Annotated in this window: 203 protein-coding genes (1 of these 203 cut by a window edge); 86 read left to right on the top strand and 117 right to left on the bottom strand. The window is 64.4% G+C overall.

What is annotated here, in order from left to right; genetic code table 11:
• The 9 genes from U5782_RS01015 to U5782_RS00975 all read right to left on the bottom strand — a co-directional run.
• Nucleotides 1-144, bottom strand: the start of a protein-coding gene (locus U5782_RS01015; protein ID WP_322042004.1) for a hypothetical protein. It extends 837 nt beyond the left edge of the window; the window shows 144 of its 981 coding nt (coding positions 1-144); its start codon is at nt 142-144; its stop codon lies beyond the left edge, outside the window.
• Between the two features lie 247 nt (nt 145-391).
• Nucleotides 392-553 (bottom strand): hypothetical protein, encoded by a 162-nt coding sequence (locus U5782_RS01010; RefSeq protein ID WP_322042003.1) that lies wholly within the window; start codon nt 551-553, stop codon nt 392-394.
• Nucleotides 554-716: 163 nt separating this feature from the next.
• Entirely contained in the window at nt 717-962 is a 246-nt protein-coding gene (locus U5782_RS01005) for a hypothetical protein (RefSeq protein ID WP_322042002.1), read from the bottom strand.
• A gap of 232 nt (nt 963-1194) precedes the next feature.
• On the bottom strand, nt 1195-1941 hold the full coding sequence (phbB, locus tag U5782_RS01000) for an acetoacetyl-CoA reductase (protein WP_322042001.1): 747 nt from the start codon (nt 1939-1941) through the stop codon (nt 1195-1197).
• Between the two features lies 1 nt (nt 1942).
• Nucleotides 1943-2422, bottom strand: a complete 480-nt coding sequence (locus tag U5782_RS00995; protein WP_322042000.1) for a hypothetical protein — start codon at nt 2420-2422, stop codon at nt 1943-1945.
• Nucleotides 2423-2816: 394 nt separating this feature from the next.
• Nucleotides 2817-3287 carry a universal stress protein gene (locus U5782_RS00990; RefSeq protein ID WP_322041999.1) on the bottom strand — a complete coding sequence of 157 codons (471 nt, stop codon included), beginning with the start codon at nt 3285-3287 and terminating at the stop codon, nt 2817-2819.
• Nucleotides 3288-3480: 193 nt separating this feature from the next.
• Nucleotides 3481-4482, bottom strand: a complete 1002-nt coding sequence (locus tag U5782_RS00985; RefSeq protein WP_322041998.1) for a zinc-dependent alcohol dehydrogenase family protein — start codon at nt 4480-4482, stop codon at nt 3481-3483.
• 238 nt (nt 4483-4720) lie between these two features.
• The gene (locus U5782_RS00980; protein ID WP_322041997.1) at nt 4721-5692 is read right to left on the bottom strand and encodes an acetyltransferase; all 972 of its coding nucleotides are present in this window, start codon (nt 5690-5692) and stop codon (nt 4721-4723) included.
• A 216-nt stretch (nt 5693-5908) separates the two neighbouring features.
• The gene (locus U5782_RS00975; RefSeq protein WP_322041996.1) at nt 5909-6304 is read right to left on the bottom strand and encodes a transposase; all 396 of its coding nucleotides are present in this window, start codon (nt 6302-6304) and stop codon (nt 5909-5911) included.
• A 213-nt stretch (nt 6305-6517) separates the two neighbouring features.
• Here U5782_RS00975 and U5782_RS00970 point away from each other — a divergent pair, with 213 nt between their 5' ends.
• A complete protein-coding gene (locus tag U5782_RS00970; RefSeq protein ID WP_322041995.1) occupies nt 6518-7372 on the top strand; it encodes a DUF72 domain-containing protein in 855 nt (284 codons plus the stop codon).
• Nucleotides 7373-7393: 21 nt separating this feature from the next.
• Here U5782_RS00970 and U5782_RS00965 read toward each other — a convergent pair whose 3' ends face one another.
• Complete coding sequence (locus tag U5782_RS00965; RefSeq protein ID WP_415914237.1) at nt 7394-8020, bottom strand: TetR/AcrR family transcriptional regulator; 627 nt, start codon at nt 8018-8020, stop codon at nt 7394-7396.
• An 83-nt stretch (nt 8021-8103) separates the two neighbouring features.
• On the opposite strand from U5782_RS00965, the gene U5782_RS00960 reads away from it, so the two are divergent.
• Entirely contained in the window at nt 8104-8466 is a 363-nt protein-coding gene (locus tag U5782_RS00960) for a darcynin family protein (protein WP_322041993.1), read from the top strand.
• A gap of 75 nt (nt 8467-8541) precedes the next feature.
• Here U5782_RS00960 and U5782_RS00955 read toward each other — a convergent pair whose 3' ends face one another.
• Nucleotides 8542-10086 (bottom strand): RNA polymerase factor sigma-54, encoded by a 1545-nt coding sequence (locus U5782_RS00955; RefSeq protein ID WP_322041992.1) that lies wholly within the window; start codon nt 10084-10086, stop codon nt 8542-8544.
• Nucleotides 10087-10405: 319 nt separating this feature from the next.
• On the opposite strand from U5782_RS00955, the gene U5782_RS00950 reads away from it, so the two are divergent.
• Nucleotides 10406-10747 (top strand): BON domain-containing protein, encoded by a 342-nt coding sequence (locus U5782_RS00950; RefSeq protein WP_322041991.1) that lies wholly within the window; start codon nt 10406-10408, stop codon nt 10745-10747.
• Between the two features lie 91 nt (nt 10748-10838).
• Here the strand turns inward: U5782_RS00950 and U5782_RS00945 are convergent, their stop codons facing one another.
• Nucleotides 10839-11882, bottom strand: a complete 1044-nt coding sequence (locus U5782_RS00945; RefSeq protein WP_322041990.1) for an aldo/keto reductase — start codon at nt 11880-11882, stop codon at nt 10839-10841.
• A gap of 167 nt (nt 11883-12049) precedes the next feature.
• Between U5782_RS00945 and U5782_RS00940 the strand changes: the two genes are divergently transcribed.
• The 3 genes from U5782_RS00940 (at nt 12050) to U5782_RS00930 (ending at nt 17221) form a co-directional block, all read left to right on the top strand.
• Entirely contained in the window at nt 12050-12301 is a 252-nt protein-coding gene (locus tag U5782_RS00940; protein WP_322041989.1) for an AbrB/MazE/SpoVT family DNA-binding domain-containing protein, read from the top strand.
• Nucleotides 12298-12693 carry a type II toxin-antitoxin system VapC family toxin gene (locus tag U5782_RS00935; RefSeq protein ID WP_322041988.1) on the top strand — a complete coding sequence of 132 codons (396 nt, stop codon included), beginning with the start codon at nt 12298-12300 and terminating at the stop codon, nt 12691-12693. The genes U5782_RS00940 and U5782_RS00935 overlap by 4 nt, the downstream gene beginning before the upstream one ends.
• Before the next feature lie 85 nt (nt 12694-12778).
• Entirely contained in the window at nt 12779-17221 is a 4443-nt protein-coding gene (locus U5782_RS00930; RefSeq protein WP_322041987.1) for a DEAD/DEAH box helicase, read from the top strand.
• Nucleotides 17222-17363: 142 nt separating this feature from the next.
• On the opposite strand, the gene U5782_RS00925 is transcribed toward U5782_RS00930, so the two are convergent.
• Nucleotides 17364-19514 carry a heavy metal translocating P-type ATPase gene (locus U5782_RS00925; RefSeq protein WP_322041986.1) on the bottom strand — a complete coding sequence of 717 codons (2151 nt, stop codon included), beginning with the start codon at nt 19512-19514 and terminating at the stop codon, nt 17364-17366.
• Between the two features lie 84 nt (nt 19515-19598).
• Between U5782_RS00925 and U5782_RS00920 the strand changes: the two genes are divergently transcribed.
• Nucleotides 19599-20516, top strand: coding sequence for a Cd(II)/Pb(II)-responsive transcriptional regulator (locus tag U5782_RS00920; RefSeq protein WP_322041985.1), 918 nt, complete (start codon nt 19599-19601; stop codon nt 20514-20516).
• Nucleotides 20517-20559: 43 nt separating this feature from the next.
• Here U5782_RS00920 and U5782_RS00915 read toward each other — a convergent pair whose 3' ends face one another.
• Nucleotides 20560-22020 (bottom strand): M20 family metallopeptidase, encoded by a 1461-nt coding sequence (locus U5782_RS00915; protein WP_322041984.1) that lies wholly within the window; start codon nt 22018-22020, stop codon nt 20560-20562.
• 221 nt (nt 22021-22241) lie between these two features.
• On the opposite strand from U5782_RS00915, the gene U5782_RS00910 reads away from it, so the two are divergent.
• Together U5782_RS00910 and U5782_RS00905 are read left to right on the top strand one after the other, a co-directional pair.
• Nucleotides 22242-22562, top strand: a complete 321-nt coding sequence (locus U5782_RS00910) for a superinfection immunity protein (RefSeq protein ID WP_322041983.1) — start codon at nt 22242-22244, stop codon at nt 22560-22562.
• 162 nt (nt 22563-22724) lie between these two features.
• On the top strand, nt 22725-23357 hold the full coding sequence (locus U5782_RS00905) for a LysE family translocator (protein ID WP_322041982.1): 633 nt from the start codon (nt 22725-22727) through the stop codon (nt 23355-23357).
• Nucleotides 23358-23410: 53 nt separating this feature from the next.
• On the opposite strand, the gene U5782_RS00900 is transcribed toward U5782_RS00905, so the two are convergent.
• The 5 genes from U5782_RS00900 to U5782_RS00880 all read right to left on the bottom strand — a co-directional run bounded on the left by U5782_RS00900 (nt 23411) and on the right by U5782_RS00880 (nt 28427).
• Nucleotides 23411-23692, bottom strand: coding sequence for a YodC family protein (locus U5782_RS00900; protein WP_322041981.1), 282 nt, complete (start codon nt 23690-23692; stop codon nt 23411-23413).
• Nucleotides 23693-24312: 620 nt separating this feature from the next.
• A complete protein-coding gene (locus U5782_RS00895; protein ID WP_322041980.1) occupies nt 24313-24879 on the bottom strand; it encodes a carboxymuconolactone decarboxylase family protein in 567 nt (188 codons plus the stop codon).
• A 35-nt stretch (nt 24880-24914) separates the two neighbouring features.
• Nucleotides 24915-26264, bottom strand: coding sequence for an aspartate aminotransferase family protein (locus tag U5782_RS00890; protein WP_322041979.1), 1350 nt, complete (start codon nt 26262-26264; stop codon nt 24915-24917).
• Nucleotides 26265-26338: 74 nt separating this feature from the next.
• Nucleotides 26339-27382, bottom strand: a complete 1044-nt coding sequence (locus U5782_RS00885) for a C45 family peptidase (protein ID WP_322041978.1) — start codon at nt 27380-27382, stop codon at nt 26339-26341.
• Nucleotides 27383-27566: 184 nt separating this feature from the next.
• Nucleotides 27567-28427 carry a MurR/RpiR family transcriptional regulator gene (locus U5782_RS00880; protein ID WP_322041977.1) on the bottom strand — a complete coding sequence of 287 codons (861 nt, stop codon included), beginning with the start codon at nt 28425-28427 and terminating at the stop codon, nt 27567-27569.
• A gap of 247 nt (nt 28428-28674) precedes the next feature.
• Between U5782_RS00880 and U5782_RS00875 the strand changes: the two genes are divergently transcribed.
• The 4 genes from U5782_RS00875 (at nt 28675) to U5782_RS00860 (ending at nt 32287) form a co-directional block, all read left to right on the top strand.
• Entirely contained in the window at nt 28675-29232 is a 558-nt protein-coding gene (locus U5782_RS00875) for a rhomboid family intramembrane serine protease (protein WP_322041976.1), read from the top strand.
• A 569-nt stretch (nt 29233-29801) separates the two neighbouring features.
• Nucleotides 29802-31097, top strand: coding sequence for a multidrug effflux MFS transporter (locus tag U5782_RS00870; protein ID WP_322041975.1), 1296 nt, complete (start codon nt 29802-29804; stop codon nt 31095-31097).
• Between the two features lies 1 nt (nt 31098).
• Nucleotides 31099-31845, top strand: coding sequence for an SDR family oxidoreductase (locus U5782_RS00865; protein WP_322041974.1), 747 nt, complete (start codon nt 31099-31101; stop codon nt 31843-31845).
• A 118-nt stretch (nt 31846-31963) separates the two neighbouring features.
• Entirely contained in the window at nt 31964-32287 is a 324-nt protein-coding gene (locus U5782_RS00860; RefSeq protein WP_322041973.1) for an FxLYD domain-containing protein, read from the top strand.
• A gap of 60 nt (nt 32288-32347) precedes the next feature.
• Here U5782_RS00860 and U5782_RS00855 read toward each other — a convergent pair whose 3' ends face one another.
• Nucleotides 32348-33226 (bottom strand): LysR family transcriptional regulator, encoded by an 879-nt coding sequence (locus tag U5782_RS00855; RefSeq protein WP_322041972.1) that lies wholly within the window; start codon nt 33224-33226, stop codon nt 32348-32350.
• 108 nt (nt 33227-33334) lie between these two features.
• Between U5782_RS00855 and U5782_RS00850 the strand changes: the two genes are divergently transcribed.
• Nucleotides 33335-34900, top strand: a complete 1566-nt coding sequence (locus tag U5782_RS00850) for an MFS transporter (protein ID WP_322041971.1) — start codon at nt 33335-33337, stop codon at nt 34898-34900.
• Between the two features lie 137 nt (nt 34901-35037).
• Here the strand turns inward: U5782_RS00850 and U5782_RS00845 are convergent, their stop codons facing one another.
• On the bottom strand, nt 35038-36198 hold the full coding sequence (locus U5782_RS00845; RefSeq protein WP_322041970.1) for a porin: 1161 nt from the start codon (nt 36196-36198) through the stop codon (nt 35038-35040).
• Nucleotides 36199-36818: 620 nt separating this feature from the next.
• On the opposite strand from U5782_RS00845, the gene U5782_RS00840 reads away from it, so the two are divergent.
• On the top strand, nt 36819-37868 hold the full coding sequence (locus tag U5782_RS00840) for an asparaginase (RefSeq protein WP_322041969.1): 1050 nt from the start codon (nt 36819-36821) through the stop codon (nt 37866-37868).
• Between the two features lie 23 nt (nt 37869-37891).
• Here the strand turns inward: U5782_RS00840 and U5782_RS00835 are convergent, their stop codons facing one another.
• Both U5782_RS00835 and gltA read right to left on the bottom strand, forming a co-directional pair.
• Nucleotides 37892-40162, bottom strand: a complete 2271-nt coding sequence (locus tag U5782_RS00835; protein ID WP_322041968.1) for an amylo-alpha-1,6-glucosidase — start codon at nt 40160-40162, stop codon at nt 37892-37894.
• 284 nt (nt 40163-40446) lie between these two features.
• A complete protein-coding gene (gene gltA / locus U5782_RS00830) occupies nt 40447-41748 on the bottom strand; it encodes a citrate synthase (protein WP_322041967.1) in 1302 nt (433 codons plus the stop codon).
• A gap of 371 nt (nt 41749-42119) precedes the next feature.
• On the opposite strand from gltA, the gene U5782_RS00825 reads away from it, so the two are divergent.
• Nucleotides 42120-42521, top strand: a complete 402-nt coding sequence (locus tag U5782_RS00825; protein ID WP_322041966.1) for a hypothetical protein — start codon at nt 42120-42122, stop codon at nt 42519-42521.
• Nucleotides 42522-42761: 240 nt separating this feature from the next.
• Here U5782_RS00825 and U5782_RS00820 read toward each other — a convergent pair whose 3' ends face one another.
• The 3 genes from U5782_RS00820 to U5782_RS00810 all read right to left on the bottom strand — a co-directional run bounded on the left by U5782_RS00820 (nt 42762) and on the right by U5782_RS00810 (nt 45879).
• Nucleotides 42762-43547 carry an alpha/beta hydrolase gene (locus U5782_RS00820; RefSeq protein WP_322042511.1) on the bottom strand — a complete coding sequence of 262 codons (786 nt, stop codon included), beginning with the start codon at nt 43545-43547 and terminating at the stop codon, nt 42762-42764.
• Between the two features lie 235 nt (nt 43548-43782).
• Complete coding sequence (locus U5782_RS00815; protein ID WP_322041965.1) at nt 43783-44874, bottom strand: rod shape-determining protein; 1092 nt, start codon at nt 44872-44874, stop codon at nt 43783-43785.
• 360 nt (nt 44875-45234) lie between these two features.
• Nucleotides 45235-45879 carry an alpha/beta hydrolase gene (locus U5782_RS00810; RefSeq protein WP_322041964.1) on the bottom strand — a complete coding sequence of 215 codons (645 nt, stop codon included), beginning with the start codon at nt 45877-45879 and terminating at the stop codon, nt 45235-45237.
• 336 nt (nt 45880-46215) lie between these two features.
• Between U5782_RS00810 and U5782_RS00805 the strand changes: the two genes are divergently transcribed.
• Nucleotides 46216-47796 (top strand): DHA2 family efflux MFS transporter permease subunit, encoded by a 1581-nt coding sequence (locus U5782_RS00805; protein ID WP_322041963.1) that lies wholly within the window; start codon nt 46216-46218, stop codon nt 47794-47796.
• A gap of 22 nt (nt 47797-47818) precedes the next feature.
• On the opposite strand, the gene U5782_RS00800 is transcribed toward U5782_RS00805, so the two are convergent.
• Both U5782_RS00800 and U5782_RS00795 read right to left on the bottom strand, forming a co-directional pair.
• Entirely contained in the window at nt 47819-49063 is a 1245-nt protein-coding gene (locus U5782_RS00800; protein WP_322041962.1) for an FAD-binding oxidoreductase, read from the bottom strand.
• A gap of 31 nt (nt 49064-49094) precedes the next feature.
• Nucleotides 49095-49913, bottom strand: a complete 819-nt coding sequence (locus tag U5782_RS00795) for an ABC transporter substrate-binding protein (RefSeq protein WP_322041961.1) — start codon at nt 49911-49913, stop codon at nt 49095-49097.
• Nucleotides 49914-50104: 191 nt separating this feature from the next.
• Here U5782_RS00795 and U5782_RS00790 point away from each other — a divergent pair, with 191 nt between their 5' ends.
• From U5782_RS00790 to U5782_RS00775, 4 genes are all read left to right on the top strand, one after another.
• A complete protein-coding gene (locus U5782_RS00790) occupies nt 50105-51094 on the top strand; it encodes an ornithine cyclodeaminase family protein (RefSeq protein WP_322041960.1) in 990 nt (329 codons plus the stop codon).
• 62 nt (nt 51095-51156) lie between these two features.
• On the top strand, nt 51157-51825 hold the full coding sequence (locus U5782_RS00785; RefSeq protein WP_322041959.1) for a transcriptional regulator: 669 nt from the start codon (nt 51157-51159) through the stop codon (nt 51823-51825).
• A 117-nt stretch (nt 51826-51942) separates the two neighbouring features.
• Nucleotides 51943-52857 carry a glutaminase gene (locus U5782_RS00780; protein ID WP_322041958.1) on the top strand — a complete coding sequence of 305 codons (915 nt, stop codon included), beginning with the start codon at nt 51943-51945 and terminating at the stop codon, nt 52855-52857.
• 10 nt (nt 52858-52867) lie between these two features.
• Nucleotides 52868-53374, top strand: coding sequence for an N-acetyltransferase (locus U5782_RS00775; RefSeq protein ID WP_322041957.1), 507 nt, complete (start codon nt 52868-52870; stop codon nt 53372-53374).
• Nucleotides 53375-53397: 23 nt separating this feature from the next.
• Here the strand turns inward: U5782_RS00775 and U5782_RS00770 are convergent, their stop codons facing one another.
• A complete protein-coding gene (locus tag U5782_RS00770) occupies nt 53398-53682 on the bottom strand; it encodes an XRE family transcriptional regulator (RefSeq protein ID WP_322041956.1) in 285 nt (94 codons plus the stop codon).
• A gap of 18 nt (nt 53683-53700) precedes the next feature.
• Nucleotides 53701-54072: a type II toxin-antitoxin system RelE/ParE family toxin gene (locus U5782_RS00765; protein ID WP_322041955.1), complete on the bottom strand. Its 372-nt coding sequence runs from the start codon at nt 54070-54072 to the stop codon at nt 53701-53703.
• 248 nt (nt 54073-54320) lie between these two features.
• Between U5782_RS00765 and U5782_RS00760 the strand changes: the two genes are divergently transcribed.
• From U5782_RS00760 to U5782_RS00750, 3 genes are all read left to right on the top strand, one after another.
• Entirely contained in the window at nt 54321-55139 is an 819-nt protein-coding gene (locus U5782_RS00760) for a PadR family transcriptional regulator (protein ID WP_415914220.1), read from the top strand.
• 66 nt (nt 55140-55205) lie between these two features.
• Nucleotides 55206-56015 carry a siderophore-interacting protein gene (locus U5782_RS00755; protein ID WP_322041954.1) on the top strand — a complete coding sequence of 270 codons (810 nt, stop codon included), beginning with the start codon at nt 55206-55208 and terminating at the stop codon, nt 56013-56015.
• Between the two features lie 124 nt (nt 56016-56139).
• Nucleotides 56140-57405, top strand: coding sequence for an MFS transporter (locus U5782_RS00750; protein ID WP_322041953.1), 1266 nt, complete (start codon nt 56140-56142; stop codon nt 57403-57405).
• A 102-nt stretch (nt 57406-57507) separates the two neighbouring features.
• On the opposite strand, the gene U5782_RS00745 is transcribed toward U5782_RS00750, so the two are convergent.
• The 3 genes from U5782_RS00745 to U5782_RS00735 form a co-directional block, all read right to left on the bottom strand.
• Nucleotides 57508-58635, bottom strand: coding sequence for a 3-deoxy-7-phosphoheptulonate synthase (locus tag U5782_RS00745; protein WP_322041952.1), 1128 nt, complete (start codon nt 58633-58635; stop codon nt 57508-57510).
• A 216-nt stretch (nt 58636-58851) separates the two neighbouring features.
• A complete protein-coding gene (locus U5782_RS00740; protein ID WP_322041951.1) occupies nt 58852-59859 on the bottom strand; it encodes a sterol desaturase family protein in 1008 nt (335 codons plus the stop codon).
• Nucleotides 59860-59874: 15 nt separating this feature from the next.
• Nucleotides 59875-60903 (bottom strand): YncE family protein, encoded by a 1029-nt coding sequence (locus U5782_RS00735; protein WP_415914219.1) that lies wholly within the window; start codon nt 60901-60903, stop codon nt 59875-59877.
• 302 nt (nt 60904-61205) lie between these two features.
• Between U5782_RS00735 and U5782_RS00730 the strand changes: the two genes are divergently transcribed.
• Together U5782_RS00730 and zwf are read left to right on the top strand one after the other, a co-directional pair.
• On the top strand, nt 61206-62531 hold the full coding sequence (locus U5782_RS00730; protein ID WP_322041949.1) for an Nramp family divalent metal transporter: 1326 nt from the start codon (nt 61206-61208) through the stop codon (nt 62529-62531).
• Between the two features lie 262 nt (nt 62532-62793).
• Nucleotides 62794-64269, top strand: coding sequence for a glucose-6-phosphate dehydrogenase (zwf, locus tag U5782_RS00725; RefSeq protein WP_322041948.1), 1476 nt, complete (start codon nt 62794-62796; stop codon nt 64267-64269).
• Nucleotides 64270-64315: 46 nt separating this feature from the next.
• On the opposite strand, the gene U5782_RS00720 is transcribed toward zwf, so the two are convergent.
• From U5782_RS00720 to U5782_RS00705, 4 genes are all read right to left on the bottom strand, one after another.
• Nucleotides 64316-65632, bottom strand: a complete 1317-nt coding sequence (locus U5782_RS00720; protein WP_322041947.1) for a hypothetical protein — start codon at nt 65630-65632, stop codon at nt 64316-64318.
• A gap of 110 nt (nt 65633-65742) precedes the next feature.
• Nucleotides 65743-65877 (bottom strand): hypothetical protein, encoded by a 135-nt coding sequence (locus tag U5782_RS00715; RefSeq protein WP_322041946.1) that lies wholly within the window; start codon nt 65875-65877, stop codon nt 65743-65745.
• A 31-nt stretch (nt 65878-65908) separates the two neighbouring features.
• Nucleotides 65909-66325 carry a MarR family winged helix-turn-helix transcriptional regulator gene (locus tag U5782_RS00710; protein WP_322041945.1) on the bottom strand — a complete coding sequence of 139 codons (417 nt, stop codon included), beginning with the start codon at nt 66323-66325 and terminating at the stop codon, nt 65909-65911.
• A gap of 132 nt (nt 66326-66457) precedes the next feature.
• Nucleotides 66458-68074 (bottom strand): Na/Pi symporter, encoded by a 1617-nt coding sequence (locus U5782_RS00705; RefSeq protein ID WP_322041944.1) that lies wholly within the window; start codon nt 68072-68074, stop codon nt 66458-66460.
• A 237-nt stretch (nt 68075-68311) separates the two neighbouring features.
• On the opposite strand from U5782_RS00705, the gene U5782_RS00700 reads away from it, so the two are divergent.
• From U5782_RS00700 to U5782_RS00690, 3 genes are all read left to right on the top strand, one after another.
• Nucleotides 68312-69364 (top strand): alcohol dehydrogenase, encoded by a 1053-nt coding sequence (locus tag U5782_RS00700; protein ID WP_322042509.1) that lies wholly within the window; start codon nt 68312-68314, stop codon nt 69362-69364.
• 307 nt (nt 69365-69671) lie between these two features.
• The gene (locus U5782_RS00695) at nt 69672-70043 is read left to right on the top strand and encodes a CHAP domain-containing protein (RefSeq protein ID WP_322041943.1); all 372 of its coding nucleotides are present in this window, start codon (nt 69672-69674) and stop codon (nt 70041-70043) included.
• 7 nt (nt 70044-70050) lie between these two features.
• Entirely contained in the window at nt 70051-70494 is a 444-nt protein-coding gene (locus U5782_RS00690; protein ID WP_322041942.1) for a DUF3828 domain-containing protein, read from the top strand.
• A gap of 81 nt (nt 70495-70575) precedes the next feature.
• Here the strand turns inward: U5782_RS00690 and U5782_RS00685 are convergent, their stop codons facing one another.
• Entirely contained in the window at nt 70576-71580 is a 1005-nt protein-coding gene (locus U5782_RS00685) for an aldo/keto reductase (RefSeq protein WP_322041941.1), read from the bottom strand.
• A 271-nt stretch (nt 71581-71851) separates the two neighbouring features.
• On the opposite strand from U5782_RS00685, the gene U5782_RS00680 reads away from it, so the two are divergent.
• Nucleotides 71852-73999, top strand: coding sequence for a tetratricopeptide repeat protein (locus U5782_RS00680; RefSeq protein WP_322041940.1), 2148 nt, complete (start codon nt 71852-71854; stop codon nt 73997-73999).
• A 62-nt stretch (nt 74000-74061) separates the two neighbouring features.
• Here the strand turns inward: U5782_RS00680 and U5782_RS00675 are convergent, their stop codons facing one another.
• Entirely contained in the window at nt 74062-74280 is a 219-nt protein-coding gene (locus U5782_RS00675; RefSeq protein ID WP_322041939.1) for a hypothetical protein, read from the bottom strand.
• A gap of 443 nt (nt 74281-74723) precedes the next feature.
• On the opposite strand from U5782_RS00675, the gene U5782_RS00670 reads away from it, so the two are divergent.
• Nucleotides 74724-75062, top strand: coding sequence for a DUF1330 domain-containing protein (locus tag U5782_RS00670; RefSeq protein WP_322041938.1), 339 nt, complete (start codon nt 74724-74726; stop codon nt 75060-75062).
• 14 nt (nt 75063-75076) lie between these two features.
• On the opposite strand, the gene U5782_RS00665 is transcribed toward U5782_RS00670, so the two are convergent.
• The 3 genes from U5782_RS00665 to U5782_RS00655 all read right to left on the bottom strand — a co-directional run bounded on the left by U5782_RS00665 (nt 75077) and on the right by U5782_RS00655 (nt 76261).
• Nucleotides 75077-75541, bottom strand: a complete 465-nt coding sequence (locus U5782_RS00665) for an RbsD/FucU family protein (RefSeq protein WP_322041937.1) — start codon at nt 75539-75541, stop codon at nt 75077-75079.
• A 115-nt stretch (nt 75542-75656) separates the two neighbouring features.
• Nucleotides 75657-75986, bottom strand: a complete 330-nt coding sequence (locus tag U5782_RS00660) for a hypothetical protein (RefSeq protein WP_322041936.1) — start codon at nt 75984-75986, stop codon at nt 75657-75659.
• 92 nt (nt 75987-76078) lie between these two features.
• Complete coding sequence (locus U5782_RS00655) at nt 76079-76261, bottom strand: hypothetical protein (RefSeq protein WP_322041935.1); 183 nt, start codon at nt 76259-76261, stop codon at nt 76079-76081.
• 61 nt (nt 76262-76322) lie between these two features.
• Here U5782_RS00655 and U5782_RS00650 point away from each other — a divergent pair, with 61 nt between their 5' ends.
• The 4 genes from U5782_RS00650 (at nt 76323) to U5782_RS00635 (ending at nt 83141) form a co-directional block, all read left to right on the top strand.
• On the top strand, nt 76323-76709 hold the full coding sequence (locus tag U5782_RS00650) for a hypothetical protein (protein ID WP_322041934.1): 387 nt from the start codon (nt 76323-76325) through the stop codon (nt 76707-76709).
• 57 nt (nt 76710-76766) lie between these two features.
• On the top strand, nt 76767-78911 hold the full coding sequence (locus tag U5782_RS00645) for a phosphocholine-specific phospholipase C (protein ID WP_322041933.1): 2145 nt from the start codon (nt 76767-76769) through the stop codon (nt 78909-78911).
• Nucleotides 78912-79239: 328 nt separating this feature from the next.
• On the top strand, nt 79240-81468 hold the full coding sequence (locus U5782_RS00640; protein ID WP_322041932.1) for a TonB-dependent siderophore receptor: 2229 nt from the start codon (nt 79240-79242) through the stop codon (nt 81466-81468).
• 230 nt (nt 81469-81698) lie between these two features.
• Nucleotides 81699-83141, top strand: coding sequence for an NAD-dependent succinate-semialdehyde dehydrogenase (locus tag U5782_RS00635; RefSeq protein WP_322041931.1), 1443 nt, complete (start codon nt 81699-81701; stop codon nt 83139-83141).
• Between the two features lie 58 nt (nt 83142-83199).
• Here U5782_RS00635 and U5782_RS00630 read toward each other — a convergent pair whose 3' ends face one another.
• A complete protein-coding gene (locus tag U5782_RS00630) occupies nt 83200-83592 on the bottom strand; it encodes a GFA family protein (protein WP_322041930.1) in 393 nt (130 codons plus the stop codon).
• Nucleotides 83593-83819: 227 nt separating this feature from the next.
• On the opposite strand from U5782_RS00630, the gene U5782_RS00625 reads away from it, so the two are divergent.
• Complete coding sequence (locus tag U5782_RS00625; RefSeq protein WP_322041929.1) at nt 83820-84878, top strand: catalase family peroxidase; 1059 nt, start codon at nt 83820-83822, stop codon at nt 84876-84878.
• Nucleotides 84875-85408, top strand: a complete 534-nt coding sequence (locus U5782_RS00620) for a cytochrome b (RefSeq protein WP_322041928.1) — start codon at nt 84875-84877, stop codon at nt 85406-85408. Before U5782_RS00625 ends, U5782_RS00620 begins: the two co-directional genes overlap by 4 nt.
• Before the next feature lie 44 nt (nt 85409-85452).
• Here the strand turns inward: U5782_RS00620 and U5782_RS00615 are convergent, their stop codons facing one another.
• Genes U5782_RS00615 through U5782_RS00605 form a run of 3 tightly spaced genes read right to left on the bottom strand, consistent with a single transcriptional unit; the run spans nt 85453 to nt 89700 of the window.
• The gene (locus tag U5782_RS00615) at nt 85453-86949 is read right to left on the bottom strand and encodes an efflux transporter outer membrane subunit (RefSeq protein ID WP_322041927.1); all 1497 of its coding nucleotides are present in this window, start codon (nt 86947-86949) and stop codon (nt 85453-85455) included.
• Between the two features lie 17 nt (nt 86950-86966).
• Nucleotides 86967-88628, bottom strand: a complete 1662-nt coding sequence (locus U5782_RS00610) for an MDR family MFS transporter (RefSeq protein ID WP_415914218.1) — start codon at nt 88626-88628, stop codon at nt 86967-86969.
• On the bottom strand, nt 88564-89700 hold the full coding sequence (locus U5782_RS00605; protein ID WP_322041926.1) for an HlyD family secretion protein: 1137 nt from the start codon (nt 89698-89700) through the stop codon (nt 88564-88566). The genes U5782_RS00610 and U5782_RS00605 overlap by 65 nt, the downstream gene beginning before the upstream one ends.
• A gap of 110 nt (nt 89701-89810) precedes the next feature.
• Here U5782_RS00605 and U5782_RS00600 point away from each other — a divergent pair, with 110 nt between their 5' ends.
• The 4 genes from U5782_RS00600 to U5782_RS00585 all read left to right on the top strand — a co-directional run bounded on the left by U5782_RS00600 (nt 89811) and on the right by U5782_RS00585 (nt 92754).
• The gene (locus U5782_RS00600; RefSeq protein ID WP_322041925.1) at nt 89811-90518 is read left to right on the top strand and encodes a CerR family C-terminal domain-containing protein; all 708 of its coding nucleotides are present in this window, start codon (nt 89811-89813) and stop codon (nt 90516-90518) included.
• 150 nt (nt 90519-90668) lie between these two features.
• Nucleotides 90669-91304, top strand: a complete 636-nt coding sequence (locus U5782_RS00595) for a LysE family translocator (RefSeq protein WP_322041924.1) — start codon at nt 90669-90671, stop codon at nt 91302-91304.
• A 125-nt stretch (nt 91305-91429) separates the two neighbouring features.
• Nucleotides 91430-91993 (top strand): TetR/AcrR family transcriptional regulator, encoded by a 564-nt coding sequence (locus tag U5782_RS00590; protein WP_322041923.1) that lies wholly within the window; start codon nt 91430-91432, stop codon nt 91991-91993.
• Between the two features lie 335 nt (nt 91994-92328).
• A complete protein-coding gene (locus U5782_RS00585; RefSeq protein WP_322041922.1) occupies nt 92329-92754 on the top strand; it encodes an organic hydroperoxide resistance protein in 426 nt (141 codons plus the stop codon).
• A gap of 121 nt (nt 92755-92875) precedes the next feature.
• Here U5782_RS00585 and recD read toward each other — a convergent pair whose 3' ends face one another.
• The 6 genes from recD to U5782_RS00555 all read right to left on the bottom strand — a co-directional run bounded on the left by recD (nt 92876) and on the right by U5782_RS00555 (nt 106510).
• Nucleotides 92876-95113 carry an exodeoxyribonuclease V subunit alpha gene (gene recD / locus U5782_RS00580; RefSeq protein ID WP_322041921.1) on the bottom strand — a complete coding sequence of 746 codons (2238 nt, stop codon included), beginning with the start codon at nt 95111-95113 and terminating at the stop codon, nt 92876-92878.
• Nucleotides 95110-98955, bottom strand: a complete 3846-nt coding sequence (gene recB / locus U5782_RS00575) for an exodeoxyribonuclease V subunit beta (protein WP_322041920.1) — start codon at nt 98953-98955, stop codon at nt 95110-95112. The genes recD and recB overlap by 4 nt, the downstream gene beginning before the upstream one ends.
• A complete protein-coding gene (recC, locus tag U5782_RS00570) occupies nt 98952-102545 on the bottom strand; it encodes an exodeoxyribonuclease V subunit gamma (protein WP_322041919.1) in 3594 nt (1197 codons plus the stop codon). The genes recB and recC overlap by 4 nt, the downstream gene beginning before the upstream one ends.
• 265 nt (nt 102546-102810) lie before the next feature.
• On the bottom strand, nt 102811-104088 hold the full coding sequence (locus U5782_RS00565) for an autotransporter strand-loop-strand O-heptosyltransferase (RefSeq protein WP_322041918.1): 1278 nt from the start codon (nt 104086-104088) through the stop codon (nt 102811-102813).
• Nucleotides 104089-104269: 181 nt separating this feature from the next.
• On the bottom strand, nt 104270-105511 hold the full coding sequence (locus tag U5782_RS00560) for an NAD(P)/FAD-dependent oxidoreductase (RefSeq protein WP_322041917.1): 1242 nt from the start codon (nt 105509-105511) through the stop codon (nt 104270-104272).
• Nucleotides 105512-105640: 129 nt separating this feature from the next.
• The gene (locus tag U5782_RS00555; RefSeq protein WP_322041916.1) at nt 105641-106510 is read right to left on the bottom strand and encodes a transporter substrate-binding domain-containing protein; all 870 of its coding nucleotides are present in this window, start codon (nt 106508-106510) and stop codon (nt 105641-105643) included.
• Nucleotides 106511-106778: 268 nt separating this feature from the next.
• On the opposite strand from U5782_RS00555, the gene U5782_RS00550 reads away from it, so the two are divergent.
• Nucleotides 106779-107618 carry a cytochrome c gene (locus tag U5782_RS00550; protein ID WP_322041915.1) on the top strand — a complete coding sequence of 280 codons (840 nt, stop codon included), beginning with the start codon at nt 106779-106781 and terminating at the stop codon, nt 107616-107618.
• A gap of 55 nt (nt 107619-107673) precedes the next feature.
• Here U5782_RS00550 and U5782_RS00545 read toward each other — a convergent pair whose 3' ends face one another.
• The 4 genes from U5782_RS00545 to U5782_RS00530 all read right to left on the bottom strand — a co-directional run bounded on the left by U5782_RS00545 (nt 107674) and on the right by U5782_RS00530 (nt 112115).
• Nucleotides 107674-108513, bottom strand: coding sequence for an ABC transporter permease (locus tag U5782_RS00545; RefSeq protein ID WP_322041914.1), 840 nt, complete (start codon nt 108511-108513; stop codon nt 107674-107676).
• Nucleotides 108514-108526: 13 nt separating this feature from the next.
• A complete protein-coding gene (locus tag U5782_RS00540; protein WP_322041913.1) occupies nt 108527-109804 on the bottom strand; it encodes an ABC transporter permease in 1278 nt (425 codons plus the stop codon).
• A 105-nt stretch (nt 109805-109909) separates the two neighbouring features.
• Nucleotides 109910-110953: an ABC transporter substrate-binding protein gene (locus U5782_RS00535; protein WP_415914217.1), complete on the bottom strand. Its 1044-nt coding sequence runs from the start codon at nt 110951-110953 to the stop codon at nt 109910-109912.
• Between the two features lie 70 nt (nt 110954-111023).
• Nucleotides 111024-112115, bottom strand: coding sequence for an ABC transporter ATP-binding protein (locus U5782_RS00530; RefSeq protein ID WP_322041912.1), 1092 nt, complete (start codon nt 112113-112115; stop codon nt 111024-111026).
• Nucleotides 112116-112294: 179 nt separating this feature from the next.
• On the opposite strand from U5782_RS00530, the gene U5782_RS00525 reads away from it, so the two are divergent.
• Nucleotides 112295-113809 (top strand): PLP-dependent aminotransferase family protein, encoded by a 1515-nt coding sequence (locus tag U5782_RS00525; protein WP_322041911.1) that lies wholly within the window; start codon nt 112295-112297, stop codon nt 113807-113809.
• 81 nt (nt 113810-113890) lie between these two features.
• On the opposite strand, the gene U5782_RS00520 is transcribed toward U5782_RS00525, so the two are convergent.
• Entirely contained in the window at nt 113891-115198 is a 1308-nt protein-coding gene (locus U5782_RS00520; protein WP_322041910.1) for an MFS transporter, read from the bottom strand.
• A gap of 238 nt (nt 115199-115436) precedes the next feature.
• Between U5782_RS00520 and U5782_RS00515 the strand changes: the two genes are divergently transcribed.
• Nucleotides 115437-115961 carry a nucleoside 2-deoxyribosyltransferase gene (locus U5782_RS00515; RefSeq protein ID WP_322042506.1) on the top strand — a complete coding sequence of 175 codons (525 nt, stop codon included), beginning with the start codon at nt 115437-115439 and terminating at the stop codon, nt 115959-115961.
• Between the two features lie 20 nt (nt 115962-115981).
• Here the strand turns inward: U5782_RS00515 and U5782_RS00510 are convergent, their stop codons facing one another.
• On the bottom strand, nt 115982-117649 hold the full coding sequence (locus U5782_RS00510) for a S10 family serine carboxypeptidase-like protein (RefSeq protein ID WP_322041909.1): 1668 nt from the start codon (nt 117647-117649) through the stop codon (nt 115982-115984).
• 172 nt (nt 117650-117821) lie between these two features.
• Nucleotides 117822-119435, bottom strand: coding sequence for a S53 family peptidase (locus U5782_RS00505; protein WP_322041908.1), 1614 nt, complete (start codon nt 119433-119435; stop codon nt 117822-117824).
• 354 nt (nt 119436-119789) lie between these two features.
• Here U5782_RS00505 and U5782_RS00500 point away from each other — a divergent pair, with 354 nt between their 5' ends.
• Both U5782_RS00500 and U5782_RS00495 read left to right on the top strand, forming a co-directional pair.
• On the top strand, nt 119790-120890 hold the full coding sequence (locus U5782_RS00500; protein ID WP_322041907.1) for a BMP family ABC transporter substrate-binding protein: 1101 nt from the start codon (nt 119790-119792) through the stop codon (nt 120888-120890).
• Between the two features lie 45 nt (nt 120891-120935).
• Entirely contained in the window at nt 120936-121457 is a 522-nt protein-coding gene (locus tag U5782_RS00495) for a nucleoside deaminase (protein WP_322041906.1), read from the top strand.
• A 49-nt stretch (nt 121458-121506) separates the two neighbouring features.
• Here the strand turns inward: U5782_RS00495 and galU are convergent, their stop codons facing one another.
• Nucleotides 121507-122397 carry a UTP--glucose-1-phosphate uridylyltransferase GalU gene (gene galU / locus U5782_RS00490; protein ID WP_322041905.1) on the bottom strand — a complete coding sequence of 297 codons (891 nt, stop codon included), beginning with the start codon at nt 122395-122397 and terminating at the stop codon, nt 121507-121509.
• Between the two features lie 289 nt (nt 122398-122686).
• Nucleotides 122687-122830 (bottom strand): hypothetical protein, encoded by a 144-nt coding sequence (locus U5782_RS00485; protein WP_167067073.1) that lies wholly within the window; start codon nt 122828-122830, stop codon nt 122687-122689.
• Between the two features lie 248 nt (nt 122831-123078).
• Here U5782_RS00485 and U5782_RS00480 point away from each other — a divergent pair, with 248 nt between their 5' ends.
• A complete protein-coding gene (locus U5782_RS00480; RefSeq protein ID WP_322041904.1) occupies nt 123079-124236 on the top strand; it encodes an acyltransferase in 1158 nt (385 codons plus the stop codon).
• A gap of 93 nt (nt 124237-124329) precedes the next feature.
• Here U5782_RS00480 and U5782_RS00475 read toward each other — a convergent pair whose 3' ends face one another.
• The 3 genes from U5782_RS00475 to U5782_RS00465 form a co-directional block, all read right to left on the bottom strand.
• Nucleotides 124330-126855: a glycosyltransferase family 4 protein gene (locus U5782_RS00475; protein ID WP_322041903.1), complete on the bottom strand. Its 2526-nt coding sequence runs from the start codon at nt 126853-126855 to the stop codon at nt 124330-124332.
• On the bottom strand, nt 126852-128318 hold the full coding sequence (locus tag U5782_RS00470) for a flippase (protein WP_322041902.1): 1467 nt from the start codon (nt 128316-128318) through the stop codon (nt 126852-126854). The genes U5782_RS00475 and U5782_RS00470 overlap by 4 nt, the downstream gene beginning before the upstream one ends.
• Nucleotides 128319-128381: 63 nt before the next feature.
• On the bottom strand, nt 128382-130565 hold the full coding sequence (locus U5782_RS00465) for a hypothetical protein (RefSeq protein WP_322042505.1): 2184 nt from the start codon (nt 130563-130565) through the stop codon (nt 128382-128384).
• A gap of 385 nt (nt 130566-130950) precedes the next feature.
• On the opposite strand from U5782_RS00465, the gene U5782_RS00460 reads away from it, so the two are divergent.
• Genes U5782_RS00460 through U5782_RS00450 form a run of 3 tightly spaced genes read left to right on the top strand, consistent with a single transcriptional unit; the run spans nt 130951 to nt 134069 of the window.
• Nucleotides 130951-132033, top strand: coding sequence for an acyltransferase (locus U5782_RS00460; RefSeq protein WP_322041901.1), 1083 nt, complete (start codon nt 130951-130953; stop codon nt 132031-132033).
• 43 nt (nt 132034-132076) lie between these two features.
• Entirely contained in the window at nt 132077-133120 is a 1044-nt protein-coding gene (gmd, locus tag U5782_RS00455) for a GDP-mannose 4,6-dehydratase (protein WP_322041900.1), read from the top strand.
• Nucleotides 133107-134069: a GDP-mannose 4,6-dehydratase gene (locus U5782_RS00450; RefSeq protein WP_322041899.1), complete on the top strand. Its 963-nt coding sequence runs from the start codon at nt 133107-133109 to the stop codon at nt 134067-134069. Before gmd ends, U5782_RS00450 begins: the two co-directional genes overlap by 14 nt.
• A gap of 73 nt (nt 134070-134142) precedes the next feature.
• Here the strand turns inward: U5782_RS00450 and U5782_RS00445 are convergent, their stop codons facing one another.
• From U5782_RS00445 to U5782_RS00400, 10 genes are all read right to left on the bottom strand, one after another.
• Nucleotides 134143-135300 carry a glycosyltransferase family 4 protein gene (locus tag U5782_RS00445; protein ID WP_322041898.1) on the bottom strand — a complete coding sequence of 386 codons (1158 nt, stop codon included), beginning with the start codon at nt 135298-135300 and terminating at the stop codon, nt 134143-134145.
• Between the two features lie 41 nt (nt 135301-135341).
• A complete protein-coding gene (locus U5782_RS00440) occupies nt 135342-136571 on the bottom strand; it encodes a glycosyltransferase family 4 protein (RefSeq protein ID WP_322041897.1) in 1230 nt (409 codons plus the stop codon).
• Nucleotides 136568-138079, bottom strand: a complete 1512-nt coding sequence (locus U5782_RS00435; protein ID WP_415914216.1) for a glucose-6-phosphate isomerase — start codon at nt 138077-138079, stop codon at nt 136568-136570. The genes U5782_RS00440 and U5782_RS00435 overlap by 4 nt, the downstream gene beginning before the upstream one ends.
• 2 nt (nt 138080-138081) lie before the next feature.
• A complete protein-coding gene (locus tag U5782_RS00430) occupies nt 138082-139233 on the bottom strand; it encodes a glycosyltransferase (RefSeq protein ID WP_322041896.1) in 1152 nt (383 codons plus the stop codon).
• 75 nt (nt 139234-139308) lie between these two features.
• Nucleotides 139309-140235, bottom strand: a complete 927-nt coding sequence (locus tag U5782_RS00425; protein ID WP_322041895.1) for a glycosyltransferase family 2 protein — start codon at nt 140233-140235, stop codon at nt 139309-139311.
• 17 nt (nt 140236-140252) lie between these two features.
• Nucleotides 140253-142481: a polysaccharide biosynthesis tyrosine autokinase gene (locus tag U5782_RS00420; RefSeq protein WP_322041894.1), complete on the bottom strand. Its 2229-nt coding sequence runs from the start codon at nt 142479-142481 to the stop codon at nt 140253-140255.
• A gap of 51 nt (nt 142482-142532) precedes the next feature.
• A complete protein-coding gene (locus U5782_RS00415; RefSeq protein ID WP_322041893.1) occupies nt 142533-143705 on the bottom strand; it encodes a polysaccharide biosynthesis/export family protein in 1173 nt (390 codons plus the stop codon).
• On the bottom strand, nt 143702-144163 hold the full coding sequence (locus U5782_RS00410; RefSeq protein WP_322041892.1) for a low molecular weight phosphotyrosine protein phosphatase: 462 nt from the start codon (nt 144161-144163) through the stop codon (nt 143702-143704). The genes U5782_RS00415 and U5782_RS00410 overlap by 4 nt, the downstream gene beginning before the upstream one ends.
• A gap of 48 nt (nt 144164-144211) precedes the next feature.
• Nucleotides 144212-145636 carry a UDP-glucose/GDP-mannose dehydrogenase family protein gene (locus U5782_RS00405; RefSeq protein ID WP_322041891.1) on the bottom strand — a complete coding sequence of 475 codons (1425 nt, stop codon included), beginning with the start codon at nt 145634-145636 and terminating at the stop codon, nt 144212-144214.
• Nucleotides 145637-145712: 76 nt separating this feature from the next.
• Nucleotides 145713-147092 carry an undecaprenyl-phosphate glucose phosphotransferase gene (locus tag U5782_RS00400; RefSeq protein WP_322041890.1) on the bottom strand — a complete coding sequence of 460 codons (1380 nt, stop codon included), beginning with the start codon at nt 147090-147092 and terminating at the stop codon, nt 145713-145715.
• Between the two features lie 493 nt (nt 147093-147585).
• On the opposite strand from U5782_RS00400, the gene U5782_RS00395 reads away from it, so the two are divergent.
• Nucleotides 147586-149106 carry a mannose-1-phosphate guanylyltransferase/mannose-6-phosphate isomerase gene (locus U5782_RS00395; RefSeq protein WP_322041889.1) on the top strand — a complete coding sequence of 507 codons (1521 nt, stop codon included), beginning with the start codon at nt 147586-147588 and terminating at the stop codon, nt 149104-149106.
• A 242-nt stretch (nt 149107-149348) separates the two neighbouring features.
• On the opposite strand, the gene U5782_RS00390 is transcribed toward U5782_RS00395, so the two are convergent.
• A complete protein-coding gene (locus U5782_RS00390) occupies nt 149349-150545 on the bottom strand; it encodes a transposase (RefSeq protein ID WP_322041888.1) in 1197 nt (398 codons plus the stop codon).
• Between the two features lie 730 nt (nt 150546-151275).
• Between U5782_RS00390 and U5782_RS00385 the strand changes: the two genes are divergently transcribed.
• Together U5782_RS00385 and U5782_RS00380 are read left to right on the top strand one after the other, a co-directional pair.
• Nucleotides 151276-151743: a DUF2501 domain-containing protein gene (locus tag U5782_RS00385; protein WP_322041887.1), complete on the top strand. Its 468-nt coding sequence runs from the start codon at nt 151276-151278 to the stop codon at nt 151741-151743.
• Between the two features lie 124 nt (nt 151744-151867).
• Entirely contained in the window at nt 151868-152341 is a 474-nt protein-coding gene (locus U5782_RS00380; protein WP_322041886.1) for a hypothetical protein, read from the top strand.
• A gap of 22 nt (nt 152342-152363) precedes the next feature.
• On the opposite strand, the gene U5782_RS00375 is transcribed toward U5782_RS00380, so the two are convergent.
• Nucleotides 152364-152969: a DUF4337 domain-containing protein gene (locus U5782_RS00375; protein ID WP_322041885.1), complete on the bottom strand. Its 606-nt coding sequence runs from the start codon at nt 152967-152969 to the stop codon at nt 152364-152366.
• 360 nt (nt 152970-153329) lie between these two features.
• Here U5782_RS00375 and U5782_RS00370 point away from each other — a divergent pair, with 360 nt between their 5' ends.
• Nucleotides 153330-154469: a helix-turn-helix transcriptional regulator gene (locus tag U5782_RS00370; RefSeq protein WP_322041884.1), complete on the top strand. Its 1140-nt coding sequence runs from the start codon at nt 153330-153332 to the stop codon at nt 154467-154469.
• A 108-nt stretch (nt 154470-154577) separates the two neighbouring features.
• On the opposite strand, the gene U5782_RS00365 is transcribed toward U5782_RS00370, so the two are convergent.
• From U5782_RS00365 to U5782_RS00345, 5 genes are all read right to left on the bottom strand, one after another.
• Nucleotides 154578-155279 (bottom strand): ABC transporter ATP-binding protein, encoded by a 702-nt coding sequence (locus U5782_RS00365; RefSeq protein ID WP_322041883.1) that lies wholly within the window; start codon nt 155277-155279, stop codon nt 154578-154580.
• The gene (gene livG, locus U5782_RS00360) at nt 155279-156049 is read right to left on the bottom strand and encodes a high-affinity branched-chain amino acid ABC transporter ATP-binding protein LivG (protein WP_322041882.1); all 771 of its coding nucleotides are present in this window, start codon (nt 156047-156049) and stop codon (nt 155279-155281) included. The genes U5782_RS00365 and livG overlap by 1 nt, the downstream gene beginning before the upstream one ends.
• Nucleotides 156046-157317, bottom strand: a complete 1272-nt coding sequence (locus U5782_RS00355; protein WP_322041881.1) for a high-affinity branched-chain amino acid ABC transporter permease LivM — start codon at nt 157315-157317, stop codon at nt 156046-156048. The genes livG and U5782_RS00355 overlap by 4 nt, the downstream gene beginning before the upstream one ends.
• A gap of 7 nt (nt 157318-157324) precedes the next feature.
• The gene (gene livH, locus U5782_RS00350; protein WP_322041880.1) at nt 157325-158251 is read right to left on the bottom strand and encodes a high-affinity branched-chain amino acid ABC transporter permease LivH; all 927 of its coding nucleotides are present in this window, start codon (nt 158249-158251) and stop codon (nt 157325-157327) included.
• Nucleotides 158252-158396: 145 nt separating this feature from the next.
• Nucleotides 158397-159518, bottom strand: a complete 1122-nt coding sequence (locus U5782_RS00345) for a branched-chain amino acid ABC transporter substrate-binding protein (RefSeq protein ID WP_322041879.1) — start codon at nt 159516-159518, stop codon at nt 158397-158399.
• Between the two features lie 1045 nt (nt 159519-160563).
• Here U5782_RS00345 and U5782_RS00340 point away from each other — a divergent pair.
• The 3 genes from U5782_RS00340 to U5782_RS00330 all read left to right on the top strand — a co-directional run bounded on the left by U5782_RS00340 (nt 160564) and on the right by U5782_RS00330 (nt 163436).
• On the top strand, nt 160564-161553 hold the full coding sequence (locus U5782_RS00340; RefSeq protein ID WP_322041878.1) for an ABC transporter substrate-binding protein: 990 nt from the start codon (nt 160564-160566) through the stop codon (nt 161551-161553).
• Nucleotides 161554-161741: 188 nt separating this feature from the next.
• Complete coding sequence (locus U5782_RS00335; protein ID WP_322041877.1) at nt 161742-162638, top strand: ABC transporter permease; 897 nt, start codon at nt 161742-161744, stop codon at nt 162636-162638.
• Between the two features lie 3 nt (nt 162639-162641).
• On the top strand, nt 162642-163436 hold the full coding sequence (locus U5782_RS00330; protein ID WP_322041876.1) for an ABC transporter ATP-binding protein: 795 nt from the start codon (nt 162642-162644) through the stop codon (nt 163434-163436).
• Nucleotides 163437-163546: 110 nt separating this feature from the next.
• Here the strand turns inward: U5782_RS00330 and U5782_RS00325 are convergent, their stop codons facing one another.
• Nucleotides 163547-163942 carry a PaaI family thioesterase gene (locus tag U5782_RS00325; RefSeq protein WP_322041875.1) on the bottom strand — a complete coding sequence of 132 codons (396 nt, stop codon included), beginning with the start codon at nt 163940-163942 and terminating at the stop codon, nt 163547-163549.
• Between the two features lie 345 nt (nt 163943-164287).
• Here U5782_RS00325 and U5782_RS00320 point away from each other — a divergent pair, with 345 nt between their 5' ends.
• Nucleotides 164288-165424, top strand: coding sequence for an alanine--glyoxylate aminotransferase family protein (locus U5782_RS00320; protein WP_322042503.1), 1137 nt, complete (start codon nt 164288-164290; stop codon nt 165422-165424).
• Nucleotides 165425-165450: 26 nt separating this feature from the next.
• On the opposite strand, the gene U5782_RS00315 is transcribed toward U5782_RS00320, so the two are convergent.
• On the bottom strand, nt 165451-166218 hold the full coding sequence (locus tag U5782_RS00315; RefSeq protein WP_322041874.1) for a class I SAM-dependent methyltransferase: 768 nt from the start codon (nt 166216-166218) through the stop codon (nt 165451-165453).
• Between the two features lie 63 nt (nt 166219-166281).
• Entirely contained in the window at nt 166282-166518 is a 237-nt protein-coding gene (locus tag U5782_RS00310) for a hypothetical protein (protein ID WP_322041873.1), read from the bottom strand.
• A 213-nt stretch (nt 166519-166731) separates the two neighbouring features.
• Between U5782_RS00310 and U5782_RS00305 the strand changes: the two genes are divergently transcribed.
• The 6 genes from U5782_RS00305 (at nt 166732) to U5782_RS00280 (ending at nt 172957) form a co-directional block, all read left to right on the top strand.
• On the top strand, nt 166732-167418 hold the full coding sequence (locus U5782_RS00305; RefSeq protein WP_322041872.1) for an HAD family phosphatase: 687 nt from the start codon (nt 166732-166734) through the stop codon (nt 167416-167418).
• Nucleotides 167419-167644: 226 nt separating this feature from the next.
• Nucleotides 167645-168100 carry a MarR family winged helix-turn-helix transcriptional regulator gene (locus U5782_RS00300; protein ID WP_322041871.1) on the top strand — a complete coding sequence of 152 codons (456 nt, stop codon included), beginning with the start codon at nt 167645-167647 and terminating at the stop codon, nt 168098-168100.
• A gap of 17 nt (nt 168101-168117) precedes the next feature.
• Nucleotides 168118-170259: an FUSC family protein gene (locus U5782_RS00295; RefSeq protein WP_322041870.1), complete on the top strand. Its 2142-nt coding sequence runs from the start codon at nt 168118-168120 to the stop codon at nt 170257-170259.
• A 37-nt stretch (nt 170260-170296) separates the two neighbouring features.
• Entirely contained in the window at nt 170297-170506 is a 210-nt protein-coding gene (locus U5782_RS00290) for a DUF1656 domain-containing protein (protein ID WP_027818583.1), read from the top strand.
• A 7-nt stretch (nt 170507-170513) separates the two neighbouring features.
• A complete protein-coding gene (locus U5782_RS00285) occupies nt 170514-171494 on the top strand; it encodes an HlyD family secretion protein (RefSeq protein WP_322041869.1) in 981 nt (326 codons plus the stop codon).
• On the top strand, nt 171491-172957 hold the full coding sequence (locus U5782_RS00280) for an efflux transporter outer membrane subunit (protein ID WP_322041868.1): 1467 nt from the start codon (nt 171491-171493) through the stop codon (nt 172955-172957). The genes U5782_RS00285 and U5782_RS00280 overlap by 4 nt, the downstream gene beginning before the upstream one ends.
• A gap of 3 nt (nt 172958-172960) precedes the next feature.
• Here U5782_RS00280 and U5782_RS00275 read toward each other — a convergent pair whose 3' ends face one another.
• Both U5782_RS00275 and U5782_RS00270 read right to left on the bottom strand, forming a co-directional pair.
• Nucleotides 172961-174796, bottom strand: coding sequence for a 7TM diverse intracellular signaling domain-containing protein (locus U5782_RS00275; RefSeq protein WP_322041867.1), 1836 nt, complete (start codon nt 174794-174796; stop codon nt 172961-172963).
• Nucleotides 174797-174867: 71 nt separating this feature from the next.
• Nucleotides 174868-175593 (bottom strand): response regulator transcription factor, encoded by a 726-nt coding sequence (locus U5782_RS00270; protein WP_322041866.1) that lies wholly within the window; start codon nt 175591-175593, stop codon nt 174868-174870.
• Nucleotides 175594-175856: 263 nt separating this feature from the next.
• Between U5782_RS00270 and U5782_RS00265 the strand changes: the two genes are divergently transcribed.
• Complete coding sequence (locus U5782_RS00265; RefSeq protein WP_322041865.1) at nt 175857-176141, top strand: hypothetical protein; 285 nt, start codon at nt 175857-175859, stop codon at nt 176139-176141.
• 17 nt (nt 176142-176158) lie between these two features.
• On the opposite strand, the gene U5782_RS00260 is transcribed toward U5782_RS00265, so the two are convergent.
• Nucleotides 176159-176947, bottom strand: a complete 789-nt coding sequence (locus U5782_RS00260; RefSeq protein WP_322041864.1) for an SDR family oxidoreductase — start codon at nt 176945-176947, stop codon at nt 176159-176161.
• A 120-nt stretch (nt 176948-177067) separates the two neighbouring features.
• On the opposite strand from U5782_RS00260, the gene U5782_RS00255 reads away from it, so the two are divergent.
• A complete protein-coding gene (locus U5782_RS00255; RefSeq protein WP_322041863.1) occupies nt 177068-177637 on the top strand; it encodes a helix-turn-helix domain-containing protein in 570 nt (189 codons plus the stop codon).
• An 81-nt stretch (nt 177638-177718) separates the two neighbouring features.
• Here the strand turns inward: U5782_RS00255 and U5782_RS00250 are convergent, their stop codons facing one another.
• Nucleotides 177719-178021 (bottom strand): DUF4148 domain-containing protein, encoded by a 303-nt coding sequence (locus U5782_RS00250; protein WP_322041862.1) that lies wholly within the window; start codon nt 178019-178021, stop codon nt 177719-177721.
• Between the two features lie 265 nt (nt 178022-178286).
• Here U5782_RS00250 and U5782_RS00245 point away from each other — a divergent pair, with 265 nt between their 5' ends.
• The 5 genes from U5782_RS00245 to U5782_RS00225 all read left to right on the top strand — a co-directional run bounded on the left by U5782_RS00245 (nt 178287) and on the right by U5782_RS00225 (nt 183054).
• Nucleotides 178287-179690, top strand: coding sequence for a selenium-binding protein SBP56-related protein (locus tag U5782_RS00245; protein ID WP_322041861.1), 1404 nt, complete (start codon nt 178287-178289; stop codon nt 179688-179690).
• Nucleotides 179691-179717: 27 nt separating this feature from the next.
• Entirely contained in the window at nt 179718-180374 is a 657-nt protein-coding gene (locus U5782_RS00240) for a hypothetical protein (RefSeq protein ID WP_322041860.1), read from the top strand.
• A 235-nt stretch (nt 180375-180609) separates the two neighbouring features.
• Nucleotides 180610-181095: a hypothetical protein gene (locus U5782_RS00235; RefSeq protein ID WP_322041859.1), complete on the top strand. Its 486-nt coding sequence runs from the start codon at nt 180610-180612 to the stop codon at nt 181093-181095.
• 132 nt (nt 181096-181227) lie between these two features.
• Nucleotides 181228-182076: an NADPH-dependent oxidoreductase gene (locus U5782_RS00230; RefSeq protein ID WP_322041858.1), complete on the top strand. Its 849-nt coding sequence runs from the start codon at nt 181228-181230 to the stop codon at nt 182074-182076.
• A 66-nt stretch (nt 182077-182142) separates the two neighbouring features.
• A complete protein-coding gene (locus U5782_RS00225; protein ID WP_322041857.1) occupies nt 182143-183054 on the top strand; it encodes a 2-dehydropantoate 2-reductase in 912 nt (303 codons plus the stop codon).
• 25 nt (nt 183055-183079) lie between these two features.
• Here the strand turns inward: U5782_RS00225 and U5782_RS00220 are convergent, their stop codons facing one another.
• The 5 genes from U5782_RS00220 to U5782_RS00200 form a co-directional block, all read right to left on the bottom strand.
• Nucleotides 183080-183544: a PaaI family thioesterase gene (locus tag U5782_RS00220; RefSeq protein ID WP_322041856.1), complete on the bottom strand. Its 465-nt coding sequence runs from the start codon at nt 183542-183544 to the stop codon at nt 183080-183082.
• A 137-nt stretch (nt 183545-183681) separates the two neighbouring features.
• Nucleotides 183682-184902 (bottom strand): benzoyl-CoA 2,3-epoxidase subunit BoxA, encoded by a 1221-nt coding sequence (gene boxA / locus U5782_RS00215; RefSeq protein WP_322041855.1) that lies wholly within the window; start codon nt 184900-184902, stop codon nt 183682-183684.
• Between the two features lie 38 nt (nt 184903-184940).
• Nucleotides 184941-186368 (bottom strand): benzoyl-CoA 2,3-epoxidase subunit BoxB, encoded by a 1428-nt coding sequence (gene boxB, locus U5782_RS00210; protein ID WP_322041854.1) that lies wholly within the window; start codon nt 186366-186368, stop codon nt 184941-184943.
• A gap of 28 nt (nt 186369-186396) precedes the next feature.
• Nucleotides 186397-188127 carry a 2,3-epoxybenzoyl-CoA dihydrolase gene (boxC, locus tag U5782_RS00205; RefSeq protein WP_322041853.1) on the bottom strand — a complete coding sequence of 577 codons (1731 nt, stop codon included), beginning with the start codon at nt 188125-188127 and terminating at the stop codon, nt 186397-186399.
• A gap of 153 nt (nt 188128-188280) precedes the next feature.
• Entirely contained in the window at nt 188281-189255 is a 975-nt protein-coding gene (locus U5782_RS00200; RefSeq protein WP_322041852.1) for a helix-turn-helix transcriptional regulator, read from the bottom strand.
• Nucleotides 189256-189545: 290 nt separating this feature from the next.
• Here U5782_RS00200 and U5782_RS00195 point away from each other — a divergent pair, with 290 nt between their 5' ends.
• From U5782_RS00195 to U5782_RS00185, 3 genes are all read left to right on the top strand, one after another.
• A complete protein-coding gene (locus U5782_RS00195) occupies nt 189546-190967 on the top strand; it encodes a benzoate-CoA ligase family protein (RefSeq protein ID WP_322041851.1) in 1422 nt (473 codons plus the stop codon).
• A 363-nt stretch (nt 190968-191330) separates the two neighbouring features.
• Nucleotides 191331-192701, top strand: coding sequence for a HAMP domain-containing sensor histidine kinase (locus U5782_RS00190; RefSeq protein WP_322041850.1), 1371 nt, complete (start codon nt 191331-191333; stop codon nt 192699-192701).
• On the top strand, nt 192698-193735 hold the full coding sequence (locus U5782_RS00185; RefSeq protein WP_322041849.1) for a response regulator: 1038 nt from the start codon (nt 192698-192700) through the stop codon (nt 193733-193735). Before U5782_RS00190 ends, U5782_RS00185 begins: the two co-directional genes overlap by 4 nt.
• A 28-nt stretch (nt 193736-193763) precedes the next feature.
• Here U5782_RS00185 and cqsA read toward each other — a convergent pair whose 3' ends face one another.
• A complete protein-coding gene (cqsA, locus tag U5782_RS00180; protein ID WP_322041848.1) occupies nt 193764-195062 on the bottom strand; it encodes an alpha-hydroxyketone-type quorum-sensing autoinducer synthase in 1299 nt (432 codons plus the stop codon).
• A gap of 942 nt (nt 195063-196004) precedes the next feature.
• Complete coding sequence (locus tag U5782_RS00175; protein WP_322041847.1) at nt 196005-197186, bottom strand: GGDEF domain-containing protein; 1182 nt, start codon at nt 197184-197186, stop codon at nt 196005-196007.
• A 333-nt stretch (nt 197187-197519) separates the two neighbouring features.
• On the opposite strand from U5782_RS00175, the gene U5782_RS00170 reads away from it, so the two are divergent.
• Both U5782_RS00170 and U5782_RS00165 read left to right on the top strand, forming a co-directional pair.
• The gene (locus tag U5782_RS00170; RefSeq protein ID WP_322041846.1) at nt 197520-197792 is read left to right on the top strand and encodes a DUF2795 domain-containing protein; all 273 of its coding nucleotides are present in this window, start codon (nt 197520-197522) and stop codon (nt 197790-197792) included.
• A gap of 21 nt (nt 197793-197813) precedes the next feature.
• Entirely contained in the window at nt 197814-198350 is a 537-nt protein-coding gene (locus U5782_RS00165) for a response regulator (protein ID WP_322041845.1), read from the top strand.
• Between the two features lie 41 nt (nt 198351-198391).
• Here U5782_RS00165 and U5782_RS00160 read toward each other — a convergent pair whose 3' ends face one another.
• Complete coding sequence (locus U5782_RS00160; protein ID WP_322041844.1) at nt 198392-198670, bottom strand: hypothetical protein; 279 nt, start codon at nt 198668-198670, stop codon at nt 198392-198394.
• Nucleotides 198671-198831: 161 nt separating this feature from the next.
• Here U5782_RS00160 and U5782_RS00155 point away from each other — a divergent pair, with 161 nt between their 5' ends.
• From U5782_RS00155 to U5782_RS00140, 4 genes are all read left to right on the top strand, one after another.
• Nucleotides 198832-199740 carry a LysR substrate-binding domain-containing protein gene (locus tag U5782_RS00155; RefSeq protein WP_322041843.1) on the top strand — a complete coding sequence of 303 codons (909 nt, stop codon included), beginning with the start codon at nt 198832-198834 and terminating at the stop codon, nt 199738-199740.
• A gap of 111 nt (nt 199741-199851) precedes the next feature.
• Nucleotides 199852-201990 carry a phosphocholine-specific phospholipase C gene (locus tag U5782_RS00150; protein WP_322041842.1) on the top strand — a complete coding sequence of 713 codons (2139 nt, stop codon included), beginning with the start codon at nt 199852-199854 and terminating at the stop codon, nt 201988-201990.
• A 75-nt stretch (nt 201991-202065) separates the two neighbouring features.
• The gene (locus U5782_RS00145; protein ID WP_322042502.1) at nt 202066-202671 is read left to right on the top strand and encodes a TetR/AcrR family transcriptional regulator; all 606 of its coding nucleotides are present in this window, start codon (nt 202066-202068) and stop codon (nt 202669-202671) included.
• Nucleotides 202672-202770: 99 nt separating this feature from the next.
• On the top strand, nt 202771-203292 hold the full coding sequence (locus U5782_RS00140; RefSeq protein WP_322041841.1) for an Rrf2 family transcriptional regulator: 522 nt from the start codon (nt 202771-202773) through the stop codon (nt 203290-203292).
• 89 nt (nt 203293-203381) lie between these two features.
• Here the strand turns inward: U5782_RS00140 and U5782_RS00135 are convergent, their stop codons facing one another.
• Both U5782_RS00135 and U5782_RS00130 read right to left on the bottom strand, forming a co-directional pair.
• Entirely contained in the window at nt 203382-204587 is a 1206-nt protein-coding gene (locus U5782_RS00135; RefSeq protein ID WP_322041840.1) for an NAD(P)/FAD-dependent oxidoreductase, read from the bottom strand.
• 290 nt (nt 204588-204877) lie between these two features.
• Nucleotides 204878-206101, bottom strand: coding sequence for a YbfB/YjiJ family MFS transporter (locus U5782_RS00130; protein ID WP_322041839.1), 1224 nt, complete (start codon nt 206099-206101; stop codon nt 204878-204880).
• Between U5782_RS00130 and U5782_RS00125 the strand changes: the two genes are divergently transcribed.
• Complete coding sequence (locus U5782_RS00125; RefSeq protein ID WP_322042546.1) at nt 206089-206301, top strand: hypothetical protein; 213 nt, start codon at nt 206089-206091, stop codon at nt 206299-206301. The genes U5782_RS00130 and U5782_RS00125 overlap by 13 nt on opposite strands.
• Before the next feature lie 114 nt (nt 206302-206415).
• Here U5782_RS00125 and U5782_RS00120 read toward each other — a convergent pair whose 3' ends face one another.
• The 4 genes from U5782_RS00120 to U5782_RS00105 form a co-directional block, all read right to left on the bottom strand.
• Nucleotides 206416-206580 (bottom strand): DUF1328 family protein, encoded by a 165-nt coding sequence (locus U5782_RS00120; RefSeq protein ID WP_322041838.1) that lies wholly within the window; start codon nt 206578-206580, stop codon nt 206416-206418.
• Nucleotides 206581-206751: 171 nt separating this feature from the next.
• Nucleotides 206752-207042 carry a DUF1488 domain-containing protein gene (locus U5782_RS00115; RefSeq protein WP_322041837.1) on the bottom strand — a complete coding sequence of 97 codons (291 nt, stop codon included), beginning with the start codon at nt 207040-207042 and terminating at the stop codon, nt 206752-206754.
• 235 nt (nt 207043-207277) lie between these two features.
• Nucleotides 207278-208159 carry an alpha/beta hydrolase family protein gene (locus U5782_RS00110; RefSeq protein WP_322041836.1) on the bottom strand — a complete coding sequence of 294 codons (882 nt, stop codon included), beginning with the start codon at nt 208157-208159 and terminating at the stop codon, nt 207278-207280.
• A 146-nt stretch (nt 208160-208305) separates the two neighbouring features.
• Entirely contained in the window at nt 208306-208632 is a 327-nt protein-coding gene (locus tag U5782_RS00105) for a hypothetical protein (protein WP_322041835.1), read from the bottom strand.
• 297 nt (nt 208633-208929) lie between these two features.
• Here U5782_RS00105 and U5782_RS00100 point away from each other — a divergent pair, with 297 nt between their 5' ends.
• Complete coding sequence (locus U5782_RS00100) at nt 208930-209370, top strand: hypothetical protein (protein WP_322041834.1); 441 nt, start codon at nt 208930-208932, stop codon at nt 209368-209370.
• Between the two features lie 101 nt (nt 209371-209471).
• Here U5782_RS00100 and U5782_RS00095 read toward each other — a convergent pair whose 3' ends face one another.
• The 7 genes from U5782_RS00095 to rhaM form a co-directional block, all read right to left on the bottom strand.
• A complete protein-coding gene (locus tag U5782_RS00095) occupies nt 209472-211004 on the bottom strand; it encodes a methyl-accepting chemotaxis protein (protein ID WP_322041833.1) in 1533 nt (510 codons plus the stop codon).
• Nucleotides 211005-211333: 329 nt separating this feature from the next.
• Entirely contained in the window at nt 211334-212341 is a 1008-nt protein-coding gene (gene rhaS / locus U5782_RS00090; protein ID WP_322041832.1) for a rhamnose ABC transporter substrate-binding protein, read from the bottom strand.
• A 116-nt stretch (nt 212342-212457) separates the two neighbouring features.
• Nucleotides 212458-213468, bottom strand: a complete 1011-nt coding sequence (locus U5782_RS00085) for an ABC transporter permease (protein ID WP_322041831.1) — start codon at nt 213466-213468, stop codon at nt 212458-212460.
• Entirely contained in the window at nt 213461-214516 is a 1056-nt protein-coding gene (locus U5782_RS00080) for an ABC transporter permease (protein WP_415914215.1), read from the bottom strand. The genes U5782_RS00085 and U5782_RS00080 overlap by 8 nt, the downstream gene beginning before the upstream one ends.
• Nucleotides 214513-216033 carry a sugar ABC transporter ATP-binding protein gene (locus U5782_RS00075; RefSeq protein ID WP_322042500.1) on the bottom strand — a complete coding sequence of 507 codons (1521 nt, stop codon included), beginning with the start codon at nt 216031-216033 and terminating at the stop codon, nt 214513-214515. Before U5782_RS00075 ends, U5782_RS00080 begins: the two co-directional genes overlap by 4 nt.
• Nucleotides 216034-216101: 68 nt before the next feature.
• Complete coding sequence (locus U5782_RS00070; RefSeq protein ID WP_322041830.1) at nt 216102-216989, bottom strand: amidohydrolase family protein; 888 nt, start codon at nt 216987-216989, stop codon at nt 216102-216104.
• 20 nt (nt 216990-217009) lie between these two features.
• Nucleotides 217010-217324, bottom strand: coding sequence for an L-rhamnose mutarotase (gene rhaM / locus U5782_RS00065; RefSeq protein WP_322041829.1), 315 nt, complete (start codon nt 217322-217324; stop codon nt 217010-217012).
• Nucleotides 217325-217505: 181 nt separating this feature from the next.
• Here rhaM and U5782_RS00060 point away from each other — a divergent pair, with 181 nt between their 5' ends.
• On the top strand, nt 217506-218489 hold the full coding sequence (locus tag U5782_RS00060) for a LysR family transcriptional regulator (protein ID WP_322041828.1): 984 nt from the start codon (nt 217506-217508) through the stop codon (nt 218487-218489).
• Between the two features lie 12 nt (nt 218490-218501).
• On the opposite strand, the gene U5782_RS00055 is transcribed toward U5782_RS00060, so the two are convergent.
• The 6 genes from U5782_RS00055 to U5782_RS00030 form a co-directional block, all read right to left on the bottom strand.
• On the bottom strand, nt 218502-219284 hold the full coding sequence (locus U5782_RS00055; RefSeq protein ID WP_322041827.1) for an SDR family NAD(P)-dependent oxidoreductase: 783 nt from the start codon (nt 219282-219284) through the stop codon (nt 218502-218504).
• Between the two features lie 31 nt (nt 219285-219315).
• The gene (rhmD, locus tag U5782_RS00050) at nt 219316-220494 is read right to left on the bottom strand and encodes an L-rhamnonate dehydratase (protein WP_322041826.1); all 1179 of its coding nucleotides are present in this window, start codon (nt 220492-220494) and stop codon (nt 219316-219318) included.
• A 54-nt stretch (nt 220495-220548) separates the two neighbouring features.
• Entirely contained in the window at nt 220549-221904 is a 1356-nt protein-coding gene (locus U5782_RS00045; RefSeq protein WP_415914214.1) for an MFS transporter, read from the bottom strand.
• Nucleotides 221905-221993: 89 nt separating this feature from the next.
• Nucleotides 221994-222746 carry an SDR family NAD(P)-dependent oxidoreductase gene (locus U5782_RS00040; RefSeq protein ID WP_322041825.1) on the bottom strand — a complete coding sequence of 251 codons (753 nt, stop codon included), beginning with the start codon at nt 222744-222746 and terminating at the stop codon, nt 221994-221996.
• A gap of 13 nt (nt 222747-222759) precedes the next feature.
• Entirely contained in the window at nt 222760-223617 is an 858-nt protein-coding gene (locus U5782_RS00035; RefSeq protein WP_322041824.1) for a fumarylacetoacetate hydrolase family protein, read from the bottom strand.
• 234 nt (nt 223618-223851) lie between these two features.
• Nucleotides 223852-226137 (bottom strand): NADP-dependent malic enzyme, encoded by a 2286-nt coding sequence (locus U5782_RS00030; protein ID WP_322041823.1) that lies wholly within the window; start codon nt 226135-226137, stop codon nt 223852-223854.
• Between the two features lie 195 nt (nt 226138-226332).
• Between U5782_RS00030 and U5782_RS00025 the strand changes: the two genes are divergently transcribed.
• Nucleotides 226333-227298, top strand: coding sequence for a LysR family transcriptional regulator (locus U5782_RS00025; protein WP_322041822.1), 966 nt, complete (start codon nt 226333-226335; stop codon nt 227296-227298).
• Nucleotides 227299-227357: 59 nt separating this feature from the next.
• Here U5782_RS00025 and U5782_RS00020 read toward each other — a convergent pair whose 3' ends face one another.
• Nucleotides 227358-228176, bottom strand: a complete 819-nt coding sequence (locus tag U5782_RS00020; RefSeq protein ID WP_322041821.1) for a DinB family protein — start codon at nt 228174-228176, stop codon at nt 227358-227360.
• A 60-nt stretch (nt 228177-228236) separates the two neighbouring features.
• Here U5782_RS00020 and U5782_RS00015 point away from each other — a divergent pair, with 60 nt between their 5' ends.
• Nucleotides 228237-228530, top strand: a complete 294-nt coding sequence (locus U5782_RS00015) for an addiction module antidote protein (protein WP_322041820.1) — start codon at nt 228237-228239, stop codon at nt 228528-228530.
• 99 nt (nt 228531-228629) lie between these two features.
• Here U5782_RS00015 and U5782_RS00010 read toward each other — a convergent pair whose 3' ends face one another.
• Nucleotides 228630-228956 carry a helix-turn-helix domain-containing protein gene (locus U5782_RS00010; RefSeq protein WP_322041819.1) on the bottom strand — a complete coding sequence of 109 codons (327 nt, stop codon included), beginning with the start codon at nt 228954-228956 and terminating at the stop codon, nt 228630-228632.
• Between the two features lie 198 nt (nt 228957-229154).
• Here U5782_RS00010 and U5782_RS00005 point away from each other — a divergent pair, with 198 nt between their 5' ends.
• Nucleotides 229155-230276: an NADH:flavin oxidoreductase gene (locus U5782_RS00005; protein ID WP_322041818.1), complete on the top strand. Its 1122-nt coding sequence runs from the start codon at nt 229155-229157 to the stop codon at nt 230274-230276.
• Nucleotides 230277-230686 lie beyond the last annotated feature (410 nt).

The following is a 230686-nucleotide window of genomic DNA, read 5'->3' as shown; positions in this document are numbered from 1 at the left end:
CAGATAATTCATTTCCCACGAATACGTGTGGTCGGCGCCACTCCTGAGCGGCCCGGCAAACAGCGTGAACTCCTGCGCGAACGCGCTATCGCACGAGGCCGACAACGTCGCGACGGCAATCGCGAACCCCCATGCTCGTTTCATTTTCGAACTTTCCCGGCGATAAATAGACGTGATCAAGCGGTCGATCTTCGAATCGATTTTCTCCGCATACGTCTATTTACCTTAGCATGCAAAATGCATACATGCGCATTGGAAACGCTTTCGCTTGATCTCTTTGAATTACGAAATCTAACGACGTCGCTTCATATTTTTCGATTTTATAATTTGGATTGCTAACTATGATCGATGAAAAAATACCGCACCAAAGTGCGGCATTTCATTGCGCCGATTAGTGCGCGCGGTGGCAGACTCGCACCGGGTGATGATTGTGATTCTCGACGTGACACACTTCGTGATGATTCGGTGCGGCAACGGCGACCAGCGGTGCGGCCAGCGCGGCGCAGAGCATCAGGGCGGACAGACGGGCGAACGGCTTGACAACGGCTTTCATGGACAGACTCTCGGACAATGCAGAGGTTTTTGAAATGAGAGCCGGCACTGTATCGCAGAGTGCGCGCAATTTCGTTACAGCTTTGTAACGGGCGTAGCGCTGGATGTCGAACGCTTGACAAGCGACGCGCGGCGGCCAGCCGAGCGCCTACGTTGGGCCGTTGTCAATTGGCGCCCTGCCCGCCGGCACGCTCCGAATGACCATACGGCTCGTCGTGCCTTGCGTATGTAAGCCGACGCAATAATTCCTGGCCGCGCATCGTCAGGCGCGGTGCGTAGCCGCGTTCGTCTTCGTCCATTTCGACGAGCTGGTAGCGCGCAAGCGCCATGAAGTCGGCATCGAGTGTCTGGAGCGGCGCGCTGGCGTCGCGAATCAGCAGCAGCGCCGCCAGTTCGTGATGACTGAGCATCGAAATTCTCCTGTTCAGATCTCACCGTGCAAATCAGCATAGCGGTCAAAACGTACAGTTTCGCTACAGTCGTGTTTCACTGCGTTACCGCGCGATCGTTGATCAAAAAGTAATAATGTCGCCATGAAAAATGGCGCATAGAGAATGCGGTTTAATGAATTTTAAATTCCGATATTTGTATTTCAATGCAAATATCGGAATCCTGATTATTATTTTTATGCCAGCAGTGGAACTAGTGCATATGCATGCCGCCGTTGATGGCGATATCCGCACCGGTGATGAAGCCCGCGTCATCCGAGCAGAGAAACGCGACCAGCGCCGCCACCTCGTCGGGCTGGCCCAGACGTCCGATGGGAATCTGCGGCAAGATGCGCTGCTGCATGACGTCGGCGGGTACGGCTTCAACCATTTGCGTCGCGAGATAGCCGGGCGAGACCGTATTCACCGTCACGCCCTTTTTCGCCACTTCCAGTGCCAACGCCTTCGTGAAGCCGTGCAGCCCCGCCTTGGCCGCCGAATAGTTGGCTTGCCCGAAAGCGCCGCGCGAACCGTTGACAGAGCCGATATTCACGACGCGCCCAAAACCGCGTTCGAGCATGCCGGGCACGAAGGGCTTGGTCACGTTGAACAGCGAATCGAGGTTCGTGCGCATGACGGCGTCCCAGTCGGCTTTCGTCATTTTTGCGAAGCCCCGGTCGCTGGTGATGCCCGCGTTGTTCACCAGAATATCGACACGGCCGAGATCGCTCAGCACGCGTGCGCCCACCTGTTGGCAGGCGTCGAAGTCGGCGACATCGAGCGAATAGGCGTGAAATTGCCGCCCTGCTGAGCGTTCGGCGTCGAGCCAGGTGGCCATGCGATCGTTGCCCTTCGAGCAGGAAAGCGCGACGGTGACGCCCGCGTCGGCGAGACGCCGGCTGATGGCCGCGCCAAGGCCGCCCATGCCGCCCGTGATAAATGCGATCCGTTCGGCGCCCATGCTAGCCCCCGTGCGCGTGGGTCTGCGTCGGGGCCGCACCGCTTGCGGCCGACATCGCGCGTTCGAAGGCCGCCATCCAGTCGCGCATCGGCAACGCCACGCCGCCCGGGGTGGCCGCCGCTACCGCGCCGGGTTGTAGCCCCGCGAACGTGTCCTGCCACTGCTGCAACATGTCGCGCGCAAGATTGGCCCAGGCGCCCGAGCCCTGCACCGTCGCCGCCGCGCTTTCCTGCCAGAGCGCCGCACTCGCCATCAGATAGTCGCGCCAGATAGTCTGGCTCGCCGCGCCGAAATCGCTCCAGCTTTGCGCGCCGCGCAGCGACTCGATCGTGCCGTCCAGCACGGCCTGATCGCGCGCGATGCGGCGCTGCAACAGATTCACGACCTGCGCGCGCCATTGCTGCTGCTGAACCAGCCATTGCAGCGCAGCAGACGCGCTGCTGCGATAAGCATCGAACGACGGATGGGAAGCATTGGGCATGATCGGTTTTCCTTTTGACAGCGCTTTGCCTGGTACGGAACAGAAACGATTTCACGCCGCCGCGCCACGGCGGCAGCGTGAAAAACACCAAGGGTTGACGCAGAGAACGACGATGTCTGAAGCGGCTTCAGAGGATCGTTTAACGATGACGCAGCGCCCAAATTGCAGTGCAACAAACCTGCGACTCGACGCACAGATAATTCGGAGTCCGGTTCAATTCGTGGACGCAAGGCCAAGCCACATCATAGGCATGATAGCCGCGCGGCGCTCGAAGAATTGTTCCAGCCCGTTTGATCAAAATCTAATATAGAGATATTTGATCGACGCAAAATGCTCAGTGAATCGGCCTAAGCATTTATTTTCCGATTCGGCGATGCGATATCGACACGCTTCGTCAGGCCGCCTCGCTCGCCTGGGTCGCATCTTCGCGCACGAGCATGACAGGCCGGTCGGCGATGCGCAAAAACGACTCCGCCACACTGCCGAGCAACAGCCGTTTCACACCCGACAAACCGCGCGTGCCGAGCACGACCAGATCGGCGTCCTCTTCCGCGGCGATGCGCAGGATCACGGCGGCGATCTCCTCGCCGCTCGAATCGGCAGCGCGCGTCGTGCCGGTGATGCCGGCCTGTGCGAACACGGTCTTTGCTTCTTCGAGTGCCGCCGTGGCGGCATCGGCTTCGGCGGACTGGCGCGTCTGCTCTTCCGCGAACCCCGTGCTGATATCGACGAGGCGCGCCGGATGCTGAACCACGCACAGCGCCTGGACCGCGCCACCTGTCGCTTTCGCGACCTTCACGGCCTCGTCGAGTGCGCGGCGTCCGCCGCGGCTACCGTCGACCGCCACCAGAATCTGCTTGTACATGATCACCCCCCGGGCATCGCCCATGATGGCGCGCAGGCCGCGAAACGGCCCGCACAACCGGAATGTCTGCGTCGCGATATTGCCCTCTTACTCTCTTACCTGCCGCGCATCGCGACGGCCTTTAAATAGATAAGGCCAAATCCACGCGCCGCGCTGCGGCACGTCGTCGCCCTATGCATCAATGCGCTTATCGCTACGCCTCGCGCATCGTCAGCACGGCCGCCCCCGTGAGGCGGCCCGCACGCAGATCGGCAAGGGCGTCGTTCGCGCGCGCGAGCGGATACGGCGTGGTCTCGATCTCCAGCGTGTGGCGCGCGGCGATCGCCATGAACGCCGCGCCGTCGTCGCGCGTGAGGTTCGCCACTGAAACGATACGGCGCTCCTCCCACAGCCACGCGTAGGGAAACGACGGGATATCGCTCATGTGGATACCGCCGCAGACGACCGTGCCGCCCTTCGTCACGGTCCGCAACGCCGCGGGCACGAGCGCGCCGACCGGCGCAAAGAGGAGCGCGGCGTCGAGCGGCTCGGGCGGCGTTTCGTCGCTACCGCCCGCCCAGATAGCGCCGAGCCGCAGGGCGAAGCGCTGGGCGGCCTCGTCGCCCGGGCGCGTGAATGCGTACACCGTGCGCCCCTGATGCCGCGCGACCTGCGCGACGATATGCGCCGCCGCGCCAAATCCATAAATGCCGATATGTCGAATACGCGACGCGTCGCCCGCGAGCACGAGCGTGCGATAGCCGATCAGCCCCGCGCAAAGCAGGGGCGCGGCCTCGACGTCGCTGTACTGGCGCGGCAGATGGAAGCAGTAATGCGCGTCGGCGACGACGCGTTCGGCATAGCCGCCGTCGAGGGTATAGCCCGTGAAAGCCGGCGCATCGCAGAGATTCTCTCGCCCGGCGAGGCAGAAACGGCAATGCCCGCAGGTATGGCCGAGCCACGGCACGCCCACGCGATCGCCCGGCGCGAACCCCGTCACGCCCGCCCCGAGCGCGGCCACAGTACCGACGATCTCGTGCCCCGGAATCACGGGGCGCTTCGGTTCGGTCAGGTCGCCATCGACCACATGCAGATCGGTGCGACATACGCCGCAGGCATGCACGTCGATCAGCAACTCGCCCGCTTTCGGGACCGGATCGGGCAGTTCCGTCTCACGCAGTAGCGGGCTCGTTCCGTCGAACAGCATCGCTCGCATCGTCATCCTCCTCGCGTTGCGCGTTGGGTCGTCGTTGCGTTTCAGGTTGCGCTTCAGATTCCTTTGCCAGCGCGTTATCCATCGCCTTTTTAATGTTACGCGGTCGGCCAGCAGGCGGCGATCGACGTGTACGCCGGCTGGCGCGCCGCCAAACCAGGACATGGCGTCGAACCGCTGGTCGGCCGTGTTCGACGTGACGGGGCACACCGCTGAGCCGCGGTGGATTCGGGCGTCAGGCTCACCGCGGCATCGGACGGCCGAACACGCGGGCGAACGCGGTGACGAACTGGTCGAGGCGATTCGAGTCGAGGCAGTCGATGCCCGCCGCGCCCACCCGGCCATTGCCGCCGGGGAAGGCGCGGCAGAGTTCGTCCGCGCCGCGCGGGCACTCGAGCGGCGCGCGTACGCTCACGGCGTAATTGCCGTCCGGGTTGACGCTCAGCACCGCATGCGCGTGGGCCGGCTCTTCGATCGCGAGCGCATTGGCGAACACGCCGCGCACGCGCCGCGCCCACGGTTCGTCGGGCAAAACGCAAACGCTGCCGTATTGCAAGGCGATCAGCGGCGTGATCTGCTGGGCGCGCACCAGGTCGTCGTCGCGGCACGCCGAGAGGCGTTCGAGCAGCGGCTCGCTGGCGATGAATTCGAACGGGTCGGCATAGGGCTTGAGCGCCTCGTAGAGCGCCGTGGGCGTGATGAACAGGTCGTCGACGCTATCGCCGTAGGCGTTGTAGTTGATCGCCTCGCCCAGTTCGCACAGTTCTTCGATCTGCTCTTCGGTGTAGTCGCCCATTTCCGCGAGCGCGCGCGCGGTCCTGGGGAGGTTGTCGCCGAACGCCGCCGCGATTGCCCAAGGACGATACTGGCCTTGCAGATGGCGATCGACCAGCACGCTAGTGCAAACGTGCGCCGTGGTGTCGATGTGCGCCATGAGGTTGACGTTCATCGGCAGGTCGCCCGCGTGATGATGATCGAAATACTCCACGTGGATGCCCTTGTCGAGCAGCGCGCAGAGCGCCGCGCGATTGGTGTCGAGCGAGATGTCGAGCACCGTGAGCGAGTCGCCGGGCTGGGCCGCCACGCGCTCGACGAGCGCGATGTCGCGCTTCGCACCCGTGACGAGCGTGGCCTCGCGCGGTCGGGCGAGGCGAAGCTGATGGAGCGCGCAGATCCCGTCCGCGTCGCCATTGAATACGTCGAAATGCGCCATGTCCTCTGGATTCCGTTGCGTTAAGCCCGACAGTATCGCGCACCGATGGTTATTCCCACAAAGGGCAATTAAGACGAGCGCGTTTTCAGAATGCAATGCGACAGCCGCCCCAGGCGTGGGCGACCGTCAGGCGCGCGTCAACGCAAAACGGGCAGCGGACTTTTGATCCACTGCCCGTTTGCGGTGCCAGACGGTGACGCTGGTTCGCTGCCGCGCTCAGGTGCGCGCGAGCGGCCAGCGCAACGAAAAGGCGACCGGGAAGCGCGGCGCCCGGCGACCGGCCGGCGCGCGCCACGGCTGCATACGCGCGTTCATGGCTGCGCACATGGCCACGCCTTCGTCGCCGTAGAGGCGCTCCATGGCCTGCTGTACGAGCCCCGCGTCGAACCAGACCTTGAAGCGGCGATGGCAGGTGCGGAAGTCGGGATAGCGATCGGGCAGCTTGGCCCAGACCGAACCGGTTGAGAGCACCCACAGAATGGCTTCGAACACGGCGCGCGGGCAATGCGCCGGACGGCCGCGACGCGGACCGTGGGAACGGTTGTCGTGAAAGAGCGACTCGACGCTGCGCCACTGCGCATCGTTAAGCTCGCGAGAGAGACGAGACTGCATCTGATATTCCAAGTGAGGTTGTCTGACACACAGCGACTAAATTAGCCTCACGTCACTCGGGAAAATATCGGACTATGCTGAAAACGCGATGGAAGCTGGCGCTCGCGCCGCGGCATGCTCTCACGACGCGGGCACGCGCCGATGCCTTCGAAACATATTTAACGCTTGCCCCGCGCTACACTGCCGCATTTGCGACTCGACAGCGCATAGACCATGAAACGCTCCACCGCTCCCGCCACTGAGCCTGCTTCGGCCGCGAAAACCGGTCGCATCCGCGTCGGCATCGGCGGCTGGATCTACGCGCCGTGGCGCGGCACGTTTTATCCCGAAGGCCTCGCCCAGCGCCTCGAACTCGACTATGCGAGCCGCCACCTCGGGTCGATCGAAATCAACAGCACCTACTACGGCGCGCAACGACCGGAGACCTTCAAGCGCTGGCACGACGAGACCCCCGACGATTTCGTTTTCTCCCTGAAGGGTCCGCGCTTCGCCATGAACCGCCGCGTGCTGGCCGAAGCCGGTGCGTCGATCGAGCGCTTTCTGAGCGGCGGCCTGCTGAATCTCGGCGCCAAGCTTGGCCCGATCAACTGGCAACTGATGCCGGGCAAGCAGTTCGATCCCGAGGATTACGCACGATTTCTCGACCTGCTGCCCGACGAGGTCGATGGTCATCCGCTACGTCACGCGCTGGAAGTGCGCCACGAGAGTTTCCGCACCCCGGAATTCGTCGCGCTGGCGCGCAAGCGCCGCGCGGCGATCGTGGTATCGGGCGACTCCGACTACCCGCAGATCGCGGACGCCACCGCGCCCTTCGTCTACGCCCGCATCATGGGCACGGCCGCCAACCGCAAGCTGGGCTACGGGCCAGCCGACCTCGACCGCTGGGTCGAGCGGGCGCTGGCCTGGGCGCAAGGCGGCACGCCCGACGATCTCGACACCTTCGGCAAGCCGCTCGCGGCCAAGGCGGGCCGCGACGTCTATCTCTACGTGATCAGCGGCCACAAGGTGCACAACCCGGCCGCCGCGATGGCGCTGATCGAGCGTCTGCGCAAGCGCGGCTGCGATTAAGCGACCAAGCGGCAAAGCGCCTCAACGCCCCGTTTCGCTGCGCCAGAGATAGCCGACCACGGCGCGCGTCGCGCGCGCCTCCAGCGCGACGGCATCGGTTTCGCCTCGCGCGCCCGCCGCGTCCACCATGCCGCGCACGATCGCGAACACGTCGTACGCGGCCGTCGACACATCGTCGAGCCGAGGCGCATCGGGCAAGCCGAACGCGCGCACGAGCGTCGTGTGGATGCGCTCGCCGATGCGTGCGTCGCGCTCGCCAAGCGGCAGTCGCTCCTCCTCGAAATCGAGCAGACGCGCCAGCACCGGCCGCTGCATCTGATGCGCCACGGACGCGCGGATCAACCCCAGCAACACCGCTTCGCAACTCGCTTGCGTGCCCGCCTCTTCGAGCGCGGCGAGCAGCGGCGCGCTCTCGCGCTCGATCAGTGCGGCCGTGAGCGCATCGCGATTCGGAAAGTATTGATAGAGCGAACCGACACTCACGCCCGCGCGCTCGGCGATCGCGTTGGTGGTGTATCCGCTGAAGCCGTTGTGCTCAAGAATGCGAGCAGCGGCTTCGAGAATGGCTTCGACCGTGGCCGCCGAGCGGCGCTGAAGCGGCTGCTTGCGCACGTCGAGCGGGGCTGGGCGGCGACGGCCGCGGGGCATGGGCGTCATGATCGGAATGCGAGTATCGAATGTGAGCAAACACTCGTATTCTAAACACACTCTCAATCGTTCAGGAACACACTGTGAATACCTCGAATCCCGCTACGCCATCCACGCTGACGGTCTTCATGCTCGTCAAAAGCCTCCCGGCTTGGCTTGAACTGCCACCCGACGCACGCCGCGACGCATTGCGCGAGCATGTGATGCCGCTGCTCGAACGCCATCGCGAGCACGTCCGCCTTCGGTTGTTCGATGTGGAGTTCTACGCCGCACGCATCACCGACGTCTGGATGTGGGAAGCCACAAGCCATCAGGCCTACGAACGATTGATCGAGGCGTTGCGCGATACGCCGTTCTGGGACCGCTATTTCAGCATCGTCGAGATTCTGCCTGGCGTGGAGCATGACCACGTCGGCGAGCATGCGGCCGAAACACCAGCTGCGTGATGCCCAAAATCGCGTAAAAAAAGCGCACAGGCGTAAAACCCGTGCGCTTCCTCTGCCCAACCGTATCCGGTCGCTTTAAAGCTGGCGACGCATTTCCGCAGCCGGCAGCTTCATCATTTGCCGATACTTCGTGACCGTGCGGCGCGCCACGCGCACGCCCTGCTTTTCCAGTTCCTGCGTGAGCACGACGTCCGAAAGCGGATCGCGCGGATTTTCTGCGTCGATCATTTCCTTGATGAGTGCCCGCACGGCAGCTGCCGAACAGGTCCCGCCCGTGCGCGTTTCCAGCTCGCGCGGGAAAAAGCGCTTGAATTCGAAAATACCGCGTGGCGTGGCCATGTACTTGTTGCCGGTCGCGCGCGAGACGGTCGATTCGTGCAGGCCGAGTTCGTCGGCGACGTCGCGCAGCAGCATCGGACGCAACGCGATCTCGCCATACTGGAAGAAGGCCTTCTGACGCGCGACGATGCATTCGCCCACGCGCAGGATCGTTTCGCAGCGCTTGTGCGCGTTGCGGATCAGCCAGCGCGCCTCCTGAAGCTGCTGCGCGAGCGGCGAACGGCTGGTCTGGTCCGAGCGCGCGAACATTTCCGCGTAGAGCTTGTGGATACGCGCGCGCGGCTCGATCGCCGGATTCACGCTCACGACCCATTTGCCGCGCACCTGCCGCACGATCACGTCGGGGACCACGTAGCCACCATCGGCGCGGCCATAGTGATTGCCCGGCTTCGGATCGAGGCGGCGCACCAGCGCAGTCGCAGCTTGCAGCGCTTGTGCATCGCAGCCGAGCTGGCGTTGCAGTTCGCCATTCTCGCGGCGCGCGAGGCGTTCCAGATGCTGCGTGACGATCCGATGCGCGAGATCGCGATGCGGCGTGTCTTCGGGCATCGACTCCAGTTGCAGCGCGAGGCATTCAGACAGCGAGCGAGCGCCGATGCCCGGGCGGTCGAGCATTTGCACGATGCGCAGCGCCACGCGCAGATTGTCTTCGTCGAGGATATCGGCAACCCCTTCTACCTCGACAAGCTCGGACAGGTCCTGGCGCAGATAACCGTCGTCATCGAGCGCTTCGATCACGATCTGCGCCGCGGCACGATCGAGTTTGTCGAGTGGCGAAAGGCGCAATGCTTCATGCAGTTGTTCGCGCAACGAGATGGGCACGCGCACCCAGTCGGAAGCATCGGATTCGCCGTCTTCGGAGCCACGATAGCTCGATGAACGCAGCGCGCCTGGCGAAGGCAGATCGGCGGTGTACGCGCCGCCATCGTCGTTGTAGCCGGAGTTGTCGTCGCCGTAGCTGGAAGGCTCGTCCCCGTAGCTCGAACTGTCCTGGGCGATGGCGCCGTCCATGCCGCTTTCCATGCTGCCGCCGGGCACGTCGGCAAGCGCGGTAGGCGCCTCACCCGTCGCTGCACCGATGCCAGCCGCGCCTCCGGCGGCCTCGGCCGCTTCGCCGGTATCGGAAGCGGGCGCCACGTATTCAAGAAACGGATTGGTGTCGAGCGCTTCGCGCAGTTCCTGCTGGAATTCGAGCGACGAAAGCTGTAACAGACGCACGGCCTGCTGCAGGCGCGGCGTCAGCGCCAGATGCTGGCGAGCTTGTAACGCGATGGAAGGCATGGCAGTCCCGTTCTTGAGAATGGAGTGAATGCGACCTCTTACGCAACACCCATGCCAGTTTTTACAAACGCTTGTTTTGTAACGGGATCACGGCTTGCGGGGCCGAAAAACACCGCCCCGCGACCCGGTGTTCGACAGACGTTTTTACAATCACCCGGAAAAATTGCGTGCCTGATGATGGAGCGCCTGCGAAGCGCCGCTTTCCCGGACAAACCGTGCCGAGACCCCACGCAAATAGGGCTCACAGCGCGATCGACGCAGCGCGGCACGCACCTTGCGGTACCGGTGCACGATCATCAACCCACACAAGGAGAACTCCATGAAGCGCACCCTGATGCTCAAGACCGCTGCTGGCGTGGCCTGTATGACCTTCGCGCTGATGGCCGGCGCACAAACGACAGCGTCGACGCCTTCGGGCAGCTCTGAAAGTATTGGCCAACACGTTGACGACACAACTATCACCACCAAGGTAAAGGCCGAACTGCTCGGCGCGAAGAACGTGAAGTCGGAACACATTCACGTGAAGACGCGTAAGGGCATCGTCTCGCTGACCGGCACGGTGCCGAGCGCCGAGGACCGTGACAACGCCAAGGAAGTGGTCGCAGGCGTGTCCGGCGTGAACTCGGTCAAGAACCATCTCAAGGTGGTCGCTGCGCAGTAAGCAGCAAGTGCGGCTAGCGTCACTTCTCGCGCAATGGCCCGCATGAATCGCGCGCGGCGCTCGATAGGAGCGCCGCGCGTGGCTTTGGGTGTCAGCGCTGCGCCTGACGCAATTGCTCGCGCCGCGGGTCGCCCTGCCGTGCGAGCATCCAGCCCGGGTATTCGGCGGGCAGACCGCTCACGTCGTCGAGGATCGCCAGTTCCTCGGCCGAGAGCTTGACCTGAGTGGCCGCAACGTTGTCGTCGAGTTGATCGACGCGTTTGGCCCCGACGATCACCGTCGTCACCGCGCGCTGATGCAACAGCCACGCAAGGGCAATCTGTGCGACAGAAACGCCCTTTTGCTCCGCAATTGGCCGCATCGCGTCGATGCAGTCCCACGCGCGCTCGCGCTCCACGGGCGGGAAATCGAAGGTCGTGCGGCGGCTGCCCGCCTCGCCCTGTTTATCGCGCCCGTATTTGCCGCTCAACAGACCGCCCGCAAGCGGACTCCACACCATCAGCCCCAACCCTTCGCTTGCCAGCATCGGCACGATCTCGCGCTCCAGGTCGCGGCCCGCGATCGTGTAGTAGGCCTGCAAGGACTCGAAGCGCGCGAGGCCATGATGATGCGCAATGCCGAGCGCCTTCACGATCTGCCACGCCGCCCAGTTCGAGACGCCGACATAACGCACGTGCCCCTGTTGCACGAGCGTATCGAACGCGCGCACGGTTTCTTCGATCGGAGTCGCCGGATCGAAGCCGTGGATCTGATACAGGTCGATGTGATCGAGTTGCAGCCGTTTGAGACTCGCCTTCACGCCCTCCATGATGTGATAGCGCGTCGCGCCGCGCTGATTCGGCGACGGCCCCATCTCGCCGAGCACCTTGGTCGCGATCACAACCTGATCGCGCACGATCTTGAGATTTTTGAGCGCCTGCCCGGTGATCTGCTCGGAGACGCCCTGGGAGTAGACATCGGCGGTGTCGATAAAGTTAATGCCCGCATCGAGTGCGCGGCCGACAAGGCGTTCGGCATCGGCCTGCTGGAGATCGCCGATCTGGTTCCAGATGCCGGCGCCGCCGCCGAAGGTCATGGTGCCGAGGCACAGCTCGGAAACGAAAAGGCCAGTACGGCCGAGAGGGTTGAATCGCATGGGGAACTCCGTCGAGGACCGAGGGAACATCGAGGAAACATCCGAGGCACAAGCAACCGGGCGAGGATACTGCGATCGCGCGCGGCTTGCGCCATGTCATGAACCGCGCCAGGAAAATAATGCAAATATGCATTACACTGAAGCGACCGATTCGTTGGAGATAAGCCATGAGCACACTCACCGTCACTTCGCGGGGTCAGGTGACTTTCAGAAAAGAAGTTTTGCAGCACCTCGGCATACAGCCCGGCGAGAAAATCGAACTGGATCTGCTGCCCGATGGACGGGCGGAACTGCGCGCCTCGCGGCCCACGGGCACGATCGACGGCTTTCTTGGCCTGCTTGCCGGCAAGACCAACAAAGTCGCGAGCATCGAGGAAATGAACGATGCAGCCGCGGCAGGCTGGGCCGGCGACGAATGAAGATAACCGTCGACACGAACGTACTGGTCCGTGGTGTCGTGCGCGACGACGAGAAGCAGGCGCGCGCCGTCGATAAGGCATTGCAGGAAGCCTCGCTGATCGCCGTGCCGTTACCCTGCCTGTGCGAGTTCGTCTGGGTATTGCGCCGGGTTTATGGCTTTGGCAATGGCGATATCGCCGCCGCGATTCGCGCCCTGGCCGCCACGGAAAAAGTCGTCATGAACCGTCCGGCGACAGAGGCTGGCATCGCCATCCTCGAAGCGGGCGGCGATTTTGCCGATGGGGTGATCGCCTACGACGGGACCTGGCTCGGCGCGGAGACTTTCGTGTCGTTCGACAAAAAGGCCGTGTCCTTGTTGACGAAGCAGGAACAGTCCGCACGTCTGCTTTGAGCGCGAGCTTGAGCCGCGCCGCGGACAGCGTGTAGTTGCAGATTGGCGCCCTTGCGCACGAACTCACACGAGCAATGCACTGCCTATGGCCTCGCTCCCCTCCACGCCCATCGAGCCCCAGCCCGACGATCCGCTCGCCCTCTTCCATCCGGCCGTGGCCGCGTGGTTCCGGCACGCCTTCGACGCGCCCACGCCCGCGCAGCGCGCCGCCTGGCCGTTGATCGAAAGCCGCCGCGCCACGCTGGTCGCCGCGCCGACTGGCTCGGGCAAGACGCTCACCGCGTTTCTCACCGCCATCGACGCGCTGGTGCGCGAAGGCCTCGCGCACGACGGCGCCTTGCCCGACGCGACGCTCGTGGTCTATGTCTCGCCGCTCAAGGCGCTGTCGAACGACATCCGCCTGAACCTCGAACGACCGCTCGAAGGCATCGCTGTGGAACTCGCGCGGCTCGGCCTGCCGGGCGTCGAGATCCGCACCGCCGTGCGCACCGGCGACACGCCGCAGCCCGAACGCGCCGCGCTGCGCCGCCGCCCGCCGCACATTCTCGTGACCACGCCGGAATCGCTCTATGTGCTGCTCGGCTCCGAGTCGGGCCGCCGCATGCTGGCGAGCACGCGCACGGTGATCGTCGACGAGATTCATGCGGTTGCGGGCAATAAACGCGGCGTGCATCTCGCGCTGAGTCTGGAGCGGCTCGACGCGCTGTGCGGCGAGCGTCCATTGCGCATCGGCCTGTCCGCGACGCAAAAGCCGATCGAAACCGTCGCGCGCTTTCTGGTCGGCATGGGCGACGCCGCCGCGTCGCCGCCCACCTGCGAAATCGTGGATGCGGGCCATGTGCGCGCGCGCGATCTGGCGCTCGAAGTGCCGCCCGTGCCGCTCGAAGCGGTCATGGCGAACGATGTCTGGGAGCGCGTGTACGACCGCATGGCCGAACTCGTCGCCCTGCATCGCACCACGCTCGTGTTCGTCAACACGCGCCGCATGGCCGAGCGCGTCGCGCGCCATCTCACCGACCGCCTCGGCAGCGAGGCCGTGGCCGCGCATCACGGCAGCCTCGCGCGCGAGCATCGCTTCGAGGCCGAACAGCGCCTCAAACGCGGCGAATTGCGCGTGCTGGTGGCGACGGCATCGCTCGAACTCGGCATCGACATTGGCGATGTGGATCTCGTCGTGCAGATCGGCTCGCCGCGCTCGATCGCGGCCTTTTTGCAGCGGGTCGGGCGCTCGGGCCACCAGGTCGGCGGCATGCCCAAAGGGCGCCTGTTTCCCACTTCGCGCGACGATCTGATCGAATGCGCGGCCCTGCTCGATTGCGTGCGGCGCGGCGAGCTCGACCACATCGTCCTGCCGCATGCACCCGTCGACGTGCTGGCGCAGCAGATCGTCGCCGAGGTGGCCTGCCAGGAGTGGAGCGAGGACGCGCTCTACGCGCTCGTGCGCCGCAGCGCGCCTTATGCGCAACTCGAACGCGCGCGCTTCGATGCGGTGCTGCGCATGCTGTCCGAGGGCTATACCAGCCGCCACGGACCGCGCGCCGCGTATCTGCATCGCGACGTGGTGAGTCGCGCGCTGCGCGCGCGGCGCGGTGCTCGCCTTGTCGCGCTGACGTCGGGCGGCACCATCCCCGATAACGCCGATTACGCTGTGCTGCTCGAACCGCAGAGCCTGCAGATCGGCACCGTGAACGAGGATTTCGCCGTCGAAAGCCTGGCGGGGGACGTGTTCCAGCTCGGCAATGCCTCGTATCGCATCCTGCGCATCGAGGCGGGCCGCGTGCGCGTGGAGGATGCGCAGGGCCAACCGCCCAACATTCCGTTCTGGCTCGGCGAGGCGCCGGGGCGCAGCGACGAGTTGTCGTGGGCGATTTCGCGTTTGCGCGCGCAGATCGGGGCAAAACTGGCCGAAGTTGCACCCAGTCAGGATGCCGAATCATTGGCGACTGATACCACCGCGATCGAGCGCACCATCGCCTGGCTCTGCGACGCACTGGATCTCGACGATGCATCCGCACGGCAGATCGTCGAGTATCTGGCGCGCGCACGTCAGGCGCTCACGGTCCTGCCGACCCAGGACACGCTCGTGATGGAGCGCTTCTTCGATGAATCCGGCGGCACGCAACTGGTGATCCACTCGCCCTTCGGCAGCCGCATGAACCGCGCGTGGGGTCTGGCGCTACGCAAGCGCTTTTGCCGCCAGTTCAACTTCGAACTTCAGGCCGCCGCCACCGAGGACGCCATCATCCTGTCGCTAACGGGCGCGCACAGTTTCGCGCTCGACGAGGTCTGGCGCTATCTGCACTCGAACTCGGCCGAACATCTGCTCGTGCAGGCGCTGCTCGACGCGCCGCTCTTTGGCGTGCGCTGGCGCTGGAACGCCACCGCGTCGCTCGCGCTGCCGCGTCAGACGGGCGGGCGCAAGACGCCGCCGCAAATCCAGCGCATGCGCAGCGAAGACCTGCTCGCCGCTGTGTTTCCCGATCAGGTCGCCTGCGTCGAAAATCTCGCGGGCGAGCGCGAAGTGCCCTCGCATCCGCTCGTCGATCAGACGCTCGACGACTGCCTGCACGATGCGATGGACACCGAAACATGGCTCGCGCTGCTGCGCCGCATGGAGTCGGGCGAAGTGCGGCTGGTGACGCGCGAGTTGTCCGCGCCCTCGCCGCTCGCGGCCGAGATCCTGACCGCGCGGCCCTACGCGTTTCTCGACGACGCCCCGATCGAGGAGCGGCGCACCCAGGCCGTGTTGTCGCGGCGCTGGAGCGACCCCGCGTCCGCCGACGATCTCGGCGCGCTCGATCCCGAAGCGATTGCAAGCGTGCGCGAAGAGGCCTGGCCGCAGGCGCGCGACGCCGACGAGATGCACGACGCGTTGAATACGCTCGGCGCGCTCGCGCACAGCGAAGTGCAAACACCGGGCTGGGCCGACTGGCTTGCCGAACTGGCCGCCGGTGGACGCGCCACGCGCCTGCCCGTCGCCGATCGCGAGGCGCTGTGGGTGAGCGTCGAGCGGCTGGCCTGCGTGCAGGCGATCTATCCGCAGGCGCAGTGCGAGCCGCCGCTTTCAGGCTACGCCGATTCGCGCGACGAACCCTGGAGCGAAGACACAGCGCTCGTCGAACTGGTGCGCGCGCGGCTCTCGGGCTTCGGGCCGCTCACGCTCGCGCAAGTGGCGCGGCCGCTCGCGCTGGAAGCGAGCGTGGTCGCCCTCGCGCTCACGCGCCTCGAAGCCGAAGGCACGCTCATGCGCGGGCGCTTCACGCCAGGCGCGCACGACGAAGAATGGTGCGAACGCCATCTGCTTGCGCGCATCCACCGTTACACGGTGCGCAAGCTGCGTCGCGAGATCGAACCGGTCGAGCGGCACGATTTCATGCGCTTCCTGTTCGAATGGCAGCACATCGCGCCCGACACGCGCGGCTCCGGTCGCGATGCCCTCGTGGCGATGCTCGATCAGCTCGAAGGCTGGGAGGCCTCGGCGCTCGCGTGGGAGGACGAGATCCTGCCCGCGCGCATCGACGATTACACACCGATGCTGCTCGACGAACTCTGCCGATCGGGGCGGCTTGCATGGGCGCGGCTGCCCGCGCGGGCGGCTGCGTCAGCGACCGTACGCAGTACACCCGTCGTGCTCCTGCCGCGCCGCGAACTGATGCGCTGGACGGCTTTGCTCGACGTGCCCGAAGCGGAGATGTCGGCACGCGCGCGGCGTGTCTATGAGGCGTTGCTGCGCCAGGGCGCGATGTTCTTCGACGAACTGGCCGCCGATGCGCATCTGCTTGGCGTCGAACTCGAAAGCGCGCTGGGCGAACTGGTCGCGGCGGGACTCGTGAACGCCGATAGTTTCGCGGGCCTGCGCGCGCTCGTGCGGCCCGCCGCCAAACGCTCGGCGTATCACGGCAAGCGACGCCCTCGCGGCTTCGGGCCGCTCGTGGGCGGTATGGCCGATGCGGGACGCTGGGCGGTGTTGCGACGCGTGGAACTCGCACCCGTCGACAGTGCCCCGGTGAGCGATGACCACAAGCACACAGCGCAAACACGCCGGCTGCCAGCCGATACCGAATTGCTCGAACACGTCGCCAACGTGCTGTTACGCCGCTATGGCGTCATCTGCTGGCAATTGCTGGCGCGCGAGGCATCGTGGCTGCCGCCGTGGCGCGATCTGCTACGTGTGTTGCATCGCATGGAGGCGCGCGGTCACGTGCGCGGCGGGCGCTTCGTCACGGGGCTTTCCGGCGAGCAATTCGCCTTGGCCGAAGCGATCCCGTTGCTGCGCGAGGTTCGGCGGCGCGGCGTGACAGAACGAGCTGAAGATGCGGAGCTAATCTGCATTGCCGCTTCGGACCCGTTGAATCTGCTCGGCACCCTGCTGCCCGGCGAAAAAGTGCCCGCCGTTGCGGGCAACCGTATCGCGTTTCGCGACGGCTTGCCCGTCGCCACGCTGATTGCCGGGCGGGTGGATTTTCGCGGCGATTTCGACACCTCGACTCAAGCCAGCCTGCGGGCGGTCCTGATGCGCTCGGGCTGACTTGCGGCGCGTCGGGGCCGTTCTGATGGGTAGTAGCTGTGTTCTGTGCCACTACGGACAGTTATTGATGGGAACGGGCGGAACTGGCTGTTAGTTGCATAACATGGGAGAAAAAAGCGAGCCTCATCGGCCCGCCTTTCCCTCAGCCCGCCAGCGTCTGCTGCTGACCCGCGAAATGCCGCCGCACCCGCAGCCCATTGGCCACGACCAGCAGGCTCGCGCCCACGTCGGCGAACACGGCCATCCAGAGCGTCGCCTCGCCCGCCAGCGCGAGCGCGAGGAACACCACCTTGATCGCCAGCGCAAGCGCGATGTTCTGCATCAGCACCGCCGACACCTTGCGGCTCAGGCCAATAAACGCGGCAATCTTGCGCGGATCGTCGTCCATGATCGCGACGTCGGCAGTTTCGAGCGCCGTCGCCGTGCCCGCCGCGCCCATCGCGAAACCGATATCGGCACGGGCGAGCGCAGGCGCATCGTTCACCCCGTCGCCGACCATCGCCGTCATGCCGCGCTGCGCGGAAAGCTCCGCGATCGCGTCCTGCTTGTCCTGCGGCAGCAGGTTGCCGCGCGCGTCGTCGATGCCGAGCGGCCCCGCAATCGCGCGCGCCGTGGTCGGGTTATCGCCGGTCAGCATCACGGGCGTGACGCCAAGGCGCTTGAGCGCGCGCATGGCGGGCGCGCTTTCGGGCCGCACCGCGTCGGCGACGGCGAAGAGCGCCACCGGTTCGCGCGACGAGCACAGCACGATCGCGGTCTTGCCCGCCGCTTCGAGACGCGCGAGTTGCGCTTCGAGTGCCGGCGAGCACAGGCCCAGCGTCTCGACGAGCCGATGATTGCCCAGGTGCCAGGCCTCGCCGTCGATACGCCCGGTCACGCCCAGCCCGTTGAGCACCGTGAAATCGTCGACGCTTTCCAGCGAGGTCTGCGGCGCACGCTCGCGCCAGCCCGCCACGACGGCGCGAGCCACGGGGTGCGTACTGGCATCGTCGAGACTCGCGGCAAGGCGCAGTGCTTCTGTCTCGGACACCGCCGTCAGCGCGATTGCGTCGGTGAGTTGCGGCGCACCGCGTGTGAGCGTGCCGGTTTTATCGAGCGCCACGGCCTTGAGCAGCCGGCCGCGTTCGAGCCACACGCCGCCCTTCACGAGAATGCCGTTGCGCGCCGCGGCTGCGAGGCCGCTCACGACCGTCACCGGTGTCGCGACGACGAGCGCGCACGGGCAGGCGATCACGAGCAGCACGAGCGCCTTGTAGAGCCACGCGCTCCACGCGCCGCCAAACGCGAGCGGCCCGCCAATTGCAATCAGCACTGCGAACGCAACCACGGCGGGCGTGTAGTAACGCGCAAATTGATCGACGAAGCGCTGCGTCGGCGCGCGCTGCGCCTGAGCTTCCTGCACCGCCGAAGCGATGCGCGCAAGCGTGCTGTCACGCGCAGTCGCGGTGACCGTGGCCTCCACCACGCCATCGACGACGATGCTGCCCGCGTAGAGCGCATCGCCTTCGAGTTTGTCGACGGGCAGGCTTTCGCCCGTGATGGGCGCCTGATCGAGCGCCGCGCGGCCCGCGGCGACGCGCGCATCGACCGGCACGCGCTCGCCCGTGCGCACACGAATGCGCGCGCCGACCGTCACGTCGGCCGCCGGATGCGTGCGCCACTCGCCCGGTTGCGCAGGCTGTCCGCCAGCGCCCGCCGCCTCGAACCAGACCTCGGCGGTTTCAGGCGCGAGCGCGGTGAGCGAGCGGATCGCGTGACGCGCGCGCTCGAGCGACAGCGCCTCGATTTCCTCCGCCAGCGCGAACAGGAACACGACCATCGCCGCTTCCGGCCACTTGCCGATGGCAACCGCACCGGCGACCGCCAGCGACATCAGGAAATAGATATTGATCGTGACATTCTTGAGCGCGATCCAGCCTTTCTTGAGCGTCGGCAGGCCCGCGCACAACAGCGAGACAACCGCGCAGATCAGCACCGGCACGCCCGCCTCGTGGCCCGTGGTCCAGGCCAGCACTTCGGCGCCCGCCGCGGCGATACCGCTGGCGGCGAGCAGGAGCTTCTGGCGCAGCGCGAGGCTCGGTGAACTCGCGGATCCGCTCGCGTCGCCGTTGCCATCGTCGAGAGCACGCGGCGCCATATCGAGCGCACGCAGCGCCGTTTCGAGCGGTTGCGCGTCGGACAGCGTGTGATAGACGGTCAGCTCACGTGCGAGCAGATCGAAGTCGAGGCGCGCGACGCCCGGCATCGGCTCGAGGCGGTTGCGAATCAGCCGCTCCTCGGTCGGGCAATCCATGTTCTCAATGCGGTAACGCGCGCGCTGCGCGCCGTCGGGCGCGGGCTCCAGCGGACGGCTGCGCCCGGTCTGCGGGGCGGCGGCGTGACAGCAGGATTCGCCAGCGTGTGCGCCGTGGTCGTGTTTCTGGTTGTGATCGTGCGCATGAGCGTGGCCGTGTTCATGGTCGTGGCCGTGGTCGTGACCGCACGCGTGTTCGTGCTCGTGATCGTCGTGCGCATGCTCATGGCCATGCGGGTGGTCATGGTCGTGACCACACCCGGAACCGTGACTGGCGTGTTCGTGCCCCGTTTCGATTTTGTCGAGCGCCGTTTCCGTCGTGCTCGCCCCCGCCGATGCCGCGTCTCGCTCGTCGGCGCGCGCCCGATAGCGCTGCGCCAGCGCAGCCCGCGACAAGAAAGCCTGGACCATGGCCGATTTCTCCCAAAAGTGACAGAATCTATTGAACAGCCTGTAGCCACTACAGGGTCAAGCCATTTTTGGGGAATCGCGACGATGAGAATCGGAGAACTGGCGCGCCACGCGCATTGCGACGTCGAAACAGTGCGCTTCTACGAACGCGAGGGCTTGCTGGACGAGCCTGCGCGTGAAACCAATGGGTACCGCAGCTATACGGGCGCGCACGCGGCCCAGCTCAATTTCATTCGCCATTGCCGCTCGCTGGGCATTGGACTGGGCGATATCCGCATGCTGCGGCGCTATCAGGCCGACCCGAGCCAGCCCTGCGACGAGGTGAACGCGCTGATCGACTGCCAGATCGCGCGCATCCACCAGCAGATCGAGACGATGCGCGTGCTGGAGCAGCAACTGCGCACGCTGCGCGATAGTTGCAACACCCGCCACAGCAGCGCCGAGTGCGGGATCATGAAAAACCTGGAGCAGCCGATCGACGAGGAAAACTGCTCCTGTCATGCGGACGCGGCGCATCCTGAGCAAGGCGACGCTCACGCTCCGGTGATGGAGGCTTCACCACGGAACAACGCCTCGCACGAGCATCATTGACGCGGCCGCGCGTAAAGCGCGCGCCGCGTCGGATCACAGTGGATCAAGGCGCCGAAGCAATCACCTCGGCCACCGTGGCCGTGAGCTTCTTCGCGTAGGGCACGTGCAGGAACTCGTTCGGACCATGCGCGTTCGACTTCGGGCCGAGCACGCCGCACACCATGAACTGCGACTTCGGGAAACCGGCTTGCAGCACGTTCATCAACGGAATCGTGCCGCCCTGGCCGAGATACGCGCAGTCCGCGCCGAAGTGATTACGCGAGGCCGCGTCGAGCGCCTGGCCGAGCCACGGCGCCAGATCGGGCGCGCTCCAGCCATTGGCCGCGCCGACGTCCGGCTTGAACGTGACCTTCGCGTTATAGGGCGGATCAAGTTCGAGCAGCGACTTGAGTTCCGCGACGGCCTTCGCCGCGTCCAACAGCGGCGGCAGACGCAGCGACAGCTTGAACCCCGTGCGCGGTCGCAGCACATTACCGGCATCGCCAAGCGCGGGCAGGCCCGCCGCGCCCGTCACGGACAGCGACGGCCGCCACGTGGAATCGAGCAGCGCCTGCTGCGGATCGGTGGTGGTCGGCAGCACACGCCGGCCGTCCAGACCGCACGCCCACGGCATGCTCTTCCAGACGTTCTCGCCAAGGATCTTCGCGGTGGCCTCGGCTTCGGCCAGGCGCTTCGACGGAATCGGAATATGGAAGCCTTCCGGCAGCAGCGTGCCGGTCTTCGAATCTTCGAGCCGCTCGAACAGTTGACGCATCACACGGAAGCTCGACGGCGCGATACCGCCGTACGAACCCGAGTGAATCCCCTCTTCGAGCACTTCGACTTCCAGGTCGCCGGTCACGAGGCCGCGCAGCGACGTAGTGAGCCAGAGCTGATCGTAATTGCCCGCGCCCGAATCGAGGCAGACCACGAGGCCCACCGAACCCAGGCGATCGCGCAGCGCATCGACATACGGCAGCAGGTCGTAGCTGCCCGACTCCTCACAGGTTTCGATCAGACCGACACAGCGCGGCCGCTCGATACCCTGGGCGTCGAGCGCGGCCAGCGCCGTGACGCTCGCGTAGATCGCATAGCCGTCGTCCGCACCGCCGCGGCCGTAGAGGCGCCCGTCTTCGAGCTTGGGCGTCCACGGGCCCAGATCATTGCGCCAGCCGGCGAATTCGGGCTGCTTGTCCAGGTGACCGTAGAGCAACACGGTTTCCGTGCTGCCCGAGCGCGTAGCCGGTGCTTCGAAGAAGATCACCGGCGTGCGGCCGGGCAAGCGCACGACTTCGAGCTTGAGGCCGCGCACGGGCTGCGTCTCGGCCCACTTCGCGGCTTCGACTACAACGCGCTCCAGATAGCCGTGCTTCGCCCAGTCGGCGTCGAAAGCGGGGCTCTTCGCAGGCACGGCGATGTAGTCCGTGAGCGCCGGAACGATTTCGTCGTTCCATTTGCGCTCCACGAACGAACGCAGCTCGTCGTGATCGAGTTGACGGGTGACCTCTGTGGTGTCTGAGCTCATGGTGTGGGGAGTCTTTGCCGGAAAAACCCCGATCATAGACCCGAACGCCCGTTCACCCAAAGGCCATCCGACCGCATTGGCCATCCGGCCAGGCCTTCGCAGTCCTTCGCCAGCCGGTTGTCAGGTCATTACCCCGCCATTGAAAGGTCATGCGGGCGCGCAGCCCCGATCCGCGCGACAATGGGCTATCGGGGACAACGCCCTGTCGCGGAGGACTCACTATGGCGAGACATTCGATATTCGAGATGCTGGTCCTGCTACTGGCGGTCGTCGTGTATTTCCTGCCCGCGATGATCGCGGACAGGCGCAAGCGTCATGATCTGCTGATCATCGCCCTCTTCAATGCGGTGGTCGGCTGGACCGTGCTTGGCTGGCTGCTTGCGCTGTTCTGGTCTCTACAGCCCAATCCGCCCAAGGACCTGGGCGGCAACGTCCAGACGCGGCAACGCCGCATCGGCATGACGCTGTTCTCACGCCGCCTCGGCGATCGTGCTCAGGCGCGTCAGTCGCGCAACGCCGACCGCGAAGGCCCGTCGCGCTGATTCCCCCTGGCCGGATGGCCAGCAACGCCCCGGAATCCGGACACGCGCACGCTGTGCGTGAAATAATCAAGAAAAACGCAAGACCAACGCCGTTGCGCTCGCCGCCCTGCCGTGCGTGGCGCATCTCCCAGCCGCCTGATCCATCCCATCACGGAGCCTGCCATGCCCCATGTCGCCCCGCTGTTCGCTTTTGCCGCTGTCTCACTCGGCATGGCGCTCACGCCCGGACCCAACATGATCTATCTGATCTCGCGCTCGATCTGCCAGGGGCGCAAGGCAGGCCTGATTTCACTAGGCGGCGTGGCGCTGGGCTTCATCTTTTATATGCTGTGCGCGGCGTTTGGCATTACGGCGCTGCTGATGGCCGTGCCGTTCGCCTACGACGCGCTGCGCCTGGGCGGCGCACTCTATCTCGCCTGGCTTGCGTGGCAAACGCTCAAGCCGGGTGGCCGCTCGCCCTTCCAGGTGCGCGAACTGACACCCGACCGGCCGGGCAAGCTGTTCCTGATGGGTTTCGTCACCAATCTGCTGAACCCGAAGGTGGCGATTCTGTATCTCTCGCTGTTGCCGCAATTCATTGATCCGAGCCAGGGCAGCGTGCTTGCGCAGTCGATCGAGCTGGGCACGGTGCAGATCCTGCTGTCGGTCACAATCAACGCCACGGCGGCGATCACGGCCGGCACGATCGCTTCGTTCCTCTCGGGACGTCCGAAGTGGCTTGCGATCCAGCGTTATCTGATGGGCACGGTGCTGGCCGGCCTCGCGGTGCGGATCGCCGCGGAAGGGCAGCATTGAGCCGATTGCATTGACACACACGGGCAGGCGTCGCAGCGGGCGCCTGAAGCAGGCTAGCGCCGGCTGGCGCGTGCTGCGGGCATGCGCATCCTGACCGAGCCCGCCGATATCAGGCGCGGCTCGATCTGCACCATGTCCTGGGCGAACATGTCCTGACGCAGTTCGCCCTGTTCGTCGAACCATTGGCAGATCAGCCAATGTCCGCTCGCGAAGCCCACCGGGCCCGCATACATAACAGTCATGCGCGGTCCACCCGACTTAAGGGTGACCACGTCGCCAATACCGGCCTCGGCAATGCGCGGGCTGTCGGCAACCTCTTCAGTCGTATCAAGCATATGGAATTCCCCGAGTAAAAAGCGCGTGCCTCGAATAGTTCCCCGGAGCGGGTCTGGAACCCGCCTTCAGCCACCATTTCGATAATGTTTTTGCAGCGGCCGTTAATAAGTCCGGCAAGATTAACAACACGATTTAAAGCGCGCAAGCGATTTTGTTTCGACTACGGGAAAACCGCATTAAGCGCAGGAGCCATCGATTTTCCTAATTGTCGTACTCCTGGCGGGCCGCCAACGGCCTGACAGGCGGTCATTCGCGCCGCACGGCACAAACAGTCATATTATTGACCTCACCAACGACATATTGCCGCAATGCGCAATCGCTCCAATACACCGTCAGGACCGGCATTAACCATATAGTTCAAATTCAACCCATCCCGGCATACAGACCTGAAAACGTTTCCCACATAAAAAAGCTCACACGTTTTATTTTTTACTCATCCGCCGATCAGATATTTACTTCTTGCCGATATGCGCAATTAACCAACCGATGGGTTATTCAGTGCGCTGAAATATGGCCGTCATGCGAATTGACCAAAAATGCATCAACTACGCCGAAAAGACAAAACGCCCCAACCGGCCTGACCGGATGGGGCGTTCGTTCCTGCGCAGGCTCGGCTGCCTTATTCGGGGAACGGCAGCGTCGTCTGTCCCTGGGCGCGCATGCCAAAGACGTTGAGCGTCATTGCCACGAGTGCGTAGTAGCCCAGCAGGCCAACGAGGTTGATCGTCGTCTCGTGCCCGAAGCGCGCCACGGCGCGCGCGAAGGTGGCGTCCGAGACGCGCTTCGTGTCGTACAACTCGGTGGCGAAGGCGTAGATCAGCGCGTCGTCGGCTTCGTCGAAGACAGGCTCGGCACCCGTGCGAATCTGCTCGGCCAGCGCCTCGGGCACACCCGCCTCGATCGCGATCGGATAGTGGATATACCACTCCGCCTGCGCCTGCCAGCGCACCGCCGTCACGAGGATCGCCAGTTCCGAAAGACGTAGCGACAATCCCGTGCTGTAGCGGCAAAACGCGCCCAGGCGTTGCGCGTGCTGCGCCAGTTCCGGGCTATGGATCCAGCCGAGAAACGGGCCGTTCAGGTTGCCGCGCGGGCCAGACAGGATTTCGTCGAGCACGGCTTTCTGCTCGGGCGTCGCGCTGGCGGCCTCGAAGGCCGGCAGGCGCGGGTTCTGGGATTGCGTCATCGATTCGCTCCGGTTCAAAGGTGTTGTGCGCTTGTTCAGGCGGCCTGCGTCACGCCCGTCGCGTGCAAGGCTGCGCCGACCGCCGCGGCCAGACGCTCCTCGATCGTATCGATATCCTGCGCCGTGCAGATGAAAGGCGGCGCGAGCAGGATGTGGTCGCCGTTCTGGCCGTCCACGGTGCCGCCCATCGGGTAGACCATCAGGCCGCGCGCGAACGCCTCGCGCTTGATCGACGCGTGCAGTTTGAGCGACGGGTCGAAGCTCGCTTTGGTCGCGCGGTCCTTGACCAGTTCGACGCCGACAAAGAGGCCACGCCCGCGCACGTCGCCCACATACGGATGCTCAGCGTAGCGCTCGCGCAGGCGCGCACGCAGTTGTTCGCCGCGCGCGAGCACGTTGTCGAGCAGCTTGTCGTCGGCGATCACGCGCTGCACTTCGAGCGCCGCCGCGCAGGCCGTCGCGTGGCCGATATAGGTATGCCCGTGCTGGAAGTAGCCGCTGCCGCCCACGATGGTTTCGTAGATGCGCTGGCTCACGAGCGTTGCGCCGATTGGCTGATACCCCGCGCCGAGTCCCTTGGCGATGGTCAGCAGGTCAGGCGCCACGCCGTCTTCCGCGCAGGCGAACAGGTAGCCGGTGCGGCCCATGCCCGACATGATCTCGTCGAGGATCAGCAGCACGCCGTAGCGGTCGCACACTGCGCGGATCTTGCGGAAGTACTCGCGCACCGGCGGCACCGCGCCGGCCGTTGCGCCCACCACCGTCTCGGCGACGAAGGCCGCGACGTTTTCCGCGCCGAGTTCGAGGATCTTCTGTTCCAGTTCGTCGGCGAGGCGCTGTGCGTAGGCTTCATCGGTTTCGCCTTCGTGACGCTCGCGATACGCGTAGCACGGGCTCACGTGATGCGACTCGATCAGGATCGGCAGGAACGGCTCGCGGCGCCATGCATTGCCGCCGATGGCCAGCGCGCCCAGCGTGTTGCCGTGATAGCTCTGGCGGCGCGCGATGAAGTGACGGCGGGACAACTCGCCCTTCTCGACGAAATACTGCCGCGCGAGCTTGAGCGCGGCCTCGATCGCCTCGGAGCCGCCCGAGACGAAATAGACGTGATCGAGCCCCGCCGGCGCGCGTTCGATCAGGTAGTCGGCGAGTTGCTCCGACGCCTCGGTCGTGAAGAACGACGAGTGCGCATAGGGCAGCGCCTGGGCCTGACGCTTGATCGCGTCGATCACGCGCTGGTTGCTATGGCCGAGGCACGAAACGGCGGCGCCGCCGCTCGCGTCGATGTAGCGCTTGCCGGTGGAGTCGATGATCTCGATGCCTTCGCCCGCCACCGCGACGGGCAGGGTTTGCTTCGGCATCCGGTGGAACACTTTGCTGGACATGGGTTTTCTCGCTGAATTTCTCGCTGGACGCGGATAGATGCGTGGAATGTCGTAGATGATCGTGTGACCGGTGCTCAGGCGCTGCGCACGATGGGCATCGTCAGCGTGCGGGCGCCGTCCTGCCAGACGTCGAGGCGCACGCCGCCGGGTGTGATCTGCATGCAGGCCGTGGCGAGCGTGTTTTCGTCGTCGGGGTCGTGCGGATCGTCACGGAAGATCGGCAGGCCCTCGCCCGCGCGGTCCTGCAAGGTCTGAACGAAAGCATCGCCATCCGGCTGCGCGCCGAGTGCAGGCAGCAGTTCCGCCAGCCGCCCCTGACGATCGCGCGACGAATCGGTGACGATCTGCGCCTCGTTTTCGTGGCCAGCGTGGATCAGGTGATTCGCGTGCCCCGAAGGCGCGCCCAGCTCGATAACCGACGCACGCTGCGCGGTGGCTTCAATGCTGTAGACGCGCACCGCGCCCGCCGCGTCCGTGCCGCCGACCGTGTGGTGGAAGCCGCTCGCGCGAGGCGTGTTGCGCAACAGGGCGAGCGCGTCGTCGAGCGTGGCGGCGTCGAGCACGGCACGCGCGAGGATCATGCGGGGCACGCCGGCGCGCGGTGCGAGGATGCGCACGTTGTTGATCGCCTGCGCTACGCCTGCTCGCGAGGCTGCGAACGTGTGGCCCGGCAGCGAGCCCGGATAGTAGAAGCTCACGAAGCCGGGTTTGCCCTCGGGCGCGACGTCGACCACCGCGCAACGGCCGCGCAGATAGGGGTCGCCATCTTCGTTATGGGCGATCAGACCCGCTTGCGCACCCGAGCGGGCAGCGAGCGTCGTGCAGCCATCGGGCGCGTTGTGGATCAGCTCGCCGCGGCAGTTCCAGAGGAACAGATCGTGCGCGGGCCACCCTAGCGCCGCGGCCATCGCGTCGAGTTCGGCCACGTAGGCTGGGAAATGCTGCTCGGCCGCCGCGCGCAACTGCTGCACGAATGCGTGGCCGCGCCAGCGGCTCACCGCTTGCCAGGCGCTGCTTTGCGCCATATACGGCCCGAATACCGGTTGCGCGAGTTCGCCGAGCTGCCGCCCGATCTGCTCGGGCGTCCCGCCCATCTGGATAGTCTTGAGTGCCTGCATCGTTTGACCCGCTTGCCTGCCAGCCTGAAATAGTCGATCTGCGATTTATACGCCTCACAACATATGTTGTCAATTGAAACACATTTCGCAACGAATGAAAATCAACCAATCGAAAGCGGGACGTAAAAAAGCCGCCTCGAAGGCGGCTTGATGCGCTGACAAAGAACAGATCAGGACAAGCGATTCAGGGCACGTACGCGCCGCGCGCATTGAGCGAGCGCTCGGCCTCTTCGAGGTGCGCCACGGCGCCCGCGCCCTCCAGCGCGAGCAACTGCGCGACCAGCGCTTCCGCCAGCGCGGTCGCCGCGACGAGCGAGGGGAAGAACGACGGACTCTCGTGGGTGAAGATCAGCACCTTTTCGGCGTTGAGCGCGATGGGCGACACGGCGCTGTCGGTAATCGCGATCAGCTTGCTGCCCTTTTCTAGCGCCGCTTCCGCCACGCGCACGGCTTCCACCGAATACGGCGCGAAGCTGACCACGACCGTTGCGCTGTCGCGTTCGATACCGAGCAGTTGCATTTCCAGCGTACCCGCCTCGCCGCCGAGCAGCGATACGGAAGGCCGGAACAGCCGGTAGCCATACACGAGACCGAACGCCACCGCATAGCACGAACGGAAGCCCGCCACATGGACATGCTTCGCCTTCTTCAACACGCGCGCGGCGTCGATCAGGGTGCGCGCATTGTGCGCGGCGCTGGTGTCGAGATTGTGGTGTTGCGCCGCCAGCAGATTGCTGGCGAGCGCGTCTCTCGTGCTGCCCGCGACCAGCGAGCGCGCGCGACTCGACAGCGGTTCGGGGCGCGTTCGCACGCGGGCGACAAACAGATCGCGCAACTCGTTCCAGCCCGGAAAGCCGAGCTGCTGCGAGAGCCGCACGAGCGAGGCGGGCTGCACCTGCGCACGATCCGCGACCTTGCGCATCGACGACACGGCGACTTCGTCAGGGTGGTCGAGCAGAAAGGCGGCGCCAGTCTGGAATTGCGGACTCAGTTCGGAAAACCGCGCACGAATGAGCGCGGCGAGCTGATCAAAGCTTTCTGGCATGTCGATGGGCATTCTGAGCCGGGCGGTGGACGACAACAAATGTTACCACTGGTGTTGCGGGGTGTTGCAGTGGGTCGGCCGTGGTGGTGGTTGGCAAACGATTCCTGTCCTCGGGGCTTCTGGATCGACACCGCAAGAAGACTAGTCGTATGGATCGAACAGTTCGCGGAGACCTGCTACGCTGCCGGTCATCATGTCCATACTGAATCCGCCCACCGGGGCAGCACGCACATCCCTATTCGAGCGCTTGAAGGCTCGTGTCATCCTGCTCGGACTGTTTGTCGGCTCGATGTGGTTCACGTTTTTCGTGTCGGCGGCGTTACCGTTCCTGTATCTGAATCGGCACGGCGTTGTGCCTCGAACATTCAGCGGACTTCAGGGCATCGTGTTTGCCCCGTGGCTGCATGCGAGCTTTCTCCACATCATGTCGAATACACCGGGCCTGCTGGTGCTCGGCTGGCTGTGCATGTGGCCGCGCATCGCCAACTTTTGGCAAGCCACCGCCGGTGGAATGTTGGGCGCGGGATTCTGCGCGTGGCTACTCGGCGCGCCGTATTCAGTCCACATCGGCGCGAGCGGAGTGGTCTTCGGCTACGCGGGCTATCTCGTCGCGTATGGCTTCTACAGTCGAAAGGCCGTCCCCGTTCTCGTCGCGATCTTCGTCGCATTCAGCTACGGCGTCAGCATGCTTTATGGCGTGCTGCCGCTCACGCCCGGCGTGTCCTGGCAGAGCCATCTGGGCGGCGCGATGGGTGGCATCCTGGCGGCGAAACTCTTTCGCCCAACGCTTGCGCGATCGCGCTGATATTTTGCTATTACGCTTCGTCGTTATGGGCGAGAAGCCGTATGCCTCATCGCGAAGCGGAATATGCCCCAACCCGGCTTCGCTTTCAACAAAAGTGACGATTCATGGACCTTTGGATTCAACCGTGTACGCCGTGCGCCGACCTCCACGGGAAACCCTCGACTGAGGAACCGCATCCGCAGCTCAAGCTCAACGACGCCAGTGCGGCCAGGGACGCTCAATCGAAACAGCACTACACGTGCAGCCGGTGCAATGCTGTTTTCGTGCGTGTTCAGGCTGGTCCGCCAGCAACTCAACTGTGGATGCTGCTAAACGCTGGCCAGCATTGACCCGGCCAGCCATCGCATCACGTCAATCGTTTCCGCCGATGGCGACGAGCGCATTGATGAATTTCGCTCACAGGCTCATGCCGTTCCAGACGGATTGTTGAGCCGATGCAGAAAAAATACACTCTCTTCCAGTCAGGCGGGTGGAAAGAGGCAGACGACATCCCTCGCGCTTCCCCAGCGGCTCTACCGGCGTAGAGCCCGCGAACGCCTGCCCATGCCCACTCCCAACCGACCCGATTCATGCCAAACCGTCCTTCATCCGGCCCCGTGCCCGATGGGGCGCAACGTCACGACTTTCGCATTCTCGCCGTCCTGAGCATGCTGATGGCGTTTGCGTCCATCTCCACCGACCTTTACCTGCCCGCGCTGCCCACCATGACGCGCGCGCTCCATGCCAGTTCCGGAACGATGGAACTGACTATCTCCGCCTACCTCGTAGGCTTCAGTCTGGGCCAGCTCGCGTGGGGCCCCATCGGCGACCGCTTCGGGCGCCGCATGCCCATCGCCATTGGTCTCGTGCTGTTCATCATCGGCTCCGCCGGCTGCGCGCTCGCAGATTCGCCCACCGTCATGATTGGCTGGCGCGTGGTCCAGGCGGCGGGCGCGTGCGCCAGCGTCGTACTGGCGCGCGCCATGGTGCGCGACCTCTATAGCGGACACAGAGCGGCGCAGATGATGTCCACGCTGATGACGGTGATGGCCGTCGCACCGCTTGTTGGCCCGAGTGTCGGTGGGCTGATACTGCACTTCGCCACATGGCGCGCCATCTTCTGGACGCTGGTCGGCGTCGGCGTTCTGACGCTCGCGGCACTCGGCACGTTGCCCGAAACGCTCCCTTATACGCGACGCAATCACGAACCGCTCGCCCGCGCGTTCGCCAGTTATACAGGTCTCCTGCGCATTCGCAGATTGCTCGGCTACGCCGGTGCGAGCGGGTTTTTCTATGGCGCTGTGTACGCGTATATCGCGGGTACGCCCTTCGCGTACATCACGTATCACCATCTATCGCCGCAGCTATATGGCGTGCAGTTCGGCGCAGGCATCGTCGGCATCATGGTCGCGAATCAACTGAACGCCCGTTTTGTCGTGCTATTTGGCGGGGACCGGCTCATACGCTGGGGCACGATTGGCGTTGCGCTGTCCGGTCTCGTGCTCGCGATCGACGCGCGCACCGACTGGGGCGGCATCGTCGGCCTGTTCGTCCCGCTTTTCGTGCTCGTCTCGGCGGCGGGATTCATCGTCGCCAATTCGATTGCAGGCGCATTGGGTTGCAAGCCGGAGCGCGCCGGTGCGGTCTCCGCGCTCATCGGCTCCATTCAATACGGGACGGGCATTCTGGGCTCAGCGCTCGTCGGCGTACTCGCCGATGGAACGCCCTGGCCGATGGGCTATGTCATCGCGCTGCTGGGAGTTGCCAGCATGGTGAGTGCGCTGGTGCTCGTGCCTTTGGCGCCATCTCACATCCCCGAGAACAAGCGCGACGCCGGCTCCGGGTCTCGTCATAGCCGTCAATCGGCTCAATCAGCAAGGAATTGAAATGTCCGAAAACATCACTGGAAAAGTTGTCGTTATCACCGGCGCGAGCAGCGGCCTGGGCGAAGCGACCGCCCGGCATCTGGCGGCACTCGGGGCATCCGTTGCACTCGGCGCTCGTCGTGTCGACCGGATCAACGCGCTCGCAAGCGAACTCAACAGCGCCGGCGCGAAGGCCATCGCGCTCGAAACGGACGTCACCCGATTCGATGATCTCGAGCGCCTCGTTGACGCGGCGGTACAAGCGTGGGGCCGCGTCGACGTTATCATCAATAACGCTGGGCTCATGCCGCACTCTCCCCTTGATCGCGTGAAGGTCGAGGACTGGAATCAAACCATCGACGTCAATATCAAGGGCGTGCTCTACGGTATCGGCGCGGTATTGCCCCATATGAAAAAGCAGATGGCGGGGCACATCATCAACGTGTCGTCTGTTGCCGGGCATAAGGTGCGTCCGGGCAGCGCGGTCTATGCGGCAACCAAGGCCGCGGTGCTGATGCTTTCGGAGGGACTGCGCCAGGAAGTGAAGCCATACGGCATTCGCACGACGGTAGTTTCGCCGGGCGCAGTCGCAACGGATCTGCCCGCGAGCATCACCGAACCCGATGTTGCCGCAGCCATCAAGGACTTCTACGAACACAATGCCATTGCCCCGGAAGCCTTCGCCCGCGCCGTCGAATTCGCGATGTCACAGCCAGCCGATGTGGACGTGAACGAGATTATTTTCCGTCCGACGCGACAGGAGTTTTAGGCAGCCCGTAGCGCGATACGCCCTGCGCCTTACCGCATTCTCGGAATTTCCTCATATATCGCCGCGCGGCCATACGCTTCAATGGAGCGATTTATCAACCAACCGGGAGAAAACTGTCATGAAGAAAGCGATCATTGCGGCCGCTCTGGCGATGGCTTGCGTCGCAGCACACGCACAAGGCGCACTGCGTTTGAGCGACATGCACGGCGTCGTCGATCCGGGCGGCGTGACTGGCTATATCAGCGGCATCGCGACCAACACGTCCGCCACGCGTATCGACAACGCCACCATCACGATCAATCTGCTCAATGCGCAAGGCGAGATTCTGGGCACGACCTCGGCAAGCGGTGCCGGCATTGCGCCGGGCCAGCACTGGAAGTTCCGCGCGCCCACCAGCGTGCCTTACGACCAGTCCGTCGTGGCGATGGTGAAAACGTCCTGATGGGCGTTTCGGCGAGCGCCTGCATCGAAATGGCAGGCGCTCGATCATGCCAGGCAGTCCCTACTTCCCCCGCGCCACCAACCGCAAAAACGCCCGCACAGCCGGCGCTTTCTCATGCTTGCGATACACAAGCGCCAATTCCGACGTAATCGGCTTCCCCGCAATCGGCCGATACACGATGCCCGGCAACGTCACGCAACCGGCCAGCGCGTCGGGAATCACCGCCACCCAGCCATTCACCGACACACAGGCCAGCACCGCCAGCAGACCACCCGGCCGGGCCGCGATGCGGGGCACGAAGCGGCCGCGCCGCGCGAGTTCGAGCGTGCCGAATTCCTGTTCCGGCACCGCGAAGCTGGCCTCCGCGAGATCGGCCGCGCGCAGCGTCTCGCTCGCACTGAACACCGACCCCGCCGGCACCGCGGCCACGAACGCATCGCGTTGCAGCGTGAACATTCGCAGCGAATCGGGCAGCGCGAGCGGCGGACGCACATAGGCGACGTCGAGCAACCCGGTTTCCAGACGCCGCCCCACGTCATCCATCGCGATCTCGGTCACGCTGACTTCCACGCGCGGCCAGGCCGCCCGGAACTCTCCGATCGAGCGCTGTAGCGCCCCCGAGTACACCGCCGAAGACACATAACCAGCCACGATCCGCCCCGCCTCGCCACGCGCCGCCAGCGCGGCCAGTTCCTCCCCGCGTTGCAGATGTTCCAGCGCTGCCGCCGCTTCGGGCAGATACGCTTCGCCCGCCGCCGTAAGCGACACCGCACTGCGCGAGCGATGAAAGAGCCGTGCGCCCAGATGGCGCTCGGCTTCCTGGATATGGCGCGTGAGTGCGGGCGGTGCCATGTCCAGTTCCTCGGCGGCGCGGGTGAAGTGCAGGTGGCGCGCCACGCTCAGGAACGCGCGCACATGGCGCAGTTCGATACGGCTCATGATTGACTTTCTTGTGAAGCAAATTGCTATTTTATGGCAATGACTGGTAAGCGTCGATGATGCGACCATGCGCACTGGTTTTCCCGTCCCGACCTTTGCGCGCAGTCCATGTCCGACACCTCCGTTTCCACCACGCCCGCCGATGCCGCCTGCCCCGCCGCGAGCTTTTCGCAGCGTCATCCGCACCTCACGCTCACGGTCGCTTCCGCCACCTGCGCCGTAATCGTGCTCGACACCAATGTCGTCGCCGTTTCACTGCCCGCGATCGCGCACGCTTTTCATGCGAGCTTCGCGCAGATCGAATGGGTCGTGAGCGCCTATATGACGGCGTTCGCGGCCTGCCTGCTGCCCGCCGGTGGTCTCGCCGATCGTTTCGGACGCCGCCGCACGCTGCTCGGCGGCCTGGTGCTGTTCGCCCTCGCCTCGTTCGCGTGCGGCGCTGCACCGTCGGCTGCCGCGCTGATCGCGGCGCGCGCCGTCAAGGGCGCGGGCGCGGCACTGCTGCTCACCGCCGCACTCTCCGTGATCGCGCACCGTTTCGCGCACGGTCCGGCGCGCGAGCGCGCGTGGGCGATCTGGGGCATGTGCATGGGCATCGCCACCACCATCGCGCCGTGGGTCGGCGGCGCCATCACGCAATGGGCAGGCTGGCGCTGGATTTTTCTGATGAATCCGCCGATCTGCGTAGCGCTGGGCATCGGCGCATGGCTGGCTATCGACGAATCGCGCGATCCGCACGCCAAGCGCATCGATGTCCCCGGCAGCGCGCTGTTCGCAGCGGCGCTCGCGTGCGGCGTCTGGGCCTTGATCGGCATTCCCGCGCACGGCTGGGATTCGGCAGCCACGCTGGGCCGCGTGACGGCAAGCGCCGCGCTGCTGGGCGCCTTCCTGTGCGCCGAGCGCTGGCAGGCGCGCCCGATGATCGACCTGACGCTGTTCGGCCGCGCACGCTTCGTCGGCGCGTTGCTCGCGATGTTCGGTTATGCGGCCTGCGCGCAGGTGATGATGACCTTCCTGCCGCTCTATCTGCAAATCGCCTTCGGGTTCTCCGCGCTGACTGCGGGGCTCGGCATGCTGCCCTTCGCGCTCGCCATGATCGCTGGACCGTCGCTCGGCGCAGCACTCTCGCGGCGTTGCGGGACAGGCGGCGTGCTCAGCGCGGGCCTCACGCTGATCGGCGCGGGCAATCTCGCGATGGCCGCGTGTGCCGCGAGCGGTCACTACGTTTATGTCGCCATCGCGATGCTCGTGACCGGCACCGGCGCGGGCATCATGAACGGCGATACGCAAAAGGCCATCATGGCGTGCGTGCCGCCGCAGCGCACCGGCATGGCCTCGGGCATCAGCACGACGACGCGCTTCACGGCCATCGTCACGTCGGTTGGCGTGCTGGGCGCGGTGCTCGCGATGCGTACGCAGAACGCGCTCGCTCATCTTGTGGCCGCGTCGCCCGCCGCCGCACGCGCCGTCGATGCGCACTTCATGGCCGGCCTGCTCGCCGGCGATCTTGCCGAGGCACTGCGCACCCTCGACGCCACGACGATGCGCGCGCTCACGCATGCCGCACCGCTGGCATTCGCGCAGGGATTTGCGTGGGCGTTGCTGCTCAGCGGAGGATTCGCACTCGTGGCGGCTGTGGCTGTGAAGCGGCTGACCGCAGCACGCGACGCCTGAAGATTCGTTGCACAAGCAACGAGGCGAAACAGAAAGCGGGCGATGCATCGCCGGTAAACAAACGCGCGGCGCGCGCCCGCCAACTGGCAGACGCGCGCCGCGCGCATTACAGCAGGTCTAGATCGCTTGAGCGTCGATCAGAATGCGTGACGCATGCCGACCGTGACGGCCACCTGCGTATCCGTCGACGACGGCGACAGCGTGTTGATCATCGCGTGCGAGAGCACCGAACCAGCCGGCGCGCCGTGGACGTTCTGATACACGCCTTCCAGGTAGAAGTCCGTGCGCTTGCTGATCGCGTAGTCCGTTTGCAGCATGCCCGTGTTCCAGCCCGGGTTCGAGCCGTTGTACGCGCCGTGCGTGTACGTGTAGGCACCCGAGACCGACCATGCCGGCGTGATCGAGTACTTCACGTTCGCTTCGTAGTTGTCCAGACGCAGCGAGCCCGACAGCGAGCCTGCCGACGAATCGCCGCTGCCCAGGTACGTGCCCGTGCCGAACGAGAAGACGCCCGACGCGTTGTCGATCTGCGAGTGGCTCCACACGAGGCCAGCCGTGACCGGGCCGTAGGTGTAGTTGCCGCCCAGCGACCAGACGCGCTGACGTTGCGCGATGAAGTTCGCGCTGGCGTCGCTCGACGTGACCGCACCGCTGCCGTTGCCTGCGCCGTTCAGTTGCAGGTAGCCGGCCGCGAGGTTGACCGGGCCTTGTGCGTACGAGACAGCGAAGCCGTACGAGCGGTTGTTCGAGAAGTCGCCCGCCTTGTTGCTGAACGAGTACATCGTTTCGAACGTGACGCCGTACCACGTCGGGCTTGCGTACTTGACCGAGTTGTTGATGACGACCGAGTTTGCCGCGAGGTTGTCGTTCTCGAACGGATGCGCCGCGAGGCTGCCGCCCCACGTGTTGAATTCAGCCGTGAGCGGGCCGACGAGGTCGTTCATGACGTCGAACTGGCGGCCGAACGTGACCGTGCCGTATTGATCCGCTTGCAGACCGACCCATGCCTGCGAGCCGAACATGTCGCCCGAGAATGCCTGCGCGCCGTTGTTGAGAATGAAGCCTTGTTCGAGCTTGAAGACCGTCTTCAGGCCGCCGCCGAGGTCTTCCGTGCCCTTGAGGCCGAACACCGTATTCTGCGTGGAGCTGCTATTCAGTTGCCAGTTGCTGTGGCCCATCTGGTTGTTCGTGTAGACGAGACCGGTATCGATGAGGCCGTACAGCGTCACACTGCTCTGCGCGTGAGCGGATACTGCGAACGCGCCGGTGAGTGCGAGGGCGATTAGCGATTTTTTCATGTTTTATGGCTCCGAGTTTGGGCGTTAATTCATTGAATCGAATACGCTTTCCACGTGACACTTGCCGCTGCGCGAGCACCATTCGCAGATCAATGCGAATCGCGCGTGAATTGCGCAACACCCCGATAATGACGAGCGATTATTGCGGACAATGCAATACCCTCCTGCGCTTGCGAAGACACAAGGCAGCCTGGGTTGACACGTACGCTCGTGACGTCGTGACGCGTGGCAGGAAATACGATCACGCGAATCATAAGGCTTTGAAAATAAAAATTGCGTCGAAATTGAATAGGCGTTGCGTCAAAAGAACACCTCGCAATTGACAGTGAAAACGACAGTGCATATGCAGCGCTTATGCAGTGCAATAGCGCCCCAAAAAAGCGCATGAAACGCAATCAATCGGCGATTAAGACCGGATTGTAAAGAAAATGAAATTTTTAAATGACGACGCATTGATTTCAATGGTTGTGAACATCGCGTGTCGCCAATGAGAATTCAACGGGAATTCGAATGAGGAATGCGCTCACGCATTGCCGTTAGAATCAGCGCTATCAGAAACGCCCTGGAAACGCTCAACACGCAGCGGACAATCGAGCCGCCAGCTTCGAGGAGACAACGCCATGACTGCCAATACATCGCAAACCACCGCCATCACCTATCGCGGCGGCATCGTCGAGAGTACGCATCGCGCCCATATCGCAGTCGTGAACGCCGACGGCAACATGCTCCATGCATTCAACGATCCCCATCGGCTCACGCTCGTGCGTTCGGCGGCCAAACCGGCGCAGGCGCTCGCCGTCATCGAGACTGGCGCGCTGGAGCGTTTCGGTTTCGACGATAGCGATCTCGCGCTCATGTGCGGCTCGAACAGCAGCGAGGCGCGCCATATCGAACGCACGCGCGCCATGCTCGCGAAAGTCGGTGTCGATGAACCGGCGATGCGTTGCGGCGGTCACGCGCCGCTATCCGACGCGGTCTGGCGCGACTGGATCCGGCGCGGCTTCGAGCCGACTGCCGTGTGCAGCAATTGCTCGGGCAAGCACGTGGGCATGCTCGCGGCCGCGCGCGCGATGGGGGCGCCTGTGGAGGACTATCACGAAGCGGGTCACCCGCTGCAACAGCGTGTGAAGCATACGGTCGCCGAGGTCTGCGATCTGCCCGACGACGGCGTGCAATGGGGCATCGACGGCTGCAATCTGCCGACGCCGGCCTTCCCTCTCGACCGGCTCGCGCGGCTCTATGCGAAGCTCGCACAGGCAGTGGATTCGAACGAACACGACAACGCCCGCACGCAGGCGCTAGCGCGCATCTATCGGGCCATGACCTCGCATCCGGAAATGGTCGCGGGCGAACAGCGCTTCTGCACGACGCTGATGCGCGCGTTCAACGGCGATCTGGTCGGCAAGGTGGGCGCGGATGGCAGCTATGCGATCGGCGTGCGCCGTAGTGCGCTGAAAAACGCACACCAGGCCATTGGTCTGGCCGTGAAAGTGGAAGACGGGAATGTGACCGCGCTCTATGCGATCGTCACGGCATTGCTCAGGCAACTCGGCATCGGCACACCGGAGCAACTGGCCGCGCTGCGCACGTATGACAAGCCGCCCATTCGCAACACGATGGGTGTGGAAACGGGCTATCTGGAAGTGCGCGGCGACCTGCTTGCGCCATGATCGCCGCGCATTAAAGCAGGGCGTTACAGCACCGCCACCACCTTCACATCACTGCGATCCGCCGACGCCACGACCTTGCCGTCCACGCGACGGAACGTGAGCGTCACTGCCGCGTTGCCCACGCGCAGATGCCCCACTTCGAGCCAGTCGATGCCTTCGGGCAGCATCGGCTGCTCGACGCGCACTTCGTGGCGCGAAGCGTCGATGCTCACGCCCAGGCACGCCTCCAGCATCATGAACGGCGACCCCGCCGCCCACGCTTGTGGCAGGCACGCGACCGGATAGGCGGTAGGCGGTTCGCCACGTCGGCGCGGGAAGCCGCAGAACAGTTCCGGCAAGCGCATATCGAACGTCACGGCCGCTTCGAACAGTGCCTGCAACAGGCGCACTGCTGCTTCCTTGCGTCCATATCGCGCCAGACCACGCGCGCAGAGTGCGTTGTCGTGCGGCCAGACCGAGCCGTTGTGATACGCCATCGGATTGAAGCGCGCCTGACCCGCGGCCAGCGTGCGCACGCCCCAGCCCGTGTGGAACAGCGCCGATTCGAGAATCTCCGCCACGGCGCGCCCGCGTTCGTACTCGGGCAGCCCGAATGCGAGCAGATGACCCGCATTCGACGCCAGCACGCGGCATAAATCGCCATGCCCGTCGAGCGCGATGCCGTAGAAGTCCGACTCCGGCATCCAGTACTTGTCCTCGACGCAGCGGCGGATCTTCGCGGCGCGGCCCGCATAGCGCGCGGACTCTTCCACGAGACCGCGATGCGAGGCGAACTTCGCCATCGTGTCGAATGCGGCGCTCGCATAGGCCTGCACCTCGACCAGCGCGATGGGGCCATCGGGGAAGTGTCCGTCCGCATGGAACACCGAATCGTGGCTGTCTTTCCAGCCCTGGTTCGCAAGCCCGCCTTCGGACTCGCGCCGATAATCGAGCAGGCCAAACTGGTTGCGCTCGCACACACCGGCGACCCACGCGGCCGCACGTTCGAGCGCGGGCCAGAGTTCGTCGATCAGCGCCATGTCGCCGGTGCGCTCCGCATAGGCGCCCGCCAGCACGACGAACAGCGGCGTCGAATCCACGCCGCCGTAGTAGAGCGCGAACGGCACCTCGCCGGTGGCCGCCATTTCGCTCTTGCGCATCTCGTGCATGATCTTGCCGACAGCGGCATCGCGGAATGCGGAGTCCTCGCGCGCCTGATGCGCCGCGAGAAAGCGCAGCACGCCGCGCGCAAGCGCGGGCTGGAGCCAGAGCGTCTGCAAGGACGTGATGATGGCGTCGCGGCCGAACGGCGTGGAGAACCACGGAATGCCCGCGTAGGGATACGGTCCGGTCGGCAGATCGGTGGTCAACAGGCCCAGGTCGGCGATCGAGCGGTTGATCCACGCATTGAAGAGCGGATTGCTCGAGCGCACGCGCGCCGTCTGCCGACGCCGCTCGCGCATGACGATGTGCGCATCGACGAGCGCGGCGCGCACGGCCGCGCGGCCCACGCTCTGCCCGTTCGAATCGGCAAGACAATGACGCGGTTTGATGATGCCCGCGCTCGGCGTATCGGGGGCGACGCCCTCAAGCGCTTCGACTTCGACAGACACGGTCAGGTAAAGCGAAACGCAGGCCTGCGCGGGCAGCGCGACGGAGAAGTCCGCGCGGTCGGCCAGCAGTTTGTCCGGCTTCGGCGAAAACTCGATGCGCACGCGGCGCGCAACCTTGTCGAGGCCGATGTATTCGAGCCGCACCTGGTTGCCGTCCACGCGCGGCGGCTTGAGTTCGCCGCGCACTTCGCGCTTGAGGCCGCGCACTTCGAACATGTCGCGGAAGTCGCTCGCGAACGATACCGAAAGCGGCACCACGGCTTCTTCGGTGCCGTAGTTCGTGAGCTCGATCGCCTCGGTCAGCATCGTGCCCGAGAGCACGCGTTCGCGCTCCACGTGAATCACGCCTTCGGGCGTGCTGGTGCCGCCGAGCGGCGGCAAGGGACGATTGGTGAGGTGCGCGGTGAAGGCGGTGTTGTCGCTGCTTACGCTGCCCGACAGCAGCGAGGGCACGCGCCCGCCGAACGTAAGACGCAACGACGACAGCACGCGCGTGTCGTTGACGAACAGACCGTCGTCGATACCGGTGATGTCGCCGAGCGGGTCGTTGACGATGAAGGTGTCGCCCGACTTCAGCACGTGCTGGTCGGCGCTGGCGACCTCGGGTGTTTCGGGCGCGATGAAAGCGCCGTCGGGAGATTGATCGGGATGATCCACGCCGCTTGCGCGCGTGACGCCGCCGAGTGTTTCAGGATCCTGCATTGCCTGCCTCCTCCTCTCTAACCATTGCGTGACATTGCGCTGGAGATACGTCTTTCGCTCGATTGTAGTGGCTGCGAGAAGATCCGCGCGAATACCTGCGCGGGATACGGCATCGGAAAAGATTACGGGCGCCGGCACGGTAAAACGTGCGGGCGCCCGTCGATCGCTGCACGGCGGCTTGTGGCCACCGTGCGCATTGCAGAACGTTATACGGCGTCAATGCATGGCATGGCGATCATCGCTGCGGATGAGCGTGGCGAATGCGTACAAATGCGTGTGAGGACTTAGCGTTGCGCGATCGGCTTCGCTTCGCGCGGCGTGTCGCCGATAAAGAGCTGACGCGGACGGCCGATCTTCTGCTCGGGGTCGCCGATCATTTCGTTCCATTGCGCAATCCAGCCCACCGTACGCGCCATCGCGAAGATGCAGGTGAACATCGCGGTCGGGATACCCAGCGCGCGCTGCACGATGCCCGAGTAGAAGTCGACGTTCGGGTACAGCTTGCGCGACACGAAGTATTCGTCTTCGAGCGCGATCTTTTCGAGCGCCATCGCGAGCTTGAAGAGGGGATCGTCGTGCAGGCCCAGTTCGTTGAGCACTTCGTAGCACGTTTCGCGCATGAGCTTCGCGCGCGGATCGTAGTTCTTGTACACGCGGTGACCGAAGCCCATCAGCTTCACGCCGGAGTTCTTGTCCTTCACCTGCTTGATGAACTCGGGGATGTTGTCCACCGAGCCGATCTGTTCGAGCATGTTCAGCGCGGCTTCGTTCGCACCGCCGTGCGCCGGGCCCCACAGACAGGCGATACCGGCCGCGATACACGCGAACGGGTTCGCGCCCGACGAGCCCGCCAGACGCACCGTCGAGGTCGAGGCGTTCTGTTCGTGGTCGGCGTGCAGGATCAGGATGCGGTCGAGCGCGCGCACCAGCACGTCGTTGACCTTGTACTCTTCGGCCGGGTTCGAGAACATCATCTGCATGAAGTTCGCGCTGTACGAGAGGTCGTTGCGCGGATACACGAACGGCTGGCCAACGGTGTACTTGTACGCCATCGCGACGAGCGTCGGCAGCTTGGCGATCATGCGGATCGCGGACACTTCACGATGCTTCGGATCGTTGATGTCGAGCGAGTCGTGATAGAACGCCGACAGTGCGCCGACCGCCGCCACCAGAATCGCCATCGGATGCGCGTCACGACGGAACCCCCGGAAAAAGAAGTGCATCTGCTCGTGAACCATCGTGTGGTTCGTGACCATCGAAACGAACTCGTCCTTCTGCTTTTGCGTCGGCAGTTCGCCCTTCAGGAGCAGGTAGCAGCTTTCGAGGAAGTCGGCGTTTTGCGCGAGGTTGTCGATCGGGTAGCCGCGATAAAGCAGTTCGCCCTTGTCGCCGTCGATATACGTGATCGCCGAGTTGCACGACGCCGTGGACATGAAGCCCGGGTCATACGTGAACATGCCGGTCTGGCCGTACAGCTTGCGGATGTCGATCACGTCCGGGCCCATCGTGCCCTTGTAGACCGGCAGTTCCACGCCTTCTGCGTGACCGGGGATCGTGAGTGTGGCGTGTGTCTTCGAATCGATCATGTCTTGTCCTTGCATTGCATTGAAGTGCGTTACTTCGCAAGACGCAGCGGGGTTCGGCGCCCGTTGCTGCGGGCTGCCATCACTGCGACCACGTGCCGCATTCTACGCCCCCATACCGCATCGATTCATAGCGGACTCGGCAACAATGCCTCCCCAGACCCGCAACATTGGATGCTTGCAGGATCCTTAATGCCGATTAATGCAACAATATTTTGCCTGTGCAATGCAACATGAACGGCCCGTATCTGCGATACTGCTTGACATGCAATGACTTCCCCTGTCAGGCATGTTGCACATTGGCCCGCCTTCATCTGGCGGGCCTTTTTTACATAAGCCACACGCGCTGTACGCAAAACGTAAGGAAAGAACAGATGAACATCTCGATCGACACCCTGTTCGCTGAAGACGAACTTGCAGAGGGCGCCGTCGTCACGGCTCTCAATCACCAGGACATCGTTGTTGCGCTTTCGGCGGCTCTCGCCACGGAACGCGTCGCCGTGCTGCACATGCTCTACCCGCGCACCGACGCCCGCACGCACGCCAGCCTCGACGCACTCGTCGCCGCCCTGCACGGCCACGGCCTGCATCAGGTTGCGCGCCTCGTCTCGCAGGAAGCGCACTACCTCGTGTTCAAGGACCCGGTGAAGGCATGGAAGGCCTTCCACGAAATCCGCAACGATTCGCTCGCCATCGGCGTGCATCTCTACTACGCGGGCCTCGTTGGCGAAGCCGCCGAGAACAAGCTCGACGCGCACGCGCACGGCCGCGACTAAGCGCCCGCGCCGCGCTCACGTAGCACTCAAGCACTGCCTCCCGGCTGACCGCGCCGCACACGCTGCGGCTCTCGGTCAGCCGGGCTGTCGGCCTGCTTCTTGATGGTTGGCGTGCGAATGGCACGGGTTTTCTTGCACCCCAATTAGTTCGGAGTGCAACACTTTTGCATGCAAACGAAAGCGGCCACCCAGGGTGGCCGCTTTCGTTTTAATCGTGCTTCAAGCGCCTATCGGCAGAACTCAGCGCCCGTGACCGCTCGCGAAATGATCGATCAGTTCGTTGAACGCGGCGGGCCGCGCGAGGTTCATGCCGTGCGAGGCGCCCTCCACCGTCGCGCGGCGCGCGTCGGGCATCCACTCCTCCAGCGCGGCCACTGCGCGCTGGAACACGACCGGGCTCAACTGCCCATCGATCAGCAGCACGGGGCACGTCACGTCGGCGGCGTCCTCGCGGGTGTACGCGGCGAGCGGATCGAGAAACTGCGGTCCGAGCGTGTGCGCGTTGTCCAGCGCCATGCGGCGGAACGACTGCGTGCTCTTGGCCCAGAAGCCGGGACGGCTCACCGAATCCACGAACAGTTCGAGCCCAGCGTCGACCTCGCCCGACTCGATCAGCTGCACGGCGCGGGCGCGCAGCGCGTTGACCGTTTCAGGCAGCTTCGCGAGGCTTTGGCCCGGCTGCTGCACGGGGCCGCCCGGATCGGCGAGCGTGAGCGACTGCAGATGCTGCGGATAGCGGCGCGCAAAGTGAAACGCAACCGCGCCGCCGCGCGAATGGCCAATCACGTGCGCCGGTCCCGCGCCGAAGGCGTCGATGAACTGTGCGACCTCGTCGGCATGGCGGCTCCAGCTGAACGGCTGGCCGCGCACTGCCTCGGGCGCGGGCCAGTAATGCGTGAGACTCACGGAGACGCAGCGGTAATGCTCGCCCAAGCCCGCGAGCTGCGGCTGCCAGTAGCGATAATCGCAAAGCGATCCGTGGATGAAGAGGAGCAATTCGCCTTTGCCGGTTTCGACATACGGCATGGCTTGCCCACCGGGCAGTTCGACGAACGACCCGGGAGCGGGAAAAACGGCTGGATTCACGGCTGGATGATGGGCTGACGCAGGAACGGCGCACGGCCGTCCGACGGTGTTCAGCGTAATTAAAAATGCGAAAGGGCGGTATTGTCGCACGAGCGCGCCTGCCCCGCCCGGGGTGGCGTGGCGCGAACTTCAGCGCGCTTCTTGTGGCGTCGTCGTGCGGCGTTTCTGGGGCGTGTCAATCGTAGGCGCTGAAGGCGGGCTGGTCCGCCGTCACGGCGCCCGCGGCCGCCGCACCCGCGCCGCGCACGGCGCACGTGAGCGGCGCTTCGGCCACTCGCACCGGCACGCCCAGCTCGGCCGCGAAACACTGATCGAGACGGCCCAGCAAGGCGCCGCCGCCGGTCAGCACGATGCCGCTATCCGCGATATCGGTCACCAGTTCGGGCGGCGCGTTCTCGAACACCTGGCGCACCACGCCGATCACCTGACGCAACGGCAGCGCCAGCGCATCGGCAATATCTTCGCTGCTGATCTCGACGGTGCGCGGCAGACCGTCCTCGAGGCTGCGGCCCGTCGCGCGCATACGCTCGACCGGCTCGCCACGCAGCGCGCTGCCGATGTGCATTTTCAGATGCTCGGCGGTCTGCTCGCCCAGGATCACGCCATAGAGATTGCGCACGTGCTCGATGATGGCGCGGTCGAATTGGTCGCCGCCCACCCGAACCGAGCCGCTGCACGCCACGCTGCCAAGCGCGATCACGCCCACCTCGGTGGTGCCGCCGCCGATATCGACGACCATCGAGCCGGTCGCCGAGCCGACGGGCAAGCCCGCGCCCAGCGCCGACGCCAGCGATTCGTCGATCAGGTTCACGCTCGCCGCGCCCGAAGCAAAGGCCGCCTCGCGGATCGCCCGGCGCTCCACGCGCGTGGCGTCACCCGGCACGCAGACCGTGAACGCCGAACGTCGGCCGAAGAAACGGCGCGGCTTCGCCATGTCGACGAAGCGGCGCATCATGTGCTCGGCCGCGAAGAAGTCCGCGATCACGCCATGAGAAAGCGGCTTCACCGTCTGGAGGTTTTGCGGCGCACGGCCAAGGAGCGCCTTGGCCTCACGGCCCACGGCGGCGACGCTCGCGTCCGCGCCCTTGCCTTTGCCCGGATGCGCGCCGCGCTCGAAGCAGACGACCGAAGGCTGATCGAGCACGATGCCCCCGTCCGCCGTATAAATCAGCGTGTTGGCCGTACCGAGATCGACCGCCACCGTGTTGCGGACAGTGTGGCGGGACAGCGTGTGCAGAAGTGAAGATGGCTGCGTGGCTCGGGCCATGTGGTCGTTGTGTTTGAGAAGCGCGCCAAGCGGTGACGCGCTCCCGGAATTCAAACCCGGCGTTGATCGCTAAGCGAATCGTCTGAATATTAAGTAACAATCAGAAGCATTCAGCTGAACTATCCAACCTCGATTGGATCTTTCTGCTGACGATTGGCGTGTGCTTCGACGCGCGCCGGGCGCATGGGGCCTGGGCAGCCCACTGGCTCTATTTACGGCACAAGCCGGGCGAGACTTTAACCGCACCAGAAATAACCGGATAGATTAAGCGCTCAGTGTGGAAAAAATGCGTCAGGCCGCAGTGAAGTGCGGCCTGAGGTGGTTGACAACGCGAGGCGGGCGCCGCGCGTATAACGACGATTAACCCAGCGCGCGCACCAGCGCATCGCGGCCGAGCATCGCGCCCTGCGCCGTGATCGTGTGGCCCACACCCGGCAGCGCGTAAGCGGCCACGGCATAGCCCGCATCGCTGAACGCGGTGGCGGCGCGCTCGAGTTCCAGCACCGGAATGACGCTGTCGTCCTCGCCATGCACGAGCGTGAGCGGCGTGCGATTTTGCGCGACTACGGGCGTCGTGAGCCGCCCGGCGTAGGCGACCACGGCCGCCAGGCCTTCGGCCTGCGTCGCCACGTGATACAGCGACATGATCGAGCCTTGCGAAAAACCCACCAGCGCTAGCGCATCGAAGCCAACGCCCCAATGCGCGAGTTCGGCAGCCAGGCGCTTGTGCAGGATCGGCGCGGCCGCGGCCACGCGCGCGCCGCGATTGGCTTCGTTCACGTCGCGCAGCGTAAACCATTGGCGCCCGCCGAAGCCGCCGTCAAACGGCTCGCTGCCGTCGAGCGACGCGAACGCGACACCGGGCAGCGCGTCGCGCCACGCATCGGCTAGCGGCATCAGGTCGCGTGCGTTGCTGCCCACGCCGTGCAGCAACACGACGAGTGCGCGTGCATTACCCTCGGCCGGCGCCAGGCGCCAGCCTCCATCGAATTGTTCCCAGCTCATTCTCAAGATCCCCTGTGGGCGATGTTTCTGACGTGCGCGCGGGGGTCGGGTGGCAGGCATCGCGCTTGCGAATCCGACGGCCAATCCAGTGCGGTCCCCCGCGCCAGCCGCAAGGATACGCCGGCCTTGCGGGACGCGTCGCCGTGGCTGACATTCGAAAGGAAACGGTAAACATCCCTTGCGTACGCACCGCCCCGAAGCCCCTGCCTCGCGTGAGGATGCTTACACGCCCCTCCATGACCTTTTGAGATTGCGGTTATCCTTGCCGCAAATCCGGCCTGCCGTGCGCGCGGGCTCTTCCAGCTTTGCTGCACCCGAAACACGCGGAGAAGAAGCTTGAACCAGCCTGCCGCCTCGGCCACGCCGCCTGCCCCTCCCGCTCCACCGCCTCCGCTCGAAGGCGGCCGCCTGATCCTCGCGACCGTCGCCGTGGCGCTCGCGACCTTCATGAATGTGCTGGACACCTCGATCGCCAACGTCGCCATCCCGACGATCTCGGGCGACATGGGCGTCTCGGTCGACGAAGGCACGTGGGTCATCACCGTGTTCGCCGCGGCCAATGCGGTCTCGATTCCGCTTACCGGCTGGCTCACGCAGCGCTTTGGCCAGGTGCGCCTGTTCGTCGCGTCGATCTTCTCGTTCGTGATCGCCTCGTGGCTCTGCGGCATCGCGCCGAGCCTGCCGTTCCTGCTGGTCGCGCGCGTGTTGCAAGGCGCCGTGGCCGGCCCACTGATTCCGCTCTCGCAGGCCATCCTGCTCGGCTCCTGGCCGAAGGATAAATCGGCCACCGCGCTCGCGTTCTGGGCCATGACGACAACCGTGGGCCCGATCGCGGGCCCGGCGCTCGGCGGCTGGATCACCGACAGCTACAACTGGTCGTGGATCTTCTACATCAACATTCCGGTGGGCATCTTCGCGGGCTTCATCACCTGGAGCATCTACCGCAACCGCGAATCGCCCACGCGCAAGCCGCCCATCGACCTCGTCGGCCTCGGCCTGCTGATCGCGTGGGTCGCGTCGCTGCAAATCCTGCTCGACAAGGGCAAGGATCTCGACTGGTTCAGTTCGCCCGTGATCGTCACGCTGGGCATCGTCGCGCTGATCAGCTTTGCGTTTTTCCTCGTCTGGGAGTTGACCGAAGCGAATCCCATCGTCGATCTGCGGCTCTTTGCGCAGCGCAACTTCCTCGGCGGGACGATCGCGATTTCGGTGGCGTATGGCGTGTTCTTCGGCAATCTCGTGCTGCTGCCGCAGTGGATGCAGGAGTACCTGAACTACCGCTCGGTCGATGCGGGGCTCGTGACCGCTCCGCTCGGCGTCTTCGCAGTGATCCTCGCGCCGGTCGTGGGCCGCATCCTGCCGCGCTCGGACGCGCGCATCATCGCGACCTGCGCGTTCGTGCTGTTCGCCGTGGTGTTCTTCATGCGCTCGAATTATGTGATCGAGATCGACACGTTTCATCTGGTGCTGCCCACGCTATTGCAGGGCATCCCGATGGCGCTGTTCTTCGTGCCGCTCACCGCGATCATTCTCTCGGGCCAGCCGCCCGGCAAAGTGCCCGCGGCCGCCGGTCTGTCGAACTTCGTGCGGGTGTTCTGCGGCGCGGTGGGCACGTCGATTTCGACCAACGCCTGGAACAACCGCACGGTGTTGCATCACGAACGCCTGACCGAGCAGGCTTCGATCGACAATCCGGTCTTCCGTCAGTCGATCGAGAATACGCAGACGCTGTTGCATCTGAGCGAGCCGTCGGCGCGCGCGTTGTTCGATTTCCAGCTGACGACCCAGGCCGCGATGATGGGCTTGAACGACATTTTCTATATCTCGGCGATCATCTTTCTCGCCATCATTCCGCTCATCTGGATCACGAAGTCGACGCGCGGCGGCGGAGGTGGCGGCGCGGCGGGCGCGCACTGAGCGCGCCCTGTGGCCGACGCGTTCAGGCGAAGCGCAGCGGCGAATATGGCGTCGGGTCGGTAAACGGCGTCTCGCCCATGATCTGCTCGGCGACGAGGCGCGCCGTCACCGGCCCGAGCGTGAGGCCATGATGGTTGTGGCCGAACGCGAACCACAGCCCCGGATGACGCGGCGCAGGCCCGAGCACCGGACGCATGTCCGGCGTACAGGGGCGCATACCCATCCACGGTGTCTCGTCGAGACGCTCGCCTAGTCCAAACACCGGCCGCGCCGCGCGCTCGGCGGCGTCGAGTTGCGTGTAATTGGGCGGCCGTTCGCGCGTGGCGAGTTCCACCCCGGTCGTAAGGCGCAGGCCGCGGCGCATCGGCGCGACCACATAACCGCCTTCGATATCCACCACCGGACGCAGCAGCGGCGCGCCCGCCGAGGCCGCGTAGTGCATGTGATAGCCGCGCTTGGCCATCAGCGGCACGCGGTAGCCAAGCGGCGCCGTCACCAGGTCCGACCACGGCCCCATTGCCACGACGGCGAGTTCGGCGCTCAGCGGCCCGTCTTCGGTCTGCACCTGCCAGCCGCTGCCCTGCGCGCGCAGCGTGCGCGCGTCGCCCTTCACGAACTTGCCGCCTTCGCGCAGGAACAGTTGCGCATAGCCCTTGGTCAGCTCGCCGGGATCGGCCACGCTGGCCGGGTCGATCCAGTGAATCGCGCCCGCATAGCCCTCGGCGAGCGACGCCTCGGCCGCGCGCAAGCCCGCCGCGTCGAAGGTCTCGATGCGCAGGCCATGATCGGCGGCGAGATGCTGCGCCGCTTCGCGCTCGCGCTCGAACTGCTCCGGCGACCGATACGCCTCCAGCCAGCCAATCGGCCGCACGAGTTCGCGCAGATCGGTGCGCGCGACGAGCGCCTCGTGCTCCGCGACGCTGCGCTGAATGAGCGGCAGCATGTCGCGCGCCGCGAGCGCCAGCCGCGCGGGCGCCGACTCGCGCCAGAAGGTGGCGAGCCAGCGCGCGTAAGCGGGCAGCGAGCGCACGTCGTAGCGCAGCATCGTCGAGTCGTTGCGCGCGAGACGCAGCAGCGTGCGCCAGTCGCGCGGAAAGCCATACGGCACCACCGACGACGCCTCGATCAGCCCCGCATTGCCGTGGCTGGTTTCCTCGCCCGGCGCGCGCCGGTCCACGAGCGTGACGCGCACGCCCCGCGCCTGCAGATGCAGCGCAACGCTCACGCCGACGATGCCCGCGCCGAGCACGATCGCGTCCTTGCTCATGCCATTCCTCTGGAGTCCGTACCGGTTTACATCAATGCGCGACGATGTCGCGGCCGAAATACTTCATCGACAGCTTCGTGAGCGTCCCGTCCTTGCGCAGCGAATCGAGCGCCGCGTCCACCTTGACCTTGAGCGCCGCGTCGTTCTTGCGCAAGCCCCAGCCCGTGCCCTCGCCCAGCGTAGCCGGATCCTTGAGCGGCGCGCCCGCGAAATCATAGTCCTTGCCCTGCGGTTTCGAGAGGAAACCGTCGGTGGCAGTCTGCACTTCCTGCACCGCGCCGTCCAGACGGCCCGAAGCGAGGTCCGCGAAAATCTGGTCCTGGCTCTCGTACGTGACGACCGACACGCCCGCCGGCGCCCAATGCTTGCGCACGTAATCCTCTTGCGTCGTGCCTTGCTGCACGCCGATCTGCTTACCCTTGAGGCTCGCCGTCGTGGGCTGCAGGCCCGAGCCGCGCTTCGCGATCATCTGAATCGGCATGACGTACACGGCCGGCGTGAAGTCGATCTGCTGGCGACGCTTGTCCGTGATGTTCATCGCCGAGTTGATGACGTCGAACTTGCGCGCCTCGAGCGCCGCGATCAGGCCGTCGAAGCTGTTCTCGACCCACACGCACTTGACCTGCATGCGCTGGCAGACGGCATTGCCGATGTCGATGTCGAAGCCCTGCAACTGGCCGGACGGCGCCTTGCTCTCGAACGGCGGGTACGACGCTTCCACGCCAAAGCGCAACGTCTGCTGATCCTGTGCCTGCGCCACGCCCGCCATCATGCCAAGCCCCGCGCCCAGCAAGGCGGCCAGTCCCGCGAGCCGCGCCTTGTGCGCGTAGCGATTCGTCTTCGTGTTCATCGTCGTCACCATAGTCGTAATGAGGTCGGGCGGACGGCACGCCGGGAAGACGCCGCGTCCACAGGACGAATATAGACGAAAAATAAAAATAAAGTCTAGAATGGACAAAAAAGTCTACACCCGGAACCGCTTCGATACGCGCCTGATTACCGATCGCCGCGCGCGTCGAGATCCATTGAAGGAGTTTCAGCATGACCGCAACGTCCAAAGCAACCCCAGTCGCCCCGTTCATCGTCGATGCCGCGCAGGTGCGCGCCGCGCTGCCCGCGCTCGACGTGCGCGGCGCGCTCGCGCGCATGTTCGCCTCGCTCGGCCGCGACAACGCCGTGCAGCCGCCGCAGACGCTCGCCCTGTTCCCGCAACAGGCCGGCGACTACATCACCTATCTGGGCGTGCTGGCCGAAGCGGGCGTGTTCGGCGCGAAACTCTCGCCCTACATCGCGGGCGCGAACGGCGCGAAGCCCATCATCACGGCCTGGACCGCGCTGATGTCGATGCACACCGGCCAGCCGCTCATGTGGTGCGACGCCGCACTGCTCACGACCGAGCGCACCGCGGGCACCACGGCGCTCGCCGTCGATCAGCTCGCGCCGCGCGAGGCGCGCCGACTCGCCGTGATCGGCGCGGGCGATGTGGCGCTCGCGCATATCCGCCATGCGGCGCCGCTGCGCGCGTGGGAGAGCATCCGCGTGTGGTCGCCGAAACTCGCGAGCGATATGCAACGCGCCGAAAGCGTGCGCGCCACCGATGCGCGCGTGAGCATCGCCGCTTCGGCGGAAGACTGCGTGGCCGACGCCGATGTGGTCATGCTCTGCACCTCGTCGGGCAAGCCGGTGCTCGCGCTCGACACGCTCAGCAAGCCCGCGCTCATCACCTCGATCAGCACCAACGTCGCGCACGCGCACGAGATCGATCCGGCCGCGCTGCCCACGCTCGACGTCTATTGCGACTACCGCCGCACCACGCCGCACAGCGCGGGAGAAATGACGATCGCCGCGCGCGAGCACGGCTGGTCGCCGGACGCGATCGTGGGCGATCTCGGCGAACTCGCCAACGACGCCTGCCCGCGCCCCGGCTACACGCGCCATGTGTTTTTCCGCTCGATCGGCCTGGGGCTGGAGGACATGGCGGTGGCGTATGCGCTCTACACGCATCTGCGCGAGCAGCGCGTCGCGCAATAACGCATGAAAGAAGCAGTATCATCGACGTCCTCTTCGATGTGACACCCCACGGTCCCTGCCCGATGCAGAAAACGAAACCCGCCAGCAAGAAGGCAACCCCGCCATCCGCATCACGCGCGCGCCTGCTCGAACGCTACGCGCACGTGGCGGACAGCATCACGACGCTGTTCTTCCCGTTCGCCGAAGTCGTGATCCACGATCTCGCGGATCAGACCGTGGCGTATCTGTCGAACAATCTCTCGAAGCGCGAGATCGGCGACGACGCGGCGCTTGAGGACGTCGAGGAAACCACGCGCAACAAGCTGCTCGGCCCCTACGAGAAAGTGAACTGGGACGGGCGGCGCATGCGCTGCGTGAGCACCGCGCTCTTCGACGACGACGGCCGCGCCGCCGGCGTCATGTGCATCAACTTCAACATCGCCGCGTTCGACGACATGCAGGCCACGCTCGATCTGTTCCTGCGCGGCGCGGGCGTGATCGCGCAACCCGAAGAGCTGTTCAAGGACGACTGGCAGGAGCGCATCAACACCTTCCTGCACGGCTGGCTGCGCGAGCGCCAGGTGGCGCTCAACTCGCTCACGCGCGAGCACCGGCGCGAGCTGGTCGAAGCGCTCTACGCCGAAGGCGCGTTCAAGGGCAAAAGCTCGGCGAACTATGTGGCGAAGGTGCTGGGCATGGGCCGCGCGACCGTCTACAAGCATCTGCGCGAGATGAAGGGCGACGTCGAATAACCCGCGTTGCGCGCCCGCGCCAGGCGTTCGCACGACCATCGCGCCGCCGCAGGGGAATCGCTACAATCGCCGGACTTCGGCGCGCGCGTTGTCGTGCCGTCCATTCTCGCGACGCCCATGAACTACACGCCCATCCTCGACGCGATCCATCGCGACCTGCAACCGCACATCGGCCTGGGCCGTGTCGCCGACTACATTCCCGAACTCGCGACCGTCGATGCCAATCATTTCGGCATGGCGATCGTCACCGTCGACGGTCAGGTCTATCGCACCGGCGACGCCGACGTGCGTTTCTCGATCCAGAGCATTTCCAAGCTGTTCGCCTGCACGCTGGCGTTCCAGTTGCTCGGCGATGCGCTCTGGGAACGCGTGGGGCGCGAGCCGTCGGGCACGGCGTTCAACTCGCTCGTGCAACTCGAATTCGAAGGCGGCAAGCCGCGTAATCCCTTCATCAACGCGGGGGCGCTCGTGGTCACCGACGTGCTGTGCCGCCGCTTCGTGCAGGCGGAAACGGCGCTGGTGGATTTCGTGCGGCGGCTCTCGGGTGAGCCAGGCATCGGCTACGACCTGAAGGTCGCGCAGTCGGAACTGGCACACGCCGAGCGCAATCGCGCGATGGCGCATTTCATCGCGAGCTTCGGCAATCTGGACATGCCCGCCGATACGGTGATCGACGCGTATTGCCGCCAGTGCGCGATTTCGATGAGCTGCGTGGAACTCGCGCGCGCGGCGCTGTTCCTCGCCAACGGCGGCGTCTCGCCCGCGAGCGGCGAGCATGTGCTCGACGTTAGTTCGGCCAAGCGGCTCTCGGCGCTCATGCTGACCTGCGGCACGTACGACGCGGCGGGCGATTTCGTTTATCGCGTGGGACTGCCCGCGAAGAGCGGTGTGGGCGGCGGGATCGTCGCGGTGCTGCCCGGCGAGTTCGCGGTGTGCGTGTGGTCGCCGGGGCTCGACGCGAACGGGAATTCGCATGTCGGTTCGCTGGCGCTGGAGCAGCTGACGACGCGCACCGGCCGTTCGATCTTTTGAGGACCTGGCTATGACAGTTCAGATTCGCGACGAACTACCCGCCGATATCCCCGCGATTCACGCGCTGACCGAGGCGGCGTTTCTGCACGCGCCGCATACGAGCCATACGGAGCAATTCATCGTCGACGCGCTGCGGGCGGCGGCTGAGTTAGCGGTGTCGCTGGTTGCCGTGGACGGTGGCGAGATCGTGGGGCATGTTGCGCTTTCGCCTGTGGCGTTGTCGGATGGCTCGACGGGATGGTTCGGTTTGGGGCCGATTTCGGTGGCGCCCGAGCGGCAGCGCGAGGGCCTTGGCAGCCGGTTGGTCGAACGTGCGCTCGATGCGCTGCGCGCGCGGCAAGCGGCGGGCTGCGTGCTGCTGGGAGATCCCGCTTACTACCGGCGCTTTGGATTTACGCCCGAGCCTGCTTTGGTGCTGCCTGGCGTGCCGGCGGAATACTTTCAGGCGATAGCGTTGAACGGGCCCGTGCCGACGGCGACGGTACGCTATAGCGACGCGTTCGAGGCGCGCGCGTAGCGCCGCCAGCGCGAGCGGCTAACTCAGGCCGCGAGCTCGAATTTGAAGTGCTTGCCGAGCGCCGCCGCCGCGCTCGCCAGCGTCGCCAACGTCAGACTCGTATCATTTTCGTCGAGCAGCCGGTTAAGCGCTGCGCGGCTCGTTCTCATCCTCGCGGCCAGTTCGGTCTTCGTGAGCTTCTGAGCCTTCATTTCCTGCTGGATCTGCCAGGCAATCACGCGCTTCATCGCTGTCGCCGTGGCCTCTTCGAGCATGCCCTCTTCGGCGAGGAAGTCGTCAAAGCTTCCACCGACGTGCCTGTTTGCCATCCTCTGCTCCTTGCTCAGTTAGCTGTTCATCAAGGCACGCAGACGCTCCTTTGCGAGCGCCATGTCTTCTTGCGGCGTGGCCTGCGACTTCTTGATGAAGCCGTGCAGCAAGACCATCGCACCACCTTCGATCGTGAAAATGACGCGCGCGATACGCAAGGGCAAGCGAACGCGCACTTCCCATAAGTCACGCGCCAACTTGCGCACGAGCGGCATACCCAACGGCCAGCCGATCTGCACTGTCTTTATCTCTTCGCCGATCGCTCTTCTCTCTGCTGCATCCAGCTCCCTGAGCCATTGCCGGACCGGCTCGTTTCCTGACTCCGTACAAAAGAAATGAACGGATAGAACCGGTTCGAGCTGGGCAGAGGCAAGGGAATGATTGCGCATCGAGACGATTTAATCGTATCAAATTTGGTACGAAAATTCAATCCGGACGGACGACCGGCGAGGGTTAATGGTCGCGAAATCCTTGCTGCGCCGGCAGCGCTAAATGCTTGCTCCATGCGTCAGCGCAAACTTTGGAGCGTTGATCGTGACTCTCAACTTATTCGAGCCCCCAAAAAATAACTTTGACAAACACTCTTAAGATATATATCTTAAGACACATCTTAAGACACTCAGTGACAGGAGGCTTCATGCGCCACCCTCATCATTTCGGACATCATGGCCGTCACGGCCACGGCGGTCGCGCCGCTCGCGATTCGTTTGCCGCCCACAGCCCGGACGAATTCGCCGGCGCCCGCTTCGCCATGCGTCACCCGCTGCACGCGCTGCGCCATGCGATGGGACGCCGCGGCGGCGAAGGCCCGGGCGATTTCGGCGATCGCTTCGGTGACGGCTTTGGTCGTGGTCACGGCGGCCACGGTGGCTTTGGCGGCCCCGGCGGCTTCGGTGACGGCGACGGTTTCGGCCGCGGCCGCAAGTTCACCTCGGAAGACCTGCAGTTCATGCTGCTCGCGCTGCTCGCCGAGCGCCCGAGCCACGGCTATGAGCTGATCAAGGCACTCGATTCGCGCTCGAACGGCTTCTACAGCCCGAGCCCCGGCATGGTCTATCCGGCCCTCACGTATCTGGAAGAACTCGGCTACGTCAGCGTGACGCTCGAAGGCAACCGCAAGCGCTACGAGCTGTCCGCCGAAGGCCGCACCCATCTGGACGCGAACCGCGAGCGCGCCGACCTGATCCTCGCCAAGCTCACGCATTTCGGCCGCAAGATGGACCTGATGCGCCGTGCGTTCGCGGGCGAAGATCCCGCCGACGGCAGCGCTTGGGTCCGCGAGCTCATCGAGGCGCGCCGCGCCCTCAAGCGCGCGCTGCTGCGCCGCACGGACGCGTCGCCCGAGGAGCAACGCCGTATCGCGGCGATCCTCGTCCGCGCCACCCAGGAAATTGAAAACGGCGGCAACGTCGACGAGAGCACCAGCGCACAAGACAGCGGGAACCCCGGCGCCTGAGCGCCTGACGCCACTCACCCGCACCATCATCGTCGATCGTCAGCCGTCCATTTATCGGAGTCATAGATGCAGAATCAGTCCAATCTCGAAGTCGCCCGCGTGCGACACCCGCTGAAGTTCCGTCTGTTGCGCGTTGCGCGCGTGGAAACGCTGTCGTCGACGCTCGTGCGCGTCACCTTGACCGGCGATCTGGGCGATTTCGTCTCGGCGTCGTTCGACGATCACGTGAAGGTGTTTTTCCCGGCCGCGGGCGAAGATAAGCCCGTGCTGCCGAGCCTGGGCCCCGACGGCATCGTGTTCCCGGAAGGCGTCGAGCGTCCCGCCGCGCGCGATTACACGCCGCGCCGCTTCGACCCCGTCGCCAATGAACTCGATATCGAATTCGCCCTGCACGAGGCCGGTCCCGCGACCGCGTGGGCGGCGCAAGCCCAGCCCGGCCAGTATCTGGGCGTAGGCGGCCCGCGCGGTTCGATGGTGATCCCCACGGGCTTCGACTGGCATCTGCTGATCGGCGACGAAACGGCCCTGCCCGCGATCCAGCGCCGCCTGACCGAGTTGCCCTCGGGCGCGCGTGTCGCCGTGGTCGCGGAAGTCACGAACCGCGCCGCACGCATCCCGCTGCCGACCGAAGCCGATCTCTACGCCACGTGGCTCTATCGCGACGAACTGGATTCGGAGCAACCGCTCGTCGATGCGCTCGGCGAAGTCTGGCTGCCGCCCGGCGAAGGTTATGTGTGGGCCGCTGGCGAAGCCTCGGCGATCCGCGCCGTGCGCGCCTACCTGGTCAACGAGCGCGGCGTCGACAAGAAGCGCATCCGCGCGTCGGCCTACTGGCGTCAGGGCGCGCAGGCCGCGCACGAAACGATCGACGACTGATCGACGCGATCAACGCAATCAACGCGATCGGTCCGATCAACCTGATCAACCCGGCAAGCGCCGCCCTGCCTTCGGGCAGGCGGCGCTTGCGTGATAAAGAGACCCGCCCGACGGGTCGTCCTCAATGACCTTGATCCTCAATCCGCTGCGCGAACGCACGTTGCTCTGGCTGCTCGCGCTCACGCAGTTCACCGTCATCATGGATTTCATGGTGATGATGCCGCTCGGCCCGCAGATCATGCATGCGTTCGCGATCACGCCGGCGGCCTTCGCCACGGCGGTCTCGGCGTATTCGCTGTGCTCGGGGCTCTCGGGCCTGTTCGCGGCCACCTATATCGACCGTTTCGACCGCCGTCGTCTACTGCAGGTGACGTATGCGCTGTTCGCGCTCTCGAATCTCGCCTGCGCGCTCGCGACGAACTTCCATCTGCTGCTGGCCGCGCGTGCGTTCGCGGGCCTCACGGGCGGCATCCTCGGCTCGATCGTGATGGCGATCGTCAGCGACGTGATTCCCGTCGCGCGGCGCGGCGCGGCGACCGGCGTGATCATGACGGCGTTCTCGATCGCCGCGATCGCGGGCGTGCCGGCGGGCATCCTGCTCGGCGCGCATTTTGGCTGGAGCGCGCCGTTCATGCTGCTCGTGCTGCTGTCGGCCGTGATCTGGATCGCGGGCTCACGCGTGGTGCCCTCGCTCACGGAACACGTCGATCGCGAAACGCCGCTGCGCGCGATTCTGCCGCGCCTGTGGCAATTGCTCACGCTGCCGCGTCATCTGAAGGCGTTCACGCTCACCTTCACGATGATGACGGCGCACATGCTGGTGATCCCGTTCATCTCGCCAATGCTGGTCGCCAATCACGGCATCGCGCCCGAGAAACTGTCCTGGCTCTACATGGCCGGCGGCGCTTCGACCTTTGTGACTTCGCGCGCGGTCGGCCGACTCGCTGACCGTTTCGGCAAGCGTCGCGTCTTCCGCATCATGGCGCTCCTCTCGCTCGTGCCGGTGCTGTTCGTCACGCATCTGCCCACGCTGCCCTTCGTGGGGCTGGTGGCGTTCTTCGCGGTGTTCATGATCGCGCTCTCGGGCCGCATGGTGCCGATGCAGGCGCTCATCACGACGATTCCCGAACCCGCCCGGCGCGGCGCGTTCCTGAGCGCGAACAACGCGGTGCAGGCGCTCGGCATGAGTATCGGCGCATGGGTGGGCGGTCTGCTGCTGACGAACGGCCCGAATGGCACGCTGGAAGGCTTCGGGCATAACGGCTGGCTGGCCGTCGTGTTCACGGTCGCGGCCGTGGCATGGGTCTCGCAGGTGCGCGGCGCGGGCGACGAACCCGCCTCACCCGCGGCGCCTCAACAAGGCGGCGCGGTACGCACGGCGCAATCGTAAGCGCAGCACGCAAGCCCAGAAACAAAAACGCGCGGCGGACTCTCCAGTCCGCCGCGCGTAGTTTTATGCGCACAAAGTTGGGGCAGACACTCGCCCGCTATTTCACCCTGCGAGCGTCTTACGACGCGCACGCACCGCTTCGGCCAGCCCGTCGAGCACCGGCTCCGTCTGCGCCCAGCTGATGCAGGCGTCGGTGATCGACACGCCGCGCTTGAGCGGCACGCCCGGCTTGAGATCCTGGCGGCCTTCGTCCAGATGGCTCTCGATCATCACGCCGACGATGCGCTTGTCGCCACCCGCCAGTTGCGTGCCGATGTCGCGCGCCACGTCGATCTGGCGCTGATGCGCCTTGTTCGAGTTCGCGTGCGAGCAGTCGATCATGACTTCCTCGCGCAGCCCCGCCTTCGCCAGCGCCGCACAGCACGCCGCCACCGAGGCCGCGTCGTAGTTCGGCCCGCTCTTGCCGCCGCGCAGGATCACGTGGCAATCCTGGTTGCCGCGCGTCTCGAAGATCGCGGCCATGCCCATCTTCGTCATGCCCATGAAGGCGTGGCTCGCGCTCGCCGCGACGATGGCGTCCGCCGCCACCTGCACGCCGCCGTCCGTGCCGTTCTTGAAGCCAATCGGGCACGACAGCCCCGAGGCCAGTTGCCGATGGCTCTGGCTCTCGGTCGTGCGCGCGCCGATCGCGCCCCACGACACCAGATCGGCGATGTATTGCGGACTCAGCAGATCGAGGAATTCGGTGCCGGTGGGCAGGCCCAGCGCATCGATTTCGAGCAGCAACTGGCGCGCGGCGCGCAGGCCCTCATTGATGCGGAAGCTGCCGTCGAGACGCGGGTCGTTGATATAGCCCTTCCAGCCCACCGTCGTGCGCGGCTTCTCGAAGTACACGCGCATGACGATCAGCAGATCGTCCTTGAGCGCGTCGGCCTTTGCCTTGAGCAGTTTCGCGTATTCGATCGCCTGGTCGTGGTCGTGGATCGAGCACGGACCGACCACAATCACGAGACGGTCGTCGCGCTGCGCGAGCACGTCGGCGATCTGCGCGCGGCTCGTTTCCACCAGCGTCTGCGTGGCCTGGGGGACCGGCAGTTCGTCGAGCAGCAGCGCGGGCGAGATCAGCGGACGAACCGCGCCGATGCGCACGTCGTCGATACGGGTGGTGTCCTGGGTAGCGTCGGCGACGCCGACTTCCTGGTCGTGCTGCGGATTGTCGATACGGCTCAAGATATTCTCCTCAGGCGCGTTGGGCGGCCCAGGCGCTGCGTTCTACGCGCGGTGTATGTTTGGGGGCAAAGAAAGATTATCGCATCCGGGGCCACGTCTCGAATCGGGACGCGAGCGATGCATGAAAGTGCAAGAACGCCGCCCCAAATGAAACGAGGCGGCATTGCGCCGCCTCGTTTCCCTGCCAGGACAGGCCAGTGGCCTGCCCGGGTGCGATCAGTTCGCCGACCCGCCGAGCGGATAGCCCTTGCCCGCCAGCCGCCGCGCGATGCGCACGAGCGCAAGCCACTGCTGGGCGATGAGGCCCTCGCCGTAGTTCACGCCTCGGCCTTCCGGCGCGGCCAGTTGGTCGCGAATGCCGGTCGGCTCATGGGCCTTGTTCCACGACGCCGTACGGAACATCACGTCCCAGAACGAAAACAGCACGCCGAAGTTGCAGCCATAGCGCGTGCCTTCATGGCCGTAGCCAATCGCGTGATGGCGGCGATGAAACGCCGGGCTCACGAGAATGCGCTCCAGCACGCGGCCATAGTCGAGCCGTGCGTTCACGTGCTGCACCGCTTGCAGGAAGTTGCTCACGGCGATCAGGACGACGAACTGCGCGGGCGGCACACCGATAATCAGCGAGATCCCCGCGAAGAACGCCGCCTGGATCACGTCGTCGAGGAAGTGATTGCGATCGTCGCACCACAGCGACATCTGCTGCTGGCTGTGATGGACCGCGTGCAATTCCCACCACACGCCGAAGCGATGCTGCCAGCGGTGATACCAGTAGCCCGCGAAATCGAGCACGATCAGATAGATCGCGAACGACACGTACGGCCGATCCGTCACACCGGGCCACAGACTGTCCACGTCGATGTTCGGAATATTGTGGATCGCCATCAGGCTCTGCCAATGATTGAACAGCGGCGTGAGCACGAAGAAGAACGCGATATTCAGAATCCCGAGCTTGGCAATCCACGTGTACCAGACGTCGGCACGCACGGCCTTGCGATCACCCCACGCTTCGAGCGGGCGCAACGCTTCGAGCGGACGCAGCAACACAAAGGTCAGCAGGATTTCGAGCACACCCACGATCACCCAGTAGAGCGCGTCGTAGGTGTCCTCGTCGTAGCCCATCAGGCCGACCTTGTAGAAGATCGGCTGCACCACGTCCACGTAGACGAGGGTCTGCAACCAGGAAACCAGGTTGTCGGCCTGCGAAAGCAGCGTGTCAAGCATTGAAACTCCCGGTCATCAGTCCGGATTCGGCGCCACCACGGGCGCACGGTTCGCGAAATAAATGCCGTGCGGCGAACGGCCAACGGCAATCGTGTCGATCAGCTGGCGCGTCGTGAGATCGATGATGCCCACGTGGCGCGCGAAGCGGAACGTAACCCACAGATAGCGTTTGTCGGCGGAAAGTTCCATATCGTCGGGACCGGGACGCAGGCCCGTGATGTCGCCGACCTTGGTGAGCGTCGTGTAATCGAGAATGCTGATGGTGCTTTCCACGCGATTCGACACGACCACGTGCTTGCCGTCGTCGAGATTGCGGAAGTTGTGCGCGCCGCGGCCCGTCTGGATTTTCTTGACCAGCGTGCGGTTGCGCCAGTCCACCACGGCCACGTCGTCCTCGCCCGTCATGCCGATCAGGAGGTACTTGTCGCCGGGCGTCATCCACAGACCCGCGGGCGTGTTGCCGATCTTCAGCTTCCACAGCACGGTCTGCGAGGCCAGGTCGATCGCGGCCACTTCGCCGGTGTCCTGCAGCGTCACGAACGCAATCTTGCTGTCCGAGGAGAAGGTGATGTGGCTAGGCGTCTTGCCGAGCGGAATGCGCTTGGCGATGGTGACGTCATGGCCGTTGTAGCTGTAGACGTCCACGCGATCGAGACGCAGGCCGGCGGTCACGAACCACTTGTGATCGGGCGAGAAACCGAGCTGATACGGATCTTCGATGCCTTCGACGCGGCGCTGCACCTTGCCCGTGTGCGGATCGAGGAACATCAGGTCGTTCGAGACCGAATCGGCGACGATCAGCGACTGGCCGTCGGGCGTAATCATTAGGTGATGCGGCTCCTTGCCGGTCGGCTCGGTGCCGACCACGGTGCGGCTCGCCTCGTCGACGAGCGAGAGCTGCGCCTCGCCGGAATCGAGCACGATGACCTTGTCGTTGGTGTCGGCCTGGGCGAGCGCGCTGCACGCGAGACCGCCGAGAAGCAACGCCGCTGCAAGGCTGCGTCTCGGGTTCCGGGTAAAGCTGAATTTCGGGAAATCTGGCATTTCGTATGGGCAGGAGAACCGGTGCATAACCGGAGTGAGCGCGCGCAGGGCCGGTTTGTGCTGAGATAGAGCCTGGTGCGCCGCAACGCGGTCGAAAGCCAGACGAAACCTCGCTGAAACCGGGCAGCGAAGCGGATTGCAAGGCGATCCGCGAAGAGCGCGCGCGGAACATCTGCTTAACGCGCGACAGCCTTATTCCGATGACGCGCGCGGCGTTTTCCGACGAGTTTTTCTCATGTGTGCCGACCCCGTGCCACATTGTCGCGACACGTTCCGGCCCCTCAACCTCGAACGAGGCGTTCATGCACCATCGCACGCGTGACGACCGCCTGGATGACGTGCCCGACGGACTCTCCGCCAGCACGGCGCGCAAGGTGCGCGAGGCGCTCGAAGGACGCCGTCGCGGGGCCGCGCTGCTCCTGCCGCTCGCGGGGCCAGCGGTGATCGTCTCGGTGGCCTATGTGGACCCCGGCAATTTCGCGACCAACATTCAGGCCGGCGCGCGCTATGGCTACGCGCTGCTGTGGGTCGTGGTGCTTGCGAATCTCGTCGCCATGCTGTTTCAGGCGCTGTCCGCGAAACTCGGCATCGTCACCGGGCGCAATCTCGCCGAACTGTGCCGCGAACGCCTGCCCGCACCGCTCGTCTGGGCCATGTGGATCGTGAGCGAAATTGCGGCGATGGCCACCGATCTCGCCGAGTTTCTCGGCGGCGCAATCGGCCTCGCCCTGCTGCTGCATGTGCCCTTGCTCGCGGGCATGGCGCTCACGGCGCTCGTGACCTACGGATTGCTGCTGTTCGAGCGCGCCGGATTCCGGCCGCTGGAGCTCGTAATCGGCGGGCTCGTTGCGGTGATCGGGCTGTGCTATTTGCTGGAGCTGTTCATTACGCCGGTCGCGTGGCGCGACGTCGTGCGCGACCTGGCCACGCCGCGTCTGCCCGACGCGCAGGCCGTGACGATCGCGGTGGGCATCGTCGGCGCGACCGTCATGCCGCATGCGCTTTTCCTGCATTCGGGCCTCACTCAGGCACGCGTGCAGCCGCGCGACGACCTCGAGCGCACGCGCCTGTTGCGCTTCTCGAATGTCGAGGTGATCGTCGCGCTCTCGCTTGCGGGCCTCATCAACATGGCGATGATGATGATGGCCTCGGCGTCCTTCCACCTGGGCCACGCCGACGTCGCCGAAATCGAGACCGCGTGGCATACGCTCGCGCCGTTATTCGGCGTCGCGGCGGCGGGCATCTTTCTCGTCTCGCTGATCGCTTCGGGGATATCGAGTTCGGTAGTCGGCACGCTCGCGGGCCAGATGATCATGCAAGGTTTCGTGGGGTTTCAGATTCCGCTCTGGCTGCGCCGCCTCGTGACGATGGTGCCGAGCTTCGTGGTGGTGGGTCTTGGCGTGAACGCCACTGAAGCACTGGTGGCGAGCCAGGTGGTGTTGAGTCTCGCGCTGCCGTTCCCGATGGCCGCGCTCGTCTGGTTCACCTGCCGCCGTGACGTCATGGGGCAGTATCGGAATCGCACAGCGCTGGCTGCGCTTGCCATCGTCGGGGCTATCGCCGTGCTCGCGCTCAATGCTCTGCTGCTGGCGCAGACCTTCGGCTTCGCGATACCCGGTCTCGGCTGAGTGCATTACGTGAAGCCTCGTTTCAAGGGCTCAGCGCGAAGCGTGCAGCGCAACATGCGCAAGGCGAGCGATTCGCTCAATTCATCGGTCCTCTGTGCTCGAACCGTGCAACAAGCCCCCACGCCAACGCTGACTTCGTTCGTCATGCGTGCAAACTCGCGCGAAACCATGCAACATTAGCCTCTTTCACCGCGCCCGCCCTTGCGGCGAGTGCGAACTTCGCAACCTTGCGCCACAAATCGCCACAACCGAGCGACCTGCCATGACGAAACAGCCTGCCCAAGCCGCGCCCGACCAGCCCGTCGACATGATCATCTTCGGCGGCGGCGGCGACCTGGCCGCGCGCAAACTGCTCCCCGCGCTCTACATGGCGCACCTGCACGGCAACCTGCCTCCCGAGACGCGCATCATCGCCGTCGGCCGCAAGAACTGGACGATCGACGACTATCGCAAGTTCATGGAAGAGCAGTCGCGTCCCTTCATCGATGCCAAAGCCTTCGATGCGCAAGCCTGGGACCGCTATCTGGGCCTGTTCCAGTACGTCATCATCGACGTCAACGCGACCGAGGATTACGCGCGACTGAAGACCGCTTCGCGTGAGCATGCGATCCGCGCGTTCTATCTCTCGACCTCGCCGGAACTGTTCACGACGATCTGCGACAACCTCTCGGCGGTGGGCCTCGTCGATGCGAGTTCGCGCGTCGTGCTCGAAAAGCCGCTCGGTCACGATCTGGCTTCGGCCGTGGAGATCAACGAGTCGGTGGGCCGCCACTTCGCGGAATCGCAGATCTACCGGATCGACCATTACCTCGGCAAGGAAACGGTGCAGAACCTGATGGTGCTGCGCTTCGGCAACCCGATCTTCGGGCCGCTGTGGCAAGCGCCGTATATCCGCAGCGTGCAGATCACGGTGGCGGAAACGGTGGGCGTGGGCAGCCGCGCGGGCTTCTACGATCACACCGGCGCGCTGCGCGACATGGTGCAGAACCACCTGCTGCAACTGCTGTGCATCGTGGCGATGGAGCCGCCTGTCTCGCTCGACCCGGATGCCGTGCGCGACGAAAAGCTCAAGGTGCTGCGCTCGCTGCGCCCGATGTCGCTCGCCGATATCGCACGCGATACCGTGCGCGGCCAGTACGCGGCGGGCGCCGTGGACGGCCAGCCGGTGAAGGGCTATCTGGAAGAAGACAATGTTCCGGCCGACAGCAAGGCCGAAACCTTCGTCGCGCTGCGCGCCCACATCAACAACTGGCGCTGGGCCAACGTGCCGTTCTTCCTGCGCACGGGCAAGCGCCTGCAAAAGCGCCAGTCGGAGATCGTCATCGAGTTCGCGGACCTGCCCTTCTCGATCTTCCCGAGCGGCCCGCGCAACTATGGCAACCGCCTCGTGATCCAGCTTCAGCCGGAAGAGTCGATCCAGTTGCAGATGCTTGCGAAGGAACCGGGCAGCGGCATGAACATGCTGCCCGTGAGCCTGAATCTCGATCTGCAACAGGCGATTCCCGAGCGCCGCGCGGAAGCCTACGAGCGCCTGCTGATCGACGTGATCCGCGGACGCCTCACGCACTTCATGCGCCGCGACGAACTCGAAGCCGCATGGACGTGGGTCGAGCCGATTCTCGACGGCTGGAAGGAACTGAACGACCGTCCGCGCGCTTACACGGCGGGCACGTTCGGCCCGGCGGCATCGTCGGCATTGCTCGCACGCGAAAACATGTCGTGGGCTGAAGAGGCTTAAACGAAGCTACGCCGCGCGGGTGGACCGACTGGCGGCCTGGACGTGTTCAGGCCGCCGCGGTTCGCTCGCGCATCATCACTTCGAACGCATCCGTGATGCGTTGCACGTGGGCGTTCTTGTGCGCCAGTTCGCCGTCGGGGCGCTCGCGATGCACGAGCATCGTCGCGTTCGCTTCGAACACAAACACGCTGCCATCCTCCAGCAGCGTGAAATCCACCCCCGCATAGTCGAGATCGAGCCGCTGACCGAGTGCAGTGATCGCGGCCATCGCCTTTTCGCCGAGTGCGGCCTGCGGGTCGGCGAGAAAACGCGCTTCTTCGTCGAGCTTCCAGCGCACGCCTTCCATGCCCGCCGAAAAATAATGGACCATCCAGTGCGGCGAGATCGCCAGGTGGTACGGATAGGGCTTGCGATCGACGAACGCAACGCGATACTTGCGGCACGCGCCGTCGGCGTCGCGCGTGTCGCGAAACGCGCTCACGTAGAACGGCCCCGCCTGGGCGGCGAGCGCCGCATCGAGTTCCGCGGGCGTATCGCAACGCACGAGCCCTTCGCCGCCGTGCGTCGCCACGGGACGCACGAGCAGCGGCACGCTCAGGCCCGCACTCGCGATCTGTGCGTGGGCCTGCGCGATATCGGCTTGTGGCAGGTCGATGCGGATACAGGCTGCGGTATGCACGTCGCGCAAACCATCGAGCAGCGCGGGCAGGCGGTCGCGCCGCGTGGCCGCAACACGTTCGGGCGCGTTGAGAAACGGACGCGCGCACGCTTGTGCGAATTGCGTGACGCGGGCTTGCAAAGGCGCCGCGATATCGGGGTCGCCGATCGCGTTGAAAGCGCAATCGAATGCGGGCAGTGCCGCGTCTTCGGCTTGCGTGGCGTAGTCGATCGCGTATTTGATGCGCGCGTTATGCGGCAACGGCACCAGCAGATCGAACGGCACATTGCCCGACGAGCGCCCCGCGCAGAGCAGCAGAACGCGGCGCGCGGGCTGACCCGACGATTCCACGTAGACACGCTGCAACGCATAGGCATGGTCGCGACAGCGCACGGCTGCGCTCTCCCGGCCAGCCTTCGCATGAATCGCCGCGAGGTTCTGCCATGCGCTCGCCTGGCCCGCGTCGAGATTGAGCGCAAGCTCATACCAGCGTTGCGCGGCCGCGTGATCGCCCTTCATGAAGTAGCCGGTCGCCACCATGCACAGGCGCTCGACGCCTTCCTGCGATGGGTGCGCATCGAGCGCCTCCGCGGCGATCAGATGGGCGAGCGCCGCCAGTTCATCGCCCTGCTCGCGCGCGCGTTGTGCCGCGTCGCGATGCAGCGCGGGGGTATCGGTCATGACGGGGAGCAGATCGTCGGTCATCGGCGTGCCCGCTTCGCACGGGCCGGCAGTGGGCGAAGCGTGAAGTCTAACGGGACGCGCCGCATGCGTGCACCATCGCATGCCGATGAATCGTCATTTTGTGCAACCGCTCAGGGACGGAAGAGATCGAATCCTGCGAACACGACAACGCCGCTCAACGCCATCATCGGCACCGAATGCCGGCCGAGATAAAGCATGGCCGCTGCGAGCCAGGTGGAAATGAAAAAGGCGCCCATGCGACGCATGATAAAAACTCCAGTACAGGGGTGCCCAGACCTAGCCAAGCGTTGCACGCACCGTACGCAGCCGGCTCACGGTATCGACGAAAGCCTCGCCGCCCAGCGAGCGCTTGATGCGGCCCGCGACCTGCGCACTGGCGTGATTGAGCGCTTCGCGAATCGCCAGGGCCTGCGCCGTGGGCACGATCGCCACTTCGCGCTGGTCGCCTTCGGTGCGATGGCGTTCGAGATAGCCGCGCGACTCAAGTCCGTCGAGCACACGCGTGGCCGTTGGCCGCGCAATGGACAGCAGATCGGCCAGTTCGCGTTGCAGCGAGCCTGGCCGCTCCAGCACCGCGCGCAACATGAAGCCCTGCGGCGGCGTGAGATCGAAGGGTTCGAATGCTTCGGACCACTCGCGTTCCAGTCGGCGTGCGAGCGCCGAGGTGTTGAAGTAAAGACACTGATCGAACATGGCGAGAGAATAACCGGTTATCGTTAGCTATGCAACGAATGCGACACTATCGAGCCCTGATTTCAGGCACTTTTCGCAGGCTTTCGATACGACTTCGTTGCGTGATTTCATTGTGTGATTCAGTATGCGCCCTTAATCCGCGAACGTGAGCGCGCGCGAATGCGCCTTCGCCACCTGTTGCAACGCGCGCCGCAAGGCGCTTTGCCGTCGCAACAATTCTTCCATCGACGAGATAGGGAGCGAACCTGCCGCGCCTGCGTTGAGCAGTTGCGCCTTCAACGCACCATAGGCCGCTTCCATCGACTGCGAGAGGCTTTCGATGAGGGCGCTATCGTCACCCGACACGCGCTCGCCGTCATTCACACGATGATTCGACTCGATGGCATCGAGTAGCGCCAGCGCGCGCCGCTCGAAGAGCGCATAGGCTTCGGCAATGGGCGCATCGGGCAGTACGCCCGCCAGCGCCGCAGCCTGCAAGGCCTGCTCCGTCGCGCTTTCGTAGTAGTGCAATTCGCGCAGTCCATCGGCGATATTCGCAGCCGTTGCGGGCACCATTTCCGCGCGATTCATCCGTTGTGCGAACTTTTGTGCCGCGTTGAACAAGCGCGTAGTCGCACCCTGCTCATGAGCGAGCGCCTTTGCGTCGGCGCCCGCGAGCGTCATGCGCACCATGCGCCGCACGATGGCGCCGATGCGCTGTACTTCGTGACGCAAGGCATCGACGGCGAGCTCGGGCACCACGGCCACCGTATCGTCGAGGAACTGCGGCGCGCCCTCGTCGCCCTCGCGTTCGCGAAAGCGCCGCAACAGCCAGCGCGTGAGCACGCCCGCGAGCGGCACCATGATGATGAGGCCGAGCACGTTGAAGGTCGTGTGAAAGAGCGCGAGCGAAATCGCCGGATCGTGCGGCAAATGCAGCCAGTCGCCCACGCGCGCGATGAAGCCGAGCAACCACGGCAGCAACGCGATGGCCACGAGCGCCGTCACCACGTTGAAGATGACCTGCGCAACAGCGGCGCGGCGCGCATTGGGCGTGGCGCCAATCGCCGCCAGCAGCGCCGTGGCCGTCGTGCCGATGTTCGCACCGATGATGACCGCCGCACCGCCCTGGGTGGTCAGCATGCCGCCTTGCGCGGCGGCGAGCGTGATGGTCATGGTCGCCGACGACGACTGCACGAGCAGCGTCACCACGAGGCCCGCTAGCACCTGGAGCAGCACGGTCACAAAGCCCTCGCCTTGCGGCAACTGAAATTGCGCGACGAGGTCGGTGAACGCGCCCTGCAACGTGGCGATACCGAGAAACAGGATGCCGAAGCCCGCGAGCGCATCGCCGAGTGCGCCGCGTCGCTGCCCCACGCCGGTCAGACGCAAGGCAATGCCGACGCCCACGAGCGGCAGTGCGAGCGCATCGATCTTCATCTTTAGACCGAGCAGCGAGACGATCCAGCCCGTGGTGGTCATGCCGAGATTCGCGCCGAACAGCACCCAGAGCGCGCCGCCCAGGTCGAGCAAGCCGGCGTTGACGAAGCCGATCACGGCCATCGTCACGGCGGTCGAGGACTGCACTAGCGCCGTGACCAGCACGCCCGAGGCGAGTCCCGCCGCCGGCGTGCGCGTCGCGCGGCGCAGGATCAGTTCCAGCGCGGGACCGGCGGCCAGCTTCAGGCCGTTGGTCATCATGGTGATGCCGAGCAGAAACAGGCCTATTCCGCCGATCAGCACGCCCAGCGCGTCGATGAGGCTTTTCATGGGCGCCCGGTTTTCCTTGTCGACATCGAAGCTCTCTCGAAGGATGGTCGGCCACATGGTACGCGACCCGCATTTTTCGTGACCGCACCGTGACCCTGGCGTGACGGGTCATGCGTAACAGCTATGCCCTCATGAAAAGCGAACGACCGGACGATTTTTTTGGTCAAGCGCGTTATGATGCGAAAGAATCGACACCGGCAGTCCGATCCAGACAACACCACGGAGACATCAATGCAGATGCGTTGTTATTGCGTGACCCATCACGGCCAGCCTCTCGAACTCGTTCAGCGCGACACGCCGCAGCCTCAGGGCACCGAAGTGCTCGTGCGCGTGCAGGCGGCTGGCCTATGCCATTCCGACCTGCATATCTGGGAGGGCTACTACGATCTGGGCGGCGGCAAGAAACTCTCGCTCTCCGATCGCGGCATCAAGCTGCCGCTCACGCTGAGCCATGAAATCTGCGGCGAAATCGTCGCGGCGGGTCCCGCGGCCGGTGACGTGAAAACCGGCACGGTTGCCGTCGTGCATCCGTGGATCGGCTGCGGTCAATGCGCGGCCTGCCTGCGCGGCGAAGAAAATATCTGCACCAAGCCGCAATCGCTCGGCGTGATGCGCGACGGTGGGTTTGCCGACTACGTGATCGTGCCGCATCCTCGCTACCTGGTCGATCTCGGCGGCCTCGATCCGGTGAAGGCCGCGCCGCTCGCCTGCGCGGGCGTCACGACCTATTCGGCGGTGAAGAAGTTCGGCGAGCGCATTCATCAGGACCCCGTGGTAATTATCGGCGCGGGCGGGCTTGGCATGATGGCGATCGAAGTGCTCAAGGCGCTCGGCGCGAAAGGCGCGATTGTCGTGGACGTCGATGCCGCCAAGCGCGAAGCGGCGCTCAAGGCCGGCGCGCTCGCGGCTATCGATGCGCGCGCCGACGACGCAGTCAAGCAGATCGCCGAAGCGACGGGCGGCGGCGCGCGCGCCGTGCTCGATCTAGTCGGCGCGACGCCGACCGTGAAGCTCGCGCTCGATGCGTGCGCACGCGGCGGTCACGTGGTGGTGGTCGGCTTGATGGGCGGCGACATCACGCTCTCGCTGCCGATCATCCCGATGCGCCCGCTCAAGATCGAAGGCAGTTATGTGGGCACGCTGCCCGAACTGCGCGAACTCGTGACGTTGATGCGTGAGGGGAAAATGCAGCCGTCGTCGGTGACGCGCCGGCCGCTGGGCGAGGTGAACGAGGCGCTCGAAGCGCTCGCGCAAGGCAAGGTGGTTGGGCGTCAGGTGCTGGTGCCGTGAGGTCGCTGCGTTCGTAACGGAGGATGAAGGGCGGGCGCGTGGCGCCGCCCTTTTTGTCCTTTAAATTTAATTCGTTATCCTGTCCAAGTCAGATTGCCGCGCCACGTCGCTTGTGCGATTAATCATCGCTCGCCTCATTGAACCCGGTTTTGACCTACCTATGGTCAGACGTGCAGCATCCCGGTTTTTCAGGGCATTATTTATCGCCAGATTGACGACGAACAATTCATTTCTAACTTGCTCGATATCAGCCTTTGGAAATCTGCTAAAAAAATTTCGCCCCAACGATTCCAAAGGAATGAATCATATGGCATACGATGCAATTGGAGCAGCAAACTACGCGTTCAATCACGCTGAACCCGCCAGCACAGGCCGGTGCGCCAAGTACGTTCGACGCGCAATCGAATGGGGTGGCGTAAGTGTCGCTCATACTGAAGCCGCGAATAACTATGGCCCTAACCTTCAGGCGGCAGGATTCTTCCAGGTTGTCGGCACACCTATGAGGGGCGATGTTGTCGTGATACAAAGCATCACGGGCCACCCCTACGGACACATGGCGATCTTTAACGGACACATCTGGATTTCCGACTTCAGACAACAACCAGGGCCGCAAGGTTTTTATCCCGGCCCCGCGTATCGGGCGGCACAACCGCCGTACAAGATCTACCGGCATAACTGAAAAACATATGAAGCGCTTCCTTTCGATGATTGCTCTGTGCGCCCGCCTCTTCGGCCACAACGCCTTCGCATCAGAAGATCAAAACACGCCCGATGTCCGGGCGCGCGCGTTCTATACGTGGTATCTGAGAACGGGCGCGGATTTGAGTTTTCCGCTGCTGAAAAACGGCATTTTCGACTTCGTCTCAAAGGATACCGTCACCAGGCTACGTGACGACTATCGGCATAACCGGTTGCCGGAAGATGTCGATTATTTCCTGAAGGTACAGGATGAAGACGATCAAGACTGGTTGAGCCACATCACGCCCCACCAGGTTGTCATGCTCGGGGAGGTCGCGGTTCTACCAGTCACCTTCGGCTCGAAAAACCAAACGAGTGTTGTGGTGTTCATGCGCAAAATTGCAGGCGCATGGAAAATAACCAAGGTCGATAGCACTTTGGACTATCGCTAAGCATGCCTTCCCGAACCGCTGAAAGGCCATGCGAAATTGCGTGGCCTTTTCGATTTCCGCTTCGTCGGCTCGCGGTTCCCTTTACCGCGCCGCATCCCCCATCCGATACCCCACACTCGCTTCATCGAGCTTCGCCTTCAACTCCGGATCAAGCTCAAGATCCGCAGCCGCAATCGACGCATCCAGTTGCTCGGGCCGGCTCGCGCCAATCAGCGCCGACGTCACCAGCGGATTCGCCAGCACCCACGCCACCGATGCCGTCGTGAGCGATTGCCCCGCCTGCTCGACGATGCCGCGCAATTGCTCGACGGTCTCGAACTCGCGCTCGTGCCAATAGCGGTCCTGATACATCGCGCCCGCCACGCCCACGCTCTGCGAAAAACGCCCCTCGCCCGGCGCATTGCCGTGCCGATACTTGCCGGTCAGCAGGCCACCGGCGAGCGGGTTATACGGAATCACGGCCAGCCCTTCTTCGTTCGCCAGCGGCAACAATTCGCGCTCGATCTGGCGGAACAACAAGTTGTAGCGCGGCTGCACCGAAACAAAACGCGCCACACGCAGCACATCGGCGCGGCCTAGCGCGCGTGCGAGCCGGTACGCCAGAAAATTCGACACGCCGATATAGCGCGCCTTGCCGCTACGCACGATGGTGTCGAGTGCTTCGAGCGTTTCGTCGAGCGGCGTATTGGCGTCGTCGGAGTGCAGTTGATAGAGGTCGACGTAATCGGTGCCCAGGCGCCGCAGCGAGTGATCGATGGCGTCGAGCAGATGCTTGCGCGAGGCGCCCTGGTCCCACGGCGAGGGTCCGACCTTGCCAACGGCCTTGGTCGCCACGATGAATCGTCCGCGGCGGCCCTTTTCCTGGCCCAGCCAGCGCCCGACGATTTCCTCGGTGCGGCCTGCGAGGGCTTCGCCGCCGCCGAGCGGGTAGACGTCGGCGATGTCGATGAAGTTGATGCCGGCGTCGGCGGCCTTGTCGAGAATAAGACGGGACACGTCCTCTTCGGTTTGCAGGCCGAAGGTCATGGTGCCGAGGCACAGACGCGAAACATTGAGGCCGGTGCGGCCAAAACGGCGGTATTGCATCGAATGCTCCTCTCTAACGAACGGACTTCAATGGCGCAGGCCCGGCGCGCGCGGCAGCCGGACGATGCTCCGAAGCATAGCGCGGCTGGCCCAAACCAGTCGGGCCACGCCGCCATGCCTTACGCCATCGAAAGCACGACACCCGCGCGCCGTAACCGCCGTGAAGGCTTGATCGTCCGAATAGGCGCGCGCGGACCGCGCTAATCGGCCCGTTGGCCTTGCCTGCCCTGCCTTAAGCTTCATACCGTCCTTCATTTTGCCCAGCCCCACCGTGACTTCGACGATGACCGCCGCGCCGCTTCACCCCGACCGCCAGCAGGAAGCGAGCGCGCTGTGCGCGCAAGGCCGCTTCGCTGACGCGTTCGGGATGCTCGCGCCGCTCGTCGGCACGCAGGCGCAAGCGGACGACGCGCTGCTCGCCGATGCGCTCAATCTCGCGGCCCTCGCCGCAATGGGCGCGGGCAAGCCCGACGCCGCGCAGGCGCTCTGGCAGCGCTGCATCGCCGCAAGGCCCGCGTTCGAGGAGGCGTATAACGGCCTCGCCGCCATGCTCACGGCGCTCGGCCAGTTGCCCGCCGCGGAGACGGTCTGGCGCGGCCTGCTGGCCGTCAACCCCGCACACGCCGATGCGCACGGCAATCTGGGCCTCGTGCTGCATCGCCTCGGGCGACTCCAGGAAGCCGAAAACGCCTATCGTGGGGCGCTCGCGCGCCAACCGGGCCACCTCGACGCGCACTACAACCTCGGCCTCGTCCTGCATGACCAGGGCCGTCATGACGAGGCCGAAGCAGCCTATCGCGCGGCGCTCGCGCTCAATCCGAAGTTCGCGCGCGCGCACAACAACCTCGGTAACGTGCTGCGTGAACGCGGCCGTATCGAGGAAGCCGAGGAAGCCTATCGCCAGGCGCTGCTCGCCGAGCCGCAGTATCCCGAAGCGCTCAACAACTATGGCGCGCTGCTCAAGGGGCAAAGACGTTACGTGGAGGCGGAACTGGCCTGCCGTCTCGCGATCAAGGTCCGCCCCGACTATGTCGAAGCGCTCAACAATCTCGGCTGCGTGCTCACCGATCTCCAGCGTTATCCCGAAGCCGAACTGTTCTACCGCCAGGCCATCACGCTATGCCCCGATCACGCCGAGGCTCACTACAACCTGGGCGTTGCGTTGCAACGGCTCGAACGCTATCCAGAAGCCGAGACCAGCTACCGCGTCGCCCAACGCCTCTCGCCGGGACGTGCCGAAGTCTTCAACAATCTGGGCTCGGTGCTCTGCGCAATGGATCGGCTTGACGAAGCGCACGACACCTTCGCCCAGGCGCTCGCCCAGAACGGCGATCTCGCGCTCGCGCACTTCAACATGGGCAGCTTGCTCAAGGAACGCGGCCAACTGGACGATGCGGTGGCGGCGTACCGCCGCGCGCTCGCGCTCGCGCCCGATTACGGCGACGCCCTATTTCGCCTCGCCACCCTGCTCATCACGATGGGCCGCTACGAGGAAGGCTGGCGCCTCTATGAACGGCGCTATGAAAACAATGGTTTCGTGCATTACGCCTCGCGCGGCATGCTGAGCTGCCCGCACTGGCAGGGCGAGTCGATCGCTGGCAAATCGGTGCTGCTCTGGCAGGAGGACGGTCTGGGCGACATGTTGCAGTTCGCGCGCTACGCGCGTCTGCTGAAGGCACAGGGCGCGACGCACATCGGGTTCGGCTGTGTCGAAGCGCTGCACGCTATTCTCGCGGGCGTGGAGGCCATCGACAGCCTGCTCACCCACGCCGAAGCCACCGAACGCGCCAGTGAGTTCGACTATTGGGTCAGCCCGCTGAGCCTGCCGCTACGCCTTGGCACCACGCTAGAGACAACGCCGCCGCCAACCCGCTTCACCGTCGATCCCGCGCGCATCGAGCAGTGGGCGACCCGGCTCGATGCGCTGGGCGCGGGGCCGCGCGTCGGGCTGGTCTGGCGGGGCAATCCGCAGCACCACAACGACCTCCACCGCTCGATTCCCTCACTCGCAGCGCTGGCGCCGCTCTGGCAGGTGCCGGGGCTGAAGATCGTGAGCCTGCAAAAAGGCGCGGGCGAGGACGAAGCGCGCGCGGCGGGCGAAGCGGGTTCGAATCAACCACTCCTGCATCTGGGCAGCGATGTCGCCGATTTCGTCGATACGGCAGCGATCATCGCGCAGCTCGACTTGCTGATCTGCGTGGATACCTCGACCGCGCATCTGGCCGCGTCGCTCGGCAAGCCCTGCTGGGTGATGCTGCCGCGCCGCGACGTGGACTGGCGCTGGCTGGACGCGCGCGAGGACTCGCCCTGGTATCCGGACACTGTGCGGATCTTCCGCCAGACAGGCAGCGAGACATGGAGCGCGCCGATCGAGCGCGTCAAGCAGGCTTGCGAGGAGAAGTTCGGTACGGCCGGTTAGGTACGGCCAGTTAGGCACGGCCTTGTGAAAGGCGGCCAGATGAGGCGGACTGACGGCGCGCGTCAGTCCCAGAAGTTGCGGAACGCCACGGCGACGATCACCGGCACGCACATCACGAGCGGGATCGCGAAATAAGGAATCTCCAGATCGACGATCCAGCTGCGGATCAGCCAACCCACGCCCAGCGCGAGCGTGAGAATGCCCACGAGCCAGGTCAACGTGTTGAGCAGCCAGGCGGGCGGCTGCTTGCGCTTGGGTTTCTGCGCGGTAGACGGTTTCATCGGAGCGTTGGGAGAGGCGTTGAGCGTCCGGCGGGCCGGTACGGCACGCCACTCAAGGCATTTTACTCTCGATGCCTGGCGGCAAACGGATCAGGCAAGACCCTGAGTTGAGGCCGCCCTTGTGTAATTTCCGGCACCACAAAAGAAAAAGCCCGCCTGATTTGGGCGGGCTGAATCCATATCTGGAGGAGACATGGAGGAGACGAGTTAATTCTAGGGTTTTCCCCTAGCCTTGGCAAGCGTTTTTTGCGGCGAGTGGATAAATATTTGAAATCGCCTGTTCATGTGACGATTTTGTTACGCGCACATGTCAATGCAACGGCAAATCGCTGGTCAAGCGCAGGATGGCCGCGCGTTACCTCCAGGGTAATCGATCCAGATCGGCTGCCGCCCTACTCTCGTTAGCGACGGAGAGCCTCCGCCAAACCCACACGAGGATAGTCATGACGGCCTACGCCATTGCCCATTTACACGCAGTCGAGTTCTGCACCGATATCGCCACGTATCTGGAGAAGATCGACGCCACGCTCGCCCCGTTTGGCGGGCGCTTCATCGTCCACGGCGGCCCCGTGGAGCGGCTCGAAGGCCACTTCAGCGGCGACCTGATCGTGATCGAATTCGACGACCGCGAGCACGCACGCGCGTGGTATCGCTCGCCGGCCTATCAGGCGATCCTGCCGCTGCGCACCCGGCACGCGCGCGGCGACGCGTTTCTCATCGATCAGGTGGCGCAACCGCATCGCGCGACCGAAGTGCTCGAGTACGCGGCGCGCAATGCGTGATGCGAGTGCGGGCGTCAGTTGCGCGGCGCGTCGGCCGCCAGCAACACGCCCTTCTTGAAGATGAAGCAGCCGTAGCCGCGCGCCTCGCCGGTCGCAATCACGCAGTAGGCGCGGCGCGCGCGCTCATAAAACGCGAAGCGCTCCAGCCCGGCAAACGGCACGGCACGCCCTTCAGCATCGTCGACTTCGCGTTGCGCTTCGCGCTGCACGGCGGGCAGCGTTTGCGCGTCGCCGACCACTTCCATGCGCAGCGCCGGATGATCGACGAAGCTATCGAGCGGCAACACCGAGAGGACCGCCCGCACGACGCGCGGAGAATCCACGCCGTCGAGGCGCAGCAGACGACCGAGCACCGAATCGCGCGCCACAGCATCCGCAGGGAAATTCGCGTCGCAGATCACGACTTCGTCGCCGTGCCCCATCGCGGCCAGCGCGTGGAGTACATCCGGATTGAGCAGCGGATCGAGGTTTTTCAGCACCACGTCTCCTTGGCGTTTCAGAACGCCACTAGCACAAATCATTCGGAATACTGCGTAATTCGCCGCCGATGCGTGCACTGCGAGCGCATCAGCGAGCGTCGCCGATTCGCCCTGTCTAGGCGGCGGAAAACACGATCGCGCCGTGTTCGGCAACCTGCGTAAACGTGCGCACGAAGCGGTAGGTCTGACCGTCGATCGACAGCGAATTGAGGCCCGGCTGGGTCGCTTCGAGGATCTCGGCCACCAGCGCATTGCGGATAAAGCCGCAGCGCGTCCAGTCGGCCTGCGCCTCGGCGGCGTCACCGAGGAAGATATCGCTGCGGTCGGCCTGGGAGCGCACCAGGATCAGGCTGGCGCCCTTGTCCAACGAGCGTTCGAGGTACTCCGATAGCGTCGCCAGTGCTTCGACGGCAACGTCGTGCGGCTCGCGAGAGGACGAATCCATGAGGGACCCCGTTGGTCGTGTGGATTACGTTCCCATCGTACCTGATGGCGCTACAAGCGGTCGAGTTGCCTAACGTTCCAGATCGCACTCATTCATGCTGGAGCGAGACGAAATAACAAAGAAATTAATTCGAAAGCAAAATGAATGCCAACCAGTCGCCAAATTTTCGCGCGAGCGCCCCATTTCGACATCAACCCGTCATACGCCTCTCTGTTCGCGTTAAAAACGTTTGCAAAAGAAAATTCATCGCCCGCAAACGTTTTCACGCGTTTCATAATTCTTTCTTCGAGACCGTAGAAACTGTGCGCCGACCCGATCATCGGACTGGAAGCGCACATGCAAAGACGCCTTTTCGAGCAGTCGTTGGCAACCGTGATAGCCGTTGCGCTAGCAACCATCTTGCTCGCCGCATGCGGACCCGGCGCAACGTCGCCGGCTACGCCTGAGAGCGCCAACGGGCCAGGCCAGGCGCAAAGCCAAACGCAAAATCAGCCGCAAAATCCCACCGCTTCCGCAGCCAACCTCGCGAGCAGCGTGAGCACCGCCACGCCTGCCGACACCGCGAACCCCGCCAGTTACGCCTACGCCAGCGACCCCGTGCAGAGCGTGCAGGCAAGCCTCGCCGCCGACAACCAGCAAGTCGCGCCCGTCATGAGCTACGCCCCCGGCGACGAGCCGCAGACGAACAGCAGCAACAGCAACACCGCAACGACGCGTCAGTAATACACCGTTCGTGTGCCCCGGCACACCCCCATCCAACAAGTAGAAAGGTGAACACCCATGACGTCCAACAGCCGTCGCCGTTTCCTGCAAACTGTCGCGTCCTCAGGCGCCGCCGCAGCCGCGATGACCGTCCTGCCCGAGTCCATCCGCAACGCGCTCGCGATTCCCGCGTTCTCGCGCACGGGCTCGATCCGCGATGTGGAGCACATCGTCGTGTTCATGCAGGAGAACCGTTCCTTCGATCACTACTTCGGCCATCTGCGCGGCGTGCGCGGCTATAACGACCGCCTGCCGATTCCGCTGCCCGGCGGCCAGCCGGTCTGGTATCAGCCCTCGAAGGAGGACGCGACGAAACCCGTCCTGCCGTTCCACCTCGACACCCAAACGACCAGCGCGCAATGCGTGGGCGATCTCGATCACTCGTGGTATCCGACCCAGTACGCGATCAACAACGGTCTGCACAACCAGTGGCCGCAGTACAAGACCGACATGACGATGGGCTATTACCTGCGCGCGGACATTCCGTTCCACTACGCGCTGGCCGATGCGTTCACCGTCTGCGACAACTACTTCTGCTCGCTGCCCGGCCCGACACACCCGAACCGTTCCTATCTGATGACGGGCATGGTCGACCCGAGCGGCACGATGGGCGGCCCGCTACTCGACAACAACGACTATGTGGACGGCGACGTGCCGCCCGCGTATCAACTGCTCTCGTGGACCACCTACCCCGAACGCCTGCAAGCCGCCGGCATCTCGTGGCAGATCTATCAGCAGGGCACCAATGGCAGCGATCCGATGAACGGCAACTACGGGACCAACATCCTGCAGAACTTCGCCAACTTCATCAATGCGCAGCCGGGCTCGGCGCTCTATCAGCGCGCACAGACCGCGCGCACGATCGCCGACCTCAAGAACGACGTGCTCGCGAACAACCTGCCGCAGGTGTCGTGGCTGCTGCCGCCCGCCGCGTTCTCCGAGCATCCGAAATACACGCCCGCTTACGGCGCGGAATACACCTCGCAGATTCTCGAAGCCCTGACCTCGAACCCCGAAGTCTGGAGCAAGACCGTCCTCTTCATCATGTACGACGAGAACGACGGCTTCTTCGATCACATCGTGCCGCCGCAGCCGCCCACCACCTCGACGCAGGGCAAGTCGACGGTAAGCGTGGAAGGCGAGATTCACAACGTCGTCAATCCGGGGCGCGGCGGCAAGTACACCGCCGACGGCCTGCCCTACGGCCTCGGCCCGCGCGTGCCGATGACGATCGTCTCGCCGTGGAGCAAGGGCGGCTTCGTGTGCTCGCAGGTGTTCGATCACACTTCGGTGATCCGCTTCATCGAAGAACGCTTCGGTGTTCAGGAGCCGAATATCACGGCATGGCGTCGCGCGGTGTGCGGCGACCTCACGACGGCCTTCGACTTCCGCACGCCGGACTCGTCGATCCCGACGCTGCCCGACACGAGCAACTACATGTCGATGGCCGACAACCAGTGTTCCGCCAACAAGGCGCCCACCGTGCCGGCCACGCCCGGTCCGATCGACGCGCAGGAGCCGGGCGTGCGTTACGCGCGCGCGCTGCCCTATGAGTTGCACGTGAACGCGCAGGTGGACACGTCGAAGAAGACGCTCTCGATCACCTTCGCGAACAAGGGCCGCCAGGGTGCGCACTTCTACGTGTACGGCACGAACCGCACGGACGGCCCGTGGCGCTACACGGTGGAAGCGGGCAAGTCGCTCGACGATACGTGGGATCTGAGCGTGACGAACGGCGTGTATGCGTTCGAAGTGCATGGCCCGAACGGCTTCGTGCGCCGCTTTTCTGGCACGGCGGCGGCGTCGACTTCGTCGCACGGTGTGTTCGGCAAGGCCAGCGGCACGCCGCAACCGGAAATCGCCGCGCAATACGACGTCGCGAACGGCAACCTGTTCCTCAAGTTCACGAACACGGGCGGCGGCATCGCGCGCCTCACGGTGACGGACAACGCCTACGGCGCGCGTGAGCGCCTCGTGGTGGTGCCGGCCGGTGCGCGTATCGAGGAGCCGTGGGTGCTCGCGTCGAGCCATCACTGGTATGACCTCACGGTCACGAGCCGCGACGATTCCACTTTCGTGCGCCGCTACGCCGGCCACGTCGAGACCGGCCGCCCGAGCATCAGCGACCCGGCTGCGGTCGCCCCCATCACGCAGTTGAGCTAACGAAGCATCCGGGCGCGCGCGCCCGCTCTGCCAGTACGGCGCCTTTGGGCGCCGTTTTTCATGCTGCTGGTGTGCTCCATTCCCGCGTAAAACCATCATTTGTCTGATGAAATGATCGGACTTTCATGCCTTCTTTGTGCACAGATCAGCCTTCATTTCAAGCTGACTGTTGCCAATTTCCTACCTTACGCAATGCTTGATGCGTTTTGCTTTGTATATGCGAATCATTTGCATTAGCATCTGCATGCTCATTCAGGAGCTTCTCGCGCCCTTCGTGGCACCAACAACAAAATTAGCTTGAGCCGGGCCTACCGGCCGTCCGCCTAACATGAAGAACACTGCCGCCGTCCGCCAGACCGGCCCCGGCTTCGTCGCCGTGCGCTGCGCCGCCCGCACCCGCATTCCGCTGAGCGCCGCCCTGCTCGTGAGCGCGGGACTCGCGCTCTCCACGCTTTCGGGCACCGGCTGGGCCCAGGAGACGGCCCAACCCGCCACCCAGGCCGACACGAAAACCGACACGCAAGCCGATGCCACGAAGGCCCTGCCAACCGTCAAGGTGAGCGCCGCGCGCGACAGCGAAGCCGCCTCGCCGGAGCGCGTCACGGCCGGCGCTCTCGGCAACCGCCGTCAGGTGGACACGCCGTTCTCCACCGACGTCGTCACGACCGAACAAGGCAAGGACCGTCTCGCCAACACGGCCAACGATCTCTTCAAGTACGACCCGGCAGTCAACATCGTCGGCGACAACGCCACCGGCGAGAACTCGGCGTTCAGCATTCGCGGCCTTGCGATCGACATGCTCAACGGCGTCAAGGTGGACGGCCAGAACTTCCCTTCCTGGGACACCGAACTATCGCTCGAACCCTTCGAACAGGTCGAACTGCTCAAGGGCCTCTCGGGCTTCATGTACGGCTTCAGCAATCCGGGCGGCATCGTCAACTACGTGCTCAAGCGCCCCACCGACGATCCGTATCGCAGCTTCTCGGTCGGTTATCAGTCGGCGGGCGTGTTCAGTGAAAAGCTCGATCTGGGCGGGCGTTTCGGCAACGACAATCGCTTTGGCTATCGCCTCAATCTGGTGAACGAGGACGGCAACACCGCCGAAGCGAACGGCCACGTGCGCCGCCAGGTGGCGTCGCTCGCGCTCGACTTCCGCATCACGCCCGACCTCACGTGGACGGTCGACGCGTTCTATCAGAAGCGCAAGACCAACGGCACGCTGTTCGGCATGTTCTTCTACGACACGCCGATCCCCGACGCGAGCAAGGTCACGCATCAGCTCACGCAGCCGCAGAACTACTACGAGACCGAGATCGCCTCGTTCGGCACCGGGCTCGACTATCGCCTCTCCGAAAACTGGCACGCGAACCTGAAGTACCGCTTCGCCAAGGAAAACCGCTACAACTCGGACAGCCTGCTGACCGTGACGGACGCGGCGGGCAACTACAGCAACACGCTCTACGCGGCCTTGACGCGCTACTTCTATCAGAACGTCGACGCGATGGTCGAAGGCAAGTTCGACACCGGCCCGTTCAAGCATGATCTGGTGCTCGGCGCGAGCTATCAGACGCAGCAAAGCGAATACGACAATAGCGAAGGCTGGAACGACGGCTTCAACCTCGGCACGGGCAATCTCTATCAGAGCACCCTGCTGACGAACGACGCCGTCAATATCGGCGAAAACCTGTACCGCCACGAACGCACGACGCAGACGGCGCTCTACGCGAGCGACACGGTGCAATTCACCTCGCGTTTATCGGCGCTGCTCGGCCTGCGCTATACACAGTTCCGCGACCGCACGTATCAGCCCGACCAGTCGGTGATGGCCGATTACAGCGCCAACCCGGTCACGCCCACTGTCGCGCTGATGTACAAGCTCGATCACGATTCGACGCTCTACGCGAGCTATGTCGAAGCGCTCCAGCAAGGCGGCGCGGCGAGCAACACGAACGTCAACTATCCGCAGACCTTCGGCCCGCTCAAGAGCAAGCAATATGAAGTGGGCTTCAAGGCCGATCATCGCAACTGGGGCGCCAATCTCGCCCTGTTCCGCATCGATCAGGGCTACGAATACACCAATAGCGCCGATGTGTTCGTGCAAAGCGGCACCAAGCGCTACCAGGGTGTGGACGCAAGCGGCTGGCTGCAACTCGCGCGCGACTGGCGTCTGATGGGCGGCGTGATGTGGCTCGACGCCAAGGCGGTCGACGTGGACGATCCGACTGTCGAAGGCAAGCGCGTCTATGGCGCGCCGCGCTTCACGGTCACGGGCCGCATGGAATACAACCCGTCCTACCTGCGCGCACTGACAGTCGCGTTCGGCGGCAAGTACGTCGGCAACATGGCTGTGGACGCCGCCAACACGCAGTTCGTGCCCGCCTATACGACGTGGGATCTGAGCGCCAAGTATGAAACCAGCGTGGGCGGCAAGGACGTCACGCTGCGCGCCGGCGTGAACAACCTGTTCAATCGCCGCTACTGGAACGCGGCCTGGGGCTACTACGTGATGCCTTCGGCCACGCGCACGTTCGTTGCGAACGCCACGGTCGAATTCTGACGACCGATGCGTAGTGCCTGAGGATTTGCTGTCAGGCCACATAAAACAAGGGGTTGAACGCAAGGGCCTTCGAGATTCTCGAAGGCCCTTGGCGTTTGCGTCGCCAGCAAAGCGCGCGCAGCGGTGGCAGAATAGGCGGTTCTCAAGTTTTCCCGGCCTCGGCGTCACGCGTTGCCGCGCGCGGCGCCTGCTTCCCCCACCGTTGCACCGTTGAAGAGGATCGTCCCATCATGACTTCAAGCGTGAAGCCTTATCCGGATACCCAGATTTACGTCGATGGCGCATGGCGCGCCGGCGCGAAGACGATTGCCGTGATCGACCCCGCCACCGAGGCGGAGATCGGACGCCTGAGCCTCGCGAGCGAGCAGGACCTCTCGGACGCGGCTGAAGCCGCCGCGCGCGCGTTCAACCAATGGCGCAAGGTCTCGCCGCTCGAGCGCAGCAAGATCATGCGCCGCGCCGCCGACCTGCTGCGCGAACGCGCAGGCGACATCGCCGCGATCATGACGCGCGAGCAAGGCAAGCCGGTTGGCGAAGCCAAGGGCGAAGTGCTCGCGGGTGGCGACGTGATCGACTGGTTCGCCGAAGAAGGCCGCCGCACGTACGGCCGCGTCGTGCCCTCGCGCACGGACGCCGTCCGCCAGATCGTCACGCGCGAGCCGGTTGGCCCGGTCGCCTGCTTCACGCCCTGGAACTTCCCGCTGAATCAGGCCGTACGCAAGGTCTCGGCCGCGCTGGCCTCGGGCTGTACCGTCGTGCTCAAGGGACCGGAAGAAACACCAGCCAGTTGCGCGGCGCTCGTGCAGGTGTTCATCGACGCGGGCGTGCCCACCGGCGCGCTCAACCTCGTGTTCGGCGTGCCCGCCGAAGTCTCGTCGTACCTGATCGCACATCCGGCGATCCGCAAGATCTCGTTCACGGGATCGACGCCGGTAGGCAAGCTGCTCGCGGCCAAGGCCGGCGAGCACATGAAGCGCGCCACCATGGAACTGGGCGGCCATGCACCCGCCATCGTATTCGCCGATGCGGACATCCCGCGCGCTGCGAAGCTCCTCGCGGGCGCGAAGTTCCGCAATGCGGGCCAGGTCTGCATTTCGCCCACGCGCTTCATGATCCAGGACGCGGCGTACGATGAGTTCCTCGAACACTTCGTCGCGGCCACGAAGACGATCAAGGTCGGCAATGGCCTCGCCGAAGGCGTGCAGATGGGGCCGCTGGCGAACGATCGCCGCCTTGCCGCAATGGAGCGTCTGGTCGCCGACGCGCGCGAACACGGCGCGAAGGTGCTCACGGGCGGCGAACGCATCGGCCGCGAAGGCTATTTCTTCGCCCCCACCGTGCTGACCGATGTGCCGCTCTCCGCACGCCTCATGAACGAAGAGCCGTTCGGCCCGCTCGCGCTGGTCGCACGCTTCTCGCGCTACGAAGACGCCATCGCCGAAGCGAACCGCCTGCCCTATGGCCTCGCCGCGTACGCCTACACGCGTTCGAGCGCGACCTCGGCGGCGCTCTCGGAAGACGTCGAAACGGGCATGCTGTCGATCAACCATCACGGCCTCGCGCTGCCCGAAGTCCCGTTCGGCGGCGTGAAGGATTCGGGCTACGGTTCGGAAGGCGGCACCGAAGCGATGGAGCCGTACCTCGTGACCAAGTTCGTCACCGAACATCGTTGATCGTAAGATGCGCCGCGCGCCGGGCCGCATGGCCTGCACGCGGCACATTCGTCCTGATTCATAGACGGCTGCGCGGATACCGCGGCAATCCATCCGCCAGCCGCACCCAGCCCAGTTGCTGCGACGTCCACGTGTGATCCTCGGGCGGCGCAGCGCCGGGCGCGTCCAGCGTACCGGTGGCGATATCGATTTCATCGGCATACGCCGCGCTGGTGTAAGTCAGCGGCGTACCGCATTCGGGGCAGAAGCCACGCTCCACACCCGCACTCGACGCATAGACTTTCGTTGCGCCCTCAACCAGCCTGAACGCGTCGCGCGTCACGCTCATCCAGCCGACAAACGGCGCCCCGGAAGCCCGGCGGCAATCGACGCAATGACACGCCGTCGTACCGATCGGCTCACCCGCGACCTCATAGCGGACCTTGCCGCACAAGCAGCCACCCTTCAGCATCGCCCCCTCCTCATTGCGCCCTTTCTTGCGCATGGCTTACACGCCGCATTTCTTTGCACGCGCGTGGAATAGAACGCTCCGTCGCCCTGTTGACGCTCATAACGGCCACCAAGCCCCTCGACAGGACCGATCATGCCTCATTGCGCCCCGCTGCGCTCCCCGTATCCGGGAAGCCCCCCGACTCGTATCGGCACGCCATGCGCCCTCGCGCGATGCGGAGGCGCATCGTGAGCCGCGCCAACATTTGCGTGCCATGCCGCCTGGCTGCGATCGCGGCTGTGATCGGTTGCACAGCCGCCGCGTTCGCATGGACGGCCGGCTGGCTGACGCCGAAACGCGTTGACGCGCCGCACATCGTCAACACATTCGAATCGAACTACGGCATTCACACGGGCTACCGTCGCAACCATGCGAAGGGACTGTGCGTGGAAGGTGAATTCGACAGCAACGGCAATGGTGCCAAGGTTTCGCGCGCGGCCGTGTTCGCGCCGGGCGAGACACCCGTCATCGGGCGTTTTGCGATTCCGGGCAGCAACCCGTCCGCGCCCGACGCGAGCACGCCGGTGCGCAGCCTCGCCTTGCTATACCAGTTGAAGGATGGCGAGCAGTGGCGTAGCGGGATGAATTCCACGCCGGTCTTTGTGGTTCGCACCCCGAATCAGTTCTATCAGCAACTGGTCGCATCGAAGCCCGATCCGGCAACCGGCAAGCCCGATCCCGCGAAGCTCGACGCCTTTTTCAAGGCCAATCCGGAAACGCAGCCCTTTCGCCAGTGGATCAAGGCGCATCCGCCCTCGGCCAGCTTCGCGAATACGGCGTTCTGGGGCATCAATGCCTTCATCGCTATAGATGCGGATGGCAACGCGCGCGCAATACGTTGGGAGTTGGTGCCCGAAACGCCCGTCGAAGCCGCATCGCCCGATCATAAGCACGACCCGGACTTCCTTGCCGACGACCTCGCCGCGCGGCTCGCGCAAGGTCCGCTGCGCTGGCATCTGGTGTTGACGGTTGCGGCGCTGGGCGACCCCACCAACGACGCCACGCAGCAATGGCCCGCCTCGCGCGAACAGATCGACGCGGGCACGCTGGTCTTGCGACAGGCGACTCCGCAACGCGCGGGCGCCTGCCGCGACATCAATTACGACCCCACCGTCCTGCCCGATGGCCTGAACCCCTCGGACGACCCATTGCTCGCCGCGCGCTCCGCGGCTTATGCGGTCTCGTTCAACCGCCGCACGCACGAAGAAGCGGCGCTCAACCACGCACAGGGAGAAGCCCAGCAATGAAACCTGCTCAAGCGCACTTCAGCGGCCTCGCCCGGCTCCTGCATTGGTCGATGGCAGTCCTGATCGTTTCAATGCTATTCGTGGGCGTGGGCATGGTCGCCACGGTCTCGCGGCTTCATAACAGTCTGATCGCACTGCATCGGCCGCTAGGCGTTGCGCTGCTCGCGCTGGTGATCGTGCGCATCGTCGTGCGACTCTCGCGCGGCACGCCGCCATTGCCCGCGGACCTGCCGTCATGGCAGCGCGGCGCGGCGCATGCATCGCATCTCGTGCTCTATGCGCTCATGATCGCCATGCCGTTGATCGGCTGGGCGATGCTGTCCGCAGCGGGCTATCCCATCGTGCTAGCGGGCGCGCTCCATCTGCCGCCCATCGCGCCGCACAGCGTCGCGCTCTACGCGTTGCTGCGCGCGGCGCACACGTGGCTAGCCTTGCTGCTGTTCGCCACCGTCATGCTTCATCTGGGCGCGGCGCTGTTTCATGCGCTGATCCGCCGCGATGGCGTGCTTGCCAGCATGGCGCGCGGCTGAGTAAAGAGCCGCGAGGGACACGCATGGCGTCCCTCTCAGCGCATTCAACTCGCGTTGCTGGTCCAGCCCAGGCCAAGACTCTTCTGGATGGAAATGAAGTCCTTGAGCAATTCCGCCTGCCCGGAAATCACGTCCTGCTGCGCGAGAAATTCGGCACGTTGGGTATCGAGCAGATCCACGAGCGTCGACGCACCCGCCCGATAGCGCTGACGCATGAGCACCGCCGAACGCTGCGCCGAATCCTGCACCTTCTGCAACGTCACGAGATGCTCACGCTGGTAGCCGTAGCGCGAGAGCGCGCCGTTTGCGTCCTGTAGCGCGGCCAGCACGGTCTTTTCATAGCGCGCCTCGGCTTCGTCGCGCGAGGCCTCGGCGCCGTGCACCGCGCCCAGGGTGCGCCCGAAGTCGAACAGGTTCCATTGCAGATACGGCACGCCCACCCAACTGAAATTGTTCTTGCGCAGCAGATGGCCTGGGTCCGCCGCCGTGAAGCCCAGATCGCCGAATAAGGTGAGCTTGGGCAGAAAATCGGCCACATGCTCGCCGATCTGCGCGTTGCTCGACGCGAGACGGCGCTCGGCGGCGCGTATGTCGGGACGCTGCGCGAACATCGTGGCCGGATCGCTGACCGGCACCGAGGCCGGCAGCGCAGGCAACGCGCGCGGCGCCGCCAGCTCGGCATCGAGCGCGCCCGGCGCCTTGCCCGTGAGCACCGCGAGCTGGTCGAGCGACGTCTCCACCTGCGACGCCAGTGGCGCGATGGTCGAACGCGTGGTTTCGACCTGGGTGGTCAGACGCTCGACATCCACGTCGGCGGCCGTGCCGCCCGCGCGGCGCTGCTCGGTGAGCGTCAAGGACTGCTGCTGGAGATCGGCGGTGCGCTGCGCGATCAGGAGCCGCTGCTGCTGGTCGCGCAGATCGACATAGGCCTGCGCCACCTCGGCGGCAAGCGACACCTGCGCGTCGGCGAGATCGGCATCCACGGCATCGGCTTCGTCGCTCGCGGCTTCCACCGCCCGGCGCGTACCGCCGAACAGATCGATCTCCCACGAGGCGTCAAAGCCCGCTGTATAGAACTGCAATGGACCGCGACCGCTTGAACCCGAACTTGAACCCGAACTGCTGCTGCCCTGCGATTGCGAGAACGTGCTGAGATCCGGTTCGCGCATGCGTGGCGCGGCGGCGCTGGCCGATATTTTCGGCATCTCGGCGCCGCGCTGCTGTTGCAGTTGCGCGCGGGATTCGCGCAGGCGCGCCTGCGCGGCGCGCAAGTCAGGGTTGTGAGCGAACGCGGCCGTGATCAGCGCATTCAATTGCGGATCGTCGAACGTGAGCCACCATTGGCTGGGCGCGCGCGTGGGCGTCACACCGTGGGCTGGCGTGCGTACGAACGCCGCCGCACTGGCCGCCTCGGGCGCGACCGCAGGCGCGCCGTGATAGTCGGGGCCGACGGTGCACGCCGCGAGCGCGCAAGCGGCTGCCAACGCGGTAAGCACCTTCAGCGGCGCGGGTGCGAAACGATAAGAACGGATTGCCGTCATGATTCTAAAAATAGGCTTCAGTGGCCGGCTGACGGCGCCTTCACGCCGGGCTGCGGTTTCTTGAGCAGGAGCGCGAGCGGCACGCAGGATGCGAGCGCGATGCCGAGCACCCAGAATGTTTCGGAGTACGTGATGACAATCGCCTGTTGCTGGATCTGCGCCGCAATCTGACCGAGCGAGCGCATCTGCGAATACGCCATGTCGCCGGTCTGGGCGAACCAGTTCGCAGCGCCCGAAGCCAGGCGCTCCTGCCCGATCAGCGAATTGGCGCTCAACGACTCGCGCAGCACCGCCGTGTGATAGGTCTCGCGCCGGTCGATCAGCGTGCCGATGATCGCGAGGCCGACCGAGCCGCCCAGGTTACGCGCCATGTTGTAGAGGCCCGCTGCGTCGCCGGAATCTTCGCGCGCCACCGCCGCCATCGATGCCTGATTCAGCGGCATCATCGCAAGCATCTGCGCCACGCCGCGAATGAGCTGCGACCAGACGAAATCGTGGCCCACGCTTTGCGCGGTCAGGGAAACGTCGAGCATGCAACTCAGCGTGAAGAGCAACAACCCGCTCACCACGAGTACGCGAAAATCCACCTTGCCGAGCAGGCGCGGCAGGATCGGCATCACCAGAAACGCGGGCAAACCGGACAGGAGCATGATCGCGCCCGATTGCTCCGCGTTATAGCCCGCCACGATACTCAGGAACTGCGGCAGCAGATAGGAAATGCCGTAAAGCCCCGCGCCGACCGCGGACACGATAACGATCACGCTCGCGTAACGCGGGTTGCGCATGAGCGACAGACGCAGGATTGGCTTCTTCGCCACGAACTGCGAAATGCCGATCAACACCATGCCCGCCAGCGAGACACAGGTAAGCGTGACGATCATGGTCGACTCGAACCAACGCTCGCGCTGCCCTTCTTCGAGCACCACCGTCAACGTGCTCAGTCCGACCGCAAGCCCGACGATGCCCAGCCAGTCGGCCTTGAGAAACGCCTCCCAATGCGGACGATCCTTCGGCAACCCCACGATCAACAAGGTAATCAGCGCGATACAAACCGGCAGATTGATGAAGAAGCACCAGCTCCAGCTGATGTTTTCCGCAAGCCAGCCGCCCAGCACAGGACCGAGCAACGGCCCGAGCAGCACGATCAAACCAAACACCGTCATGCCGACCGGCAACTGCGAGAGCGGCAAACGGGTACGGATGATGGTCTGCGCCGTGGGAATCATCGCGCCGCCCGTGAAGCCCTGGCCGATGCGCCCGGCGATCATCAGGCCGAGCGTGCCGGACCACCCGCACATCATCGAAAAGCCGATGAAAAGCGCCGCATTCGTCAGCAGGAAATTTCGGAGTCCGAACACGCGTGTGAGCCATGCGGCGAGCGGAATCATCACGATTTCCGACATCAGATAGCCCGTGGAAATCCACGTGCCCTCGGTGCCGGTCGCGCCGATTTCGCCCTGGATCTGCGGCAGCGCCGAATTCGTGATGGAGATGTCGAGCGTCGCCATCAGCGCGCCCAGCGCACCCGCAGCCACCGCGATCCAGTCGGCCACGCCCGCGCGCTCGCCATGCGGGTGCGGCGTGGCGGCCGCATTCGCCTGCGCATTCGCTTGATCAGTCACGATGATTCTCAGTGTCGATCCGGCGATCGTCTTCGCGGGCGGAACGCGTATCGACATCGACGGTCACGGACATGCCCGGCAGCAGCACGCCACGCGTTTGCGGCCCAGTGTCGATCAGAATGCGCACCGGCACGCGCTGCACGATCTTCGTGAAGTTGCCGGTGGCGTTCTCGGGCGGCAGGAGCGCGAACTGCGCGCCCGTACCCGGCGAGAAGCTGTCCACGACGCCGTGCAGCGTGTGGCCCGGCAGCGCATCGACGTGCATTTCGACCGGCTGGCCAATGCGCATACGGCCAATCTGCGTTTCCTTGAAGTTCGCGGTGAGATAGGTCTTCTGCACCGGCACCACGGTCAGCATGCGCGTGCCGGGCTGCACGTACTGCCCCACCCGCACGCTACGGTCGCCGACGCGGCCCGCGAGCACGCTCTTCACCACCGTGTTGTCGAGATCGAGTTGCGACTGCGCCGCACTGGCGCGCGACGCTTCGAGCTGTGCACGCGCCTGCGCGAGCTGCGCGGTGAGCGCGGCGATCTGCGAGCGCGCGGACTCCACGGCGGCCCCATCGGCGGCGAGGGTGGCCTGAGCCTGGTCGCGCGTGCTCTTGAGTTCCGAGAGACGTTCGGCCGTTTCCGCGCCGCTGGCCGTGAGCGGCGCATAGCGCGCGACTTCGTCCTGCGCATGGCGCAGGCTCACGCGCGCCACTTCCTGCTGGGCCTGCGCCTGGGCGATATTGGCGCGCTGTTGCGCAAGCTGCGCCTGCGCGTGTTCGATATCCGCTGCGCGCGCATCGATCGTGGCATTCGCCTGATCGAGCGCGACCTGATACTGGCGCGCGTCGAGCTTCACGAGCGGATCGCCCGCCTTCACGCTCTGGTTGTCGGCCACGTAGACATCGGTGATATAGCCACTCACCTTCGGCGCGACGGTCACGCTGTCCGCCTGAAGATAGGCATCGTCGGTGCTTTCGATGAAGCGACCCACGAGCCACCAGTGCCCGCCCCAGACGCCCGCCGCGACCAGCGCCCCGAGTCCGAGACCGATCAGCACCTTGCGCTTCGTGCCGCGCTTGCCCTGCGAAACGGCGTCGCCCGGCGCCTCGCGCCCTGGCGCTCCAGCAGTCGTTGACATGATTTTCACAACCTCGACAAAATATTATTACCAATCGGTAAAATTATTCCATCCGGCAAAATTGTGTCAAGTGTTATATTTTCGTCAGCCCAGGTCGACCCCCACATGCCATGAATGAACCCAAACGACTGCGCCGCCCCTCGGCGGGCGGTTATGCGCGCGGCGACGAAACCCGCCGCAAGATCATCGAAGCCGCCATCAGCCTGTTCGGGCAGCATGGATTCGAAGGCGCCTCGACGCGCGACATCGCCGCGCGCGCGGGCGTCAACGCCCCCGCGTTGCAGTACTACTTCGAGAACAAGGAAGGCGTTTATCGTGCGTGCGCCGAATCGATCGCCGACGAATCCTGGCAAGCCTTCGAACCTGCCGTGCTACGCGCACGCGCCGTGCTCGAACGCAACGGCGACACGCCCGCGCTGATCGAGGCCTTTCTCGACATCCAGCGCTCAGTGGCGGACCGCACTTTCGTGAAACGCAGCGAGCCTGACCAACGCCTCTTCTTCGCGCGCGAGCAAGGCGGCGGCGAGCCCGAAATTGGCTCCCAGGTCCTGCGCGAGCGCGTGCGCGCACCGCTCAACGCGGTGAACGTCGAACTGCTGGCGCGCATCACGGGCAAGCCCGCCGACGATCCCCTCACCGTGGTGCGGATGTTCAGCCTCTACGGGCAGTTTCTGCTGTTTCATATCGCGCGCCGCTCGACGCTTTCGTCACTGGAATGGGACGAAATCGATGCGGAAAAGGCCGACTTCCTCAAGGCCAGCGTCGGCGAGCAAACCCGTGTGCTGCTGGAGCACTGGAGCCGGTTGCGCGACGCCTGAACTCAGGCAGAAGTTGCCGATAAGAGACGCAAGCAGCACCGCGCTTCTTATCGGAAACGCCCTCGTTTCCGCGCGTTTCCGATAAGCCGCAGCGCACGCCGTTTTGCGCGTGCTAGTGTTAAAGATTCCTTCCAGGCACCCACGAGCACCATGTCACCCACTACCGCTGTTGTCAGCATCCTCGCCGCGCTTCTGCTCGGCGCCATGAGCCCGGGACCGAGCTTCGTGATGGTCGCGCGCAACTCGATCGGCCTGTCACGGCGCGATGGCGTCGCCACGGCGCTCGGCATGGGCATCGGCGCAATCTGCTTCGCAGGCATCGCGCTCGCCGGACTCTATACGCTGCTCGCCACGGTCGCGTGGCTCTATGCCGGGCTCAAGATCGCAGGCGGCGTCTATCTGCTGTACATCGCCTCGCGTATCTGGCGCGGTGCGGGCGAGCCTGTGACGATGGGCAACAGTGAGCAGCGCGCCGCACAGCCGGGCAAATCGTTCTGGAGCGGCCTGACGACCCAGCTCAGCAATCCCAAAACCGCCGTGGCCTACGGCAGCATCTTCGTGGCGTTGCTGCCGCAGCACCCGCCGCTCTGGTGCTATTTCGCGCTGCCGCCGCTCGTGTTCGCGATCGAAGCCGGCTGGTACACCGTGGTCGCGCTCAGCTTTTCCAGTCAGCGCCCGCGCGAACTCTATCTGCGCGCGAAGCGCTGGATCGACCGCGTCGCCGCCGGTGCGATCGCGGCGCTCGGCCTGCGGCTGATTGCCAGCGCAGGCCATCGCGGCCTGTAAATGGACGGCCGGGAGCCGCATCATGGACGCCCGGCCATTTGTTTCCTGAAGGAAACCAGCGCGGCAAATAAACTTTTTTCGCGAAGTGCTTGACAGTCTATCTGCTAGTAGATAAATTAGAGCCCATGAACACGAAGTTGACAGTACGCGAACAGGTCCTCGATCACGCCATCACCTTGATGATGCTGCGGGGTTACAACGGATTCAGCTATCGCGACCTGTCAGAGCTCGTAGGCGTGAAGACGTCGAGCATCCATTACTACTTCCCGTCGAAAGACGATCTCGTGCTCGAGGCGGTGAAGCAGTACAGCGACGAAGTCATGCAGGCGCTGCAAACGGTCGATCCGGCACTGTCGGCCAACGAAAAGCTCGCCATGTACACGCGGTTTTTCGGCAAGACGCTGGGCGACGGCAACCAGATCTGCCTGTGCGGCATGCTGGCCGCCGACATCGAGACGCTGCCCGAGGAAGTCCGCGAAGCGGTTCAAGCGTTCTTCCGCACGAATGAGGCGTGGCTGGCGAAGGTGCTGGCGCAGGGTGTCGAGGAAGGTACGCTGGTCGCACGAGGCAAACCGGAAAGCGCAGCGCGCACGTTGTTCGCGGCGCTTCAAGGCAGCGTGCTGGCAAGCCGCCTGTTTCACACGAAGGCGCGCCTGGAAGACGTGGAAGCGATGTGGAAGGTCGCCTGATCAGCAGCAGGAACGGCGCGACCGGAAAGATTTGACGAAGGCGGTTTTCCGTCTTTTCGCAGGGCCGTTAATCTATCTTTTAGTAGATAGCCAAACCGGTAGATTGAAGCAGGACAGAGATTAAGTCTGGTTTATGTCGTAGCCTCATATCTATCTAGTGATAGATAGTATTTTTAGAATGACGATAGCGCCCGTCACACGGTTTCGCCATGATGGAGCGCTAACGTCGATGCCACGCAGTACCTTATCTGTCGCGAAGACCGCCATCGGTCTGGACGACTAACGATTCAACACCGCAGTTTATTTGCTGCATTGCTCACACTGGAGAGTCAGTCATGTCGATCGAAAAAGTCCTCTACACCGCCGAAGCCACCGCAACCGGAGGCCGTGACGGCCGCGCCGTGGTCCCCGCGAGCAACCTCGACCTCAAGCTCACGACGCCGCGCGAACTGGGCGGCGCAGGCGGCGAAGGCACGAACCCGGAGCAACTGTTCGCAGCGGGCTACAGCGCCTGCTTCATCGGTGCAATGAAATTCGTGGCTGCACGCGACAAGATCGCCATCCCGGCTGACGTCTCGGTCAATGGCCACGTCGGTATCGGCCAGATCCCCAATGGCTTTGGCATCGAGGTCGAACTGCGCATCTCGCTGCCGGGCCTGGACCGCGCCGCCGCGCAAGCGCTGGTCGACAAGGCTCACATCGTCTGCCCGTACTCGAATGCCACGCGCAACAACATCGACGTGACGCTGACGATCGTCTAAGACGGCACCGGCGAGTTTTCCCGATTTCCGATCGGAAAACGCCGGGCGGTGACGGAGCGGGCCTGGTCAGGGCCCGACCCGGCATCGCCCGGCGTTTTTTCTCGTTATCCGATCGGAAACGTCACGCGCTCTGTACCGCGTCGCGGGCAAGGCCAGCCATCAGGCCACTCGCACGCTGCACCTTGGCCACCACCGCACGGTCGAGAACCGAGCGACCTTCGGGCACCGCAAGCGTGAGAAAAGCGCGCGCCCGCGTAATGCCCGTATAGACGAGTTCGCGCGTGAGGATCGGGCTGTAGGTATCGGGCAGCACCAGCGCCGCGTGCATGAACTCGGAACCCTGCGATTTATGGACGGTAAGCGCAAACACCGTCTCCACGCCCTGCAAGCGGCTCGGCGAAACCCACTTCACCCCGCCCGCACCGTCCCCGGCCGGGAACGCCACACGCAACACCGGCGGCCGTCCATCTTCTACGGGCAAGTCGAGCGCGATGCCAATGTCGCCATTCATCAAGCCCAGCTCGTAGTCGTTGTGCGTGACGAGCACGGGCCGGCCCGCATACCAGTCACCAAGCGGCTCGATCAGCCCCTCCTCCTGAAGCAGCCGGGCGACACGCCGGTTGAGTCCTTCCACGCCCCATGCGCCACGTCGCAACGCGCACAGCAACTGAAACTCGGTATGCGCCTTCAGCACGCCGGCCGCCCACCCTGCCAGTTCTTCCGGCGTCGAGCCTGGCGCAGGCCGTGTGGTTCGCATCGTTTCGAGGTAGTGGCGATAACCCCGTCGCTGCGAAGCGCCTTCGCGCACGACCAGCGCTTCATCCACACTGCCGTCGACGATCAACGCGCGCAATGGCCCGTCATCGTGCACAGGACAGATGAGGCGCGCGAGATCCGTGTAACCGTGCCGCCAGATCTTCGCCACGCCCGTTGCGTCGCCGATATTGACGAGTTCGGCGAGCGCGCCGATCCCGCTTTCCGATGCGAAACGATGGCTCTCGCGCAGCATCGCCACAGCCTGATCGAGCGGCGTGCCCTGCGCGTCGAGCATGACGGCGTCGATGCGCTCGCCCGTGGCAGCCTCAAGCCACACGCGCGTCGCTTCCGTGTAATGACCCTCGCGTGCGCGGTCGCAGAGTTCGCCTAGCACCGCGCCAGCCTCCACCGAGGCCAACTGATCCTTGTCACCGAGCAGGATCAGGCGCGCCGTGGGCGGCAAGGCGTCGAGCACGGCGGCCATCATTTCGAGGTCGACCATCGAAGCTTCGTCGATCACGAGCACGTCGACGGGCAACGGATTGGCGGCATCGTGACGGAAACGCCGGCTGCCTGGCCGCGTGCCCAGCACGCGATGCAAAGTCGTCACGGCGGTGGGAATCGCGTTGCGCAGCGCCGACGCGTCCACGCGCTGCGCCAGTGCCTCGAACGGCAAGCGCGCCACGGCACCGGCGATCGATTCGTTCAGACGGGCCGCCGCCTTGCCGGTGGGCGCCGCGAGGCGGATGCGCAATGGCCGCGCCACCACGTTGCTGCCGAGCGCCAACGTCTGAAGGAGTGCCAACAACTTCACGACCGTGGTGGTCTTGCCCGTTCCCGGGCCGCCCGTGATGATGCTGAAGGCGCTACGCGCGGCTAGCGCACAGGCCAGCTTCTGCCAATCGGCACGGTTCCCCTCTGCTGCTTTCGCCGCACGCGGCACGAACAGCGCGTCCAGCGCAGCACGTGCGGCCTCTGCGGGCAATTCGGCTTCGATGCGCGCGCGCTGCGCGAGTCGCGCCTCGATGCCCGCGCGCACGTCCTGCTCGTATTGCCAGTAGCGGCGCAAATAGCAGCGCGTTCCCGTCAGCACGAGCGGCGTGTTGTCGCCTTCCGCGCCCACCAGATCCGGCACATCGAGCGCCGCCAGCCAATGTTCGAGCGTCACGCCTGCCAGCACTTCGGCGGGCGGCTGCGGCGGCTCATCGGAAGGCGTCTGCGGGCCATCGGGCGGCAAGGAGAGCGCGAACGCCGGATCGTCGAGCGTGGCCTTCAAGTCGAGGCACACGTGCCCCCGCCCAAGCTGATGGCTCGCCAACGCAGCGGCCAGCAGCAACAGCGGCGGCACGTCGGGCGCCTCCTCCAGCAGGAAACGCGCAAACGCGCCGTCGAGCGCACGCAACCAGCCGCGTTCGACCCAACGCTCGAGCGTGCCGAGCATCTGCGCTGCCGTCCGTTGCGCAGCGGCTCGCGCGGGCGCGGGGGCTTCGTGTCGAAGTTCGGGCTCATATTCAGGCTGCAATTCGAGTTGCGCGAACAGGTCCCCAGTCACCCCGATGCCATCGTTGAGACCCGAGTTCGCAGTCGTGCGGCGCTTCGTCATACCGCGCCCTCCAGCGTGCCGTGATGCGCAAAGAGCGCATCGAGTCCTTCAATCAGTTCGCGCGGCGGACGCTCGCAGTGCAAGCCCTGACTCGGTGAATTCCCGCCACGCAGGAACATATAGACGGCACCGCCAATATGCCTATCGTAATCGTAGTCGGGCAGCCGCGACTTGAGCAGCCGATGCAGCGCGAACAGATAAAGCGCGTATTGCAGTTCATAGCGCGAATGCAGGATCTGCGAACGCATTTTCTCCCCGGTATATGAGGCGTCGTCGGCGCCCAGCCAGTTCGACTTGTAGTCGGCCACGTAATAACGCCCCTCATGTTCGAACACGAGGTCGATAAAGCCCTTGAGCATGCCGTTCAGGCGCGCGGCATCCAGCTGCGGGCGCTGGGCGCCGTCCAGCGTCAGCGTCGTGACGAGCGCGTCGAGTTCGAGCGTATCGACCCTGTGCGCCGCGACCCAGAATTCCATTTCCGCCATATACGCCGCTTTATCGAGCGACGAAAGCGTGAGCGGTGACACCGGCTCGCCGCCGACATCCGGCAAACGCAGCGGCGTGCCGATAAAAGCCAGCATCCATTGCGTGAGCGTCTCGATCCATTGCGACCAGCCGCGCACACTGCAGCGCCGCGCGATCATGTCGCGCAGACGCGCATGCGCGCGCTCATCGGCGATCTCCGCGAAACCTTCGTTCGCCACCCACTCCATGAGTTCGTGGAGGAAACTGCCCGCGTCCGCGCCGCGCTCGAAACCGTGCATCGGCGCACCCGCTGGCGCTAGCGTATTGGCGTTGGGCGCGTCGAACTCGGCGTCGCCAGTGTCAGGCGAGCTCGCGCCAAGCAGTTCGAGGAACACGTCCTCGCCGCGCGTGTCGGGCGCGATGCGCTCCTCTTCTTCCTGCTTCGCCGCGAACGCGCCTTGTGCGCCCTCTACGGTTTTCAGGCTCGAATAGCTGGCGATCCACCACGGCGTGCGCGTGCGGCGCGGGAAGGTCCGCGCGCGGCCGCGTGCAGCGCCCGGCCCCTGCAAAGCGAAAACCTCGTTACCGGCCACAGGTGCAGGTGCGACGGCAATATCGCTACACGGCCCGCGCAGCGATTCGAGCAGCGTATCGCTGTGCTCCGCGGGTAAAGCTTCGCCGCCGCCCACGAGATAGCCGAACGCGCTCCCTTCCACGTTCTGCACAGGCGCGTAGCCGATCCACGTCGCGTAGCAGGCACGCGTGAGCGCGACGTACAGTTTGCGCAAGTCCTCGCCGAGCCGTTCGCGGTCGGCTTGAGTCAGCACGGCAGGCTCAGGGGCGAGCGTGACCTTCAATTCGCCATCCTGATCATGCCATTTGAACGGCACGTCACTGGCTTTCACCGCGCGATGCGCGCACGCAAACGGCAAGAAAACCAGCGGATATTCCAACCCCTTCGACTTGTGGATGGTCACTACCTGCACGAGCCCAGCATCGCTTTCGAGGCGCAACTGGCGTGCATCGCCACCACCGCCCGCGCTTTCGTCCTCGCGTTGCTCGTCGAGATAACGGATAAGCGCATGCTCGCCGTCAAGCTGCGTGCTCGCCTGTTGAAGCAGTTCCGCCAGATGCAGCAGGTTCGTGAGCGCACGCTCGCCGTTCAGACCTGACGCTGCGCTTTCGCCCAGCAAACGCTGCGGCACATGAAAATCGTTGAGCAGACGGCGCAGCATCGGCAGCACGCCCTTCTTGCGCCAGACCTCGCGATAGCCACGGAATTGCAGCACGCGCGCTTCCCACGCGATCTCGTCGCGGCCCAGCGCGTCCAGTTCGTACCAGCCGAGGCCGAGCGACGCCGTGGCGAGCGCGCTGCGCACGAGCCGCCCGTCATCGGGCTCTGCGCACGCGCCCAGCCAGTAACGCAATTCGTCGGCTTGCGGCGTCAGGTACACGGAATCGCGATCGGACAGATAAACGCTGCGCACGCCGCGCACCGCCAACGCTTCGCGAATTGCACGCGCCTCGTCGCGGTTATTCACGAGCACCGCCATATGCGAAGGCCGCAGCGGCTTGAGCCCCTCCTCGCCTTCGAAGCCCGCCGCGCCCATCTGGCCCAGATTGAGCAGGCGCACCATCTCGGTGGCGCAACTCGCGGCCATGCTCGCGAAATAGGCGGTCTTGCTCATCGCCTTGCCGTCGTCCGCGCCCGGCAGCCACCAGACGTTGAGCGCGGCCAGCGTATTGCCGTTGGCCACGAGTTCGTCGGGACGGCCATTCGCATCGGCGGCGACGAACGGCAAGGCATTCGCCCCGCCTTGCGCGCCCCGAAACAGGAACGCGCCACTGCCTTCCGTGCGCGTTTCCGCCGCTTCGAAACAGCGATTGACCGCATCGACCATCGCCCGCGTCGAGCGGAAATTCTTCTTGAGCGTATAGAGCCGCCCCTCGCAGGCGCGCCGCGCACGCAGATAGGTATAGATATCCGCGCCGCGAAACGCGTAGATGGCCTGCTTCGGATCGCCGATCAAGACGATTGCCGTATCGGCGTTGTTCGACTCGATCGCATAGACCGAATCGAAGATCTGATACTGAACCGGGTCCGTGTCCTGGAACTCGTCGATCAGCGCCACCGGATACTGCTTGCGAATGATCTCGGCGAGGCGCGGGCCGTTCGGCTTCTTCAACGCGGCCAGCAGGCGCGTGAGCAGATCGTCGAAACCCATCTGCGAGCGCCGCGCCTCTTCTTCCTCGAAACGCCGCGCGACCCAGCGCGCCGCGTGGCAGAGGATTGGCAGCTTCGCCTCGGGCGGCGCGCCCAAAGCCTCGCGCAAGGTTTCCATCGCCGTGAAGCACGGATGCGCGGGCGGCGCACCATCCTTCCAGATGTCCGCGAGACCGTCGGGCGTGAGGCGCGTCCACACCGCGGCATCGTCCTTGAAGCCGGGGTGCGCGCTATGCGGGTCGTTGGCCCATTCGCGCAGCTTCGCAAACCAGTTCTCGCAGTTGCGCGTATTCAGCTTTTTCGCGTCGAACAGCTTCTTTTCGCGCGCCGCCGCGATGAGGCCTTCCGCGTCATCAATGCCCTCGCGCCAAGGCGCCTTTAGCGCTTCCAGTTCTTCGTATGCCTGCGTACGTGCCTCATGCAGCGCAGCGGCGGGATCGACGGCATCGGGCAACAGCTCCGCGTGCGCGAGCAGACCACGAATCGCACTGTGCAGCGCATCGGGGCTCGCGAACCAGTTACGCACTTCACCCGCGCCCTTTGCGTCGAGCGGCGCCATGAAGGTGCGCCAGTAGTCGCGCACGACTTCGGCACGCAGTTCGGTCTGGTCCGTTTCCAGCGTCTGCGAAAACAGGCTGTCGCTATCGAACGCATGCTCGCTGAGCATGCGGTTGCACCAGCCGTGAATGGTCGAAACCGCGGCCTCGTCCATCCATTCGGCGGCCAGTTGCAGGCGGCGCGCGCAGCCCGGCCACTGCTCCGGCGGGTACGCCTCACGCAGATCGTGCAGCAGGTCGACGCCGGGCGCGCGCAGCGGCACGTCTTCGGGCAGCGCGCGGAAATAGTCGGCGGCTTCGATCAGGCGCGCGCGGATACGCTCGCGCAGTTCCTTGGTCGCGGCGTCGGTAAAGGTCACGACGAGGATCTCGGGCGGCGTGAGCGGTCGCAAACCGCTCTGTGCGTTTGCGCTTTCATCGTCATCGATCGCGTAGGGGTCGATCTCGCCGTGATGGCCGAGCACTAGCCGCACATAAAGCATGGCGATCGTGAAGGTCTTGCCGGTGCCCGCGCTCGCTTCGATCAGGCGGCTGCCGTAAAGCGGAAAGCGCAGCGGCTCCAGCACATCGGCGATCATGTCGTCTGCCGGGGTCATGCGGTTTCTCCAGCGGTATTCGCCTGTTGGGTTCTCTTCGACGACGACAGCGGCGCACGTTGCACCGGCAGCAGCAGCGAGGTTGCGAGCGCAACGAATTCATCGCCTTCGATCAATGCATCGAAATCGGGAAATGCCCGGCGCAGATAGGGATTCGTATCGCACTCGCCGGGCAGGCGCGTCGCGCCTTCGAACGCGGTGCGAGCCGCTTCCCATGCCTCGGCGGGAATCTCGCCGGAACCCGCCACGTAGTCGACCGGCAGCTTGCGTAGCCAGGCAAAGGCCGTCTTGACGGCGAGCGGCAGCGGCCGGCGGCCGCCTTCGTCCCACGCCGCCAGCAGATCGAGCAGCCACGCGCGCGCCACGTCGGGCGCGATCGGCGCGAACTCCGCCACACCCACCTTGCTGACGATCACCGTCGTCACCTCACCCGCCGCCAGTTGCGCGGCGACGTGTGCAACCCAATACGCCACCAGCCGGTCGCCGCGATACTTGTTGTCCTTGATAAGCGTGCCGGCATCGAGAATCACGCGCCCGAGCGCGCCGCCCTCACCTTCACGGATATCGTCGAGCCAGTCCTGGATGTCGAGCGTGCGGCCCTCGCGCAGCGTATCGAGACGAATTTCGTATTGATGCGCGAGCGGCGTCGGCCAGCGCGCGAGCGCCTTGCGATATTCGGCGAACAACGCTTCCATCGGTTCGAGCAGTTCTTCGCCGATCACTTCACCGAAGCCACCCGAAGCCAGATCGCCGCTGCGGTGCATGCGTTCGAGCCGCGCGCGCGCGACGGCATCGAGGTCGTCCTCGCCGCGCTCCATCGCCCGCAACTGCGCGCGAATCAGTTCGTCCTGCAACTGCCACGCCTGCAAGGCGTCGACTTCGAAGGGCTCGTGGTTCTCGCTCGCTTCGTCCTGCATTTCAAGGCCCACACGCAAGCGCTGCCGGAAGAAGGTACGCACCGGGTCGCGCAAAAACTCGCCCAGTTCGCGAATCGACAGCGGCTCGTCGCGCTCGGGCGGGGACAAAACGGCGTCTTGGGGCGTCGCCCCCGCAAGCGGCGCGGGACGGCTCCATTCATGCGCATACGTGTACAGCGGCGCGTCATGCGGATCGGCCGGAAAGTATTCAGCACTGAACGGTTGCAGGCGATGCTCGATGGTCAGGGCGTCGAGCAGCTTGCGCGGCTTGTCGGTCTCTTCGTCCTCCAGCCGCCAGCCCGCCTTGAGATGGTCGCGCAACTGTCCGACCAGCACCGAAGGCGGACGCGGCGTGTTGTCGGTCACGCTGCGGCCCACCCACGAAATATGTAGGTGATCGCGCGCGGACATCATCGCTTCGAGGAACAGATAACGGTCGTCTTCGCGTCGCGAGCGGTCACCGGGGCGATAGTCGCGGCGCATCAGGTCGAAATCGAGCGGCGTGCGGCTACGCGGATAATCGCCGTCGTTCATGCCCAGCAAACAGACGTAGCGGAACGGAATCGCGCGCATCGGCATGAGCGTGGCGAACGTGATCGCACCTGCGAAAAAGCGCTGCGCGAGGCCGCCTCCGTCGAGTTGCCCGAGCCAGTTTTCCGCGACGATCGCAAGCGGCAGCGCTTCCGTAAGCGCGGCTTCGTCGCAGGCGTCACGCCACGTCAACAGGGCGTTGTCGAGCCGTTCGAGCGTATAGGCGTCATCGCCCTCGTCGGCGGCGAAGAAGGTGCCCATCAGCGCGCGCAGCCGCTCGCACCAGAGCGCCACGTCGACTGGTTCGCGCAGCGTGCGCCACGCGGCGTCGAGCGCGTCGATCAGGCGCGTGAGCGGGCCGAGCAGCGCCGCGTCGAGGCCGCCGATTTCGGCATACGGCTCGATGCCGCGCCACGCCCCCGCGCGATCGCCCGCCGCGTAGCCGAGCAACATGCGGCGCAAGCCGAACATCCAGCTATTGGGCGCACTCGCTTCATCGCCTTGAGGAAGGCCGAGACTGGCGCGCTGCTGCGCGTGCAGCCCCCAGCGAATATTCGCGCCGTCGATCCAGTTGCGCAGCGTCGGCACGTCGTCGGCGTCGATACCGAAACGTGCGCGCACCGCGGGCACTTCGAGCAGATCGAGCACGTCGCTGACCGTCACGCGCGCGTGCGGCAACGACAGCAGCATCTCCAGCGCGCCGATCAGCGGGTCGAACGCGCGCTGCGCACGATCCGCGATACTGAACGGAATGTAGCGCGGATCGTCGCCATCGACGAGACCGAACACCGCCTGGATATGCGGCGTATAAACCTCGATGTCGGGCACCATCACGATCACGTCGCGCGGGCGCAAGGCGGGGTCCGCCGCGAAGGCCGCGAGCAGCCGGTCGTACAGAATCTCCACTTCGCGCTGCGCACTATGCGCGACATGAAAGCGGATCGATTCGTCCACCTGCGGATCGACGGCAGGCCAGTGCTCGCGCGTTTCGACCAGCGGCCGCAGATCGCGGATATCGTCCTGCAACTGTTGCAACAACGTCTGCGGATCGCCGCCATCGAACAGGTCGATACGCTGGCCAATACGCGTGAAGTGAGGCGTATAGGTCTCGCGCGCCTCGTCGCTATCGTATTCGTCGAGCAGGCCGATGAAGTCGCGCCCCTGCTTGCCCCACGCCGCCAGCAAGGGCTGCGAATGCAGATGCAGTTGCGATTCGTCGAGCACGGCGGGCGCGCCCGCGCGGCGGCGCTGACGCGCATGACGCGCGCGCAGCAGGTCCTGATCGGCGACGATATCGGCCCAGTAATGCATGCACGGGTTATGCACGCAAAGCAACACCTGACTCCAGCGCGCGAGCGCCGCTAGCACTTCGAGCGACTGGCGCGGCAAGCTCGATATGCCGAATACCACGAGACGGCGCGGCAGCCCACGCGGGCGCGGGTTGTCCTCATCACCTTCTTGCCAGGCCTCGGCGCGCTGCATGAAGAGATCGTGCACCGCGGCGCGGCCAGTCTGCGCGAGCGCGCTGCCTGCGGGCGCGCGCTCGCTCACATCGGCAAGTAGCGCGCGCCAGAGCGCGGCTTGCCAGCGCGCATCGTCGGCGAGTGGGATGCGGTTGTTGCGCGCGTCGATCACCACGTCCTCGTGCGCAGCCCACGCGGCGAGCCAGTCGGCGCGATAGACCTGGTACTGGTCGAACAGGTCGGCCACGCGCTGGGCCAGCTGGAAGCACTTGCGCTGCTCCTCGTCGTGCGCCATGAAACGCTTGAGCGGCTCGTAGCCCGGCTCGTCGAGCAACGCAGGCAGCATGCGCATGAGGCGCCAGACGAGGCGCGACTTGTCGAACGGCGAGACGGCTGGCACGGCCTCCTCGCCCAGCACCGCGCGATAGACCGCCCAGAGGAAACGCGACGGCAGCGACATTTCCAGCGCCGCCGCGATGCCGCAACCGCCGTCCTCGGGATCGGCCGCGAAGGCCAGCTTGAGCCACTGCGCAATGCCGTTACTCTGAACCAGCAGCATTTCCTTTTCGAGCGGCCCGATGGGATGCTGGCTGATCCAGTTCACGATCAGGTCGCGCAGGCGCTCAGGCTCGTTGCCGTGCACCAGCATCAGCCCGGTGGGTAGTTCGCGCGCGCTCAAATGCGGCCTCCGCGCGTGACGAATACGGACAGACCACCGCGCGCAGCGCGCGAGCGGAATCGATGCGTGATTGACGTGAGGGACGTGAGGGATGCGGGCATGGCGCCTGGTCGTGTCTGTTGCCGATAAGAAACGCAGTGCGCCGCACCCGCTTTCCGAAGCGAAACACGGCGCGGACCGGCAGTGCGCCGGCCCAAGGCGACATGTTACGACATCGCTGACTCAGCCGATGCCCATCCCCACGACGGCATCGGCGAAAAGGGCTTCAACGCTCGTCGAGCGACGCGATCAGATCGTCCACCACGCGAATCACATGGCCCGCCGTGATGGCCGTGGTGCATTGATAGCGCAGCGCATCGTGCGCGTGGCGCGGGCACCAGCTGAAATCGTTGTCGAATTCGAAAGCGGTGTCGTTGTAGCAGCTGTTGCAGGCGTGGAAATTGATGACGCGCCAAGGCGTATCAAACTCCGCGTTGGGATGCGAAAAGCCGCTGATCAGGACCACCGGCACGCCCACGGCCCAGGCAAGCCATGAAAGCCCGCTGCCCAGGCCGACGAAGAAGTCGGCATGCATCAGCAAGCTCGCGCGCTCCTGCAAAGGGCGCTCGCCGGTGAAGTCCTCGGCGCCCTCGGGCATCGTGTTCAGCGCGCCCGCGAGACCGTATTCCCGGTCGCGGTCGATGCAGAGGACGCGATAGCCGCGCGACTTCAGATGGGCGACGAGCGTGCCCCAGCCGTGCGGGTTATTCCAGTACTTGCACTGCGTGGAGGCCTGCGCCGCGATACAGACGTAAGGCTCGGGCACGATGCGCGCACGGTCCGCGACCACGATGTGGGTGCGTCGCTCCACGGCGGCCACGCCCAGCATGTAGGAGGCGAAATCCTGCAAGCTGCTCACGCGCGGATCGGTTGGCTGATGATCGCGGTCGGCATAGGGGGAATAGCAGCCTACGCGGTAAGTCGCGTAAATCGGCTCGTTATTTTCGCGTTCCCGTTGCGCCGGTTCCGATACTTCCGATACGAAACGCAGCGCCGGATAGCCTCCCTTGAAGAGCGGATGCAGCCAGGATTTCATTTCGACGGTCACTTCGCAGCCGTGCTGCTGCCGGAACGCCTCGATCGCCGGCACCCAGCCGATGGCGTCGCCCAGCGCGCCGGAGCCGAGCGTCATCCAGACCCGTCGCCCCCGGGCGTCGAACGTATGGGAAAACACACAGCGCTCGCCATCGAACACTTCCAGCAGGAAGCGGACGAAGTATTTACGGCGGCTCGCCGCGACCTCGCCTGGCACGAGCGGCGCGTCAAAAACGAGATTCTGCGTATCGAGATCGTGCATGCGCACGCGCCAGCCCGCGTTGGACATCTGCGGCACCTGCACGCGGCAGCCATAGTTGAAGTCGAAACGGATGCCCTCGGGGCCGCTGAACAACGGCGCGTCGACGCGCGCGAAACTGGCCGCGAGGCGACCGCGTTGCCGATCGGAAACTTCTGGCGTTTCAGGCGCCGATTGGGGAGAGACGGGGCGGCCGGGCGTGCTATTCATCGTGCGGATCTCGCAGGCATGCGGCACGACAGGCGCCGCCAGTTCGGAGCGGGCACGCCGGGCAAGAACTGCCGGCGCACCGAGTCCGCGATGATAGTGCAGCGCCGAGCGAGCGCCCCGGCACGTAGATCAAGCTTTCATGCGATCGCCTGAACGTGCCAGATCGGCGCTCGATAACCCCTTAGGCCAGCGTAGCCGCCGCAAACTTGCCGATTTCCGTAGCCGGATCGCGCAGGGCCGCCACGTCGAGCGTCTTGCCCGTGCCCACGAGCTTCTTGCCGCACAGGAAGTCGGGCATCGAGCTGACCGCGTCGACCGCGAGGAGCACGCCGCCCTTCAGATAGTAGACGGCAAAGCGGCGCGCCGCCGGATCGCCTCGCACCACGGTCTCGTCATAGCCTTCGTGCAGGCCCACGGTCTGCAGCTTGAGATCGAACTGATCGGACCAGAACCACGGCGCATCGCAGGCAGGACGCGCACGGCCGACTATCGCCGACGCCGCCAGCTTCGCCTGCTCCACCGCGTTATGGACGCTCTCCAACCGGCCCGTGCGGCCATAGTGCGAGAGCGGACGGCTCGCGCAGTCGCCGATTGCGAACACGTCCGGATCGGACGTGCGTGCGTCGTCGTCCACCTGGATGCCATTGACGCAGACGATGCCCGCGTCTTCGGCCAGCGCGACGTTCGGCAGAATGCCGATGCCGATCAGCGCGAGCGTGGCGGGCACGATTTCGCCGCCCGCGAGCTGCACGCCGGTGAGCTTGCCGTTCTCGCCCACGAGCGCTTCGATCTTCGCATTCAGGCGCAGATCGACGCCTTGCGCGCGATGTTCGCTTTCATAGAAGCTGGAGACCGTCTCGCCGGTCACGCGGCCGAGCACGCGCGGCGCGGCTTCGAGCACCGTCACGTCGTGGCCGAGCTGACGCGCGGCCGCCGCGGCTTCGAGGCCGATATAGCCCGCGCCGATCACCACGAGCTTTTCGCCCGGCTTGACGCGCTCGCGCAGCACGTCGGCGTCCGCGAGCGAGCGCAGCGCCACCACGCCCGCCAGATCGTGGCCAGGCACGGTCAAGGCGCGCGGCGTGGAGCCGGTCGCGAGGATCAGCTTGTCGTACGGGAGCGCCGTGCCGTCAGCGAGTGCGAGCGTATGGTTCGCGCGATCGAGCGACTGCGCGCTCACGCCGAGCTTCAGCTCGATGCGCTGATCCTCGTAGAACTGGCGCGGCTTGAGCCACAGCTTTTCGACATCCGATTCGCCCTTGAGATAGGCCTTGCTGAGCGGCGGCCGATGATACGGCGGCACCGGCTCCTCGCCCACCAGCACGACGCGCCCCTCGAAACCATACTGGCGCAGTAGCGCCGCTGCGTTGCCGCCCGCGTGCCCTGCCCCGACGATGACTACCGTGCTGCCTTGTTCCTGCATGTCCGCTCCCGTTCGTTCAATCGCTGCGCGGCCGCAAGCGGGCGCGCTTCTTCAGGAGCGAGATCATCTCACGTCTGCGCGCCAGCCCGCAAAAAAGCCCGCACGGCTCAGCCACGCGTCAGGCACGGGTCAGTCGAGCGCGCGGTCGTCGGGCGCCGCGTAGCGCGCGCGTAGTTGCGAGGTCATCGGGAAGTCGATCGTCACGCCATGCGGCGGCACCGGCTGCTCGAACCACTTATGGTAAAGCGTCGCCATTTCGCCGCTTTTCATGAGCGCACTCATCGTATCGTTCACCAGCTGCTGGAACGCGGGATCGCCGTTACGCATCATGAATGCATAGGCCTCCCAGGATTGCGGCGTACCGACGATGATCCAGTCCGATGGATGCGCCGTCAACGAACGTACCCCCGCCAGCAGCACATCGTCCATCATGTACGCGACGGCGCGACCCGATTCGAGCGACGCGCGCCCTTCGGCATAGTCCTTCGCGCTGATCACGCGCATGTTCATCGGCTTCTGCTGGTTCATCAGGCGCAGAATGCGCTCGGACGTCGTGCCTTGATTGGTGAGCACGCTCTTGCCCACGAGATCGCTGAAATCATGAATGCCCGAGTCCTTGTGCGTGAGCAGCCGCGTGCCCGCAATGAAGAAGGTATCGGAAAACGTCACCTGGCTTTGACGCGCGCGCAGATGGGTCGTCACCCCGCACTCCAGATCGACGGTGCCGTTCTGCACGAGCGGAATGCGGTTCTGCGACGTCACGGGAATGAAGCGCACTTCGAGGTTCGGGCGCTGAGTCCTGGCCTTGACCGCCGCGATAATACGATTGCAGATGTCCTGCGAAAAACCGATCACCTTGCCATCCGCATCGCGATACGAAAACGGCAACGAGGCCTCGCGATAACCGATGGCGATGCGATTGGCCGCCTGGATTTTTTCCAGGGTCGGCTGCGCGATCTGTGCGTGCGCCGTCTGTGGTCCAGCCAACAGCGCGCTCATGCCGAAAGCCGTCACGATTGCCAACATCCGGGCCGTGCGCGACGGCCATTGCCTGTTTCGTTTCCTGATCCGCTCTCGCATGCCCGCTATTCCATTTCGATGTAGCAGCCGAGATGTTAGCGTGCGCGCCGCGACGGGTGCAGCCCGCGCGCTATCGGCGCCTTGCCACAACTGACATAATCCGCTCACCGTTGCCGAACAAACTGGAATTGGCGTTTCGCAGAGGGCGCCACCCACATCGCCGACAACAACCATTCACAGAGGACACATGTTGAAACGCGTGTGGTTTGCGGCGTTGCTGCTGACGCTTGGCATGATCGGGCACTGTGCCGTCGCGCAGCCCACGATCGAACTGACGATAGGTGGAACAACCCGGTCGTTCAGCCAGGACGCCTTACTGGCGCGTGCCGATACGGCAGAAATACACGTTGCGCGAGACATCGCCTACGACGGCGCCTCGTCGACCTACCGCGCCGTGCCGCTAGCCAACCTGCTCGACAATGCGGCGCTGCCTGCGGACAGCGTGCTCGAAGCCCGCGCAACCGACGGCTTCGCCGCGCAACTGCCGATGGACCTCGTGCGCAACCGCGATCCCTCGCAAGCCGTCGCATGGCTCGCGGTCGAGGACCCCGCGCACCCGTGGCCGAAGCTGCGGGGCAAGCCGGTCAGCGCGGGACCGTTCTACCTGGTCTGGGTCGGTAAGGAAGCGGCCTCCGAGCGCAGCGAGCAGTGGCCCTACCAGATCGCGCGACTCGCTACGCAACCCTCGCCAGCCGCGCGTTGGCCCGTGCTCGCCGTCGATCCAGCGCTGCCGGCAACCGATCCGGTGCGCGCGGGCCAAAGCCTGTTCATCACCCAGTGCCTCGCCTGCCATCGTCTCAACCACGCGGGCAGCGCGGACACCGGCCCCGACCTCAACGTGCCGATGAATCCCGTCGAGTACTTTCAGCCCGCCGCGCTGCACCGCTATATTCGCAATCCGGCCTCGGTTCGGGACTGGCCGGGCCGCGTCATGCCGGCCTTCGCGCCGGACCAGCTAAGCGATCGCGAGATCGATCTGATCGTCGCTTATCTTGCGTACATGGCGCAGAGAAAGACCGGACGTTAAGGCATGCGAATCAAGAGCAGGTCTATGTCGAGCACGTGTCCCGCCGTCGATCGTTTTATGGCTTGACCGCGCGAGCAGCGCTTCTGCCACGCAGCCATTCGAGCGCGAGCAGCAGACAGGTCGAAAAGACAATCAGAATCGTCGCCAGCGCGGCAATCGTCGGGCTGATGTTCTCGCGGATGCCCGTGAACATCTGCCGTGGCAGCGTCGTTTGATCGGCGCCCGCGAGGAACAGCGTCACCACCACTTCGTCGAATGACGTCGCGAACGCGAACAGCGCTCCCGACATCACGCCCGGCGCGATTGTGGGCAAGGTGATGCGAAAAAACGTCGTGACCGGATTCGCACCCAGCGACAGACTCGCACGCACGAGATTGTGATTGAAGCCCGCCAGCGTCGCCGACACCGTCGTCACCACGAAGGGCACCCCCAGCGACGCGTGCGCGAGAATCAGCCCGGTATACGTATTGGCGAGTCCGAGCGGTGCGAAGAACAGATACATGCCGACGCCCACCACCACCACCGGCACGATCATCGGCGAAATGAGGATAGCCATCAGCAGCGATTTGCCGCGAAAATCGGCCTTGTTCAGACCGATGGCCGCGAGCGTGCCGAGTACAGTCGCCACCACGGTCGCGAGCGGGCCGACGATAAAGCTGTTCTTCGCGGCCATGCGCCATTCGTCGGACATCACGAGGTTTTCATACCAGCGCATCGACCAGCCCGGAATCGGATAGACGAGGAAGGTGCTCGACGAAAACGACAGCGGCACGATCGCCAGCACGGGCAGGATCAGATACAGCAGCGTGAGCACGGCGAGGCCGCGCAACGTGAAGTACCAGACGCGTTCGATGCCCGAGGTGTGCGGGGCAAAAAGCGGTTTCGCGAATTTCATGTCGTGGCCTCCGTTAGCCGAGGCTCAGGTTCGTGCGCGTGAAGCGCACGTAGACGAAATACAGCACGGTCGTGGCCACGAGCAGCAGCGCACCGAGCGAGCACGCCATGCCCCAGTTGATCGACACGTTCGTGAAGTACGCCACGTAGTAGCTCACCATCTGGTCGGCCGGGCCGCCGAGCAGCGCGGGCGTGATGTAGTAGCCAATCGAGAGAATGAACACGAGCAGCACGCCCGCGCCAATGCCCGGATAAGTCTGCGGTACATACACGCGCCAGAAGGCCGCGAACGGATGGCTGCCGAGCGACACGGCCGCTCGCTGGTAGGTGGACGGGATCGACTTCATCACGCTGTAGAGCGGCAGCACCATGAAGGGCAACAGAATGTGCGTCATCGAGATATACACGCCGACGCGGTTGAACAGCAGCGCGAGCGGCGACGAAATGATGCCGGTGCCAATCAACGCCTTGTTGACCAGACCTTCGCTTTGCAGAATCACGATCCACGCCGCCACGCGCACGAGAATCGACGTCCAGAATGGAATCAGCACGAGGATCATCACGAGGTTGGCGCGGCGCTCGGAGAGCGTCGAGATCCAGTACGCGAGCGGATAGCCAAGCACGAGCGCAAACAAGGTGACGAACACGCTGATCACAAACGTGCGCCCGAACACGGCGAGATAGATCTGCTGCTCGGGATCGGCGGCTACGATGCTGCCGAACGCGTCCTGCTTGTGGTCGAGCGAGGCGAGCAGATAGAACGGCGAATAATGGCCGCTATTCTTCGCGATGGCCTGCCAGTAGGTCACATCGCCCCAGCGGTCGTCGAGCTCGACGATTTTGGCGCGCGTCTGCGCGGGTGTGAGTGTGAGCGGCTTGCCGTTGTCGTCGGACAGCGGCATCGCGCGCGCGGTCTTGGCCACGAGCGAGCGATAGCCCGCGATTTCCACGTTCAGGCGGCGCGCGAGCGCGCCCATTGCGTCGCCGTCCTGCACCGCCGCGAGGTCCTGCGCGAGCGCGGTATAAGCCGCGTCGGGCGGCGCGCTCTTGCGGTCCCAGTCATGCAGCGCCGCGACCGTATGCGGCAGCGCGGTGGCCACTTCGGGATTCTGTACGGCGCGCGTGAGCAGCGCCGCAATCGGCACGACGAAAATCAGCAACAGAAAAATGGCCAGCGGCGCGATCAGCATGAGCGCCATCGTGCGCTTCTTCGCCTGCGCGACGCGCAGTTCGCGCTTCAGTCGCGCGCTGGATTCGCCTGCATTATCGGCTGCGGTTGTCGCGGTCGTCATGGTTGTCACATCGAGTCTCCTGCACTGCCTCCGTTGCTGCGCGGCGCGCCTTGCACCCTGCAAGCCGCGCGCGCCGCGCAACGGATACTTCAACGGTTCACGCGCTTACTTCGCAGCCCACGAAGCGAAGCGCTGCTCCAGTTCGTCGCCGTGGTCGGTCCAGAACGTGAGGTTCTGCTGCACCGCGTTCTTGCCGTTGGCCGGCGAGTTCGGCAGGTTATCCAGCGTCTTCGTGTCGAGCGCCTTGATGGCGTTCTCGTTCACCGGACCATAGGCGATGTGCTTCGCGTACTCCTGCTGCGGCTTCGGCGAAAGCGTGTAGGCGATGTACTTGAGCGCCGCGTCCTTGTTCGGCGAGCCCTTCGGAATCGCCCAGTAGTCCAGATCGTAGATGCTGCCGTTCCACACGACCTTGAGGTTCTTGCCTTCGCGCTGCGCGGCGTCGATCCGGCCATTGAAGGCCGTGGACATCACCACGTCACCAGCCACGAGGAACTGCGGCGGCTGCGCGCCCGCTTCCCACCACTGGATGTTCGGCTTGAGTTCGTCGAGCTTCTTGAACGCGCGGTCCTGGCCTGCCTTCGTCGAGAGCACCTTGTAGACGTCCTGCGGTGCGACGCCGTCGGCCATCAGCGCGAATTCGAGGTTGTACTGCGCGCCCTTGCGCATGCCGCGCTTGCCCGGGAATTTCTTCGTGTCCCAGAAGTCGGCCCAGCTGGTGGGTGCGCTCTTGAGCTTGTCGGCGTTATAGGCGAGCGCCGTGGACCACACGAAGAAGCCCGCGCCGCACGGCTGCTGTGCGGCCTTCATGAAGTCGCTCTTGTTGCCGAGCTTCGACCAGTCGAGCTTCTCGTAGAGGCCTTCGTCGCAACCGCGCGCGATGTCGCCGGTTTCGACTTCCACCACGTCCCAGTTGACGTGCTTCGCTTCGACCATGGCCTTGACCTTGGCCTGCTCGCCGTTGTACTCGACGGTCGTGATCTTCGTGCCCGTCTGCGCCTGGTACGGCTCGTTGAAGGCCGCCTTCTGCGCGTTGCCATTCGCGCCGCCAAAGTTCACGACCGTGAGTTCCGCCGCGTGCGCCGCGCCGAACGAGAGTGCGAGCGTGGCCGCGACCGCCGCAACGCGCATGTTGCCGATCTTCTTCATGGTGAGTCCCTTCTCCTTGGTGGTTTGTCTTGCCGGGCCCTTCAGCACGGATGGCGTGGCCCGGTCGTCTTCACGCGAACACGCGCAGATGTTCGGGCGCAAACTCGAGCGCGACCGGCTGACCGGGCGCGAAACCGGCGAGCGCCTCGGTGCCGAGCGGCACTTTCACGAAGCACTCGTCCTGCTGAGGCAGACCGCAGCGCATACGCACGTGGTCGCCGTAATAGATCAGACTGCGCGCCTCGCCCGCGATGGCGTTCGCACCGCCGTTCACACCCTGCGCCGCGAGCTTCATGCGTTCGGGGCGAATGCAGGCGATGGCGTCGGCGCCCGCTTGCGCGCCCGCGACGTTGCGCCCCTTGAGACGGGTGCCGTCGGCCAGATGGATTTCGCAGAACTCGCCTTCGACCGAGGCGATCTTGCCGCGCAGGCGATTGCTGTCGCCGATGAAGTTCGCGACGAACTCGTTGCACGGCGATTCATACAGACGGTCCACGGTATCGAGTTGCTGCACGATGCCCTTGTCGAACACCGCCACGCGGTCGGACATGGTGAGCGCCTCGCCCTGATCGTGCGTGACGTAGACGAACGTGACGCCAAGCTTCTCATGCAGTGATTTCAGTTCGTACTGCATATGTTCGCGCAACTGTTTGTCGAGCGCGCCCAGCGGCTCGTCCATCAGCACCAGCTTGGGCTGGAACACCAGCGCGCGCGCCAGCGCGATACGCTGCTGCTGCCCGCCCGAAAGCTGCGCCGGATACCGTTTCGCGAAGCTCTCCATGCGCACCATCTTGAGCGCGTCGTTCACGCGCGCAGCGCGCTCGGCCGCCGGCACCTTGCGCACGCCCAGCGGATACGCCACGTTCTGCTCGACCGTCATGTGCGGGAACAGCGCGTAATTCTGGAACACCATGCCGATGTCGCGCTTGTGCGGCGGCACGTTGTTCAGCAGCTTGCCTTCGAGGCGAATTTCGCCGCCGGTCGGGAATTCGAAACCCGCAAGCATCATGAGGCACGTGGTCTTGCCCGAACCGGACGGCCCGAGCAGTGTCAGGAACTCGCCCTGATAAATGTCCAGATCGAGCTGCTTCACGACCAGGGTTTCGCCGTCGTATGTCTTGCGTACGCCGCGAAAGCTGACGATCACGTCCGATTGCTTCATCGCCCTGTCTCCTGTCCTTGTTCCCGTATTGCCGCACACTGCCGATCCGGCGCAATTAAATAAATACTGTCGCAGGCACTAGCTGAACCTGACGTGCGGATTACTATAGTTGTTTCCGGTTCCATTCAATGGAGCCATTTCATTATTCCTGATGGAACCACTTTGCTGGCGATGATGCAATGGTAATTTTGTCCGACTGGCTGGCCGCGCAACTCGATAAGGCCGACATCGAGCCGGTCTACCGCCAGTTGCTGCGTCTGATGCAACAGGCCATCCTGACCGGCCAGCTCGCGCCCGGCACCAAGCTGCCCAGTTCGCGCACGCTAGCCAGCGACCTGGGCATCGCGCGAAATACCGTGGTCCATGTGTACGACCAATTGAGCGCCGAGGGCTACGTGCTCTCGACCACCGGCAGCGGCACCTACGTTGCCGACACGCGTCCCGACTCCGCCGCGGTGGGCCCTCGCACCGCTTTGCGCGCGCCGGAAGACACCAATCCGCCCACCGCTCCCCCATCTTGCCCGCGCGGCGACATGTCGGTACGCGGGCAACGCCTGATTGACGAAGCGGGCGTTTCAGCCCGGCAGTGGGGCGCATTCATGCCGGGCGTGCCCGACGTGGCCGAATTTCCCGCGCGCACCTGGAGCCGCCTGCAATCGCGCCTCTGGAAGTCGGTGAGCCACGACCTGCTCACTTACGCGCCGGGCGGCGGCTATCGCCCGCTGCGGCGCGCCTTGTCGGACTATCTGCGCGTGGCCCGCTCGGTGCGTTGCTCGCCCGAGCAGATCATCATCACGACCGGCATCCATCAGTCGATCGATCTCGCCGTGCGCCTGCTCGCCGACCACGGCGACCGCGCCTGGGTCGAGGAACCGTGTTATTGGGGCGCGCGCAGCGTGTTGCAGGCGTCGGGCATCGAACTCGCGCCCATCCCCGTGGATGCCGAAGGGTTGAATCCGGGCGACGCCGATCTGCGTCATCCGCCCCGTCTGGCGCTCGTCACGCCCTCGCATCAGTATCCGCTAGGGATGGTCATGAGCCTCGCGAGACGCCGCACGCTGCTCGAATACGCGCGCCAGCACAAGGTCTGGATCATCGAGGACGATTACGACAGCGAGTTCCGCTACGGCAGCCGGCCACTTGCGTCGTTGCAGGGGCTCGACGAATCGGATCGCGTGATTTACGTGGGCAGTCTCGGCAAGCTGTTGTTCCCGGGCTTGCGCGTCGGCTATATGGTGGTGCCCGAGCGACTCGCCGCCACGTTCCGCACGGGCGTCGCCGAGTTGTATCGCGAAGGCCAGTTGATGCAGCAGGCCGTGCTGGCCGAGTTCATCATGGACGGCTATCTCACCTCGCACGTGCGTCGCATGCGCACGCTCTACGGCGAGCGCCGCCAATTGCTGATCGACGCAGTCACGCGCCATTTCGGCGATGCGCTGCCCGTCATGGGTGACGAAGCCGGTCTGCATTTCGTACTCGGCTTGCCCGACCACTGCGACGACCGCCTGGTGACGGCCGCAGCCTATGACGCCGGTGTGATCGTGCGGCCGCTCGCGGCGTACTACCTGGGCAAACAGGAACGCAAAGGATTGCTAACCGGTTATGCGTGCGTCCCGCACGAGAACATCGACCCGGCGTTCGCGACCCTTGCGCGCGTCATCGAAGCGCACGCATTCGGCAAGCGCGCAGCGTAACGGCAAGACCATGAAAAAAGGCAGCGGACGCATCCGCTGCCTTTCGGTCGCTACACGGGCGCATCGTGCGCCACGGAGAGATTAGCTGTTGACGATCGCCTTCGGTTGCAACAGCGCAAGCAACGCCCCCAGCGCCATCGCCGCCGCCACGCAGTACATGCCCCCGTTGGTGCTGTGCGTGACGTCTTTCATCCAGCCGATGATCGACGGACTCACGAAGCCCGCGAGATTGCCGATCGAGTTGATCATGCCGATTGCCGCCGCGGCCGAGCCGCCCGCGAGAATCGCGCTCGGCCACGCCCAGAACACCGGCATGGTCGCGAGCATGCCGGCCGCGCCCACGGACAGCGCGAGCATGGCGAGCGGCACGTTGTTCGCAAACACCGTGCTGAAATAGAGTCCCAAGGCCGAAGCCAGCGATGCGATGGCGAAATGCCAGCGGCGCTCGCCCGTGCGATCCGCGCTCTTCGCCACGAACAGCATGCTGAATACCGCGCAGCCATAGGGAATCGCCGTCAGCAAGCCAACGTCGAGCGCGTCCTTCACGCCGCTCGCCTTGATGAGCGTCGGCAGATAGAAGCTGATGCCATAGAGGCCCATCATGCAGCAGAAGTAAATCGCGGCCATGAGCCACACGCGGCCGTTGCCGAACACCGATGCAATCGACGCATGGCCCTTGCCGGCCTGATCGGCCTCGATATTCTTTTCGAGCACCGCGCGTTCGTCATTCGAGAGCCACTTCGCTGCGCGAATGGTGTTCGGCAGATAGAACAGCGTAATCACGCCGAGCACAAACGACGGAATCGCCTCGATGAGGAACAGCCATTGCCAGCTCGCCAACCCGTCGCGGCCGTTGAACGCCGCGAGAATCCAGCCCGACAGCGGACCACCGAATACGCCCGCCACCGGAATGCCGATCATGAAGAGCGCGTTCATGCGGCTGCGTCGCGCGGCCGGGAACCAATAGGTCAAATAGAGCACGATGCCAGGGAAGAAACCCGCTTCGGCCACCCCCAGCAGGAAGCGCACCATATAGAACTGCGTGGGCGTCTTCACGAGTAGCGAGGCCGCTGAAATCACGGCCCAGGTGAGCATGATGCGTGCAATCCACACGCGCGCCCCCACGCGATGCATCAGGATATTGCTCGGGACTTCAAAGAAAAAATAGCCGATGAAGAAGATGCCCGCGCCGAGGCCATAAACGGTCTCGCTGAATTGCAGGTCGCTCAGCATTTGCAGCTTGGCGAACCCCACGTTCACACGATCCAGATAGGCCGCGACGTAGCAAAGAAAGAGAAAGGGCAACAGGCGCAGGGTGGCCTTGGCGTAGGCCCGGTTTTCGAGCTGCTGTTGTGCGGCGCTCGACAGGCCGCTGGCAAGTGTATTCATGGTCTCCACATGGTGTGCCGAAAAATCGGAGCGTGTCTTGTGCGTGGCTCAGCGCCCCATTTGCAGCGCGGATGTTACCGATCCCGTACGCTGGATGCAAATCGCATGATCGTAGCGGCCTGTATTCAGGCCTGTCAACCATTCGTAAGACCAGCACAAACTGCGCACACTCACGTTGGAAGGCTAGAATCGACGTTCGGGTTTCGTATCGGAACCCTCGCATGGAGGAACGCACGTGATGACGCTTGCCGCTTCGCCCCGCCGTCCGCGCATCTATCTCGCGGGCTTCGACGTGTTCCGCCTCGACGCCGTCGAACATGGCGCGCGCCTCGTCGCCGCCTGTGCCGAGCATGGTTTCGAGGGCGTTTATCCGCTCGACACCCAGGTGCCCGCCGACCTCGACGGACCACGCCAGGCCGCATGGATCTATCGCGCCAATATCGACGCCATTCGTGGCGCCGACATCGTCATGGCCAATGTCGACGACTTTCGCGGGCCGGGCGAGCCGGACTCGGGCACCGCGTTCGAGATTGGTTTTGCCGCCGCGCTCGGCAAGGAAATCTGGGCCTACACCCAGGACCCGGGCACGCTGATCGAACGCGTGCCCGCACAATCAGGGCCGCAAGGACGCGTTTGCGAACGTGGCTTTCTGGTGGAAGATTTCGGGCTGCCAAAGAATCTCATGATTGCCTGCGCGGCGCGTATCGTGCAAGGCGACGCTCACGCGTGCCTCGATGCGCTGGCGCGGGGACGTCTGGACTAACGCCCCGCGCCTTGCGGCCCTCAGTGATGCATCGCGCTCAGGGTGCTCATGCGCTGCAACGCGCGAATGCGCGCAATCGCGGGCTGATCCGTCACGGCGCTCTGGTAGAGCTTCGTGAGATCGGCCTTGAGCGCGGTGCGCGACGCGCCGTCGAGATAAACCATATGCCCGGAGGGATAGAAGCGCGCGCTCAGGTTGTTGCGCACTTTCTGGTCGAGCAGCGGCATCTGCTGCAAGTCGATCACGGTCTGATAGAACGGCGTGACGAAGTCGTAATAGCCATTCGCGGATAACACGCGCAGATCGGGATTGAGCGCCATCACGGCGGCAAGATCGCCTGCCGTGTAAAGCACGATATTGCCCTGCGCATCCACGCCCTTTTGCGCGCCGGTGGGATCGATATGGCCGAAGTCCCAGTTCTTGAAGGCCTGATCATTGAGGTCCGTGAACGACGAATTGGTGCGGAACTTGAGCGTCTCGTTCAGATAGCTGTTCCACATCGCCGTGTAGACCCCGCTCACGGCCGTCATGGTCGGATCGTTGCCGCCCGAGTTCGGGTCGATATCGCCCGCAATGCCGGTGTCGATCGCCGTCACCCGGCCATCGTAGGAGCCTAGCGCCACGCCCTTATTCTTGAGCAGCGTCGTGAGAAAGAGCGAATTGCCGCGGCTGTCGTAAGCGGCGATATCGAGGTTCCACGATTCGAGCGTCTGCGTATCGATGCCCGTATATTGCGAGAGCGTCTTGAGCACGCCGGGAATCGCCGGATTTTTCGGATCGGGGAATTTCTGCAACGCCAGCCGGTAATCGGTGCGCGCGAATTGCGCCACCTGCGCGGCGAAGCTGCCCAGGTCCTTGGGCGCGGGCTTGACGCCCAGTCGCTTGTGAAACCAAGCATCGGCTGCCGCCGTAGGCAACGCGCCCATCGGATTGCCGCTTTGCGTGTAATCGAGTATCGACGATTGCAGCGTGATGCCGTTCAGATCCACGCCGTCTTCGTGCAGACGATACGCGAGCACGCAACTGCGCGCCGTGCCGTACGACTCGCCGTAAAGAAACTTGGGCGAATTCCAGCGGTCGTTCGCGCTCAGATAGCGCTTGATGAACTGCTTGAGCGAGTCGGCGTCCTGATCCACGCCCCAAAAATCGCGGTTGTGATGCGGCGCCACCGCCGCCGAATAGCCCGTGCCGACCGGGTTGATGAAAATGAGGTCGCTGCGGTCGAGCAGACTGTCCGGATTGTCTTCGAGCGTATAAGGCGCGGGCGGCGTGAAGCCCGGCATCGAGGTCTTGATCCGCTTGGGCGCGAACGAGCCCAGCAGCACGAACACCGACGACGAGCCCGGCCCGCCGTTATAGAAGAAGGTGACCGGACGGTCCTGCGCCTGTACGCCGTCCTTCGTGAACGCGACGTAGAAGATCTTGGCGTTCGGCTGCGAACTGCTCGGGTCCACGGTGACGAGATGGCCTGCGGTCGCGGTATAGGCAATCACCTCGCTGCCGATCTGGATCGCATGATGCGTGATGGCGGCGTTCTCGGTCATGTCGGTCACGAAGTCGTCGGGACCGTTGCCGTAAGCGGTGGGATCGAAGCATGGCTGGTCGGCCGGGCTGCGATGCTTGCCGTTGCCGCTGGCCGCCCCGGCTGCGTGCCCGTTGCCCTTGCTGGAATGAGCCTCGTCGTTCATGTCGTCTCCTTGCTCGTGGTACGCATCGCCCGCGCTGCTGGTGTCACTGTTGACGGGCAATGCGCGTGTTTCGCTTCGGAAACCTCCGAAGCCCCTCGGATACCATCGGAAACAGGAAGCAAAAAACCACTGCGCGCACGGTGATCCTATACCGGGCGCGCCCAGGCCCACCTCAAGCGAGCGCGGCCGCCACCTTGCTGCCCACGGGCGTGCCTAGTCCCGTGCAGGCGTCCCAGCCGGGCGCGGCGGCATAGTCGCCATTGCCGCCGCTCGTCACGTCGTTGAACGCGGCGGGCTGCGCGTAGAGCTTCGCGTTGATGAATCCCGCCGCCTTGCCGCTGTTCGCGTTGATGCGCGCGATCAGCGCGGCCCACAGCGGCGCGACGGCGCTCGTGCCGCCCACCACCGTATCGGCGCCGCCAATATGGACCGCATAGCCCGTGGCCGGATCGGCATCGCCGGACACGTCGGGCACGCCTCGCCGCACCAGCGCGCCCGCGCCCCCACTCGCACGCACGAGCCGCAACCCCTTCTGCCACGCGGGCAGCGCAAACGTCATGCTGACGCCCCCGCCGCTCGCGCCATCCGCGCCGCTGCTCCAGACCGTCTCGCGCGTGATGCGCCCGTTCGCGGCCGTGACGTGCGTGCCGCCGCAGCCGAGCGCGTACGGGCTCGACGCGGGAAAATCGACATGATCCGCGCCATCGCTCACGCCATCCGACGAGCCGCTATCGCCGGACGCGGCGCACACCGTCACCCCCAGCGCCACGGCAGTCTGCAAGGCGTCGTTGAGCGCGCCCAGCGACTGCTGCGACCATACCGACTCCGGCGCGCCCCAACTGATCGAAATGACCGAGGGCTTGCGCTGGCTGTCGTGCAGCGCGGCGCTTACGGCGTCGACGAAACCGGCCTCGCTATTGGGCGCAAAGTACACGGCGATCAATGCGGCAGGCGCGAGCGCGCCGACGATCTCCACATCGAGCGTGACTTCGCCATCCGGGCCGTTCGGGTCGCCGGTGGGCGCGTTGTTCACCTGATCGACGGACACGGCCTCCACCTGCGGCTGCGCCACGCCCAGGGCGCTGAAATACGCCTTCAGGTCGGCTTGCGCATAGCCGCCGCCCATTTCGATCAGCGCGATGCATTGGCCGCGGCCGTCGCCCGCCGGAAAGTCATACAGGTCGGCGATCTGCAACGGCGTGAACGAGCGGCTGACCGCGCGCGCGGCGCGGATTGGCGCATGCACGAGGCCATCGCCCACCGATGCTGGCAGCGGCGCGGCCGATTCGATGCGGAAGTGGGGCTGCACCTTCGCGCGGCTGTCGAGGCCGACGACGGCCGTGACGATGTCGTGCAGGTCGTCGGGCAGATGCACGGGCCCAACCGGCTGGCGAAAATGCTGCTTGAGCGCGCCGATCTGATGCTCGAAGCGTTGCAACTCAACGCCAAACGCGTCGTTGTACTGCTGCACCGTGCCCGACAACACGAGACGGCGCGCACTCGCGTCGGCCTTCACGACCGTGAGGCCATGCGCCGTGGCGAACGACTCGGCATGCTTCAGATCGGCCGCCGACGCGCCGAAACGATGTTCATAGTCCGCGCGCGAAACCGGCCGGGCGCCGGGCGCGCCAGCCGTAATGCCGTCCACCAGCGCGCGAAAGCCCGCTTGGTCCTGGCGACGCAGAATCAGCACGACGTTGAAATGTTCAGCCGGGTCGCATGCGCCGACGCATTGCGCGCCGGCCGGCACGGGATGATCACTGCCTGCCACGGGATGCCTGGTCATGGCCGCTTCTCCTTGATGGGCACGCGCCCGCTCGCGGGTGAGCGCGTACCGGATTGTGCAGTTTCCCTGCGCCGCACGGGTCTTGCATGCCCAGGCAGGCGCGTGGAGATTCGTCGCGCATCGCCCCAGGCTGGCCAGCAGGCCGTGCGACGCGCACACAACCGTATGAGGTGCGCATGCCGCGTGCCCACCCGCGCGGCCTTACGGCACCTGCGTTATGGCCTTTACGATTGGCGGCCCTCGCCTTTCATATGAACTTTGTTATACCGGCGATAACGTCAGCAAATATTTCCCCAATATTTGGCTCGTGAAGATGGTGCATCGAATCACCTTGCCCACTTTTCCGGAGAATCCATGAAATCACCCAGGACACGCGTCCGCCGCGTCTGCGCCACCGTTGTCACCGCCCTCTTCGCCGCCCTCACGAGCGGCATTGGCCACGCCGCCACGCCGCCGGTCGGCGTTGCCTTCGTCTATCTCGGCAACCCCGGCGACGCGGGCTGGACCTACGCGCACGAACAGGGCGTGAAAGCGGTGGAGGCGCAATACGGCGACAAGATCAAGGTCACGCGGGTTGAAAACGTGCCCGAGTCCGCCGACTCCGAACGCGTGTTCCGCGACCTGGCCGCCAAGGGCAACAAGATCATCGTCGGCTCCAGCTTCGGTTTTCAGGACTTCGAACTGAAGGTGGCGAAGGACTACCCGGACGCGGTCTTCATGCACGCGACGGGCTACAAGAAGGCGCCGAATTTCGCGACCTATGACGTACGCACCTATCAGAGCGCCTATCTCGCGGGCCTCGTGGCAGGCTATACGACCAAGAGCAACACGCTGGGCTTCGTGGGCTCCGTGCCGGTGCCCGAGGTCGTGCGCAATATCGACGCCTTCACGATGGGCGCGCGTTCGGTGAATCCGAATGCCAAGGTCAAGGTCCTCTGGATTAACAGCTGGTACGACCCGGGCCTCGAAAAACAGGCTGCCGAAACGCTGATCGGCCAAGGCGCGGACGTGCTGATCCAGAACACCGATTCCACCGCGACGATGCAAACCGCCGAGCAGAAGAAAGTCCACGCATTCGGCTGGGACTCGGACATGAAGAAGTTCGGCCCGAACGCGCAACTTGGCGCGTGCGTGAGCAACTGGGGCGTCTACTATTCGCATCTGGTCCAGCAGGTGATGGCGGGCACGTGGACCAACGCGCCGGTCTGGTGGGGGCTCAAGGAAAAGGCGATCGACCTCGCCGACATCAATACGTCAGCCGTCTCGCCTGCCGCGCAGAAAGCGCTGGCTGAGAAGCGCGACGCCATCGTCGCGGGTAAATTCGATCCGTTCGCTGGCCCGATCAAGGACCAAACGGGCACGATTCGCGTGGCGGCGGGCAAATCGCTCAGCGATACGGACCTGCTGCGCCTGAACTGGTTCGTCGATGGTGTGGACGGCACGGTGCCGAAATAAGCCCTGAAACAAGGGATAAAAACCAACCATGAGAGGAGACAGACCATGAGCACGAGCACGCCGCCCCAGGACACGCCGCGCAGCGCACCGACGCACGAGCAGATCGTGCGCCATCTGCGCCGCTCGGCGGCCGTGGGCGAACGGGCCGCGTCGTTCGGCCACCATCCGTTCGGCGCGATCCTCGTGGGCCCCGATCACGAAACCGTGCTGATCGAACAAGGCAACGTGGATACCGTCAATCACGCGGAGGCCGTGCTTGCGCGCATCGCCGCCATGAATTTCAGCGCGGAATATCTATGGGGCTGCACGCTCTATACCTCGGTCGAGCCGTGCTGCATGTGTGCAGGCACAGCCTACTGGGCCAATATTGGACGCGTGGTATTCGGCATGACGGAGGAAAGACTGCTGGAAGCGACGGGCAATCACGCGGAAAATCCCACGATGAGTGTCTCGTCGCGTTATGTATTCGATCATTGCCAGAAGCCCGTGGATCTCATCGGCCCCGTAGCCGATGTGGAGGACGACGTGATGCGCGTGCAGCGCGCGTTCTGGCAATCGCGCGCGTAAGTCGCCACGGCGTGCGCTCATCGAGCGCACGCCGCGTACAAACCCGGCCTCAGGCCGCGGCGGCCAGCGCCTGCGGCAGATGATTCTGCAAATAGGCTTCGAATTCGTCCTTCACCTCGGGGTGACGCAGCGCGAATTCCACCGTGGCCTTCAGATAGCCGATCTTGCTGCCGCAATCGAAACGCGTGCCCATGTAACGGTAGGCCAGCACCTGCTCATCCGCGAGCAGCGATTGCAGCCCGTCGGTCAGTTGCAGCTCGCCGCCCGCGCCCGGCTTGAGCGCACGCAGATGATCGAAGATCGTCGGCATCAGCACATAACGCCCCACCACACCGAGATTCGACGGCGCAACTTCAGGCGCCGGCTTTTCCACGATGCCTGAGAGCTTGAACACATCTTCTTCCCACTCGCGGCCATCGACGATGCCGTACGACGCGCTGTTCTCGCGTGCAATCGCTTCCACGCCGATCACCGAGCTGTGATAGTGGTTGAAGGTGTCCACGAGTTGCTTCATGACCGGCTTGGGGCTATAGAGCAAGTCGTCGGCCAGAATCACCGCGAACGGGCTGCCCTGCACGAGTTTCTCCGCGCACAGCACGGCATGGCCCAGACCGAGTGCTTCGGCCTGGCGCACGTAGAAACAGTCCACGTTGCGGGGTTTGATGCTGCGCACGACATCGAGCAGCTTTTGCTTGTTGCGCGCTTCGAGTTCGGCTTCGATCTCGTACGACTTGTCGAAATGATCTTCAATGGCGCGCTTGCTGCGCCCGGTGACGAAGATCATTTCGGTGATGCCGGCGGCAATCGCCTCTTCTACCGCGTACTGAATCAACGGCTTGTCGACGATCGGCAGCATTTCCTTCGGGCTAGCCTTGGTGGCAGGCAGAAAGCGCGTACCGAGGCCAGCAACAGGAAATACCGCTTTGGTTACTTTTAGCATGATGTCCATTCCCAGTTCGATCGTTTGAGTAACGGTCTCGCAGCAAGGCAAGCCGGCGTCCCCGAGGGTTCTGTTTTGGGCAGTTTTTATATTGAATGCGTCGGCTTCGTTCCGCTTTCCTCAAGCAGGAAAGGGAAACAAAATTCCGAATGCGATGCCGAATGCGAACATCAGGCAGATCAGCGGAAATTATTGCCATGCGCCCCGGATAATCGGCATGAATTTCCTGATCCGGATTCGATCGGCTCGCGATCGCGGCACAATGACAGTCACGTCATGCCCGCGCAGTTTACTCGACTTCATCGGCCGGCGGCAAGCGCCCCGCTTGCGTGCGCGAGCGTCGAATAGGCTCATTACGCAGCGCTTCGCGATACGCGGACACCGCGACGAGTATCAACAGCACGGCAATGCCGGCCAGCAAATGCAGGTTCATCGAAATCTCCAGCGACCATAGGCGATCCCCTTCAAATTATCAGTTCAAATTGAACAAATAAATCGCTTTCTAGTTACAAGGTTTTATTTCCTGATTTTGATTCGAATAGCTATTTATTTTCATTCCGTGAAATAAGCAACAGGAATACTTTTCGAAAAACTTCTGGATAATTTCTTCGTGTGCGGCCCCTATGATCGCGAAGTAGCCTCCCCTCATAGCCACGAGCGCCATCCCCGGCCCCCAACACGATGAGCGACCCCACACTCGACAACCTCCTGACACCCGCGTCCGCTGTGCGCACCGCCGCCGCGCGGCCCACGGCCATCGCCGGCGACCATCTGATCGACGCGCTGCGCGGCTTCGCCGCGTTGCTGGTGGCGTATTTCCATTGCCGCCAGGTCACCTGGATCGGCATGGGCGCCTTCCATCAAATGCACGCAAGCCTCGCCAGCCCCGGCACGATCGCCGCGTGGCTCACGTTCCCCATTGCGTGGGGATCGGCGGGCGTGCCGATTTTTTTCGTCATCAGCGGCTATTGCATTCACCGCAGCGGCGCGGCGCGTTTGCTCAATAATCCCAACTATCGGCTCGACGCCGGCCAATTCTGGCTGCGCCGCTTCGTGCGTATCTATCCGGTGCTGCTGGCCGCGCTCGCACTAACCTTCGTGGCCGATTCGATCAGCCTCACGATGTCGCCGGTGAGCCACAAAATCCTCGATATCGGCCCGCGCGCGTTCTTCGTCAATCTGTTCTCGCTGCAAGGCGTGGCCGGCAAGACCTATGGCTCGAACGGCGCGCTTTGGACCTTGTCGCTCGAAGTGCAGTTCTATCTGCTCTACCCGCTGCTGTTCGCACTGCGTCGCCGCTTCGGACTGCTCGCGGTGCTGGCTGGCGTGGCCGCGATCAACGTGATTTCGGCGCTCACGCTGACGGCGCACGACGTCACGTTCTTCACGTCGTACTGGTTCTCGTGGATGCTCGGCGCGTGGATTGCAGAAGCGCGTCTGCGTGGTTCCGAAGGATTCCGCTTCGCCTACGCCGCGGCCGCCGTATTCGCCGTCGCAGGCTGCGTGGCATTCCACTTCGGCCAATACGGCGCGTTCCAGCTCTGGGCCTGTGCGTTCGCGTGCTATCTGGTGAAGGCGCTCTCGCGCCCCGTCGCAACCGGCGGCATATGGCTGCCGATCTTTTCGAAACTGGGCGAATTCAGCTATTCGCTCTACCTGATCCATCTGCCGCTCTTCGTGTTGCTCGGCTCGTTCCTGTTCCGCTCCGAATTGCAGACCTCGATCTGGGTATCGTTCGGCTTCACGCTCGCTGTGCTGCCTGTCGCGTGGGTGTTCTATCGCCTGTTCGAACTGCCCGCACTGAATGCCGCGGGCCGCTTGCGCAAGCGCGCGGCCTGACGCTTCTTTAAACCCGCGTCGAAATCACCAATAAAAAAGGGGCCGCCAATCTGGCGGCCCCTTTTTTCATCCCCGCTTCTCCCTGATTCCTGCCTAGCGTGCGCGCGTCACCACGCCGTCCAGCACACGTCCCACGGCTTCCACGTATTGCTCCTTGCCGAAACGCTCGCGCGCGACCGCGAGGCCATTACGCGCGAGGCGCTCTCGCAGCGCTTCATCGTCGTGCAGCGCCGCAAGCGTCGCGGCGAGCGCCTGGGCGTCACCCGGCGTGCAAAGCAGCCCGCTCTTGCCGTGCTCGACGATCTCCTTCACGCCGCCATCGCGCGACGCCACCACGGGCCGCTGCGCGAGCATGCCTTCCACGACGACACGGCCAAACGGCTCCGGCGTGATCGAGGTATGCGCGATCACGTCCATCGCGCGCATACAGGCGGCGATATCGTGCCGGAAGCCGAGGAAATGGACCCGATCCTGCAAGCCATTGGCGGCGACAAAATCGCGCAACGCCTGCGCATAGGCATCCTCGCCAAAGAGCGGTGCACCGACAAAGACCGCGTGCGCGCGCGGTTCGAGCAACAGCGCTTCGAGCAAGACATGTTGCCCCTTCCATTGCGCGAGGCGGCTAAAGGCGCCGACCAGAAACGCGTCCTGCGGCAGACCGATCTGCGCGCGCAATTGCGCCTGCGGAACGCGCGCAAGAGCGCGAAACGGCGACTCGTCCACGCCGTTGTGCACGACATCGATCCGTTCAGAATCGAATTTCGTCAGCTCCGCAAACACTTTCGCCGATGCATGCGAATTGGCGATCACGTGCGCGAGACCCAGCTTCGCGCAGCCCTTGATAATCGCGCGCTGCACGCGGCCGAAATGCTCGTCGCTGACGATGTCACGCAGATGCCAGACCACAGGCTTGCGCGCGAGCTTGCCGGCCAGCACGCCAATCACCATTGCGCGCTGCGTGTTGGCATAGAGCACGTCTGCGCCGCGCGCACGGCGGCGCGTCTCGCGCACGAGCGCAGCCACGCCCGCGAGCACGCCGAGTTTGGGCACCGCGCCGCCATCGCGGCGCACATTGCGCAGCGCGCCCGAATCGAGCACATCGACACGCGCGCCCGCCGCATCGAGTGCTTCGCGGAACGGCCCATCGTTGAACAGCAACACCTCGATACGGGCGCGCAAACCCTTCACCACCTCGAGCAGCGAAAGCTCTGCGCCGCCCAGCACGCCGCTCTGGTCGATTGCCAGCACACGCGGCGCATTCTCGATATCGCCTTGCGCGCCGTCGTCATGATCGCGCTGCGGATCGCGATATCCCGGCCCCGCCTCGGCAATCGCCGGCACGGCTCGCGCCACGCGCGCGAAGAACTGCGCGCGGAAATGCGCGGAAGAAAAACGCTCGGCGTTATCGCGGCAATCCTCGGCGCGAAAACGTTTGGGGTCGCGCTCGAACGTTTCGACCGCTGCGATGATCGCTTCGGCGCGCTGCTCGTCGAAGAACAGACCCGTCGGGCGCGAGCCCGTATCGCGCACGGTTTCCAGCGCGCCGCCCTTGCCATAGGCAATCACGGGCGTGCCGCAAGCCTGCGCCTCGACCACCGAAATACCGAAGTCCTCTTCCGCCGCGAACACGAACGCCTTCGCACGGCGCATGCGATCGTGCAGCACGGAGAACGGCTGATAGCCCATGACTTCGACATTCGGGCCCGCTTTCGCACGCACCTTCTGCATGTCGGGACCGTCGCCAATCACGACAAGACGCTTGTCCGGCATGCGCGAGAACGCCTCGACGATCAGATCGATCTTCTTGTACGGCACGAGCCGCGAAGCGGTCAGATAGAAGTCTTCCTTGCGCGTCTCAAGCTCAAACGAATCCACATCGACGGGCGGATACACCACCGCCGCGTCGCGCTGATAGACCTTATGAATGCGCCTCGCGATGAACTCCGAATTGGCCACGAACTGATCGACCGAATTCGCGGTGCGCACGTCCCAGTTGCGGATGTAGTGGAGAATCACCCGCGCGAGCATCGACTTGGGGCCGCGCGTAAGCCGCGATTCCTGCAGATACTGATGCTGGAGATCCCACGCGTAGCGAATCGGCGAATGCACGTAGCTGATGTGATATTGATCGGGGCCGGTCAGCACGCCCTTCGCCACCGCATGAGAGCTGGAAATCACCACGTCGTAGCCCGATACATCGAGCTGCTCGATTGCCAGCGGCATGAACGGCAGATACGCGCGGTAACGCGTGCGCGCTTTCGGCAGACGCTGGATGAACGAGGTCGTCGCGCGTTTGCCGCGCAAGAAGGCGCGATCTTTGTCGTCGACGAAATCGACCACGGAGAACAGATCCGCGTCCGGGAAAACGTCGATGATCTGCTCCAGTACGCGCTCCGCGCCCGCGTAGGTGACGAGCCAGTCATGCACGATCGCCACGCGTGGCCGGCGCTTGACGTGACGATCGTCGCGGCTCTCGCCGGAATCGCCCAACGTGCGCGCGCGGGTCGCCGGATTCACCGCGCGTAGTTCGCCGCGCGGCGCGGATGGAGCTTCGCGCCGTTGCAGGGGCACGGCGGCGCGTTCGGACGGCGCCGCTTCGTCGATCAGTTCGTGACTCATGCGCTTTTCCGTGAATTTAGTCGAAACAGGAGGGAACGGGCATAACCACGCAGCAGCGGCGTGGTTGCCACCGACCAGACGCAGTTGGCAAGGGCCAGGATCACGCCCGCGCCAATCGCATAGACCGCGTCCGGCAGCCACCACGCGATCGCCAGCGCGGCAGCAAGAAAACTCAGGTGTGCAAACATATCGACGACGATCACGCGACTATGGATGCGCGCGAGCCACAACAGGACCACGTAATCGAACAGCGAGCGAAACAGCACGGCGGCGGCCGCGCCGGGCAAACCGTAATGGTCGATACCGAGCCACAACAGGCCCGCGAACAGCGGCAACTCGATCAGTCCCACGCGCGCGGCGGCGGCGGGATTGTTCTGCGACTGGATCAGGATGCGTGTGACGCCGGCCTGCCCGATCAGCCAGACGGCGACGATCAGGAAGCGACCCACCGGCGCGCCGTGTTCGGCGATCACCGGGCCGACCCATGCATGCAGAAAGGGTTCGAGCACAACGATCGCGCCAATCGCAACCGGGGTGAACACCGCGTTGAGGAATTGCAAAGACTGCGCCGCGATCTCGTCCGCGTGCTCGCGGCGCAACGCCGAAAGACGCGGAAACAGGGTCCGCACCAGCGCATTCGGCACCATGTTCAGGCGCGTCACGAGGTTCTGCGGCACCGTGTAATAGGTCACGAAGCGCGCGCCCAGACCCGCGCCCAGCATCATGCGGTCGAGCGAATCGGCCACCATCGTCGTGATGCTCGCGATCAGCATCCAGCCGCCGAAATTGAACAGCGCCTTCGACGTGTCGAAGCGTGGGCCGCGCACACGACGAATACCGAGCACACGCAGTGCCGATCGGCCCAGCAGAAGACCTGCGACGAGGCGCGCGAACACGGCCGCCGCCAACACCGTTTGCAGATTCGGCGCGATCGCCCACGCAGCGCCCAGCGGCAGCAACTGAAACAGGAAGGTGCCGAGCGTCTGATTGGTGTTGTAGATGCCGAAGCGTTCCGCCCCATTGATCGCGCCCGCGAACACCCACGACACATTGGCAATGGGAATTGCGACTGCGAGCCAAGGCAGCGCGAGATAGACCTCGTGGCGCAATTCGGGCGTGACATGGGTGAAATACGCCGTGTACAAAGCGCCACCCGAATAAATCAGCAGGCCGCCGATCGCGCCGGTCGTGAAGTTGAGCCAGAACGCACTCCAGAACACACGCTCGCAGGCCTCGGTGTCTTTCGATGCGTAGGCCTTCGAAATATGGTTCTGCGCGGCCATGCTCATGCCCAGATCGAGCACGCTGAAATAGCCGATCAGCGTCCAGACGAGCGCGATCACGCCATAGCGTTCGACGCCGAGCATCCGGATGTACGACGGCACCGTGACCAGCGACACGAAAGTCGGCAGCACGAGCCCAAACAGATTGATCGCGACGTTGCGTAAAATGCCTTTATCCATGCGGTTTCCTGTGTCCTGAGGCACGCCCTCAGGTGAACATCAAGCGATGCGACGGGCCGGTGCTCAAGCCGGCTTCCAGCGGTACATCAGCACCTTGCCGCGCGCGTCTTCCTCGACAAAGATCAGGTACTCGCCGTTGGGCTGACGATGCGCCGAGATGCCGAACGGCACGTCCACCCAGCCCGACGTGTTGCCCACTTCCGCGCCGGGGCCGAAGGTGCCGATCTCCTTCGCGGAGTCCTTGTCGAAGACGTGGACGCCGCCCGCGGGCTCGACCACGAAGATGTAGCGGCCTTCCACCGTCAGGCCCGCGGGCGTGACCGGCGGCTTCGCCTTGGGGTCCCAGGGCAGGCGCAGCACATAGCGCTGTTGCGGATTGCCGCTCGACCATTTGTCGTAGCGCACCAGCACGCGGCCCGCTTCTTTCCAGAAGCCGGGGTCGTGCGGTGCGTCGGCCGTGTAGCCCGTCACGTAGAGCGTGTCGGTCTCGGGCTCGTAGATCGCGCGATGCACCTCGGTAAACGGCGCGGGAATCGCGTATTTGTCGAGCTTGTCGTAGCTGTAGACGGGATTGCCCTTCGCATCGAGCCCACCGAAACGGAAGCGCCAGATGCCCTTGTCGTCGCGCGCGCGCCAGATGTCGCCGCGCGTGTCGATCCACCAGCCCCAACCGCCGCCCAGCTTTTCGCGGCCCGGATTACGGGTGAATTCGTCGCTCTCGAATGCGCCGTTGCCATTGGCGTCGCGCCAGATCCAGTCGCCGCCCGGTGGTGCATTCGGCACATGCAGCACGGGGCGTTCACGCCCCGCGAGGAAGCCCGAAGGGATCGCCACCTCGCCGTCACGCTGCGCATCGAAGCGATAGATCTTCAGGTGATCCGCGTACATGTCGGTGAGAAACAGGAAGGTGTGACCGTTCAGGGTGCGCGCGGTCGGCAGGCCCGGCCACTGATCGGTATGGAAAACGGGATCGTCCGGATACTTGAATCGGTTTGAAAGGAATCCTGCGTATTTCCATTCCTGCCCGGCGGGCTTGGACAGATCCAGCTCGAAGCGCTTGTTGCCCGTGTAGACGCTATTGGGACGCGCCGGGTCCATCCACGCGCCATCCACGAATAGCAGGCCTTCGAGATTCCAGAGGCGCTTGCCAGCCGGCGTATAGCTTTCGAGCGTCGCGCCCAGCCCGGCGCCGATGGTGTCGTGGCGCGGCCCGATGCCATTGGTCGACACGTAGATATTGCCCTTGGCGTCCGTTCCCACGCCGGTCAGGCCGTTGAAGCGGCCCGGCCCCGGCCGCCCCGGCACACCCGCGAAAATGCCTCCGCGCTCGCCTAGCGAGCCGGTTTGGGTATAGCTCTTGCCGTTGCGTGCGTAGATCAGGATCTGCTGACGCGGTCCGTTGTCGGCCACGAGAACGCGCTGCGAAGGATCGACGGCGAGATCGACCGCCACCGAATCCGCCGGCAATTCAAGCGTGTCGCCGAGCGGCTTGCCATCGGCGGAATAGTGAGCGACGTGCGGCGCTCGATCCGTCGCGGTGCCGGTTAGCACCCACAAGGTCCCGTCGCCCGCGATCGCGATGCGGCCAGGCTCATGCACGTCGAACTGCGCCTTGGGCTGCATCGAGTTGGCGTCGTAGACCTTGATGCGGTTCATCGCCGTGTTGCTCACGTAGAGCAGCGTATCGGTCGCGGCAACGCCGCCGATTGCCGATTGCGTGCCCGTGGGCACATCGGCGATCTTGAGAAACGCACCCGCAAGCTGTGCATGCGGATTGAGCGGCTGCGGCGAGGCCTGGAACGCGGCGGCGCGTTTGGGCTCGTCGAGCGGTCGGCGTGTGATGCCAAACCATTGACGGCCTTTGTCCGGCCAGATGCCGCCGCCGACCAGGTGGCCCTTTTCGTTGCCCACGCCCACCGCGGCGTACAGATAGCGGTGATTGACGGCCACGGCGTTACCGCCCTGCCCGCCCCAGCCATGCGTGCCACCCGCGAAACCCAGCGCGCGGCCATCCTGATACACGCTGATCTCGCCGCCGCTTTCGTCCCACGGCGCATCCGTATACACCTTGCCTTCCGGCGTGACGGCGATCGCCGTGACGTTGATCTGCATCCACGTACCCTGGCCGTAACCATACGTGTTACCGATCCACGAGGTGGTCACATTGAGTTGCGGCGCGGCAATGGTCTGCACCGAAGACGTACAGGCGAACGCACTCAACGCGGCAAACGCCAGCGTCCTGCGCATACGGTGGCCGGGAATCGGAAACGACAAGGCAATTCCTCCGTGGTGACGGCAATCTGGCTGGATCATGCCGTACATTCCCGGATAAAAATGGCCCCACAAAAACCGAAAATAATTCAAAAAAATTCAGTGCTTTTTCATACCTTTCTGGCACTTACGGCATAAATGCGAAATAAATGGCGCAGCGCAGCAAACACCGTACTGCAGCGGGAAATGGCCGTCTTGCCGACACTGTCATGCGGAAATTTTTTCCGCCTGCATTCCCTATTTACCGATTCAATTTCATTCGATTTTCAAAATAAATCGATCGATAAATTTCGGGTTTTTGCGCATTTAATTCTTTCTAGAATCAATCGGACTATGCATGCATGAATCAACCGGATAGCCGATGACCGTCAACAGCCTCGCCAGCCCACCGCAACACTCGCACCGTATCGTCCAGCTCGACGGCCTGCGCGCCTTCGCCGTGCTCGCGGTATTCGCGCAGCACGCGCTGCATGCGCCGCTGTGGATGGGTGTCGATCTGTTCTTCGTGCTGAGCGGCTTTCTCATCACCGGCATCCTGCTGGAGCGCAAGGCGCGCGGGCAGTCGTATTTCAGCTATTTCTACGCGCGCCGTGTGCGCCGGATCCTGCCGCCGTACATCCTGCTGATGATCGTTTCGTCGCTGTTGTTCGGTCTTGGCTGGGCGCGCTACTGGCCGTGGTATGCGTTCTTCGCCACCAATATCGGCGATGCGCTCGGCCAGAGCGGCCACGATAGCCTCAACATCTTGTGGTCGCTCGCAGTCGAAGAGCAGTTCTATATTTTCTGGCCCTTCGTGGTGCTGTTGCTGCCGCAACGATTGCTCGCCGTGGTGGCCGCCTCGCTGATCGTGATCGTGCCGGTGCTGCGCGCGATTGCGACGCCCTGGTTCGCCACCTATTGGCCGATCTATTACCTCACGCCGTTTCGCATGGACCTGCTCGCCGCGGGCGCGTTGCTCGCTGTGCTGGTGCGACGCGACCGCAATGCGCTCGAACCCTTCAAGGTGCCGGCGGCGATCGCCTTCTTTGCCGCCCTCGCCGTGCTGGCATGGCTGCATTTGCACTATCCGCGCTTTCGCGGCATGAACACGCCGCTCTCGAACGCGCTGCTTTACAGCGTATCGCTCGTGCTCTGCACGTCTGCGGTGGTGTTCGCGCTGCAATCGAAGGGGCTGGTGAAACGCCTGCTCTGCAATCCGGTGCTCGTCTATATCGGCACCATCAGCTACACGATCTACCTGATTCACCTCACGATTCTTTATGCGGTGTGGCCGCTGCACTACAGCCGCCCCGTGAGCGCCGCTATCGCGCTCGCCCTCACGCTCGTCTATGCAAGCGCAAGCTGGTTCCTGTTCGAAAAGCGTCTCACGCGCGGCCCGAACCGTCGCATTACGTCCGGCGCACCCGTGCGCGATCGCGTGATCGCCACCAGCTCGCAGTCCTGAAAGACCGATTCCCTATCACGTTCGCTACTTCAAAGGCACACACATGAACGAACGACGCAAAGCGATCATCACCGGCGTATCCGGCCAGGACGGCGCGTATCTGACCAAACTGCTGCTCGACAAGGGCTATCAGGTGGTGGGCACCTACCGGCGCACCAGCTCGGTCAACTTCTGGCGCATGAACGAACTCGGGGTCACCGATCATCCGTCGCTCGAACTCGTCGAGCACGATCTCACCGATGCGGGCTCCACGCTGCGTCTGCTCGAACGTGCCCAGGCCGGCGAGATCTACAATCTGGCCGCACAAAGCTTCGTAGGCGTCTCGTTCGATCAGCCCGTTACGACGGCCGAAGTCACCGGCATCGGCGCGCTCAACCTGCTCGAAGCGATCCGCGTGATCAATCCGCGCGCGCGCTTTTATCAGGCCTCCACCTCGGAAATGTTCGGCAAGGTGCAGGCCGTGCCGCAGCGCGAGGACACGCCGTTCTATCCGCGCAGCCCCTATGGCATCGCCAAGCTGTTCGCACACTGGTCCACCGTGAACTACCGCGAGTCCTACGATATCTTCGCGACCAGCGGGATTCTCTTCAATCACGAATCGCCGTTGCGCGGGCGCGAGTTCGTGACGCGCAAGATCACCGACGCCGTCGCCAAGATCAAGCTCGGCAAACAGAGCGTGCTCGAACTGGGCAACCTCGACGCCAAGCGCGACTGGGGCTATGCTTCCGAATACGTCGAAGGCATGTGGCGCATGCTCCAGGCCAACGATCCCGACACCTATGTCCTGGCAACGGGCCGCACCGAGACCGTGCGCGATTTCGTGACGATGGCCTTTGCCGCTGCCGGTTATCAGCTCGAATGGTCGGGCCGTGCCGAACGCGAAACCGGCGTCGACATTTCCACGGGTCGCACGCTGGTGCGCGTGAGTCCGCGCTTCTACCGCCCCGCCGAAGTCGAACTGTTGATCGGCAACGCCGACAAGGCGCGCAGCAAGCTCGGCTGGGAACCGCAAACCTCGCTCGAACAGCTCTGCCAGATGATGGTCACGGCAGACCTCGCACGCAACGAACGACATGACACGTTCTGATCCTTCCAGCGCGGCCCCGGCGCCGCGCGCGCTCATCACGGGCATCAACGGCTTCACGGGCCGCTACATGGCGGCGCGCCTTGCGGCGGACGGTTACCGCGTGTGGGGCACCGTGCGGGCCGGCGAAACCCTCAACGCGGGTGAGTTGCCCGGCGCGGCCACGCCGCTCGCTACCGACCTGCTCGACCGCGAAGGGCTTGCGCACGCGGTCGAGACCGTGCAGCCCGACGTCGTAGTGCATCTCGCGGCCGTCGCCAACGTCGCCGACGGCGATGTCGCGCGCACCTATGTGGTCAACGTGGTAGGCACGCGCAACCTGCTCGAAGCCGTCGCTCATCAGCGCCATACGCCGCGCGCGGTGCTGATCGCCAGCAGCGCGAACGTCTATGGCAACGTCACGCCCGGCATCATCGACGAGACCGTCGCGCCGCAACCGGCCAACGACTACGCGGTCAGCAAGCTCGCGATGGAGTACGTCGCGAAGCGCTGGAACGCGCAGTTGCCGCTGGTGATCGCCCGGCCTTTCAACTACACGGGCGTGGGCCAGAGCACCGACTTTCTGCTGCCCAAGATCGTCGAGCACTACGCGCGCGGCGACCGTTCGATCTCGCTCGGCAACACCGACGTGAGCCGCGACTTCTCCGATGTGCGCGATGTGGTCGATGCCTACGCCAGGCTCATTGCCGTCGCGCCGCGCGGCAAGACCGTGAATGTCTGCTCGGGTTCGGGCTGGACACTCAACGAGTTGCTGGCCACGCTCGCACGCATTGCGGGCTATGCGATCGAAGTGAAGATCGACCCGCGTTTCGTACGGGCTAACGAGGTGCGTCACCTCGTCGGCTCGAATGCGAAGCTGAGCACGTTGATTGGTAAAAGCGAGCGCACACCCATCGAGGAGACCTTGCGCTGGATGTACGAGGAAGCGCGCAATCGCCTGCGGCCCGCCTGAAATCGCTTCGTCTGCATGTGCACCCAAAACGCCGCTCATTCGAGCGGCGTTTTGCTTGCTACGCTAGTGGACTTCAATGAGCCGCAATCGCTTCGGCATAGACATCCGCTACGCGCTTTGCGATCACCGCATTGTCGAAGTGTTCGCGCGCATAGGCCTTGCAGGCTTGTTCGTCGGGCAGCTTGATGCGGCCTGAAAGCGCCGCGTCGATGCCGTCGGCGATGGCAGCCGCGCCCGTCTCCGGCAACACGAGATCCGGCGACAAGCCGGCCACCGCTTCAGGCAGACCACCCACTGGCGTAACCAGCACAGGCGTGCCCGCCGACAGCGATTCCACCGTGATGAGCCCGAAGCCTTCGAGCGCCACCGTGGGCACGACGCTCAACGTCGCGGCGCGATAGAGCGAAGGCAGATGCGCGTCGGGCACGAAGCCCAGCAGCTTGACGTTGTCGGTGAGATCCGCCGCGTCGATACGCTGTTGCAGCTCCGCTTCCAGACGGCCTCGCCCTGCGATCAGCAGCAGAATGTCGGGGTGGCGTTGCTTGACCTGCTTCACGGCATCGATCAGATCTTCCAGCCCCATGCGGCGCACGAGGCGGCGCACAGCCAGCACGATCGGACGGTTTTGCGGCAATTGCAGGCGCAGGCGCGCCTCGCCCTGCGAACAGGCCGGATCGAAATGCGCCGTGTCCACACAGCCCGGCACGATGCGCACGCGCTCGGGTGAGATCGCATAGCGCTTCGTGAGAATGTCGCCGAACGCCTTCGACAGCACGATGAGTCGCGACGATCGTTCGTACACCGATTGTTCCAGCGAATGCTTGATGCGCTGGCTCAGCGTGGCGGCCCCTTCGACGAAGCTTTCGTCGGCCCACGGCCCCTGGAAATGCGAGACTTGCGGAATGCCGCGCGTCACGTCGAGTCCCGGGAAGGTATAGAGCGCGAAGTGCGAGGAAATCACGTCGGGGCGATGGCGGCGGATCTCGCTGCGCAGCGCGCGGCGCGCATCCATGAGCCGAAACGGCAGCGCACGCGCGGCCGAGCCGAAGCCCTGGATCGCGCCGCCGCTGTCCTCGGCCACCTTGGGCGAGCCGGCCACGACGCCGCGCACTTTCACGCCTGCGCCAGGCAACGCGCCCACGAGCGAGTAATACATGCGGTCGAGACCGCCGGCGCGCTCGGGGAACCAATGCATGCCGATCTGTAGCGAATGGATGGAATGTTTCGTCATCGCGTGTCCTTGTTATGCACCCCTGCGGGCGGATAGGAGTTTCAGGTTGTCTCTGCGCGCGGCAGGGGCTGTGCGAGCGTTCGCGCGGCCGGTTCGGCGCGTGACTCGGCAAAATCTTCATGGCGCACCGTGGCGCCCGCGTCGCCTGCGAGCTGGCGATAGAGCGCGATGTACTGCGCGGCCATGCGGGCCCAGCCGAAGCTCCCCGCCAGTTCCGCGGCGGCCGCACCCATTGCCTCGCGGCGCGGCGTATCGTCGGCGAGCTGCTGGATGGCGCCTGCGAGCGCCTTCGCGTCGTCAGGGTCTTCGAGCACGATGCCGCAATCGGGCGTAATGATTTCCGCACCACCCGCCGTACGCGCCGTGACCACAGGCAAGCCCGACGCCATCGCTTCCAGCAGCGAAAGGCTCATTGCTTCGTAGCGCGAAGGAAAGACGTAAGTATCGACGCTGCGCATGAGCACCGGCATCTCGCGTACGAGGCCAAGAAAATGCACGCGCGACGCGATGCCCAGTTCGCGCGCCATCTCGGGATAGGGGCTGCCCGGCAGATAGCCGGCCACCGCCAGATGCACACGCTCGGGCAACTGCTTGAGCGCGTGCAGCACCGTGCCCAGATTCTTGCGCGGCGTGCGCAGATCGCCCACGAATAGCAGCAGGAATTTATCGGCGGGCAGCTCGAATTTCGCGCGATCCGCGTCAGCCGAGGCAAAGCCGCGCGTATCCACGCCGTTATAGATCACGTCGAGCCGTTCGAGCGGATCGCCGCCGCAGGCGCGAATCTCGTCGGCCACCTTGCGCGACACCGCCGTGATCACGCGCGAGCGGCGGTAAGCCCAGCGCTCCAGCACCGCATTGACGCGTGTGTAGACGAATTGATACGCCGACCACACGCCGCGCGTGAGCCCGAACGGGTAGTACTGGCTGCGCGCCCAGCCACCATGCACGAAGTGCGCGGTATTGACGTCGGCGCGCGCCCAGGTGATGAAGCCGTTGACGTGCAGCACGTCGTACTCGCGGCGATGGCGCTTGAGCCACAGCGCGCTCTTGAGCGCGAAGACCTGCTGACGCAGCAGATTGGTGGGCCACAGACGGGACGGTTGCACGCGCACCCATTTCACCTTCGGATGGGCAAGCAATTCCGGCGCGACGTGCGAAGCCACTAGCGTGACTTCGAACCCTTCGTCGAGCGCCGCGCGCGCGATTTCATGGTTGACGCGCCCCTGGCCGTCGTTATGGCGCACCACATGCGTGACGATTGCGACTCTCAATCGGAAACCTCCGTTGTCGGGGTGATAAAGCTGGCCTGGCGCCGCGTCATCTTGCGCCAGTGCCCCGCGCTGAGAATGGAAAAAACACTGGAAAACAGCAGCAGACCGCCCGTACCGACCAGCGAATTGGTGAACACCAGCATGGCGAAAATCGACACCATCAGGCTCAGGCTCGCGCAGACGTAGCGGTCGTCGGGCATGCGCAGCGCGCCGCGCACCGCGCGCGCGATGAGCCACAGCACGCCGGACATGTACATGAGCGTGCCGGGCCAGCCGAGCACGAACGGAATGTTCATCACGCCGCTGTCGAAGCTGCCGTACTGGCCGAGTTGGCCGTTGCTGCTTGAGAGCTTCGTGGAGGCGCCGGTCGCGCCCAGGCCCTCGCCCTGCACATCGGTAAAGGCGGTTTTGGCGAAGTCGGCGTAGAACTGGTTGCGCGCTTCGTAGCTCTGGTCGTCGCTCAGATTGACGAGCGTGTTCAGGCGTTGCTGCATGCGGTCGGCCACCGGCCCGAAGGTCAGCAGCGGCACGCAAACGCCCGCGAGCACGAACGCGCTCACGATGATGCGAATGCGCACCTTGTTGCTCGACTTCATCAGCTGGATCACCATCGCGATAGCCCAGCCGCCCCACGTCGAACGCACGAGCGAGAGCGCAAAGGAAAAGAAGCCGAAGGCCGCCGCGACCCAGCGCACGCGATGGTTCGCGGCCATCACGAGCACCATCGCGCCCATCATCGCGAAGGCGAACGGTCCTGACGAATTCATCGTGCTGAACACGCGCACGCCCAGCGGCACGGGGTCGCCCTGCGAGTTCATGTCGGAGCCGATCATCCACATCGCGTCCCACGGCGGCATGATGAAGAACTGCACGAGCCCGTAGGCGCCCATGACGAGCATGCCGTAGATGAAGGTATTCACGATGGTCTCGCGACACTCTTCATACTGCCGCGTGAGGACCATGATGTGAAAGCCGATCAGCAGCGGATAGACCCAGTTGGCAAGATCGAATACCGCCGCAGCGGGCCCGTTCGCCACCACGCCCACGACGAAGCCATAGCCGATGCCGAGCAAGGCCAGCAGGAGCGGCAGCCCACGCCGCTGCGCAAGTACGGGGTAGTAGCGCAGCAGCGACAGTCCGCTGATCATCGTGACGGCGAGCGGGGCGACCTGGATCAGGCTCGTCGGCGTGAAACCGCCCTTGCCGTAGTCGGCGAGGCGGCGCACTTCGGGGCTCAGGAACCACAGCCACCACATGAAGCCGACATAGCGCACCGGATTCACGAAATAGAGCCACAGGCCCGTAGCGATGGCGAGCGCCGGAAACGCGAGCGTGAGGACCGAGCCCTGATGCGCGAGGATCAGCAACGCGGTGACGGCCCACAATGCGATCACCGGCAGCGTATCGCGGCCCATCGCGCGGCGCAGGCCCGACTTCTGCGCAGGCTCGGAAGGCGCGGAAGGTGCGCCAGGAGGCATGGGGGCCGGGAAAGCAGACGGCACACGCATGATCACATCCCGCGCGGCATCTGGCCGGTCACGCCCGCTGCCCCATTTACCCGTGCGGCGGCCTGCTTGCGCGGGTCGCGTTCGAGCAGCATCTCGCGCGTGAGTTGCGCGTGCTGGCGCGCGTAGTTCTCGGTCGTGAGGTCGCGCGTGCGCAGTTGCTCGCAGGCCTCGCGCGCCTGGGCGAGCGCCCGTGCAGGATCGTCCACGAGCGCGTTGACCGCATCGCGCAACTGCTGCACGTTGAACGGCTCGACATAGAACGCGGCCTGGTCGTCGAAGTAATCGTCGAGCGCGCCCACTTTCGTGACGATCATGGGCTTGCCGAGCGCCGCCGCCTCCAGCATGACCGTGATGCCCGAGGCGTGCGTATTGGGGCGCAGCGGCACGACGATGATATCGGCCCAGTCATAGAGCGCGTGCTGCTGCTGGATGCCCGAGACACGCACGATTTCCACGTTAGCCGCGCGCGCGGACGCGGGCATGCGCCGACGCGTGGCGATGCGCACTTCGTAGCGCGCGTCGTCGCGCAAGGCGGCCACGAGCGTGGTCCAGTCGCGGTCGCGGTCATTGCCGATCGCCGCCACGCGCACGGGCGTATGCGGCTTCCAGTGCGAGGGCGGACACAGCGGGAAGTCGAGTGTGTTCAGCCCATACAACAGCGGTGTCGCTGAGCGGCCGAAGAAGTCCTTGCAGAGCGCCGCGTTTTCGCTGGCGAGCGTGGTGAGCCGGTCGGCGCGTGCGAGCAGACGCTTGTAGAGGGCGCGACGCAGCGCGCCATAGCCCGGCCAGCGGTCCAGCAGCCACACGCTCTGCGCGAGCAGCAGCGGACGCGCTCCGCCCTTCTTTGCCTGCATCAGCAAGACCAGCGCAACGGCCAGATGCTCCTGCTCCGTATGCGTCCAGATCACGTCCGATTCGAGCATGGCGCGGCGATTGCGCCACGCGTGGATGAAGTCGAAACCCAGCGCGGCTTTCAACGCACGGCGCGCGAAGCGAACCGGTGCGCCTTCGCGCGAGTCCTGAGCATAATTGAGCGCAAGGTCCGCGGATTCCGCGTGATGGTAGCCATAGAGGCTGCCGATATTCTCACCCTTGCGATAGTGACGCGGATCGGCGCCATAAAACAGATGCACGTGGACGGTCGTACCACTCATTCGGGGTCCTCCGTAATGTCGTGTGCCGGCACGTCGATGAATCGCGAAGCGACCTATCGACGTGCTTGCGTAATCTCAGGCGAGCGCGCGGCGCGCTTCGCGAGCGCCGCCGCGCACGGCGCGCCAGCGCGCGAATGCCGCGCCCGCCGCGCCCGAGCGCAGCGCCCCAAGACTCGTATGCAACAGACCGGGATAGACGCGCGTACCGATCAGCGCCCACCACCACCAGGCCGTTTCGCGATGCAGCGGCGCGAGGTGACCGCGCAGGATCAGATGGAAGTTGTAGGCGCCGTTGCGGATCGAAGCGAGCGTCTGCGCATTGCGCGGATCTTCGCCGGGACGAGGCGCGGGATAGTGATCGACCGCCACGAGCGGGTCGTAGACAAGCTTCCAGCCCGCGCGCTTCACACCCATGCTGAAGGCCATATCGTTGTGCGTCTGCGCGCCGGTGCCGCGCAAACGGCGGTCGAAGCGCAAATCGCCAATGGCCGCGCGCCGGTAGCTCATGTTGGCGCCCTTGAGCAGGTCGACTTCGCGCGCTCCGCCCACGCCCAGGTGATGATTGCCGACGATGCGTCCAGTACGCTGCACGCGCCCGACCAGTTCGCGTTCGCCGTCGAGCACGCGGCCCTCTTCGTGCACCCAGTCACGTCCGCCTAGCGCGCCAAGCTTCGCGTCGGCCCCGAAGTGCGCGGCGATGCGCGCCACCCAGTCGGGGCGCGGCGCGGCATCGTCGTCGGTGATGGCGATCACGTCGCCCGTCGCGGCTTCGAGGCCACGATTGAGCGCGGCCACCTGGCCGGGCTCCTCCACCGTCGCCACTTCCACGTTGAGCACGCGCGGCGTCACATGGTCGGCGAGGCAGGCATGCGTGGCCGCGTCGTCGGCGCGCGCCACCACCACGATCTGATCGGGCGCGCGCTGCTGGCGCAGCAGCGCCGAAAGGCAGCGCGAAAGATCTTCAGGACGCCGATACGTCGGCACGAGGACGGTCACTTTCATTGCGTGTTCCTCCTTCATCATGCACTCAGGTATTCCTGCACGGCGTCGTAGCCATAGCCGTAGCTGCCGCGTGCGCGCGCCGGCACACCGTTGAAGATGCCGCCCGTCACGCGCACGCCCGTATTGCGCAGGCGTTTGAGCGTGTCGGCAATCTCGCCTTCGGTATGGATGCCCGAGCGCAGCACGACGAAGGTCGAGCCCGCATGGCCGCCGATGATGGCGGCGTCGGTCACGGCCAGCACCGGCGGCGTGTCGACGAGCAGGATGTCGTAGCGCTTCGCGAGGCCTTCGAGGTACTGGCCAAGGCGCGGCGACATCAGCAACTCGGAGGGGTTAGGCGGACGGCGGCCGCACGAGATGAAGTGCAGGTTGTCCACTTCGGTCGCACGAATGGCCTCGTCCAGCGCAATCTGCCCCGAGAGCAACTCGGAAAAGCCGTTTTCCTGCGAGCCGCCCAGATAGCGTTCGAGCGCGCCGCGGCGCATGTCGCCGTCGATCATCAGCACGCGCTTGCCCGAGTGCGCCAGCAGCACGGCCAGATTCGCCGTGAGGAAACTCTTGCCGACGCCTGGCACCGAGCCCGTGAGCGCGACCACATGATTGCGCGCGTCCATCACGCTGAACTGCAACGAGGTGCGCAAGGAGCGCAGGCTTTCGACCGTCAGGTCCTTGGGCGCGGCGCTCGCGAGCACTTCGCGCAGGCGTGTGCCGCCGCGCACCGGCGCGCGCTTTTCCAGCACTGCCTGTTCCGTCGAGAGCGGCACGATGCCATAGACGGGCAACTGGAAATTGCGTTCGATGACGTCCGGATCGACGATGCCCTTGAACATGTTCCGGCGCATCAGCACGAAGCCGGTGCCGAGAATCAGGCCGAGCATCGCGGCCGCCGAGACGATCAGCAGCTTCTTGGGCTTCGAGGGCTTGCCCGGACGCATCGCCGGATCGACGATATGCACGTTGCCGCCCGTGCCCACGCGCTGCACCGACAGCTCCTGGATACGGTTGAGCAGCAGCACGTAGATGTCTTCGGCCACCTTCGCGTCGCGCTGCAACTGCACGGCCTTCACTTCGGTCGCAGGCAGGTCGCGGAACTTGGTGTCGTATTTGGCGCGCTCGCCTTGCAGTTGCGCAAGCTGCTGGCGCGCTGCGAGCAGGACCGGATGCTGGTCGCCAAAGCGCTGTTGCAGCGAAGCGATCTGCAATTGCAGCGCCGAAATCTGCTGCTCGTACTGCACGCTGCCATCGAGATAGATCTTCGCTTCGTCGCTCGCGTTGATCGAGCCCGACTTGCTTTGATAGGCGGTGAGCGCGGCCTCGGCGTTCTCGAGGTCCGACTTCAGGCGCGGCTGTTCGCTGCGCAGGAAGTCGAGCATCTTGCCGGCATCGGCCTGCTTGGTCGCCACGTGTGCGCGCAGATACGACTGGGCGACTGCGTTGGCCACTTCGGCCGCGCGCTCGGCGTCGGTGTCTTCGAGCGAGATGTCGATCACACCGGTTTGCTTGCCCTGCTCCTGCACCTTGACGGCATTCTGGAAGGCCGTGACCGCGTCGAGGTCGTTCATGCGCACGACGGAGAAGCGCGTGCCGGGACGTGCGGTCAACTGGCTCACGAGCATCGTCACGCCGCCGCCCTGCACCTGCTGGCCCACCGTGCCTTCGACCAGGCGCCCGCCGTCCGGGCCTGAAATCACGAAGCGATTGTTGTCGAGCGCCGTCAGCGTGAGCTTGCGGCCTTCGAGTTCGGGCGAGACATCGATCGAATCGACATTGATGACTTCGCCGCCCCACGCATAGGAGCCCAGACCGAACCACGGATGCGAGGGCGTGCCCGGCGTTGCAAGACGCGCGGCCAGACTGCCGACTACCGGCAAGGTCACCGGCGCGACGGCGAAGTTCAGCTTGAACTGCTGGACGACCGGCTCGAGCACGCTGCGGCTCTGGATCATCTGGATTTCCGCGTCCGTCGGCAGCGAACCCTGCTGGCCGCTCGCGACGTTGGCGCCCGACTGCGTTTGCGTCAGGGCCTGCGAGGTGTAGTCGGCCTGTTCGACGCGCACCTGGGTGTCGGCCGTATAAACCGGCTTGGCGACATAGCAATAGAACACGGCGCAGCCGGTCACCACGGCCGCAATCGCGATGAGCCAGCCGATGTCGTCGATGATGACGCGCAGCAACTGGCCGAGGACCACGTCCTCTTCCTCTGTGCGGGCCGCCGGGGCCGCCTGACTGTTGGCTTGAATGCTCACGTTTCGATCCCGTATTAACTCGTGTTGCGTGGGAGGAAAGACCTCACGCCCTTAGCGCGTGATCTGCTTCAGGTAGAAGACGGTCTGCACCGTTGGCAGGATCTGCTGCAACAGGCGGTTGAACGTCGTCGAGGCGGCCGTACCGACGTACACGACATCCATCGGCTTGAGCTGGAATTGCGACGACAGCATGATCGCGTCGGGCTTCGTCATATCGAGGCGATAGATCTCGGGCTGCGTCGGGTTGTTCTTCATGCCGCGCATGACGAACACCTGGCGCGGATTCGCATCGGTATCCAGAATGCCGCCCGCGGAGGTCAGCGCATCGGCAATGGTGAGATTGCCGCGGATCATGCCGGTCTGGATCGGCGTCTTGACTTCGCCCATCACAAATACTCTGCTGTCCGAACGATCCGGCACATTGATGATGTCGCCGTCCTGAAGCATGACGTTTTGCGTCGCATCGCCCGAATCGAGCAGGCGGTTGGCGTCGAGCACATAGAGCTTGCCGCCGCGCGTGAGGCGCACGCGGTTGATGTCCGCGTTGTCGGTGCTGCCGCCCGAACGCGTGATCGCGTCGATCAGCGTGAGCGGCACGTCGCTCATGGACAGCGGGCCCGGCGTCTTCACGTCGCCGGTCACCTGGATCTTCTGGCTGCGGTAGGCGAGCACGCGCACGTCCACCTGCGGATTCTTGATGTAGGGCCCCAGGCCCGAAGCCAGTTGATCGCGCAACTGGCCAGGCGTCTTGCCAGCCGCCATCACGCGGCCCACGAACGGGAAGTAAATCGTGCCGTCCTTCGACACGGTCTGCCCATAGGGGTCCGACTGGCCCGACAACGCATTCGTATAGGGCTGCGTGAGCGCCTGCCCCACCGTCTGCGTGGTGTTGCCGCCCGTGGAGAACGTCGAGCCCTGCGGCGTCGAGAGTTCCGGGTGGTCGTACACCGTCACGCCGAGGATGTCCTGCGGCGCGATGTGATAGACGTAGTCGGTCGGCGACGTGTACTTCGAAGGCGGCAGATCGGCCTTCTGCGCCGCCGCGGCCTGCGCCTGCTGCATGACGAGCTGCGAGTCGATCAGATGCACGTCGTACTTCTGCTGCGGCTGATTGCTCGGCTGCTCCTTGAGGCTGGAGGTGTCGAGGTAGTTGCCGGGCGCGGTCGCGCACGCGGAAACGAAGGCGCTCAGCGCCAGCACGCTCATCAGATTGAGTTTACTCATTGGCATATTCGGCTCAGCCATCCCTTAACCAGACGATCCATCAACTCCAGACTCTCGCGATACGTGGCCTCATCGAGACCATGCGGATCGGCGACGTCCGAGTTTTCCCAATTCCCGAGCGCATAGACCTTGCCGCGCGCGGTCGGCTCGATGCGCTCGACCGCGCTAACCTGGCTGCGCTCCGTGACCAGCACGAGGTCGGCCTGACGCACGAGGCGGCTCGTGAGGCGGCGCGAGCGGTGCTCGCCCACCTCGACGCCGCGCTCGGCGAGCAGGCGTTGCATCACCGGGTCCATGTCCGCGCCTTCCTGCGCGCGCAGACCCGCCGAGTGAAACGCGCCGGAATGCTCGCGGGTGCGTTCCTGCAAGTGCTCGCGAAGACGCGCGCGAAACAGCTGTTCCGCCGCGGGCGAGCGGCAGACATTCGCGTGGCAGACGATCAATACGTCGTTGAACATGGCCCTGTGACTCCTCGGTTTGCGACTTTTCCGGCTATCCGGCGCGCGTTACGCGCTCACCGGCGTGGCCGATTGCGTCGCCGCCTCGGCACGCGCGCGGCTCGCCTGCGCCGCGCTCGCGCGACCCACGGCGTGGTACTCGATGCCGAGTTCCTGCAGCGAAAGCGGCTCGTAGAGATTGCGCCCGTCGAACACGATGGGCGTTTTCAGTTGCGTCTTCAACGTTTCGAAATCCGGCGCCTTGAACACCTTCCATTCGGTCGCGACCACCAGTGCATCGGCACCCTTCGCGGCTTCCATCGCGTCGTCCACATAGACGAGGCGTTCGAGCTGTTCGGGCGTTTTGTGCAGATCGAGCGCGATCACGCGCTGCGCTTCCTTGACCGCGACCGGGTCGTAGGCCTGCACGCGTGCGCCGCGCGCGAGCAGTTCGGCGATCAGCGTGCGGCTCGGCGCCTCGCGCATATCGTCGGTATTCGGCTTGAAGGCGAGACCCCAGAGACCGAAGGTGCGGCCCGTGAGATCGGAGCCGAAGCGCGTGGCGATCTTCTGTGCCAGCACCTGCTTCTGCGTTTCGTTCACCGCTTCCACGGCGCGCAGGATCTGTAGCGGCTCGCCAAAATCCTCAGCAGTGCGCATCAGTGCCTTGACGTCCTTCGGGAAACACGAGCCGCCGTAACCGCAGCCCGCATAGAGAAAGTCGTAACCGATGCGCGGATCGGAACCAATGCCACGGCGCACCGCTTCGATATCCGCTCCCACGCGGTCGGCCAGATTCGCCAGCTCGTTCATGAACGAAATACGCGTGGCGAGCATCGCGTTAGCCGCGTACTTGGTGAACTCGGCCGACTGCACGTCCATGTAGAGCGTGCGTTCGTGGTTGCGGTTGAATGGTGCGTAGAGGCGCTTCATCACTTCGCGCGCGCGCTCGCCGGGCACGTCTTCGTCGCAGCCCAGCACGATGCGGTCGGGTCGCGCGAAGTCGTCGATGGCCGCGCCCTCCTTGAGGAACTCCGGATTCGATACCACGGAGAACATGTGGCTTTCGCCGCGCTTGCGCAGCTCCGACGCGATCGCGTCGCGCACCAGCGCCGCCGTGCCGACCGGCACCGTCGACTTATCGACGATCACCTTGAAGCCGTTCATCAGGCGGCCGATGTTGCGCGCGGCGCTCAGCACGTATTGCAGATCGGCGGAACCGTCCTCGTCGGGCGGCGTGCCCACGGCGATGAACTGCACGTCGCCGTGCGCGACGGCGGCTTCGACATCGGTCGAGAACGTGAGCCGGCGCGCGCGGCGGTTGCGCTCGATGATTTCCTGAAGGCCCGGCTCGTGAATCGGCACGATGCCTTGATTGAGCAGGTCGATCTTGCGCTGGTCCACGTCGAGACAGAAGACGTCGTTGCCGATGTCGGCAAGACACGCGCCCGTCACGAGACCCACATAACCGCTGCCAATGATCGTCAGATTCATGCCCACCTCAAATGTGATTGCCTGTTGGTTTCCACCTGGGTCGCGACTGTGTGTACACGCCGCGAGCCTGGTTGGCTCAGTACGCGTTCTGGCCTGCGAAGCCCTTCCACATGGTCATCGCGACGATGCGCAGATCGAGCGCGAAGCTCCAGTGCTGCATGTAGTGCAGATCGAAGCGCACGCGATCGCGCATCTTTTCCACGCGATCGGTTTCGCCGCGAAAGCCATTGACCTGCGCCCAGCCGGTAATGCCGGGCTTGATGCGATAGCGCGCCATGTAGCCGCGCACGAGATCCTTGTAGATGTCGTCGTGCGCCAGCGCGTGCGGACGCGGTCCCACGACCGACATCTCGCCCTTGAGCACGTTGATGAATTGCGGCAGCTCGTCGAGGCTCGTGCGGCGCAGGAACGCGCCCACGCGTGTCACGCGCGGATCGTTGCGGCGCGCCTGCGTGATCTGGCCTTTGGCTTCCGCATGGACCTTCATCGAGCGGAACTTGTAGATTTCGAACTCGTTGCCGTCGAGCCCCTTGCGGCGCTGCCTGAAGAACACCGGGCCCTTCGACGTGAGCTTGACCGCCAGCCCCACCAGCGCGAAGAGCGGCGCGAGCGCGATCAACACGGCGCCCGCGAAGGCGATGTCGAACACACGCTTGGGCAGCACGCTCAGATCGGTGACCGGCGAAGCGGCCAGATTGATCGCCGGCACACCCAGCAGATCCACCACGGGCTGACTGAAGAACGAGAGGCTGCGCACATCGGGGATGAAGCGGATGTTCACGAAGTCGTTGCGCATCGCCATGACGATGCGGTGAATCGTGCGCTCCTTCGTGATCGGCAGCGCGAGCCACAGTTCGCGGACCTCATGCTCGCGCACGAATTCGAGCATCGCTTGCAGGTTGCGCTCGACCGGCACGCCGTCGAGACGGGCATCGCCATCGGCATCGCTGTCCTCGTCGTACACGAGCGCCGGATGAAAGCCCGCTGCCGGGTGGCTCTTCATCTGCTCGATCAGAAAGCGCGCATAGCGCGGGCCGCCCACCACCGCAACCGTCTTCAGGTTATAGCCCTCGCGGCGCAGGCTGCGCAGCACCATGTGCACGAGCGCCTTCGATAGGATCAGCAACGCGACCGACGCCACCACCCAGTAGGCAAGCCAGACGCGCGAGAGCGAGTCGGCGCGGTGCACGCTGAAGCTCAGCAGGATGCCCGTGCATTCCACGGCAATCCACGCAGCGCACACGCGTGCCGCCAGCACATAAAGCGACTTGCCGCGCCACGACTGGTAGATGCCGAAGGCGGGAAACATCCAGATCGCCAGCACGCAGTTGAAGGCAAGCGCCACGCTCTCCACATCGGAGAGCGCCGCGAACCGTCCGTGGTGCAGGGCGGCCGCGAGCAGCGCGCCGGCGGCGATGGCGGCAACATCGATGATTCTGGCTAGAACGCTCAGCATGTCCGGCACCTCGGTTAAAAAAAATGAAATGCAGCCACGCGTTTTGCATCATGGCCGCCGCTACAGGAATTTGGGGAAATACGCCGGAATCGCTCCAGCGCTCACGAATCGCATCCGAATAAACCCTAATAAAGCGCTATAAAAATTCCGCGCGCAAGGTCAAAAAGTATCTCCAAATGTTTCGATGCTAACGACCTATTTTTTAGGCATTTTTTTCGGCAACGATTGCCTGAAGTACCGCCTGCCAAGCCTTTGCGGCCTTCCTCCATGTGGAAAAATTTGCCGAACAACTTACGTGCACGCTTGATTTATTTCGCAACAATTCCATCTCGCTCTTTATTTTTCTTCTATTTTTTATTCGGATCTATTCATCATGAATCGGCATTTTTTAATTTAATCCGAATATTTTCCGTTTTCTTCTTTACGACTCTTTTTATTGCAATTTTATGCATGCTACAAATCGCAGAACCGAAACCCCTTTCAGGAGAGCGAGATGACGGATACGGGTTCCGCAACGGCCTCGGCACGCGCGGTTCAGACGCATGGCGATTCGCGCAACGCATTGCAGGTCTGCCCTGTCGTATTGGCAGGCGGCGCGGGTTCGCGGCTGTGGCCGCTGTCGCGCGAGCAATACCCCAAGCAGATGATCAACCTCGTCGGCGAGCGTTCGCTGCTCGCGGATACGGCAGGCCGTCTCGACGCGCTGGCCGAGCGCGTGCCCCTCGCCGACAAGCTCACGATCGTGTGCAACGAAGAGCACCGTTTCACCACCGCCGACCAGGTGCGCGCGGCCGGCAAGGAAGCACGCCTGATTCTCGAACCGCTCGCGCGCGACACGGCCCCGGCGCTGACGATCGCGGCGTTGTCCGTGACGTCGACGCAAGAGGACGGCATCCTCGTCGTGATGCCCGCTGACCACGCACTCGCGGATCTCGAAGCGTTTCAGGCCGCAGTCGCAGACGGTGTGCGCCACGCGGCCAACGGCCAGATCGTCACGATGGGCATCGTGCCCACACGCCCGGAAACGGGCTACGGCTATATTCACGTAGGCGAACCGCTCGCCATGCAAGAGCCGAATGGCGCGCGGCGTCTGAACGGCTTCGTCGAAAAGCCTTATATCGAACTCGCCCAACAGTACGTCGCCTCGCAGCGCTACTGGTGGAACAGCGGCATCTTCATCGTGCGCGCGTCGACGTGGCTCAAGGCCATCCGCCACTTCCAGCCGGCGATTTACGAGGCCTGTGCAGCGGCTGTCGAACAAGGCAAAGGCGACGGCGACTTCTTCCGTGTCGACCCCGAGTGCTTCGCGCGCTCGCCGTCGAACTCGATTGACTACGCGGTGATGGAGTCGCTGTCGGGCGACACCTCGATCGCCAGCGGCGTGGTCGTGCCGCTCGCAGCGGGCTGGACCGACCTCGGTTCGTGGGACACGGTCTGGCAGGTCGCGCCGAAGGACGACGCCGGCAATGTGGCGCAGGGCGAAGTCATGTTCGAAGGTGCGAGCGATACCTTCGCCCACTCGGACGGCCGCCTGATCGCGTGCCTGGGCACCGAGAACCTGGTGGTGGTCGAAACCGCCGACGCCGTGCTCGTGGCCGACCGCTCGCGTGCCCAGGACGTCAAGAAGATCGTCCAGCGCCTGAAATCGCAGCGCCGCAGCGAAGCCGTCGCGCACCGTCTGGTGCATCGCCCGTGGGGCCATTACGACAGCGTCGATAGCGGCGAGCGCTTCCAGGTCAAGCGCATCGTGGTCGAGCCCGGCGCACGGCTGTCCTTGCAGATGCACCATCATCGCGCCGAACACTGGGTCGTCGTGCGCGGCACGGCGCTGGTCACGCGCGGCGAGGAACGCTTTATCGTTTCGGAGAACGAATCGGCCTATATTCCGCTGGGCGTGGCGCACCGGCTGGAAAATCCAGGCAAGATGCCGCTCGAGATCATCGAGGTGCAATCCGGCTCGTACCTCGGCGAAGACGACATCGTGCGTCTGGACGACCAGTATGGGCGGCAGTGACCCGGGCAGCGACCCGGCAGTGACTCATGCGTTCGAGCCCGCGAGGGCTTGAACGCATGGGTGCATCACCGGGCGCCCAGCGCGCCCTGTACCTGATGATAATGAACGGAGACAGCACTGGCTGAGCCGCAGCGGGAACACTGCGATCTCGATTGACGGCACGCCTGCGCAGCAAGATGAAACGGAAGATGCGTTCGACGAGCAATGTGGAAACGGCTGCCGATTGCGTCGGCGGCCGCCGCCTAGCTCAGATGCGTTCTGAAGCGCGATGCGAAGGGATGGCGATCGGCGCCCGTCGTGCTGGAGGACGATCCGTCGCGTGTGTCGCCACCGGCACGCAGGGTGCTGCTGGTATAGCGTTGCAACGGCGCATGCCGCACGATGCCCGCGACGTGCGTAGAGGCGCTCGCGACAGCGGTGGCGAGCGCGGGCGCCGCAACCGGCATCGTGCGCGTCACAACGCTGCTGCTCGCGCTGGCGAGCGAAACACCCGGATCGTTGTCCGGGGCATCGAAGTCAGCGCCACCATTCGTGCTCTGCGCACCCTCGCGCTCGATCCACTGGCGTGCCCAGTCAAAGGCGAAATGGCGCGCCGCGTCGCCGTCCTCGAACGGCGGACCGATCAGGCCCGAGCGCTCCATGCGTTTGCCGTCCTTGAGAATTTCCGCGGCCGCGCGATACATGCCGCGATGCAAACGATTGCGCGCGACTTCCACGCTCAGATGGATCACATAGCCGCGCCATTCGGCGATCTGCTCGGCCAACGGCGCGGTATCCGCCGTCTCGAACTTTTCCTCGGGCACGACCGTGCGAGCCGCCAGCGGCTTGTTCACGCGCGCGGCGTGCGCACTGGCGTCAGCTTGCGCGCGCACCACGGCCGAGCCGTGCCCCGCCCTGGCGACGGGCGTGCGCTGCCGGGGTGGATGCTGCGCCTTGGCCAAAGCCTCGTCCAGACGGGCGAGCTGGCGCGTCATGCTCTCGATAGGGTCGGCCGCGAGCGGCGCATCGGCGAGCGATGCGGGCGCCTGCCAGGCTTCCGGGCTCTTCCAGTAAACGGCGGGCAAACCGTCGTCCTCGACGGTCTCTTCGACCACGACCGCCACGGCGGGCGCGGGCGTGCTTGCCACGGCCTGCGCCTGGGCAGGCTCGGGCACATAGACGAAGCTGCGGCCGCGCTGCGCCAGCAGCTGCACCAGTTCGAGGAGCGTGCCGCTCACGTGCCAGTCCTCGAAACGGCGACGGCAAGTCGGTCCGGACGGATAACGTGCGGGCAGGCGCGACCAGGATTCACCGGTCGTCAAGATCCACAGCACGGCGTTTGCCACGACGCGCGGCTCCGCGCGCGGGCGGCCGCGGCGGTTGAGCCGTATAGGCGGTTCATCGGATACGAGCGAGGACACCAACATCCACTCGTCGTCGCTCAGTTCTTCGAAATTCATGCTGTTCTCCACGCAGCCGGACCGGGGCTGCTGTGACGGAGCGTCGCTCGCGGATCTTGCTGTCCGCGTGGGCGTGCTCGGTTGCACCATATGTTTATATGACTTGTTCATTTGCGTCACCGACTGCACATTGGCAGTGCGTGTGTTCACGGTATTGACGCAAAGAACGTGGTCTCACTCGTGCAAGGGAGAATTTGTGCAGGAAGCATACCACCTCAAACCAGCCGATGAGGAGAGCCGTAATAAGTGTTACGGTTAGAAACAAAGTCAGGCTTTGCATGGCGCGGAATATGCCCGATCGCGCTTGCAAAATCCTCCGCAATTCCTTTTCGACCCGATAGAAAAGCCCTTGCAGCAAGGCTTTTTCGCTAGCGTATGCGTCTTGCAAGACAGCTGTTGCATTGCTGTAGCGTCGTGAATGGATCCTTTATGCGTAATTCTTCGCGCATCGCATGCTCGCCTCATCGCAGGGTCCTATTCAATTCCGTGCATTCTCTTGCCCAGCGTAATTTCAATTGCATCGACTTCAGATCAACGTCGCATCACTTCGCTACGTTACTTCGTTTTCCGAAACTCTGTTGTGCCCACAACAAATGACATGGCGATGAATAACACGCATTGTGGTGGTTGCACCACGTGTTTCATGCCGACCGCATGCGGCCACCCAGCCAGGGCCAGGCGGCGAATCCGTCTATAGTACGAAGGCCATCGCCTGCAAGGAGAATCGTGTATGCAAACATTCACAACACGCGGCGTCCGCGCCCTGATCGCCGCGACCGGCATCGCCGCCGCCCTGCTCGCCCCGTGGCATGGCGCGCAGGCCCAGCTCGGCAATCTGCTCAACCAGAGCGGCAGCAGCGGTTCGACCTCGGGCGCACTCGGCAATCTGGGAGGACTCGGTTCGCTCTCCGGTTCGTCGGTCACCTCAAACAGCATGGGCAACGTCACCGGCCTGCTCCAATACTGCATCAAGAACAACTATCTCAACGCCGACACGGCCGGCAACGTGAAAGACTCGTTGCTCAGCAAGCTGCCCGGCGGCGCCTCCACCACCGATAGCGGCTACGAGAAAGGCACGAGCGGCATTCTCACGGCCGGCAACGGGCAGCAACTCGATCTCTCGGGCAGCGGGCTCAAGCAGGCCGCCACCAAACAGGTCTGCGACAAGGTCCTGAGCCAGGCCAAGTCGATGCTGTGAGCGCGCGGGACAAGATGGCGGCGCGGCGCAAAGTGGCGCAATTTGTGTGCCGCCCTCTTGAACAGGAAGGGGGTTTCGGTGTCGAATGGGTTCCAACGGAATTCAAGCGGTTTTCGTCACTGCCATGAAACAGCGCCGAGTCCCCGTGGTGCCCTCCTTTGCAACCTTCGCCGCCTTCGTCGCGCTGGCGACGCTTCTTGGCTTGTGCACGCCGCTTGGCGCGCAGGCGCAGGATGCGCAAGACACACGGTTCGATTGCAAGTCGAATCCGCATGAATTTATTTCGTCGCTGATTGACGAAAAGTCGATCGATCCGAGTCCGAGCCGGGTCGAGGCGAATTCGGTCAATGCGTTCCGGCCGGTGCACGGCAGCCGCCTGAGCGCATTCGGCTTCCCGATTTATGTGGTTCTGGGCTACGCGCGCGACGACACCTTGTTTCACCGCGGCGCGGGCAAGGAGATCAAGGCGCCGCTTTATGGCGTCGTGGTGTCCGCGCCAGCAGATTCGGTGCGCTCGCGCGTGAGCGAGGCCAACAGCGACGCCACGGTGAAATCCGTGGTGCCGCTGCTGCTGACCGCCATCGTGTGCGGCGGATAGAACGCCTGCGTCTGTGGCGCGATCAGCCCGCGATGAACGCGAGCGCGCCCATCACCACGCCCGCCACGCCAACCCCCACCGACGTACGCAGCAGCCACTTGCGGCGCGTGAGCAAGGTGATTGCCGTAAGCGCGATCGAAATCTGGATCAGCGTGGTGGCCTGCGCCCAGCGATGGTGGCCGTGGAGCAGCTTCTCGGCGTGCTCGTCGTCGGCTTCCACCTGCTTTTCAAGCGCCTCCGCCTTCGCGCGGATCGGGTCCTTCTCGTGGCGATAGCGGTCGGCGTCGGCGGCGAAATGCTGCTGCGCCTGCGTCGCATTCGGCGCGAGCGCGGCCAGCGATGCGCCCAGTTCGGCGAGATTCTGCTTCTCGCCCTTGGCCTGGTAGTAGGCCCATTGGTTCGCGGCCTCGGTCTTGTGGATCGCCGCTTCGTTCTTGTAATAGAGCGCGAGATTTTCGCTATTGCCGCTCTGGTACGAGAGGATCGCGCCGATCGAGGCGAGGATCGCCGTCATCACCGCCATGCGGCCCGGAAAGGGATCGCGCTCGTCACCATGCCCGCCGTGGCCAGACGCGGCATGTTCGACCGCGTGATCGTGCGGCCCGTGCACTTCATACTCTTCAGACATCCAACGACTCTCCGGTGTGACTCATGTAAATTGCGCGCGGCGCTTGCCTGCCGCGCCGCGTCCCATGCAGGACGCTTAATTATCGTGAGCGCGGCCCGCTTGTCCAGTCCCCTTTACGCCCGTCACAAGAAGAAAGAGAAACGCATCGAATCGAAATTCGATTGAAAGGTTTTTCGTCTATCTATAGGAGAATGCGCCCGATGTGCTGCGGCGCAGGGTCCGCGCGGGCTGTTTGCTAACGTGGCCGCGGCCTCTTATTGTGCGCAATTTTGCTGCGCGGCCACATTTCTCGCTGCTGCCGGCTTGTCATGCAGCCAGCCTCCCTAACCGTGCTTTCGCCGCCCCGGCACGGAGCCCAGCATGCCGTCACCGCCAGCCGCCGACGCCCTCGGCAGTCTGATCGACGCCATTTACGACGCGGGACTCGACACGCGCCAATGGCCGGAGGTATTGGCGCGGATCGCTCGCCGTGTTGGTGCGGCGCATGTGAATCTTTCGGTGGTCGCAAACGGCAGCGCATTCGGTCTGGCACGCTGGAGCGGTATCGACACCAGCTTCGCGCTTAGCTACGCACAGCACTATGGCGCGCTCGATCCGCTCGTGCCGCAGGTGCGTCGCTGGCCGGCCGGCACGCTCGCGACCGATGCGATGATCCGTCCACAATCCGCCCATATGAATAGCGCGTTCGTCCAGGAATGGGTCAGGCCTCAGCACATTCAGGCTGTGGCGTTCGCGAGCGTCCTGCATGAATACGGTCATGCGGGCGTGCTCGGTGTACTGCGAGACGTGCCGCGCCCATTCGAGCAAGCCGAACTCGATGTGTTGCGCGCGCTCCTGCCGCATCTGCGCAACGCCATCCGCGTGCAGCGCCGCCTGGAGTCCGTGCAGGCCCACGACGGCCATGATCCGCTCGAAGCGCTCGATGCCTTCGATGCGCTCGACTCACTCGCACAGGGCGTGCTGATCGTCGATGGCAAAGCGCGCGTGGTTTTTGCCAACCGCGCCGCCGCCGCGCTGCTGGCGCAGCCGCACGGATTGCGCGAGAGCCGCCACGGCCTGCAGGCGCCCTCGTCCGAGGCCACGCAGCGACTCCATGCCTTGATCGTCAGTGCGGCACACAGCAAGACGCCAGCCCGCGCAGGCGGCGCCATGCTCATCGAGCGCGCCGCGCCCGGCGCACCGCTACAGGTGCTGGTTTCGCCGCTCGGCGCGCGGCGCGGTACGGCCATGCTCATGCTGATCGACCCGCAGGCCACGCGGCACGGGATCGAACAGCGCCTCGTCGCGCTCTACGCGCTCACGCCCGCCGAAGCGCGCGTGGCCTGCGAAATCGGCAATGGCGGCAATCCGCGCGATATCGCGCAGGCGTTGCAGGTGCTGCCGTCGACCGTGCGCACGCATCTGCATCATGTATTCGCGAAGACCGCTACGCGCGGCCAGCCCGACCTGATGCGCCTCGTCGCTCTACTCGCGCAACTGACGCATGCGCGCGGCGATTGAATCGACGATCGATTCGACGTCGGAAAAACGAACGGCCCGCGCAATCTCCCGTTTCATGCGGGAAACTGCGCGGGCCGTGGCTAATCGCCCGGAAGCGAGCTTACGGACTTAACCGCCCAGATACGCGCGCTTGATGTCGTCGTTGGCGAGCAGGTTGTCGGCGCTATCGGCCAGCACCACGCTGCCCGTTTCGAGCACGTAACCGCGATCGGCCACCTGAAGCGCCTTGTTCGCGTTCTGCTCGACGAGGAACACCGTGACGCCCTCTTCGCGGATCGTGCGGATGATGTCGAAGATCTGCGCGATCACGAGCGGCGCAAGACCGAGCGTCGGTTCGTCGAGCAGCAGCAGGCGCGGCTTGCTCATCAACGCACGGCCGATCGCCAGCATCTGCTGCTCGCCGCCCGACATCGTGCCCGCGCGTTGCTTCGCGCGCTGGTTTAGACGCGGAAACAGCTTGAAAACGTGCTCGATGCCCGCGTCGATGTCGTGCTGCGAAGCGAAGAAGCCGCCCATTTGCAGGTTTTCGAGCACGGTGAGGCTCGGGAACACGCGACGGCCTTCCGGCGAAATCGCCATGCCCAGACGCATGATTTCGTGCGTGGGCAGGCGCGTGATGTCCTGACCTTCGAACGTCACGCGGCCCGACGACGCGCGCGGCGTGCCGCACACGGTCATCATCAGCGTGGTCTTGCCCGCGCCGTTACTGCCGATCAGCGTGACGATCTCGCCCTTGTTCACTTCGATCGACACACCCTTGAGCGCTTCGACCGCGCCGTAATGGGTATGGACCTTGTCCAGCTTCAGCATCAGTCCTCTCCCAGATAGGCTTTGATCACGCGCGGGTCGTTGCGCACTTCGTCGGGTTTGCCGATCATGATCGGCTTGCCGTGTTCCATCACGAGGATGCGATCCGACACGCCCATCACGAGGCTCATGTCGTGTTCGATCAGGAGTACGGAGATTCCGAACTCGTTGCGCAGTCCATCGACCATGTGTTGCAGTTCGATTTTTTCCTGCGGATTCAGACCGGCCGCCGGTTCGTCGAGCATCAACAGACGCGGGTCCGTAATCATGCAGCGCGCGATTTCGAGGCGGCGTTGATGGCCGTACGACAGCGTGCCCGCCTCGCGATTCGCCACCTCCCGCAGGCCCACGCGTTCGAGCCAGTAAGCGGCGCGCTCAAGCGCCGCGCGTTCGGCGCGGCGATAGGCGGGCGTCGCGAACAGGCCGCTCAGCATGTTGCGGTTCACCTTCAAGTGCTGCGCAACCATCAGGTTTTCCAGCACCGTCAACTGCTTGAAGAGGCGGATATTCTGGAACGTGCGCACGAGGCCGCGACGCGCGACCTGGTGGCTCGGCTGGCCCGTGATCGCATGGCCGTCGAGCACGATGTTGCCGCCGGTCGGCTTGTAGAAGCCGCCCACGCAGTTGAACACCGTGGTCTTGCCCGCGCCGTTCGGCCCGATGATGGCGAAGACTTCATTCGGACGCACATCGAATTCGATGCCGTCCACGGCCAGCAGACCGCCGAAGCGCATTTGCAGGCCCGCCACTTTCAACAACGCTTGTGCACTCATTGCGGCAACTCCACATGCGGACGGCTTGCAGGCAACAGGCCCTGCGGGCGCCACATCATCATCAGCACCATCACCAGCCCGAAGATCAGCATGCGGTACTCGGCAAAGCCGCGCGCCACTTCGGGCAGCACGGTCAGCAGGATCGCGGCGAGCACGACGCCCAGTTGCGAGCCCATGCCGCCCAGCACCACCACGGCGAGAATCAGCGCCGACTCGATGAAGGTGAAGGATTCCGGCGTCACCAGACCCTGACGCGCCGCGAAGAACGCGCCCGCGAGACCCGCGAACGAGGCGCCCAGCGTGAACGCGGAGAGCTTCACGCGCGTGGGGTTCAAACCGAGCGAGCGGCACGCGATTTCATCTTCGCGCAGCGCTTCCCATGCGCGGCCCATCGGCATGCGCAGCAGGCGGCTCGTGACGAACAGCGTGAACGCCACCAGTACGAGCGCGAGCAGGTACAGGAAGATGATCATGTGTTCGCCGCTGTACTCGATGCCGATCAGCTCGTTGAAGGTCTTCGCGCCTTCCACGCTCGCGTGGCGCGCGAGTTCGAAGCCGAACACCGTGGGCTTCGGAATGCCGGAGATGCCGTCCGGGCCACCCGTGATGCTCGTGAGGTTGTTGAGCAACAGGCGGATGATTTCGCCGAAGCCCAGCGTGACGATCGCGAGATAGTCGCCGCGCAGACGCAGCACCGGGAAGCCCAGCAGGAAGCCGAACGTCGCCGCGGCGATCGCCGCGAGCGGCAGGCATTCCCAGAACGTGAGGCCGAAGTACTGGTTGAGCAGCGCATACGTATAGCCGCCCACCGCGTAAAAGCCCACGTAGCCGAGGTCGAGCAGACCCGCGAAACCCACCACGATATTCAGGCCCAGGCCCAGAATCACGTAGATCAATGCGAGCGTGGCGACGTCCACTGCGCCGCGCGAACCCATGAACGGGAACACCGCGCCGAACGCGAGCAGCACCCAGATCGCGGTGCGCTGCTGACGCGCGCCGAGCGCGGGCGCCTTGGGCAGCTTGATCGCACTCGTTGCGCGCACAAACATCGGCTTGACGAGCTGGAACACGAACACCACGGCGGCGGCGATCCACACCGGACGCCAGTGTTGTTGCAGCACGACCTGATAGCCGTCGAGCGTGAGCTGCACGCCGAGGATGGGCGCGGTCAGGATGATGGTCGCAATCGCGGCGGCGAAGGCGCCCTTCAAGGTTTGCGAAGAGGACTGGCCGTCGGCGGCCACGCGAACCGAAACAGTTTGGCTCATATCGACCTCACACCTTTTCGACGTCCGGCTTGCCGAGCAAACCGGTGGGACGGAACAGCAGCACGAGCACGAGCAGGCCAAACGCCACGACGTCCTTGTACTCCGAGGGCATGTAGCCCGCCGCGAGCGTTTCGGCCAGACCGAGCAGCACGCCGCCGAGCATCGCGCCCGGAATGCTGCCGATGCCGCCCAGCACGGCTGCCGTGAACGCCTTGATGCCCGCGATAAAGCCGATATACGGATTGAGCTTGCCGATCGTCAGACCGATCAGCACGCCACCGACCGCCGCCAGCATCGCGCCGAGCACGAACGTAAACGAGATCACGCGGTTCGTGTCGATGCCGAGCAGGTTGGCCATCTTCATGTCTTCAGCGCAGGCGCGGCAGGCGCGGCCCATGCGCGAGCGCGAGATGAAGAGCGTGAGCGCGACCATCAGCACGATCGTGGTGCCCACGATCAGCATGCGCGCGTACGGAATCGTCACGTCGAAGTTGCCGCCCATGTTGAAGTCGAGCGCGCCGGAAATCAGCATCGGCACGGACACGTCACGCGCGCCCTGCCCGATCTGCACGTAGTTCTGCAGAAAGATGGACATGCCGATCGCCGAGATCAGCGGCACGAGACGCGGCCCGCCGCGCAACGGCCGATACGCGACGCGTTCGACCGCAAAACCGTAGAGCCCGGTGACCAGCACCGAGACGATGAGCGCCGCGCCCAGCACGAGCGGCAGCGGATAACCCGCCGAGGTGCCGATGGCCGTGAGCGTGACGAGGCCCACATAGGCGCCGATCATATAGATCTCGCCGTGAGCGAAGTTGATCATGCCGATGATGCCGTAGACCATCGTGTAGCCGATGGCGATCAGCGCATAGATCGCACCCAGCGTGAGCCCGTTGACGAGCTGCTGGGTGAACTGCGGAAGAAAATCATTCATGCCTTAAGCCCCGCGGCGTAGAAGCCGGTAAGAGAGCCTTTTTTGAAACCGTGTCGATCGTTCGGGTAGATGCGGCCGCTGCAAAAACGCCCCGCCCGCCTGAGCGGGAACGGGACGTCAAGGATGGGCGGCCGCTGCGCCGGGATCAGTTCACGGCGGTCTTGGTCGCGTCCTTGTGCCACGTGTACACGACGAAGCGGAACGACTTCAGGTCGCCCTGGGCGTCGTACTGCACGTTGCCGATCGGCGTGTTGAACGCGTTCTTGTGCAGGTAAGCGGCAACCTTGGTCGGGTCGGTGCTCTTCGCGCCCGCGATACCGTCGGCGATCACTTCGACCGCTGCGTACGACGGCATCTGGAACGGACCGTTCGCGTCGCGCTTCGAGTCGGCGAAGGCCTTCACGAGCTTCGCGTTGGCCGGGTCGGCCGCGAAGTCGGCGGGCAGCGTCACGAGCATGCCTTCCGACGCGGGACCGGCGATCGCCGTCACGTCCTTGTTGCCCACGCCTTCCGGTCCCATGAACGCGGCCTTGACGCCCTGTTCACGCGACTGGCGCAGCAGCAGGCCCATTTCCGGGTGGTAGCCGCCGAAGTAGACGAAGTCCACGCCTTGCGACTTGAGCTTGGTGACGATTGCCGAGTAGTCCGAATCGCCGGCATTGATGCCTTCGAACACGACGACGGGGATGTGCGCCTTGTCGAGCGCGGCCTTCACCGAGGTGGCGATGCCCTGGCCGTACGACTGCTTGTCGTGCAGGATCGCGACCTTCTTCGGCTTGACCTTGTTGATGATGTAGGCGGCAGCCGCCGGGCCTTGCTGGTCGTCGCGGCCGATGGTGCGGAAGATGAACTGGCGCTTCTTGCCTTCGGTGAGTTGCGGTGCGGTCGCCGACGGCGTGACCATCACGACGCCTTCGTTCTCGTAGATGTCGGAAGCGGGGATCGTCGAGCCCGAGCAGACGTGGCCGACCACGTACTGGATGTGCTGCGAGACGATCTTGTTGGCCACGGCGACGGCTTGCTTCGGCTCGCATGCGTCGTCCATCAGGACGGCTTCGAGCTTGTTGCCGTTCACGCCGCCAGCGGCGTTGATCTGTTCGATTGCGGTCAGGGCGCCTGCCTTGACCATGTCGCCGTATTGGGCGACCGGGCCGCTGAACGGGCCGGCGATGGCGATCTTGACGGTATCGGCGTGGGCGGCTGCACCAAAAGCGAGCAGCGCGGCGGCCACAGAAGTAAGGCGGGTAAGACTGGACAACGACGTCATCAGGAGCTCCTCGATTGTTTTCGGGTCAACCGGTCAGACGGATGACCTGCGCAAACGAACAGCACCCCAAGGACGAACCAGGGGGGACGACAACGACGGGCCTGAGAGAAATTGAAGACGTGACGGGGCCCGGCGTTTATCACCCGCTTTTTGCGGTTGAGTTCGGAGGGAACGCGTTGATACGCGATCCCTGTTGCGCAAGCGATCCGCCTGCCCCGTTCACTGCATTGCGCACCGGAGGGTGGTCCGGGCTCAATCAGCGACCGGCGGATGCTATCAATAAAACCCGGCCATCGCAACCAAGGGTTTTTTCCGATCCATACTGGAGTATTGACCGGCGTCAATTGATGAAAATCAACTGAAAGATCTTGAAAACATTTGGAAAATCGCGGGGTGGGACGGCTGGAGTCGACCTGGACCGGCCCAGACGCCCGTCCTGCGCGGGTTCGCCAGAGTCGATTTCCGATCCGAAATAAATGCGCTCGTTTTTTCCATCTGGAAAATCGTCCGGAAGCCTTAATGAGTGTTTTTCCCTCATCGGAAACACATTCCACGTAACCTCGAAAAAATGCTTGTTGAGGTGTCTCTTTATATAGTAGAAACCCTAAATGCAAATCGCGCCAAGCCATTGATTTACCATAGGAAAATTTCATTTCCTTTTGAACGGGCACTCGCTGGAATCGTCTTCTCCCTGGATAAACCCACCATCTAAGCACGGCGCATTATTTCCGATCGGAATCCGGGAAAACTTTCGGCACCCTACTGATTTGCCCGGAAAATCCCTGCGAGGATTTTTCGTTTGCCGAAACGAGACCGTCGCATCCTCGCCGCACCTGCCGCGCACGCGTTCCGGATCCCCAAAAGTCGGTGGTATGCTCGCTGCCTTGCCGCCGGTCTCATGCACCATCGCGGCGCATGGCGTAAGGGGCACGCAAGGTCAAGACGTGCGCGCCGTGCGCAACCGCAGTGTGCAAGGTTCGGCGGCGCTGCCGCGCAAGCGGCCCACACCCGTCCAGAACCGAACATTCGGGGGAGATCAAACAGAATGAAGACCTTCAAGCTCGCCGCCAAGGCCGCCACCCTTACCCTGATCGCCAGCGCCGCCGCGCTCACGCTCGCTTCCGGCGCCGCGCACGCGGCCGAGACCGCCACCGTGGAAGTGCTCTCGATCGTCGAACACCCCGCACTCGACGCAATCCGCGACGGCGTGCAAGACGAACTGAAGGCCGCCGGTTACGACGCAGGCAAGAACCTCAAGTGGGAATACCAGAGCGCCCAGGGCAACACCGGCACGGCCGCGCAGATCGCGCGCAAGTTCGTCGGCGACAACCCCAGCGCGATCGTCGCGATCGCTACGCCTTCGGCGCAGGCCGTCGTGGCCGCCACGAAGTCGGTGCCGGTCGTGTACTCGGGCGTGACCGATCCGGTCGCGGCGCAACTCGTCAAGACGTGGACGCCCAGCGGCACCAACGTCACGGGCGTGTCGGACAAGCTGCCGCTCGACAAGCAGGTCGCGCTCATCAAGCGCGTGGTGCCCAATGCGAAGACCGTGGGCATGGTCTACAACCCCGGCGAAGCGAACTCGGTCGTGGTCGTGAAGGCGCTCAAGGCACTGCTCGCGCAACAGGGCATGACGCTCAAGGAAGCGGCCGCACCGCGCACCGTGGACATCGGCCCGGCGGCGAAGAGCCTGATCGGCAAAGTCGACGTGATCTATACGAACACCGACAACAACGTCGTTTCGGCCTACGAAGCGCTCGTGAAGGTCGCCGACGACGCGAAGATTCCGCTCGTCGCTTCGGATACGGACAGCGTGAAGCGCGGCGCCATCGCGGCACTCGGCATCGACTATAGCGACCTCGGCCATCAAACCGGCAAGGTGGTCGTGCGCATTCTCAAGGGCGAAAAGCCCGGCGCGATCGCATCGGAAACCAGCAGCAAGCTGCAACTGTTCGTGAACCCGGCTGCGGCCCAGAAGCAAGGCGTGACGCTGTCCGCCGATCTGCTCAAGGACGCCACCACGGTCGTGAAGTAACGCGCCTGGCGTGCGTGCGCAGACGATCGTCTGCCACGCGCACCTGAAGCCGTAGCACTGCACTGGCCTTCATCGGGCCTCGCGCCTGCGTGTGCCGCACCGCCCCACCCGGGCGGCGCGGCACACGCGGCGACCCCTCCGGCTGCGTTACCGCAACCCGTCCGCCGGACACCGCAACAGGATTCTCCATGTCCCTCTATTCGCTACTGGGCGCGCTCGAGATCGGCCTGATCTTCAGCCTCGTCGCCCTCGGGGTGCTGATCTCGTTTCGCATCCTCAACTTCCCCGACCTCACCGTCGACGGCAGCTTTCCGCTCGGCGGCGCCGTGGCCGCCACGCTGATCGCGCACGGCCAGGACCCGTTTCTCGCCACCTTCTGCGCGATGCTCGCAGGCGCGGCGGCCGGCTTCGTCACCGGCTGGCTCAACGTGCGCCTGAAGATCATGGATCTGCTCGCCAGTATCCTGATGATGATCGCGCTCTACTCGATCAATCTGCGTGTGATGGGTGCGCCCAATATCCCGCTGATTTCCGAATCGACCGTCTTCACGATGATCCAGCCCACCTGGCTGCCCGACTACGTGCTGCGCCCGCTCGCGCTCTTCGTGGTCGTGCTCGCCGCCAAGTTTGGCCTGGACTGGTTCTTCTCGTCGCAATACGGCCTCGCGCTGCGCGCAACCGGCGCGAACCCGCGCATGGCGCGTGCGCAGGGCATCGCCACGGGCCGCGCGACGCTGGCCGGCATGGCGCTCTCGAACGCGCTTGTCGCGCTCGCGGGTTCGCTCTTCGCGCAGACGCAAGGCGGCTCGGACATTTCGATGGGCATCGGCACCATCGTGATCGGGTTGGCTGCGGTCATCATCGGCGAGAGCATTCTGCCTGCGCGCCGTCTCGTGCTCACGACGCTCGCCGCCGTGCTCGGCGCGATTCTGTATCGCTTCTTCATTGCGCTTGCGCTCAATAGCGACTTCATCGGCCTCAAGGCGCAGGATCTGAATCTCGTCACCGCCGTGCTCGTGACGATCGCGCTCGTGCTGCCGCAGACGCGCAAGAAACTGTTCGGCCGCAAGAACGGGAGGGCCTAAACCATGCTCAGCGCACAAGACCTCAAACTCACTTTCAACCCCGGCACGCCGATCGAAATGCGCGCGCTGCGCGGCCTGTCGCTTGAGATCCCAACGGGCCAGTTCGTGGCCGTGATCGGTTCGAACGGCGCGGGCAAGTCCACCTTCCTCAACGCCATCAGCGGCGATCAGATGGTGGATGGCGGCAAGATCACGATCGACGGCAACGACGTCACGAAGAAGCAGGCGTGGGATCGCGCGCATCTGGTCGCGCGCGTGTTCCAGGACCCGATGGCGGGCACCTGCGAGGCGCTCACGATCGAAGAGAACATGGCGCTGGCGATGGCGCGCGGCAAGCGCCGCGGCTTCGGCCCGGCACTGAAAAAGCAGGATCGCGAACTGTTCCGCGACAAGCTGCGCCTCCTGAATCTGGGCCTGGAGAACCGCCTGAGCGACCGTATCGGCCTGCTTTCGGGCGGTCAGCGCCAGGCCGTGAGCCTGCTGATGGCCTCGCTGCAACCGTCGCGCATTCTGCTGCTCGACGAGCACACGGCGGCGCTCGATCCGAAGACGGCTGCGTTCGTGCTCGAACTGACGGCTCGCATCGTCGAGGAAGCGAAGCTCACGACCATGATGGTCACGCACAGCATGCGTCAGGCGCTTGACTACGGTCAGCGCACGGTCATGCTGCATCAGGGGCAAGTGGTGCTGGACGTGTCGGGCGACGAGCGCCGCGGCCTCGACGTGCCGGACCTGCTGCGCATGTTCGAGCAGACACGCCACGAAAAGCTGGACGACGACGCGCTCCTGCTGAGCTGAACGTTTTCGCGCCAATGCAAGTTAAAAACCCGCCGAACCTGAAGAGGTCGGCGGGTTTTTTATTGGCTCGTCAGTTAATACGGATTCCGAATCTTTTAACGATTTGCCACTCAGCCCGTCTTCGAATACTTGAACGTGCCCTGCGCACTGGCGATCAGCAGGCGGTCGTCCACCCACGCCTCGGCGCGGGCGAAGAAGATCGAACGTCCGCCGCGCTCCAGAAATCCCTTGGCGCGCACGAACTCGCCGAGCCCCTTGTCGAGATAGTTGGTCGTGAGCGAGAGGGTAAAGCCGTGGCGCTTGGGTGCATCGGCTGGCGCGTAGAGACCCGAATAACCCGCAGCGGCATCGAGCAGCGTGGCGATCGCGCCGCCTTGCAGCACGCCCTGGCGGTTGAGCTTCGAGCCGTCGATCGGCATGAGCAGCTCCACATAGCCCTCGCGCCACTGCACGATGCTTACGCCCAGCGTTTCGAGGAACGGATTGTCGACGGCGAATTGCGGCATGCTGCGGTCCCCTTGATAATGTGATGCACGACAGAGCGGCGATTATAGGCCGCCCTACGCGGCGCCGCAGCGTGCCCAGCCTACTGTTCAGAGGAAATGGGCCCAACTGTACATGGCGTTACGCGCCGCGCCGGACAACACTCTACTTTTCCCCTGCCGCCAGCGTGCGTGCACTTCTCACTCGCAGCAGCCTTGCTGCACCGTAAAGGAACCATCATGACCGACAACACGCGCCCCACCGACTCCCTGATCCCGCAACGGGCAGCGGCGGCCGCCGCCGCGTTGCCGGTCGCCTGCCCAACGGTCGATCCGCTCACGGAGATCCTGCCCGACGAGCCGTTGCTCATGATGGGCGCAGGCCCCGTGCCGATCCCGGACGCCGTCGCCAAGGCCAATTCGGTCGTCATCAACCACCTCGGCGACACCATGGCGCGCGTCATCGACCAGGTGAAGACGATGGCGCGCTACGTGTTCCAGACGCGTTCAAACTGGGTGCTCGGCGTGGCCGGCCCTGGATCGGCCGCGATGGAAATGGCGATTTCGAATCTGGCGTGGCCCGGCACGCGCGTGCTCTCGATCGTCAACGGCTTCTTTAGCGGCCGTATGGCGGAAATGGCGCGGCGCATCGGCGCCGATGTCGAAACGCTCGACGTGGCCGATCGCGAGATCGCCTCGCTCGAAGCCATCGCCCACGCCATCGAGCGCACGCGGCCCGCGATCGTCACGATCGTGCACGGCGAGACGTCGAACACGGTCTGGAATCGCCAGTTGAAGGACGTCGTGCGTATCGCCAAGGCCGCAGGCGCGCTGGTCGTCGTCGATGCGGTTTGTACCTTGAGCACGATGCCGCTCGAAATGGACGCGTGGGGCATCGACACCGTCATTACTGGCGGGCAGAAAGGGCTATCCTCGATTCCCGGCGTCTCGCTGATCGCGTTCTCCGACGCCGCGTGGCAACGCGTGCGCGAGCGCACCGAGCCGAATACGCACTGGTGTCTCGACGCCACGCTCGCGGAAAACTTCTGGCACAAGGCCGGTTATCACTACACCGCGCCGGTGTCGGGCGTGCTCGCGCTGCATGAAGCGCTGCGACTGGTTTGCACGGAGACGCTGGAAAAACGCTTCGCGCGCCATCAGCGCTGCTCGCTCGCGCTGCAAAGCGGCGTGGCCGCGCTCGGAATGGAACTCTATACGCCCGAGGAATGCCGCCTGAATTCGGTGGTCGGCATCGCGCTGCCCTCAGGTCTCACGCCGCGTGACGTGTGCAATCACATCTCGCAGCAGTATCAGGTGGAGATCGCCGGATCGTTCGGATTGCCAATCGTCCGGATCGGCCAGATGGGCGAGCAATGCCGCGAGCATCATCTGTTCCGCACGGTCCACGCACTCGGCCGCACGATGCGCGATCTGGGCGCGGACGTCGATCTGCCGGCGGGCGTGGCCGCGCTCGAAGAATCACTGTCCGCCGCCGCACGGCGCTAAGCCCGGCCCGGCACGCCCGGGCGCATTCAGACGCGCCGTGCCCGCACGCAGAGGAACGCGGGCGCGAGCGCCAGCTCGTTATAGAGAGCCGGGGCCACCGCTTTCATCTGCGCGACGGGCTTCGGCTCTAGCATCCGGTCGATCTGCCAGCCGGTTTCCAGCAGCGCGTTGACGATATCGGCCAGCGGACGGCGATACGCCTCCACGTAAGGCTTCGGTTCGCCAAAGCCGCCCCAGTGCAGACCGAATCGCGTGGTCTCGAAGTATGGGCGGTTGCCGCGCGTGCGCGTGTCGATCCAGTCGCGCATCGGGTGCGCCATCGAGAACACCAGTTGTGCGCCGGGCCGCGCCACGCGATGGAATTCGGCGAACGTGGGGGACAGGTGCTCCACATAGTCGAGCGCGAGCGAACAGACGATGCGATCGAACTGGCCGTCGGCGAGCCACGCGAGCGGCTGGCCGAGGTCGCCTTGCGCCACGTCCACGGGCAGGTCCGCGCAGCGCTCGCGTGCGAGTTCGACCATGGCGGGCGTGACGTCGAAGGCTTTCACGGTGGCACCCGCGTGCGCCAGTTCCGCACTGACGATGCCGGGGCCGCAGCCTGCATCGAGCACGCTCAGGCCGGCGACATCGCCCAGCAGTTCAGCGGTTGCCGGGCGCTCGTACAGCGCGTTGTGCGGCTTTTCCGGCGCCATTTGCGAGTAGCGGTCGGCGAATTGCGTGTAGGCCGCGCGGCCGGGAAGGTCGGGGGTAGCAGGCGCTGAAGGCTTGTTGGCGCTGGGGTCGGTCGGCATGTTGAAGCGGAAAATTGTGCGAAACGGCTATTGTGCCAGCCGACCGGTTGTCGCGGCGGCCTGCTATTGCGAACGTTTCCACCAGCGGACGTAGGCTGCAACTGCGATTGCGGCCAATGCGTCGAGGACGGCGAGGACCGGAAGCGGGTCAGTCCATTTGTCCATATTGGTCGTGCGCGAGTAGTAAGGCGGTCCGTCGCCGAACGCTTCGTTCAAGTTGATCACATTGAACGCGACGACAACGGCGACAAGTGCGGTCAGGGCCACGCCTGTTAATGTGAGCATCGTGCTTCTAGTCATGTCAGTCCCTTGCGAAACATGGAGTGTCCGCGCCTGGAGGCAAGGCGGACAGCCACTATCTCCGCGCTCCGCGCCGCCCCCAACTGGATAATTCCGAATCGCGAGGAAATGCCGGGACTTTCCTGGCCAGTCTCCGTGTGCTGCGAGTGCCCCACCCCCACCCCACATCCCGGTTATCATCGCCCCCTCGTCTTACAAACCTTCCATCCGACGATGTCCCCACTTCCTTTCGACGCCGTACTCTTTGACTGCGACGGCGTGCTGGTCGATTCAGAACGCATTACCCATGTCGTGCTGGTCCAGATGCTCGGCGAGCTGGGCTGGACGCTGTCCGTCGATGAAGCGATGGGCATTTTCGTCGGCAAAATGGTCAAGGACGAGGCCGCGCGGATCGAGGCGCATACCGGCTTTCGCGTAACCGAATCCTGGCTCGAAGGCTTCCGGGCGCGCCGCAACGAGGCGCTGGCGCGCGATCTGATCGAGATTCCCGGCGCGCCAGCCGCCGTGCGCGCCGTGCATGCGGCCTACGATGGCCGCATCGCCGTGGCCTCGGGTGCGGACCGCCTCAAGGTCGAACTGCAATTGCGCAAGGTCGGCCTGCTCGACAGCTTTGCGGGCCATATCTATAGCGGTCACGAAACGCCGCGCAGCAAGCCGCATCCCGATGTGTATCTGGCCGCGGCCGCCGGGCTGGGCGTCGACCCGCGCCGCTGCGCCGTGATCGAGGACACCGTGACGGGCGCACGCGCGGGCATCGCGGCAGGTGCGACCGTGTTCGGCTACAGCCCGTCCGCACCGGGCCACAGCAGCGCCGAGGCGCTCCAGGCCGCAGGCGTCGCCCACGTTTTCACCGACATGGCGCAGTTGCCCGCCCTGCTTGCGGGCCACAAAACGCCCTGAAGCGGCCCGGTGCGCAAAAATTTCCGATCGGAAACCCGCAGCACCATCGCGCGCCCCCGTTAAACGCCTATGACATTGGCGCGCCGGCGTGGCGCGCGCGTCACACTCGTCGCGGGAAAACGGCATCGAGGAAGCACGCACAAGCTGCCTCGACTACCATCCGGGGAGGGCTTTTCGCCGGAAAAGATAGTTTGCTACCGAATCGCTTTACGCTATCATCCCGCCGATGTCGAATCTTCACACCTTACGTCTGGCAGTCAGCAGCACGCTCGTGACGGCCGCCCGCAAGTGGCGGCGCACGAGTCACGGCGCGCTCACGGCCTATAACGTCTCCGAAGCCTGCGCCACGCCGCTGCTCACCGCCGGGCGCCTGGGCGAGGCCGTGCGCCAGGTCACGCTGGCCGAGCACGTGGGCATCGAAGGCCCGTCGCTCGTGCGCCTGCTCGACCAGCTCTGCGCCGCGGGTCTCGTGCGCCGCGACGAAGACCCGGACGACCGCCGCGCGAAGACGATCTCGCTGACCGAAGAAGGCCAGGCCGTCACCGCCAAAATGGAAGAAGACCTGCGCGGGCTGCGCGCGCGCGTGCTCAAGGGCGTGAGCCGCGCCGATCTGGAAGCCACGCTGCGCGTGCTCAATGCCTTCAACGCGCCGGACCCAGCCGACGGCGCCTCTCATGACTGAAAGCTGAAAGCAGCCTCATGACCTACCCTTCCATCCGCGACTGGCTCTTCTCGGTCAAGACCTTCGCCGCGTCGATGCTGGCGCTCTATATCGGGCTGGTGTTCCAGTTGCCGCGTCCGTACTGGGCGATGGCGAGCGTCTATATCGTCTCGAACCCGTTCGTCGGCGCGACGCGCTCGAAGGCACTGTATCGCGTGCTCGGCACGGCGCTCGGCGCAGCCGCCGCCATCACGCTCGTGCCGCCCTTCGTCGAAACGCCGCTGCTGTTCAGCGTGATCGTGGCGCTCTGGACCGGCACGCTGCTCTACCTCGCGATCATGGACCGCACGGCGCGCAGCTACGTGTTCATGCTCGCGGGCTACACGATGCCGCTCATCGCGTTCCCCACAGTGACCGATCCGTCGACGGTGTTCGACGTGGCGATCGCGCGAACCGAGGAAATCACGGTCGGCATCATCTGCGCGAGCGTGATCGGCAGCAATATCCTGCCGAGCCGTCTCGCGCCCACGCTGATCGAGCGCGCCGACGCCTGGTTCCGCGACGCCGCCTTTTATGGCCGCGAAACGCTCTCGGGGAATATCGTCGGCAAGGCGATTTCGGCCTGCCGCCAGCGTCTTGCATCGACGGTCAATCAGCTCGAATTCCTGCTGAGCCAGCTCGGCTACGACCACACGCATCCGGGCATCCTCGGGCGCGCCCAGGATCTACGCGGACGCATGCAGTTGTTTCTGCCGCTGATGTCGGCCCTCGCCGATCCGCTCATCGCCTTGCGGCGCGACCTGCATGTCTGGCCAGAAGGCCTCGACGCGCTGCTCGCCGACGCGGCCAAATGGTTCGACGCGCCGCTGCCGACGCGCGCCGCCGACATGCACGACGATGCGGGCGACAGCGTGGCCGACGGCCTGCGCGCGCGCGTCGCGGCGCTCCAGCCCGCGCACGATCAGCTCACGAGCTGGGAAGGCGCGCTGCTCTCGAACGCGCTTTGGCGTCTACGCCAGGTCATCGATGTATGGCAGGACTGCCGCTCGCTGCGCGCGCTGATCGCGCACGAAGGCGGCCAATGGCGGCCGCGCTACCGGCACTGGCGCCTGGGCGGCACCGAGCGTTTCTATGACCGCGGCATGATGCTGATCTCGTGCGCCGTGCCGGTGAGCGCGATCCTGGTGGCGTGCTGGCTCTGGGTCAGTTCGGGCTGGCACGACGGCGCGGGCGCCGTGACGCTCGCCGCCGTGGCCTGCTGCTTCTTTGCCGCGCTCGACGAGCCCGCGCCGATGGTGTTCCGCTTCTTCGCCGCCACCGCCGCGAGCGTGGTGTTCGCGGGCCTCTATCTGTTCGTGGTGCTGCCCAAGGTGCACGACTTCGCGATGCTGGTGCTGATGTTCGCCGGGCCGTTCATCTTGATCGGCACGCTGATACCGCGCCCCGCTTTCAATATGGTGACGATGCTCACCGCCGTGAACACGGCGACGTTCATCAGCATTCAGAGCGCTTACGACACCGATTTTCTCGTGTTCCTCAACAGCAATATCGCGGGCGTCGCGGGGTTGCTGTTCGCCTATGTGTGGACGCGCGTGACGCGCCCGTTCGGCGCGGAATTCGCGGCCAAACGACTGCTGCGCTCGAGCTGGTCCGATGTGGCGCTTTCGGCCTCCACCGCGCCGCTCACCGACCAGCGCAATCTGGCTTCGCGCATGGTCGATCGACTGATGCTGTTGCTGCCGCGTCTCGCGGCTTCCGACGAACACCGCCATCCGTCGATCGAAAGCTTCCGCGATCTGCGCATCGCGCTCAACGCGCTCGACCTGCGCCGCTCGCGCCGCAAGCTCGACGGCGACGTGCCGTCCGCCATCGACCGCGTGCTCGCGGGCGTGAGCGATCATTACACGCGCTGCGCCGAGGCCAACTCGCGCCAGAGCGCGTCGCCCGCGCTGCTCGCCACCATCGACGACGCCATGCACCGGGTCGCCACGCGCGGCCTCGCCCAGGAAGCCGCTACCGCCGCCGACGTCACCGCGCCGCCCGGCGGCACGCCGCGCGCGCGACTGTCGCAGCGCTGGCTGCGCGACACGCTGCACGCGCTGGTGGGCCTGCGGCTCTCGCTCTATCCGGCTTCGGCGGGACAGCGGCCGCATGGCGGCACAACGGAGGCCGGCGCATGAGCGCACGTCCTGTTCCAACCTTTTCGAAATCCGCACCATGATCGGCGAAATCGATATCTTTGGCGTCTTCGTGCCCGCCGTTCTCGTGCTGATGCTGATCGCGTACCTCATCAATGTCGTGATCGGCAAGGTGCTTACCCGGGTCGGTTTTTACCGGCTCGTCTGGCATCGTTCCATTTTCGATCTCGGCATTTATGTCTTTGTACTGGCCGCCGTCATCATCGTGTCGCATCGCTTCGTGAACTAACGCCAACGTGAAAAAAACCTGGTTCTCCGCAGGACAGATCCTGCTGACGCTCATCGTCGTCGTCGTCGCCGCTCTCGTGCTGTGGCGCATCGTCAATTACTACATGTTCTCGCCGTGGACACGGGATGGTCACGTGCGCGCCGACGTGATCCAGGTCGCGCCCGACGTGGGCGGCCTGATCACCAATGTCGACGTGGTGGACAACCAGCCGGTCAAGCAAGGCCAGGTCCTGTTCGTGATCGACCAGGCGCGCTACACGCTCTCGCTGCGTCTGGCCGAAGCGGCGCTCGAACAGCGCAAGGCGACGCTCGCGCAAGCCAAACGCGAGTACGCGCGCAATCTCGCGCTCGGCAACCTGGTGGCGAGCGAAACGATGGAAGAAAGCCGCACGCGCGTCGAACAGGGCGAAGCGTCGGTCGCCGATGGCCAGGTGCAGGTGGACACCGCGAAGCTCAATCTGCAGCGCACGACCATCGTGAGCCCGGTCGACGGCTATCTCAACGATCGCGCGCCGCGCGTGGGCGAATACGTGTCGGCGGGCCGCGCGGTGCTCTCCGTGGTCGATCTGCATTCGTTCCGCGTGGACGGCTACTTCGAGGAAACGCGTCTGCACGGCATCCATATCGGCCAGCCCGTGGACATCATTGTGATGGGCGAGTCGCGTCCGCTGCGTGGTCACGTGCAGAGCATCGTCGCCGCCATCGAGGACCGCGATCGCCAGGCGAGCCCCAACCTGCTGCCGAACGTGAATCCCGCGTTTAGCTGGGTGCGTCTCGCGCAGCGTATTCCGGTGCGCGTCGCGCTCGACGAAGTGCCCGACGATTTCCGCATGATCGCGGGCCGCACGGCCACCGTCGCCGTGCGCGACGATGCGAGCGACAAGCAGCAGAAGAAGGCGAGCGCAGCGAGCAGCGCCAGCGCCAGCGCCGCATCGGCCGCTTCCAGTAGCGCCGTCGCGCCGGTCATGGCCAGCGGAGCCTCGCAATGACGCGCCGCCGTCTCTGGCGCTCGCTCGCGCTTGCGCCGCTCACGCTCGCCGTGGGCGCGTGTATCAACCTCGGCCCCAACTACAAGCTGCCGCAGGACGCGCTCGTGAACGCCCCGCTCGCGCAAGGGCCGATCGCGGGCGCCGACAAGGCCCCCGTCTCGCAGGGCGCCGTACCGAACGACTGGTGGCGTCTTTACGACGACCCCGCACTCGATCAGCTCGTGCAGGAAGCGCTCAAATCGAACACGAGCCTGCGCGTGGCCGCCGCGAATCTCGCGCGCTCGCGCGCCGCGTTCGATGTCGCGAACGCACAGGGCGGCTTCTCAGGCAGTGCGAGCGCAGGCTTCCAGCGCGCGCAGGAATCGGCGGAACAGTACCTGCTGTTCAGCAAGCTGCCGGTCGAGAACCTCGGCACGGGCGGCATCAACGTGTCGTATGAAATCGACTTGTTCGGCAAGCTGCGTCGCGGTGTGGAATCGGCCGAAGCCGAGGACGAAGCCGTGCTCGCCGCCGCCGATCTCGCGCGCATCACCGTGGTCGCGGATGTCGTGCAGGCTTACGTCGAGTCCTGTTCGGCTGCCGAAGAACTCGCCATCGCGCAGGAATCGCTCAAGCTCCAGCAGCAGCGTGTGGCGCTCACCAAGCGCCTGCGCGACGCGGGCCGTGGCAATCAGCCCGACGTGACGCGCGGCCAGACCCAGGTGCAGACGCTCGCCGCGGATATTCCGCGCTTCGAGGGACGCCGCCGCATCGCGCAGTATCAGCTCGCCATGCTGCTCGCGCGCGCGCCTGCCGATCTGCCGCCTGCCGCGCTGACCTGCAACCGCTTGCCGAAGCTCAAACAGCCGATCCCGGTCGGCGACGGCGCCGCCCTGCTGCGCCGCCGTCCCGACGTGCGCGAGGCCGAGCGCCAGCTCGCCTCCTCCACGGCAAAGATCGGCGTGGCGATTGCAGACATGTATCCGTCGATCAGCATCGGTGCGGGCGTGGGCACGACCGGTATCGCGGGCGATCTGTTTTCGTCGAAGACCAATAGCTGGTCGTTTGGACCCCTGATCAACTGGACGTTCCCGGCTAACGGGCAGCGCGCCCGCGTGCGCGAAGCCGAAGCGGCAACGGGCGGCGCGCTCGCGCACTTCGACGGCGTGGTGCTCAATGCGCTGCGCGAGACGCAAACGAGTCTCGCGACCTACGCCGCCGATGATCAGCGCGCCGAGGCGCTGCGTACCGCGTATGCGTCCGCGCAGGAGTCCGCCGATGAAACGCACCGCCTGTATTCGGCGGGGCGCGAGTCGTTCCTGTCCGATCTCGACGCGACGCGCACGCTCACGAGCGCGCATTCGCAGGTCGCAGCGGCAGAGGGCCAGGTGGCGCTGGATCAGGTGAAGCTGTTCCTCGCGCTGGGCGGGGGATGGGAGCCGGATCAGGAGAAGCCGGCGGGTCAGGCAGGTCACGCCGAATAAACGCTAGCCGGCCTCGCTGCTGAAGGGGACGCTCAACCTCACCCGCGTCCCCTCTCCCCCCGACTCGACACTCAACGCCCCACCCAGACGCGCCGCGCGCGCGCGCATGCTGCGCATGCCGGCGCCTAGCGGCGCGTGATCGGCAACATCGAAGCCCACGCCATCGTCCTCGATCGCGAGATGCAGCGCGCTACCCTCGCGCCTAAGCTCCACCTGCGCGCGCGTCGCGTGGCTATGCTTGAGCACGTTGGTCAACGCCTCCTGCACGATGCGCATGAGATCGAGCCCACGCGCGCCGGAAAGGCGGCAACCATCCAGCCCTTCGAGCGTCCAGCTACAGGCGATGTGCTGCTGCTCGAACAGCCGCATGAGCCGGTGCCGCAGCGAGCCGATCTGCGCCGCCAGCGCGTATTCGCCGAGTTCATGACTCGACGCCGCGTCGATGATGATGCGCAGATCGTCGCGCAGTTCCTTGAGGATCGAGAGCGAGCGTCCCGATGGCAACGTTTCGCTCGCGTACTCGTGTTCCGCGATCGCGCTCACGAGCGTGCCGCCCAGCCCGTCGTGAAGATCGTGCGCGAGCCGCACGCGCTCCGCGAGGCGCGCGTTCGCCATCTCCAGTTCGTGGTGGCGTGTGAGTGTCTGCGCGAGTTCGCCGCGCGCCTGCGCGATGCCCGCGTTCAGGTCGTCGTTGAAACGCTCGACCCGGCGCAACGTCGCTACGAAACGCCAGGCCAGCATCAGCGCCATCGACACCATCTGCAATTGAGCGGTTAGCGCGCTGTAGTACATGTTGTCGTGGAGCACGCCGAGGAACGTGAGCAGATCGTGGAGTCCCGCTGCGAAAAACACGGCGACGCTCGCCGCGACTACGCGCTGATCGGCGCGTCCCCGTCGCCATGCGAAAACCAGAAACACGCCACAGGTCATGAAGAACACCACGGCCTGGGCGATCGTGAGCGTGCTGCGCGCGACGCCCACGTCGCTATCCGGCACAAGCGCGAGCGCCAGCACGCCCAGCGCCACGAGTGCCCAAAGCGTGCGTTCGATCCAGGGCAAACGACGCTCGCTGTAACGCACGATGAACATCGTGAACGCCGCCGCATAGACGAGCAGCGCCGCCGAATTCGCGCGCTCCCAGCCGTGCGTGCCCGCGAACGGCCAGGTGCTGGTGGCAACCTGGTTGAGCGCGACCCACCACCACGCGAGCGACATCACGCTGAACCAGCCATACGCCGTTTCGCGGGGTCGCATGAGCCATAGTGAAAGGAAGAAGCAGCCGAGCGTGGCCGTGACCGCGAGACTCACGAGTTGCAGGTCGTAGCGCATGATGCGTGCGTGCGCGTAGGCCTGTCCGAGTGCAACCGGGTCTCCGATCGTCACGGCGCCCAGACCTGGCTGATACGCTGCGAGGCCCGATACGCGCACGAGCAGCACATTCTCGCCGGGATGCAATAGCGGCGCGGGCAGGCGCAGATAGCGCGGCGTATTCCATGCGCGCGTGAGCGGTTCAACCAGCGAGGCGTCGCTGCGCATCAACGTGCCGTTGAGATAGACCGCGCCCGCCATGTTCAGATAGTCGATCAGCAAGGCGCGTTCTGGCGCGTCGCTGGCTTGTTGCCAGCGCAACCGATACCACACCACGCCGTCGAACGTGGGCCAGCGTGCGGTCCAGACATCGGGCAGCGCAACGCTCGCCCAGCCCGTAGCGGGCGGTGCGGACGCGTCCCACGGCGAGCGAACCGCTTCGATATGCGTGAATGCGATGGGGCGCGAAGCGGATTCGGCGGCCTGCGCCGGGCTGGCCATAGCGAGGCACAAGCCGATCAGGACAGCCAACCATCTGCCTACGCGAAAAGCGTTAGCAAACCTTCGAGAAAACCCCGTGGAAAACGCAGCGCTTTCGCGCCTCAGGGCAGCCAGCCATGCGTGCGCGCCTCGTAGACCGCCTGGGTGCGCGAATTCACCGCCAGCTTCTTGTAGATGTTCTTGATATGGCATTCGACCGTCAATTTCGACAAGGACAGCACGTCCGAGATCTCGCGGTTGGTCAGCCCCTTGCCCACCAGCGCGAGAATCTCGATCTCGCGCGGACTCAGCGACGACGACAGCGGCGCAGGCGGCGCCACGCCCCCCGCGCGCGTGGCCGGCCCCGCTCCGGCCATGTCGAGAATCCGCCGCGCGACGAAGGGATCGATCGGCGCCCCGCCGCGCAGTGCGCTGCGGATCGACAGGGCGATTTCGATGTCGTCGCGCTCCTTGAGCAGATAGCCCGTCGCGCCGGCCTGCAAGGCCGTGACGATAATCTGCTCGGTACTCCACGCCGAGATTACCAGAATCGGCAAGGCGGGATCGCGCCCGTGGAGCGCGCGGATCAGGTCGATGCCGTTGCCGTCGGGCAGACCCACATCGGCCAGCACCATCGCGAACGGTTGATCGGCGAGCAGCGCTTGCGCCGCGCCAATGCTGCCCGCGAAGTGCAGTGTCTCGTCGTGATAGCCGAGGCTCGTGAGGATCGCGCGCAAACGGCGCTGCGTGAGCGTGTCGTCCTCGACGATGAGGAGCGGCGCCGGCAGCATGGGTTCGTGCGAGTCGGCGAAAAGCGGCACAGACGGCGGGTTCGCGCTTGAAGTCATGGGCAGTCAGGCGGGTTTCGCGGGCTGGGCGGCTCGCCTGTTTGCACTGGCCGCCCGTCGAATGGCGCACGGTGCGCCGTTCGATAGCTTCGCACACTCGCCGCGTTCTGCGCAGGGGGCCGGCCTACCTGATTCCAGGTATTGTCGATGCGCGCGCAAACGATTTGAATACACCAATCTTCAGACGGGAAAAGCACGGAGTGCAGAATCGCCTCGCGCACGAACGCAGACCGTAGCGCGAGCATCCGGGCGACGATGAGACCATGAACGACACAAAACGAGCCCGGCGCGCGGTGAGCGGCGCCTGGTGCGAGGACCGCTACAGCCTGCAACTCGCGCGCGGCAGTTCGCATATCGCCAGCACGCTGACACCTCACACGCGCGCCAGCGCGATTGCCGAAGTCATCGAGGAGTTCGAATCGCTATTCGGTCTCGACGATCTGCGCGCCTTTCTCAGCGCGCTCGCTCATCGGCTGGAAAAGCGCGGCGCGGACGACGCCTGTGCCGACGTCGCCAACGCGATGCAACGCGCCGCGCGGCGAAGCTGATCGCGCCTCGCGCTCGATCAAGCCGTTTCCCGATACCGCGCCGCCGGCTGCGATTGCGCGAAATTCGGCATCATTGCGCGGCGCGCCGTGTCGAAGTCATCCCATTGCTGGACATCGGGCAACGGCGGAATCGTCACCGTCTCGCGACGATCGAAGCCCGCCAGCGCCGCATCCACGAGATCGCCCACTTCCATCACGCCCTGGATTTCGTTGACGTCGCGGCCCACGCTCGCCCAGATTTCCGTGCGCGTGGCAGCAGGCAGCACGGCCTGCACATAGACGCCCTTCGGCCCCAGTTCCAGGTGCAGTCCTTGCGAGAGGAACAAGGCAAACGCCTTGGTCGCGCCATAGACGCTCATGCCGAACTCCGGCGCGAGACCCACGACCGACGCGATATTGACGATCGCGCCCTTGCCCTCGCGCGCAAAACGCGGTGCAACGGCTGAAGCCAGACGCGCAAGCGCGGTGGTGTTCAGATCAATCACGCGGCTCACATCGTCCACACTCTGATCGAGAAAACCGCCTGCACCCGCCGCGCCCGCGTTGTTCACCAGCACACCGATGCGCGCATCCTCCGCCAGCCGCACCTCTACTTGAACGAGATCCGCGCGCTGCGTGAGGTCGGCGCGCAGGATCTCGACATTGACGCCATCGCGACTGCGCAGACGCGCGGCGAGCGCTTCCATACGCTCGCGGTCGCGCGCGACCAGCACGAGGTCGTGACCGCGCTTTGCGAAACGATCGGCGTACACGGCGCCAATGCCGGTGGAAGCGCCCGTGATCAGAACAGTCGGTTGTGCAGACATGGTGAAACTCCTTGGGTATCGGTAGCCATTCTTTTTACATGACCATCATCATGTATAAGGCGAGAATAATGATAGGCGTCATGTATAATGTCAAGCAGAAAAATGAGGCAGGAGGTTGCGATGCGGGTCAGTCGGGAACAGGTAGCGATCAATCGGCAGAAAATTCTGGATTCCGCGAGCCGGCTGTTTCGCGAGCGCGGCTACGACGCCGTGACGGTCGCGGACGTGATGAACGCCGCCGGGCTCACGCACGGCGGCTTTTATGGCTATTTCAAGTCGAAAGACGAGTTGATTGCGCAGACGCTCGAACACGTGCTCGGGCAAGGCGATGCGGGGGAAACGGATCTCGCCCGCTATGCGGCGCGCTACCTCTCGCCCGCGCATCGCGACAATATTGCGGCGGGCTGTCCCACGGCGGCGCTTGGAGCAGAAACGGTGCGGCAGACGCCCGAAGCGCGCGCGGCGATGGCGGCCGGTCTAAAGAGGCAAATCGCGCGCCTCAGCGCGCGGGGCCCGAACGATGAGACGTACGACGCGGCACAGGCGCGCCGCGCCGCCATCGGCAGTTGGTCGGCGATGGTGGGCGCGGTGATTCTCGCGCGCCTCGTCGACGATCAGGCACTCTCGAATGAACTGCTCGAACAGACGCTCGCGTGGATCGAACATCAGGATGCCGATGTATCGCGCTGAAGCGCTTCCATAAACCGACACCGCCCGGATGAATGCCTCCATCCGGGCGGCGCGCGATCGTCCTGAATCAGCGTTAAACGCTTAGCGATTCATATAAACCGGCGGCGAATAGCTGCTTGCAGAACCGCTTTGCGAAGTGCCATCCATCGACGAGCCATAACCGCTCGAATTACGCGCATCGAGTCGCGCCTTCGCGGCACGGTAATCCTCGGGATAATACGGCGAAGCCACGTTCGGGCGCCAACCCACCGACTCCAGCGCCTTAAGCTCGTTACGCACCTGTTCACGCGTAACAGGACCGTTTTCGGGCTGCGATTGTGCAAAAGATGCGGCCGGGACTACGAGTACTGCGGCCAGCGCAACTGCCTTCATCATCGACTTCATGACTCCACCTCCGGTAACTTGACTTGTTCGGTGCAGCGCGGGCTGCGATCCGGTGTATAGAGTCTAGAAAGTCCTGAGCGCGAGATAAATGCCGGCGCGACGAATTCACTGTTTTCGCAGAACGTATAATCGGCCGCCTCATTACTGCCGCGCATAAGCTTCATTCCGCACGGAATAAGCCCATAAAAAAGACCGCGTAACGCGATACGCGCGCACCCGTAATGGGGCATGATAGGCCTTCGACCCTACCGAACAGGTGGCAACGATGGCGACGTGGAAGCCGGATCCCAGCTTTTATCCCTCCGCGAAACTGGCGGCCGCAGCGAAAGCGGAAACGCTCGCATGGGTCGCGAGTTTCGACCCCACTGGCGGCGTGCCCGACTCGCTCGACGTGGTCGACCTCGCCCCATCCTCGCCCGACTATGGGCGCATCGTCCATCGCCTCGCCATGCCGAATACCGGCGACGAACTTCATCACTTCGGCTGGAACGCGTGCAGTTCGTGCCTGTGCCCGAACGCTGCACATGCGCATACGGAGCGCCGCTATCTGATCGTGCCGGGTCTGCGTTCCTCGCGTATTCATATCGTCGACACGAAACCCGATCCGCGCCGCCCGACCATCGTGCGCGTGCACGAGCCGGAAAGCGTCGCGCAGCGCGCGGGCTATACGCGCCCGCATACGGTGCACTGCGGCCCCGACGGTATTTATGTGACCGCACTCGCCAACGCCAATGGCGAAGCGCCCGGCGGCATCTTTCTGATGGATCACGAGAGCTTCGATATTCTCGGCCAGTGGGAAATCGATCGCGGGCCGCAACAGCTTGCGTACGACGGCTGGTGGCATCTCGGCTACGACACGCTCGTGACGAGCGAATGGGGTCTGCCCGCAGCGTTCGAAAACGGCCTCGTGCCCGAGGTGCTGCTGGGCGGCCAATACGGCCATCGGCTGCACTTCTGGGACCTGCATACGCGCAAGCACAAGCAGGTGCTCGATTTCGGCGCGGAAAACCAGCTCGTGTTCGAGTTGCGGCCCGCGCACGATCCCACCAGGCCGTATGGCTTTGTCAATTCCGTGATCAGCCTGAAAGATCTTTCGGCGTCGATCTGGCAGTGGTATCTGGACGGCGACAAGTGGGCTGCGCGCAAGATCATCGAGATTCCCGCCGAGCCCGCCGAGCCCGCCGATCCGGCGACGTTGCCGCCCATGCTCAAGGGTTTTTCGGCTGTTCCGCCGCTCGTGACCGACATCGCGCTCTCGCTCGACGATCGCTTTCTCTACGTATCGTGCTGGGGAACCGGTGACCTGCGCCAGTACGATGTTTCGGACCCCGAACATCCCAGGTTGACCGGTAGCGTGCGTATCGGCGGCATTGTCTCGAAGGCCACGCATCCGCGTGCGCAGGGCCGCGCGCTCAATGGCGGACCACAGATGGTGGAAGTGAGCCGCGACGGCCGCCGCGTCTATTTCTCCAACTCGCTGTACGGCGCCATCGACGAGCAGTTCTATCCCGAAGGCATCGACGGCTGGATGGTCAAGCTCGATGCGGGACCCGACGGCGGCCTCGCCTTCGATGAGCGCTTCTTCGTGGAGTGGCCGAAATCGCATCGGCCGCACCAGATCCGTCTCGAAGGCGGCGACTGCTCGTCTGATTCGTACTGCTACCCTTAAAGCGCGCACAACGCGGAGCGTCGCGGCATGGAGAGCCTGATCGGAACACTTGACGCGCATTGGGCGGCGTGGAGCGCCGTGGTCGCAAGCGGCGTGTTCCACGGCGTCAATCCCGCGATGGGCTGGCTGTTCGCGACCGCGCTCGGCTTGCAGCGCGGCAGCCGCGCCGCGCTGCTGATGGCGCTGCCGCCTATCGCACTCGGCCATGCCGCATCGGTTCTGCTGTTCACGAGTTCGATCGCCGTGCTGGGAGCGTGGCTGCCGCCGCTCGCGCATAGCGGGCTGCATTGGGTGCTGGGTGCGCTGCTGATCGGCTGGGCCGCGTGGCAGCATGCCTATGGTCACCGGCATCGCGTGCGCGTAGGCATGACGGCGGGCTTTCTCGGGCTCGCGGCCTGGTCTGCGTTGATGGCCACGCTGCATGGCGCCGGTCTGATGCTCATGCCCGCGCTGCTGCCCGTGTGCGGCAGCGGCATGGCTACGGGTACGGGCGGCCCGTTCGCGGTGTCCGCCGCGTTCACGGCGCTGCATACGCTCGTCACGCTTGCGACGACGGCCACCATCGCTTTAGTCGCCTACGAATATCTGGGTCTGGGCATCCTGCGGCGCGGCTGGATCAACTTCGAATGGCTCTGGCAAGGCGCGCTCGTGGCGACGGGCACGTTGATGATCGCAGCGGGCTGAATCCGCTGCACCGCAGCGCTACCCTTGCGCTGGACAATCCCCATCAGACTCACGAATCGTCCTCGCACCAGCGCCACGAGCGCCTAACATGAAACAGTCATTGGGATCGCTATACCAGCGCCTGGTGATAGCGCGTCTATACGTCGATTGACGACCCATCTTTATCTGGAGCACGAAAATGCCATATCGTTTGTCGGCCCGGCTTTCATTGTGCTTTGCATTGGCATGCTTTTCGTTGACTCTCGTTTCGCCGAACGTCGTATTGGCAGACGACCAGGCCGACGTGAACGCGGCCGCGTCACAGCCCAAGCTCAGTTGGGCCGACCAGGTACGCGAGGCCAAAGTGCAGCAGGGCGAACCCATCAACCTGATCGTGCACACGGCAAAGGATTGCGTCTACTGCAAGCGCTGGGAAGGCTCTCTGGGCGGCAAAGGCGATTTCGAATCGTGGGCCAAAACACATCCTGACGTTCACCTGTTTATCGTGGAGCGCGACGCAATCGCTTTCCCCGAGACGATCGACAACTATCCGCCAGATATTCAATGGCTTTTCGAGCGGCGTCAGCGCGCCGACAGGTTGAAACTCTTCACGCCCACATTCGAGATTTTCGTTAGACGAAAGATGGTCTTCAAGTCGAATGGCTTACGCTCGTGGGACGAAGTCGCGTTTCCGGCACTGAAGGATCTGGACAGTCGGCGCTCGCCTTCGGGCGTCGAATAGCCGTCCAGTACCGGCAGCACCGGTTGCGCTCGTGTAGGCCGCCCCAAGCACTAATCGCGCCGCCCATGTACCATACGGCGCTCGCGCCCAGGCGCCACGCTTTCAACCGTATCTGCCGGAGAAGAAGAACCGATGTCGACCCTCACCTCGCCCGAGACGTCCACCGCCGCCGCTCAACTTGCCCTCGAAACCCGCTACGGCACGCCCTGGACCGCGCCGCTGCCCGCCTGGAACGAGACGCTCGATGCCCTGCTCGCGCACCGCTCCGTGCGCAACTACGCGGACAAGCCGCTGCCCGCCGGCACGCTCGAAACGCTGATTGCCGCCGCGCAATCGGCTTCGACCTCGTCGAATCTGCAAACGTGGAGCGTGGTCGCCATCGAGGACCCGGAACGCAAGGCGCGTCTGGCCTCGCTCGCGGGCAACCAGTCGCAGATTCGCGAAGCGCCGCTCTTCCTTGTGTGGCTGGCCGACCTCAACCGTCTCGAAGCCGCCGCCGAACGCACCGGCGCGAGCGCCGAAGGCCTGCACTATATGGAGACGCTGTTCGTGGGCGTGATCGACGCGGCGCTCGCTGCACAGAATGCCGTGGTCGCACTCGAATCGCTCGGCATGAGCGCGGTCTATATCGGCGCGATCCGCAATCAGCCCGAGCAGGTGGCCGCCGAACTGGGCCTGCCGCCGCGCGTGCTGCCGGTGTTCGGCCTGTGCGTGGGCTACGCGGACGAGACGCACCCGGCGCAGATCAAGCCGCGCCTGCCGCAGCCCGTCGTGCTCCATCGCGAGCAATACGACGCGCCTTCGCAACAAGACGGCATCGCACAATACGACGCAACGATCGGCGAATTCCAGACCTCGCAAGGCCAGAGCGCGGCGGGTTGGACCTCGCGTTCGCTCGCGCGCTGGCGCAGCCGCGAGTCGCTGCATGGCCGCGACCGTCTGCGCGAGGCGCTCAATGCACTCGGCTTCGAGTTGCGTTGACGCGGCACGCCGACACTCCGATAACTTCGTTGATTACGCAACGACCTTGAGCATGGAGTCATGCAGATGAAAGTCGCCATCATGGGGGCGGGCGCGGTGGGCTGCTATTACGGCGGCATGCTGGCGCGCGCGGGACACGAGGTCGTGTTGATCGGGCGACCCCAACACGTCGAAGCGATCGGGCGCGATGGCCTGCGCCTCGAAACGCAGACCTTCGACGAACGCATCGGCGCTCCGCATCTGCGCGCGAGCACCGAGGCATCCGCCGTGGCCGGTGCGCAGCTCGTGCTGTTCTGCGTGAAGTCGACCGATACGATCAGCGCCGGCGCCTCCATCGCGCCGCATCTGCCGGCCGACGCGCTCATTCTCACGCTGCAAAACGGCGTGGACAATGCCGAGCGGCTGCGCACGGCGGTGACACAGGATGTCGCCGCCGCCGTCGTGTATGTGGCGAGCGAAATGGCGGGCCCGGGCCATGTGCGCCACAACGGGCGCGGCGAGCTGGTGATCGAGCCTTCACGCAGCAGCGAAGCCGTTGCGCAGGCACTGATCGCCGCTGGCGTGCCGACGGAAATCTCCGCGAATGTACGCGGCGCGCTCTGGGCCAAGCTGATCCTGAACTGCGCGTACAACGCGCTCTCGGCGATAGCGCAACTGCCGTATGGGCGGCTCGTGCAGGGCGTAGGCGTGCGCGAGGCGATGCGCGACGTGGTGAGCGAATGCAAAGCCGTGGCACAGGCCGACGGCGTGACGCTGCCGCCCGAGGTGGACGAGGCCGTGCGTCGCATCGCCGAGACCATGCAGGAGCAGTATTCGTCCACGGCGCAGGATCTCGCGCGCGGCAAGCGCAGCGAGATCGATCATCTCAATGGTTACGTCGTGCAACGCGGCGCGGCGCTCGGCATCGCCACGCCGGCCAACCGTCTGCTGCACACGGTCGTGAAGCTCATCGAGGACAAGGCGCACGGCACCCTCTGATGCAGCCTGCGCCGCCGTGCACGCTTCAGGCGCCGCTCGCCTCGCGCTCGAACACGAGCAGCGTGGACGTAGCCGACGCATAGAGCTTGCCGGCGGCGTCCTTGATCGTCGCCTCGGTGAAGGCCGCACGGCGGCCGATGCTCAGCACGCGGCCTTCGGCGCGGACCGGCCCGGTGCTGGCCGTCATCGCGCGATGGTAGGCAACCTTGAGCTCGAGCGTGGTATAGCCCTGATTCGCGGCGAGACGCGAGTGCGCCGCGCAGCCGCAGGCCGAATCGAGCAGCGTGGCCGCGTAGCCGCCATGCACGGTCCCGATCGGATTGTAGGCGTGCAGACCGGGCACGCCTTCGAACACCACGCGGCCGTCCTCCACTTCAACGAGCTTGAAGCCAAGCGTTTCGCCGATGGGCGCGACGCGTCCGCTCGCCAGCATTTGCTGCAATTGTTCGAGGCCGGTCAGGCCAGCGGGAAGTTCGGCAACGAGGTTCATTTGGCAAAGGTCTCCATCGGTTGAGCGTGCGCAGCAGGGGCCGGATCGAAGTCCCGGTAGCGCGCCATGCCGACATCCTACCTTGTTACGAACGATCGTGCTTAAATGCTTCTTGCGTGGTATCCCTGCGCTGCCGATCAATACGTTTCGAGGTGCAGTCGGCCCTCTCGTTTGAGTTCGTCCCATAGCGTCGCCCAGACCATGCCGTGCGCCTGGGCGATGTCGCCTAGCGCCGCCAGTACGCCCTCCTCCATACCTTTGAGTCCGCACACATAGACATGGGTGTTGCCGTCCTTGAGCAGTTGCGCAACGTCCACGGCGCGCTCGCGCATGGCGTCCTGTACATAGCGCTTCGGCTGGCCCGGTGTGCGCGAAAAGGCCAGATTCGTGTCGATGAAATCGTTCGGCAATGTCATCAGTGGTCCGAAGTAAGGTAACTCTTCTCTTGTGCGCGCGCCGAAGAACAGCATGAGCTTGCCTGCCGCGCCTTCGAGACGGCGACGCCGCCGATACTCCGTCATCGCACGCATGGGCGCGGAACCGGTGCCCGTGCAGATCATCAGCAGATGCGAGCCCGGATGGTTAGGCATCAGGAAAGTGTTGCCGAACGGGCCGATCACCGTCACCTCATCGCCTTTGTGCAGGTCACAGAGGTAATTCGAGCACACGCCGTCCGTAGCGTTGCCGCCGTGGTCGCGCGTCACGCGCTTCACGGTGAGCGAAATATTGTTGTAGCCGGGCCGCTCGCCATCGCGCGGACTGGCGATCGAATACTGGCGCGCGTGATGCGCGTGGCCATCGGCACGCGTACCGGGCGGCAGAATGCCGATCGACTGGCCTTCGAGCACAGGAAACGCCACTGCGCCGAAATCGAGCACGATATGGTGGATATCGCTTGGCGCCGAGGTATCCGTGAGCCGGTAATTGCCGACTACGATCGCTCTCGCTGGCGCCTTGTGCGTGTATAGCTGAACATAGGGCCGCGCCGCCGACCAGGGCGGCACCGTCGAGCCGCGCACGATATCGGACGTGGCCGGCGCTGGGTCGTGCGCAGCCGCTTCCGCAGCGGGCGCGTTCACTGCCACAGACTGCGCAGGCAACGCATCCCAGCCGAACTGATCGTCGATGCTGTACGCTTGCGCGCGCGGCACATTGCGCCAGTTGTCGATTGCGCCCGTCGGGCACGGCGGCACGCAGGCCATGCAGCCGTTACAGACCTCCGCCTTGACGACGTAATTGACGCCGTCGTGCGTAATCGCGTCGATCGGGCAAGTCTCTTCGCAGGTGTTGCAGCGAATGCAGATCTCAGGGTCGATCAGATGTTGCCGGAGTAGGTGCTCAGCGACTGGTCCGTTCATAACGTCCTCCCCGCGTGCCTCAATCGTCGACCAAAGCGTCAATCAAAGCGCACATACTCGAAATCGACCGGCTGACGATTGACGCCCATCGCAGGCGGCGCGATCCAGTTGGCGAACTTGCCCGGCTCTATCACGCGCCCCATGAGCGAGGCCACATAAGCGCGATCCGCCGGCGTCGGCAGCCAGTTCGCCTCGTTCGCGGCCCAATGCGCCTCGTCGATCACGCGGCCGTCCGGGGCGACGCGCACGCCCGCGAACGTGCCGATGCGCCGGTTGAAGGCCTTGTGCGGCACACTCAGCCGAGCGTCGATACCCGCCTTTTCCAGCACCTTGTTCCAGCGGTTCACCCCCGCCACCGAGTCCTTGATGTAATCGTCGCGCAGCACCTCGTTCATGGCGTTGAGCATCGGCACGTCGCGCTCGGCCAGCTTGCCGTCCTGCACGTCGAGCAGACGATACGTCTGGCCTTCGAGCTGATGATCGTCGTCGCGCTTCGTCTCCTCGTAGCGGCCCTTGAGGCCAGCGCTGTAGAACGTCGCGGCATTTGACGAATGGTCGGCGCCAAACAGATCGATCGTCACCGAGTAGTGGAAATTCAGGTAGCGCTGGATCGTGTCGAGGTCGATCACCCCGGCCGCGCGCAAGCGGCTCACGTCATCCGTTCCGAGTTCGTTCATCACCTGCGCCGTGCGCTGCACCACGCGCGAGACGCCCGATTCGCCCACGAACATATGGTGCGCCTCTTCGGTCAGCATGAACTTCGTGGTGCGGGCGAGCGGATCGAAGCCCGACTCCGCGAGTGCCGACAGCTGGAACTTGCCATCGCGATCCGTGAAATAGGTGAACATGAAGAACGCCAGCCAGTCCGGCGTCCTTTCGTTGAACGCGCCCAGAATACGCGGATTGTCTTCGTCGCCCGAACGTCGCTCCAGCAATGCTTCGGCTTCCTCACGACCATCCCGGCCAAAATGGCGATGCAGGAGATACACCATTGCCCAGAGATGCCGGCCCTCCTCCACGTTAACCTGAAAGAGATTGCGCAGGTCGTACATGGACGGCGCAGTCAGGCCGAGATGGCGCTGCTGTTCGACCGAGGCGGGCTCAGTATCGCCCTGGGTGACGATGATGCGGCGCAGGTTCGCACGATGCTCGCCCGGCACGTCCTGCCATGCGGGCTCGCCCTTGTGCGCGCCGAAGTGAATCTTGCGATCCGCCTCGCTCGGCGCGAGAAAAATGCCCCAGCGATAGTCGGGCATTTTCACGTGATCGAAATGCGCCCAGCCGCCCGAATCCACGCTCACGGCCGTGCGCAGATAGACGTCGAATCCGTGCGAGCCTTCCGGGCCCATATCGCCCCACCACGAGAGGAAGTTCGGCTGCCATTGCTCCAGCGCGCGCTGGAGCGTGCGGTCATCGGCAAGGTTGACGTTGTTCGGAATCTTTTCGCTGTAGTTGATGGTCGACATGTCGGTTCCTTGCGGCTCCAAGCGTGACTCAGACGCGGGTGGGGTCGAACTGTGCCTTGCTGCCCTTGCCGTACACCTTGAGCGCGCCTTTCTCGCCCACGGCGTTGGGTCGATTGAAGATCCAGTTCTGCCAGGCAGAGAGCCGCCCGAAAATGCGCGTTTCCATCGTTTCCTGGCCGTTGAAGCGCAAATTCGCTTCGAGGCCCGTGAGCGCATCGGGCGACATCGCCGCGCGCTCTTCCAGCGCGATACGGATCTCGTCGGTCCAGTCGATGTCGTCGGGTGCGGCGGTCACGAGGCCGAGCGCTTCCGCTTCGGTGGGTTTGACCGGCTGGCCGAGCCGCGCACGCGCCGCGTCGAGCGGTTCGGCTTCCTCGTAGAAACGGCGCGCGAGACGCGACTGATGCGTGATCATCGGATACAGCCCGAAATTTGCTTCGGATAGCGTAATAACTGGCTCGTCGTCTTCGTTCGACGGCAGCGCTGCCATGTAGCTACGATCGGCGGCGAACGCGAGTTCGGCCAGCGTGCCCGCGAAGCAGGAGCCTGGCTCGATGAGCGCGAACAGCGAACGAGAAGACACGTCCAGGCGCGCAAACGTGCGGCGCAACATGCCAATGGTCTCGCGCACGAACCAGTGATCGCGGTGCGCAAGCAACGCCGCGTCGATGGCCAGCACAGCGCGCACTTCGCCTTGGGTCTTGAGTATCCACGTGCCGATGTCCAGTTCGTTGCTACGCATCGAGAGGATCGCATCGTCGAGTTCGCGCGCGAAGCGCAGCGGCCACCATGCCGCTCCAGCGGCCACGATGGCGTCGATCCCGTCGGGCAACGGCGATGCCGCAAGATCCGGTGCCTTCGCCGTGAAAGTGGCCGTGCGCTTCGCGCGGTCGATCGTCACGTCGAGCGTCGCGTAACTCAGGCCATGTTCGTGCTCCACGCGCTCGATGCGCGTGAGCGCAACGCCCTGCGCGTTCGCGGGACGGTCGCTTTGTGCGGCTAGCGCGAGCGCGCGCGACTGCACCGCTTCGGCGAAGCGGTTCGGCTTGACCACGTCGTCCACGAGCCGCCACGCCTTCGCGCGTTCGCCGCGAATGCCTTCGGCCACGGTGCAGAAGATATCGGCGCGATCGTGGCGGACCTTGCGTTTATCGGTGAGGCGCGTAAGGCCGCCGGTGCCGGGCAGCACGCCGAGCAGCGGCACCTCAGGCAGCGCGACCGTCGACGAGCGGTCGTCCACGAGCAGGATTTCATCGCAGGCGAGCGCGAGTTCATAACCGCCGCCCGCACACGCGCCGTTGACGGCGGCAATGAATTTCAGGCCCGAATGGCGCGAGGCGTCCTCGATGCCATTGCGCGTTTCGTTGGTGAACTTGCAGAAGTTGACCTTCCAGGCATGCGTGGACAAGCCCAGCATGAAGATGTTGGCGCCCGAGCAGAACACACGCTCTTTGAGACTCGTGACGACCACGCTGCGCACCTCGGGATGCTCGAAGCGGATCCGTTGCAGCGCGTCGTAGAGCTCGATATCGACGCCCAGATCGTACGAGTTGAGCTTGAGTTTATAGCCCTCGCGAATGCCGCCGTCTTCCGCGACATCGATACCGAGCGTGGCAACGGCGCCGTCGAGGCGCAGGGTCCAGTGGCGGTATTGCGAGGGGTCAGTGCGATAGTCGACCCGCTGGGAGCGGGCCGATGCAGGAGAGTCAGAAACCGGCAGGACGGACGATTGGGCAACGGCGATGTCTGCGGCGGCCATGAGCGTCTCCGGTATCGGGATCGTTACGGGAATGTGCCTCTCGTTTTCCTTGAACGATAGTGCAGCATCCCACTCATGTAAAGCACTTTAATTCATGTTTTAGCGTTCAATGGGTAAACCATGAAAACCAATGCATCGCCGCCCACCCCCTCGTTAGTCGAGGCGCACCGGCTCCGCACCCAGCCGCGCCGCCAGCCGGTCGCGCAGTTGCAGATAGGCATCGGCGAGTGTCTTTTCGCTGGTGTCGTAGCGCATGTCGGCGCGTCCGTAAAGTTCGCTGCGCCCCGCCAGAATGCGTTTGAGATCGTCCATCGCCTCATTGTTGCCCGACATCGGACGCAGGTCGCCTTGCGCGATCACACGACGCATATGCTCTTCGGGGGCAGCCTGGAGCCAGACCGTGAAGCAGCGCGCCAGCAAGGTATTGAAGGTCGCGGGCTCGGACACGATGCCGCCCGGCGAAGCGATCACGGCGCGCGGATGTTCCGCGATTACGGCATCCAGCGCGCGTTGCTCATAACGGCGATACGCGCTCGCACCGTAGAGCGAATGGATTTCCGCCGGCGGGCAGCCCGCCAGTTGCTCGATCACACGGGTCAGCTCGACGAACGGCACCTTGCGCTCCTGCGCGAGCATGCGGCCGAGCGTGGACTTGCCCGCACCACGCAGGCCGATGAGCGCGATGCGCTCGTTGCGATGCGGATCGGCCGGCGTCTGCGAGAACATGTCGGCCAGCGCGACGCGTGCGCGCTGCAACGCAGCCGGATCGCGACCCTGTAGCAGTTCGCGGATGAGCAGCCATTCCGCCGATGAAGTCGTGACGTCGCCGATCACTTCCGCCAGCGGGCAATTCAGCGTGAGCGCGATCTGCCGCAGCACCAGCACCGAGGCGTTGCCCACCCCCGATTCCAGATTCGCCAGATGGCGCTCGGAAAGGCCGGTTTCGGCGGCCAGCGCCTTGCGCGTCATGCCGCGACGCGCGCGCAGCATGCGCACACGCTCGCCCATCGCCGTCAGGAAAGGATCGCGCTCGCTGCGCGCGCCGCTGGCTGCGTCGGCCCCCTCGCGGGCCAGCGCAGGGTCCGTCACGTCGTTCGCCGACGATTCGGCGATGTACGTTTGCTTCATCTTCAGAGGCCTCTCAACCCGGTTTTATGTACTATAGTGCTTGACACGCACTTTGCTTGCCCCTGATTTTCCGTCAAAAGTCGCTTCGCCGACAAACCCTGTTCAGACATCCACCCTTGCTCAACATTTCATGTGACCGGCGCGAGCGACAGGGCGAAGCCCCTCGAATGCGGGCAAACGACAATTTACCAGGCATTCCGTATCGTTTCGAATCGCTCTGGATCGTAGCGCTCACAACGACAACCGTTCGCCCGCAACGCGGGTGAACCAGAAACAGCGGAGACAGCAACGTGGATATCCAGGCAGCGCCCCCGCCCGCTCAATTCAACTTCGCTGCACATCTGTTCAGTCTCAATGCTGTGCGCGCGACCCAAATCGCCTATATCGACGACCAAGGCACGCTCAGTTACGGCGAACTCGAAACGCGCGCCTTGCGCTTTTCCGCCGCGCTGCGCGCACTCGGCATGCGCGCCGAAGAACGCATCCTGCTCGTGATGCTCGACACGGTCGAATTGCCCGTTGCCTTTCTCGGCGCACTGCATGCCGGCGTCGTGCCCGTGATCGTCAATACGCTGCTCACCGCCGACGACTATGTTTATATGCTCACCCACAGCCGCGCGCGGCTCGTGATTGCCTCGGGCGCGCTAGTGCCCGTCGTGAGTGCCGCACTCGACCAGCCGGAATGCGCCGATTGCCTGCTCGTGATTTCGCAACCGCTGTCCGACGTGCCCGACGTGCCCCTGGCACGCGAGCATCACGTGCTGCATGAACTCGTCGAAAGCGCGCCGCCAGCCGCGCGCGCCGCCCACACTGGCAGCGACGATATCGCCTTCTGGCTCTATTCATCGGGCTCGACGGGCAAGCCCAAGGGCACGGTCCATACCCACGCCAATCTCTACTGGACTGTCGAAACCTATGCCAAACCGATACTTGGCATTCGCGAAGACGACGTGGTGTTCTCCGCCGCCAAGCTCTTCTTTGCCTATGGCCTGGGCAACGCGCTGACGTTTCCGCTGTCCGTGGGCGCAACGACGGTCCTGATGGCCGAGCGCCCAACCGCGCAAGCCGTGTTCGCGCGCCTCGTCCAGTACCGCCCCACCATCTTCTACGGCGTGCCCACGCTCTATGCGGGCATGATGGCCTCGCCTGACCTCCCCGCGCGTGCGGAGGTCGCGCTACGCATTTGCACCTCGGCGGGCGAGGCGTTGCCGCGCGAAATCGGCGACCTCTTTATCCGCGGCCCGAGCGCGGCCGTGATGTACTGGAGCAATCGCGCGAAGTCGCGCGCGACCTTCCAGGGCGACTGGGTCAAGAGCGGCGACAAGTACCGGCGCCTGCCCGGCGGCTGCTACGTCTATGCGGGCCGCAGCGACGACATGCTCAAGGTCAGCGGTCAATATGTCTCGCCGATCGAAGTCGAGATGGCGCTCGTGCAGCACGAGATCGTGCTCGAAGCGGCCGTGGTCGGCGTCGATCAGGACGGGCTCATGAAGACCTGCGCATTCGTGGTGCTCAAGCCCGAAGCACGCGCGATGCAGGCGCCCCCGGCCGAACTCGCCCTGATGCTCAAGGCATTCGTGAAGGCGCGCCTCGCGCCGCATAAAACACCGCGCGACATCCTGTTCGTGGACGATCTGCCCAAGACCGCCACGGGCAAGATCCAGCGCTATCGTCTGCGCGAGCAATGCCAGGCGGCGGCCATGAAAGCGTGAACGTGTGAAGGCCTGAACGCCAGCGGCGCCGCATCCCTGCCCGCTCCGGCTCACGGCCCCAATCCGCAGACCATTCGATGCACATCGCATCGCCCTCCCGCCGCCTCGCGTGCGACATGCCAAAATATGCTCCTGACGCCCTGGCCATGCCACATCGGCGCGTCACAATGAGGTATCGTCTGCACTGGCCGCGCCAGACGCAACGCGGCCACGGCGCATGCGGCGCGCCAGCAGAACAACCACGGGGAAACCTCCGGGCCGCACGAAACAGCAGGCCGGAATGGCACGTCTACCCGTGCACGTCAGCCCGCGCAATGCACCCCAGGCGACGACCCACGCGGCATCGAATTCCGGCATCGAAACATGAGCGATTCCACCCTGAAGAACGTATCGAGATTTACGTCGCGCGCGCGGCACGGCTGGGCGTCGCTGAAACCGCGTATGGCGCGTGCATTCGCGCCTGCGCTGCGCAACCTTCAGTATGTGAAGCGGCGCATGCGCCCGCTTGCAGTGGTCGCGAGTATCGGCTTTCCGCTTTACTACTACGTCTGGAAAGACCTCTTTCCGCAGCCCTATGAAAATCTCTGGCTGCGTCTGATCGGCGCGGCGCTGTTCGTGCCGATCCTCGCCTTCGAGCGCTGGCCCGCTTCCGCCAAAAAGCTGCTGCCCTGGTACTGGTATCTCGCCACACTGTTTGCGCTGCCGTTTTTCTTCACCTTCATGCTGCTCAAGAACAACGGCAACGACGTGTGGGTGGAGAGCGCGCTGATCGCCGCCTTCGTGATGGTGCTGCTGCTCGACTGGCTCATGCTCGTATTGCAGTTTCTCGTGGGTATCGGCCTCGCACTGCTCGCCTATGTGCTCACGACCGATCCGATCGTGCTCAACGCGAACTACCTCACGCATCTGGCGATCTTCTCGTTCGCCGTGGCGATCGGCGCCGTGGCCAACTACGACCAGGACCGCATCCAGATCGAACAGGAGCGCGCCATGCTGGCGACGGCGGGCAGCGTCGCGCACGAATTGCGCACGCCGCTCGTGGCGATTCGCGTGGGCGCGGCGGGCCTCATGCGTTATCTGCCCGCGCTGCTCGACACCTACGCGCTCGCCCAGCGCAGCCGCCTGACGGTGCCCAAAATACGCGTGGCGCATCTGCATTCGATGCAGGGCGTCGTGGGCCGCATCGAACAGGAAGCGCTGCATTCGAACGCCATCATCGACATGTTGCTCGCCACGGCGCGGTTTACGGGCGGGAACATGCAAAACGCAACGCAATGCTCGATTGCGCACTGCGTCGAAACCGCGCTCGCGCGTTATCCGTTTCGCGAGGGCGACCGCGCGCGCGTGCATTGCAATTTGCGACCCGATTTCGAATTTGCCGGATCGGAAATGCTCACAGTCCATGTGTTATTCAATTTGATGAAAAATGCATTCCGGCATATGGGCAGTATCGAAGGCGCGCATATTTCGATCCGGCTCGAAGTGGCCAATCGCACCAATCGCACTAATCGGCTGATTTTTAGCGATACAGGCGCCGGTATTTCATCTGAAGTCTTGCCGCATATCTTTACCCGCTTTTATACTTCCTCCACGACCACCGATGACGTGTCGCTCGGAGCAGGAATCGGGCTGGCATTCTGCCGCGATGTCATGCAAGCGATGGGAGGAACAATTGCCTGCTCTTCGGTGAAAGGCAAGTACACCGAGTTCGTTTTGACATTCCCTGCGCCATGACGAAAGCCACTCCGAAGTCCATTCAGCCTCTTTCCTGGCCGACCACCGCCGCCTTCGTCGACGACAGCGCGGCCTTCCTGTCGAATCTGAGCCTGCAACTCGACCCCGAACTGGCGTTCCGTCTCTTCAATTCGCCCACGGAGGCGCTGCGCTTTCTGAACGGCCGCGCAGCACAGGACCAGCCCGCCTCGCCCATCTTCAGCCCCTATCTGGATCGCACCGAAGAAAACGATGCGCATCAGGTTATCGCCATGCGCGTGGACGCCATTCGCTCGCTCGTGCACCGCCCCGCGCGTTTCGAATCGGTTTCGGTCGTCGTGGTGGATTACGACATGCCCGAGTTGAATGGCATTGAATTTTGCCGCCGTCTCGACAATCCGGCGCTCAAGAAAATCGTGCTTACCGGCAAGGCCGACGAGCATGTGGCAGTCAAAAGCTTCAACGAAGGCGTGATCGACCGCTTCATCCGCAAACATGAAGCCGACGCGATCGAAACGCTGAACCAGACGATTCGAGACATGCAGGCCGCGTTCTTCGACAAGACCTGCGGCGCGGTGCTCGACGCGCTCGCCGTGTCCGAATATGCGTTTCTCAAAGACGGCAGCCTGGCGAAACATGTGCAGGGCATATTCGAATCGCTCGGCATCGTCGAGCACTATCTCTCCTGGCAGCCGCACGGTCTGTTGATGTTCGATGCGCAGGGCACCGCGTATCTGCTGATCCTGCATACGGACGCGTCGCTGCGCGGCGTGCGCGAGATCGCCGTCGAGCAGGGTGCGCCCGCTTCGTTTCTCGCCGAACTCGACAGCCACCGCGGTATCCCCTACTTCTGGCGTACCGAGGGCTACTATCCCGCGCAGTGCGTCGAATGGCAGCCTCACATGCATCCCGCATCGGTATTCGTAGGCGAACGACGCTATACCTACGCCATCGTGAAGAAGCCCGCGGGCCTCGCGCTCGATAACGTGCTGCCCTACGACGCCTATTTGCAGCACCTCGACCGCGAAATCCAGGCGGCGTGGGACTCGCACTAAGCCCGGCACGCCGCCCGCCTCCCTTACCTCACGCGGCCACCGGCAGACTCACCAGCGCCGGTGCCTGCCGCACGCGCGCACGGCCCGCGCCGCGCTCCATCAGACGGCGCGTGGACGGCCAGTTCCACATCTGCACTTCATCGCGAATCGCTTCGCAAACGTCCACGATGCGCTCCAGCTCCGTCCCGGACAACGCCGCACTGATCGAGAGCCGCACGAGCGAGCGGTTCTGCGCCGTCGCCGGCGCGCAGAACACCGAACCGAAGATGCCGCGCGCCTCCAGCGCGTCGCGCAGCACGATGGTCTGCGGCTCCGGCCCGGCTTCGAGCGCGATGATCTGCGTCTCGCTGCCGTTGAGGTTGTAGCCGAGTTCCTCGAGCCGCGAACGCAGATAGCGTGCATTCGCCGCCACACGCGTGCGGCGCCAGTCGTCGCGCTCGATCACTTCGAGCGTGGCCGCAAGGCCCGCCGTCTCATGGGGCAACAGCGTCGAGCTGAAGATGGCCGGCAAGGCCTCGCACTTGAAGTACTCCTGAAACCGCCGCGAACACGTGACGATCCCCGCGCGGCCGGCAAACGCTTTCGCCAGGCTCGCCGTGCGGAAATGCACGCGATCCGTGAGACCCAGTTCGGCAACGAGACCCGCGCCATGTGGCCCGTGCGTGCCGAGCGAATGCGATTCGTCCACCACGAACACGCAGTCGTGCTCCGCGCACACTTCCGCAAACGCTTGCAGCGGGCACACGCTGCCATTCGTGCTGTACACCGAATCGACGATCACGATGCCAGGCCCGTAGCGCTGGATGCGCTGTTCGAGATGCTCGACATCGTTGTGGAAGAAACTGATCGCCTTGGCCCCCGCGCTGCGGATGCCTTCCCAGAGCGACATATGCGCCATCATGTCGACGTACACCGGCGTCTGTGCATTGGCGATCGACTGGATCAGCCCGGTATTGGCCGCGAACCCCGACTGGCACAAGACGCTCGCTTGCGCGCCCATGTAGCGGGCAAAGCGGTCTTCGAGCTGCAACTGCGGACAATCGTCGCCGTGCAGGAACACGCCCGACATCAGCAGGCCATTGCCCTCGCTGCGGATGCTTCTCGACATCGCCTCGATGATCTCTGGATGGCGTGCGATCGACAGATAGTCGTTGCTCGACAAATGCAGCGCGTGCGCATCGGGCACGCGGCCCTTCATGATGTGCCCGCCCGCCCAGCTCTGCTGAACCCGCTCCCCGTAGTAGCGGTCTACGCGCGCAGCGAGGAAAGCCGGCAATTCGGCGTCGTTGTTGTGCGCATCCCGCCAATTATTATTAGCAACTTGCATCTTAGGCTCCTGGTGGTTGATGGCCGCCTCCCCGCGGGCGACTGCCTGTCAGAGAACCGCTGGGATGGCTGGCCGGTAATAGGCCCAGGCAGGCGTGACGCGCACGAACGACGTTCGCGCGGACACACCGGCCAAGGGCGGTTGAATGCAAAAAAGACGATGACGGATGGACGCGCGCATCGCGCGCGAGTGAAGATGGGGCCCGCGCCGGCTGCGCCAGCGGGCATGCCCACGCCCGCGTGCATGGGCTACGTGGGCACCAGCACGGACGCGTGCGGACATGCGCGGCGCACTACAGCGCGCGGAACCTCTCGGCGCAGCGGACCTTTCAACGCGGTCGGTGATGCGCCGTCTCCCTTCGATACGTGCGGCGGGCGGGCGCATGGGAGCAGATCCATGCGCATGAACATTCGCTCGAACGCGCACAAGGGGCAGCGGTCTCGCAGGCGAATGGACTCGCTTGACGCCGTGGGCGGGCGCCTCGACATCCGCATGGATCGCGCTTCGCGTGATCGTCACTGGGTACCAAGGAAGAGACGTCTGCCCGAAGAATGCAGTGCCTGTTACAGCGGCGCGCAGATGGCAAGGCGCGGCCGGCCTGAATGAACGTTGCGTGGAACGTCACCTGCACATTTTGATAATTATCGTTTAAAAACAGTGACGTGACCGATTTCAATTGCATCGCCATGCAGCATGCATAGTGAAACGATTGCGCTCTGTTGCAGTGTTTTACGGGGAGGCTTGTCGGCATTCACTGCGCATGATTGCCAGTCAGGAGACAGGCTGGCGCCATCGACTCGACAGGCCCGAAAAGGCGCCGCAACGCATCAATGGATTCGCACTCCTGGGACAGGCTTCACTTCGATGAAACCCCTCACCAGGGAGAATTCTGCCGGTCGCTATTTGAATTTTTATGACGCCGGCAATAGGTCGCGGCGTGGGTTACGCCGTCACCACGCGATTACGCCCACGTGTTTTCGCTTCGTAAAGCGCTGCGTCCGCGCGCGCCATGAGACCGGCCAGGGTATCGCCGGTTTGCAGGACATCCACGCCCGCACTGAATGTCAGACCCGCATGCGCAGCCGGGCCTTCCTGCACTGCTTGCGCATGCAACGGTATATCGCCGCCGCGCCGGACCGCGAGCGCCGCCACGCGCAGCGCATCCAGACGCATCACCGCGTCCTCGCGCGCGATCGCCGGGAACAGCAGCGCGAATTCCTCGCCGCCTAGCCGCCCGAACAGGTCCTTTTCCTGCACGCCGGTCGCCACTACGCGACCGAAATGCGCGAGTGCGCGATCGCCTGCGGCATGACCGTAGTGATCGTTGATGGCCTTGAAGTGGTCGATATCGAGGATCGCGAGCACGACAGGCGTGTTCTTCGCCCACGCGGCATCGAGCAACGCACCCGCCTGCGCGACAAAGGCCCGGCGCGTGAGTGCGCCGGTAAGCTCGTCCCGGTTGGCAAGATGCTCCAGCCGTTCGGCCATGCGATCGTGCGCGAGCAGGACCATGCCGATCGATAACGCCGGCAGCACCAGAATCCCCAAGGCAAGCCAGACGACATTGAGCGGCGTGACAGCGAGCAACGTCTTCTGCTCGATCAGCCCCGTGCCATAGGTGATGCCGCGCAGACCGTGCGCGCAGGCGCCGAGCCACGCCGAGCAGGTGACAAAGCGATAGCTATAGACGGGACGGCCCGGCGGCCGGTAGCGCAGCGCCATCCCGCCGATCGCCGCATAGATCGACGCATGGAACGCCGAGACCAGCGCGATGCGCACAGCGAGACTGGGCTCCACCCAATACCACCAGGCGATGCCCGCCGCGACCGCGGCGCAACCGGCCCATGCGAGCGGCACGCGCGGGCTCAAGCCGAAGAATTCGCGGCAGCCCTCCAGCACCTGCGTCACCGCGATGGCGAGCAAGGTATTCGGCACGAGGACCGTGAAGAACGGCATGCCCATGCGCTGCATGCCCGTGAGCACGAGCGCCGCGCTCGCCCAGACATAGGCGCCCATCCAGCGGCTCACGCCCGGAATGCCTGCGGGGCGCAGCGAACCGAGAATGGCGAGACTCATGATGCTCGAGAGCACCGTGACGAGAAGGATATTGACCGGATCTAGCATGAACGGCGCACAACGCAGGGCCTGGGAGCTGCGCCTCGATTCGCACGCCGGGTGCGGACGAAAACGGGCTCACATCAGTTTACGGCAGAAATTTTAAAACGATCGTTTCGGACTGGGAATTTATGCATTTCAACGGTGGGTTGAATATCGCATTGGCATAAGAAGTAATTTATTCCGATTTCCTTTTCGACAATTTCCATGAATCGATTGCGCGCGCATCTAATTCGCATGATGTTCGACGCTATTTGCATTGAAGCATCGCGCACAGTGTCATCAAGACAGACGGGAACAGCATCTGCTCGGTAATGGGTAAGTCACTCGCAGGAGACATCCATGTCTACCGCTCCGGTTCCTTCCTCGTCCGCGCCTGACAATCCGCGTGAAGCCCTGCTCGATCGCGTGCAGCGCGCCGTCGACGCCGTGTCGTATCCCGCGCATCCTCCAACGCTGATCGATGCGGCCGAACAGGCGGGCGCCGCCGCCGACGTGCTGGAAGCGCTGCGGCGCCTGCCCGACGAAGCCTTCGGCAGTTTTGCCGAGGTCTCGGCCTCGATCGTCGCGGGGCACGATACGAGCGCGCAACCGCGCCGCGAAGTCCCGCGCTGAAGCTACTCAGGGAGGCGCACCATGAACCAGACGAAATCTTCGGGAATGGAAATTGCGCAAAAACCGCCCGGCGCCGGGCGAACGCCGGACTCGGGCGGCTGCGGCCGCCGCGAGAACAGTCAAAGGATCGCGAAGAACAAGGGCGCGCTCGCCGCGGTGACCCCAGCCACCCCAGCAGGCGATGCGCGCCGCTCAGATAAACGACGTATGGCTACCGTTTTACTCGTCGACGACGACATCAACGCATTGAATGCCCTGAAGGAACTGGTGGGGCAGGAAGGTTACCGGGTCAGGACGGCCGAAGACGGCACCGTCGCGCTCAGGAGCGCCCTGGCCGACCCGCCCGATGTGGTCATCTCCGACTGCATGATGCCGCATATGGATGGCCTCTCGCTGATGCGCGAGATGCGCCGCAATAGCACGCTCGCAAGCGTGCCGCTGGTGCTGGTCTCGGCGCTCGTAACGCTGCCCGCCGATGCCGACGTGGTCGGCTTCCTGCGCAAGCCCTTCGCGGTCTCGCAACTGCTCGATATTCTCCATCGCATCGCTGCGCCTTGATGCCTTCACGAAACGCGCGCAGCACGCGCGTTTCGCGCCGCTCAATGGTCTTTAGCCGATGAACCGCCGTGGCTTTTCGCACGCGTATTGCGATTGGCCTGCGCGTCATTTTGCGTGCGTTCCTGATAGGCGTCGCCGCCGCGGCGGTCGGTATCTTCGAGACCGCGTTCCAGATCTTCATGCCCCTGCACGCCGACCGAGCGCGGCTCGTGCGGATGCTTCGCCGCCACCGGCTCGCCGCCTTCGTGCCGTGGATGCTTGACCTTGGCGTCATCCTCCTGCTGCGGGGTCTGCGCCGTCTGCTTGCGCTGATCGTTCATGGCGAACCTCCTGGCTTATGTTCTGTGCGAGAAAGCGCGGATGCGCTCCATCCACGCGTGGCGCAATCCTGATGCCCGCTGCATGTTCGCAGCATCTTTCCCGCTTAACGAAACTGTCGTGCGCGCACGGTAGAGTCGATGCCATTTGCCGTTCATTGCCTATGCTCGCCCCGCAACTCGCGCCGCTCGTCGCCGCGTTCTTTGAAACTGTCCGGCACGGCAGCATTACCGCCGCCGCGCGGCATCTCTCGATCAGCCAGCCTACCGTCACCGCGCGCATCCAGCAGCTCGAAAAACACTACGGCGTCGAGCTGTTCCATCGGCGCGGCAGTCGGGTCGAACTCACGCAGACGGGCGCCGATCTCATGCCGCTGATCGACCGGCTGATGGAAAGCGAACTCGCGATCGACTGCGCGCTGCGCGACGGCCGCACGCTCGATGCAGGCAGCTTCCGTCTGGGCACGACCGGCCCCTATTACATCCTTCCCGCCGTGGCCGCGTTCCGCCGCCGCTATCCGAATGTGCAGATCGGCATGGAGGTCGGCAACTCGCAGGAAGTGCTCGACGCGCTGATGGACTATCGCGTCGATGTCGCCGTTTCCTCGAATCGCGTCGATGACCCGACGCTCACGCGCCATCGCCTCGCCACCGATTCACTCGTGCTGGTGGTCGATCCGACGCATGCGCTCGCGCGACGGACTAGCACCGACCTGCGCGTGCTCGCGCATGAAACGCTGCTGTTGCGCGAACCGGGCTCGCGCACGCGGGACGCTACCGAGGCCGCGCTCAAGCGTCGTGACGTCCGGCCCGCCGCGCTGATCGAAATCGGCAGCCGCGAGGCGATCTGCGAGGCGATTCGCCACGGCCTGGGCTGCTCGCTCATGCCCGCCGGCGAGGTGCCGCGCGGCGCGTCGCTGGCGAGCGTGCCGATCGAACCCGACGGCCCCGTGATGCACGAATATCTCTATCACCTCAAGAGCCGTACGAATGCGCGCCTGATTGCGGCATTCATGGGCATGCTCGATGCGCAACACGCCGATGTGGCAGCGACCTTCAACAATGATTCGTAAAACGAAATAATGTTCCTGCTACCGCCGCGCACACTCGCGCGGTGGGCACCGCGCGTTCCGGGTACGATATGACAGCACCATGACCCACCCGCCCCGGAACGAGCTGGCACCATGACCTCGAAGGATCGCCGTCATTTTCTGCGCGCCGCCGCCGCGGGCACCGCGCTCGGGCTGTTCCCCCCCGCCATCCGCCGCGCGCTCGCGATTCCGGCCAACAACGTCACCGGCACGATTCAGGACGTTCAGCATGTCGTGATCTTCATGCAGGAGAATCGCTCGTTCGACCACTACTTCGGCACCTTGCCGGGCGTGCGCGGCTTCGGCGACCGCATCACGATACCGCAGCCCCAGGGCGCCAGCGTCTGGCAGCAGAGCGACGGCTCGCGCAGCGTGCTGCCCTTTCACCTCGACAAGAACAAGGGCAACGCGCTGCTCGCGGGCGGCGCGCACGAATGGCTCGACGCTCACAGCGCATGGGATCACGGCCGCATGACGCAATGGCCGAAGTCGAAGGGCGACGTCTCGATGGGCTATCTGGACGCCGCCGATCTGCCGTTTCACTTCGCGCTGGCGAATGCGTTCACGATCTGCGACGCCTGGCATTGTTCGCTGCACGGCGGCACCAATTCGAACCGCATTTTTCTATGGACCGGCACCAACGGCCCAGCCAGCGACGAGCAGTATGCGGTGGTGAACAACAACGGCTGGGACTGGCTCGACGCCTCGCAAAAAGGGCTGAAATGGACCACTTATCCCGAGCGTCTGCAAAAGGCCGGCGTGAGCTGGAAGGTCTACGAGAATCAGCCCGACAACTACAACGACAATCCGCTCTGCGGCTTCGCGACCTTCCGCAAGGTGCATGAAGCGATCAGCGGCGCGCCCAATGCGCCGTGGACCCCGGAACTCGAAGCGGCCGCGCCGCTTTACAAGGGCATCGGCAATACGATGCCGGACGGCGGCTTTTTGCAGGCGCTCAAGGACGATATCGCCGCCAGCCGCCTGCCGCAGGTGAGCTGGATCGTCTCGCCGCAGGCCTATTGCGAGCACCCTGCCGTGTCCACGCCGAACCAGGGCGCGTGGTACATCCAGCAATTGCTCGACGCGCTCACGGCCAACCCCGAGGTGTGGAGCAAGACCGTACTGTTCGTGATGTACGACGAAAACGACTGCTTTTTCGATCACGTGCCGCCGCCCGATGCGCCCTCGCCCAACGCCGACGGCAGCTATGCGGGCAAATCCACGGTCAGCACGAAGCACGAATACTTCACGATGCCCAACCCGCCCGGCGACGAAAAGCCCCTTACGCCAGACGGTCTGCCTTTTGGACCTGGCCCGCGGGTGCCGATGTTCGTGATTTCGCCGTGGAGCACGGGCGGGTTCGTCAACTCGCAAACCTTCGACCACACTTCGGTACTACGCTTTCTTGAGAAACGCTTTGGCGTGGAAGAGCCCAATATCAGCGCGTGGCGGCGCGCGGTGTTAGGCGACCTGACCTCTACGCTCAATTTCAGCACGCCTAACGAAAAATTTGCGACATCGTTCCCGGCACCCAGCAAGGCTGCCGCCGATGCGCTCAACGCGCAGCAGAGCAAGCTCAAGGCGGTGCCGCTGCCGGCCGTCGCCGATCAGACCATGCCGCGCCAGGCGCGCTTCGCGCGGCCTTCGCGCGCGCTGCCCTACCAGTTGCACGTGCATGCGAGCGTCGATGCGCGGCGGCGCGACGTGCGCCTCGCCTTCGTCAACGAAGGCCGCGCGGGCGCGGTCTTTCACGTCTACGACAAATTGCATCTCGAGCGCATGCCGCGCCGTTACACGGTCGAAGCGGGCAAGCAACTCGCCGACGACTGGACGCCCGAAGCCGCCGACAATGGCCGCTACGATCTCTGGGTGCTCGGGCCGAACGGCTTTCATCGCGGCTTCACGGGCGACCTGGGCGCGGCGCTGCGCGGCCCGAATCCCGAAGCGCGCCTGGGTTACGACACGGCGCGTAACGTTTTAACGCTCGCGATCGGCAACAGCGGGCGCGACAGCGCCGCCTGTAGCGTGAAGCCGAACGCCTATCGCAGCGACGCGCCCTGGACGGCCACCGTGCCCGCGCATGGCCACGCCGAACAGAGCTGGCCGCTCGACGCCTCGGGCGGTTGGTACGACTTCACGCTGAGCGCGGAAAACGGCGTGACACGCCGCTTCGCGGGCCGGCTGGAAACCGGCAAGGACAGCATCAGCGATCCGGAAATGGGGATCGGTTGACCGGATTTGATCCGGGTGCGGACATTTCATATCAATTGATCTAAAATGACCCATTCCCACCTGACGGAGCTGGAAATGGGCCGCCCCCGCGAATTCGACGAAATCAGCGTACTCGACGCCGCCTGCGGCGCGTTCTGGGCACGCGGCTTCGAAGGCACGTCCACGCGCGACCTCGTGAAGGCCACGGGCCTCACCCAACCGAGCCTCTATAACGCGTTTGGCGACAAGCGCGCCCTGTTCCTGCGCGTGCTCGATCACTACCTGGAGCATTCGCTGCGCGAGCGTCTCGTGCGGCACGAAGCCGCCGCCACGCCGGGCACGGCCATCGCGGGCTTCTTCGCCGAGACCGTGCAGCGCTCGCTCGACGATCCGGGCAAACGTGGCTGCCTGATGGTGAATTCCGCGCTCGAAGCGGCCCCCGACGACGACGAACTGCGCGACGCCATCGCGGCCGAACTCACGCAGATCCGCGACTTTTTTCTGCGCTGTGTGGAAGCCGGCCAGCGCAGCGGCGAAATCGCGAAGACCGTCGGCGCAACGGAAGCGGCCCAGCATCTGCTCGCGGTTCTGATGGGGCTGCGCGTGCTCGCGCGCATCCATCCCGAACGCGAATGGCTCACCGGCGCCGTTGCTCCGGCGCTCACGTTGCTCGGACTGCTGCCGGGCAACGCCGCGCATTGAGCACTCTTTATCGTCGCGTACATTCGTGTGCGCGAGCCTGCGCGCATCGCCCCGCCGTGATACCCTTATAACTCCGATTCATTTAGTCGTGGTATAGCCATGTCTTACATCAGCACCGGCGTCGAGTACGGTTTGCACTGCCTGCTCTATCTCGCGGACCCCGAAGGCGTGCGCGAAGCGAGCGTGCGCGATCTGGCCGAAATGCAGGGCGTTTCGGTCGATTACGCGGCCAAGCTGTTCACGCGCCTCGCCAAGGCCGGACTCGTTTCGGCCACCGAGGGCATCCGTGGCGGCTTCGCGCTCGCGCGCGCGCCACAGGCCATTACCGTGCACGACGTCGTCGAAGCCATCGACGGCGAGAAAGCGCTATTCGATTGCCGCGAAATCCGCTCGCAATGTGCGTTGTTCGACGACGCCGCGCCTGCATGGGCCACGCGCGGCACATGCTCGATTCACGCGGTCATGCAGGCCGCCGAGCGCAGCATGCGCGAGGAGCTGAAAAAGCACACCCTGGCGGATCTCGCCGCGCGCGCGCACTCCAAGGCGCCTGCGAACCACGGCAAGCACGTGGTGCAGTGGTTCACGGAACGCGCCGCGAACCGGCGCAGCGATCGTGTGTAATACAACGCCTGTAAAAAACGGACGTAAAAAAGCGAGGCTCCTCAGGGAGCCTCGTTTTTCATTGCGACCGGGTGGCTAACTAAACCCGCTTACGCCACCACGATCCGACGCGGATCGGCGCTGGCGAACACCTCTTCACGCTCCGCGCGCGGCGGATAGATCCATTCGGTATTGATACGGGTCTTGAGCTGCTTGGCTTCCAGGCCGCTCATTTTTACTTCGCGCTCCCAACCTTCCGTATAAACCGCGCCCCACGGGCCAAGATCGAGACAGGTCACGTATTTCGGCTGGCTATATGCGATCGATTCGAGACCGAGCAGATCGGCGGCCGCATTGTGCCCCGCCGAGCGACCCAGATTCATCGCGTGCTGGCACGACATCAGCGTGCGGTTGCCTTCGTCGTCGGTGGCCGCGCTGGCGACGTCGCCGGTCGCAAACACGCCGGGCACGCCTTCCACTGCGAGATTGCGGTCCACGTAGAGACGGCCCGCCGCATCACGACGCGCGGGAATCTGCGCGGTCAGCGCACTCGCGCGCACGCCCGCCGTCCAGATCACCGTGTTCGATTCGATGCGCGTGCCGTCGGCGATCGTCACGCCTTGCGCGTCGACGGCCGCAACGCCCTGCCCCAATTGCCAGGTCACGCCCAGATCGCGCAGCGCGGTCTCGATAACGGGACGCGGACCCGGCCCGAGATCGGGGCCGATCGCCTCGTTGCGCTCCACCACGATCACGCGCACCGGCGTGTTCTCGCCAAGCGCGGCACGCAGACGCGCCGGCATTTCCGCCGCCGTTTCGATACCCGTGAAGCCGCCGCCCGCCACCACGACGGTATTGCGCGCGGGCGTGTCGGGTTGTTGCGCCAGATTGCGGATATGCGTTTCGAGCGCCGCAGCTTCGTCGATCTGATCGACGCTGAACGCGTGCTCGGCCAGCCCGGCAATCTCGGGGCGGAACAGCTTGCTGCCTGTGGCCAGCACCAGACGGTCGTAGGCCATCGTGAAGGCGCGGCCTTGCGCATCCTGCCCTTGCACCTCGCGGCGATCCGTATGAATCTGCTCGACCGTGCCTTGCACGAATTTCACGCCCACCGCGTCGAAGATTTCGGACAGCGGCGCCTTCATGTTGGCCGGACCTTCTTCATACAAACGCGGACGCACATGCAGATGCGGATCCGGCGCGATCAGCGCGATTTCGACATCGGCACGGCCAGCTTCGTCGATCAGACGCGCTGCGCTCAGCGCGCTCCACATACCGGCAAAACCGGCCCCGACAATCAGAATTCGCTTCGACATGTTCCACTCCTGTAGATCGTTGCGTGAGACCGGCAGGTCTCGAACCACCGCATCTGGAAAACGCGCTACGCCGTCGCAACGCATAACTGCGATTCTATGAGTCGTAGTTATGGACTACAATGCGACTTAATGAAACACACTGTTGACCGGAATCGCCATGATCGATGGCGATGACGCCCGCATTTCGTCGGATCAATCGATGAGGCCCGCACACGCCTCGAATAAACGAAAACGCCCGCTTGCACGAGGCACGCGGGCGTTTCAAGGAACGGAACAAATAACAGGGGCGCTTAAGTCCGGCGTTTGCTTGCAAACAAATCCACCAGGAACGCGAGCATCAACGCAACCGCACCGCACGTGAAGATCAGCGCATAGTTCTCATGCGTGTGCGAGAACAGATACGAATATCCATAACCACCCAGCGCCTGGAACAGCGCGAAGGCCGTGGTCGCGCGGCTCCATGCAGCGCGCTGTTCCAGATGATCGTGCGGAATCAGTTCGTGGATACGGCCGAGCGCAAGCGGCACGACGCCAGGCGTGAACGCGCCGAGTATCAACGTAGCCGCAACGATCGCCATAGCATTGCTCGACAGTGCGAGCAGCGCCACGCCAACCGCCTGCATCAGGAGTGCGAACCGCCATGTCAAACGAAAGCCGATGCGATCCGCCACCTGCCCGCACAGGATCGGCCCGGCAATCGCAGCAATACCGTACAGCACCCAGATATGTGCGCCGTGAGCCGCGCCTTGACCAAGACCGCGCGCCACGTAATCGACCAGCAGCACCATTGCGGGCACGAGACCGAGCGCATTCGCGGCGTACTGACCGTACAGCACGCGCAGTGCTGCCGTCGGTTGCGCATGGCCGTGATGCCCGCTGGCCGAAGCCGGCGCAATCGATGCCACGGGCGCATCGGCGCGCGGCCAGCCCAGCCAGCTGATGGCCGTGAGCAGCAAGGCGATGGCGCCAAGACCCATCCACGTCACGCGCAGGCCATAGTGGAGAAACCAGGGAATCACCGTGCCCGACGCGGCAATGCCCAGACCCAGGCCCAGAAAGATCATGCCGCTCACGAAGCCGCGTCGCACTGCAGGCACGTGCGGCAGGATCGACGTGGCCACGAGCACCATGATCGCGCCGCCCGCCACGCCGGAGACGAGCCGCCAGCCGAAAAACCAGCTGACCGAAAGTGGAAACGCGCAGGCAAAAAATGCCAGTGTGACCATCGCCATGAGCGCGCGCAGCGCGTGACGATTGCCGAGCCGATGCGCAATCGGACGGCCGAGCAGCGCGCCCAGCAGATAGCCCGCGAAATTCGCCGCGCCGAGTGTGACGGCCTGCGAAGACGTGAACCAGTGCGCCTGAATGAGCGCCGGAATCAGCGGCGTGTACGCAAAGCGCGCAAGGCCGATGGCAACGAAACTGCCGCATAGCCCGGCGAGCGTCGCAAAGAGCGCCTGCGCATCGAGGCGGTTCGGCGTGTTTACGCCGAGAGTGGACGGTGTCGCTGACATGTTTGCTTTCCTCGCTTTTCTATATCAACCGATACATTACTGCGCATTCTATATCGATTGAAATAAAACGCAAGCGTTGCGCGCAGCGAAAAATCGACAGGGTGGTCTATGTCTGCCCGGTGCAGGCCTGCGCCACCACGGGCGCGGCGCTGCGTGTGGATGGGCGTGTGGATGGCGGCGTGGTGGACACGATCGCCTGAATTCGATACGGCATCCTTATCGAATCATGCAAACGAAAAAGCGGCCCGCGCCATCGAGCGCGGGCCGCTTTTTTGCGGCCGTGAAACTGGGAACGTCCGCCGGGGTCGTCCGCTTTAGCCGCGACGCACGACACCCATGAGCAAGGTGACGAGAAATACCACGAGAAAGATGAAGAACAGGATCTTGGCAATCGAAGCCGCGCCCGCCGCGATACCACCGAAACCGAACACTGCGGCGATGATCGCGATGATGAAGAAAATGACAGCGTATTGAAGCATGACGTCCTCCAGTCTCCGGTTGACTCCGGGTTAAATTCAGGCGCCGCGTGCACGCGGCATGTAAAAAGAGGAGCGAGAGCTCGATGGCGAGGATCACGCCAGACAGCGCGCCTTCAGCCGCCCCCGCTCCTGCGCCAAGCAAAATCCCACACGATTGCGCAGCCTCGGTACTCAGTGCGTCGTATCGTCAAGAAGCGGTGCCCGGAACCAGCCGCTACGCAGCACCACCCCGCCGCCCGTCTGCTCGATGGCGCGCGTGCAGGCTGCACGAATACGTGCCTGTCCGCGTGCGAATGCCTCGCGCAATGGCGCTTCTAACGCCGATGGCGAGCCGAAATGATCTTCGAGCGCCTCGGCGGTAATCGAGCAGTCGAGCAACTGACCGTCCACCTCGGCGACGAAGTGCATCTGCAAATTCGCACCGTCGAACTGCGGTGGCTCGTTGCGATAGTGGATATTCATGTCGGCATCCTCGTTTCAGTCCTTGAGCAAGCGCGATGCCTGGGTTGGATGAACACGGATGGATCAACATCGGCGCCGCGCGAATGCCATCGCCAGCGCAAGCGATGTGCCACGCAAGTGGCGACCCGGAAGAGAAGAAAGAGAAGGGAAAGATGGATAGCAAACGGCCCGCATTGCGCGGGCCGGATCGACATTCAGAACACCGTTATTCAGTCATACGAAACGTGACTGAAGATCACGCCTGATGCATCGGCGCATGCCAGCCGTTGTGCTGGAACGAGGTCGCGAAAAACAGCACCTGATAGCGGATCGCATTCGACCAGTACGACCACGTATGGCCGCCGGGGCGTTCCGCGTAGTCGTGCGGCACGCCCAGCGCGATGAGCTTTTCGTGCAACGCCCGATTCGACTGAACAAAGAAGTCGCTTACGCCGCAATCGATCGTCAGCGCGATATGCGCATGCTCGAAGCTATCCGCGCCTTCGACGATCGCGTTACGGGTCCAGAAGTCGGCATGATGAGCAGGATTGCCGAACACCCGGTCGATCCCGGGCTCGTCCTCGCAATTGCGCGGATCGACGGCGCCGCTGATGCTGCCCGCCGCGCCAAACGCCTCGGGATGATCGAGCGCGATGCGCAGCGCGCCGAAGCCGCCCATGCTCAGCCCCGTGATCGCACGCGTCTGGCGCGTGGCGAGCGTGCGGAAATGCGTGTCGACGTACGACACGACCTCGGTGCCCACATAGGTTTCGTAGCGGCTCGCCGTGTCGAACGGGCTGTCGATGTACCAGCTCTCGTGGCCGCCGTCGGGCATCACGAGCATCACGTGATAACGGTCAGCAAGCTTGCCGATCTGCGTGTTCGAGGTCCAGTCGGCATAGTTGCCGCCCGAGCCGTGCAGCACGTAGATCACCGGATAGCGCGCCGTGCCGCTGCCGCGCGCGTAGTCGTCGGGCAGCACCACGGTCGCGTCGAACGAGCGGTGCATGGCGGCGCTCGGGATCGAGACGATGCGCGTCTGGAACGCCCAGGCGGGGGCGGCAAGAAGCAGCGCGAAAAGAGGCGTCAGAAGCAACGCGAAAAACTTGAAGGGCCGGAACGCGCAGGCTGTCTGCATGAGTTGGTCGCTCTTGTTTTAACTGCCATGAAAGGCACGACGCCTGCGACGACTCTAACAAGGGCCACTTACAACCAAATTTCTATGAACCCTACGGCTTCCTTCACGCGTTTCCCTATCTTGTCAGCTACGCCACCCCGATTCGATTAGTCCCCATTACGCCGTCGCCGCCGCAGGCGCCCTTCCGGTTCACCGTCGTGTAGCAGCCCTTTCTGACGCGGCGTCAGCGGATCGCTCAGACACGGTTCGGCATCCAGATCCTGCTCGAAGCGCTCCCAGATGCCCGCCGGCGTGTTGGCGGAGCCCACGCGCGTGCCGATCATCTGGCGCACCTGGTTTGCGCGCCGGATCGTCGAGCGCAGCCGGTGTATCTCCCAGAGCAGCCGCAGGACGACGGGCAACGGATGCTGGTCGTAGATGTCGGCAAGCTCTGCCGCCGTGAGCGGCGGGAAATGACGATGATTCCGTCCCATGATTGCGTCCTGCTTTCCGGTCCATTCGCTACGCTGGGTACTGTATATATATACAGGTTAGCACACGTAGGAATCGTCCTGGAAGATGTAGGAAACAGGGGGGGTCGAGTACGCAATAGGGGCAGATGAACCCTGATTGACGGGATTTTTGCAATCTCCGCAATGCGCTCTCGCAAGATGCCGAAGGTTTGGGATCATTTTGTTACACCTCTTACCCAGAGCGCTTTCCTCCGTTACAGAAGCCTTTCAGATCGCCCGTTATACTCAGCGCCATCTTAAAAATGAATGGGCGTCTCCATGTCGAAGAAATTCCTCCCGATGGTTGCGATTGCGGCGCTGGCCGCCGCGGTTTCGTTGCCCGCCATGGCCGGCGACATGAACAACGCGCTGGGCGGCGCGCTCGGCGGTGTGGCCGGCGCGGCGCTGGGTGGCGCGGTGGGCGGCAGCACGGGTGCCGTGATTGGGGGTGCGGTGGGTGGCGGCGCCGGTGGCGCGGTCACGTCGAACCGTCGTGAGCGTACGGGCGCCATCGTGGGCGGCGCGCTGGGCGGCGGCGCGGGTGCCGCGGCAGGCAATGCGATGGGCGGCCGTACCGGCGGCCTGGTCGGCGCGGCTCTGGGCGGCGGCGCAGGTTCGGCGCTGGGCGGCAATATCTCGCGCTCGAACTCCTACGCCGACGACTACTCGCGCGGCAGCCGCGGACGTCACCACCACGGCAAGCGTCATCACTGGGATTAAGCGGCAAGCGTTGCTGAACGCTCGCGCTGAAGCAAAAACGGCACGGTTGATATCCGTGCCGTTTTTGTTTTTACGCAGCGCTTTCTGCGCCGATCCTCGAATCAGGCGAGCCTGAACACGCCCACGGCTTCGCGCAACTCATTGGCCTGCTCCGCAAGCGCATGCGCCGCGGCCGACGCTTCCTCGACGAGCGCCGCATTGTGCTGCGTCACCTCGTCCATCTGCGTGACGGCCACATTCACCTGCTCGATGCCGGTGCTCTGCTCCTGCGAGGCGGTGGAGATTTCGTCGACGATTACCGTCACGCGCTGCACCGCGTCCACCATTTCGCCGATCACGTTGCCCGCATCGTTCACGAGCGCGGAGCCCGTATCGATACGCTGCGCCGACGCCTCGATCAGCGCCTTGATCTCCTTCGCCGCCGCGCCGCTGCGCTGCGCGAGCGTGCGCACTTCCGAGGCCACGACCGCGAAGCCGCGCCCTTCCTCACCCGCGCGCGCGGCCTCGACCGCCGCGTTGAGCGCGAGAATATTGGTCTGGAACGCAATGCTGTCGATCACGGCGATGATGTCGACGATCTCACCGGAGCTGGACGCGATGCCACGCATCATGGCGACCACTTCGGCCATCAGGTCCTTGCCGCGCACCGCCGTGCCCGCCGCATCGCCCGCCAGTTGTGCGGCCTGTTTCGCGTTGTGCGCATTCTGGCGCACCGTGGCCGTGAGTTCCTCCATGCTGGCCGCAGTCTCTTCGAGCGAGGCGGCCTGATCTTCCGTGCGCGCCGACAGCCCGAGATTGCCCGCCGCGATTTCGCCGCTCGCCGACGCCACGCCTTGCGCATGGATGCGCACCTGGCTCACGACACCCGACAGGCTCGACTGCATGCTTTTGAGTGCGTCGAGCAGCATGGCGGTTTCGTCGCGGCCACCGGCTTCGGCACGCACCTCATAAGCGAGATCGCCCTGCGCCACCGCCTGGGTGCATGCGAGCGCACGCGCGAGCGGCTTCGTCACCGTGCGGCTGAAAAACCAGGCACCCGTCATCGAAACGCCGAGCGCCACGATCATCAGCAGCGCGCTCAGCAGCGTCGCACGATGCGCTTCATCCGCCGCTTGCGCCGACACCGCAGCACTTTGCGCGGCGATCTTGTGTGCGGCTTCGTCGAGCAGCGCGGCCGGCGCGCGATCGACGCCCGCCACCGCCTGATCGCCCGCCGACGGCTCGAAGCCCGCCGCCTTGAAGGCCGCGAGCCCGGCGCGATAACCCTGCCCCATCGTCGTATGCGCCGTGGCGAAGCGATCGATCAGATCGCGGCTCTCGCCATCGGGCAGGCTCGACTTGAGTTGCTGCGCGAGCGCATCCACTTCGCGTTCGCGCGTCTCGAATGCGGACCAGTGCTTGTCCAGCATGGCCGGATCCTTGCCGCGCAACAGCGTGTCCTTCCACTCCTGCACCTGCACCTTGAAGGCAAGCAGCGTGGCCATCACGGCACGCTCGTTGGCCACGCTGTTTTGCACCGTGGTGCCATAGACGTTCAGTGACTGGTTCAACGAATAGATTCCGTAGAACGCGCCCGCGAACATCAGCAGGAGCGCCGCCGCGAAGGCGAGCGGAATCTTCAGGGTCAACTTCATCGTCATTTCCTTGCGGTTGGCTTGCGCGGTATCGGCGCGAAGTGCGCGGGGGGTTATACGCGGAATCAGCGTGGGAACAAGCGGTGGGAGCCAGATAGCAGGCCCGCGAGGCTATGGCCTCGCCATGCTATCGGCATATGCGCGCAAAACTGAAGGGCAAGAAAAGACTGTTTTTATCGAGCGATTTAATCAGACGAAAGCACTTGTCATAAAGCGCAATAAATAGAAAGACCCGCGGATTAAGAGCCCCCAAAAAAACGGCCCGGATTAACCGGGCCGTGATTATTCTGCATACCAAATGAAAACGATTTCGTGATCGTCCAGACAGACTAGAAGTTGAAGTTGTCGATGTTCGAAGCATCGAACGTCGTGGGCGGCCCGAGAATCACCTCGCCGCTCTTGCCGATGGTGCGCTTGCCCAGCTTGCCGGCGTCGAACGATTCGCCCTCCTTGCCGCTGATGGTGCCCGACGCGAGATTCGCTGCGGCGTACGCGGCGAGATAGCCCAATGCACCCGGATCCCACAACTGGAACGCCTTGACCGTGCCGTTCTTCACGAATGCGCGCATCTGGTTCGGCGTGCCCAGGCCCGTCACGGCCACCTTGCCCTTGCTCGACGACGACGAGATATAGCGCGCCGCCGCCGCAATGCCTACCGATGTCGGCGCAACGATGGCCTTCAGGTTCGGATACGCCTGCAGCAGACCTTGCGTTTCGACGAAAGACTTCTGGTCGTCGTCGTTGCCATAGGCGATCTTCACGAGCTTCATCTTCGCGTACTCGGGCTTCTTCAGTTCCTCCTGCATCCACTTGATCCAGGTGTTCTGATTGGTCGCGTTGGGCGTGGCGGAAAGAATCGCGAACTCGCCTTCGTTGTTCATCAGCTTGGCCACGAGTTGAATCTGGCCGCGCCCAATGCTTTCCGCGTTAGCCTGATTCACGAAAATCTGGCGGCCATCGGGTGCCGTATCCGAGTCGAAAGTCACGACCTTGATGCCCTGCGCCATCGCACGCTTCAGATAGGGCACGAGCGCGTTCGCGTCGTTGGCCGCGATCACGATGGCATCCTGATGCTGCGTGGTGAGCGTGTTGATGTACGAGACCTGCGAGGACGCGCCCGCATCGGATGGCCCGACCACCTTGCCGTCGCCCTTGAATTCCTTGATGGCGTCCATGCCGCCGTTGTCGGCGATCACTTCGTAGGGGTTGTTGATCTGCTTCGGCACGAAGGCGATCTTCAGGCCCTCCTTGATACCGGCGGCCTGCGCGGACAGGCCCGCGCCCAACAGCATGGCGCACAGCAGCGCCGTGCACGCGTGACGGACTGGCTTCATCATGAATGTGTCTCCTCGATAGGAGGCCCGGCATGCGCACCGGGCCGATTGACGGCTTTTTTACCGCTTTCTTGCTTCTTTGCAGCCTGCTTTTTGATTGCGTGTGGCTTCCCTGCGTTTCAAGTTGCAGTGCGCGCGAGCGCGCGCCGGTCGCGCAGCGTGCGCCAGCGCGCCGCAAGATTAGGAATGAGCACCGAGGCGAGCAGCAACGCGCCCGTCACGATGGTGAGCGTTTCGCTCGATACGTCCGCGAGCGTGAGCGCATTCTTGAGCACGCCCACGATCAGCAGCGAGAGCAGCACGCCATACATCGAGCCACGTCCGCCGAAAATGCTCACACCACCGAACAGCACCGCCGCGATGACGGAAAGCTCGAAGCCTTCGCCGTTATCGCCACGTGCGCTCGTGAAGCGCAGCGTATAGACGATGCCGGCAAGCGCGCTCATCACGCCCGAGAGCACGAACAGACGCAGCTTGACCCTGGCGACGTCGATGCCCGAGAACGATGCGGCCGTGCTGTTCGCGCCGATCGCAAAGAGGCTGCGTCCGAACGCCGTGGCCTGCAACAGCAGCGTGAACACCACGGCGCAGGCGGCAACGATCAGGAACGGCAGCGGAATAAACGTACTGCCGAGATTGCTCATGCCGAACAACGTATAGGCCGGTGGAAAATCGGCAATCGCCTGGTCGCCGAGCAGCACGTACGCGAGACCGCGAAACAGCGCGAGCGTGCCGATGGTGACCGCCAGCGACGGCAGATTGAGCTTGACGATCACGAGGCCGTTGAAGAGGCCCGCGAGACTGCCTGCCACCAGCACCAGCGCCATTGCAAGCGGCATCGGCACGCCCATGTGCCAGAGCACGCCCAGCAGCGCGCTCGACGCACCTAGGACCGAGGCCACCGACAGATCGATCTCGGCGGCGACGATGATGAGCGTCATCGGCAACGCCATCAGCGCGACTTCGGTGAGGTCGGCGAGCACATTGCTCAGGTTCGCGCCCGTGAGAAAGACGTTGGACAGCACGCGCCCCACCACGAGCGAGAGCACGAGAATCACCACGAGCAAGGTCTCCCAGGTGAGCGGCAGACCGGCGCGGCGCGTGAGCAAGGCGGAATCGGGTTTAGCCATGATCGCGTTTCCTCATCATGCGTTTGGCGACAGAGCGGGCCAGCAGCGTGTCGGCGGTAATGGCCGCGACGATCAACGCGCCTTGAATGGCCTGCTCCCAGAACGGCGAAACGTGCAACACCACCAGCGCGATGCTGATGACGCCCAGTACCAGCGCGCCGAGCGTCGCGCCGAGTATCGTGCCCACGCCACCCGTAATCGCCACGCTGCCCACCACGGCGGCGGCCACGACCTGAAGCTCGATGCCCTTCGCGGTACTCGCATCGACGGTCCCGAAACGCGCGAGCCACAAGGCGCCCGCCAGTCCCGCGATAGCGCCGCTGATGACGAAGCCCACGGCCACGCGGCGCTCGACGTTGATGCCCGCCAGCCGCGCGGCCTCGGGGTTCGAGCCGATAGCGTAGTACTCGCGGCCCGGCCTGAACTGCTTGAGATAGACCGAAAGCGCGGCCAGCAGCACGATCGCGATCAGCGCCAGCACCGGGACGCCCAGCACCACGCCAGTGGCGAGCCGCGAGAACGCATCGGGCAGACTCGTGGCATTGATCTGCCCGCCGTGGACCCACGCATAATCTGCACCCCGAAAGATATAGAGCGTCGACAACGTAGCGACCAGCGAGGGCACGCGTCCCACCGCCACGAGCAGCGCATTGATCGACCCGGCGACCATACCGATCGCAAGCCCTGCCACCAGTGCCACGATCACCGGCATTTGCGGAAACGCCACATACAGACTGCCCACCGCGTACGCGCTGATACCGACCGTCGAGCCAATCGAAAGGTCGATGTGCCGCATCAGGATCACGATCGTCATGCCCGCCGTGAGCAAGCTAACGATCGAGACATTGAGCAGCACGTCGCGCAGATTCTGAAGATTGAGGAACTGCGGACGCGCCAGCGCCGTGCCGCCCACGATCAGCAGCAGCACCACGAACAGCGTGGTCTCGCGGCTTTTCGCCAGCGTCTGCACGAACGCACCCGCGCTGCGCCGCTGCACGTGCGGTTCGCCGCCGTGCAACGAAGGAGGTGAAGTGGAATGACCCATCATGCTGCGTGCCCCAGATGAATGTTGGCCTGACCGAGCGCGGCGCTCATGATGCGCTCCTCGTTGGCGTCGGCGCGCGCGATATCGGCGGTAATGCGGCCTTCGTGCATCACCAGCACACGATCGGCCATGCCCAGCACTTCGGGCAGTTCGCTCGATATCATCAGCACCGCCATGCCCTCGCGCACGAGTTCGGCAAGCGCGCCGTAGACTTCGGCTTTCGCGCCCACGTCGATCCCGCGCGTGGGTTCGTCGATGATCAGCACCTTCGGCCCCGTCGCGAGCCATTTGCCGAGCACCACTTTCTGCTGGTTGCCGCCCGAGAGCGTGCCGACCGGTGCGTTCAGATCGCTCGCCTTCAGGCGCAGGCGCGTGCCCCACTGCCCCGCAAGCTGCACTTCACGCCCAGCGGAAATCAGGCCGAAGCGCACGAGACGGCCCAGCACCGTGAGCGACGCATTTCGCGCGATGCTCAATTCGAGCGCGAGCCCTTGCTGACGCCGGTCTTCCGGCACGAGTGCGAGCCCCGCCTTCACCGCCCGCGCGGGCTGCCCCATCGCGAGCGCCTTGCCCGCCACCTGCACCTGGCCCGCATCGCACGGATCGATGCCGAAGATCGCCCGCGCTACCTCGCTGCGCCCCGCGCCAACGAGGCCCGCCAGCGCCACGATCTCGCCCGCGCGCACGTCGAAGGCGATGTCCTTGAACACGCCGCGCCGCGTGAGGCCGCGCACACGCAGCATCACCTCGCCGGGCTTCACGTCGGCCTTCGGATAGAAGGTAGCGAGGTCGCGCCCCACCATGCGCGCGACGATCTCCTGAGTCGTGAGCGTGGCCGTGGGCGCATCGAACACCTTGGCGCCATCGCGCATGATGGTCACGTGCTGCGTGAGCGCGAACACTTCTTCGAGCCGGTGCGTGATGAAGAGGACCGCCACACCGCTATCGCGCAACTTGCGCGCGATCGTGAAGAGCCGCTCGACTTCGGGCAGCGAGAGCGCTGCGGTGGGTTCGTCCATGACGAGCACGTTGGCATTGAGCGACAAAGCCTTCGCGATCTCGATCACTTGCTGGTCGGCGATGGAAAGACCGCGCACCAGCCGTTCGGCCTTGAGATCGACGCCAAGCGAAGCGAGCAGCGCCGCCACTTCACGATGCATCGTGTCGTAGTCGATACGGCCGAGCCGGTCTACGGGTTGACGTCCCATGAAGATGTTCTCGGCGATCGAAAGATCGAAGAACAACGTCGGCTCCTGATAGATCACCGCAATGCCCGCATCGCGTGCCTGCGCGGGCGCGGCGAACTGTTGCTCGACGCCGTCGATCAGCAATTCGCCGCCATCGGGACGATGCACGCCCGCGAGAATTTTCACGAGCGTCGACTTGCCCGCTCCATTTTCGCCGAGCAGCGCATGCACCTCGCCGGGTCTGAGCACGAGCGTGCCGTCCACCAGCGCGCGCACGCGCCCGAACGACTTGCTGGCCCGCCGCAGCTCGAGACGCGGCACGCTCCCGGCCATTGCTTTCGATTCCACGCGTGTCTCCTTGTTCGTTGCGCCCGCAATCTTCCCGCGCAGGCGCTGGATCGCTAGATACGATAGATGCGCTCGGCATTACCACGAAACAGCGCAGCGTGTTCGCTCTCGCTCGCGCCGCTCACGATGGCGGCATATGCGTGCCACAACTGCGCGTAGCCGCCAAACTGCCGATCCACCGGAAAATTCGAAGCGAACATGGCGCGCGACACGCCGAATGCGTCGATCGCCTCGAGCACATAAGGACGCAGACTCTCCACTGTCCATGCGTGGTCGAACATCGCCAGACCACTGATCTTCACCGACACGTTCGGGCAGGCAGCGAGCACACGCAAGCCGTCGCGCCAGGCACGCCAGCCTTGCACGCTGTTGCGATCGACGAACATGCCCGCATGATTCACGATGAGCGCCACGCCGGGATGCGCACGCGCAAGCGCCGCGGCCTCTTCCATCTGCGCTGGATAGAGTTGCAGATCGAACGACAGTCCATGCTGTTCGAGCAGCGCGAAATGCTTGCGCCACGTTGCGTCGCGCATGTAATGGCGGCTCACGTAGTCGTAGAGCGGATTCGCGTGCACGTTGAGAATTTGCCGGATGCCGCGCGTACGCCCAAAAGCTGCGTGCGCCGCGAGAATCTCCGGTGCGTTCTGCGCGCTCAGATCAGCAGCCGCGACGATGGCGTTGGGAAGACCCTTGCCCGCATCGGCGATCGATTCGAGCCAGCGCGTTTCCTCCACCGGATCGACCGGATCGTGGTTCGCTTCTACGTGCACGACCTTGAGTACCTCGATATCGCCCGCTTCGCGCAACAGATCGTCAGGCAGATAGTTATGCTTGAGATCGCGTGCATCGCCCACGAAGGACGTGCCTGGATTGGCGAGCCAGGGATAGTGATGCGTATCGAGATCCCAGAAATGGACGTGCGGATCGACCACCTGCATGGTGTGCTCCTCGGAACGAATCAGGGAAGATGAAACACGGGCACGAGCGGCTTTGTCATGGGCACGTTGCCCTCGCCGGTCGCCATGATGTCGGCCATGTAATCCCACCATTTGCGCATCACGGCGGTTTCGGGCAGGCGGTCCATCGTGTGATCGTCGCGCCGCTTGAGCACCGCGAAGAGCGCATGCGTGCTTTCGTCGAGAAAGATCCAGTAATCGCTCACGCCTGCTTCGTGCAGCGCGCTAGCCAGCTCCGGCCAGATTTCGCGATGACGCCGCTCGTATTCGTCCCGCTTGCCGGGATCGAGCTGCATGCGAAACGCAACTGTTTCCATGATCGTGTCTCCGTCCAGCCTGGTTGCTGCGTTTTATGGCGCTTGAGCCTGGCGTTTGCCCTGGCGTGCGCGTACGTATTCACATGGTTTTGCAGCGATTCGAACGACTATAATTCCCGCATCGATAGCCAACCAATCCGTTGTTGGGATCGGGCGATACATAAACCGGATCGCAGGACTCATGAACCATCAGACCGCTGTCGTTTCGCTCGTCAATCGTCTCAAGTTCAAGCATCTCGCCCTGCTCGTCGCGCTCGACGACGCCCGCAACGTCCATCAGGCCGCCGACGCCATCAACGTCGCCCAGCCCAGCGCAAGCCGCATGCTCAGCGACATCGAAGAAGCCTTTGGCTTCCGTCTCTTCGAGCGCAACGCGCGCGGCATGCAGCCTACGGCGCTAGGCGTGGTCACGCTGGCTTACGCGCGCCGCGCGCTGTCCGACCTCACGCGCTTTGCCGAAGATCTCGACGTGAAGCGGCGCGGCGGTCACGGCCAGCTCACCGTGGGCGCCATCATGGGCGCTGCGCCCGATCTGCTGGCGCAAGCGGTGGCCACGCTCAAGACCGAACGTCCGCTGCTGCATGTGCGCATCCTCGGCGAGACCAGCGATCAGGTCGTGCAGTTGCTGCATCGCCGCGAAGTCGATCTCGCACTCGGTCGCCTCACCACGCCCTTGCAGCACAACGATTTCAGTTTCGAACCGCTCGCACGCGAAACGCTGGTGCTGGTGGTGCGTGTGCGTCATCCGCTCGCGCGCCGCGAGCAAGTCACGCTCGCCGAGCTGATGGACTGGCCGTGGGTCGCGCAGCCCATCGCAAGCCCCGCGCGCGAACTCTTCGAAGGCGAACTGGCACGCGCAGGACTCGCCACGCCGATGAACCTCACGGAATCGGCCTCCATCTTCGCCACCCTGCAACTGCTCGAAAGTTTCGACGCCGTCGCTATGCTGCCGGAGTCGGTCGTGCGCGATCACGTGCGTGGCAAGCTGCTCACGGTGCTGCCGCTCGAGATCGGCAAGAGCCTGCCGGGCTTCGGCGTGCTCACGCGCAAGGGCGAAGCGCTCGCCGAACCCGCCGAGCATTTCGTCGGCCTGCTGCGCCGCTTTTCGCAGCCCTTCAAGCCCGACGATGTCGTGCGCGACGTGAGGCTGACCGCTCATTCGTGAGTCCTTAGTGATTCATTGCAGGTTGACGAACAGGCCGCCGTCCACCAGCAAGGCCGCGCCCGTCACATAACGCGCGCGGTCGGACGCCAGAAACACCACGCAATCGGCCACGTCTTCCGGTGCGCCCAGCCGCCCGAGCGGAATGCGCTTCTCGAAGTACGCGCGCTTCTCTTCGTCGGCGAGATCTTCGGCGTTGAGGTCGGTGGCGATGGTGCCCGGCATCACCGAATTGCAGCGGATGCCGTAAGGCCCGAGCGCGATCGCACACGACTGCATCAGCGAATGCACGCCCGCCTTGGTGGGCGTGTAGTGCGTCTGCATGCCGCCGCCCACCAGCGCGCTGATCGAACTGGTCGCGACGATCGCGCCGCCCGTGCCCTGCTCCTTCATCTGCCGCGCCACCGCCTGCGTGACGTAGAACGCGCCGTTCAGATTCACGCCGATGGTGCGTTCGAGCACCGCTGGCGGCATGTCCAGAAACGAATGGAACGGACAGATGCCTGCATTGCTCGCCAGTACGTCGACGCGGCCGAATTGCTCGACGGTCTGCCGCACCAGATCGACGCCCGTCTGCGGCGCGGCTACGTTGCCTTCCACGGCGATCGCGCGACGCCCTAGCCTCTCGATCTCGTCGAGCACTTCGCCAATGGCCGAGCGTCGGCCATACGACGCGTCGTTATCGCCCCAGTAGTTGATCGCGACGTTCGCGCCTTCGCGCGCGCACGCGACCGCAATGGCGCGCCCAATGCCGCGCGATCCGCCGGTGACGATCACCACCTTATCCTTGAGCAGCACGATGCTTCCTCCTGAGCGATGTCGATGCGCTTTAGTGTGTATAGGGACGCGCGAGCTTGCAGTCCGGGTTCAGACGCACGCCAAAGCCCGGCGTGTCCGGCACCTTCATGCGGCCTTTCACGGGCACCGGTTCGTCGAGCAGCAGCGGCGTGAACATCGGCACGACTTCATCGGCCTTGGGCGCCATCATCAGGAACTCCGCGAACGGCGAGTTATGGCGCGTGACCACGAAGTGATAGCTGTACACCGAGGAACCGTGCGGCACGACCAGCGTGTTGTGCGCGTCCGCGAGCGCGGAAATCTTGATGAGCTCCGTCATGCCGCCGCACCAGTTCACGTCCGGCTGGATCAGATCGCAGCAGCCCATTTCCAGCAGCATGCGAAAGCCCCAGCGCGTGGCCTCGTGCTCGCCCGTCGACACCATCATGCCGCGCGGCACGTTGCGGCGCAGTTCGGCATAGCCCCAATAGTCGTCGGGCGGCAGGCATTCTTCGATCCACTTGAGGCCGTACTCGTTCGCGGCTTCGGCCAGACGCGTGGCGTAACGCACGTCCAGGCTCATCCAGCAGTCGTACATGAGCCAGAAGTCGTCGCCCACGCGCTCGCGCATGGTGGCGAGCAACTCGATGTTCTTTCTGAGGCCCTCCTCACCTTCGGCGGGACCGTGCAGCAAGGGCAATTTGCCGCCGATAAAACCCATCTCCTTGGCGAGATCGGGTCGCGCGCCGGTGGCGTAGAACACCAGTTCGTCGCGCACGGGGCCGCCCAGCAGTTGATAGACCGGCTCCTCGCGCAGTTTGCCCAGCAGGTCCCACAGCGCGAGATCGACGCCCGAGATGGTATTGAGCACCACGCCCTTGCGGCCGTAATAGAGCGTGGCGTAGTACATCTGATCCCAGATCTTTTCCAGATCCGTCACGCGCTGTCCTTCGAGAAAACGCGCGAGATGCTTTTCGACGATGAACGCGCCAATCTCGCCGCCCGTCGTGACCGCGAAACCGACCGTGCCGTCGCTCGCCTCCACTTCGACGACGAGCGTGCCCAGCACGTCGATACCGAACGAGCGGCGACTCTGGCGATACTCGGGATAACGCGCCATCGGCGTCGAGATATGATCGTCGATCCAGTGCCCGTCGGGCTGATCGTGATAGTCCGCGCCGCCGCCGCGCACGGTGAAGGCGCGCACGTGTTTGATGGTAGGCATGGCCATGAATGCTTGCTCCTGAAAGTGAGTGTGCTCGACGCGATTTAGACGGTGCGTTATTCAGCGCGCGCCATCGGCGTGCTGTTCGAAGGCGGACGGACGACGCGCGCCGCTGCGCGGCACGACGATGAAAACGAGCGCCGCCGCGGCGAGGCTGGCGAACCCCAGTAATTCGAGGCCCGCCGCATGCGAGCCGAAATGCCGATCGGCGGCGGCGCGCAGCAGCGGCGCGATAAAGCCGCCAAGACCGCCCAGTGAGTTGATCAGCGCGATGCCGCTCGCCGACGCCGCGCCCGCGAGATGGCGCGCCGGAAAGGTCCAGAAAAGCGGCTGCGCCGCGATGAAACCGCTGGCCGCGCAGCACAGCCCGAACATGGCCACGAGCGGCGCACCCAGATCGCCCGCCAGACCTGAGACTGCGATACCCAGACCCGAAAGCACGAGGAGCCGGATCGTCCAGGCGCGATGACTGCCCTTGCGATCGGCGCGGCGCGGTACGAACCACGTCAGCGCGATCGCGCACAACCAGGGCACGGCGGCGAGCAGCCCAACTTTCAGTCCCACTGCCGTGCCGGCCAGCGAAGCCACCTGCTGCGGCAGAAAGAAAATCACGCCATAGACGCTCATCTGGATCAGCGCGTAGATCGCCGCATAGACCAGTACACGCCGATCGACCAGTGCCGCGAACGCGTCGCGCGGGCCATGCGCTGCGGCCTCGCCCGCATCGACTCGTAGCGCCGTCGCCAGGGCGCGGCGCTCATCGGTATCGAGCCAGTGCGCGTCGTCAGGCCGGTCGGTCAGATACCAGAATGCCCAGATGCCGACCAGCGACGCCAGCCCGCCTTCGACGAGAAACAACCACTTCCAGCCCGCCAGCCCGGCCACGCCATGCATATCGATCAGCAGTCCAGATAATGGTCCGCCGAAGATGAACGCCAACGGCGCGCCGAAGTAAAACACGCCTATCGCGCGGGCGCGTGCCGACTGGGGAAACCACTGGGTGAGGTAATAGATGATGCCGGGAAAGAAGCCGGCCTCCGCCACGCCAAGCAGAAAGCGCAGCGTGTAGAACGACACGGGAGACTGCACCCAGGCCATCGCCGCCGAAATCAGCCCCCACGTCACCATGATGCGGCACATCCAGATACGCGCGCCCACGCGATGCAGCAGCAGATTGCTCGGCACCTCGAATACGGCGTAGCCCACGAAGAAAACGCCCGCGCCAAAGGCAAAGGCCGCGTCAGAAAGCCCCGTATCGTGTTGCAGCGCCTTCTGCGCAAAGCCAATATTCGCGCGATCGAGAAACGCCATCACGTACATCAACAGCAGGAAGGGCAGCAAACGCTGCATGGTCTTGCGGCCCGCACGTTGCAGGGCCTGAGTCGAGTGTGCCGTCTGTGAGGCTTCGTTCGGCATCGATGTCTCCTGTCGATCCCAATGCAGGCGGTCCAGCCGCCTTTTTTATTTCGCCATGCGCCTCGTTGGGCGCATGGCATCGATCCGCTTCAGTACGTCGCGCGACCGCCCGAAAGATCGAACACCGCGCCCGTGCTGAAGGCGCAATCCTCGGAGCACAGCCAGACGATCATCGAAGCTGCTTCATCGGGCATCAGGAAGCGGTTCATCGGGATCTTCGCGAGCATATAGTCGATGTGCTGTTGCGACATCGAATCGAAGATTTCGGTCTTGGCCGCAGCGGGCGTCACGGCATTCACAAGCACGTTCTTCGTCGCCAGTTCCTTGCCGAGCGACTTCGTCAGGCCGATCAACCCCGCCTTCGATGCACTGTAGTGCGAAGCATTGGGATTGCCTTCCTTGCCCGCCACCGACGCAATATTGACGATGCGCCCATAACCCTGCGCGATCATGTGCGGCACGACCGCGCGGCAGGTCAGATAGCTGCCGATCAGGTTCACCTCGATCACGCGGCGCCAGACCTCCACAGGCAACTCCCATGTGAGGCCATTGCCGCCCGTGATGCCCGCGCTATTGACGAGCGCATGGATCGCGCCATGCGTCTGCACCGTCTGCTGCGCGGCGGCTTCGACGGAGGCTTCATCGGTCAGCTCGACCTTCACGGCCGAGACGCTGCCCAACTCCGACAATTCGGCGCGCGAGCGTTCGAGCCGTTCGCTGTCGATGTCCCACAGCGCGACCGCCGCGCCCGAACGCAGCGCACGCTGCGCGATGGCATAACCCAGGCCGCGCGCGCCGCCCGTCACCACCATCACGCGATTCTTCAGATCCAGTTGGTTCATGGTGCCCGCCCCCTCATGCGTCGACCGTCGAAGCGACGGCGCGCTGCTGTTGTTCACCGAGTCCCGTTACGCCAAGACGCATGGTCTGCCCCGCCCGCAGATAGACCGGCTGCGGCTTTTGCCCCATGCCGACGCCGGGCGGCGTGCCCGTCGAGATCACGTCGCCGGGTTGCAGGCTCATGAACTGGCTGATGTAGGAGACACAGGTGGCGACGTCGAAGATCATCGTGCGCGTGTTGCCCTGCTGATAGCGCTTGCCGTCGACTTCGAGCCACATGTCGAGTGTCTGGGGATCGGCGATCTCGTCGCGCGTGACGAGCCAGGGACCGAGCGGCGCGAAGGTGTCGGCGCTCTTGCCCTTGTCCCACTGACCGCCGCGCTCGATCTGCCAGGCGCGTTCGGACACATCGTTGACGATGCAGTAACCGGCCACGTAATCGAGCGCACGTTCGCGCGACACGTAGCGCGCTTCCTTGCCGATCACCACGCCCAGTTCCACTTCCCAATCGACCTTTTGCGCGCCGGTCGGGATCAGCACATCGTCGTGGGGACCGCTGAGGGAACTGGTGGCCTTGAAGAACAGCACGGGTTCGGCGGGCACCGGCATATTGGATTCGGCCGCATGGTCCGAGTAGTTCAGGCCCACGCAGACGATCTTGCCGACATTACCGACGCAAGGCCCGAGCCGCGTACCAGCCGGCACGAGCGGCAGTTGCGCGAGGTCGAGCACGCCGAGCCGGTCGAACGATGCAGCCGAAAGCGCATCGCCCGCGAGATCGGGCAGCACGCCCGAGAGGTCGCGCACACGGCCTTCGCCATCGAGCACGCCAGGCTTTTCCCTACCCTTACTGCCCCATCGGACCAGCTTCATGCGGTGTCTCCTGATATTGGACTTGAGCATTGCTCACCAATATAGGCATGCCGCGATAGCCGGACAATCCGATTGACGCATGGGGCGATAGCAAAAGTGGATCGGGATGCGGGGTGGGTATTCGCTGGCCAGGCGCAAAAGAAAAAAGGCGGCGCCTTTTCAGGTCGCCGCCTTTCTTGACTTCATCACTTCATCACGCGCTCGCGTCTTGCACGCGAGACGTCGTCATCACACTCAATCGCGATTCGCTTGCAGCACCGTCAGCGCCGCCATATTGATGATGCGTCGCACCGTCGAGCTGGAGGTGAGAATGTTCACCGGCGCATTCACGCCCAGCAGGAACGGACCGACCGCCACGTTGCTGCCCGCGCCCGTCTTGAGCAGGTTGTAGGCGATGTTGCCCGAGTCCACGTTCGGGCAAACCAGCAGGTTCGCCGAGCCTTGCAGACGCGAATGCGGCAGGATGCGCTGGCGCAGGCCTTCGTCGAGCGCGCAGTCGCCGTGCATTTCGCCGTCGATTTCCAGATCCGGCGCCTTTTCGGTGACGAGCTTGAGCACTTCGCGCATCTTCGTGCCCGAGGCCGAGCTGCCCGAGCCGAAGTTCGAGCGCGAGAGCAGCGCCACCTTCGGTTGCAGGTTGAGCCATTCCATCTGGCGTGCCGCCGCCAGCGTGAATTCGGCAATCTGCTCGGCGTTCGGGTTGTCGTTGATGTGCGTATCGACGATCGCGACCGTGCGCTTGTCCAGCAGCAGGATGTTCATCGCTGCATAGGTCTTGGCGTTGCGCTGCATGCCGATCGCTTCATCGACGAAACGCAGGTGGTCGTGGTACGCGCCCACCGTGCCGCAGACCATGCCGTCGGCGTCGCCCAGGCGCACCATCATCGCGCCGATCAGCGTCAGGCGGCGGCGCATTTCCACGCGCGCCATTTCCTTCGAGATGCCATCGCGGCAACGCAGATCCCAGTACGTGGTCCAGTATTGATGGAACCGTTCGTCGTACTCAGGATTGGTGACTTCGACGTCTTCGCCCAGCTTCAGACGCAGGCCGAACTTCTCGATGCGCGCCAGCAGCACTTCCGGGCGACCGATCAGGATCGGGCGTGCCAGCTTTTCGTCGACGATCACCTGCACGGCGCGCAGCACGCGCTCTTCCTCGCCTTCCGCGAACACGATGCGCGACTTCGCACCGTCACGCACGAACTGCTTGGCGGCCGCGAAGATCGGCTTCATGAACGCGCCCGAGTGATAGACGAACTGTTGCAACTCGTTCGTGTAGGCGGCGAAGTCGTCGATCGGACGCGTCGCCACGCCGTCTTCCATCGCGGCCTTCGCCACAGCCGGAGCGATACGCACGATCAGACGCGAATCGAACGGCTTCGGAATCAGGTACTTCGGGCCGAAGCGCAGATCGTACGCGCCGTAAGCGGCCGCGACCGAATCATTGAGTTCTTCTTCCGCGAGCTTCGCGATGGCGTGCACGGCCGCAATTTCCATGCGGCGCGTGATGGTCGTTGCGCCCACATCGAGTGCGCCGCGGAAAATGTACGGGAAGCACAGAACGTTGTTGACCTGGTTCGGGAAGTCCGAGCGGCCCGTGGCCAGCACCGCATCCGGGCGCGCTTCGAGCGCGACTTCCGGGAAGATTTCCGGCGTCGGGTTCGCGAGCGCCAGAATCAGCGGCTTCGCGGCCATCTTCTTGACCATCTCGGCCTTGAGCACGCCGCCGGCCGACAGGCCGAGGAACACGTCCGCGTCTTCGATCACTTCGGACAGCGAGCGCGCGGACGTATCCTGCGCGAAGCGCTCCTTGTCCGGGTCCATCAGCGTCGTGCGGCCCTGGAAGACCACGCCGTCGAGGTCCGTGACCCAGATGTTCTTGAGCGGCAGGCCCAGATCGACCATCAGGTCCAGACAGGCCAGCGCCGCTGCGCCCGCGCCCGACGTCACGACCTTGACCTCGGAAATGTCCTTGCCCACGACCTTCAGACCATTAAGGAACGCCGCCGACACCGTGATGGCCGTGCCGTGCTGGTCATCGTGGAAGACGGGAATCTTCATGCGCTCGCGCAGCTTGCGCTCGACCGTGAAGCAGTCCGGGGCCTTGATGTCTTCCAGATTGATGCCGCCGAAGGTAGCTTCGAGGCTCGCGATGATATCGACGAGCTTGTCCGGGTCGCTCTCCGTGACTTCGATGTCGAACACGTCGATGCCCGCGAATTTCTTGAACAGGACCGCCTTACCTTCCATCACCGGCTTGGAGGCCAGCGCGCCGATGTTGCCCAGACCCAGCACCGCCGTGCCGTTCGTGATCACGCCCACCAGATTGCCGCGGCTCGTGTAGCGGAACGAGTTCTGCGGATCGCTGACGATCTCCTCGCAGGCCACGGCCACGCCCGGCGTGTAGGCGAGCGCGAGGTCGCGCTGGGTGACGAGCGGCTTGCTCGCCGTCACCGAGATCTTGCCCGGGGTGGGGAATTCGTGATACTCGAGGGCGGCCTGGCGATCGGTCTGGTTCATGTGCTCACTCTGATGATGGGCCCCGCGCACGGGCGGCGCGGCGGTCATGTTCGAATGAGGCGATTCTAGAGAGCCGTCATAAGCTCCCTATTTTGATTTAGTATGGGGCCATTATTTTTTCATGATGCCTCCCCCAATAGCGCCCCGGCGCGTTGAGGGACACATCGTCCAGTCAGTCTTCCGGATCAGCGGATCGTGTCGTTCAGTATTGAAGAAGTCACCCGGCGCCTCAACTCGCGCCTCAAGATGCGTCACCTGGTGCTGCTGCTGCAGATCCGCCAGCACGGCTCCCTCACGCGCGTGGCCGAGCATATGGCCACGAGCCAGCCCGCCGTGACCAATGCGCTCGCCGAAATGGAGAGCATGTTCGGCGCGCCGCTGTTCGAGCGTTCGTCGCGCGGCATGACGCCCACGCCGCTGGGCAACGTGGTGCTCGCGCGCGCCCAGGCCATGCTGCACGACCTCGACCACCTCGCGCGCGATATCGAAGCCGTGGTCGCCGGCCACGCCACGCGCCTGCATATGGGCGTGATTCCGTTCATCTCGGGGCGCACGCTGGCCGCGGCCATCCGCCTCGCGCAGTCGCGCCTGCCGCAGCGCGTGACCATGACGATCCACGAAGGCACCAGCGACGCGCTGCTGCCGCAACTGCGCGACCACTCGCTGGATCTGGTGATCGGGCGCGCGTCGGCTACCGTCGATGTCACGCAATTGCGCTTCGAGGTGCTGCATCAGCAGACGCCGAGGCTGATCGCCAGCCGGCGGCTCGCGGCCCGGCTCGGACGCAGCAAGGCGAACTGGCAAAAGCTCGCGGAACTCGACTGGATTCTGGGCGCACCCAATACGCCGATCCGCGAGCAGATTTCCGATCTCTTCCTGCACGCGGGCGTGGCCCCGCCCGTGCCCATCATGGAGAGCTATACCTCGCGGCTGATCGGCGAAATGATTGCTGCGAATGAGAACGCCGTCTCCATCGTGCCCGCCGATATCGCCGAGGAACTCGTGCATATCGCGGGCGTGGCGATCGTGCCGTACACCTTCGACTGGACGCTGCCGCCCATCGCGCTCTTCACGCGCGCGGGCGTGCTGCGCGAAGTGGACAGCGTGTTCGGGCAGGCGCTGCGCGAGCTTTATCTGGAAACGGAAGCGGCCCGGCGCTGAGGGGCTTTCGTTTGCGTATGCGTTTGCGTTGGCATTTGGCCGCTTTTCAAGCGGCTTTTTTATGCCTGCGCGACGGGGGCGCTCTCAGGCCCCTTCACGCTCTCCAACAACTCGTGTTCGAGCTCTTCGAGTTCGAGTAAGTGTGTCTTGTCGTGATCGAGCAGTTCGCGCACCAACTCCTCCAGCGTCATGCGACGAACGCCGTCGCGCAGACCGCAGCGCGCCAATTGTTCCGGCGTCAGCCGTTTGAGCGACGCGCACAGACGTTGCCGGTTGGCCGTGAATTCGTCACGCGCCGCCGCTAGATCCTGCGCCATATAGTTGCGCTCCTCGGCGATCGTCGTGCCGTTCACGGATTCGATCAGTGGCAGATCCGACTTGCGCACGACGTCGAAACGCGCGGCAAAAATCGTATCGAGATCGCGCAAGTGGCAGGCGTGCTCCAGCAGCGAAAAGCCCGTACCCTGTGGCCGATGTGCCCAGAGCGCCTGCGGCACGCGGGCGACGAGCGCCGCGAACCGCTCGGGCAGCGCGGCGAGCGCGTCGATCACGCCCGCGAACGGCAGGCTCACCGGCTGCGCGCTGAACACCGCGCCGTAGCTGAAGAGCGCGCCGCTCACGCGCCCGCGCGCCTGCACGACTTCGTGGCCGTGGCGGCGCATCACCTCCGCCACCATCGCGCCGCAAAATTGCCGCGCCGTGGCGTCCTGCTCGATTTCGGGGAACTTGAGGGCGATTTCGTCGACGATGGCGGCAACTGCGGCGACGCCGACGCGCGAGAGTACGGCGTATTCGGCATAGCGCTGTGGCGCGTCGATCAGGGCTTCTAGCTGGCTGGCTAGTGCGGTGGCGCGGAAACGGTCGAAGCGGGAGTGCATGGGAATTGACCTTACGGGCGAATTTGTAACGTATCAAAATGATACGTTAACAATACACCCGTGCGCAAGGATTTGTCTTTCGAATGTGCATACCTCGAAAACGAGGGAACGATCCGCCACAATCTGGCAGCAGCCTTTGAGGAAGGCGCCCCTCGCCTGATTCAGGCCGCACTGGGAAACGTTGCTAAAGCCCGAGGCATGACGGCGCTGGCGCGCGACTCTGTCGTCGAGCGTGAGGCGCTGTATCGTGCGCTATCCGAAAGCGGCAATGCCGAATTCGCGACGATCATGAAAGTCGTCCATGCACTTGGCTTGAATCTGACGATCGCACGCTCAACTCATCAGCATTCCTGACAATTATCCGAGATATGCGAGGCGAACTCGGCCTTTGGAGCGCGAAGATAGCTTTACACAACGCACCCCAACGCCCGCAACAAAACTGAAACCGCTGCTCTACCCCGCGCTTTCCATCCGCGCATCGAACTCCGCACGCGCCGCGTCCACCGCCGCCATATTGCGCAGCGTCCATCCGTATAGCGCCTTGAACGGCGCCTGCAACGAGCGCCCGAGCGGCGTGATTTCATACTCGACCGCAACCGGCGAAACGGGAATCACCCGGCGCGACACCAGCCCATTACGCTCCAGCCGACGCAGACACTGCGTAAGCGCCTTCTGCGTGACACCTTCCAGATGGCGCTTGATCGCGTTAAAGCGCATGGGCCCGCCATCGAGCACGGTCAGGATCATCATCGACCACTTGTCGGCGATCTGATCAAACAACAACCGGCTGGGACAATTCACAGAAAAATGCTCACGACATTCGTACATGGTTTCCTCAAAGATACCTGGGCGAAACAAAGTGCGTTATTGACGTCTGGTATCCGGAATATACCATTCGTGGTGCGGCTGAATTCCCACGGATTTCGCCCTGCTCATTCCGATTCAACCCGATTCAATCGACACGGAGCCCATTTTTCCATGCCGTCGTTTTCGTCCGATATCCTGTTCCAGCCTTTCACCGTCGGCTCGCTGACCTTGCCCAACCGCATCGTCATGGCGCCGATGACGCGTTCGTTCACGTCCGAGGGCATTCCCGGCCCGCACAACGCCGCTTACTACCGCCGTCGCGCCGAAGGCGGCGTGGGCCTGATCCTCTCCGAAGGCACGGTCGTCAACCGGCCCGCCTCGCGCAACGATCCGGGCATCCCGTTCTTCCACGGCGACCAGGCGCTGTCGGGCTGGCAGCATGTGATCGACGAGGTGCATGCGGCAGGCGGCAAGATGGGCCCGCAACTCTGGCACACGGGCGCGGTCAAGAGTTTCATCAGCGACTGGACGCCCGATGCGCCGGTCGAAAGTCCGTCGGGCTTCGATGCGCCGGGCGTGGAGCGCGGCGTCGCGATGACGGACGCCGATATCGCCGATACCATCGCGGCCTTCGCCCAGGCCGCGGCCGATGCGAAACGCCTTGGCTTCGACACGATCGAGCTGCACGGTGCGCACGGTTATCTGATCGACCAGTTCTTCTGGTCCGGCAGCAACCGGCGTGACGATCGCTATGGCGGCCCGAGCATCGGCGAGCGCGCGCGCTTTGCCGCTGAGATCGTCGCCGCCGTGCGTGCGGCGGTGGGCCCGGATTTCCCGATCGTCATCCGCCTGAGCCAGTGGAAGCAGCAGGACTACAAGGCCCGTCTCGCGCACACGCCGCAGGAAATGGCCCAATGGCTCAAACCGCTCGTCGCGGCGGGCGCCAATGTGCTGCATTGTTCGCAGCGGCGCTTCTGGGAGCCGGAATTCCCGGAAGTCGATGGCGAGTCGGGTCTGAATTTCGCGGGCTGGGCTAAAAAGCTGACTGGCGCGGCGACCATCAGCGTGGGCTCGGTTGGTCTTTCGGGTGAGTTCATGGCGGCGTTCGGTGGCGAGAGTTCGACCAGCGTCGGCCTCGATAGCCTGCTCGAACGTATGGAGCGCGATGAGTTCGATCTGATCGCGGTGGGCCGTGCGCTGCTGTCCGATTCTCACTGGGTCGCCAAGGTGCGTGACGGCGATGTGGACGGCTTGCGCGGTTTCGAGCCGGCGGCGCTGCGCGAACTCGTCTGAGTAACGAGTCCGCGTTCGAAGCAGGTTAGGTTAGGCTTGGCGGGGCATGCGTGAGCGGCCCCGTCGGCCCCGGGTTTGGCGGACAAATCATCACCCCTCCAATTTACTTCGCCATCCTTATCTAATTACAGCAGTTCCAGCGATCCGGCGCCATGCCGGTGCCCAACCAGCTCGTCCCGACCCTTCCCCCGCACGTTATCGTCCCCCGCAGCCTTCCTCGAGATTTTCAGCGAACAGACTATCCGCAAAAAATGGATAGTGAAGCTCGAGTAGTCGGATAGCGCCTGCGCGCCGCCCGGGCTCTAATGTCCCTGAGCCGAGCAACAACGCTTTTGACGTCAGTGTCTCAACGTCATTCCGTGGGCTTGAACCAAACCATCCAGCGCCCCACTTCCGCCATGAGCCTCTGC

It is taken from the genome of Paraburkholderia sp. J67 (genome assembly GCF_905220265.1).
Lineage (GTDB): Bacteria > Pseudomonadota > Gammaproteobacteria > Burkholderiales > Burkholderiaceae > Paraburkholderia.
The sequence above is the reverse complement of the archived record's forward strand: the minus strand, read 5'-3'. Positions and strand labels throughout refer to the sequence as shown.

Coding starts and splice junctions, on each gene's coding strand:
- U5782_RS01010 (WP_322042003.1), bottom strand. CDS start 553: ATGAAAGCCGTTGTCAAGCCGTTCGCCCGTCTGTCCGCCCTGATGCTC.
- U5782_RS01005 (WP_322042002.1), bottom strand. CDS start 962: ATGCTCAGTCATCACGAACTGGCGGCGCTGCTGCTGATTCGCGACGCC.
- phbB (WP_322042001.1), bottom strand. CDS start 1,941: ATGGGCGCCGAACGGATCGCATTTATCACGGGCGGCATGGGCGGCCTT.
- U5782_RS00995 (WP_322042000.1), bottom strand. CDS start 2,422: ATGCCCAATGCTTCCCATCCGTCGTTCGATGCTTATCGCAGCAGCGCG.
- U5782_RS00990 (WP_322041999.1), bottom strand. CDS start 3,287: ATGTACAAGCAGATTCTGGTGGCGGTCGACGGTAGCCGCGGCGGACGC.
- U5782_RS00985 (WP_322041998.1), bottom strand. CDS start 4,482: ATGCGAGCGATGCTGTTCGACGGAACGAGCCCGCTACTGCGTGAGACG.
- U5782_RS00980 (WP_322041997.1), bottom strand. CDS start 5,692: ATGGCGCATTTCGACGTATTCAATGGCGACGCGGACGGGATCTGCGCG.
- U5782_RS00975 (WP_322041996.1), bottom strand. CDS start 6,304: ATGCAGTCTCGTCTCTCTCGCGAGCTTAACGATGCGCAGTGGCGCAGC.
- U5782_RS00970 (WP_322041995.1), top strand. CDS start 6,518: ATGAAACGCTCCACCGCTCCCGCCACTGAGCCTGCTTCGGCCGCGAAA.
- U5782_RS00965 (WP_415914237.1), bottom strand. CDS start 8,020: ATGCCCCGCGGCCGTCGCCGCCCAGCCCCGCTCGACGTGCGCAAGCAG.
- U5782_RS00955 (WP_322041992.1), bottom strand. CDS start 10,086: ATGCCTTCCATCGCGTTACAAGCTCGCCAGCATCTGGCGCTGACGCCG.
- U5782_RS00950 (WP_322041991.1), top strand. CDS start 10,406: ATGAAGCGCACCCTGATGCTCAAGACCGCTGCTGGCGTGGCCTGTATG.
- U5782_RS00945 (WP_322041990.1), bottom strand. CDS start 11,882: ATGCGATTCAACCCTCTCGGCCGTACTGGCCTTTTCGTTTCCGAGCTG.
- U5782_RS00940 (WP_322041989.1), top strand. CDS start 12,050: ATGAGCACACTCACCGTCACTTCGCGGGGTCAGGTGACTTTCAGAAAA.
- U5782_RS00935 (WP_322041988.1), top strand. CDS start 12,298: ATGAAGATAACCGTCGACACGAACGTACTGGTCCGTGGTGTCGTGCGC.
- U5782_RS00930 (WP_322041987.1), top strand. CDS start 12,779: ATGGCCTCGCTCCCCTCCACGCCCATCGAGCCCCAGCCCGACGATCCG.
- U5782_RS00925 (WP_322041986.1), bottom strand. CDS start 19,514: ATGGATTGCCCGACCGAGGAGCGGCTGATTCGCAACCGCCTCGAGCCG.
- U5782_RS00915 (WP_322041984.1), bottom strand. CDS start 22,020: ATGAGCTCAGACACCACAGAGGTCACCCGTCAACTCGATCACGACGAG.
- U5782_RS00910 (WP_322041983.1), top strand. CDS start 22,242: ATGGCGAGACATTCGATATTCGAGATGCTGGTCCTGCTACTGGCGGTC.
- U5782_RS00905 (WP_322041982.1), top strand. CDS start 22,725: ATGCCCCATGTCGCCCCGCTGTTCGCTTTTGCCGCTGTCTCACTCGGC.
- U5782_RS00900 (WP_322041981.1), bottom strand. CDS start 23,692: ATGCTTGATACGACTGAAGAGGTTGCCGACAGCCCGCGCATTGCCGAG.
- U5782_RS00895 (WP_322041980.1), bottom strand. CDS start 24,879: ATGACGCAATCCCAGAACCCGCGCCTGCCGGCCTTCGAGGCCGCCAGC.
- U5782_RS00890 (WP_322041979.1), bottom strand. CDS start 26,264: ATGTCCAGCAAAGTGTTCCACCGGATGCCGAAGCAAACCCTGCCCGTC.
- U5782_RS00885 (WP_322041978.1), bottom strand. CDS start 27,382: ATGCAGGCACTCAAGACTATCCAGATGGGCGGGACGCCCGAGCAGATC.
- U5782_RS00880 (WP_322041977.1), bottom strand. CDS start 28,427: ATGCCAGAAAGCTTTGATCAGCTCGCCGCGCTCATTCGTGCGCGGTTT.
- U5782_RS00870 (WP_322041975.1), top strand. CDS start 29,802: ATGCCAAACCGTCCTTCATCCGGCCCCGTGCCCGATGGGGCGCAACGT.
- U5782_RS00865 (WP_322041974.1), top strand. CDS start 31,099: ATGTCCGAAAACATCACTGGAAAAGTTGTCGTTATCACCGGCGCGAGC.
- U5782_RS00860 (WP_322041973.1), top strand. CDS start 31,964: ATGAAGAAAGCGATCATTGCGGCCGCTCTGGCGATGGCTTGCGTCGCA.
- U5782_RS00855 (WP_322041972.1), bottom strand. CDS start 33,226: ATGAGCCGTATCGAACTGCGCCATGTGCGCGCGTTCCTGAGCGTGGCG.
- U5782_RS00850 (WP_322041971.1), top strand. CDS start 33,335: ATGTCCGACACCTCCGTTTCCACCACGCCCGCCGATGCCGCCTGCCCC.
- U5782_RS00845 (WP_322041970.1), bottom strand. CDS start 36,198: ATGAAAAAATCGCTAATCGCCCTCGCACTCACCGGCGCGTTCGCAGTA.
- U5782_RS00840 (WP_322041969.1), top strand. CDS start 36,819: ATGACTGCCAATACATCGCAAACCACCGCCATCACCTATCGCGGCGGC.
- U5782_RS00835 (WP_322041968.1), bottom strand. CDS start 40,162: ATGCAGGATCCTGAAACACTCGGCGGCGTCACGCGCGCAAGCGGCGTG.
- gltA (WP_322041967.1), bottom strand. CDS start 41,748: ATGATCGATTCGAAGACACACGCCACACTCACGATCCCCGGTCACGCA.
- U5782_RS00825 (WP_322041966.1), top strand. CDS start 42,120: ATGAACATCTCGATCGACACCCTGTTCGCTGAAGACGAACTTGCAGAG.
- U5782_RS00820 (WP_322042511.1), bottom strand. CDS start 43,547: ATGCCGTATGTCGAAACCGGCAAAGGCGAATTGCTCCTCTTCATCCAC.
- U5782_RS00815 (WP_322041965.1), bottom strand. CDS start 44,874: ATGGCCCGAGCCACGCAGCCATCTTCACTTCTGCACACGCTGTCCCGC.
- U5782_RS00810 (WP_322041964.1), bottom strand. CDS start 45,879: ATGAGCTGGGAACAATTCGATGGAGGCTGGCGCCTGGCGCCGGCCGAG.
- U5782_RS00800 (WP_322041962.1), bottom strand. CDS start 49,063: ATGAGCAAGGACGCGATCGTGCTCGGCGCGGGCATCGTCGGCGTGAGC.
- U5782_RS00795 (WP_322041961.1), bottom strand. CDS start 49,913: ATGAACACGAAGACGAATCGCTACGCGCACAAGGCGCGGCTCGCGGGA.
- U5782_RS00790 (WP_322041960.1), top strand. CDS start 50,105: ATGACCGCAACGTCCAAAGCAACCCCAGTCGCCCCGTTCATCGTCGAT.
- U5782_RS00785 (WP_322041959.1), top strand. CDS start 51,157: ATGCAGAAAACGAAACCCGCCAGCAAGAAGGCAACCCCGCCATCCGCA.
- U5782_RS00780 (WP_322041958.1), top strand. CDS start 51,943: ATGAACTACACGCCCATCCTCGACGCGATCCATCGCGACCTGCAACCG.
- U5782_RS00775 (WP_322041957.1), top strand. CDS start 52,868: ATGACAGTTCAGATTCGCGACGAACTACCCGCCGATATCCCCGCGATT.
- U5782_RS00770 (WP_322041956.1), bottom strand. CDS start 53,682: ATGGCAAACAGGCACGTCGGTGGAAGCTTTGACGACTTCCTCGCCGAA.
- U5782_RS00765 (WP_322041955.1), bottom strand. CDS start 54,072: ATGCGCAATCATTCCCTTGCCTCTGCCCAGCTCGAACCGGTTCTATCC.
- U5782_RS00760 (WP_415914220.1), top strand. CDS start 54,321: ATGCGCCACCCTCATCATTTCGGACATCATGGCCGTCACGGCCACGGC.
- U5782_RS00755 (WP_322041954.1), top strand. CDS start 55,206: ATGCAGAATCAGTCCAATCTCGAAGTCGCCCGCGTGCGACACCCGCTG.
- U5782_RS00750 (WP_322041953.1), top strand. CDS start 56,140: ATGACCTTGATCCTCAATCCGCTGCGCGAACGCACGTTGCTCTGGCTG.
- U5782_RS00740 (WP_322041951.1), bottom strand. CDS start 59,859: ATGCTTGACACGCTGCTTTCGCAGGCCGACAACCTGGTTTCCTGGTTG.
- U5782_RS00735 (WP_415914219.1), bottom strand. CDS start 60,903: ATGCCAGATTTCCCGAAATTCAGCTTTACCCGGAACCCGAGACGCAGC.
- U5782_RS00730 (WP_322041949.1), top strand. CDS start 61,206: ATGCACCATCGCACGCGTGACGACCGCCTGGATGACGTGCCCGACGGA.
- zwf (WP_322041948.1), top strand. CDS start 62,794: ATGACGAAACAGCCTGCCCAAGCCGCGCCCGACCAGCCCGTCGACATG.
- U5782_RS00720 (WP_322041947.1), bottom strand. CDS start 65,632: ATGACCGACGATCTGCTCCCCGTCATGACCGATACCCCCGCGCTGCAT.
- U5782_RS00715 (WP_322041946.1), bottom strand. CDS start 65,877: ATGCGTCGCATGGGCGCCTTTTTCATTTCCACCTGGCTCGCAGCGGCC.
- U5782_RS00710 (WP_322041945.1), bottom strand. CDS start 66,325: ATGTTCGATCAGTGTCTTTACTTCAACACCTCGGCGCTCGCACGCCGA.
- U5782_RS00705 (WP_322041944.1), bottom strand. CDS start 68,074: ATGAAAAGCCTCATCGACGCGCTGGGCGTGCTGATCGGCGGAATAGGC.
- U5782_RS00700 (WP_322042509.1), top strand. CDS start 68,312: ATGCGTTGTTATTGCGTGACCCATCACGGCCAGCCTCTCGAACTCGTT.
- U5782_RS00695 (WP_322041943.1), top strand. CDS start 69,672: ATGGCATACGATGCAATTGGAGCAGCAAACTACGCGTTCAATCACGCT.
- U5782_RS00690 (WP_322041942.1), top strand. CDS start 70,051: ATGAAGCGCTTCCTTTCGATGATTGCTCTGTGCGCCCGCCTCTTCGGC.
- U5782_RS00685 (WP_322041941.1), bottom strand. CDS start 71,580: ATGCAATACCGCCGTTTTGGCCGCACCGGCCTCAATGTTTCGCGTCTG.
- U5782_RS00675 (WP_322041939.1), bottom strand. CDS start 74,280: ATGAAACCGTCTACCGCGCAGAAACCCAAGCGCAAGCAGCCGCCCGCC.
- U5782_RS00670 (WP_322041938.1), top strand. CDS start 74,724: ATGACGGCCTACGCCATTGCCCATTTACACGCAGTCGAGTTCTGCACC.
- U5782_RS00660 (WP_322041936.1), bottom strand. CDS start 75,986: ATGGATTCGTCCTCTCGCGAGCCGCACGACGTTGCCGTCGAAGCACTG.
- U5782_RS00655 (WP_322041935.1), bottom strand. CDS start 76,261: ATGAAACGCGTGAAAACGTTTGCGGGCGATGAATTTTCTTTTGCAAAC.
- U5782_RS00650 (WP_322041934.1), top strand. CDS start 76,323: ATGCAAAGACGCCTTTTCGAGCAGTCGTTGGCAACCGTGATAGCCGTT.
- U5782_RS00645 (WP_322041933.1), top strand. CDS start 76,767: ATGACGTCCAACAGCCGTCGCCGTTTCCTGCAAACTGTCGCGTCCTCA.
- U5782_RS00640 (WP_322041932.1), top strand. CDS start 79,240: ATGAAGAACACTGCCGCCGTCCGCCAGACCGGCCCCGGCTTCGTCGCC.
- U5782_RS00635 (WP_322041931.1), top strand. CDS start 81,699: ATGACTTCAAGCGTGAAGCCTTATCCGGATACCCAGATTTACGTCGAT.
- U5782_RS00630 (WP_322041930.1), bottom strand. CDS start 83,592: ATGCTGAAGGGTGGCTGCTTGTGCGGCAAGGTCCGCTATGAGGTCGCG.
- U5782_RS00620 (WP_322041928.1), top strand. CDS start 84,875: ATGAAACCTGCTCAAGCGCACTTCAGCGGCCTCGCCCGGCTCCTGCAT.
- U5782_RS00615 (WP_322041927.1), bottom strand. CDS start 86,949: ATGACGGCAATCCGTTCTTATCGTTTCGCACCCGCGCCGCTGAAGGTG.
- U5782_RS00610 (WP_415914218.1), bottom strand. CDS start 88,628: ATGTCGATACGCGTTCCGCCCGCGAAGACGATCGCCGGATCGACACTG.
- U5782_RS00605 (WP_322041926.1), bottom strand. CDS start 89,700: ATGTCAACGACTGCTGGAGCGCCAGGGCGCGAGGCGCCGGGCGACGCC.
- U5782_RS00600 (WP_322041925.1), top strand. CDS start 89,811: ATGAATGAACCCAAACGACTGCGCCGCCCCTCGGCGGGCGGTTATGCG.
- U5782_RS00595 (WP_322041924.1), top strand. CDS start 90,669: ATGTCACCCACTACCGCTGTTGTCAGCATCCTCGCCGCGCTTCTGCTC.
- U5782_RS00590 (WP_322041923.1), top strand. CDS start 91,430: ATGAACACGAAGTTGACAGTACGCGAACAGGTCCTCGATCACGCCATC.
- U5782_RS00585 (WP_322041922.1), top strand. CDS start 92,329: ATGTCGATCGAAAAAGTCCTCTACACCGCCGAAGCCACCGCAACCGGA.
- recD (WP_322041921.1), bottom strand. CDS start 95,113: ATGACGAAGCGCCGCACGACTGCGAACTCGGGTCTCAACGATGGCATC.
- recB (WP_322041920.1), bottom strand. CDS start 98,955: ATGACCCCGGCAGACGACATGATCGCCGATGTGCTGGAGCCGCTGCGC.
- U5782_RS00565 (WP_322041918.1), bottom strand. CDS start 104,088: ATGAATAGCACGCCCGGCCGCCCCGTCTCTCCCCAATCGGCGCCTGAA.
- U5782_RS00560 (WP_322041917.1), bottom strand. CDS start 105,511: ATGCAGGAACAAGGCAGCACGGTAGTCATCGTCGGGGCAGGGCACGCG.
- U5782_RS00555 (WP_322041916.1), bottom strand. CDS start 106,510: ATGAGCGCGCTGTTGGCTGGACCACAGACGGCGCACGCACAGATCGCG.
- U5782_RS00550 (WP_322041915.1), top strand. CDS start 106,779: ATGTTGAAACGCGTGTGGTTTGCGGCGTTGCTGCTGACGCTTGGCATG.
- U5782_RS00545 (WP_322041914.1), bottom strand. CDS start 108,513: ATGAAATTCGCGAAACCGCTTTTTGCCCCGCACACCTCGGGCATCGAA.
- U5782_RS00540 (WP_322041913.1), bottom strand. CDS start 109,804: ATGACGACCGCGACAACCGCAGCCGATAATGCAGGCGAATCCAGCGCG.
- U5782_RS00535 (WP_415914217.1), bottom strand. CDS start 110,953: ATGAAGAAGATCGGCAACATGCGCGTTGCGGCGGTCGCGGCCACGCTC.
- U5782_RS00530 (WP_322041912.1), bottom strand. CDS start 112,115: ATGAAGCAATCGGACGTGATCGTCAGCTTTCGCGGCGTACGCAAGACA.
- U5782_RS00525 (WP_322041911.1), top strand. CDS start 112,295: ATGGTAATTTTGTCCGACTGGCTGGCCGCGCAACTCGATAAGGCCGAC.
- U5782_RS00520 (WP_322041910.1), bottom strand. CDS start 115,198: ATGAATACACTTGCCAGCGGCCTGTCGAGCGCCGCACAACAGCAGCTC.
- U5782_RS00515 (WP_322042506.1), top strand. CDS start 115,437: ATGACGCTTGCCGCTTCGCCCCGCCGTCCGCGCATCTATCTCGCGGGC.
- U5782_RS00510 (WP_322041909.1), bottom strand. CDS start 117,649: ATGAACGACGAGGCTCATTCCAGCAAGGGCAACGGGCACGCAGCCGGG.
- U5782_RS00505 (WP_322041908.1), bottom strand. CDS start 119,435: ATGACCAGGCATCCCGTGGCAGGCAGTGATCATCCCGTGCCGGCCGGC.
- U5782_RS00500 (WP_322041907.1), top strand. CDS start 119,790: ATGAAATCACCCAGGACACGCGTCCGCCGCGTCTGCGCCACCGTTGTC.
- U5782_RS00495 (WP_322041906.1), top strand. CDS start 120,936: ATGAGCACGAGCACGCCGCCCCAGGACACGCCGCGCAGCGCACCGACG.
- galU (WP_322041905.1), bottom strand. CDS start 122,397: ATGCTAAAAGTAACCAAAGCGGTATTTCCTGTTGCTGGCCTCGGTACG.
- U5782_RS00485 (WP_167067073.1), bottom strand. CDS start 122,830: ATGAACCTGCATTTGCTGGCCGGCATTGCCGTGCTGTTGATACTCGTC.
- U5782_RS00480 (WP_322041904.1), top strand. CDS start 123,079: ATGAGCGACCCCACACTCGACAACCTCCTGACACCCGCGTCCGCTGTG.
- U5782_RS00475 (WP_322041903.1), bottom strand. CDS start 126,855: ATGAGTCACGAACTGATCGACGAAGCGGCGCCGTCCGAACGCGCCGCC.
- U5782_RS00470 (WP_322041902.1), bottom strand. CDS start 128,318: ATGGATAAAGGCATTTTACGCAACGTCGCGATCAATCTGTTTGGGCTC.
- U5782_RS00465 (WP_322042505.1), bottom strand. CDS start 130,565: ATGCGCAGGACGCTGGCGTTTGCCGCGTTGAGTGCGTTCGCCTGTACG.
- U5782_RS00460 (WP_322041901.1), top strand. CDS start 130,951: ATGACCGTCAACAGCCTCGCCAGCCCACCGCAACACTCGCACCGTATC.
- gmd (WP_322041900.1), top strand. CDS start 132,077: ATGAACGAACGACGCAAAGCGATCATCACCGGCGTATCCGGCCAGGAC.
- U5782_RS00450 (WP_322041899.1), top strand. CDS start 133,107: ATGACACGTTCTGATCCTTCCAGCGCGGCCCCGGCGCCGCGCGCGCTC.
- U5782_RS00445 (WP_322041898.1), bottom strand. CDS start 135,300: ATGACGAAACATTCCATCCATTCGCTACAGATCGGCATGCATTGGTTC.
- U5782_RS00435 (WP_415914216.1), bottom strand. CDS start 138,079: ATGCGTGTGCCGTCTGCTTTCCCGGCCCCCATGCCTCCTGGCGCACCT.
- U5782_RS00430 (WP_322041896.1), bottom strand. CDS start 139,233: ATGAGTGGTACGACCGTCCACGTGCATCTGTTTTATGGCGCCGATCCG.
- U5782_RS00425 (WP_322041895.1), bottom strand. CDS start 140,235: ATGAAAGTGACCGTCCTCGTGCCGACGTATCGGCGTCCTGAAGATCTT.
- U5782_RS00415 (WP_322041893.1), bottom strand. CDS start 143,705: ATGAGTAAACTCAATCTGATGAGCGTGCTGGCGCTGAGCGCCTTCGTT.
- U5782_RS00410 (WP_322041892.1), bottom strand. CDS start 144,163: ATGTTCAACGACGTATTGATCGTCTGCCACGCGAATGTCTGCCGCTCG.
- U5782_RS00405 (WP_322041891.1), bottom strand. CDS start 145,636: ATGAATCTGACGATCATTGGCAGCGGTTATGTGGGTCTCGTGACGGGC.
- U5782_RS00400 (WP_322041890.1), bottom strand. CDS start 147,092: ATGCTGAGCGTTCTAGCCAGAATCATCGATGTTGCCGCCATCGCCGCC.
- U5782_RS00395 (WP_322041889.1), top strand. CDS start 147,586: ATGACGGATACGGGTTCCGCAACGGCCTCGGCACGCGCGGTTCAGACG.
- U5782_RS00390 (WP_322041888.1), bottom strand. CDS start 150,545: ATGAATTTCGAAGAACTGAGCGACGACGAGTGGATGTTGGTGTCCTCG.
- U5782_RS00385 (WP_322041887.1), top strand. CDS start 151,276: ATGCAAACATTCACAACACGCGGCGTCCGCGCCCTGATCGCCGCGACC.
- U5782_RS00380 (WP_322041886.1), top strand. CDS start 151,868: ATGAAACAGCGCCGAGTCCCCGTGGTGCCCTCCTTTGCAACCTTCGCC.
- U5782_RS00375 (WP_322041885.1), bottom strand. CDS start 152,969: ATGTCTGAAGAGTATGAAGTGCACGGGCCGCACGATCACGCGGTCGAA.
- U5782_RS00370 (WP_322041884.1), top strand. CDS start 153,330: ATGCCGTCACCGCCAGCCGCCGACGCCCTCGGCAGTCTGATCGACGCC.
- U5782_RS00365 (WP_322041883.1), bottom strand. CDS start 155,279: ATGCTGAAGCTGGACAAGGTCCATACCCATTACGGCGCGGTCGAAGCG.
- livG (WP_322041882.1), bottom strand. CDS start 156,049: ATGAGTGCACAAGCGTTGTTGAAAGTGGCGGGCCTGCAAATGCGCTTC.
- U5782_RS00355 (WP_322041881.1), bottom strand. CDS start 157,317: ATGAGCCAAACTGTTTCGGTTCGCGTGGCCGCCGACGGCCAGTCCTCT.
- livH (WP_322041880.1), bottom strand. CDS start 158,251: ATGAATGATTTTCTTCCGCAGTTCACCCAGCAGCTCGTCAACGGGCTC.
- U5782_RS00345 (WP_322041879.1), bottom strand. CDS start 159,518: ATGACGTCGTTGTCCAGTCTTACCCGCCTTACTTCTGTGGCCGCCGCG.
- U5782_RS00340 (WP_322041878.1), top strand. CDS start 160,564: ATGAAGACCTTCAAGCTCGCCGCCAAGGCCGCCACCCTTACCCTGATC.
- U5782_RS00335 (WP_322041877.1), top strand. CDS start 161,742: ATGTCCCTCTATTCGCTACTGGGCGCGCTCGAGATCGGCCTGATCTTC.
- U5782_RS00330 (WP_322041876.1), top strand. CDS start 162,642: ATGCTCAGCGCACAAGACCTCAAACTCACTTTCAACCCCGGCACGCCG.
- U5782_RS00325 (WP_322041875.1), bottom strand. CDS start 163,942: ATGCCGCAATTCGCCGTCGACAATCCGTTCCTCGAAACGCTGGGCGTA.
- U5782_RS00320 (WP_322042503.1), top strand. CDS start 164,288: ATGATGGGCGCAGGCCCCGTGCCGATCCCGGACGCCGTCGCCAAGGCC.
- U5782_RS00315 (WP_322041874.1), bottom strand. CDS start 166,218: ATGCCGACCGACCCCAGCGCCAACAAGCCTTCAGCGCCTGCTACCCCC.
- U5782_RS00310 (WP_322041873.1), bottom strand. CDS start 166,518: ATGACTAGAAGCACGATGCTCACATTAACAGGCGTGGCCCTGACCGCA.
- U5782_RS00305 (WP_322041872.1), top strand. CDS start 166,732: ATGTCCCCACTTCCTTTCGACGCCGTACTCTTTGACTGCGACGGCGTG.
- U5782_RS00300 (WP_322041871.1), top strand. CDS start 167,645: ATGTCGAATCTTCACACCTTACGTCTGGCAGTCAGCAGCACGCTCGTG.
- U5782_RS00295 (WP_322041870.1), top strand. CDS start 168,118: ATGACCTACCCTTCCATCCGCGACTGGCTCTTCTCGGTCAAGACCTTC.
- U5782_RS00290 (WP_027818583.1), top strand. CDS start 170,297: ATGATCGGCGAAATCGATATCTTTGGCGTCTTCGTGCCCGCCGTTCTC.
- U5782_RS00280 (WP_322041868.1), top strand. CDS start 171,491: ATGACGCGCCGCCGTCTCTGGCGCTCGCTCGCGCTTGCGCCGCTCACG.
- U5782_RS00270 (WP_322041866.1), bottom strand. CDS start 175,593: ATGACTTCAAGCGCGAACCCGCCGTCTGTGCCGCTTTTCGCCGACTCG.
- U5782_RS00265 (WP_322041865.1), top strand. CDS start 175,857: ATGAACGACACAAAACGAGCCCGGCGCGCGGTGAGCGGCGCCTGGTGC.
- U5782_RS00260 (WP_322041864.1), bottom strand. CDS start 176,947: ATGTCTGCACAACCGACTGTTCTGATCACGGGCGCTTCCACCGGCATT.
- U5782_RS00255 (WP_322041863.1), top strand. CDS start 177,068: ATGCGGGTCAGTCGGGAACAGGTAGCGATCAATCGGCAGAAAATTCTG.
- U5782_RS00250 (WP_322041862.1), bottom strand. CDS start 178,021: ATGAAGTCGATGATGAAGGCAGTTGCGCTGGCCGCAGTACTCGTAGTC.
- U5782_RS00245 (WP_322041861.1), top strand. CDS start 178,287: ATGGCGACGTGGAAGCCGGATCCCAGCTTTTATCCCTCCGCGAAACTG.
- U5782_RS00240 (WP_322041860.1), top strand. CDS start 179,718: ATGGAGAGCCTGATCGGAACACTTGACGCGCATTGGGCGGCGTGGAGC.
- U5782_RS00230 (WP_322041858.1), top strand. CDS start 181,228: ATGTCGACCCTCACCTCGCCCGAGACGTCCACCGCCGCCGCTCAACTT.
- U5782_RS00225 (WP_322041857.1), top strand. CDS start 182,143: ATGAAAGTCGCCATCATGGGGGCGGGCGCGGTGGGCTGCTATTACGGC.
- U5782_RS00220 (WP_322041856.1), bottom strand. CDS start 183,544: ATGAACCTCGTTGCCGAACTTCCCGCTGGCCTGACCGGCCTCGAACAA.
- boxA (WP_322041855.1), bottom strand. CDS start 184,902: ATGAACGGACCAGTCGCTGAGCACCTACTCCGGCAACATCTGATCGAC.
- boxB (WP_322041854.1), bottom strand. CDS start 186,368: ATGTCGACCATCAACTACAGCGAAAAGATTCCGAACAACGTCAACCTT.
- boxC (WP_322041853.1), bottom strand. CDS start 188,127: ATGGCCGCCGCAGACATCGCCGTTGCCCAATCGTCCGTCCTGCCGGTT.
- U5782_RS00200 (WP_322041852.1), bottom strand. CDS start 189,255: ATGAAGCAAACGTACATCGCCGAATCGTCGGCGAACGACGTGACGGAC.
- U5782_RS00190 (WP_322041850.1), top strand. CDS start 191,331: ATGAGCGATTCCACCCTGAAGAACGTATCGAGATTTACGTCGCGCGCG.
- U5782_RS00185 (WP_322041849.1), top strand. CDS start 192,698: ATGACGAAAGCCACTCCGAAGTCCATTCAGCCTCTTTCCTGGCCGACC.
- cqsA (WP_322041848.1), bottom strand. CDS start 195,062: ATGCAAGTTGCTAATAATAATTGGCGGGATGCGCACAACAACGACGCC.
- U5782_RS00175 (WP_322041847.1), bottom strand. CDS start 197,186: ATGCTAGATCCGGTCAATATCCTTCTCGTCACGGTGCTCTCGAGCATC.
- U5782_RS00170 (WP_322041846.1), top strand. CDS start 197,520: ATGTCTACCGCTCCGGTTCCTTCCTCGTCCGCGCCTGACAATCCGCGT.
- U5782_RS00165 (WP_322041845.1), top strand. CDS start 197,814: ATGAACCAGACGAAATCTTCGGGAATGGAAATTGCGCAAAAACCGCCC.
- U5782_RS00160 (WP_322041844.1), bottom strand. CDS start 198,670: ATGAACGATCAGCGCAAGCAGACGGCGCAGACCCCGCAGCAGGAGGAT.
- U5782_RS00155 (WP_322041843.1), top strand. CDS start 198,832: ATGCTCGCCCCGCAACTCGCGCCGCTCGTCGCCGCGTTCTTTGAAACT.
- U5782_RS00150 (WP_322041842.1), top strand. CDS start 199,852: ATGACCTCGAAGGATCGCCGTCATTTTCTGCGCGCCGCCGCCGCGGGC.
- U5782_RS00145 (WP_322042502.1), top strand. CDS start 202,066: ATGGGCCGCCCCCGCGAATTCGACGAAATCAGCGTACTCGACGCCGCC.
- U5782_RS00140 (WP_322041841.1), top strand. CDS start 202,771: ATGTCTTACATCAGCACCGGCGTCGAGTACGGTTTGCACTGCCTGCTC.
- U5782_RS00135 (WP_322041840.1), bottom strand. CDS start 204,587: ATGTCGAAGCGAATTCTGATTGTCGGGGCCGGTTTTGCCGGTATGTGG.
- U5782_RS00130 (WP_322041839.1), bottom strand. CDS start 206,101: ATGTCAGCGACACCGTCCACTCTCGGCGTAAACACGCCGAACCGCCTC.
- U5782_RS00120 (WP_322041838.1), bottom strand. CDS start 206,580: ATGCTTCAATACGCTGTCATTTTCTTCATCATCGCGATCATCGCCGCA.
- U5782_RS00115 (WP_322041837.1), bottom strand. CDS start 207,042: ATGAATATCCACTATCGCAACGAGCCACCGCAGTTCGACGGTGCGAAT.
- U5782_RS00110 (WP_322041836.1), bottom strand. CDS start 208,159: ATGCAGACAGCCTGCGCGTTCCGGCCCTTCAAGTTTTTCGCGTTGCTT.
- U5782_RS00105 (WP_322041835.1), bottom strand. CDS start 208,632: ATGGGACGGAATCATCGTCATTTCCCGCCGCTCACGGCGGCAGAGCTT.
- U5782_RS00100 (WP_322041834.1), top strand. CDS start 208,930: ATGTCGAAGAAATTCCTCCCGATGGTTGCGATTGCGGCGCTGGCCGCC.
- U5782_RS00095 (WP_322041833.1), bottom strand. CDS start 211,004: ATGAAGTTGACCCTGAAGATTCCGCTCGCCTTCGCGGCGGCGCTCCTG.
- rhaS (WP_322041832.1), bottom strand. CDS start 212,341: ATGATGAAGCCAGTCCGTCACGCGTGCACGGCGCTGCTGTGCGCCATG.
- U5782_RS00085 (WP_322041831.1), bottom strand. CDS start 213,468: ATGGCTAAACCCGATTCCGCCTTGCTCACGCGCCGCGCCGGTCTGCCG.
- U5782_RS00080 (WP_415914215.1), bottom strand. CDS start 214,516: ATGATGGGTCATTCCACTTCACCTCCTTCGTTGCACGGCGGCGAACCG.
- U5782_RS00075 (WP_322042500.1), bottom strand. CDS start 216,033: ATGGCCGGGAGCGTGCCGCGTCTCGAGCTGCGGCGGGCCAGCAAGTCG.
- U5782_RS00070 (WP_322041830.1), bottom strand. CDS start 216,989: ATGCAGGTGGTCGATCCGCACGTCCATTTCTGGGATCTCGATACGCAT.
- rhaM (WP_322041829.1), bottom strand. CDS start 217,324: ATGGAAACAGTTGCGTTTCGCATGCAGCTCGATCCCGGCAAGCGGGAC.
- U5782_RS00060 (WP_322041828.1), top strand. CDS start 217,506: ATGAACCATCAGACCGCTGTCGTTTCGCTCGTCAATCGTCTCAAGTTC.
- rhmD (WP_322041826.1), bottom strand. CDS start 220,494: ATGGCCATGCCTACCATCAAACACGTGCGCGCCTTCACCGTGCGCGGC.
- U5782_RS00045 (WP_415914214.1), bottom strand. CDS start 221,904: ATGCCGAACGAAGCCTCACAGACGGCACACTCGACTCAGGCCCTGCAA.
- U5782_RS00040 (WP_322041825.1), bottom strand. CDS start 222,746: ATGAACCAACTGGATCTGAAGAATCGCGTGATGGTGGTGACGGGCGGC.
- U5782_RS00035 (WP_322041824.1), bottom strand. CDS start 223,617: ATGAAGCTGGTCCGATGGGGCAGTAAGGGTAGGGAAAAGCCTGGCGTG.
- U5782_RS00030 (WP_322041823.1), bottom strand. CDS start 226,137: ATGAACCAGACCGATCGCCAGGCCGCCCTCGAGTATCACGAATTCCCC.
- U5782_RS00020 (WP_322041821.1), bottom strand. CDS start 228,176: ATGCACTCCCGCTTCGACCGTTTCCGCGCCACCGCACTAGCCAGCCAG.
- U5782_RS00005 (WP_322041818.1), top strand. CDS start 229,155: ATGCCGTCGTTTTCGTCCGATATCCTGTTCCAGCCTTTCACCGTCGGC.